This is a genomic window from Ruegeria sp. CK1, assembly GCF_056536545.1.
In genome coordinates, this window is record NZ_JBQFPX010000003.1 from 1 (window position 1) to 230,686 (window position 230,686).

179 protein-coding genes, 1 tRNA gene, 1 pseudogene and 1 riboswitch are annotated in these 230,686 nt (G+C 53.6%); of the genes and pseudogenes, 91 read left to right on the forward strand and 90 right to left on the reverse strand.

The genetic code is table 11. The annotated features are described in order from the left end of the window. Positions 1-359: 359 nt before the first annotated feature. From ACR0L3_RS09395 to ACR0L3_RS09410, 4 genes are all read right to left on the reverse strand, one after another. Positions 360-1,418, reverse strand: a complete 1,059-nt coding sequence (locus tag ACR0L3_RS09395; RefSeq protein ID WP_480745455.1) for an NAD-dependent epimerase/dehydratase family protein — start codon at positions 1,416-1,418, stop codon at positions 360-362. 378 nt (positions 1,419-1,796) lie between these two features. Beyond that, positions 1,797-2,321, reverse strand: a complete 525-nt coding sequence (locus tag ACR0L3_RS09400; protein WP_480745456.1) for a ferritin — start codon at positions 2,319-2,321, stop codon at positions 1,797-1,799. Positions 2,322-2,595: 274 nt separating this feature from the next. After that, positions 2,596-3,855: an aminotransferase class V-fold PLP-dependent enzyme gene (locus ACR0L3_RS09405; RefSeq protein WP_480745457.1), complete on the reverse strand. Its 1,260-nt coding sequence runs from the start codon at positions 3,853-3,855 to the stop codon at positions 2,596-2,598. Between the two features lie 19 nt (positions 3,856-3,874). Beyond that, complete coding sequence (locus ACR0L3_RS09410; protein ID WP_480745458.1) at positions 3,875-4,141, reverse strand: hypothetical protein; 267 nt, start codon at positions 4,139-4,141, stop codon at positions 3,875-3,877. Between the two features lie 448 nt (positions 4,142-4,589). Between ACR0L3_RS09410 and ACR0L3_RS09415 the strand changes: the two genes are divergently transcribed. Genes ACR0L3_RS09415 through ACR0L3_RS09430 form a run of 4 tightly spaced genes read left to right on the forward strand, consistent with a single transcriptional unit; the run spans position 4,590 to position 10,139 of the window. Further along, entirely contained in the window at positions 4,590-6,686 is a 2,097-nt protein-coding gene (locus ACR0L3_RS09415) for a hydantoinase/oxoprolinase family protein (protein WP_480745459.1), read from the forward strand. Beyond that, positions 6,683-8,338 carry a hydantoinase B/oxoprolinase family protein gene (locus ACR0L3_RS09420; RefSeq protein WP_480745460.1) on the forward strand — a complete coding sequence of 552 codons (1,656 nt, stop codon included), beginning with the start codon at positions 6,683-6,685 and terminating at the stop codon, positions 8,336-8,338. Before ACR0L3_RS09415 ends, ACR0L3_RS09420 begins: the two co-directional genes overlap by 4 nt. After that, the gene (locus ACR0L3_RS09425) at positions 8,335-9,402 is read left to right on the forward strand and encodes a pyridoxal phosphate-dependent aminotransferase (RefSeq protein ID WP_480745461.1); all 1,068 of its coding nucleotides are present in this window, start codon (positions 8,335-8,337) and stop codon (positions 9,400-9,402) included. Before ACR0L3_RS09420 ends, ACR0L3_RS09425 begins: the two co-directional genes overlap by 4 nt. Further along, positions 9,399-10,139 carry a maleate cis-trans isomerase family protein gene (locus ACR0L3_RS09430; RefSeq protein ID WP_480745462.1) on the forward strand — a complete coding sequence of 247 codons (741 nt, stop codon included), beginning with the start codon at positions 9,399-9,401 and terminating at the stop codon, positions 10,137-10,139. The genes ACR0L3_RS09425 and ACR0L3_RS09430 overlap by 4 nt, the downstream gene beginning before the upstream one ends. Before the next feature lie 25 nt (positions 10,140-10,164). Here the strand turns inward: ACR0L3_RS09430 and ACR0L3_RS09435 are convergent, their stop codons facing one another. Continuing rightward, positions 10,165-11,520 (reverse strand): MmgE/PrpD family protein, encoded by a 1,356-nt coding sequence (locus tag ACR0L3_RS09435; protein ID WP_480745463.1) that lies wholly within the window; start codon positions 11,518-11,520, stop codon positions 10,165-10,167. Between the two features lie 212 nt (positions 11,521-11,732). Between ACR0L3_RS09435 and ACR0L3_RS09440 the strand changes: the two genes are divergently transcribed. Then, positions 11,733-12,620: a LysR substrate-binding domain-containing protein gene (locus ACR0L3_RS09440; RefSeq protein ID WP_480745464.1), complete on the forward strand. Its 888-nt coding sequence runs from the start codon at positions 11,733-11,735 to the stop codon at positions 12,618-12,620. A gap of 25 nt (positions 12,621-12,645) precedes the next feature. Here ACR0L3_RS09440 and ACR0L3_RS09445 read toward each other — a convergent pair whose 3' ends face one another. Further along, positions 12,646-15,090 carry a GcvT family protein gene (locus tag ACR0L3_RS09445; RefSeq protein ID WP_480745465.1) on the reverse strand — a complete coding sequence of 815 codons (2,445 nt, stop codon included), beginning with the start codon at positions 15,088-15,090 and terminating at the stop codon, positions 12,646-12,648. Between the two features lie 434 nt (positions 15,091-15,524). On the opposite strand from ACR0L3_RS09445, the gene ACR0L3_RS09450 reads away from it, so the two are divergent. Then, entirely contained in the window at positions 15,525-17,435 is a 1,911-nt protein-coding gene (locus ACR0L3_RS09450; RefSeq protein ID WP_480745466.1) for a DEAD/DEAH box helicase, read from the forward strand. 73 nt (positions 17,436-17,508) lie between these two features. Here the strand turns inward: ACR0L3_RS09450 and ACR0L3_RS09455 are convergent, their stop codons facing one another. The 4 genes from ACR0L3_RS09455 to ACR0L3_RS09470 all read right to left on the reverse strand — a co-directional run bounded on the left by ACR0L3_RS09455 (position 17,509) and on the right by ACR0L3_RS09470 (position 23,083). Further along, a complete protein-coding gene (locus ACR0L3_RS09455; RefSeq protein ID WP_480745467.1) occupies positions 17,509-18,588 on the reverse strand; it encodes an FAD-binding oxidoreductase in 1,080 nt (359 codons plus the stop codon). A gap of 5 nt (positions 18,589-18,593) precedes the next feature. Then, a complete protein-coding gene (locus ACR0L3_RS09460) occupies positions 18,594-19,817 on the reverse strand; it encodes an aromatic ring-hydroxylating oxygenase subunit alpha (protein ID WP_480745468.1) in 1,224 nt (407 codons plus the stop codon). Positions 19,818-19,929: 112 nt separating this feature from the next. Beyond that, positions 19,930-20,133: riboswitch (cobalamin riboswitch) on the reverse strand. Positions 20,134-20,278: 145 nt separating this feature from the next. Continuing rightward, positions 20,279-21,157 (reverse strand): glycosyltransferase family 2 protein, encoded by an 879-nt coding sequence (locus ACR0L3_RS09465; RefSeq protein WP_480745469.1) that lies wholly within the window; start codon positions 21,155-21,157, stop codon positions 20,279-20,281. Positions 21,158-21,268: 111 nt separating this feature from the next. Continuing rightward, complete coding sequence (locus ACR0L3_RS09470; RefSeq protein WP_480745470.1) at positions 21,269-23,083, reverse strand: ABC transporter ATP-binding protein; 1,815 nt, start codon at positions 23,081-23,083, stop codon at positions 21,269-21,271. Positions 23,084-23,642: 559 nt separating this feature from the next. Here ACR0L3_RS09470 and ACR0L3_RS09475 point away from each other — a divergent pair. Both ACR0L3_RS09475 and ACR0L3_RS09480 read left to right on the forward strand, forming a co-directional pair. Further along, positions 23,643-24,626: a glycosyltransferase gene (locus tag ACR0L3_RS09475; RefSeq protein ID WP_480745471.1), complete on the forward strand. Its 984-nt coding sequence runs from the start codon at positions 23,643-23,645 to the stop codon at positions 24,624-24,626. A 490-nt stretch (positions 24,627-25,116) separates the two neighbouring features. Beyond that, entirely contained in the window at positions 25,117-27,459 is a 2,343-nt protein-coding gene (locus tag ACR0L3_RS09480; RefSeq protein ID WP_480745472.1) for an alginate lyase family protein, read from the forward strand. Between the two features lie 258 nt (positions 27,460-27,717). Here the strand turns inward: ACR0L3_RS09480 and ACR0L3_RS09485 are convergent, their stop codons facing one another. Next, on the reverse strand, positions 27,718-27,921 hold the full coding sequence (locus ACR0L3_RS09485) for a hypothetical protein (RefSeq protein WP_480745473.1): 204 nt from the start codon (positions 27,919-27,921) through the stop codon (positions 27,718-27,720). 634 nt (positions 27,922-28,555) lie between these two features. Here ACR0L3_RS09485 and ACR0L3_RS09490 point away from each other — a divergent pair. Together ACR0L3_RS09490 and ACR0L3_RS09495 are read left to right on the forward strand one after the other, a co-directional pair. After that, a complete protein-coding gene (locus tag ACR0L3_RS09490; protein WP_480745474.1) occupies positions 28,556-29,170 on the forward strand; it encodes a polysaccharide biosynthesis/export family protein in 615 nt (204 codons plus the stop codon). A 69-nt stretch (positions 29,171-29,239) separates the two neighbouring features. Next, complete coding sequence (locus ACR0L3_RS09495; protein WP_480745475.1) at positions 29,240-30,754, forward strand: hypothetical protein; 1,515 nt, start codon at positions 29,240-29,242, stop codon at positions 30,752-30,754. 137 nt (positions 30,755-30,891) lie between these two features. Here the strand turns inward: ACR0L3_RS09495 and ACR0L3_RS09500 are convergent, their stop codons facing one another. The 10 genes from ACR0L3_RS09500 to ACR0L3_RS09545 form a co-directional block, all read right to left on the reverse strand. Beyond that, the gene (locus ACR0L3_RS09500; RefSeq protein WP_480745476.1) at positions 30,892-32,037 is read right to left on the reverse strand and encodes a glycosyltransferase family 61 protein; all 1,146 of its coding nucleotides are present in this window, start codon (positions 32,035-32,037) and stop codon (positions 30,892-30,894) included. A gap of 67 nt (positions 32,038-32,104) precedes the next feature. Then, positions 32,105-33,169 carry a glycosyltransferase family 4 protein gene (locus tag ACR0L3_RS09505; RefSeq protein ID WP_480745477.1) on the reverse strand — a complete coding sequence of 355 codons (1,065 nt, stop codon included), beginning with the start codon at positions 33,167-33,169 and terminating at the stop codon, positions 32,105-32,107. A gap of 351 nt (positions 33,170-33,520) precedes the next feature. Beyond that, positions 33,521-36,082 carry a right-handed parallel beta-helix repeat-containing protein gene (locus ACR0L3_RS09510; protein WP_480745478.1) on the reverse strand — a complete coding sequence of 854 codons (2,562 nt, stop codon included), beginning with the start codon at positions 36,080-36,082 and terminating at the stop codon, positions 33,521-33,523. A 754-nt stretch (positions 36,083-36,836) separates the two neighbouring features. Continuing rightward, on the reverse strand, positions 36,837-37,967 hold the full coding sequence (locus ACR0L3_RS09515; RefSeq protein ID WP_480745479.1) for a glycosyltransferase family 4 protein: 1,131 nt from the start codon (positions 37,965-37,967) through the stop codon (positions 36,837-36,839). After that, a complete protein-coding gene (locus ACR0L3_RS09520; RefSeq protein WP_480745480.1) occupies positions 37,967-39,154 on the reverse strand; it encodes a glycosyltransferase in 1,188 nt (395 codons plus the stop codon). Before ACR0L3_RS09520 ends, ACR0L3_RS09515 begins: the two co-directional genes overlap by 1 nt. Next, positions 39,147-40,019, reverse strand: coding sequence for a glycosyltransferase family 2 protein (locus tag ACR0L3_RS09525; protein WP_480745481.1), 873 nt, complete (start codon positions 40,017-40,019; stop codon positions 39,147-39,149). Before ACR0L3_RS09525 ends, ACR0L3_RS09520 begins: the two co-directional genes overlap by 8 nt. 5 nt (positions 40,020-40,024) lie before the next feature. Next, entirely contained in the window at positions 40,025-40,963 is a 939-nt protein-coding gene (locus tag ACR0L3_RS09530) for a sulfotransferase family protein (RefSeq protein ID WP_480745482.1), read from the reverse strand. A 181-nt stretch (positions 40,964-41,144) separates the two neighbouring features. Next, positions 41,145-42,224 (reverse strand): glycosyltransferase family 4 protein, encoded by a 1,080-nt coding sequence (locus ACR0L3_RS09535; protein ID WP_480745483.1) that lies wholly within the window; start codon positions 42,222-42,224, stop codon positions 41,145-41,147. Continuing rightward, positions 42,224-43,159 carry a glycosyltransferase family 4 protein gene (locus ACR0L3_RS09540; RefSeq protein WP_480745768.1) on the reverse strand — a complete coding sequence of 312 codons (936 nt, stop codon included), beginning with the start codon at positions 43,157-43,159 and terminating at the stop codon, positions 42,224-42,226. Before ACR0L3_RS09540 ends, ACR0L3_RS09535 begins: the two co-directional genes overlap by 1 nt. Positions 43,160-43,562: 403 nt before the next feature. Beyond that, positions 43,563-44,264: a sugar transferase gene (locus ACR0L3_RS09545; protein WP_480745484.1), complete on the reverse strand. Its 702-nt coding sequence runs from the start codon at positions 44,262-44,264 to the stop codon at positions 43,563-43,565. 326 nt (positions 44,265-44,590) lie between these two features. Between ACR0L3_RS09545 and ACR0L3_RS09550 the strand changes: the two genes are divergently transcribed. The 3 genes from ACR0L3_RS09550 to ACR0L3_RS09560 all read left to right on the forward strand — a co-directional run bounded on the left by ACR0L3_RS09550 (position 44,591) and on the right by ACR0L3_RS09560 (position 46,325). Beyond that, complete coding sequence (locus tag ACR0L3_RS09550) at positions 44,591-45,568, forward strand: UDP-glucuronic acid decarboxylase family protein (RefSeq protein ID WP_480745485.1); 978 nt, start codon at positions 44,591-44,593, stop codon at positions 45,566-45,568. Next, the gene (locus tag ACR0L3_RS09555; protein WP_480745486.1) at positions 45,565-45,951 is read left to right on the forward strand and encodes a VanZ family protein; all 387 of its coding nucleotides are present in this window, start codon (positions 45,565-45,567) and stop codon (positions 45,949-45,951) included. The genes ACR0L3_RS09550 and ACR0L3_RS09555 overlap by 4 nt, the downstream gene beginning before the upstream one ends. A gap of 83 nt (positions 45,952-46,034) precedes the next feature. Continuing rightward, the gene (locus ACR0L3_RS09560) at positions 46,035-46,325 is read left to right on the forward strand and encodes a hypothetical protein (protein WP_480745487.1); all 291 of its coding nucleotides are present in this window, start codon (positions 46,035-46,037) and stop codon (positions 46,323-46,325) included. A gap of 68 nt (positions 46,326-46,393) precedes the next feature. Here ACR0L3_RS09560 and ACR0L3_RS09565 read toward each other — a convergent pair whose 3' ends face one another. Then, positions 46,394-47,053, reverse strand: a complete 660-nt coding sequence (locus ACR0L3_RS09565; RefSeq protein WP_480745488.1) for a tetratricopeptide repeat protein — start codon at positions 47,051-47,053, stop codon at positions 46,394-46,396. Positions 47,054-47,523: 470 nt separating this feature from the next. Between ACR0L3_RS09565 and ACR0L3_RS09570 the strand changes: the two genes are divergently transcribed. The 3 genes from ACR0L3_RS09570 (at position 47,524) to ACR0L3_RS09580 (ending at position 52,550) form a co-directional block, all read left to right on the forward strand. Beyond that, positions 47,524-48,687, forward strand: a complete 1,164-nt coding sequence (locus ACR0L3_RS09570; RefSeq protein WP_480745489.1) for an O-antigen ligase family protein — start codon at positions 47,524-47,526, stop codon at positions 48,685-48,687. Between the two features lie 610 nt (positions 48,688-49,297). After that, entirely contained in the window at positions 49,298-51,622 is a 2,325-nt protein-coding gene (locus ACR0L3_RS09575; protein WP_480745490.1) for a GumC family protein, read from the forward strand. Between the two features lie 55 nt (positions 51,623-51,677). Further along, the gene (locus ACR0L3_RS09580; protein WP_480745491.1) at positions 51,678-52,550 is read left to right on the forward strand and encodes a sulfotransferase domain-containing protein; all 873 of its coding nucleotides are present in this window, start codon (positions 51,678-51,680) and stop codon (positions 52,548-52,550) included. 56 nt (positions 52,551-52,606) lie between these two features. Here the strand turns inward: ACR0L3_RS09580 and ACR0L3_RS09585 are convergent, their stop codons facing one another. Together ACR0L3_RS09585 and ACR0L3_RS09590 are read right to left on the reverse strand one after the other, a co-directional pair. Then, on the reverse strand, positions 52,607-53,983 hold the full coding sequence (locus ACR0L3_RS09585; protein WP_480745492.1) for a hypothetical protein: 1,377 nt from the start codon (positions 53,981-53,983) through the stop codon (positions 52,607-52,609). A 434-nt stretch (positions 53,984-54,417) separates the two neighbouring features. Next, the gene (locus ACR0L3_RS09590; protein WP_480745493.1) at positions 54,418-54,888 is read right to left on the reverse strand and encodes a LysR substrate-binding domain-containing protein; all 471 of its coding nucleotides are present in this window, start codon (positions 54,886-54,888) and stop codon (positions 54,418-54,420) included. 223 nt (positions 54,889-55,111) lie between these two features. On the opposite strand from ACR0L3_RS09590, the gene ACR0L3_RS09595 reads away from it, so the two are divergent. Next, positions 55,112-55,321, forward strand: coding sequence for a hypothetical protein (locus ACR0L3_RS09595; RefSeq protein ID WP_480745494.1), 210 nt, complete (start codon positions 55,112-55,114; stop codon positions 55,319-55,321). Positions 55,322-55,331: 10 nt separating this feature from the next. Here the strand turns inward: ACR0L3_RS09595 and ACR0L3_RS09600 are convergent, their stop codons facing one another. Together ACR0L3_RS09600 and ACR0L3_RS09605 are read right to left on the reverse strand one after the other, a co-directional pair. Next, positions 55,332-56,273 carry a glutaminase gene (locus ACR0L3_RS09600; protein WP_480745495.1) on the reverse strand — a complete coding sequence of 314 codons (942 nt, stop codon included), beginning with the start codon at positions 56,271-56,273 and terminating at the stop codon, positions 55,332-55,334. Continuing rightward, positions 56,257-57,684 (reverse strand): alanine/glycine:cation symporter family protein, encoded by a 1,428-nt coding sequence (locus ACR0L3_RS09605; RefSeq protein ID WP_480745496.1) that lies wholly within the window; start codon positions 57,682-57,684, stop codon positions 56,257-56,259. The genes ACR0L3_RS09600 and ACR0L3_RS09605 overlap by 17 nt, the downstream gene beginning before the upstream one ends. A gap of 390 nt (positions 57,685-58,074) precedes the next feature. Here ACR0L3_RS09605 and ACR0L3_RS09610 point away from each other — a divergent pair, with 390 nt between their 5' ends. Then, complete coding sequence (locus tag ACR0L3_RS09610; protein ID WP_480745497.1) at positions 58,075-59,109, forward strand: hypothetical protein; 1,035 nt, start codon at positions 58,075-58,077, stop codon at positions 59,107-59,109. Positions 59,110-59,252: 143 nt separating this feature from the next. On the opposite strand, the gene rfbB is transcribed toward ACR0L3_RS09610, so the two are convergent. Then, complete coding sequence (gene rfbB, locus ACR0L3_RS09615; protein ID WP_480745498.1) at positions 59,253-60,293, reverse strand: dTDP-glucose 4,6-dehydratase; 1,041 nt, start codon at positions 60,291-60,293, stop codon at positions 59,253-59,255. A gap of 102 nt (positions 60,294-60,395) precedes the next feature. Continuing rightward, positions 60,396-67,529, reverse strand: a complete 7,134-nt coding sequence (locus ACR0L3_RS09620) for a malectin domain-containing carbohydrate-binding protein (protein ID WP_480745499.1) — start codon at positions 67,527-67,529, stop codon at positions 60,396-60,398. 922 nt (positions 67,530-68,451) lie between these two features. On the opposite strand from ACR0L3_RS09620, the gene ACR0L3_RS09625 reads away from it, so the two are divergent. Next, positions 68,452-69,396, forward strand: coding sequence for a sulfotransferase family protein (locus ACR0L3_RS09625; RefSeq protein WP_480745500.1), 945 nt, complete (start codon positions 68,452-68,454; stop codon positions 69,394-69,396). A gap of 147 nt (positions 69,397-69,543) precedes the next feature. Here ACR0L3_RS09625 and ACR0L3_RS09630 read toward each other — a convergent pair whose 3' ends face one another. From ACR0L3_RS09630 to ACR0L3_RS09660, 7 genes are all read right to left on the reverse strand, one after another. Further along, positions 69,544-71,352, reverse strand: coding sequence for an ABC transporter ATP-binding protein (locus ACR0L3_RS09630; RefSeq protein WP_480745501.1), 1,809 nt, complete (start codon positions 71,350-71,352; stop codon positions 69,544-69,546). A gap of 120 nt (positions 71,353-71,472) precedes the next feature. Beyond that, a complete protein-coding gene (locus ACR0L3_RS09635) occupies positions 71,473-72,543 on the reverse strand; it encodes a nucleotidyltransferase family protein (RefSeq protein ID WP_480745502.1) in 1,071 nt (356 codons plus the stop codon). Between the two features lie 47 nt (positions 72,544-72,590). Then, positions 72,591-73,652 carry a hypothetical protein gene (locus tag ACR0L3_RS09640; protein ID WP_480745503.1) on the reverse strand — a complete coding sequence of 354 codons (1,062 nt, stop codon included), beginning with the start codon at positions 73,650-73,652 and terminating at the stop codon, positions 72,591-72,593. A 1,071-nt stretch (positions 73,653-74,723) separates the two neighbouring features. Then, positions 74,724-75,503 carry an IclR family transcriptional regulator gene (locus ACR0L3_RS09645; RefSeq protein ID WP_480745504.1) on the reverse strand — a complete coding sequence of 260 codons (780 nt, stop codon included), beginning with the start codon at positions 75,501-75,503 and terminating at the stop codon, positions 74,724-74,726. Positions 75,504-75,514: 11 nt separating this feature from the next. Then, positions 75,515-76,873: a TRAP transporter large permease gene (locus ACR0L3_RS09650; protein WP_480745505.1), complete on the reverse strand. Its 1,359-nt coding sequence runs from the start codon at positions 76,871-76,873 to the stop codon at positions 75,515-75,517. Then, positions 76,873-77,538 (reverse strand): TRAP transporter small permease, encoded by a 666-nt coding sequence (locus tag ACR0L3_RS09655; RefSeq protein ID WP_480745506.1) that lies wholly within the window; start codon positions 77,536-77,538, stop codon positions 76,873-76,875. Before ACR0L3_RS09655 ends, ACR0L3_RS09650 begins: the two co-directional genes overlap by 1 nt. Positions 77,539-77,606: 68 nt before the next feature. Continuing rightward, positions 77,607-78,845 carry a TRAP transporter substrate-binding protein gene (locus ACR0L3_RS09660; protein WP_480745507.1) on the reverse strand — a complete coding sequence of 413 codons (1,239 nt, stop codon included), beginning with the start codon at positions 78,843-78,845 and terminating at the stop codon, positions 77,607-77,609. Between the two features lie 109 nt (positions 78,846-78,954). Between ACR0L3_RS09660 and ACR0L3_RS09665 the strand changes: the two genes are divergently transcribed. After that, on the forward strand, positions 78,955-80,550 hold the full coding sequence (locus ACR0L3_RS09665; protein ID WP_480745508.1) for a GMC family oxidoreductase: 1,596 nt from the start codon (positions 78,955-78,957) through the stop codon (positions 80,548-80,550). A gap of 303 nt (positions 80,551-80,853) precedes the next feature. Here the strand turns inward: ACR0L3_RS09665 and ACR0L3_RS09670 are convergent, their stop codons facing one another. The 6 genes from ACR0L3_RS09670 to ACR0L3_RS09695 form a co-directional block, all read right to left on the reverse strand. Further along, a complete protein-coding gene (locus ACR0L3_RS09670; RefSeq protein WP_480745509.1) occupies positions 80,854-82,371 on the reverse strand; it encodes an ABC transporter permease in 1,518 nt (505 codons plus the stop codon). 10 nt (positions 82,372-82,381) lie between these two features. Further along, a complete protein-coding gene (locus ACR0L3_RS09675) occupies positions 82,382-83,431 on the reverse strand; it encodes a quaternary amine ABC transporter ATP-binding protein (RefSeq protein ID WP_480745510.1) in 1,050 nt (349 codons plus the stop codon). 62 nt (positions 83,432-83,493) lie between these two features. After that, positions 83,494-84,462, reverse strand: coding sequence for an ABC transporter substrate-binding protein (locus ACR0L3_RS09680; protein WP_480745511.1), 969 nt, complete (start codon positions 84,460-84,462; stop codon positions 83,494-83,496). Between the two features lie 35 nt (positions 84,463-84,497). Next, a complete protein-coding gene (locus ACR0L3_RS09685) occupies positions 84,498-85,712 on the reverse strand; it encodes an aminomethyl transferase family protein (RefSeq protein ID WP_480745512.1) in 1,215 nt (404 codons plus the stop codon). Between the two features lie 126 nt (positions 85,713-85,838). Next, entirely contained in the window at positions 85,839-86,519 is a 681-nt protein-coding gene (locus ACR0L3_RS09690; protein WP_480745513.1) for an IS6 family transposase, read from the reverse strand. 513 nt (positions 86,520-87,032) lie between these two features. Then, positions 87,033-87,716 (reverse strand): DnaA N-terminal domain-containing protein, encoded by a 684-nt coding sequence (locus ACR0L3_RS09695; RefSeq protein WP_480745514.1) that lies wholly within the window; start codon positions 87,714-87,716, stop codon positions 87,033-87,035. Positions 87,717-88,182: 466 nt separating this feature from the next. Between ACR0L3_RS09695 and ACR0L3_RS09700 the strand changes: the two genes are divergently transcribed. From ACR0L3_RS09700 to ACR0L3_RS09740, 9 genes are all read left to right on the forward strand, one after another. Next, a complete protein-coding gene (locus ACR0L3_RS09700; protein WP_480745515.1) occupies positions 88,183-89,490 on the forward strand; it encodes an AAA family ATPase in 1,308 nt (435 codons plus the stop codon). Beyond that, positions 89,487-90,593, forward strand: a complete 1,107-nt coding sequence (locus ACR0L3_RS09705) for a ParB/RepB/Spo0J family partition protein (RefSeq protein WP_480745516.1) — start codon at positions 89,487-89,489, stop codon at positions 90,591-90,593. Before ACR0L3_RS09700 ends, ACR0L3_RS09705 begins: the two co-directional genes overlap by 4 nt. A gap of 1,024 nt (positions 90,594-91,617) precedes the next feature. Then, positions 91,618-92,028, forward strand: a complete 411-nt coding sequence (locus ACR0L3_RS09710) for an ABC transporter substrate-binding protein (protein ID WP_480745517.1) — start codon at positions 91,618-91,620, stop codon at positions 92,026-92,028. A 3-nt stretch (positions 92,029-92,031) separates the two neighbouring features. Further along, entirely contained in the window at positions 92,032-92,538 is a 507-nt protein-coding gene (locus ACR0L3_RS09715) for a hypothetical protein (protein WP_480745518.1), read from the forward strand. Positions 92,539-92,604: 66 nt separating this feature from the next. Further along, positions 92,605-93,648, forward strand: a complete 1,044-nt coding sequence (locus ACR0L3_RS09720; protein WP_480745519.1) for a carbon-nitrogen hydrolase family protein — start codon at positions 92,605-92,607, stop codon at positions 93,646-93,648. Positions 93,649-93,662: 14 nt separating this feature from the next. Beyond that, positions 93,663-94,583: a LysR family transcriptional regulator gene (locus tag ACR0L3_RS09725; protein ID WP_480745520.1), complete on the forward strand. Its 921-nt coding sequence runs from the start codon at positions 93,663-93,665 to the stop codon at positions 94,581-94,583. Between the two features lie 566 nt (positions 94,584-95,149). Further along, the gene (locus tag ACR0L3_RS09730) at positions 95,150-95,893 is read left to right on the forward strand and encodes a hypothetical protein (protein ID WP_480745521.1); all 744 of its coding nucleotides are present in this window, start codon (positions 95,150-95,152) and stop codon (positions 95,891-95,893) included. Between the two features lie 339 nt (positions 95,894-96,232). After that, positions 96,233-96,964, forward strand: coding sequence for a TVP38/TMEM64 family protein (locus tag ACR0L3_RS09735; RefSeq protein ID WP_480745522.1), 732 nt, complete (start codon positions 96,233-96,235; stop codon positions 96,962-96,964). Positions 96,965-96,967: 3 nt separating this feature from the next. Beyond that, positions 96,968-98,386 (forward strand): dihydrolipoyl dehydrogenase family protein, encoded by a 1,419-nt coding sequence (locus ACR0L3_RS09740; protein WP_480745523.1) that lies wholly within the window; start codon positions 96,968-96,970, stop codon positions 98,384-98,386. Between the two features lie 71 nt (positions 98,387-98,457). Here ACR0L3_RS09740 and ACR0L3_RS09745 read toward each other — a convergent pair whose 3' ends face one another. The 6 genes from ACR0L3_RS09745 to ACR0L3_RS09770 all read right to left on the reverse strand — a co-directional run bounded on the left by ACR0L3_RS09745 (position 98,458) and on the right by ACR0L3_RS09770 (position 104,052). After that, positions 98,458-99,075 carry an ATP-binding cassette domain-containing protein gene (locus ACR0L3_RS09745; protein WP_480745769.1) on the reverse strand — a complete coding sequence of 206 codons (618 nt, stop codon included), beginning with the start codon at positions 99,073-99,075 and terminating at the stop codon, positions 98,458-98,460. A gap of 22 nt (positions 99,076-99,097) precedes the next feature. Next, positions 99,098-100,810 carry an ABC transporter permease gene (locus ACR0L3_RS09750; RefSeq protein ID WP_480745524.1) on the reverse strand — a complete coding sequence of 571 codons (1,713 nt, stop codon included), beginning with the start codon at positions 100,808-100,810 and terminating at the stop codon, positions 99,098-99,100. Beyond that, positions 100,800-101,996 carry an ABC transporter substrate-binding protein gene (locus ACR0L3_RS09755; protein WP_480745525.1) on the reverse strand — a complete coding sequence of 399 codons (1,197 nt, stop codon included), beginning with the start codon at positions 101,994-101,996 and terminating at the stop codon, positions 100,800-100,802. The genes ACR0L3_RS09750 and ACR0L3_RS09755 overlap by 11 nt, the downstream gene beginning before the upstream one ends. Then, positions 101,993-102,622: a CDP-alcohol phosphatidyltransferase family protein gene (locus ACR0L3_RS09760; protein ID WP_480745526.1), complete on the reverse strand. Its 630-nt coding sequence runs from the start codon at positions 102,620-102,622 to the stop codon at positions 101,993-101,995. Before ACR0L3_RS09760 ends, ACR0L3_RS09755 begins: the two co-directional genes overlap by 4 nt. Before the next feature lie 227 nt (positions 102,623-102,849). After that, positions 102,850-103,410, reverse strand: coding sequence for a TetR/AcrR family transcriptional regulator (locus tag ACR0L3_RS09765; RefSeq protein ID WP_480745527.1), 561 nt, complete (start codon positions 103,408-103,410; stop codon positions 102,850-102,852). A 96-nt stretch (positions 103,411-103,506) separates the two neighbouring features. Further along, positions 103,507-104,052 (reverse strand): hypothetical protein, encoded by a 546-nt coding sequence (locus ACR0L3_RS09770; RefSeq protein ID WP_480745528.1) that lies wholly within the window; start codon positions 104,050-104,052, stop codon positions 103,507-103,509. Between the two features lie 199 nt (positions 104,053-104,251). Between ACR0L3_RS09770 and ACR0L3_RS09775 the strand changes: the two genes are divergently transcribed. From ACR0L3_RS09775 to ACR0L3_RS09790, 4 genes are all read left to right on the forward strand, one after another. Further along, entirely contained in the window at positions 104,252-104,716 is a 465-nt protein-coding gene (locus ACR0L3_RS09775) for a hypothetical protein (RefSeq protein WP_480745529.1), read from the forward strand. 157 nt (positions 104,717-104,873) lie between these two features. Further along, positions 104,874-105,773 carry a GlxA family transcriptional regulator gene (locus ACR0L3_RS09780; RefSeq protein ID WP_480745530.1) on the forward strand — a complete coding sequence of 300 codons (900 nt, stop codon included), beginning with the start codon at positions 104,874-104,876 and terminating at the stop codon, positions 105,771-105,773. Between the two features lie 301 nt (positions 105,774-106,074). After that, entirely contained in the window at positions 106,075-106,506 is a 432-nt protein-coding gene (locus tag ACR0L3_RS09785) for a carboxymuconolactone decarboxylase family protein (RefSeq protein WP_480745531.1), read from the forward strand. Between the two features lie 300 nt (positions 106,507-106,806). Further along, entirely contained in the window at positions 106,807-109,593 is a 2,787-nt protein-coding gene (locus ACR0L3_RS09790; protein ID WP_480745532.1) for a bifunctional aconitate hydratase 2/2-methylisocitrate dehydratase, read from the forward strand. A 69-nt stretch (positions 109,594-109,662) separates the two neighbouring features. On the opposite strand, the gene ACR0L3_RS09795 is transcribed toward ACR0L3_RS09790, so the two are convergent. The 3 genes from ACR0L3_RS09795 to ACR0L3_RS09805 form a co-directional block, all read right to left on the reverse strand. Continuing rightward, complete coding sequence (locus tag ACR0L3_RS09795) at positions 109,663-110,889, reverse strand: HlyD family secretion protein (protein ID WP_480745533.1); 1,227 nt, start codon at positions 110,887-110,889, stop codon at positions 109,663-109,665. Beyond that, the gene (locus tag ACR0L3_RS09800; RefSeq protein ID WP_480745534.1) at positions 110,882-111,211 is read right to left on the reverse strand and encodes a hypothetical protein; all 330 of its coding nucleotides are present in this window, start codon (positions 111,209-111,211) and stop codon (positions 110,882-110,884) included. The genes ACR0L3_RS09795 and ACR0L3_RS09800 overlap by 8 nt, the downstream gene beginning before the upstream one ends. A gap of 278 nt (positions 111,212-111,489) precedes the next feature. Further along, complete coding sequence (locus tag ACR0L3_RS09805) at positions 111,490-112,380, reverse strand: LysR family transcriptional regulator (RefSeq protein ID WP_480745535.1); 891 nt, start codon at positions 112,378-112,380, stop codon at positions 111,490-111,492. Between the two features lie 104 nt (positions 112,381-112,484). Between ACR0L3_RS09805 and ACR0L3_RS09810 the strand changes: the two genes are divergently transcribed. Next, positions 112,485-114,035, forward strand: coding sequence for a proton-conducting transporter transmembrane domain-containing protein (locus ACR0L3_RS09810; RefSeq protein ID WP_480745536.1), 1,551 nt, complete (start codon positions 112,485-112,487; stop codon positions 114,033-114,035). Between the two features lie 15 nt (positions 114,036-114,050). Next, a complete protein-coding gene (locus ACR0L3_RS09815) occupies positions 114,051-116,459 on the forward strand; it encodes a YbcC family protein (protein ID WP_480745537.1) in 2,409 nt (802 codons plus the stop codon). Positions 116,460-116,537: 78 nt separating this feature from the next. On the opposite strand, the gene ACR0L3_RS09820 is transcribed toward ACR0L3_RS09815, so the two are convergent. Then, positions 116,538-117,437 carry a LysR substrate-binding domain-containing protein gene (locus tag ACR0L3_RS09820; protein WP_480745538.1) on the reverse strand — a complete coding sequence of 300 codons (900 nt, stop codon included), beginning with the start codon at positions 117,435-117,437 and terminating at the stop codon, positions 116,538-116,540. A gap of 94 nt (positions 117,438-117,531) precedes the next feature. Here ACR0L3_RS09820 and ACR0L3_RS09825 point away from each other — a divergent pair, with 94 nt between their 5' ends. The 4 genes from ACR0L3_RS09825 to ACR0L3_RS09840 all read left to right on the forward strand — a co-directional run bounded on the left by ACR0L3_RS09825 (position 117,532) and on the right by ACR0L3_RS09840 (position 123,900). Continuing rightward, a complete protein-coding gene (locus ACR0L3_RS09825; protein WP_480745539.1) occupies positions 117,532-119,052 on the forward strand; it encodes a trimethylamine methyltransferase family protein in 1,521 nt (506 codons plus the stop codon). Positions 119,053-119,093: 41 nt separating this feature from the next. After that, positions 119,094-121,562, forward strand: coding sequence for a GcvT family protein (locus ACR0L3_RS09830; protein WP_480745540.1), 2,469 nt, complete (start codon positions 119,094-119,096; stop codon positions 121,560-121,562). A gap of 159 nt (positions 121,563-121,721) precedes the next feature. Further along, positions 121,722-122,993, forward strand: a complete 1,272-nt coding sequence (locus tag ACR0L3_RS09835) for a DUF3300 domain-containing protein (RefSeq protein ID WP_480745541.1) — start codon at positions 121,722-121,724, stop codon at positions 122,991-122,993. A 4-nt stretch (positions 122,994-122,997) separates the two neighbouring features. Beyond that, positions 122,998-123,900 (forward strand): DUF2950 family protein, encoded by a 903-nt coding sequence (locus ACR0L3_RS09840; protein ID WP_480745542.1) that lies wholly within the window; start codon positions 122,998-123,000, stop codon positions 123,898-123,900. 233 nt (positions 123,901-124,133) lie between these two features. Here the strand turns inward: ACR0L3_RS09840 and ACR0L3_RS09845 are convergent, their stop codons facing one another. The 5 genes from ACR0L3_RS09845 to ACR0L3_RS09865 all read right to left on the reverse strand — a co-directional run bounded on the left by ACR0L3_RS09845 (position 124,134) and on the right by ACR0L3_RS09865 (position 131,686). Next, complete coding sequence (locus ACR0L3_RS09845; RefSeq protein WP_480745543.1) at positions 124,134-125,525, reverse strand: ABC transporter ATP-binding protein; 1,392 nt, start codon at positions 125,523-125,525, stop codon at positions 124,134-124,136. Beyond that, entirely contained in the window at positions 125,522-126,361 is an 840-nt protein-coding gene (locus tag ACR0L3_RS09850) for an ABC transporter permease (protein ID WP_480745544.1), read from the reverse strand. The genes ACR0L3_RS09845 and ACR0L3_RS09850 overlap by 4 nt, the downstream gene beginning before the upstream one ends. Next, positions 126,358-127,314, reverse strand: a complete 957-nt coding sequence (locus ACR0L3_RS09855) for an ABC transporter permease (RefSeq protein WP_480745545.1) — start codon at positions 127,312-127,314, stop codon at positions 126,358-126,360. The genes ACR0L3_RS09850 and ACR0L3_RS09855 overlap by 4 nt, the downstream gene beginning before the upstream one ends. 4 nt (positions 127,315-127,318) lie before the next feature. Next, a complete protein-coding gene (locus ACR0L3_RS09860; protein WP_480745546.1) occupies positions 127,319-128,842 on the reverse strand; it encodes an ABC transporter substrate-binding protein in 1,524 nt (507 codons plus the stop codon). Positions 128,843-129,379: 537 nt separating this feature from the next. Continuing rightward, the gene (locus ACR0L3_RS09865) at positions 129,380-131,686 is read right to left on the reverse strand and encodes a Tex family protein (protein ID WP_480745547.1); all 2,307 of its coding nucleotides are present in this window, start codon (positions 131,684-131,686) and stop codon (positions 129,380-129,382) included. Positions 131,687-132,136: 450 nt separating this feature from the next. Between ACR0L3_RS09865 and ACR0L3_RS09870 the strand changes: the two genes are divergently transcribed. Genes ACR0L3_RS09870 through ACR0L3_RS09880 form a run of 3 tightly spaced genes read left to right on the forward strand, consistent with a single transcriptional unit; the run spans position 132,137 to position 134,620 of the window. Further along, positions 132,137-132,739: an RNA polymerase sigma factor gene (locus tag ACR0L3_RS09870; RefSeq protein WP_480745548.1), complete on the forward strand. Its 603-nt coding sequence runs from the start codon at positions 132,137-132,139 to the stop codon at positions 132,737-132,739. Next, positions 132,736-133,482 (forward strand): anti-sigma factor family protein, encoded by a 747-nt coding sequence (locus ACR0L3_RS09875; protein WP_480745549.1) that lies wholly within the window; start codon positions 132,736-132,738, stop codon positions 133,480-133,482. Before ACR0L3_RS09870 ends, ACR0L3_RS09875 begins: the two co-directional genes overlap by 4 nt. Positions 133,483-133,540: 58 nt before the next feature. Next, positions 133,541-134,620 (forward strand): helix-turn-helix domain-containing protein, encoded by a 1,080-nt coding sequence (locus ACR0L3_RS09880; RefSeq protein ID WP_480745550.1) that lies wholly within the window; start codon positions 133,541-133,543, stop codon positions 134,618-134,620. Here ACR0L3_RS09880 and ACR0L3_RS09885 read toward each other — a convergent pair. Next, complete coding sequence (locus ACR0L3_RS09885; RefSeq protein ID WP_480745551.1) at positions 134,593-135,483, reverse strand: LysR family transcriptional regulator; 891 nt, start codon at positions 135,481-135,483, stop codon at positions 134,593-134,595. The genes ACR0L3_RS09880 and ACR0L3_RS09885 overlap by 28 nt on opposite strands. 104 nt (positions 135,484-135,587) lie before the next feature. Here ACR0L3_RS09885 and ACR0L3_RS09890 point away from each other — a divergent pair, with 104 nt between their 5' ends. The 3 genes from ACR0L3_RS09890 to fcl all read left to right on the forward strand — a co-directional run bounded on the left by ACR0L3_RS09890 (position 135,588) and on the right by fcl (position 138,703). Beyond that, positions 135,588-136,460: a phytanoyl-CoA dioxygenase family protein gene (locus ACR0L3_RS09890; protein ID WP_480745552.1), complete on the forward strand. Its 873-nt coding sequence runs from the start codon at positions 135,588-135,590 to the stop codon at positions 136,458-136,460. Positions 136,461-136,589: 129 nt separating this feature from the next. After that, complete coding sequence (gmd, locus tag ACR0L3_RS09895) at positions 136,590-137,714, forward strand: GDP-mannose 4,6-dehydratase (RefSeq protein WP_480745553.1); 1,125 nt, start codon at positions 136,590-136,592, stop codon at positions 137,712-137,714. Positions 137,715-137,725: 11 nt separating this feature from the next. Then, entirely contained in the window at positions 137,726-138,703 is a 978-nt protein-coding gene (gene fcl / locus ACR0L3_RS09900) for a GDP-L-fucose synthase (protein ID WP_480745554.1), read from the forward strand. 33 nt (positions 138,704-138,736) lie between these two features. On the opposite strand, the gene ACR0L3_RS09905 is transcribed toward fcl, so the two are convergent. From ACR0L3_RS09905 to ACR0L3_RS09935, 7 genes are all read right to left on the reverse strand, one after another. Continuing rightward, positions 138,737-139,813, reverse strand: a complete 1,077-nt coding sequence (locus ACR0L3_RS09905; protein ID WP_480745555.1) for a DUF2793 domain-containing protein — start codon at positions 139,811-139,813, stop codon at positions 138,737-138,739. A 195-nt stretch (positions 139,814-140,008) separates the two neighbouring features. Then, entirely contained in the window at positions 140,009-140,902 is an 894-nt protein-coding gene (galU, locus tag ACR0L3_RS09910) for a UTP--glucose-1-phosphate uridylyltransferase GalU (RefSeq protein ID WP_480745556.1), read from the reverse strand. A gap of 295 nt (positions 140,903-141,197) precedes the next feature. Further along, the gene (locus ACR0L3_RS09915) at positions 141,198-143,003 is read right to left on the reverse strand and encodes an ABC transporter ATP-binding protein (protein ID WP_480745557.1); all 1,806 of its coding nucleotides are present in this window, start codon (positions 143,001-143,003) and stop codon (positions 141,198-141,200) included. A gap of 1 nt (position 143,004) precedes the next feature. Continuing rightward, positions 143,005-143,934, reverse strand: a complete 930-nt coding sequence (locus ACR0L3_RS09920) for an ABC transporter permease subunit (RefSeq protein ID WP_480745558.1) — start codon at positions 143,932-143,934, stop codon at positions 143,005-143,007. A 10-nt stretch (positions 143,935-143,944) separates the two neighbouring features. Continuing rightward, complete coding sequence (oppB, locus tag ACR0L3_RS09925) at positions 143,945-144,868, reverse strand: oligopeptide ABC transporter permease OppB (RefSeq protein WP_480429103.1); 924 nt, start codon at positions 144,866-144,868, stop codon at positions 143,945-143,947. Positions 144,869-144,934: 66 nt separating this feature from the next. Beyond that, positions 144,935-146,563 carry a peptide ABC transporter substrate-binding protein gene (locus ACR0L3_RS09930; protein ID WP_480745559.1) on the reverse strand — a complete coding sequence of 543 codons (1,629 nt, stop codon included), beginning with the start codon at positions 146,561-146,563 and terminating at the stop codon, positions 144,935-144,937. 411 nt (positions 146,564-146,974) lie between these two features. Continuing rightward, positions 146,975-148,210 carry a lytic murein transglycosylase gene (locus tag ACR0L3_RS09935; RefSeq protein ID WP_480745560.1) on the reverse strand — a complete coding sequence of 412 codons (1,236 nt, stop codon included), beginning with the start codon at positions 148,208-148,210 and terminating at the stop codon, positions 146,975-146,977. 187 nt (positions 148,211-148,397) lie between these two features. Here ACR0L3_RS09935 and ACR0L3_RS09940 point away from each other — a divergent pair, with 187 nt between their 5' ends. From ACR0L3_RS09940 to ACR0L3_RS09955, 4 genes are read left to right on the forward strand one after another with little or no spacing between them, the layout of a single operon-like run. Further along, positions 148,398-149,360 carry a cytochrome ubiquinol oxidase subunit II gene (locus ACR0L3_RS09940; protein ID WP_480745561.1) on the forward strand — a complete coding sequence of 321 codons (963 nt, stop codon included), beginning with the start codon at positions 148,398-148,400 and terminating at the stop codon, positions 149,358-149,360. Then, positions 149,357-151,441: a cbb3-type cytochrome c oxidase subunit I gene (locus ACR0L3_RS09945; RefSeq protein ID WP_480745562.1), complete on the forward strand. Its 2,085-nt coding sequence runs from the start codon at positions 149,357-149,359 to the stop codon at positions 151,439-151,441. The genes ACR0L3_RS09940 and ACR0L3_RS09945 overlap by 4 nt, the downstream gene beginning before the upstream one ends. Then, positions 151,438-152,070 (forward strand): cytochrome c oxidase subunit 3, encoded by a 633-nt coding sequence (locus ACR0L3_RS09950; RefSeq protein WP_480745563.1) that lies wholly within the window; start codon positions 151,438-151,440, stop codon positions 152,068-152,070. The genes ACR0L3_RS09945 and ACR0L3_RS09950 overlap by 4 nt, the downstream gene beginning before the upstream one ends. Next, positions 152,063-152,389: a cytochrome o ubiquinol oxidase subunit IV gene (locus ACR0L3_RS09955; RefSeq protein ID WP_480745564.1), complete on the forward strand. Its 327-nt coding sequence runs from the start codon at positions 152,063-152,065 to the stop codon at positions 152,387-152,389. Before ACR0L3_RS09950 ends, ACR0L3_RS09955 begins: the two co-directional genes overlap by 8 nt. A gap of 50 nt (positions 152,390-152,439) precedes the next feature. On the opposite strand, the gene crcB is transcribed toward ACR0L3_RS09955, so the two are convergent. Next, positions 152,440-152,802 (reverse strand): fluoride efflux transporter CrcB, encoded by a 363-nt coding sequence (crcB, locus tag ACR0L3_RS09960; RefSeq protein ID WP_480745565.1) that lies wholly within the window; start codon positions 152,800-152,802, stop codon positions 152,440-152,442. Then, complete coding sequence (locus ACR0L3_RS09965) at positions 152,799-153,194, reverse strand: fluoride efflux transporter FluC (protein WP_480745566.1); 396 nt, start codon at positions 153,192-153,194, stop codon at positions 152,799-152,801. Before ACR0L3_RS09965 ends, crcB begins: the two co-directional genes overlap by 4 nt. Positions 153,195-153,393: 199 nt before the next feature. Here ACR0L3_RS09965 and ACR0L3_RS09970 point away from each other — a divergent pair, with 199 nt between their 5' ends. The 3 genes from ACR0L3_RS09970 to ACR0L3_RS09980 all read left to right on the forward strand — a co-directional run bounded on the left by ACR0L3_RS09970 (position 153,394) and on the right by ACR0L3_RS09980 (position 157,563). Next, positions 153,394-154,974 (forward strand): FMN-binding glutamate synthase family protein, encoded by a 1,581-nt coding sequence (locus ACR0L3_RS09970; protein WP_480745567.1) that lies wholly within the window; start codon positions 153,394-153,396, stop codon positions 154,972-154,974. Between the two features lie 61 nt (positions 154,975-155,035). Further along, positions 155,036-155,575 (forward strand): RNA polymerase sigma factor, encoded by a 540-nt coding sequence (locus tag ACR0L3_RS09975; RefSeq protein WP_480745568.1) that lies wholly within the window; start codon positions 155,036-155,038, stop codon positions 155,573-155,575. Then, complete coding sequence (locus ACR0L3_RS09980) at positions 155,572-157,563, forward strand: vWA domain-containing protein (RefSeq protein ID WP_480745569.1); 1,992 nt, start codon at positions 155,572-155,574, stop codon at positions 157,561-157,563. The genes ACR0L3_RS09975 and ACR0L3_RS09980 overlap by 4 nt, the downstream gene beginning before the upstream one ends. A 40-nt stretch (positions 157,564-157,603) precedes the next feature. Here the strand turns inward: ACR0L3_RS09980 and ACR0L3_RS09985 are convergent, their stop codons facing one another. The 4 genes from ACR0L3_RS09985 to ACR0L3_RS10000 are packed head-to-tail and all read right to left on the reverse strand — an operon-like array spanning position 157,604 to position 161,502. Beyond that, entirely contained in the window at positions 157,604-158,254 is a 651-nt protein-coding gene (locus ACR0L3_RS09985; RefSeq protein ID WP_480745570.1) for an ABC-type transport auxiliary lipoprotein family protein, read from the reverse strand. Next, a complete protein-coding gene (locus ACR0L3_RS09990) occupies positions 158,251-159,567 on the reverse strand; it encodes an MlaD family protein (RefSeq protein WP_480745571.1) in 1,317 nt (438 codons plus the stop codon). The genes ACR0L3_RS09985 and ACR0L3_RS09990 overlap by 4 nt, the downstream gene beginning before the upstream one ends. Positions 159,568-159,581: 14 nt before the next feature. Further along, positions 159,582-160,388 carry an ABC transporter ATP-binding protein gene (locus ACR0L3_RS09995; protein ID WP_480745572.1) on the reverse strand — a complete coding sequence of 269 codons (807 nt, stop codon included), beginning with the start codon at positions 160,386-160,388 and terminating at the stop codon, positions 159,582-159,584. A gap of 1 nt (position 160,389) precedes the next feature. Beyond that, entirely contained in the window at positions 160,390-161,502 is a 1,113-nt protein-coding gene (locus ACR0L3_RS10000; RefSeq protein ID WP_480745573.1) for an ABC transporter permease, read from the reverse strand. Between the two features lie 273 nt (positions 161,503-161,775). On the opposite strand from ACR0L3_RS10000, the gene ACR0L3_RS10005 reads away from it, so the two are divergent. The 4 genes from ACR0L3_RS10005 to ACR0L3_RS10020 all read left to right on the forward strand — a co-directional run bounded on the left by ACR0L3_RS10005 (position 161,776) and on the right by ACR0L3_RS10020 (position 166,551). Then, positions 161,776-163,308: an alkaline phosphatase family protein gene (locus ACR0L3_RS10005; protein WP_480745574.1), complete on the forward strand. Its 1,533-nt coding sequence runs from the start codon at positions 161,776-161,778 to the stop codon at positions 163,306-163,308. A 106-nt stretch (positions 163,309-163,414) separates the two neighbouring features. After that, positions 163,415-165,280 (forward strand): hybrid sensor histidine kinase/response regulator, encoded by a 1,866-nt coding sequence (locus ACR0L3_RS10010; protein ID WP_480745770.1) that lies wholly within the window; start codon positions 163,415-163,417, stop codon positions 165,278-165,280. Continuing rightward, complete coding sequence (locus ACR0L3_RS10015) at positions 165,280-165,981, forward strand: response regulator transcription factor (protein WP_480745575.1); 702 nt, start codon at positions 165,280-165,282, stop codon at positions 165,979-165,981. The genes ACR0L3_RS10010 and ACR0L3_RS10015 overlap by 1 nt, the downstream gene beginning before the upstream one ends. Before the next feature lie 138 nt (positions 165,982-166,119). Continuing rightward, on the forward strand, positions 166,120-166,551 hold the full coding sequence (locus tag ACR0L3_RS10020) for a dockerin type I domain-containing protein (RefSeq protein ID WP_480745576.1): 432 nt from the start codon (positions 166,120-166,122) through the stop codon (positions 166,549-166,551). A 14-nt stretch (positions 166,552-166,565) separates the two neighbouring features. On the opposite strand, the gene ACR0L3_RS10025 is transcribed toward ACR0L3_RS10020, so the two are convergent. Next, a complete protein-coding gene (locus tag ACR0L3_RS10025; protein ID WP_480745577.1) occupies positions 166,566-167,882 on the reverse strand; it encodes an HlyD family type I secretion periplasmic adaptor subunit in 1,317 nt (438 codons plus the stop codon). After that, positions 167,872-169,596, reverse strand: coding sequence for a type I secretion system permease/ATPase (locus ACR0L3_RS10030; RefSeq protein ID WP_480745771.1), 1,725 nt, complete (start codon positions 169,594-169,596; stop codon positions 167,872-167,874). The genes ACR0L3_RS10025 and ACR0L3_RS10030 overlap by 11 nt, the downstream gene beginning before the upstream one ends. Before the next feature lie 437 nt (positions 169,597-170,033). Here ACR0L3_RS10030 and ACR0L3_RS10035 point away from each other — a divergent pair, with 437 nt between their 5' ends. Beyond that, complete coding sequence (locus ACR0L3_RS10035) at positions 170,034-171,368, forward strand: SWIM zinc finger family protein (RefSeq protein WP_480745578.1); 1,335 nt, start codon at positions 170,034-170,036, stop codon at positions 171,366-171,368. Continuing rightward, on the forward strand, positions 171,365-174,070 hold the full coding sequence (locus ACR0L3_RS10040; protein WP_480745579.1) for a DUF6493 family protein: 2,706 nt from the start codon (positions 171,365-171,367) through the stop codon (positions 174,068-174,070). The genes ACR0L3_RS10035 and ACR0L3_RS10040 overlap by 4 nt, the downstream gene beginning before the upstream one ends. 32 nt (positions 174,071-174,102) lie before the next feature. On the opposite strand, the gene ACR0L3_RS10045 is transcribed toward ACR0L3_RS10040, so the two are convergent. The 3 genes from ACR0L3_RS10045 to ACR0L3_RS10055 form a co-directional block, all read right to left on the reverse strand. After that, positions 174,103-175,518, reverse strand: coding sequence for an FAD-binding oxidoreductase (locus tag ACR0L3_RS10045; protein WP_480745580.1), 1,416 nt, complete (start codon positions 175,516-175,518; stop codon positions 174,103-174,105). A gap of 112 nt (positions 175,519-175,630) precedes the next feature. After that, positions 175,631-175,888, reverse strand: coding sequence for a DUF4242 domain-containing protein (locus tag ACR0L3_RS10050; RefSeq protein ID WP_480429135.1), 258 nt, complete (start codon positions 175,886-175,888; stop codon positions 175,631-175,633). Between the two features lie 30 nt (positions 175,889-175,918). Next, the gene (locus ACR0L3_RS10055; protein ID WP_480745581.1) at positions 175,919-179,461 is read right to left on the reverse strand and encodes an ATP-binding protein; all 3,543 of its coding nucleotides are present in this window, start codon (positions 179,459-179,461) and stop codon (positions 175,919-175,921) included. Between the two features lie 257 nt (positions 179,462-179,718). Here ACR0L3_RS10055 and ACR0L3_RS10060 point away from each other — a divergent pair, with 257 nt between their 5' ends. From ACR0L3_RS10060 to ACR0L3_RS10090, 7 genes are all read left to right on the forward strand, one after another. Next, positions 179,719-180,903, forward strand: coding sequence for an aminotransferase class I/II-fold pyridoxal phosphate-dependent enzyme (locus tag ACR0L3_RS10060; protein WP_480745582.1), 1,185 nt, complete (start codon positions 179,719-179,721; stop codon positions 180,901-180,903). A gap of 178 nt (positions 180,904-181,081) precedes the next feature. Next, positions 181,082-181,546 (forward strand): hypothetical protein, encoded by a 465-nt coding sequence (locus ACR0L3_RS10065; RefSeq protein ID WP_480745583.1) that lies wholly within the window; start codon positions 181,082-181,084, stop codon positions 181,544-181,546. Positions 181,547-181,798: 252 nt separating this feature from the next. Next, positions 181,799-183,013 (forward strand): glycosyltransferase family 4 protein, encoded by a 1,215-nt coding sequence (locus ACR0L3_RS10070; RefSeq protein ID WP_480745584.1) that lies wholly within the window; start codon positions 181,799-181,801, stop codon positions 183,011-183,013. 53 nt (positions 183,014-183,066) lie between these two features. After that, positions 183,067-183,882, forward strand: a complete 816-nt coding sequence (locus ACR0L3_RS10075; RefSeq protein WP_480745585.1) for a glycosyltransferase family 2 protein — start codon at positions 183,067-183,069, stop codon at positions 183,880-183,882. Between the two features lie 430 nt (positions 183,883-184,312). Then, the gene (locus ACR0L3_RS10080) at positions 184,313-184,705 is read left to right on the forward strand and encodes a thermonuclease family protein (protein ID WP_480745586.1); all 393 of its coding nucleotides are present in this window, start codon (positions 184,313-184,315) and stop codon (positions 184,703-184,705) included. Between the two features lie 250 nt (positions 184,706-184,955). Then, a complete protein-coding gene (locus tag ACR0L3_RS10085; protein WP_480745587.1) occupies positions 184,956-185,102 on the forward strand; it encodes a hypothetical protein in 147 nt (48 codons plus the stop codon). Between the two features lie 69 nt (positions 185,103-185,171). Continuing rightward, entirely contained in the window at positions 185,172-185,336 is a 165-nt protein-coding gene (locus tag ACR0L3_RS10090) for a hypothetical protein (RefSeq protein ID WP_480745588.1), read from the forward strand. 86 nt (positions 185,337-185,422) lie between these two features. Here the strand turns inward: ACR0L3_RS10090 and ACR0L3_RS10095 are convergent. Both ACR0L3_RS10095 and ACR0L3_RS10100 read right to left on the reverse strand, forming a co-directional pair. Next, positions 185,423-185,499: transfer RNA gene (locus tag ACR0L3_RS10095), tRNA-Pro, on the reverse strand. 103 nt (positions 185,500-185,602) lie between these two features. Then, positions 185,603-186,718, reverse strand: a complete 1,116-nt coding sequence (locus tag ACR0L3_RS10100; protein WP_480745589.1) for a THUMP domain-containing class I SAM-dependent RNA methyltransferase — start codon at positions 186,716-186,718, stop codon at positions 185,603-185,605. Positions 186,719-187,005: 287 nt separating this feature from the next. Here ACR0L3_RS10100 and ACR0L3_RS10105 point away from each other — a divergent pair, with 287 nt between their 5' ends. From ACR0L3_RS10105 to nqrF, 6 genes are read left to right on the forward strand one after another with little or no spacing between them, the layout of a single operon-like run. Beyond that, on the forward strand, positions 187,006-188,349 hold the full coding sequence (locus ACR0L3_RS10105) for a Na(+)-translocating NADH-quinone reductase subunit A (RefSeq protein WP_480745590.1): 1,344 nt from the start codon (positions 187,006-187,008) through the stop codon (positions 188,347-188,349). 5 nt (positions 188,350-188,354) lie between these two features. Next, entirely contained in the window at positions 188,355-189,563 is a 1,209-nt protein-coding gene (locus ACR0L3_RS10110) for an NADH:ubiquinone reductase (Na(+)-transporting) subunit B (RefSeq protein WP_480745591.1), read from the forward strand. Next, complete coding sequence (locus ACR0L3_RS10115) at positions 189,556-190,371, forward strand: Na(+)-translocating NADH-quinone reductase subunit C (RefSeq protein ID WP_480745592.1); 816 nt, start codon at positions 189,556-189,558, stop codon at positions 190,369-190,371. Before ACR0L3_RS10110 ends, ACR0L3_RS10115 begins: the two co-directional genes overlap by 8 nt. Then, complete coding sequence (locus ACR0L3_RS10120) at positions 190,371-191,024, forward strand: NADH:ubiquinone reductase (Na(+)-transporting) subunit D (protein WP_480745593.1); 654 nt, start codon at positions 190,371-190,373, stop codon at positions 191,022-191,024. The genes ACR0L3_RS10115 and ACR0L3_RS10120 overlap by 1 nt, the downstream gene beginning before the upstream one ends. Next, entirely contained in the window at positions 191,024-191,632 is a 609-nt protein-coding gene (gene nqrE, locus ACR0L3_RS10125; protein WP_039526851.1) for an NADH:ubiquinone reductase (Na(+)-transporting) subunit E, read from the forward strand. The genes ACR0L3_RS10120 and nqrE overlap by 1 nt, the downstream gene beginning before the upstream one ends. Before the next feature lie 10 nt (positions 191,633-191,642). Next, positions 191,643-192,866, forward strand: coding sequence for an NADH:ubiquinone reductase (Na(+)-transporting) subunit F (gene nqrF / locus ACR0L3_RS10130; protein ID WP_480745594.1), 1,224 nt, complete (start codon positions 191,643-191,645; stop codon positions 192,864-192,866). 37 nt (positions 192,867-192,903) lie between these two features. Here nqrF and tviB read toward each other — a convergent pair whose 3' ends face one another. Together tviB and ACR0L3_RS10140 are read right to left on the reverse strand one after the other, a co-directional pair. Next, complete coding sequence (gene tviB, locus ACR0L3_RS10135) at positions 192,904-194,187, reverse strand: Vi polysaccharide biosynthesis UDP-N-acetylglucosamine C-6 dehydrogenase TviB (protein ID WP_480745595.1); 1,284 nt, start codon at positions 194,185-194,187, stop codon at positions 192,904-192,906. A gap of 193 nt (positions 194,188-194,380) precedes the next feature. Further along, a complete protein-coding gene (locus ACR0L3_RS10140) occupies positions 194,381-194,905 on the reverse strand; it encodes a CBS domain-containing protein (protein WP_480745596.1) in 525 nt (174 codons plus the stop codon). 125 nt (positions 194,906-195,030) lie between these two features. On the opposite strand from ACR0L3_RS10140, the gene ACR0L3_RS10145 reads away from it, so the two are divergent. From ACR0L3_RS10145 to ACR0L3_RS10175, 7 genes and pseudogenes are all read left to right on the forward strand, one after another. After that, entirely contained in the window at positions 195,031-195,216 is a 186-nt protein-coding gene (locus ACR0L3_RS10145) for a hypothetical protein (protein WP_480745597.1), read from the forward strand. Between the two features lie 64 nt (positions 195,217-195,280). Then, a complete protein-coding gene (locus ACR0L3_RS10150; RefSeq protein WP_480745598.1) occupies positions 195,281-196,306 on the forward strand; it encodes an FAD:protein FMN transferase in 1,026 nt (341 codons plus the stop codon). A gap of 14 nt (positions 196,307-196,320) precedes the next feature. Continuing rightward, a complete protein-coding gene (nqrM, locus tag ACR0L3_RS10155) occupies positions 196,321-196,563 on the forward strand; it encodes a (Na+)-NQR maturation NqrM (RefSeq protein WP_480745599.1) in 243 nt (80 codons plus the stop codon). A gap of 64 nt (positions 196,564-196,627) precedes the next feature. Further along, positions 196,628-198,283: pseudogene (locus ACR0L3_RS10160) on the forward strand (sulfatase-like hydrolase/transferase); the annotation flags it as partial. Between the two features lie 122 nt (positions 198,284-198,405). After that, positions 198,406-199,923, forward strand: a complete 1,518-nt coding sequence (gene gpmI / locus ACR0L3_RS10165; RefSeq protein WP_480745600.1) for a 2,3-bisphosphoglycerate-independent phosphoglycerate mutase — start codon at positions 198,406-198,408, stop codon at positions 199,921-199,923. Continuing rightward, positions 199,920-201,050, forward strand: a complete 1,131-nt coding sequence (locus tag ACR0L3_RS10170) for a murein hydrolase activator EnvC family protein (RefSeq protein WP_480745601.1) — start codon at positions 199,920-199,922, stop codon at positions 201,048-201,050. Before gpmI ends, ACR0L3_RS10170 begins: the two co-directional genes overlap by 4 nt. 6 nt (positions 201,051-201,056) lie before the next feature. After that, a complete protein-coding gene (locus ACR0L3_RS10175) occupies positions 201,057-202,397 on the forward strand; it encodes a S41 family peptidase (protein WP_480745602.1) in 1,341 nt (446 codons plus the stop codon). Positions 202,398-202,443: 46 nt separating this feature from the next. Here ACR0L3_RS10175 and ACR0L3_RS10180 read toward each other — a convergent pair whose 3' ends face one another. The 3 genes from ACR0L3_RS10180 to ACR0L3_RS10190 all read right to left on the reverse strand — a co-directional run bounded on the left by ACR0L3_RS10180 (position 202,444) and on the right by ACR0L3_RS10190 (position 205,181). Beyond that, complete coding sequence (locus ACR0L3_RS10180; RefSeq protein ID WP_480745603.1) at positions 202,444-203,970, reverse strand: MFS transporter; 1,527 nt, start codon at positions 203,968-203,970, stop codon at positions 202,444-202,446. Between the two features lie 79 nt (positions 203,971-204,049). After that, the gene (locus ACR0L3_RS10185; protein ID WP_480745604.1) at positions 204,050-204,409 is read right to left on the reverse strand and encodes a hypothetical protein; all 360 of its coding nucleotides are present in this window, start codon (positions 204,407-204,409) and stop codon (positions 204,050-204,052) included. Between the two features lie 10 nt (positions 204,410-204,419). Beyond that, positions 204,420-205,181 carry a DUF6478 family protein gene (locus tag ACR0L3_RS10190; protein ID WP_480745605.1) on the reverse strand — a complete coding sequence of 254 codons (762 nt, stop codon included), beginning with the start codon at positions 205,179-205,181 and terminating at the stop codon, positions 204,420-204,422. A gap of 242 nt (positions 205,182-205,423) precedes the next feature. Here ACR0L3_RS10190 and ACR0L3_RS10195 point away from each other — a divergent pair, with 242 nt between their 5' ends. From ACR0L3_RS10195 to ACR0L3_RS10210, 4 genes are read left to right on the forward strand one after another with little or no spacing between them, the layout of a single operon-like run. After that, positions 205,424-208,531, forward strand: a complete 3,108-nt coding sequence (locus tag ACR0L3_RS10195) for an ABC transporter transmembrane domain-containing protein (protein WP_480745606.1) — start codon at positions 205,424-205,426, stop codon at positions 208,529-208,531. Further along, complete coding sequence (locus ACR0L3_RS10200) at positions 208,473-209,414, forward strand: CPBP family intramembrane glutamic endopeptidase (protein WP_480745607.1); 942 nt, start codon at positions 208,473-208,475, stop codon at positions 209,412-209,414. Before ACR0L3_RS10195 ends, ACR0L3_RS10200 begins: the two co-directional genes overlap by 59 nt. A gap of 58 nt (positions 209,415-209,472) precedes the next feature. After that, entirely contained in the window at positions 209,473-210,402 is a 930-nt protein-coding gene (gene accD / locus ACR0L3_RS10205) for an acetyl-CoA carboxylase, carboxyltransferase subunit beta (protein WP_480745608.1), read from the forward strand. Next, positions 210,402-211,676 (forward strand): bifunctional folylpolyglutamate synthase/dihydrofolate synthase, encoded by a 1,275-nt coding sequence (locus ACR0L3_RS10210; protein ID WP_480745609.1) that lies wholly within the window; start codon positions 210,402-210,404, stop codon positions 211,674-211,676. The genes accD and ACR0L3_RS10210 overlap by 1 nt, the downstream gene beginning before the upstream one ends. A gap of 73 nt (positions 211,677-211,749) precedes the next feature. On the opposite strand, the gene zapE is transcribed toward ACR0L3_RS10210, so the two are convergent. Beyond that, positions 211,750-212,808 carry a cell division protein ZapE gene (zapE, locus tag ACR0L3_RS10215; protein WP_480745610.1) on the reverse strand — a complete coding sequence of 353 codons (1,059 nt, stop codon included), beginning with the start codon at positions 212,806-212,808 and terminating at the stop codon, positions 211,750-211,752. A 148-nt stretch (positions 212,809-212,956) separates the two neighbouring features. Here zapE and ACR0L3_RS10220 point away from each other — a divergent pair, with 148 nt between their 5' ends. Continuing rightward, positions 212,957-214,198 (forward strand): MFS transporter, encoded by a 1,242-nt coding sequence (locus ACR0L3_RS10220; RefSeq protein WP_480745611.1) that lies wholly within the window; start codon positions 212,957-212,959, stop codon positions 214,196-214,198. Here ACR0L3_RS10220 and ACR0L3_RS10225 read toward each other — a convergent pair whose 3' ends face one another. The 5 genes from ACR0L3_RS10225 to ACR0L3_RS10245 all read right to left on the reverse strand — a co-directional run bounded on the left by ACR0L3_RS10225 (position 214,199) and on the right by ACR0L3_RS10245 (position 218,742). Next, positions 214,199-214,819: an HAD family hydrolase gene (locus ACR0L3_RS10225; RefSeq protein ID WP_480745612.1), complete on the reverse strand. Its 621-nt coding sequence runs from the start codon at positions 214,817-214,819 to the stop codon at positions 214,199-214,201. Positions 214,820-214,963: 144 nt separating this feature from the next. Further along, positions 214,964-215,419: a YaiI/YqxD family protein gene (locus tag ACR0L3_RS10230; RefSeq protein ID WP_480745613.1), complete on the reverse strand. Its 456-nt coding sequence runs from the start codon at positions 215,417-215,419 to the stop codon at positions 214,964-214,966. Next, positions 215,416-216,873 carry a Si-specific NAD(P)(+) transhydrogenase gene (gene sthA, locus ACR0L3_RS10235; protein ID WP_480745614.1) on the reverse strand — a complete coding sequence of 486 codons (1,458 nt, stop codon included), beginning with the start codon at positions 216,871-216,873 and terminating at the stop codon, positions 215,416-215,418. The genes ACR0L3_RS10230 and sthA overlap by 4 nt, the downstream gene beginning before the upstream one ends. Positions 216,874-216,876: 3 nt before the next feature. Continuing rightward, complete coding sequence (gene fghA, locus ACR0L3_RS10240) at positions 216,877-217,710, reverse strand: S-formylglutathione hydrolase (RefSeq protein ID WP_480745615.1); 834 nt, start codon at positions 217,708-217,710, stop codon at positions 216,877-216,879. Positions 217,711-217,812: 102 nt separating this feature from the next. Next, the gene (locus ACR0L3_RS10245; protein WP_480745616.1) at positions 217,813-218,742 is read right to left on the reverse strand and encodes an AEC family transporter; all 930 of its coding nucleotides are present in this window, start codon (positions 218,740-218,742) and stop codon (positions 217,813-217,815) included. 170 nt (positions 218,743-218,912) lie between these two features. Here ACR0L3_RS10245 and ACR0L3_RS10250 point away from each other — a divergent pair, with 170 nt between their 5' ends. Next, positions 218,913-219,530: a TetR/AcrR family transcriptional regulator gene (locus tag ACR0L3_RS10250; RefSeq protein ID WP_480745617.1), complete on the forward strand. Its 618-nt coding sequence runs from the start codon at positions 218,913-218,915 to the stop codon at positions 219,528-219,530. Between the two features lie 143 nt (positions 219,531-219,673). Beyond that, entirely contained in the window at positions 219,674-221,410 is a 1,737-nt protein-coding gene (locus ACR0L3_RS10255) for a sugar phosphorylase (protein WP_480745772.1), read from the forward strand. Here the strand turns inward: ACR0L3_RS10255 and ACR0L3_RS10260 are convergent. After that, positions 221,394-222,623: a glycosyltransferase family protein gene (locus ACR0L3_RS10260; protein WP_480745618.1), complete on the reverse strand. Its 1,230-nt coding sequence runs from the start codon at positions 222,621-222,623 to the stop codon at positions 221,394-221,396. The two genes, ACR0L3_RS10255 and ACR0L3_RS10260, sit on opposite strands and share 17 nt — an antisense overlap. A 19-nt stretch (positions 222,624-222,642) precedes the next feature. Then, positions 222,643-223,479: an HAD-IIB family hydrolase gene (locus ACR0L3_RS10265; protein WP_480745619.1), complete on the reverse strand. Its 837-nt coding sequence runs from the start codon at positions 223,477-223,479 to the stop codon at positions 222,643-222,645. Positions 223,480-224,093: 614 nt separating this feature from the next. On the opposite strand from ACR0L3_RS10265, the gene ACR0L3_RS10270 reads away from it, so the two are divergent. From ACR0L3_RS10270 to ACR0L3_RS10295, 6 genes are all read left to right on the forward strand, one after another. Then, the gene (locus ACR0L3_RS10270; protein WP_480745620.1) at positions 224,094-225,677 is read left to right on the forward strand and encodes an ABC transporter substrate-binding protein; all 1,584 of its coding nucleotides are present in this window, start codon (positions 224,094-224,096) and stop codon (positions 225,675-225,677) included. A gap of 66 nt (positions 225,678-225,743) precedes the next feature. After that, on the forward strand, positions 225,744-226,838 hold the full coding sequence (locus ACR0L3_RS10275; protein ID WP_480745621.1) for a M24 family metallopeptidase: 1,095 nt from the start codon (positions 225,744-225,746) through the stop codon (positions 226,836-226,838). Continuing rightward, the gene (locus ACR0L3_RS10280; protein ID WP_480745622.1) at positions 226,838-227,845 is read left to right on the forward strand and encodes an ABC transporter permease subunit; all 1,008 of its coding nucleotides are present in this window, start codon (positions 226,838-226,840) and stop codon (positions 227,843-227,845) included. Before ACR0L3_RS10275 ends, ACR0L3_RS10280 begins: the two co-directional genes overlap by 1 nt. After that, a complete protein-coding gene (locus ACR0L3_RS10285) occupies positions 227,845-228,747 on the forward strand; it encodes an ABC transporter permease subunit (protein WP_480745623.1) in 903 nt (300 codons plus the stop codon). The genes ACR0L3_RS10280 and ACR0L3_RS10285 overlap by 1 nt, the downstream gene beginning before the upstream one ends. A gap of 4 nt (positions 228,748-228,751) precedes the next feature. Next, positions 228,752-229,729 (forward strand): ABC transporter ATP-binding protein, encoded by a 978-nt coding sequence (locus tag ACR0L3_RS10290; RefSeq protein ID WP_480745624.1) that lies wholly within the window; start codon positions 228,752-228,754, stop codon positions 229,727-229,729. Next, positions 229,726-230,682 carry an ABC transporter ATP-binding protein gene (locus ACR0L3_RS10295; RefSeq protein WP_480745625.1) on the forward strand — a complete coding sequence of 319 codons (957 nt, stop codon included), beginning with the start codon at positions 229,726-229,728 and terminating at the stop codon, positions 230,680-230,682. The genes ACR0L3_RS10290 and ACR0L3_RS10295 overlap by 4 nt, the downstream gene beginning before the upstream one ends. Positions 230,683-230,686 lie beyond the last annotated feature (4 nt).

Here is a 230,686-nt window from a genome sequence, read left to right on the forward strand (position 1 = left end):
TTCGATCCCGTGCATCTGCAGAACTTTTACGAAGGCTTCTTCCGTCGTCATCTTCATGTGAATGATCTCCGCGCATATGAGAAACGGCCGGACACACCGCCCCGCCTTTGAATACGGTTTTGACCCATGCTGAACGCACGCGTTAGGGCCAGAACAAATCACGGGTTAGAACCAGTCTGGCAAGAATGATTGTTAGGCATTCGGCGGCCACTGACTGGCCAGCATCGCTGTGCCCAGACTGCTGTGCGCTTGGATGCTTCAGGGTTAGGACCAATCAGAGCGGGGTTTTTCACCGTGGCTACTAAGATACCCGCGAAGAGAACCGCGAGCTGTCTGTCGACCTGAGGCTTCCTCGCTCATCAATCGCTTTTGGACATCCCGACTTCGGCTCCAGCAACATTTGGACGATAAAATTCGCGGAACCATTTCACAAATTCGGCCACACCTTCTTCAACCGAAGTTTTTGGCTGGTATCCGGTTAGCTCGTTCAGCAACGAAGCATCCGCCCACGTAGCGGGTACGTCTCCTGGTTGCATCGGCATCATATTCATTTCTGCTTTGATACCAGTTGCCCTTTCGATGGCTTCAATAAATGCCGTCAAAGGTACCGAGTCGTTGTTTCCAATGTTCACCACCCGATGGGGCGCAACTGGTGAGAGACTATCGCCCTCAGGTACATGTCCGTCCATTGGACGAGCTGGAATTGCATCCATTAGCAGTCGGATAGCCTCGACGAGGTCCTCAACGTAAGTAAAGTCACGCTTCATTTGGCCGTAATTGTAAACGTCAATCGGCTGACCTTCGAGGATCGCCTTGGTGAATTTGAACAGAGCCATATCGGGCCGCCCCCACGGACCATAAACTGTGAAAAATCGGAACATGGTTACCGGCAAATCAAAAAGATGTGCGTAAGAATGCGCCATGTTTTCGGTTGCCTTTTTGGTTGCGGCATAAAAAGACATCTGGAAATCGGCGCGTTGTGTTTCCTTGTAAGGCATCTCAGTGTTGGCTCCGAAAGCCGAAGAGGTAGACGCCAACAGCAGGTGTTTGGGAGGGTGCGCGCGGGCGGCTTCCAAGATCTCGAAAGTGCCGTTCAAGTTACTTTCCAGGTATGCTCTTGGATTTTCAATTGAATACCTGACACCCGCTTGGGCCGCGAGATGCACAACATAATCAAATTTGTGTTCGGCAAAGAGATTCAGCAAAAGCTCAGGGGTCTCAACCTTGCCAATCACAGGCTCAAAGCTTTCTCCATTTGGGCCATGCGCCAACATTTCATGGCGAGTCTCTTTGAGTGATACATCGTAGTAGTCGTTCAGAGCGTCCAATCCGATAACACGATAGCCGTGTTCCAACAGCAGTTTGCTTAAGTGATAACCAATGAAGCCGGAAGAACCGGTTACGAGGACGCTCTGCATTTTACTAACCTTGATATAATCGAAATGACTTGCCCCTTGTTGAACGTGAATATGTCGATTTTTCAACCAAAAGATCACGCGCAAATATTTTCGACCCAAGAAATCACGCCCAATTTGGGGAAACATGCGGAGCCAATATCGCCGCTTACTCGAAGTTTACGACATACAAGCCGCTTATCAGGTTTAATGGTTCAACGAACATGGCATTCCGTCACGGGACGAGGAATAGCCAGTGATATTCATGAGAATTGTCAGCGCGGCCAAATCAACCGGTTACGGACTACGACGTTCACGTGAGAACACCCAGACAAACACTCAGCCGTTCCAGACATAAATTTTCATCGTGTTGTCCCGCTCGCATGGCTACGCACCAAGGTCTCAAACTGCTGGCTCGTTGTTGCCCGATGCCATTTTTGCCGAGATTTCATCCACTTCCTTATCGATGTAATAAAGCGAGTGTGGACCATCTCCGATCAATTTGATCCGATCTATAATGCCCTGAAACGTCTTTATTTCCTCACGCTGCTCCATCACAAACCATTGCAAGAACTCGAAGGTGCTGTGATCGTCCGAGGCCTGCGCCTCTTTGACTGCAGTGTTGATCCCATCAGTCACTTTCTTTTCGTGATCCAAGATCAATTGAAACAACTCTTGAACCGAATTCGCGTCAATTTTCGGCTCTGACAAGGCTTGGAAACGGATGGGCCACTCGCAATCAACAAGATAATTAAGCATCTTTTTCATATGCGTCAGTTCTTCATCAGCATGACTCAACAGCAGCGTCGAGCATCCGTTCAGGTTGCGTTCTACACACCATGCGCCAGCTTGCCAGTACAAATGCGCAGCTCTGAGTTCACCATTCATCAGGTCGTTCATGATGGTCGCAGTTGATGGATGGGTCATAGGATTACTCCTTTGATGAAATAGCCTTCAAGGGCGCTTCTTACGTACAGTTTTGGGCAGATCGTTTCTAATTCAGTTTGGGAAACAACTGGATGCCTCCCAAACCTCGTTAATTTTCAGAGTGTTGGCGAATACTATTGTTTAGCGAGGACTTTATGTCAACGCGGGTATTATTTTGCTTTCAGAACAGAAGTGCAAAGGCGAGCTTGCCCCGTTGCACGCTCTGCACAATGAAAAGGTGCGCAGCTGATTGCCTCACATCTAGGTCACTCAGTCAAACGTCCTTACCCAAAACCTGGATCGCTCCTAGAAGTCGAGCAATTTCCTGTTCTGTGTTGTAGTGGCAAAACGAGATCCGGATACAATCCGTTAGACCCAGCGGCGTCAGCACATTTCCTGAATAGTGGTCGGCCTTACGGGTATGAGTGCGTATGCCCTGTTGGTTCAGAATCTCGACAACATCTTCCGACGCATGACTTTTTACCACAATAGAAACCAAGCCTTCTCGCGCCGGGTTGTCAGCCCCTGCTAGGATAGTCACATGCTCCATATCGCGTAGGCCAGGCAAGTTGCCAGTGCCATTGATGGCGGTGTTCGTAAGATGCGTCTCATAGGCGTGGATGGCGCGACCTGCAGCCTCGATCCGCTTTCGTGGCTCAGTCTCTTCGGAGACTTCTCCACCTAGCCAGTCGAAGTATGAAACAACATCCGACACTGTAGCGTAAGACCCGGCGTCACGGGTGCCAAATTCCCAACCGGTGGCTGGCGCATCTATCAACATATCATGTGGCGTGGCACTTAAGCGGTCGGATATCCAAGCAATACCGTAACCATGCCGTGAAAATACTTTGTAGGGCGAGATTGCATATCCATCTACGTGGTACGCGTCCAAATCCAACTGCCCGTGAGCCGCGTGTTGGATGCCATCTACAATGATCATGCAGTCAGGTGCCACCGCCCGTATTGCTGCCGAGATCGCCGCAACATCCATGCCCATACCGGTCACAGGCGAAGCGTGCAGGATCGTAGCGACAGCCACGTCCGGGGTCATCAGCGCTGTATAGTCCTCGGGCGTGACCAATCCGGTGTCGTTGTCATGAGGCACATTCACATAGTCCAACCCGGCAATCTCGGCCCAGCGACGCGAGGCGCTGCGGGTCGCTGGATGTTCGATGGACGAACCGATCACCTTGGCCCCCTTCGGGGCGGCCAGACACGCGGTGCGGATCATACGAAACAGTAGCTCGGTGCCGCTTTCACCCGCAAAGAATTGCCCGCTAGAGGCGTTCATAAACACGGCCAGATCTTCTTTGGCCTTGTTGATCGTTATTTGAGTCCCCTGCCCGGCTGGGTTCATGCGACCCGGATTGTCCGGGATAGCTGCATAAAAGGCCGACGTCTCAGCCACCGATTTCAACGTTAGCGCTCCCCCAGCATTTTCGAAGAAAATACGCTCGCCTTGAAACGGGCAGCTGTCGACATGAGCAAACCGGTCGCGAATGGCGTCGATGAGAGCGGGGTTGTCTTGAATCATGGGTCAGTCCTGTAAATTGTTAGAGTGTTTGGCCCACGCTCGTGCACCAGAGCTCAGCCACAGCAATATGGCCTTGGAGGGGGAAGCCGTCGATACTGTTATCGACGACGCTGTGGGTGGAAGCGATCAGATCGTTGGAAGCCATGTTGTTCAACGCTAAGGCTTTGCAATCGGGCTTGTTCCGCGGTTTCTCACTGCTGATGCAGGCGGCCTTTAACGGATACTCCACGCAACGCGTGCCCTTGTTGACACTATCCAATCGTATGATCAGAGCGGTATCGGCCATTCACTGGTCTCCAAACAGCGTTGTTGTGACCCAAGACTTGTCGTTCGAACGTAGCGCCGTCTGGCGTATTGCCGACATTAGACAGTCAACCTCCGCCATTGCGCCTTCGGTCTGGGGTATCAATTTCGCTTTGAATCTCTTTTGATCACCATTCCTTATCGGCCACAATGTGCCAAAAGCCACCTCTGATCAGGTCGACCCGGACTGCGCCTTTGGTTCTGACTTCAGACATAGGTCTACTGTACAAATGATGTCGCTTGTTGGCCTGTTTGTCGCAAATCCGCTAGCAACGCCTTGTTTGCATCCACAGTATTCTCACATGAAGAAGACTTGTATTCCGAATCCAATGGAACGCCGCTCGACCGGTTGCGATCTGGTACCGTCTACCTGATGCCGGGGCACTTGCCCAATTGCTGACGCTGCAACCACGGTAAATTCGGAAAATTTCATGACAACACAAACGCTGCGCCTTGCCATCGATATTGGCGGCACTTTTACGGATACAGTATTAGTTTCCGGTGACGAGACGATCTTGGCCTCGACCAAAACCCTGACCACACATCAGAACCCTGCCGAAGGTGCGATGGAAGGTGCGCAGCGCGTCATGCACCAATCCAGCCAGAGTTTGGCTGATGTTACCGGCTTTATCCACGGAACCACGCTGGCGACAAATGCGCTGATTGAGCGGCGCGGTGCAGTCGTGGCCACCATTTGTACCGAAGGGTTCCGGGACATCCTCGATATCGGGTATGAGCGGCGGTATTCTCAATACGATATCAACCTTGAAAAACCCGACTTACTGGTTCCTCGCGAACGTTCACTAACAATACGTGAACGTATGTCTGCCGAAGGAAAGGTGCTGATCCCGCTGGATGAGACACGGATTGGTTCTTTGCTGAAGGAAATCGAGGCTAGCGGAGCTGATGCAATCGCCATTTGCCTGATGCACGCTTACGCCAACCCGTCTCATGAACGGCGGCTTCGCGTGATCCTGAACGAACACCGCCCTGATCTGACAGTTTCGATCTCGTCCGATGTCAGCCCCGAAGCGCGCGAGTTTGACCGGCTTTGCACCACCGTGGCCAACGCTTACATACAGCCGTTGATGGAGGGTTATCTGAACCGGTTTGTCGATCAGTTCACTGCACAAGGCATCACCTGCCCGATATTGATGATGACCGCAGGCGGGGGCATGTGCACGATTGAAACTGCGACACGTTTCCCAATTCGTCTGGTTGAATCCGGCCCCGCAGGTGGGGCCATTTTGGCCGCGCGTATCGCCGCGCGGGCCGGTTTGGGTGAGGTTCTTTCATTCGACATGGGTGGCACAACGGCCAAGCTTTGCCTTATCGACAGGGCTCGCCCACAAACCTCACGCGCCTTCGAAATCGCAAGGGCAGCGCGATTTATCAAGGGATCTGGAATGCCGGTGCGTATCCCTGTGATCGAAATGATTGAAATTGGCGCAGGCGGAGGCTCGATTGCGGGCGTAGACCGACTGGGCCGACTAACCGTCGGGCCCAAATCAGCAGGGTCTGATCCGGGACCGGTTGCGTTCATGCGCGGTGGAACCGAGCCTACGGTGACCGATAGTGACATCACCCTTGGCTACATCGTGCCGGATACGTTTGCCGAAGGACATATCAAGCTCGATCCTGAAGGCTCTAAGGTGGCCTTGATCCGGATGGTCGGAGAAAAGCTTGAGCTTGACGCGATTGGTTCCGCCGACGGTGTCAGCCGCATCGTCGATGAAAGCATGGCCAGCGCCGGGCGGATGCATGCGGTGGAAAGTGGAAAGACGCTTGGTACACGCACAATGATCGCTTTTGGCGGAAACGGTCCGCTTCATGCCAGTCGGGTAGCACGCTCTGCAGGAGTTTCACGCATCGTGATCCCACCCAATCCGGGTGTCGGGTCTGCAGTGGGGTTCCTGTTTGCGCCGGTTTCGTTCGAGATCGTCCGGTCCCGTTATTCCCTGTTGGACAGCATGGACATGGACGCGGTGAACAGGTTGTTCGACACCATGATCGCCGAAGCAAAAGAGGTTGTAGCGCAGGGCGCGGGAGACTTGCCAACGGAAACCCTGCGCACCGCCTTCATGCGCTATAACGGGCAAGGACATGAGATTGAGATCAACCTCCCGGATCGTGCCCTCACGCCAGAGGACATTGCCCCGCTGACAACTGAATTCGAAGAGGGATACCGCAAACAATTCTCGCGCCCTGTGCCCGGAATGAAGATCGAAATTCTCAACTGGTCCGTTCGGGTCGCCACGCCCGATAAAGCGGTGCCACCTGTCCCTGAAACACCGGAACGCACCGAGTTGAAAGTCGCCGCGACACGCCCAATCGTCTGCGATGTGGACGGCAGCGTGAAAAACGCAGCTTTTGTAGCCCGCACCGACCTGAAGCCTGGTGATCACGTACCAGGGCCAGCGCTGATCCATGAACCGCAGACGACTACGCTCGTGTCCGCCGATTTCTCGGCCCACATGGATGCCATCGGCAACCTTGTTCTGATCCAAGACCAGAAAGGAGACGCATGATGACCACCGAACTTTCCCCTGCCCGCCTGCAAGTGATGTGGAACCGTCTACTGGCCGTGGTCGAGGAGCAGGGTCAGACCCTGATCCGCGCTGCCTTCTCGCCCATCGTCAGGGAATGTGGTGATATCTCCGCGGGGATTTTTGACGTAAATGGTCGGATGCTGGCCCAAGCCGTAACCGGCACGCCCGGACACATCAACACTATGGCCGAGGCCGTGCTGCACCTGCGTGAACGCTTTCCGCTGGAGGATATGAAGCCCGGCGACATCTACATGACCAATGACCCTTGGCTCGCCTCAGGGCATCTGAACGACTTTCTGCTTATGATGCCTGCGTTCAAAGGTGGCAGGGTGGTTGGTTTTACGTCCTGCACCTCTCATCTGGTGGATCTGGGTGGTCTGGGAATGGGCCCTGAAGGATCCGACATCTATGACGAGGGTCTGCTGATCCCGCCTTGCAAACTAGTCGAAGAGGGTACGCCAAACGCGCTGCTGATGGACATCATCCGCGCCAACTCTCGCGAGCCGATTGCCAACGAAGGCGACATCTACGCGCTGATTGCTTGTTGCGAGGCCGGGGTGAACCGGTTGGTAGCGATGATGGATGAGTTCGGGATCGACAATCTGGATAAGCTAGGCAGCTATATCATCGACACATCGCGCAATGGCGCGCTGGAGGCCATCGCCGAGGTACCCGAAGGTGTCTACAAGAACGTGCTGCGCATGGATGGTTATGAGAATGAGCTGGAGTTGCACGCCACGCTAACCGTCACCAAAGATGGGATGCACGTGGATTTCACTGGCACATCAGGGTGTTCGAAAAAGGGCATCAACGTACCGCTGAACTATGCCACGGCCTACACGGTCTTTGCGCTGCGCTGCATCGTCGGGCCCGACATTCCCAACAATGCCGGTTCGCTGGAACCGTTCAAGGTCGATGGCCCCAAGGGTTGTATCCTGAACGCGCAACGCCCAGTTCCGGTGGCGATGCGACACACGTTGGGTCAAGTGACCCCTGACCTGGTGCTGGGTTGCCTGCATCAGGCCTTGCCGGATCAGGTTCCCGCCGAGGGTGCCTCTTGTATGTTCGACCTGCCCATGCGGCACGCGCCAGAGGTGGCAGCGAATGGAGGGCGCGAATTTGCGATCGAACCTGTGCACAACGGCGGCACCGGCGCGCGGCCTCACGCAGATGGGCTTTCTGCCACAGCCTACCCTTCGGGCGTATTCGGTTCTCAAGTCGAAATTACAGAAAGCGTGGCCCCGGTATTAATGTGGCGGCGTGAGTTGTTACCGGATTCGGGCGGAGCCGGCCAATATCGTGGAGGTCTAGGACAACGTATTGAAATGACCTCCTCCAACAACGCTCCGTTTATCGTGTTCCTGTCGGTCGAACGGTTAAAGTTTCCAGCTCTTGGCCGAATGGGCGGGAAATCTGGTGCAACGGGACGTATCCGGTTCCGTGATGGTGACAGTGACATTCCGGGCAAAGGAGAACTGCGCGTCGAGGGGGACGATTACCTTATCTTCGACACACCCGGCGGAGGCGGCTTCGGTGATCCTGCAAACCGTGACCCAGAGGCTTTGGCACTGGACCTCAAACGCGGCTTGGTGACCAAAGAGGGCGCGAAAGCGTATGGGGGTGCCTCATGATCCGAGCTGTGGACCATGTTCGACAGATGGCGGCTTATGCCCTGGCAGATCTGGGCGGCGCGGATACTGTTTCTCTTGCACAAAACGAAAGCGCTTTTCCAGCAAGCCCAGCGGCAATTGCAGCAGGGAAAGCTGCGTTGGCTCAGATGCCGCTATATCCAGACCCCGATTGGCCTGAGCTGCGCGCAGCAATTGCCGAAGTTAATGGTGTGACCACAGAGAATATTCTTTGTGGCGCAGGATCGATGGAGTTGATTGGTTGCCTGATCCGCGCCTTTGCAGGGCCGGGCGACAGGGTGCTGGGAACGGATTACGGTTATGCCTATGTGGCCTCGGCGACGGCACAGGTGCAGGCGGATTATGTAAAGGCGCGCGAGGTTGATCTGACCGTTTCAGTTGATGACATTCTAGCGGCTGTCACCCCACAGACTCGCATCGTATTTGTCTGCAATCCGGGCAACCCCACGGGCACACTGATCACAAACTCCGAGATTATTCGTTTACGCGCTTCCCTGCCCAGTGATGTGTTGTTAGTGGTCGACCAAGCCTATGCAGAATTCGCCGATCATGAACATAACCCGGCAGAGATTTTCGCACTGACGAACCGTGGCGATACGGTGGTCATGCGCACCTTTTCCAAGGCATACGGGTTGGCAGGTGCGCGCGTAGGCTGGGGCCTATTTCCACCTGAAGTAGCCGCCGAAGTACGCAAACTGCTGAACCCCAACAACGTTTCAATCACGTCTCAGGCAATGGCAACAGCGGCGGTTCAGGATCGGACATATATGCGCAAGACGGTGGCAAAAACTACCGCTCTGCGTGATCGTTTTGCTGAGGGGTGCCGTGCAGCAGGGCTGACTGTTGCGCCCAGCCACACCAATTTCGTGCTGATCCGGTTTGCCAACATTGAAACCGCGCAGAAGGCAGATAAAGCGCTCCGTGCGCAAGGTCTGCTGATGCGGGGCATGGGCGGATATGGTCTAGCAGATTGTCTCCGCGCCACAATCTGTAACGAGCCGGTGATGAACCGTTGTCTGGCCATTCTGAAAGAGGTGACTTCATGAGCCATGAAACCCGGACACGGGCCAAAATCGGTGTGTTAGTGCCCTTTACCAACACCAACCTCGAAGCAGACATGATGTTGATGCGCTGTCCGGATACGACAGTGCATTTCCAGCGCATGGGGGGCTATGATGTGGATGAGATCCCCGGCTCGGACCAGATGGCCGGGCTGGGGGCATCGGATATCAGTCATGATCTAAAGATGATCTCGGGCGTGCGCCCCGACGTTGTTCTCTATGGCTGCACCTCGGCCACGCTTACCCACGGCCCGTCATTTGACGATCAATTGGCGCAGGACATAAAGGCGAGGTCCGGCGCCCGAACCTTTACCGCAGCAGGTGCGCTGGTCGACGCTATCAAAACACTTGGCATTTCAAAGGTTGGTTTCTCGTCGCCCTATCTGGGTGAAATCAATGTGCAGGCGATGGATTTTTTGGCGCAAAACCAAATCACGACGGTCAAATGCGCCGATATTGGGCGCGAGCTAGGTAACTACGGGCAAGGCGAACTGACTCCGGACGAGGTATTTGACCTAGCGTGCCAAGCCGATCATCCAGAGGCAGAAGCCATTGTACTCAGTTGTACTGATATGCGGGCTGTCGAGGTCGTAGACCGCATTGAGGCGACATTGGACAAACCCGTTGTTACTTCGAACCAAGCCATGATGTTTTCTCTTATGCGTTCGCTGGAGTTACCTCGCATGGGAAATGTTCCAGGCCGGTTGTTCGATCTGCTCTGAACGCATTAGAAACCTTGTCCGCTTTCTAGCGTCCGTCCGGTGCATCGTAGATCAATGCCCCGAGGCTTGAGAATTTTGAATTCGGATCAGTCAGCCCGAGAACCGTATCGCGAATGGCCGCTGCCCGAGCCTGACCCAGTGAAGGCGTAGCGAATTCCATGAATTTCTCCACCACCTCGGATTGGTCCATCGGTGCCTCAGGGCCGCCACGTGCGTGAACATCGCCAGAAAGTAGCACTCGACCGTCATTCAACGCGATGCTGACATCCGCGAACCGGCTTTTGGGGAAACGGTCGGAATGGCGTGCTACTTCGGCAACCGAGATGCGGCCAACAATCGATGCAACCAACGGATCGGATAGCCCTGAACCGGTGATGTGCTCGACGCCGATACGCCCGTAGGCAACCATGGCAGCCACGGCAAAAGGCAGAGAATATTGCGCCTTTGATGTGTCGTCAGGCATGCCGCGAAACAAGCAAGCGCTCTCGCGGAAAGTGTTGACCTGAATCGACGCGATGTCCTCATGCGTCAAATCGTAATCGCGTATAAGCGCCCGCGTGGCGTCAATCGCGGCATGTGCCCAGCGACAGATCGGATAGGGTTTTACGTACTGATGCTCCATCTGCCAGAATGCGCCCAGGTCCTGCCAGTGAGGCACAACTTCCTCGGCCTCAATGGTAATTGCGGGCGCTCCGGTAAATCCCTTTTCGGCCAGCACCGCCGCCGAGATTCCCACCAATGCACCCCAGCCCGAGCCATCATGCAGCATCGTGGGATTGGCGATTTCACGCATCATTTGGCTGCGTGGACCGTGATATTCGGCGACCCCCATGGCCTGCCGCATCTGTTCTGCATTCAGCCCACGCAAACGCGCCGCCACTGCAACAACGCCCAAAGCGTTCCATGCACCTGAAGTGTGATAATCGCTAACCGTATTGTGCAAAGATATCCCGGCACGCCCAGCGATTTCATAGCCAATTGTCACGGCGGCTAGTGCCTCAGGGCCCGAGAAATCATCAACCGTTTCTGCAATAGCCGCCAAGGTCGGAACAACCACCACGCCTATATGGCCTTTGGTCGGGTTATATCCGTCATGCCCGTCCAGATTGTCGGTTTGTGTGGCCGCGGCATACGCCGCGCCCGCGACGCTGACTCGACGACCATCAAACAGCATTCTAGCGCTTAGGTTTAGTTCGCCGGCACCATAAAGCGCCAATGCACCCTCGCGCGCGATGCAACCCGCTGCCATAGGTCCGGCGCCGATGGTAATACCCAATGTGTCGAGCAGCATTAATGCAGCTGCTGCCCGCGTGGATTCAGGGAAATCTTGAGCGCTGCGATTAAGAGCAAACTCTGCAACGGTTTGGAAAGTGTCAGTCACGGCGCCCTGCAGTTTAGTTCATACATCTAAGAAAGCTTATGCAGGTTTGCGCTTAGAAACACGCAATCATTACTAAGGCTATGGCCCCAGTTTGTTTGTAGCTTTTATCTTGCAACGTTTAGCTTATGAAACAGTATCAGGGTCGCGTCTGGACAAGACACGGCTCATTTGGCCCATAACTTTGCTAAGTGCCCTGTCTGAAAAGTATCGTCATGTTGAACCTGCCGCACCTGACATTTCTCCGTTCTTTCGAAGCCGCCGCCCGCCATCTAAGCTTTACCAGCGCTGCGGAAGAACTGAACTGCACACAATCTGCTGTCAGCAACCACGTGCGTTCGCTTGAAGAATTTCTGCAAAGGCCGCTATTCGTCCGGCACGCGCGCTCCTTGTCTCTAACTGACGTGGGCGAGGCTTACTTGCCATCGGTTCGTCACGCACTGCAAGAAATAGATGTGGCAACTCAGTCTGTCATTCAACGCTCACACAGCCGCAAAGTCGTCGTATCATGCCCGGTCAGCCTGGCTGAAAACTGGTTGCCTGATGTCATTCGCGGCTTTAACGCCGTGCATCCTGATATCGACCTGACTGTCCATGGTACACTTTGGAGTGACGTCGGCGCGAATGTCTCCGACATCTCCATAACGATAGACCACATTGACGATGTCACTTCGGACGCCGAACGGATGTGGCCCGAAAAACTCTCTGTGGTTTGCGCGCCTGATTTCTTGATCAAAGGCGTACCGCCGACCGATCCGGCTCAACTACAGGACGCGCCGCTGATCCATATTCTGGGCCGCCCCGCCTACTGGGAGCGTGTAGCCCAGCATTTCGATCTTGCCGATCTCAACCAAAAGGGCGGCTTGCGCACCAACGCATCAAATCTTGCCATGGAGATGGCGGTAAATTTGCTGGGATGCGTTTCTCTGCCGCGATCACTTGCAAAGTCTTATGTGGACCGGGGATTGCTGATCGAACCGTTCACTTTCGATTTGGACAGTCCGTGGGCCTATTTCATGCGCTTTAAGGAGAAACCCGTGTCGCAGCCGGTCAGGCTGTTTCAGGACTGGCTGCGACAGGCTACTACCGAAATGGACATCTGACCGACTATCTTTGTGAAGGAGCCGTTCAAACGGCCCCTTCCATTGCAGGTTGCACATCCCGCAGACGATGTCCTTTGGGATCAAACGGAGCCTCTGCCAATATCTTAGCCTTGTGTGGCTTGCCCAAGATAAAGACGTCAACCGTATCGCCGGGCTTCGCCACGTTCGGATCGACATAACCCAAGGCCAAAGACTTCCCGACTGAGTACCCATAGGCACCTGAGGTCACGCGACCCGCAGATGTGCCATCGCTTGTAAAAATAGGCTCGCCTCCGGTGGCGTCGGCATCTTCCACGACCTCAACTTCAAAAATCGACAGCAATTCGCGCGGCGCGTTGTCCTTGACGGCCAGATAGGCGTCCTTGTGCAGGAACTCTTTGTCCAGCTTGATCAAACCTGCCAGCCCGACTTCTTGCGGCCAGTATTCTTGCGAATACTCGCGCCCCCATGAGCCATAGCCCTTTTCGATACGCAACGATCCCAGCGCGCGACCGCCAACCGGACCACCATTCAGGTTCCGCGCGGCATCCAGAAGCGCGGTGTACAGGCGGATCTGATCTTTTTCCGCGCAGTGCAATTCCCAACCCAAGTCGCCGGTAAAGCTGACTCGAATGGCAAGGCAGGAAACCCCGGCAACTTCGATGGTGGATGAACGCATGAAGCGGAACATCTCGTTCGACAAATCCGCATTGGTCAGCCGCTGCAATAGATCACGAGACTTTGGTCCAGCCACGTTGAAACCGGCGATGCGGTCGGTTGCAATTTCGACCGTGGTTCCTTCTGGCAACTCAACCATGTTGAAAAAGCGCTGATGATAGCGTTCTGCCATGCCCGAACCGATCATCATGAATTCATCCTCAGCGACCTTGGTAATGGTGAAGTCCCCGGCCACACCACCCCTGACCGAGATCAACGGCGTCAGGCAGGAGCGCCCTACTTCGGTCGGCACCCGGTTAGCGACCAACTTGTCCAGCCAGTCATGCGCACCTGTTCCCTTGATCACGTAGTTCGCAAAATTCGAGATATCGATTACACCTACGTTTTCGCGTAACATCTTGACCTCGCGACCAACCGGATCGAACCAATTCTGACGGTTGAAGCCGTTGGTCTCTTCGGTGCCGGGCGCATCAGCAAACCAAAGTGGGTGTTCCCAACCGCAGTTCAGGCCAAAGACGCAACCCATCTTCTTTTGCATCTCATAGGCAGGACGCACGCGTGCCGGGCGTCCTGCGCTGCGTTCCTCGTTTGGGAAGTGGATGGCGAAACGGTGGGTATAGGCGTCCTCGACCCTCGCCTTAGTGAATTTTTTGTCCGCCCAGTCACCGAAGCGTGCCAAATCCCAGGCGAACATGTCGTATTGTGGCTCACCCTCAATCATCCATTGCGCTGCCAACATGCCCAGCCCGCCCGATTGCGAGAAGCCCGGGATCAGGCCGCCGCAGATGAAATAGTTATTCAATTCGGGAACCGGACCCCACAGCATATTGGCATCCGGAGACCAGATCATCGGCCCGTTGATCACGCGCTTTACTCCGGCGTTGGCGGCGACGGGTACACGTTCAGTGGCACGGATCACGTTTTCCATAATCCGATCCAAATCGTCAGGGAACAGGTCATGGGCAAAGTCCAGCGGCGTGCCGTCTTCAGCCCAAAACTTCATGTCCTTTTCATAGGCACCAATCAGCAACCCGTTGCCTTCTTGACGGAAATAATACTCACCATCCCGGTCGGCGATCGACGGAAGACGGCGGCCCAGATTGGCCACTTCGTCAATTGCCTCGGTCACAAAATACTGGTGCTCTGTCGGCTGTAACGGCAGGGTCAGACCTGCCAGCGCCGCCACTTCGCGGCCCCAAAGGCCGGCGGCATTGACCACCCACTGCGTTTGGATGTCACCTTTGGGTGTGCGTACGATCCAGCTGCCGTCGGGCTGCTGCTCGGTCCCGGTCACCGGGCAAAAGCGTTCGATGGTAGCACCCATTGCACGGGCGCCGGCGGCATAGGCATAGGGCACGCCTGAGGGGTCCACATTGCCGCCATCAGGTTCATACATAATGCAGCGGATATCATCGAACTGTGCAAGCGGATGCAGTTCTTGAGCCTTCTCACGGCTGACTTCGTAGAAGTTTAACCCATAAAAACGGGCCTTTGCCTCTTGCAGGCGCAGCTGGTGTTCGCGTTCTTCCGTTTGTGCCAGATATAGCGAACCAGGCTGGAACACACCGCAGCTTTGGCCGGTTTCCTTCTCCAGCTCTTTATACAAGTTCATCGTGTAATGCTGGATACGGGTAATGTTGTTGTTGTCGTGCAAACCGTGAATGTTCGCCGCCGCGTGCCACGTTGACCCAGATGTCAATTCATCTCGTTCCAGCAGCACCACATCTTTCCAGCCCAGCTTGGCTAGATGGTACAGGATCGAACATCCGGCAAGGCCGCCACCGATTACGACTGCTTGTGCATGAGTTTTCATGGGTTTTCTTTCCTGTAAAGGTCTGGACCTTGGTGGTTTTCATGCTGCCGCGTAAACCGATTTGCGGTGCGCGGCAGCGCCGCGCGCCTGACGCACTTCTGCCTACACACACAAGTTTCGATTTCTAGCATCTGGAATCATCCATGCAGAGGCATCATTCCAGAAAGTTATATGAACCAGCCGCCGAAAACTCTCACAAAAAAAACGGGGGCATTGCCCATGCGAGCGTTGATTGAAGGAATCGCGTGACCGCTGACGATATCTATGCGGCTTAACCCTATAGGCCGTCGTTCGCCGAAGTCGCATGGTCATTGCACACCTTGCTCTTTTGGACCCTATACATCTGGTATTTCTCTCAGTATGGACAGCGCTTCGACGTTGATCCGTCTGTTGGACGCTCTGAGGGTGGCCGCAGCACCCAAAAGGGCCGAACCATGAAACAATCCATTGCAAATGCCCTTTCACGAAAAGGGTATACCACACTGACTCCAGTCCAAGAGGCTGTGTCGGCACCAGAGCTTGAAGGGCGGGATCTGCTTGTCTCGGCCCAGACCGGATCGGGTAAAACCATCGGCTTTGGATTGGCCATCGCATCTACCATTCTGGGTGGTTCAGATGTCTTTGATACCAGCGCTGCGCCCTTGGCGCTGGTCATCGCCCCTACAAGAGAGCTTGCGATGCAGGTCAAACGAGAGCTTGGCTGGCTTTACTCAGACGCTGGCGCTTTCATAACATCCTGCGTTGGCGGTATGGACATGCGTGATGAACGCAGGGCGCTCGCCCGCGGCGCGCATATCGTTGTGGCAACACCGGGGCGACTGCGCGATCATATCATGCGCGGCTCAATCGATCTGACAGAAGTACGAGCTGTAGTGCTGGACGAGGCCGACGAAATGCTCGACCTGGGATTCCGCGAAGATCTGGAATTTATCCTTGAAGAAACGCCAACAGACCGGCAAACCCTACTGTTTTCAGCCACTGTCCCCCGCGCGATCGCGAACCTCGCAACCCGATATCAAAGAGGTGCTGAGCGTGTGAGCACAGTCAGTGAACGAACCCAACATGCCGATATCGAGTATCGCGCTTTAAAGGTCGCCCCACGTGACGGGGAAAATGCGATCATCAACGTTTTGCGGTTCTACGAGGCCCCAAACGCCATTGTGTTTTGCAATACGCGCGCCATGGTGGGGCGCCTGACCGCCCGATTGTCGAACCGTGGGTTCTCGGTTGTTGCTCTTTCCGGAGAACTGACCCAGGGGGAGCGATCAAATGCCCTGCAGGCGATGCGTGATGGACGGGCCCGGGTCTGTGTTGCAACAGATGTCGCGGCACGCGGGATTGACCTGCCAAACTTGGATCTTGTGGTTCATGCCGAGTTGCCCAACAGCCATGAAACCCTTCTGCATCGTTCGGGTCGGACCGGGCGTGCCGGTCGTAAGGGCGTCAGCACTCTGATCGTCGCTCCTGCATCGTTGAAAAAAGCCGAACGGCTTCTGAAATTCGCCAAACTCACAGCTCAATGGGGCGCAGCACCGTCGGCTGAAGAGGTTAACACACAAGATTTAACGCGGATGTTCGGCTCGGAGGATTGGGAGGCAAACATTGCCGACAGCGAGCAGGCTTCGGTGGAAGAACTTGTGTCAAAATTTACACCAGAGCAACTCGCAGCTGCGTATGTCCGTCAATACAAACGCCAACATTCCGCACCTGAAGAACTCAGCGAAGTAACTGCCAATTCGCCAAAGGCACAGGCAGCTTTCGGACCGAGTGTGTGGTTCTCGCTATCGGAGGGACGTAAACACAACGCTTCCCCGCGTTATCTGCTGCCAATGGTTTGCAAAGCCGGAAATATCACCAAGGCCGATGTCGGAGCAATCCGCATCGCAGAGGATGTGACCTACATTGAAATTCGCGAAAGCAGTGTTCCCGGCTTTTTGGATGCTATCGGACCAGATATGAAGATCGAGGGCACAAAAGAGGTCGTACGGCTGAACACGGCACCGGATTCGTCTAAATCTATAAAGCCCACCCCCAAGCGCGGCACACAAACGAAAAGACGCCCTGCAAATTCGGAAGGCAACCCTCCTCGCCTCGCCGAACCTCAACCTGCCAAACCGCGCAAAAAGAAAGCGAACGCAAAACCTGAAAAGGTCGAAGCAAGCGCCAAGCCCAACCGTAACAAAACCAGAGACGCCGGTAGGACAAAGAAAGAAAATCGAGATTTCAAACCCAAGCGCCCGAAAGGCCCACCGCCGCCCAAGGGAAAACCAAACAGCAAGAAAAATCGTGCTCGGGCGGCTGCATCGAACACCGGGGGCAACAGCGTACCGATGCGCAAGAAGTAAGTTAATGTATGCGCGGCCTCTGTCCGCTAGAGAAAGAAGAAAGGGAAGCCCGCGTCTGTGGCTTCCCTTTTTGTCAGATGTCGACTTCAACCTTTCCAATCGGGTTCGAACAGCAGGCAAGGATATACCCCGCCTCTATGTCGTCTTCAGATATCCCGCCATTGTGAACCATGTGAACCTCGCCACGGTTTTTCTTCACTTTACAGGTTCCGCAGACGCCAAAAGTACAACCCGAAGGAATGTTCAGCCCGACCGAGCGCGCAGCAGCCAGAACCGTGTCGGTCTCAGCAACCTTAGCGGTCACGCCCGAGGTTGCGAATAATATCTCTGCGTTACTGTCATCATCTGGAATGACATCGTCCAGTTTCGGCTGATCCGCTTCCGTTTCCACAGGCGCGCCAAAACTTTCCTGATGATAATTGGCCATGTCAAAGCCCAGACCAGAAAGCGCATCACGCACCGCCTGCATGAAGGGTTCCGGCCCGCAGCAATAGACCTCACGGTCGAGATAGTCGGGCGCCATTAGGCCCAGCATCAATTGGTTGAACTGGCCCTGAAATCCGGTCCAGGGGCGGAATGAGTCGGCCTCTTCAACTACGAACTTTAAGTCCAAGCCATGCGTCCGGCTGGCCATCTGTTCCAATCGCTGACGGAATATGATTTCCGAGGGCCGCTTGGCACAGTTGATGAACACAATGTCCAGATCGCGCCCTTCGTCCCACATGCAGGTGGTCATCGACATCAACGGTGTGATGCCCGACCCGGCCGAGATGAAAAGGTATTTTCCTGCATTGCTTTCAGCATTTGTGAAAAGTCCAGCTGGGCCAATCGCTTTCACCCGCATGCCGGGTTGCAAATTGTCCAACATCCAGCGCGTGCCGATACTGTCGGATTGCGCCTTGGCGGTGATCGTGATCGACCGTGGCCGCGACGGAGACGACGAAATGGTGTACGTGCGATGCACCATTCCGCCCGGCTGGCCCGGAGCAGGGATTTCCAAGGTTAGAAATTGCCCAGGTTGATACGCAAATTGCGCCCCTGAAGGCGCGCGAAACGAAAAGCTTGCAGTATTTGGCATCTCGGGAACCACCGAGACACATTCCAGTGTTTCACTGTCTTGCCAGACAGTTGCTGGCACGCTGACATCTTTCATTGTGATCACTCCGCTGCCATCGCGTCGGGTGCCAAATGATTAGCCAGTTTGCTGCAGTACCAGTCGACAAACTGCAGCACACCCGATTCCTGCGTGGTCGAATAGGGACCAGGCTCATATGCCGGACTGTTAATGCCTTGCTGATTGTCTTCAACGACCTGACGATCTTCGTCATTGGTTGCCATCCAGACTTCGGTCAGTCGTTTAAGATCGTAGTCGACGCCCTCGACGGCATCCTTGTGAACCAACCATTTCGTCGTAACTTCGGTTTCTGTTGGGCTGATTGGGGTGACACGGAACATGATCGAATGATCTGCAAGAAAGTGGTTCCACGTGGTCGGATAGTGAAACTTCAACAACGACCCGGCATCAGCAAACGGCGATCGACCCAACCAACGACGCACGGCGGACTTGCCGTCCATCGTGTAGCTTTCAGCACCCTCGTTCAGAGGCATCCGGGCAAAACGGTATTGCCCATCACCATGCAAATAGAACTGCGAAGGTAATCCCGCGGCCTCGCACCGATCAAAATGGGCTTGCATGCGAGGTGGGGTTTCACCGCCCTCTATACCGGTTACAGCGGGATCGTCCGGGAACGTGCGGCACAGCGCCGGATGATTGCCGCCACAGTGATAACATTCGCGATTGTTTTCCCAGACCAGCTTCCAGTTGCCGTTCTCGATGATCGAGCTTTCAAAGGCCACTTTGGCATTCACCAGGTCGTGCGGTTCAAGATAGGGCCGGGCAGTGTCAGCGAAAGTATCAAAATCCGGGGCAGTGTCCGCCAGACAAATATAGACAAGTCCTGCCAGTTCCCGGCAGTGAACCGGCTTCAACCCATGTTGTTTTGGTTCAAAATCCGGACCCATGTCGCGTGCCCACAGCAGAGAACCGTCCAACTCATAGGTCCACTGATGATACGGGCACACAAGCTTAGGTGCATGGCCCTTGGCGGCCTTGCAGATAATCGAGCCGCGATGACGACAAGTATTGTGAAACGCACGGATTTGGTTGTCTGCACCACGTACAATAATCACGCGATAGGCACCTATAGTATGCGTCACATAATCACCGGACTTGACCAATTCACACGCCGGAATCGCAAACAGCCAATCGCGATAATGAATGGTTTCAAGATCGGCCTGAAAAACCTCTGAATCGGTATAAAAGGCTTGTTCCAGTGCGTAGCCCGGCGTTCTGCGGGCCAAAAGGGTTTGGATATTGCTCACTTCTAGCTCTCCTGCCGCGCCCCGCGGCGTTGCTTGGGCAGATGACAAGCAGGAGCCGTCCGCAGGCGCGCGAGGACCGCCTCCGAAACACATGCCCCCACCGCCACCCGCGGTTTGACGTATCCATGAGGCTGGTTTCCGGACTTCGAAGGGGCTTGCGCCTGAGTTCAGCACCTTCCCGGGATCCTCGTCCCAGTGGTTGATTGCCGAATCTGACCTTCGTTACCGTTGCGGGGGCAGTGCCGGAATTTCACCGGCTTCCCAATTCTCCACTGTCTGAGAATCAAACAGCAGCACCTCACGTGGTCAGGATATTTCCGAAACCCAAATGCGCTGAGAAGGTTGCGACAATTTCAAATCCAAAACAGACATAGTGAGTTTGGACCTAAGCCTGCGATAAATGACGCGCCAAACCCACGGGGCCAATAGCAAAGGCACCATGAATTTGCTGACGTCTTTTGCTATTTCCTGATATCTGACTGCCGAAACCAAAGTAGCCGAACTGTTTCCGAGATCATAACTAGCCGCAGCAAGTATTGTATGCGCCAAATACCTAGAGCTTGCTGGAAGTTGAGTTCGGGCTTTTTTCGCAAACTTGCGAAAGTTCGAAAGGAAGGGATCAACTTCTGAATTGGCGGTACATAGTTTAATATCCCGCGTCGGGCATTTCGGCGAATTCTTGCCCCCTCAATACGGCGCACTTTTGTCGCAAATTCCTTCAAGCTACTGCGGGCAGGGTGTTGAACTATCGCATCGGCGGCAAACACAATCGGTTCCCCAGCCGCAGTCGCCCGGTCGTTCCATTCCATATCACCGCCCGACAACACATCGCCATTAAATAGACCGATACGGTCAAACATGTATCGGCGCACTATAAGGTTGGCAGTGACCGCGCGGCCTCTCTCAACCCATTTTTGCTGCGCAAGTCCAAGGTGGTAATCGTACAGCTCCACAGAACTCCATTCGGAGCCATTTGGAATAAGTTGAACGTCGCCCCCAAAGCGGCCAATGTCTGGGTGTTGATGTGCGATACGCAGACCGCTTTCAATGTATCCCGGGACGGGCAGACAATCTGAGTCCGTGAAGAACAACAAATCGGCTTTCGCAGCAGCTATTCCCTTGTTACGCGCGGCATAAGAGCCTGGCTTGCCCTCTGTGATAACCCGCGCATTTGAAGGAAGCCGGAAATCTTTGGGAATACAGTCAGAAGAAGCATTGTTCACAACAATGATTTCAAATTTCTCTGGACCAAGAGTCTGACCCGCAAGGCAATCTAGACAGGACTGCAGTTTGTCCCAGCTATTATACGTCGGAATGATGATCGAAGCGTCAATATTCATTTCTGCAATCAAGAACCCACAGCGGATTGCCTATTGTTGTATTAAGGAAGATAGCGTTCTCGCCGCATATTGAGCTAGACCCAGCAGCGTATTTTCTTGACTGGAATGTGTTTAGCCAGACTCAACAGCATTGGAATACTGATGGTCGTACAACGCGCGGAAAGCACCGTCATTTTTCAGCAACTCTCTGGCGCTTCCTTTTTCTACAATTTGCCCAGCCTCAATCACCACGATTTGGTCAGCGTGAAGGATTGTGGATAGGCGGTGCGCTACAATAATGGTCGTCCGGTTTGCGGTCAGCCTTTGCAAGGCTTCTTGCACAAGTTTTTCAGATTTAGAGTCCAAGGCACTAGTCGGCTCGTCCAGTAACAAAATAGGGCTATCTCGCAACAAGGCTCGGGCAATGGCCAGGCGCTGCTTTTGCCCACCGGACAGGAACGCCCCATTTTCACCTACATATGTGTCAAAACCGTCTTCCAAATTCATTATGAAATCGTAAGCATTGGCAGCTTTTGCTGCTTCGATTACATCCTGGCGCGAGGCCCCTTCCCTTCCAAGCCGGATGTTGTCCGCAATAGATGCTGAAAACAAAAAGGTTTCTTGGCCGACAAACGACATGTTTGCGCGCAAACTTTTAAACGAGGCATGCTTGACGTCTTGGCCGTCAATCGTAACTTGACCGCTCTGCGGGTCGTATAGCCGAAGTGCAAGATTCAGAATGGTTGACTTGCCGCCCCCCGACAACCCAACCAACGCCGTTGTTTTTCCAGCATCAAAAGTAAGAGAGAGGTCTCTGATTATCGGCTCACTGCTGCGATAGCTGAAAGTTACATTTTCAAACTTCACTTCCTTTGGACCATCAGGCAACACTTGCGGGTCGTCTCCTTCGGCCAAAGTTTCGGGCTGATCAATAATATTGAACAACATACGTACGCGACGCAATCCAATCTCAAGTTTGACGCGAACGCGTGTCAGTCTTTTGGCTGGTTCATACGCCATCATCAACGCGGTCACAAACGACATCAATTCACCCGGCGTCGATCTCCCCGACCCAAAAATGTTGGCGGCACTCAAACCAATGACCGATGCAATGGCAAATCCCGCTAGAATATCCATCAGAGGGCTGGTGGCTGCTTGCAGGCGTGCAAGTTTATTTCGGCGTTTCTCGACACTTTTGACGGACTCGTTCATCCGTTTGGCCATTCGTTCTTCCAGCCCGAACGACTTGATGACCCGGATACCCCCAGATGTTTCCTGGATCACTTGCATGATCGCCCCAAGGGACTGCATTTCCATATCGGCAATCTCTCGAACTTTTCTCAACAGCGTCCTGACGCCCCATATCGCAAGAGGACCAATGACCAATGTAAAAAGCGATAACAGCGGTTGCTGGTAGAACATGACCGCCAGCAACCCAATCAAACTCAATGTGTCGCGAACGGCTGTCGTCACAACAACCTCAATAACCTGGCGTGCAGCCTGGGCAGATTGCGTGACCTTTAATAGCAGGTTGGAGCTTTCTGTGAGGTTAAAGAAAGATACACCCTGACGAAGCAGTTTGTCGTAGAGCTTGATCTGCTGGCGCGAAACAATTCGGTTGCCTGCGCGTGTTAAAGAGACAACCTGAACGTAGGTCGCGACCCCTTTGATCAGAAAGATCACGAACACCGCAATGGAAACACCCAGAACCTGAGACGCGTTATCCGCTTCGAACAAAGAATCTACGACATCTCGCATAATAAAGGCGACGGCGGCGGTCGTAGCTGCGACCAAGACCATTGCAATGATGGCAATGATGTATAGGGTCATCTGAGATCTCAGATTTTCCCTGAGAAGACGCCATAAGACCGAATTGTTCAGCGTTTCTGCGATTTTCAGTTTTGTGTTTTGCAAAGCAAAATTCCAACCCGTCCGAAGTGGCGTCATACCTGATAGAATTCAGGCTGCGATGCAACCCGGTTTAATTTCTTGTAGTCCTGTTCAGACTATACCCGAATTTCATTCGTATAGTCTGTTGCCAGAATTAAGTGCTGTGAAGTTCGCCTTCACAGTATTGAGCTTTTGCCGTTGATCCTCGGTTCTTTCACGCAATCTTGGGATGGTGATGTAATGTGTCAACGCCCGAGCGAGTTTTTCCAGCGAAACGATCAGTTGGCCGGAATGGGCAAAACGACAGGATGAACAGATTAAGATAGCGGCCGCCTTTGATGTAGTAACTCAGCGCACCGATAGCGTGACCCATCCGCCAGATTGAAATGACCTCCGTCCTCTCCGCGACCGCAAACTGATGCCTAAAGTTCAAAACACAAAGTCCTCTTTACTGGTTTCCCTAAACCGAGTTCAGAAGGGCGGGTTCAAGTCCTAGATGGCGTCGATTTCTGAAAGCGCCTATTAAGCCTAGAAACTCATGCAGAGACCGGTATCTTAGGAAAACAATCAGAAAACCGGTTCGTTCAATGCTATACGAAAGGTTTAGCCAGCCCTCATGGATCGTCGTTCGTCTCATTTGAAGATTACTGTTGCGGCCCTGACAAGGCAGCGACCAGAAATGTTGGCAAGCTTGCTGGTAAGTTGGGGAGAGATGGGTCTTCCAGAAAACTGTTCCGTTCAGTGTCTTATCGTTGAAAACGATACGGCACCACACAGTGAAGCCGTCGTTCGATCCTACGGGGATGTATTGCCAAATGGCGCACTCCTTTTGTATGCGCTTGAGAAGGAACCAGGAATACCATTCGGTCGCAATCGAGCTGCACACGTTGCGATCGAGTCCGGATCAGACCTGTTGTGCTTTATTGATGACGACGAAACAGTCGCTCAGGATTGGCTTGAACGGCTGGTGACCGGATACAGAAGCAGCTCAGCCGTTCTTCTGGGCGCACCTCTGCGTGCCGCGGAACCCTCGGGAAATGAAACAAAACTACAGCAATTAATGCTGAGCAACATCAGTAATCGATACCTGACGAAGGAAAGGGCGGCCGCCAAACGGGCTACACTAGAAAATACTGGCGGCGTCACGGTTGTAACCAACAATTGGTTAGGCGAAACTCGGCTGTTCACAGACCACAACATTTGGTTTGATGAACGCATGCGGATGACAGGTGGCACCGATGCCAAATTCTATTATGACACCGTCGCCGCAGGATTACCTTCTGGTTGGGTGCAAAACGCGTTTGTTTACGAGCGCATACCACCAGATCGGCTGTCCTTTTGGTATCAGGTAGCGCGCGGTAGGGACCAAGCCAACACCCATATGCGTAGAAAGTTGGAACAGCGGCCAGTCAAAGCAGCAGTACACATCGCCACTGCGCCGCTTCGAGTTATTTTATTGGCTGGGTTGTTCATTTTAATGCCGTTCCAGCCCGAAAAGAGGCTCATTGAAATCGCGCGCACAATGGGATGGCTCGTCGGTGTTCTAGGTATCCCACTCGGCTACAAATCCACGCTCTACAAAAAAATCAGCGGCCAATGAAACTTTCTGAACCGCGATAAAACTGTATCACGTGCACTAACGGAAATAGCCTGCGTACGTCAGAACTGCACTAGGATAACCCCACGGTATTCTACCTACCGTTCCCGAAATGTGCTTTTTCACGCCGGTACAGCAAACCATCACTTTGAAATTATTGTTTTCGAAATCATAGACTTGATCACGGCATTTTTAAGTCAGCCGCCAAATAGTCTTGCTTTCCGCCGTTCCGACGCGGAATCAGTTTGATTTAGGAGTCAAACCATTAAGGCAGCCCCGCACCTGAAAATCGTCTGCCTGACAAAAACGCATATATCGGCGCGCGGCATAAGCAATTTTGATCTCGCACGAGCGACGGCGAAAAACCGACAAATTTTTCTGCTACCAAAAGTTGCACTTGATGAGTATTCGTGAATATGAAACCCAGAATTTGAAGCGCAAGTTTATCGACAATATTGCGAAACGCTGTGAGATTCAGGAATAAGTTTGAACAATGATCATCAACAGGCACAGTGAGGCAGTGAAGCCAGTCCGGACCCCGGAAGAACGTGATCTACGCAAGCGGCGGCGCAATCGCATACTTGTTCTTCTGTCGCCTGTGTTGATCATTTTGTCGCCTGTTTTGCTGCCAGTCTATTACGTGTACCGAAAACGAAAGCGAAATCAGGCACTCTTGCAAAAGAAAAAAATGCGCATGGGTCAGATTGCTGGGTCAATTAAATCTGTCGAGCCTGCCGCGCAGGATGAACAGGAGGAGAAGCGGGCAACCTCTTTGCCCGATACGTTTGCCCTTTGCCGAATTATCGGAAATGATCTAGTCCCCCGCCACAACGCCGGACAATCTCTAGCGAATGTAAGGTTCATTCTAGAAAACGAACCTGATTTCGAGGATTGCACTAAACTTTGGATACTAAACCGAATTTTTGACCCGGAAAACGAAGCTCAGCTGATTGCACTTCTGGATAAGCACCAGCAGGTATACGAAAGAATCCCGTTCGACGCTGATGACTATCAAACGACGGGCTATGACTTTGACACTTTTGAAAATCCTCTGGTATTTTCTGATGGCTCTCTCGGCTCTGTCGAAAAGAATTTTCGAGACCGAATTATTGTTCAGGCTTACAGAGCGAAAAACAACTATGTCATGAACAATAACGGCGCGCGCAATGCCGCTCTTGATCTTTGTGTTCATCGCGCCAAATGGGCCCTGCCGTTTGATGGCAATTGCTATTTCACCCAAAGCGCCTGGGATCAATTGCGAAATGACGTGTTGGGCAACAAAGACAAGCGTTACTTTACTGTTCCGATGGCCCGCATGCAGGACAATTCCGACCTTCTGAGAAAGGGCGCCACGTTCAACGCGACAGAAGAACCACAGCTAGCCTTTCGTTGTGATGCCCCTATTCGCTTTTGTGAAAAACATCCCTACGGCCGCCGGCCTAAAGTCGAGCTTTTTGTGCACCTCGGCATAGAGGGTCCTTGGCAGGATTGGTTGGTGGAATTTTTCGATAGCCCACCTCGAAAAATCAGCCCGGAAGGTCACCGTGTAGCCCAGGCTGGTTGGGTCGCGCGGCTGTTTTCTGGTCAGTCCGCCTTGGAAAAGGATGATATACAAAGTTCTCAAAACCGTAGTTTGGCTAGAAATGACGCTATTCGAGCGACACTGGACATGCTGGAAGCCCAAAAAGTTACTGAAAAGCTGAACAGTGATGTTTCATTCTTCTACGATCAAGCTCGAATAGGGGCTCTCTCAACCAACACTGGAAACGCGGAACATCTCGCGCTGCGCGCCGCCGCCGATAAGGCAATGGCCCGCGGCCCCTACTCAGTGACGGACAAACCAGAGCCTGGACCCAGCGGCGATCTGCACGATTATTACCACCCCGCGCCCTATTGGTGGCCGAACCCCAATACGGAGAACGGGCTGCCCTATGTCCGTCGGGGCGGAAAGCGGGTACCAGGTACGGAACTCTTTGATGCGGAAAGTCATCGCTACGACAGAACCCGCTTGCAACAACTGTTCGACGACACAACCACACTCGCACTTGCTGCCCGAGTGACCGGGGAAGAAAAGTACTCGGAAAAAGCAAAAAACCTAGTTCAAACTTGGTTCATCGATGAAGACACGAGGATGAACCCAAATCTGAGCTTCGCTCAGGTGCGTCGCGGTCATAATGGTGATAGAGGTCAAGCGCGAGGTTTGATCGAGTCAAAGGACTTTTACTTCTTTCTGGATGCGGTCCAATTGCTAAAGGATGATTGGCTTGTTGATGGATTAAAGCCTTGGCTCTCCGACTTTCAAAGGTGGCTAACCACTAGTGAGCAAGGCATCGAAGAATGCCGCGCCTCGGACAACCATGGATCGTGTTATGACCTGCAAGCAGCCTCCATCGCGGTATTTTTGAAGGACTGTCAAACACTGCAAGAAATCAATTTGAGGGCCCAAGCACGGGTGCTAGGCACTATCTCACCCAATGGCGAGCAAACATTGGAAATTCAAACCGCACAGGCGCAACACAATTGTACGTTCAACATACAAACTTTGATTAACTTGTTTAATCTGCTTGAACGTGCAGGTCTTCGTCCTTGGAGCAGCACAGCAGGGGAAAGACTGCTCTCAGCAATGCGGCACCTCTTGTCAAAATCTGAACACCGGGGCAGCCATTCTCAGGTCGATCCATTCAATAAAGAGCGACTAATTCCGATTGGTTGCGCCTTCCGAGAGCAGACCAGAGACGGAACGTGGAGCGCCAAGGACGCGCCGTATTGCTTTGACCCCCGCGATGGTGTGGCACCTTACTGGCGCCTGGCAAGCGGATACAGTGTTGCGCCGTAATTCTGTATAAGAGCTACAATTCACCACCAACCAATGACCAAAGTCGATTTGCAGCCCCAGAGCCCATTGGTTGCGGGTATTACCAAGCGATTATGACCCCATGCGCCCTTGCGACGCTAATTTGTAACAATTAGCGCTTTCACACCATTAGTTCCCTGACGGCTTTAGCGCATGAAATAATTGATTAATTTTTCAAGAGCCGCCAGAAATTTACCAGACGCACGTCGTTTTGAATGTTAGAGGATCAATTACAGGTGATCAGCTTGAATAAGCGTGATTGTCTTTCCTGACACGGCTTTTTGCAACTTGGATCGCGAAAACGACGATTACGACCGCCAAAATGAACAACGAACCAAAAAGAACATACGCTCCGAACGCCAGAAGGATGGAGAAGCCAGCATGCAAAGCGATCCCACCAGCTAACAGCCCGACAAGGATAGCTACTCCTACAATCGCTAGCATGTTTCCGCTCCTCTGGTTTCGCCTTGGCGCAAGTGCAACCCGACTTAAAGGATGGTTTAAGCCACGGGCAACAACCCAAACCGATCTCGCAACGAAATCATGGCAAAATTGTGAACCACCTTGGTTTAAAGTTTGACTATTTTTACCTGACCGGGCAGCGCCCACTACTCTTACGACACCACGTATTTTGTTAACTGCGGATGTCTTTTACCTTTCCTGCAAGTTACAAATGACGGGAATAAATGGCAATGGCGCCTTGAAGGAACGGGCAAAGGTTCGCCGATATTCAGGGATTCATTGATGCCACGAACCGCTTCCGCGCCTTCCTCAATATGAACGACGACAAGACAGCTCTTGTTCTATATTCACCCGATTTAATCAAATGAGCCTGCTAGGCGAAAGTCGATCAACCACAGCAAATGTCGTCTTGTGGTTGTGACTAGTGTGTCTACGAGCGTCACATATTTGCCATACGACAGACGTTAAATGGACTCTACCACACTGATAATTCAGTGCAATAATGCTAAGAGGGGAGTCTGCTGCATTTCTGCCGCAACTCACACACACTGGAATATCTGTGGATTGTTTCGTGAGTTCGAAACAGGCATAAAGAGAGAAAGGTGAGAGATTGAATATGCGTAAAGTAATCGGATCATTTATCAGTTTTGTGGTTTTCTTGGTTGTCGCGACCGGTACTTGGGCTCAGTCATACCAGATTCAACCAGGCGATGCGCTTCAGGTCGATGTCCTGGAAGATCCCACTCTAAATCGTACCGTTCTGGTACTTCCGGATGGCTCTATAAACTTCCCTCTTGCAGGTTCTGTCCGCGCCGCAGGCCGGTCAACCAATGGGGTAAGTTCATCCTTGTCGTCGGCGTTGTCTTCTAATTTCAGCACACCGCCAACGGTCTTTGTTTCGGTCGCCTCACTTGCTCCGCCACCCATTGCACAGGGCGGGGAGACATCAACCGGACCTACGGTTGATATCTTTATCATGGGTGAGGTCAACGCACCCGGCAAGTACCTAGCGACCCCAGGCACAACAATCTTACAGGCTTTGGCTCAGGCTGGCGGCCTGACCAATTTTGCGGCACGCAAACGTATCGAGTTGCGCCGCGCGGATACTAAATCAGGCGTGATGAATAAATATACTTATAATTACAATGGCGCGGGCGGCGGCATCCAAGGCAATACAGTGCTAAGACCCGGAGACGTTGTTGTAGTTCCAGCACGCCGCTTGTTCGAATAGGGGCTGATACAGGTGGGGAAATCTAAATTTAGGCTGTCCAGCGCACTGGGGGGCGGGGTTGCCGTTGTGATGTCATTGACACCGGCAACCGGACAACAGGCTTCGGTGCAAGATACGCAGGCATCCAGCCAGCAAGACACTGTGCAGAACACTAATGCACCTTCGACGCTGGTTGATCAGACGCCCAGCCAGCAGCTTATTTCTCAACAAGCACGGCGAAATCCAGCTCGTCGGATCGGCCTGCCTAACACCGACGCGACCCCACAAACGGGCACCGGCTCTGGGTTAAGCATCACACTGGACTACCTGACCTCACTTAGACACGACGACAACCTTCGCCTGACAGACCCATCTTTTGGGTCGACGACTTGGTGGGAAAACACACTAGCCTTAGGGATCGTGAGAGAGACTGCCGACTCTGCTCTGACATTTGACCTTTCAGGCCTGTACCGAATTGCAAATGAACCGGTGATCGGAACAGATTCTGATTTTTCCGATCCATTTACGCAGCTAACCTACCAGCGAAACCGAACCAACAGTAGCCTTGGGCTACTAGCGGAATATCGCGAGAGGAATCTGGCCTTTAATAGATCACTGACAGACATCAACCTAGATGGCGTCATTGACGCATCAGATGTCATCGGAAGAGCCGGTGATCAGATCAATACTCGCGGTGTTTTCGATTGGGAGACCGGCCTGAACGACCCTCTGGGTTTCAGGTTTAACTATAGTCACCGCGAACGCAGGTATTCCGATACAATCGACCCCGGTCTTTTCGATAATGAGTTCGACGACTTTACAGCAACTGCATTGTTGCGAATTTCGCCTGTTTTGCTGGGCAACTTCCAAGTCGATTACCAAGAGTTCAAGGCGGAGGACAGCGTACGGACGGATCGGGACACGACAACCGTCTCGACTGGGATCGCCTACGACATCTCGTCAGTTACCACTATCAGTGCGGATATTGGCTATTCCAAAGTTGACGACACACAGCGCACGACCAACACAAACGACGTGACAGAAGACTTCGTCTGGAGTTTTGCTTGGGGCAAAACACTTCCGGATGGTTTTGCCGATATACTGCTTGATCAGACATTTGGTGTGAATGGCACACGTACTAATGCCACGTTCGGTAGAAGCTTTGAGCGTACAAATGGTGAGTTCAGCTTTGATATCGGCGTTACAAGAGGCCCATTTGACGAAACTACGCCAATCGGCCAAATCGACTACAGCTATCGGCTTTCCAACTCCCAAATTGGCGCAACCATCCAACGCCGGGTCGGCACCAGCACGCAGAGTGTGGAAACACGTCAAACTGTCGCCTTCCTGACTTACGACTATTTTATCAACCCGGTCTCTGCCCTGTCTTTCAGCGCGAACTATATTGATCAGAAAGACGAAGGAACGGGGCCATCCAACCCTCGTGAACGTGGCACTTTCAACGCATCCTATTCTCGAGCAATCACAAGAGATTGGGCCATGAATATCGGGTATCAATACGAGAAGGACGATCAAGACGGCTTTTCGGCGGACTCAAACACATTCTTTTTGACGCTGGGTCGTAGATTTACCCTCAAGCCCTAAGAGCTTTTCTTGGGCGTTGAGACGTCGAAGTGACTGCGCGCTTTTCGATTTGAAATCCGTGCAGTCAAAATAGCCAGCACATAATGGCGAGCCTAAATCCATCCCTAAGATAAATTACACACTAGGAAAGCAGTGCCCTAGAACAATTCCAATGCAGCGCGAAGCTGTTTGATATCAACATAGAAATCATCTACTTCATTTTCCGGGGCACAAATAATCGGAATATGCGTACCTCCGATTGAATTTGTAAGCGTCAGAAAGTAGCCGATATTCCAATTGTCCGCTGGAAAAAATTCTATTATTTTAGGCCTTTGTGAATAGATCATATTTGCGAGCCCAGCACCGTGCGGCGCAACTATCATCTTGGCTTGCGCAAAAATCTTGATCTGATCTTCCACCGTCAGGCTTTCAGACTTCAAAATTTCAAAGTCGTACTCCGCAAGGCAGCTTTCCACTTCGGACTCGTTCAAAATACGCCTGAATTTCGCGCCACGGCGCGAAATGAAGATTTTGCGCGTAGGCACCATATCTGCCAATCCCAACCGATCAAAAATGCGATGGCGAAAACTGGTGACTGCATCAATGGACACGACAAATCTTTGCCGCCTTGGAGAAGCGACCAGCAACTTTCCAACCTTAACCGGTTGTTGATCTGTTAACAGACTCTGGTGTTCGCCCAAACCCAAAAGGTCGAGATAGCTTTTTTGCCAAGTTTTGGGCTCGCTATGGAAAAGAAGCGTTGTATCGCTGGTAAATGCGCGTTGCTCTTGCAAATCGATAAACCGCAGACAGGAATCCACCAAAAAGTGATAATAATTCTGCCACCAAAGGCCAGAGAAGACATACGCCTCGTCCACATCAGTGGTCCCTTGTTGGGCGCGTTGCAGCGCTTTGCGCCGAATGGACAGTTCAGGTTGAAAATTCCGTCCTTCGTCCTGCATTGAGCCTTCTGGGAAACTTTCTAGAAATAGACGTTTCGGATTTTTAGGATCAACAATCTGTCGATTGTAAACACCGGCGTTTTGCAGGTGAAAATAGTACGGTCTGGTTACTGCCTGCGGCGTGTAAAGCAACTTTAACTGCCTGAGATCACTTGCTGGGTTATCAGGCTTGAGTTCGGGAACGTAAAATTCATGACTTCCAAACTCCTGAACCTCATACTCAAATCGAGACCTGAAAAGCGATTGAAGAGGAACCTGTTGATCAAGCATCCGGCCGTCAACAAACCTTCCAATTGCGTTTTTCTGAAAATCTTTCAGCGCTTTATAAGTCTTTCGGATCAATGCGTTTACCACCTAAATTGCAATATTTTGGTTAATACAGCCACTCCGGCACAACAGCTAATTTGCCTCATGATGCACTATCCTTTGACAATGCGTCGATTGCTTGACGATAGGCGTTAATGACAATTTTTTCATCAAATTCTGTTTGAATTTTTAGCCGACCGTTTGCACCCATCCGCGATCGGCCTGCATTCCCAAGTCTAATCATCTCACACATTTTGTCCGCAAGGTCTGCAGCGTCTTCTGCCTGACACAGAAATCCTGTCGTGCCATCATCGACAACGTCTCGACATCCCGGCATATCAGTCGTGATAATCGGACGCCCCATAGCAGCACCCTCAATCAAAGCGCGCGGTGTTCCTTCTTTGTAATATGAAGGCAGCACCACACAGTCTGCAGCGCGTACAAAGGGCCGCACGTCCCTAACCGACCCCAAGTACTCGACGACCCCCGCTTCTTTCCAAACGTCTAACTGCCCTTCGTGAATGGCCACTCGGCTGTCTGGATCTAAAGGTCCAAGGAGTTGCAATTTTGCACTGGGGAATTGTAAGCGAATAATTTCCCCAGCCTTAACAAACTCAAAAATTCCTTTGGTTTTTAGCATCCTAGCGACAAGCAAAAAAACGGGACATTCGTCGCCATTAGGAAGTGGGCTTGCACTGAATTCCTCAAGATCAACACCAGAACCCGGCAACAACTCTGTTCTGTCTTTTTCGACAATGCGTTTGCGAGTGAACAAGTCCTGGTCATGACTGTTTTGAAAAAACACCTTGGGGACTTTCTTAAATGCAGTTCTATAAAGGCGAACCACAGTGCGATTAAGAAGACTGGAGCTTTCAAAGACCGTCCCAAGACCGGTGACATTTGGGAAAAAAGGGATACCCAGCACACGCGCGGCCAACGCTCCGTAAATATTGTTTTTGATCGTGTAACCCAAAACAATATCTGGCTTCGTGGACCGAAACACTTGCCAAAAACGTATTAAAAGACGCAGTTCGCGAAACAACGAGGTTCCTCGTTGGTCCATCTCCAATTCGATGGTTCGAACGCCAGCGTGTTCAAGAGTTTCGAAATAGTCATCTCTAGGAACCAATGCAGAAAGCGTGTGACCATCGCGGATCAGTTGGCTCATTAGGCCTGCCCTGAAATTAGCAAGCTTAAACGCAGTGTTGCCTGTCAATAAAATATGCAAATTCTTGGCACCATGATAACGACAATAACCAGATACTAAATTGAAATCGCCTGTACTTCTATTTGTTCCATCTAAGCATCGGAACTTTGTTTAAGTAATCCCAATATTAGAGCGATCAGGACTTAACGGTCGCTTTCAGTGTCAAAAAGCAATCAGAAAACAAATTTAGGCTAGGGCACATCGACAACCAGGACGCTGCTTTTTTAAAAGTTTCGCGCCCTTCGTCGAAAACGAAGGGCGCGAAGTTGCGGTTCACATATCCGCGCCTAACGCGCTGGATCAGACCAGCATTCAGAAGAAGCTGATATCTTCGAATGTAGTCGTTGCACCCAGACCGGCATCATCATCGCTGACCAATACAACCTGGTCTACTCGACCTGTGAAATACTCTCCCACATTGATCGAGTATTGGGTGAACCCTGATCCTGTGTCGTAGTCACCATTGAAGTCCTGAATGCCCAGAACTTGCGTTCCATCGATTTGGAAGAACTTGGATGGCAGGTCGTCACCTTCAGCGATCAAAGCAATGCCCTGTATTTCCCCTTCAACGTCGCTCTTGAAGTCGAACTCAAGAACCGTTGACTCTGTAACATCCACGGAAACGTCCATTGTTTTCCATGCACTATCTTCCAACAAGATCGTTCTCTGATCATTGCTGACGGTCGCAGTGCCGGTATCTTGGATCGCCGAGTAGCTTGAGATGGTCGTCGGGCTACCGTCGATCAGGACGCTATCGTAATCCCCTACTTCGAAGTTAACGGTCACTTCCTCAAGAACCGAACCTTTCCCGTTCTTACCCGAGTAAACAGTCAGCTTAACGGTATGGATGCCATCCTCTAGCTGCGTACCGCCAAAGAAGTTGCCTTTACCGTTATCTCCGAACAGTGCGTACGGCTCTACGTTTTCCATACGGGAATACTGTCCGTCCAATTCAAGCCTTACACTGCCGATGTCCACGGAACTGGAGTCAATCGCCTCGGCTGAAAATGTGATTTTGTGCCCGGCCAGATCGTCGCTGGACAACTTCGCGCCTTGGTTCATATCGACAAGAACGCTGTCCGAAGCGGTGTCGATCAACTTGATGTCCAACAGCTGGCTGTACGGCACCTGAGAGATCACATCTGGGGCCAAATCCGTTTCTACTGTGGTCTCGTCAGCAGGCTCCGGCACGCTAACAACGTCATCCGTTGAATCATCAACAACTGGGTCCGATGGCGTTACAACCGGTGTCGTGCCAGAGCCATCAATTGTGAATTCAAAGGAAGTCGTTTCAAGCACAGAGCCTGAACCGTTTTTACCTTCGTATACGGTGATGTTTACCGTGTAGGTGCCTTCCGACAGCTCTTTCTCGCCGTAGAAATTGCCTTTGCCATTATCTCCGAACAAGGCAAAAGGTTCTACATTCTCCATACGGGAGCCAAATCCGTCGATCGACAATTTGACACTGCCAATTTTAGGAGCACCGCTTTGCGAGGTAGCGTACAGCGTCACGTTTTTCCCATCAGTGAGGCTGCTATCAATGCTGGAGCTATCAGCAAGCTGAGAGAGCGTCTCATCGCTGGATGCGTCTGCCAGATAGAAGTTCAGCAGGCTGCTTGCGCTTTCGACCGTTCCATCCCCAACTGAGGCATCATCAGATGGTGCCGAATCGTTTGAATCGTCCGGCTGAGTGGGGGTTGTTGGCTCTGGCTCTGACGAGCCACTATCTGAACCCGTGCCTGACGAAGGTAGATCCGACGGTGTAGACCAATCCGGGCCTGCCATGCTGGCATAGTCAACTTTCAGTGAACCATTTCTTACGTCGCCAGTGGTCACGTTCTTGGTGATCAGGTCAGCGTTTACATCCACATTCAGATCACTCAGGTAGTCGCTGACATGCTCTTTAAATGGGTTAGTTTTACCAAGAAGGGTGACATTCTCCGCGTAAACGCCGGTTGCCCCTTTTGCCAGCACCATAACGTTGCTGGTACTGTTTGTGTTTTCGAAGATAGAGTCAGTGATATAAATATCCTGAACCAACCACTTGTCGGCATTGCTGTCCGTCAACAAATCGGCGCGATCCAAAGTGGTCAACACGATGTTGTTGCCATTGTTGATGAACTCTGATCCGGTAATCGTCACATTTCTATTGGTCTGATTAAGGCTTAGATCGGATTCACTTTCGATTATGTTTTTCAGATCCATGCCGCTGACGCCGTTGCCAACAAAGTAGCTGTTGATCACAGAGCTGTCTTTGAAGCCACCAGTCGTATCAATCCCATCGCGTTCGTTGTTCAGAAAAACACTATCAATAATTGTTGCGTTCTGCGTGCCAAGCCCATCGCCACGCGCGGTTTTAATCCCATCACCCAGAGAATTTTCGAACAGAGAGTTCTTTACCACGTGGTTCGTATTTTCGCCCAACCAGCGCATTTGGTAAAAACCGCCATCAAAATGCGAATCTTCGACCAAAAGGTTGTCGCCAGTCACGTCCAGGAAAATACCGGTATTTCCTGAAAACGAACTATTCAAAATAGTTACATCATCAGCTTCAACGAGAATGGTTTTCTTTTGAGTTCTCTCGGTGCTTGAGTTTTCAAGGGTAACAGTCAAATCAATCAGAGAGTTGCCATCGCCAAGCTCAAGCAGATAGTTGAGATTTGATTGCGTATCTGTAACGTTAAACCCAGCTCCGGGCGTCCCACCTTTTAACGTTACGTTGTCTGCAAGTTCGATATTTGACCCGCTAATGTCATACATTGCGTCAAAGACGAATACATCACCGGGTTTGAGTGTCTTGGCGAGTGCAGCGAACTCTTTCGAGATATCTTGACCTGCTTTCCAACCAAGATCGGATGAGTGGATAGTTGCCATTCTGGTTGCCTAACTTCATTTTGGGGAATACCGGGCGTGAAACGTGAGTGCATTTCTAAAGAACCCAGTGGCCCATTGATGTTCATGTGAGTGGGGATGCTAAGGGCAATGCGAACTGTGCATTCCTAACTAGCAGTAAAAAAGAACTCGAAACTTGACGTTGCTATATCAGCCACGTCGACAGCCCTGATCTCTTCTCCTTTCAAAACCCACCTCGTGTTTCATTTTGATATTTACTGCTCATTTTTGTTCTTCACGGGCCAAAACTACGGCTATTCCGTGTTTAATTTGGCAATGTCATCACAATTGTTTCTACACAACTCCCCTTGGGCGTATCGCCTAAAATAGGAAGAAAGTTGCCTATTATGGGCAATTGAATAAGGGAAATTCGCCGAAAAAGGGTACGGCGCCAGAAGGAATGATTTACAAAACAAATCAAAAATTCGTACCCTAAAAAATGGCCCGCTAAAATAAAACCAATTAAAAGCAAAGCCTAAGACGGTCGAAAATGCAATTTAATGGCCAATATGGCGACCCACGTCTGCAAGTTTCCCTAAGGTGAACAACTGATCAATTAGGAAACATTCACAAAGAGATTAGGGTAGGCATCCTTGAAGGTCACAAAACACCTCGACACAATCTCACTACAAAAAAACCGAATTAGGTTGATTTCTGCCCGAATCCCTGAAGCGGACTAATCGCAATATTCGCCGTCAGTTTGTTGACCGGTAAGCTCTCTTAGGGAACTCGCAAACTAGCGACTGACTTCTGCAAAAACCTCTGACAATTCCTCAGCACATTTGTCCCATGAGAATAGTTTTGCACGCGCCAACCCCTCAGCGATTTTCTTTTCCTGAAGAGACGTATCCGTGCAGATGGCAAGGATGGCTTCCGCAATGTCGGCGTCATTGGCAGGGTCGACCAACAAACTAGCCGCGCCAGCCACTTCTGGAAGAGACGACGTATTGGACGTGATCACTGGTACGCCCGAGGCCATTGCCTCGAGTACAGTCAAACCGAAGCCCTCATAAAGCGATGGATGAATATAAAGCGACGCCCGACGATAAAGCGCACGAAGCTGTTCGTCAGTTACATAATCCAATAGGTGGACCCGGCTGACTAATGAATCGTCACCCAACCCCTTTAGGACAACCTCAGTTTCCCAGCCCGCGCCCCCAACCAGGACTAAATGGTGGTCAATCTGATCTTGCACAAGTTTCAAGGCACTTAAGACGCCCTGTACATTTTTTCGCGGGCTGATCTTCCCCGCCGTCAAAATGATCGGAATATCATCGGCGGGCAGGTCAAGCCCAGCAAGACAGTTTAAATCGTTTTGGGCAAAGAACTCTGGTGAGACCCCCTCTTTAATCACGCGTATTCTGTCGGTCACATGAGCGCCGAGGTAACCCTCAACCTCATCGGCGGTGGATTGCGAAACACAAATTATCGCGTCGGCACGTGCCTCGGCTTGCCGCAGGCTTCTCTCCATGATCCAGGGCTTGGTGTTGGTGAAAAACTCTGGATGTGTGAGCGGCCCTAAGTCATGGACGGTAACGACATAGGGCTTGCGGGTGGCAATCGCATACCCCAACGAAACGGCATGGACCACATCCACCGAACCCCCAATCAACCGCTCCAATTTCGGCATATCGAGATAATGCCAAGCCAGCGGCGTCAACCTGCGCCCTAGCTTGACGAGTTCCAGACCGGTTTCCTCTTGCAACGCAGACAAGCGATCAGGGGATAACGAAGACCAGGCAGCCACGGGCCGAACAGCAAGATCATCGATCTTACGCAAGCCTTTGTACATTTCATGAGAATACCGGGTGATACCGTGGCCCTGGGCAGTTGCAAACTGGTTTGAAAAATACGCAACATTCAACACTACGCGGGCTTCCCTTGTTGCCGGTCCAAAAGATTGGGAAAAAATCTCTCTATGATGGTATCGACCTTGGCCCTCCAACTGTGACGTACGGCAAACGCAGACACTTTGTCCCGTTGGTGCCCCATATCTGCCAGGATCGTATCCAGTGCAATGGGAACGTCCTCTTCCCTTGCAATCTGGGCTACAGGCGGTTGCAGCATCTCAAATTCATCATGAGCAGTTGAAAGCACCGGAAGACCAGCTGCAGTGTATTCATAAAGTTTAAGTGGATTTTGACCGCGATAGACCTCTTGGCGTTCACGATCATAAAGCATAATGCCAAGATCTGCAGCTTTGAGATAAGCAGGCAAATCCGAGGGTGCTTTTGAACCCAGCAAAGCAACTGTATCCGGCATCTGGCGAGCCAAGTCTTTCGCCCAACTCGCTTCAGGGCCGATAAGGATCAATGAACCACCTCGGGCTTCTATCTGGTGTGCTACCGCCGAAAAAAGACCTGGATCGCCTTTGGCCAATACACCGCACCAGATCGCGCGAGGATGAGGCAGATGAGCAATCTCGGCAGGGGTAGACGTCTCTGTCTGATAGATTTCCAATTCGGCCCCTTGGCCCAGCACGGCCACTTTAGCAGCCGGAACGCCGAGTTCTTCAATCAGATAGTTTCTGAGACTGCCGCCAATTACATATACCGCATCCGCCAGCTTATAATCTTGGCGTTCTAGTGGCACCACTGCCGGTCCACGAAAGGCCGGGTAATAGTCAACAACATGGAAGACAATCCTTGCCTCGGGAAAGCTCTTTTTCAACGCCACCACACTGCCCGGAACTGTGGTCCAAACGAGATCAGGAGCAGAATAATCTTCTGACACGACGCTCGACCGCAAAGAGGGATACATGAGACGGTATTTCAGGTAAGACGCAGTCAGTGTGTTCAAAGGCCAAACATCGCGAACCGGCACGGGTGAGAACAGATTTAGGATTCTTACACCCTTGTCTGTGCGCAAACCTTTTTTCCACTCTTGCGCATATCCTTTGCCTCGCAAAAGGTGTACCGGATCAAGCGGATTTTCCAGATAGCTTACGTAACATCCACGCTCTGCGAACAACCGCGCCAATACCTTCGTTGAGCATTGGACATCTGAGTCCCACAATGTGGGTCGATGAAACAGGATATGTGGTGCTCTAGTCATTCAGAGGCAGTACTATGCAGGCCTGCACTCTGTCGGTGAACAAATTTCTCCGCCCACATTTGCTTGAGGTCTTTATCAAGCTGGTCTTTTCGGATCGCGTTCTGCTTGCCTCAATCAGGGCATTCGCCCTGAAAATCGCCGTGGCGGAATGGACTGCCGAGATAAACCCCGGCGTCCCGTCCAAAAAGCCGCGTTTGATAAAATTCTTACGGGCCAACTCGGCAATCGGTCGCCCTACCACGTCGATCCAGTTATCAGGGCGTTTACGAGACTCGACGCGATTGGCAACTTCTTCAAGGTAAGTTGCGCTTTTACGGAGTCTTTTCTCAAAACTGTCTTCATTAAAATGGATCATCAACCCGTTAAGCTGACCGACGCGCTCTGCTGGGGCATCGATCAGGCAATCCTCGTGAAACATACCGCCAAAGCGAAATTTGTCGCGCCGCGCTAGATGAACCAAATTCCAGTCCTGCCACCCCCCACCTTTCATCGGACGGTGCATGAAGTAGTTCAGACGCCGGTAGCGATAACCGTCTTTGCCAGAGTCGCCGATGCCTTCAAGAATTTCGGTCGCAAGTTCCGGGCTTACACGTTCGTCAATGTCCATATGCAACAGCCAATCGCTGGTAGCGGCATCAATGCCTTTGTTCCGTTGGTGACTGAAATACTCACCATCGGCGCGCGGCTGCTTGATGAACTTCACCTTATCCCTATAAGTCTGCACGATCTCTTCTGTGCGGTCCGTCGATCCGTCATCAACAATCACGATCTCATCGACCCAGGGGGCAAGGTTTTCCAAAAACCCGCCGATATCCCGTTCTTCATTGTAGGAAATAGAAACAACACCAAGGCTTGGACGCGTCATATCAATCATTTCCTTGTGGCACGTAGAGCTTTGAGTTTCAGGGACGCAGGTCGAATTACCCGATCACGCAACCGCACGATGCGCATTCTCGTTCGCGTCTTGAAGTCTGGGCGCATGGCAGCAATAGACGCCGCCGTTGGTTTGTGAGGGTTTACAAGTTCTTGATCCTGATAACCCAGGATTTTAGCAACCTGCTTGACTGCGCGATCAAGCTGCAATGTATAGTTTTCATTCGCCATCCATTTCTCTTTCGATGACGTGTGAACGGCGGCACCCATTTTGTCTTCGTACTCCAAGCCAATGAATTCACAGAGTTCCGTCAGACATTTTTTGGGATCGGCAATAATTTCTTCATAGCGCACCAACCTAAACATCGCTGGCGGCAGTATGGACTGGATGTTCAAAAGATTACGCTGAGTGTTTAGCCAATCGAATTGGCGCTTTTCGGCATCCGTGGAAAACAATTCATGGGCAGAGTATTGTACCGCCAAGGGATTGCGCACGAGGCCGATGATTTTTACCTTCAGATCTGTGCGGCGGGTCCATTCCAAAAGCAAGTCCAGCGCACACCACTCGGCAAGTATCTGTGGCGATTTTTCAAAAAAGACCGGTTGTGCAAAGGTTTTGCACAACGCGTCCCAGCCGTCGAAAATCAAGTCTTCATCATTTTCCGGCAATTCATATTCGGGCATATTCCCCTTGAGCGTATCGATGAGATAAGCACGAGCGTTAGCTCTCGAGCCATAACCGCTGTATTGCTTGAAACCTGAGTAAAGAGCATTGGGCCGGCTCAATACCACGGAGGCTTTCAGCCAATGATGGGTCTCAAAATAAGTATGGGGCGAATAATCGACGTTACGGACCCCAGAATGCTTGCAAAGCTCTTCTTGCAACATTGTCGAACCAGATCGCTTGTCAGACAGCAATATAACGGCCGTAGGCATGTCCTGTACCTTTGTGTGTTATCCGGGTGACCCGGGATTTACCCACTCGCCGTTCAGCGTAACCATTTTCTCGAAAATAGGTATGGGCGAATAATAAAATATTTGAAGCATTGGGTTTAATGACAGCAAACGAAGCAGTCTGCGTAGAAAAATGCCTACCTTTGCTTCGCCGTGACGTTTATCAAGCATTGGCCACCTTTTTGGAAACAGAGCGATAGGCGGCAACATATTTTTCAGACATTAACCGCTTGTCAAAACCTGATGCGCGCCGGAAAGCAGCCTCTCCCATTTTTAGTCTCTTAGCAGAATCTGAGATTAACATTCCAAGTGCATCTGCAATCGCTTGCGGGTCTTCCGGCGGTACTAGCAAGGCACATTCACCGTCGGCTCCGACGACCTCTCTCAAGCCCGCGATGTCGGACGCCACCACCGGCAATCCAGCATTCATGGCCTCAACAGCGGCCAGTCCAAACCCTTCCCAAAGCGAAGGCATGAGGAAAACATCAGCCCCCTGCAATATCGGGCCAATATCATTGACATGCCCCTCAAAACGCACGGGCGTTTTCATGGTCGCGGCTTTTGCTTCCAACGCTGCGCGCAATTCACCATCGCCAACGATCTGGTACTCACAGTTGCAGTCACTTAACAATTCAAACGCTGCGAGTGCCGTGGGATAGTTTTTTGCCTCACGCAATCGACCTACGGAAACGATTTTTATTCGATCACTTGTGCTGCGCTTGGTGTAATGGTCAAACCTCAACCGTGCGCCATTCAGAATAACTTCTGACTTGTTTGAAATGGCAGGATATGCGGTGTTCAGACTGTCTCGCGCTCCATCACTGATACAATAAATGTGGTCAAAGGACCCATAGATCAACGGATCTATTAGACTTCCGATCACCGAGCCTCGACGGTTGTTTGACGTGCTGTGCTCAGTGAAGACCAGCGGACAGCCAACTGCACCAACTTTTTTAAAGCCCGCGATATAAGCGCTGGTCGGGAAAAGATGAGCGTGCACCACATCCGGCTTCGGGCTCATGGCCTTTAGATATTTGCGCAATGCAAAAATAGCGCCCATCTTGTAGGGACTCGAAAAGCCCAAGGAAACAGCGTTTTCAAGACCATCTGTCTCGCATCGCTCCAAAGCCACTAGATGTGCGTCCACACCTTTTGCGATCAGATCCATATGCAGATCCTGCACAAGCCGCTCAGCTCCACCTGTTTGATAACCGAAACTGTTTATGACCTGTACAACCCGCATTATCTGAACTTCCGCACAAAAGCCCTGAGACTCGGCGGTATACGATTCCGCCAATAACCCGGAAAGTTGGGGTCGGGCTCAAACATATTCCATGGACGAGGTGTCCAGCCTACCGGTGGCTCTGACATTACATCTTGGATCAAGGCAGCATAAGCATCAGCTGCAACTTCGTTTGAATATTGCGCCCGCGCTTCGATCCCGACGGCTTGGCTTAATGCTGCAAGCTTGGCACGATCATCATTCAGGGCCGCAATGGCTTTTGCGAAGCCTTCTGAGTCGCCTAAATCCACAACAAATCCAGTTCGACCATCTTCAACCAAGAAATCGGTTATACCAGGGATCAAGCCACAGGTTGGCACGCACCCGGCCATCATCGCTTCAAGGAGCGCGTTTGGACACCCTTCGAAATGGGAGGTGAAAATAAATACATCCGAGCCACCCAAGAACTTAGGAACCTCATGAGGAGGGAGTGCCCCCACAAATTCCACTCTACCGCCGGAAACATACGGGGCCAGCGCCTCTACTAGCCGGGCGCGGTCCACTCCTTTCCCCGCAATTCGCAATCGGAAAGGAACGCCAAAAGCAGAGAGATCTTCGACAATTGAGGGCAAATGTGGGGTGGAAAACAAAACCCCTTCTGAGTTTATTGCCAATGCGCAATCAATGTCATTTTCTACGCACCAACTTGTAAAAGCCTGTGCCTGGCGTTTCATACTCAACGAATTTTCCGCCAACAGGACACAACCGTCGTCGACGTACGCCTCTTCCCAAAGACCGGCCTGCGGTTTTCCAACGGTTACGCAGTACAAGTTTATCCCGCGCGCCGCGAGCGCAGGGCGCATATTACGATAAAAGGTAAAAGTCCCACTGTCTTTGGGAACCGAGCCGAACGCTACTCGAATGGGTTTTGTCGATTGTTTTGATACTTCGGCCATCACTGCAGTCTCGAAAATGGAGTCGCACGCGCATTGGTGCCACACAGTCCATCCAGCACCGTCCCGTTTTCCGCGCCACGGGATTTTCGCAACCTAACCTCCTGACCAATCTCGCAGTGATTTTCGCGCGAATTGGTTTTTGTGCAATCCCCAAAAAGGCGAATGGCGTTCTTAGGGTCGCTTAACGCTGTCATGAAACTTATAATCATAGGGAACCGGGACCCACACGGTCTCCGCTATCCTTCGTACAAAAACGGAAACTCAGTTTCAGCAAGTCGGGCACCCCTATTACTTGGGCCCAATCTTCCATAAGCACATTCCCGATTATCGAACAAATTGTGGAGAATTGAAGATTGCCCGGAACGCTATCCACAACGCCCCGGGCAATTCTGATTGTAGTACGTTATTTGCCCAAACCGCTCAAAACAACGCCGAAGGTTCGGTAGATGATGTAGAGATCCATCCGACCGCAGCTGCGCGCAACGTAGATATTATCGTACTTTGCCTTCAGAGCAGTCTCGATCTCTCCTTCCGCGTAGCCCATCTCAACCTGAGCCAGGCCAGTGATCCCGGGCAGAACACGATGACGCTCTTGGTACCCGAGCACGTTTCTGGAAAAACTGTCTGCGTGATTGAAGGCATCAGGCCGAGGGCCGACCAGGCTCATCTGACCCAGAAGCACGTTAATAAAATTCGGCAGCTCGTCTAAACGCGATGCCCGCAAGGCCTGACCAAACGGCTTGATTCGACAAGTTTCAACCGGCGCGTTCGGATCACGAGACTGGTTGTCTGACGGAATCATCGTGCGGAATTTCCACATCGTAAACGGCTTGCCATCCTTACCCATACGCTTTTGCCTGAAAAATACCGGTCCAGGGTTAACGATTGGATTAATAGCAAAGAAAACAACGGCCAAGACCGCGATGTAAGGCAAAGCCAAAAGCGCCGAGGTTTTGTCCACGACAAATTTGAAGGCTCTGAATTTAAAAGATTTTTCTTCCTTTTCTTTATTGAGCAGTAGATCCCAGTCATAAAAATCTGGGCAAACTGAGTCGCTACCAACAGAAAATTCTCGGTAACGATCTACAGAAAATAGATCGAGCATAACAATGCCCCCCACACACTTGACTACAAAAATGGCTTTTCACACATAAGCGATTTATTGATACATTATTAACAAATCCAAAGGAAGAAAAAAACTTCATTGCAGCCCCCATCGGCCTTGGAAATTGAGGCAACGACAACAAAGCGAAACAATCGCCGTTATTACTGCACATTGTCGACAATAACCTCATGCTTTACTCTGCCGAGATAGCAATTTGTCTTTTCGAAGCCTTCCCAAACCTTCCGAATTCAATTCAAGCGAATTTAAGCGTGACCGATAAGGAAACTATGCTAAGGCTGAAATAGTAGATTTCAGGATCAAAATTGATGAGTGATACCAATACCGTTAACCCCACCTCAAAACGTATTATGGTGACCGGAGGCGCGGGCTTTCTCGGCAGTCACCTATGTGATCGTCTAGTCGAAGCTGGCCATGAAGTTCTGTGTATAGACAACTACTTCACTGGACGGCGCAGCAATGTAAGCCACCTCTTGAACGCACCCAATTTCGAGCTGATGCGCCACGATGTGACGTTCCCGCTGTATGTTGAAGTAGACGAGATCTATAATCTGGCTTGCCCAGCTTCGCCAATCCATTACCAGCACGACCCTGTACAAACGACCAAAACCTCGGTGCATGGTGCGATCAACATGCTGGGTCTGGCAAAACGCTTGAATGCCAAAATAATGCAGGCTTCAACATCCGAAGTTTATGGCGATCCTGATATCCACCCCCAACCCGAAACTTACTGGGGTAACGTGAATCCGATCGGCGTTCGTTCTTGTTACGATGAGGGTAAACGCTGCGCGGAAACACTGTTTTTCGATTACCATCGCCAACACAATTTGCGCATCAAAGTCGCACGGATTTTCAACACCTACGGGCCACGCATGCACCCCCATGACGGCCGTGTGGTTTCGAACTTCATTATGCAGGCCCTCAAGAACGAGGACATTACAATTTTCGGGGATGGCCTTCAGACCCGTTCGTTTTGCTATTGCGATGACCTAATAGACGCCTTCGTGCGCTTGATGAACACCCCTGATGATGTGACAGGACCAATCAATACGGGCAACCCTGGCGAATTTTCCATGCTTGAACTGGCGCAGGCAGTGATTGAGCATACCGGCACCAAATCCAAGATCGTGCACAAGCCACTGCCGCAAGACGACCCCAAACAGCGCAAACCGGATATTACCTTGGCTAAGAAACATCTTGATTGGGAACCCAAAGTGCCTTTGCGCGAAGGCCTTGTACCGACAATTGCCTATTTCGAAGGCCTCGTAAAAGCGGGTATTGCTTGAAGACAAACGCGCGATATCTGCTTGTACGCTTGGGGCTGCTAGCGGCCTTACTAGCAATCATGGCCTGGGCTTTTCTCGCCCCCTACCCCGCACCTTTCGGAATCACTGTACAACGAGAAATGGGTTTCGTTGCGCATGTGGGCATCTTTGCGATCGCTGCACTTGGCTTCTTGGCCGCCTTTCCACATGCACAACGTTGGGTCACGGCGACGCTTTTGGTTGCAGCTGTGGGCTTAGAAACTGCTCAGCTGGTTTTGCCAACACGAGGGGCAGATGTTGCCGATTTTGCGATGAATTGCGTCGGCATCCTTTTGGGGGTGTTGGTTTTTCGGGCTGGCGCTGTTCTGTGTGCTCGAGTGCATCACAAATCAAACCAAACGTGAAACCGTCTCGTTTGTAGACTTTTGCAAGCACATCAGATAACTTGAGAAACGTTAATGCGTTTTTTGTATTGTGAGGGTTATTCATGACATACCTAAAGAAATTTTCTTTGGTAGCCACCTTTACCGCCTCCGCTTTGTTAAGTTCTGCCGCGTATGCCGACACAGTCGGATGCCATAAGTACAAGTCGTACTATTCCCATGATGACAAGCATTGGAACAAAGTCGTTGAAGGCTTGGAGCAGTGGGTGTCAAAGCATGACGAACACCACCCTTACTATTATTCAATGAAAAAGCAGTTGGTGCAGGCGGAATACAAGAAAAAGTACCGCCACAAATACCAACATGACTGCAAACATGACGTTAGCCCAAGCTAAATTCATCTTCACTTAACCAGAGTGGCGACCTAGGGTTACCAACTTCAGGGCGTTTCGTGCGTGCACAGTTAACTACTGGAACGTTCATTTTCATTCTCATCCAGCAAAACTCGAACAGGGTCAGCCTCGGGCAAAAGACTGTCGAGATAACGCGACGATTGCTCGTTCAATACCAGAACATCCCGGCGGGCCGATGCAACCTCAGCTTCCGACAAACCTGCGACCCGCGCAGGATCATGTAAATTCGTCTGATAGATTTGCTGAACAAGTTGCAATCGCAGGGGTGCTAATTGAACATTGTTAGGTGCCAGCTCCCACGATCGACCGAGGCTGTCGCGCATGGATTCCATGTCATTGGTACGTCCTTGCGCCTGTGCCAAGTATACCCAACCCGAGGCATTGGCCGGATCAAGACGCAGTGATTGCTCAATAAGTGCCTGTGCCTTCCGAGACCGTGCATCTAGTTCTTCGATCTTGATAATCTCGGGTTCACCTGTGACCGGATCGTACATCAGACCTAGTTCAGCAAGATAAGCGGACCCGAGTTCTAGGAGGTATTCGGATTGATCGTAGTGTGCAGCTGCATTAGGCGCCCGCCAACCGCCAACGACGTTTTCGACACGAACCTCGCTGTTAAATGCTGGGCTGGTCCGAAACACGATCGCGAAGTTTACAATCGCACCGATCAAAACGACCGCACACAAACTCCGGCACACTACCTTACCCATGAATACTACCTGGCAACTAAAACGCTTGATCTATAGTTTAAGTCCCGCCCACGTCTCTGTCTATCTGTCCGGATTTAAGCACCACGAACCTTGCAAACGCATTAGGGTGTGTCCTCTCTACAACTGCCGGTCGCGCAACGCTTTGCCACCACTATTCCCAACAATTTATTGGCGGCAATTTTGCAAACCTGTGGGAATGTGAAGCTATGCAATCAAAAGAACGATTTTCTTTTCTGCAATGGGCTCTGTTATGGGCTTTGATGATTTGCGTCATGCTTTCTGCTGTGCCGCTTGGCGCAAATCGTCCCGTATCATGGACGCTACTTTCCCTCGCCGTCCTAGCTATTTTTACCGTTCAGTTGCTGGTTGACTCTACGCAACCCACGCCCAAACAGACAAAGGGACTTTGGCTGCCTTCACTACTCTATTTGGGAGCCGTAGCTTGGGGAGGACTCCAGCTTTTACCTGGGATGCCTTCAGCATACGCCCACCCAGTATGGGCTGCCTTCGACGACGTTCCCGGCCACATTTCCGCGGATCCAGGTCAGGGGCATCTGATCGTCATGCGCTATTTTTGCTATGCCATGATCTTTTGGGTCGCGTTCCGTGCTGCTATCGTCGCTGCTCGCGCCGAAGCGATGCTCAAATTCATAGCTCTGACCTCTTCAGCCTTCGCCGTTTATGGGCTTTACGCTATGGCGACGGGGCACAACCCGGTGCTCGGAGAAGGTGAGCACAGGCGCGTTCTGACATCAACATTTGTAAACCGAAACAGCTATGCCACTTTTGCCGCGTTCGGGATGTTGGCAAATATTGCCGCCTATCTTCATGTCATTAGCGCCACCCAAACCAACGACACCCGCTGGCAAAACATCCTTCGGGACCTTTTGGAGCGTTTCTTTGGCGGCGCGTGGGTTTACGCCCTTGGCGTCTTATTATGCATGGGTGCCCTGTCCTTGACCCAATCCCGCGCTGGAGGGATCGCTGCGCTAATCGGGCTGCTAGTGTTCATGGCGACTTGGAAAGGTAAGGGACAGCGCTGGAATCCGTGGCTTTTTCTGATTTTGAGTGCTGTTGTCGGGTTCATTGTTCTGACAAGCGCAACCGACATGACCAACAGGATATTGGCAACAGAGTCAGAAAACGGTCGCTTTCTGATCTACCCCGAAGTTGTTAGAGCGATCATGGATCGCCCACTATTGGGCCACGGCCTGGGGTCTTTTCATGATGTGTTTCGGCAATATGTGCCCGCTGAGGCGGCAGTTGGCGAGTGGGTCAGAGCACACAACTCCTATCTGGAAAACACGTTCGAATTCGGCATTCCTGCTGCGATTGCTTTTTACCTTGCTCTTCTGCTTATTGTCCTACGGATTTTTTTAGCCACCGTGAAACGCAACCGAAATCGCGCTTTCCCCTGTTTTGCCTTTGCAGCCATTGCAACGGCAGCCACCCATTCCTTGCTTGATTTCAGCTTGCAGATGCCTGCCATAGCAGCGTTGTTCGCAGTCATTCTTGCAATGGGTTGGGCGCAAAGCTTTTCTACGCGGAGCTTGCGAACAAGAAGAACCCCAGACAAGGATTCAAATCCATTGCCGCCATCCGCAAATAGTCTTGCCAAATCTACACCAGAATAGCTCGCTTCGGTTTCCGCAGCACAGTTTACAAAACTACGCCGAACCAGCACACACCAGCTTTGCGACGAATCCAAAGTACGAAAGCCTCAGCCATGCCGAAGTATTCGCCGCTCGGTAAACAATGCGGTCACCAAGGTCATAATAGTGACGGTATGAGAGACAATGGATTTTGAACCCAATCAGCACCAAAACCACACTCCATCCGGAGCTTAATAGCACACGAAGTCGGCCCTGGGACGCTACGCAGAGATCGTAAGCTCAGAAAGCACTTATCCGTGGAATAAGGGAGCAAAATCTGTTCCTTAGAAGCGCCACGTCAACGCTTCAATCTCTAAAACCAACACCTTAGCAAGCAGCACCTGTTAACCGTTAACTTGCACATTTTTATAACACAGCCCCGCGCATCACTATTGGACACATTTGATTTCTTGCCCCGACAAGCAAAACGCTACTATCCTTGAATAAGTTTATGGAGAATACATATAGTGTTCGAGCATGTTGCACCTGACAAACTTTTTTTTGCCAGAGCGTTGTTATTCTTGGCAGTATTAGGTGTAGTCACGAGTACTAACTTTCGTAAGAAATCATTTTCAAGTTAGGTGTGTAAAGAGTGACAAATCCAGTTGAGCCCTTAATCTTGCCTCGCCCGGTCAACAAGCCTAGTTCACAGCATGACCCCGCTGACAACGTCGATGATACAATCGATATTCGCGGGCTGATTTCTAAGCTATGGGCTGGGAAATGGATTATCGCGATCTGCCTCTTGATCGCCTATGTAATCGGCTATCTTTCGACATCCAAAATCGTTCCCGCGTATCAGGCAAATGCGACGGTGATGTTTGACATCCAACAGAACAACATTGTCGATCTACAGGGGATTTTGAGCGAACAGCATTTTGACCAGGGCAGGCTTGAAGATCAAATGCTCATCTTGTCCTCGACCAATTTGATTGAGCGGGTGATCGACCAATTAGGTTTGGACCAAGACCCCGAGTTCAACCCGGCTTTACGCGAATACGAACCCACCCTTATGGACCGGATCAACGAGTCCATCACGCTTCCGGCGGGCGTTGTGGATATTTTGATGGACATTGGCTTGATGGAACCGCCGCTGGAACCATACGAAGAAACCGAAGCCGAACGGATAGCTGCTGAAGAGCGTCTAAGAGTGGTGATCGTCAGCAATGTCAAAGATGGCCTTTGGCTAAACCCTGTTGGCGAGTCCCGTGTGCTGGATATTGCTTATATCTCGAGGAATCCACGCAAAGCCGCCGATATCGCCAATGCTATTGCCAATCAGTACATCGTAGACCAACTCCAAGCCAAACTCGAAGCGACACAAGCAGCGACGAATTGGCTGACCGTCCGCGTTGAGGAGTTGCGAACGCGCGTCGAAGAGGCCGAGAACAAGGTTGAAAGCACTCGTTCCGCTTTGGCTCTGGAACAAGGGCAAAGCCTCGAAATAACCGAGCAGCAACTGGCAGCTCTCAACGCGTCATTGGTCCGGGCGCGCAGCGAAACCACAGCCCTGACAGCAGATTACACCCGACTGCGGAGCGCTTTGGAAAACCCAGAGGCGCTGGACACTGTGTCAGAATTCCGGACGTCCGCAGTGATCTCTGAAATCAAGCGGCAAGAAACGGATCTTGCCGCGCAGGTGGTTGCGCTCAGCGCTTCGGTGTCCCAAGACAACCCAACATTGCTGCTCGCCAAGCGCCAGCTCGAAGAAATTCGCAAGCATATCAGCGAACAGGTTCTGGTTGAGGCTGAAAAAATAGTTGCCACTGCCCAGTACGACTTGAACGCTGCGCAACAAAGGGAAGCCGCGCTCGTCGCGCAAGTGCGTGAGCTGGAACAGAACGCCCTCAACCATGCGAGCAAAGAAGTGAAGTTGCGCCAGTATGAGCGCGAAGCTGAAGCCAGCCGGGTTCTATACGAGAATCTGCTTGGCCGGTTGCAAGAAACCAACGCACAGAGAGATTTGCAATCTGCCGATGCAAGGATTCTATCTCCTGCAGAAGTTCCTCTCGTGGCGCTCTCACAGCAAAAACGTCGCACCATGATGCTGACGGTATTTTTAGGGGGGGTTGCAGGATTAGGGATCATCTTCCTACTGAATTCGCTCAACAACACCTTCCGCTCACCTGACCAGTTGGAAGAGCTTTCCGGCGAAACAGTACTGGGAACCCTGCCCTCAATCGGTAAGCGGATGAAACGCCAACCGGTCCTGGACAATCTACGGAACAAACCAAATTCCTTGCTTGCGGAATCCGTGCGCAGTCTCAGAACAAGCATACTCTTCTCGAATGTGGATAACCCACCGAAAGTTGTGATGTTCACTTCGAGCGTACCGCACGAAGGAAAAACAACGAGCGCTATGCTAGTGGCCATGACCAGCCGTCAGATGGGGAAATCAGCGATTATCGTAGATTGCGACCTTCGTCTGCCAGCGTTGGGTCACATGATCGACGACGACAAGGATCGCCCCGGGCTATTGTCTGTCATTGACGGAACCACCCCTATCCTGGACGCGATCTATGAAGAGCCAACGTCAGGCTTACATGTACTTACCACCCACTCAAAGGAACGCGCGGGCTCGGTCAATGCCGCCGACATCTTATCCTCAAAACGCTTTGAACAACTCATAAGAGGTCTGAGCAAAGCCTACGACTTGGTGATCTTGGATACACCCCCGACGCTGCTCGTCACAGATGCACGGATCGTATCAAAACTAGTGGATGCTGTTGTCTACGCAGTGCGTTGGGATAAAACCCCACGTGGAGCGGTCCTGTCCGGCCTTAAGGAAATGCGGACCGTAGAAGCGCCAATTGCCGGTCTTGTCATGACGATGATCAACGAAGCGCGAGCCGCAAAATACTCTTATGATGGGTATAATTACTACAAAGGTAGATATCGCGACTACTACGGCAGTTGAGAATTTGAATGTTCCGCCGAATTTCGAATAGTGGCCAACCCCTTTCAACGGCACCATGGAAAATACACTGAACAATCAGGAACACGGGACACGTAAGGTCCCTAACTTTTTAGGTGTCGGACCTCCAAAATGTGCGACGACATGGCTTGATTCCGTCCTGAGAAAACACCCGGATGTTTTTCTGCCGAAAGACCAGAAAGAAGTCTTCTTCTTTGACAAGTTCTATGACCGTGGCATCCAATGGTATGAAAACCTATTCGCCGGCGCAGAACAATTTGGTGCGGCAGGGGAAATAAGCACATCATACATTCTGGAAAGCGAAACATTAAAACGAATTCAAAGTTTTAACCCTGAAGTAAAGATCATCATCATTTTAAGAAACCCGGTTGACCGAATGGTTTCAAATTACCGCATGTTCGTCGAAAATGGACGCACAACTCTACCATTTGAAGAGGCGATTTTCGACCAGGACGTCATTATTGAATACAGCCGCTACGGGCAGCTTTTGTCACATGTTCTTGAGTGTTTTCCACCGAACCAAGTGCTGGTGGGAATATACGAAGAGATTTTTGCGTCCCCCGAAAGTATGAAAGAATTTTTGCAAACCCTGCTCAGATTTATTGAAGTCGATACAACCAATTGTGAGATGTATCTTGAAACAGAACGGGTTCGCAAAACGCAAGGCGCACCGCGATCACTTTGGCTCGTGAAAAAGGCAAAATACATACGAAGCCGCCTAAATCATATGGATTTGGAATGGATAGTACGCGGCCTGAAACGAGTAGGAATCAGACGCGAATTGTTTCTCAAAAACGCCCCTCCTCCAGAGATTTCAGACAGCCTTCGCGCAAAGCTGATGATCGACTTCGAGGATGACATTCGTGCGGTAGAAAAATTCTTAGCCCGACCAGTTCAAAGCTGGAGATAATTTCAAAGCGACATCGGTGAGGACTCAGCGCTGCGGATCCAAAGTCTGGCTGCTGCCTATGCAGGTTTCACCCTTGTGTGTGGCACTAAAACCCTCTGGGGCACCTCAGACTGAAGTGGGAATTTTCTCAGCGTACTTAGCAGTCCAAAGATAAAGAAGAACATCATTGCGCCACGAGACGTGGAAACCATGGCGTGCCCAAATAGCACCCATGGAAGCAAGCCCACCATGCAAAGAAAGAACGCCTGACTGTAGCCGTCGGTAGAAGTGCCCTTTCTTCGCCTCATGTGCCAATAGGCAAAGTAGAATCCGTTAAGCATTAAGAACATGTACATTAACGCTGCAATCATACCGCTGGAATAATAGGAAGATGCAAACAATGCGTGTTTGGCACCACCCCAAACCTGTGCATCAACATCGCTTGACCGTTTTATGGCATTCCCTTCGCCAGCAAAGAAGAACATGGGGTTTTCCGCGACGTGAATAAACGGGTCGACATAGGCCAAAAGTCGATCACTTTCCCGCTTGTCATGGAGAGGATCTTCAAAAATCGCTGTGGTTCTTTTGGTCAATCTCTCTACAAAGAAGATTTCCGAATTGATCCCAATTGATCCAACAAAAACGCAACCCATCAAAACGGGCACCAGTATCCCTTTTCGAACGGCAGGTGCACGCATGAAAATCGCAAGGGCAATTATTAGGATCGATCCAAGAATAGGTCCACGCGAGTAACTCATAAACACGCCAAGCGGGGCAAGAATACAGGCCGCAAACGCCAAGTTCTTCCACAACCTGCTAACGCGTATTTTCCCCCACACAAGCAATGCTGCCAGTGGCCAAGTTAAGTTGATAAACGTCGCGCCCAAGATGGACACACCAACCAGCGTTCGTCCCCTAGCGCCGGAATCCTTTTTTGAAAGATATCGTTCGGTGACCCGTTCACTTGCAGGATCAAGAAAGTTGTTGTCCAACACAACGTTCGCAACAAAGCTGCGGGTCATCGGTAGAGAGGTTAAGATCATTATAGAGCTGGTTAGCAACAAACCTATAACTACCGCTTTCAAAATCGGCTCAAAGTCTTCCGGCCCTCTGATAAGCCGCCCCACCGCGAAGAAAACTAAAAATGCAATTACGGTTCGTATGGTAATATAGAGGTGTTCAAATAAGTTCCCTGTTTTAACAAAGCCGATCGCCTCACCAATAATTGCGAAACACAGCAACAACCCTATACAAATAGCGAAAGGTTGCCCCTTAGAACCAAACCCAGGCCTCTTCAAAGCGAAAAAGGTCATCGCAAGCACAATCAAATCGATCACGTAAACAGGCACTGGTCCAACCCTGATGTTCAGTTTTGGAACACCGGAAATCAAAAAAGCAAAGATCACTAAGGTAATCAGCCCAAGAGGCATCTTATCTAGCTTTGCTTTCACCATGTTTACTCTTTTCGAACCGAGTTGCCCTTAAAATTTAGTGCTCAAAAAACTGCCATAAGAAGTGAGTAACACACTATCTCATACAACGACAGTTTGTGATTAAAGTGTTGATGACTTGATCACTGGAGCCGTAAGTGTTGCACACCCGTCATGCAGGCTAAGGGCCAGTTAATTGTCGCCGACTTGAAGGTTCCAGGTCTTTGAAACCCGCAGCTCACGACGACTCGATACGAGAGCTAAATAGAGTTTTTCTGCCGCTATCTCGCTCACTGCTATCGTCATCTGTAAAATCTGCAGTTTAAACTTCTAACCCCAGTCACACGATTGGCTCTTCGTGACAGTGTACCCGCCACCCAAAACTCATTCTTTCGTGCGGTTATGCGCTCGGGCAAAAAGTCCACGAATAGTCGCACGCGGGCAGTGTTGCGGAGATCTCAGTGCAGCAACAGCCAAAGATTGCGGTAAGGTAAAGGTCTCTGAAATGGGGCGCGGATCAGGTTCGGGTGGCGGTCGCCTATGTTGCAGGCAAGATGGGCCATACCTAACCCAGCAGCGGCCAGGGTGATCATTGGAACCAATTCCGAGACACGATGTTTCAACTCAGCCTTAGGATAGCAGCTATCGCGCACCCATTTGGCGGTCTTGTCTCCCTCTGGCTCGTGCCAACCGATGAAGTGCAGTCCTTCACCGTCATTGTCATTGGTCCGTTTCGCGTAACCTTTTGTGCAATAGGCCGCTTGCGACATCTGAACTAGCTTGCGACCAACCACATCGTCCGTTACTTCGTGGGCAACTCTCAGTGACACATCCGCTTCGCGACGAGTCAAATCAGCCACGTCATTTGTAAACGTTAGATTCAGCGAGATATCTGGATACAGCGCAGCAAAGGCCGATAGGTCATCCATCACAGAGGTCATCGAACCCGTGCGGCAGAGTGACAAAGACCGTACCAGAAGGTTCCGTGTCGCGGTTTTAGTGTCCGCCTACACCCAACTTTCGCAGTGATGTTTTTCAACTAAAGGAAATTTTGAGGCGGCAATCCCAACACAGGCTTTGCCGCCCGATTATTAAGGAATGTGATTGGTAATTTAAATCGCGACGGAAGATAATGTCGGTGGGAGGACTGACATGCAAAACCCTGAGAGCTTCGAGAAATTCTATTTCACCAAGGTTGGAATGGGCGAAGCCTGCGGCTGCGCAGAACGAATTATTGATGTTTTCGAATTCAACAGAAAAAGCGGCCAGCAACCGAAGCACTCTTCCAAGAAAGAGAGACGCAAACCTAGGTCCTTCCGGGGGTGGGCGCTCAAGTACGGTCTCCTCAGTCGCAAGCGTTGAGCCGCGAGGCTCAAAAGACGGACCAACCCAAACCATGCGCCAATTCTTCGATGGCTCTAAGCGCCAGAACAGAGTTGCCTTTCTCGTCCAGCCCGGGGCTCCACGCCACGATAGAGCCTACGCCAGGTGCGATAGCGACGACACCTCCTCCAACGCCACTTTTGCAGGGTAAGCCGATCCGAAAAGCAACCTCACCCGATGCGTCATAACACCCGCAGGTCATCATCAACGCATTGATACGTCGGACGCGTTCTGGTGTAACGGCTGCAAGTTCCGCCTCCTGCCCCTCGCCTCCCGCTGCGAGAAACCGGGTGGCCTTCGCAAGCTGACGACAGCTCATGGCAATACTACACTGCCGAAAATAGCTTTCGGCCACGGCAAGCACGTCGCCTTTGATATTTCCTTCAGCCAACATGAAATAAGCAAGGGCCCTGTTTCGGTCGCCCGTAGCGACTTCGGACGCGAACACTGCTTCATCCACTGAAATCTCTGGTGTATCAGCCAGTCGGCGGCAAAGATCCAGAACGGGGTGAGCATCAAGGTCGTCTGGCATATGTTCAAGTATCACGTCGGCAACAACAATCGCCCCCGGATTGATGAAAGGATTACGCGGTTTACCGCGTTCGAATTCCAGCTGAACAATTGAATTGAACGGATCGCCCGACGGCTCACGCCCGACACGGCGCCAGAGCGTCGCCCCAACATATTCCAAGGCGACGACCAGACTGAAGACCTTCGATATGCTTTGTATTGAAAATGGAACGTCGCCATCCCCCGCAATCAAAGGCGGCCCCTCAATTGGCGCGACTGCTATACCGAACTGGTTCAGAGAGACGTCAGCCAACTCGGGAATATAATCAGCCACTTCACCGCGATCGACCTCACCGGCCATTCGGTCCGCAATCTCGTTGAGAGTTGCCTGGACTTGGTCAGAATCAAGAAGTTTGTGCATCTTCGTTCCAGATCTTTGGTGAAACACCTTCCGTCGCACCTTCGTAGTCCTCAAGTACAAAGGTCGGTTCCTGACCGGCCTTTCTCTGACCGAAGTAGTCCTTTGTAAGGCGATAGACCGTACCGGACAAAAGCAATATCGCTGTGAGGTTTATAACCGCCATCAGCCCCATTGCAGCGTCTGCAAAATTGAAGACCGTAGCCACAGTTTGCAGGGCGCCCCAAACAACCATCGCCAGACATGCTGACCTTAGTGCAGTAATCGCGCCCTTGCCCTCCAAACCAAGGAAAACCATCGCGTTCTCAGCGTATGAGTAATTGCCAAGGATCGATGTGAAGGCGAAGAAAATAATCGCAATTGCTATGAAATAGGTGCCAACTGGACCCAAATGGACGTCCAGCGCGTTCTGTGTCAGCTGCATTCCGGTGATACCCTCGCCCTGCAAAACGCCGGACAGCAAGATCAAAAGTGCCGTCGCTGTGCACACAAGGATCGTATCGACAAAACAGCCAAACGCCTGCACAAGCCCCTGACTGGAAGGATGATGTGGTGACGGTGTGGCAACAGCAGCAATGTTCGGAGCCGATCCCATTCCAGCTTCGTTGGAAAATAGTCCCCGTTTGATACCGTTCAGCATGGCCGCCATGACGCCGCCCGCGACACCGCCAGCGGCCTCTTGCAGGCCCAACGCACTCGACACGATCAGCCACAACAGACCAGGAATTTCGGTGATGTTCAGAACCACTACAATCAGCGCGATTAGTAGGTACCCACCTGCCATAAAGGGGACAAGAATTTCAGCCACACGGGCAATGGCCTTGATGCCCCCGAAAATGACAACCGCCGCCGCAATTGCGACGGCAAATCCAACCCAAATCTTTTCAAACCCGAAGGCTCCGTTTAGGGCTTCGGCTATCGAGTTAGACTGAACAGCAACGAAGATTAAACCAAAGCTGATAATCAAGCAGACCGAGAATAACACACCTGCCCAAGGAGCGTTTAGGCCTTTAGAAATATAGAAAGCAGGCCCACCGCGGTAGTCCCCTGACTTGGTGGTTATCTTGTACAACTGTGCCAGTGTACTTTCCGAATAAGCCGTCGCCATACCGACCAAAGCAACCATCCACATCCAGAATATCGCGCCGGGGCCACCCAGGGTCAACGCAACAGCAACACCGGCCAGGTTCCCTGTACCGACGCGAGACGCCAGACTGACAGTCAGTGCTTGAAACGGAGTTATACCGCGTTTGTCGGTGCTTGGTGCCGAAGTGATAACACGCAGCATTTCACCAAAGTGTAGAAACTGCGGCGCGCCAAGCCGGATCGTAAAGTAAAGGCCAGCCCCCAACAGGCCATAGAGAAGAATATAGTTCCAGAGAATGCCATTCAGTCCATCTACAAAAAAATCCATAAAACCCCCGGCCGACTAATTATCTAATTTAAAGAACGCAAAGAAACTCAATTATCAAAGTACCTTAGCACTTCAGATTGCCATGCGGGTCTTTTTTAAACCAACCGTAAGATCAGGGTTCATATCCGATAGATGGAAGTAGCCGCGAGCGAGGCGGCTGGCTTGCGTTTCATTAAACTGGAATATTGACGCAACGCGTCGGTCGAACTGGATGGCTCACTGCGTCAGAAAAATTTGTGAACAAGACTTTTTTGGTGAGCACGCTAAAGTCTGAGAACTGGGAGGGCGACGCAAATGGTTGGTTCCAAGATAGCTTTCAGGTTTCATGCCGTACTCAGGTACTCTTTCACTTTGAACCTAAGAGCTTTCCTTTTGTTCGCTGGCGTATTGATGGCAAGTGCATTCGAGCCTCGCCCCGCCAACGCGTGCACGGTGTGTATCACTCTGCCTGAAGCATCGCTTGCAGATCATCTAATTTCAGCCGAAGTCATTGTTCTGGCCGGACCTGCTGAGGGAAATCCGTTCAGGTTCGCTGTCAAAGAACTGATCAAAGGCACAGTGCAGGATCTCGAAAGATTGCCCGAAATTCCATTTCTCATCGATAGCGCGACCCGGGCGACCTACCGCAGCAATCCAGAAGGCAACGTGCTTTTCACGTTTGGCAGCGTTTACAAGGACGCTGCGGGCCGCACCACTTCGCGCAGTTGGAAAAGGATATTCACCCTGACACCGGACAGGGCAAAATTTTTGGCTGACTTCAGCAATGCCGCTGAACTCTGGCCTCCCGGCAGCTGGGATTCACCGGAGCGTATTGAATTTTTCAGCAAGTATTTAAGCTCTAACGACCTGATTTTGCGCGACACTGCTTTGATCGAACTTGATCGCGCTCCGTATCATTTAGTTCAATCTCTGCGCCCAAAGGTCTCGACAGATCAGCTGCTGCAGGAATTTCGTAATATCACCCGTATCAGCTTTGTGCCCGTTTCCATCCGCCTCTTGGGTCTTCAAACTCATGACGCCAAAGCCGCCTCAATCGTGCGTTCACGTTACTCGCGTGCTTTGAACACCGGTCGGGGATATATGTACGAATGGGGGTTGGCTGGGATAGAAGTGGATGGTCCTTCAGCTGTCAAAGCTATTGACCACGCACTGCAAATAAAGGGCATGAAACTGGAAGACCGACGGGCACTTGTCCGTGCTTTGGCTGATGGGGGCACAAGTTCACCGATGCTCCGAGATCAGATTATCGAAATTTTTTCCAGATTATTGGATGACGACAGCTCTCTGGCCTTGAATATAGCAAAAGCCGCGCACGAATGGTCCGAAACGCGGTTGGACCACCAGCTCAAAACCATCCTGGAAAGTGAAGCAACAGATCCCGTGACTCGGTTTGCCATTCAAGTCAGGTTAACCCCAAGCGATTGAGAAACGTTTTGTATGCAACTCAAACACTGGCCAGCTTCTGCTTCGCAAGCACTGCGCAGTGTACAATCACAATAGGCTAAGCGCACGTTACAAACTATGCTGGTTACCCGGCTAATTGATTTGGTTTTCCAAGACATAACCGGTTATGCCTTCACCCCCAGTCGTTTACCGACGCCATCGCGGTCACGCAGCGCGTTCAACCAGCCTTCGTTGTCCAAATACCACTTTACGGTTCTTTCCAAACCCTCTTCGAAGCTGACAGAGGGCTTCCAGCCAAGTTCCGTTCGTATGCGGGTGGAATCTATGGCGTAACGCGCATCGTGGCCGGGACGGTCAGCAACAAAGGTCATCAACTCGGCATAGGGTACGGCCCTAGGTCGCAGGCGATCCAGGATACCACAAATCTTCCGCACCAACCGCAGATTTGAACATTCGTTTCCCCCACCGATATTGTAGCTACGGCCGACCTGCCCTTTTTGGACGACCAGCAACAAAGCTTCGGTATGGTCCTCAACATATAACCAGTCCCTACTATTGGACCCATCGCCGTAAATCGGTATCGGCTTTCCTGCCAAAGCGTTCAGAATTACGACCGGTATCAACTTTTCCGGAAAGAGATATGGTCCATAGTTATTTGAGCAATTTGTTAATACGACCGGAAGTCCATAAGTTTCACCCCAGGCCCGCACCAAATGATCGCTGGATGCCTTGCTGGCCGAATAGGGCGAGTTTGGATTATACGGGCTATCCTCAGTGAACCGCCCGGTTGGGCCGAGTGAACCGTAAACTTCGTCTGTTGAAATGTGATGAAATCGAAAGCTGCTCGGGTTCCCCTGTTTCGCCCAAAATGCCTTTGCAGCTTCAACAAGGTTAAAGGTTCCGGTCACGTTTGTTTCGAAGAATAATCTGGGACCGTCGATTGATCGGTCCACGTGACTTTCCGCCGCCAGATGCATGACAGCATCAGGCGTATGTTCGGCGAACGCCAAATCAAGGGCGGGTCTGTCCCGAATATCTGCTTTCAAAAACCTGTAGTTGGGGTCATTTGCAACTTCGGCTACGTTCTCAAGGTTCGCCGCATAGGTCAGCGCATCCAGGTTGACAACCTGATGCCCATCTCGGATGGCTCTTCGCACCACTGCCGAACCAACAAAGCCTGCGCCGCCTGTCACCAAAAGTTTCACGACGTTCTCTCCCAGACAGACCGATAGTCAAGCTCCGCTAATTCTGGTGCCGACTTCCCCAACAAGGTTTTTTGAGGTACATTCCACAGTTTCGAAAGTCGATTATACCAAGGCAAACGGGTCGCTGAGATCAAGAATAATAAGCTGTCGTGAATTCACACCGTCGTCGAACGTGATGAGTGTATCACCATTATCATCAACTACCGTCACTCCATTCAGCTCGAGGCTGTACAAATCTTCTTCAGACGTTACCACCTGATGGCTGTTGCCGTTGAACTCCCGTATGACCAACGTGTCGAAAGCAAAGTCGAGATCGGTAATCGTATCAACATCACCGTCAGAAGCCGCGCCATAGTCCGCAAATACAAACTTGTCCGCGCCTAGACCCCCTGTCAGAAAATCGCTTCCCTCACCCCCATCAAGCCTGTCGTTGCCGTCTCCTCCGTCGAGGATATCATTTCCTGAACCACCATATAGCTGATCGGTGCCATCTTCGCCGCTGAGCTGGTCGTTGTCTTCTTGACCTAGTAACCTGTCGTTACCTGACCCGCCGGTCAGAATATCGTCACCTGTGCCACCAAGTAAATGGTCGTCGTTGGCGCCACCTAACAGAGTGTCATTACCGCTCGTTCCGTTGAGCCTGTCGTTTCCGATGCCGCCGTTAAGATTATCATCTCCACTACCGCCATTGAGATCGTCGTTACCCTCACTGCCAACAAGGATGTCGTTGCCAGCTTTGCCCTCAATCGTATCGTTGCCAGCTAGTCCATCAATATGGTCGAACTCGGATGAACCAACCAGATTGTCATCACCGTCTGTACCGGTTTGGGGCATTGAGTTGCTGTAAGATAGATAAATTGGTGCAGAAACTGGACCCGTTGGCAAACCATCATTCGAAGGGTCAATCGTTCCGGCCACCAATCCTATCGGAAGCTGATCTTCCCCCGGGAAATCGAAGTTTGCGACATTCGAGAAGTCAAACAAATTGCTGATGTCCTGATCGGTACCATCGAGAAGAACATCAACCGTTTGGAACTCAACCGCGTTGTTTGCAGGGAAGCCTGATGCCGCCAATGCAGCGAGCTGCGCATCAAGCTGAGATTTATACGGTTCACTGAAATTGTTGGTGACCGGTTGGATAAAGCCTTTGGTCAGCACAATACGAGCCGTTTCACCAGCAGTGCCGCTTACAACGACAGTGGGACCGTTCGAGTCATAGGTCCCAATCTGTCCGGAATTCAAACCATTCACCGTCAACTGAACAGTAGAATTGGGCCCTGACTGCTCTGCGTAGGCGCGCGCGCCGCCTTGGCGGTCAACGCTTTGCATTTGGCCGGTGGCGGTTGAACCATCAACGAATGTCACTGTGAACTCAGAGCCGATCAACTCGGCCCCCGAAACACCACCGACGTCCCAAGCGGGAGAAGAGCCACTGTCCAAAGTGGTTTTGGACGATCCAGCAACCGAGTTGGGGTCCATGTCGACCGAAAAGCCAACGACTTCACCGGATTCGAAACCACCGTCGGTAAGTGGATCAAAGGTCAACTGGATGCCTGCGTAACCTGAAACACCACCAGTTCCGATATAAGACGCTGCGGACGGCGCCACCACTCCGGTTCCGCCATCACTGTCAATCGTCAAAGGCTTTGAAGCGCTATCGCCAGCAAGACCAAACGGATCAAAAACGCTGTCACCGTAAATCGCGCCTGTCACATCAAATACAATCGATGCAATGGCCTTTTCACCAATATTCGTAATCTTCCAGGAGTTGTTTCCAAAGTTCGATATGCCGACCTGATCGCTGTTACCATTGATCGTAAGTTGCGCAATTCCAGATTGGCTTTCTTCAACAATATCGGTGACAGTAACCGCTATATTCTGCGTGGGTGCATTCTCGCCATCCGACGCGCTGACTGTCACGTTGTAAACATTGTCTCCATTCGCATCAGCGGGTGCTTCGAAATCTGGAGCACTTACAAAGGATAGGGCCCCTGTATTGGGGTCTATCGAAAACAGAGAGCCGTCAGTACCCCCGATGATCGTGTACGCGATCGATCCCATTTCCGGGTCAGTTGCCGAAACGGTTCCAACAGATGTTGAATTCTCTGTAAGATCAAAAACATCAGGTGAGTTAAAGACAGGTGTCGAATTCGCACCAAGCGCCAAAATTTCTACGGCATTGATAACCGGGTTTTCAACTTCATGCCCAAAATCGATATTGATCGTGCCATCTGTAACCTGACCGACCCATTCGAACATCCCACCAGTTTTGTGCCCGAACGAAGCCGACAGGTCCACATTGTCCAGGAACGTCTGACCTTCAACCGAGATGTCAAAGACTCGTTCGCCCGGATCGTTCGTACCGGCATATCCGTTACCCGCAAAAATACGCACGGCATAGGTTCCATCGGCAAGACCAGAGCCGAAAGATAGAGACATTTCGCTACCGGAGGCAGGGTCATAAATCTCGTGTTCAAAAATACCGATGGGCGTCGTTGCCGCTGGGGCAGAGGCGTCCAAAGTCTGGATATTCCCGCGGTAAATATTCGTAGGCCCACCCGAAATTACCGACGGATCGGCCACCCAGTCCATGCCGCCATCAATTGCGGTGACAGTTGATGGGCCTGCATTCCATCGGAACATAACAGTTCCGTCTGCGGGACCTCCGGTATCATTGACTGTTATGTCAAAGTTGATGTTGGTTGGCGCGTTCACACCATCAGATGCCTGAACGGTCGCGGTAAAGACCTCAGTCGCTGGAAGGTTCGGCGTATTCCACGAGAAATCTCCGGTTCCATCCCCATTGTCTGAAAATGAGTAACCGCCAACTGTTGTACCGTTGCTATCGACCAAAGAGAATGACAGCGAAATAGAATCCGAAACGCCATCATCATCCGTAGCGACAATTTGGGTGGAGGCATTCTGCAATTCGTTAACATTTATATCGGCCACTGCTTCGATGGACGGCGGCAAATTCGTCGGCCCGCTGGATGTGACCAAAGTGGCATTGAGTGTTGATGTGGTCGGTGACCCACCTTGACTGAACCACAATGTGTAGCTGCCACTCTCAAGAGGTGTTGAGAAGCCCTGAGTGTTTACCGAGGCGCCGTCAATGACACCGTCCGCCATATCTGCAAGTAAGTCCGAGCCAATATCGAATTCACCGTAAAGCACACCTCCCAAAAGGTTTGCTGGATTGGCAGTCGTTGGTTCCTCAGTAAACGTTGACCCTGCCTGCAGACCAAGGAAGCTCAGGTTTACTGCCGATCCATCGTAGTCATTGAAGCCATCAAGGGTAAGCGACGTCAGCGCGAGGCCTTGTGGCACGACAAAGGTAATATAGTCGTAATCACGCGTGGGATCGCCATCCTGCGTCGCGACTACAGTGTTCGACCCTTCGGCAAGATTGATCTGCGTAGGATTCAAACGATCATCAGAAAATTCTACGGTCGGCAATCCCGGTGCACTATCAGGAATGTCAGTAATTGATACAGTGCCGACACCATTTCCAATAACCGCGCTTGTACCACTCAACCCAGTGATACGAATCTCAAAGGTTTCAGTTCCTTCAAGAACCGCATCAGGCAATATTTCAAGCGCAATCGAAAGATCAGATGCGCCATCCGATATAATGCCGGACCCCGAATAAACTCCAGTTGCTGCATCAAATGCAAGGTCCGCTGACCGGTAATCCAATTCAGGCAAAGCGCTTCCTGATACTGGAACGATTTCATAGTTCACGGTTAAGACTTCGCCGCCTGGGATAGGGATATCCGACGAAATCTCTATAGAAACAAAGCCGTCAGCTTCGTTCACTGTAAGGTCCGAAGCGGAAATGACTGGAACACTTGACGCGTCCAGGGAAATAATCTCAACCCCGCTGATAACCGGGTTTTCAACTTCATGGCCGAAGTCGATATTGATCGTTCCGTCGGTGACTTGGCCGACCCACTCGAACATCCCACCAACTTTGTGTCCGAACGAAGCCGACAGGTCCACATTGTCCAGGAACGTCTGACCTTCAACCGAAATGTCAAAGACACGTTCGCCCGGGTCGTTTGTTCCGTTGTAGCCGTTGCCAGCAAAAATACGCACGGCGTAAGTTCCATCGGCAAGGCCAGAGCCGAAAGACAGTGACATTTCGCTGCCACTTGCAGGATCATAAATCTCATGCTCGAAAATACCGATGGGCGTTGTTGCCGCCGGAGCGGACGAGTCCAAAGTCTGGATATTTCCGCGGTATATCTTCGTAGGTCCACCCGATATTACGGATGGGTCGGCAACCCAATCTATTCCGCCATCAATTGCGGCAACATCCGATGGACCAGCATTCCATCGATAGAGAACTTGCCCACCTGAAGCATCAGCATCAAGACCAGTGACCTCAACCCAGTCCCAGGATGCCGCAAAACTGTCATCACCTGCCTCAGTCGAAGCAACAAGACCAACAACAGCACCTGTTGCTGTGCCGCCGTTATTGTACTGTCCTTTAATCGCTTCGACGACACTGCCGGGGATCGGCACCGCAGCTGTGGATACCCAATCCGTAAATGCACCGTTATCCAAATACCTTACACGCGCGGCGATGGTTTCAGCCCCAGGTGTGAGATCGACATCCATCGCGACTTGTAGACTAGGATCTTCCAGCCCTCTGGCGGGGTTCTCGATGCCGGGAATCTCAACAAATGTTGTAACCGGAACATCGTTGGTTTCAACAATGAGTTGAACACCAAAACGTGGCGATCCAAGTGATGTATCGACGGCTACGGTTGCTTCAGCAAAATTGGACTGATCACCTGAACCAATCATCAACCCAAACTTCTCTCCGCCGTCCCAGGACTTGGAGGCTTCTGTGTTTGGCGTGTAGCTGAATACGTTCAGCATTTCGCTGATGATGGTAACGCCTTCAAGGTTCGATTGTGCTGCAAAACCGATCCCAAGAACATCTTTCTGAGTATTGGCAGTTCCAATCGCGGTTCCATCGTCCGCCACATCAAGGCTTACGAAAGTCGACGCGCCGCCAAGGTTCCAGATCGCCGGATTATACAGGGCTGGATCCGTTTCCTGCGCGAATTGGTCATCAACACCGTTTCGCCAAACCGCATTTATGCCGATGTCACCGGCAATGCTGTCTCCGGATGGGATGGCTCCTGGCGGTGTTGTTGGGGTGCTAAGCTCAAATTGCCAGGTCAATGTCTGATTTGCAGCTACAAATACGCCTTTCCCGTTTGTTGGATCCCCAACGTGGGAATCGTCAATGTCGTCTTTCCCGTCCAGGTCCAAATCATTGCCCGGCCCCACAGATTGGCTGCCCGGAACAAAGAAATTGATGCTGTCTGCACCATAAGTTGCAGCGACAATCAAACCGGCAAAATCGTCAAAACCATCGCCGTCATTGTCTACGAACAGTCCAGGGATACCCTCATCCCCCAGTGTTGTTACCGACAACGGTTGAGACCCAAAGCCCCCAATTGTACCAAGGCTAACAACTGAATCTGTACGACCATCGCCATTCGTATCGACAGGTTTCTCAAAATAGAGATTTCCATTGAAAGAAGCCGCTACAATTGCGCCTTGCAAGGCACCGTCAAAGTTAGACCCGGTATATTCAGCAAGACCGTTCGTCGACGCATTCACCAAAGCCAAAGTCCCATCTTCCGTCGGACCGAAAAACTGGCTTTCAGGGGAATAGAACGTACCGCCGCTCAGGCTCGCACCGTCATAGTAGGTCAGCGGGTCGCCAATTGTACTACCGGGTTGTTCCCACATATAACCCGACACAACATCAAAGAAATCGGCAGGAAGCCCGGTGTTTCCGGTCACATCAACCCAGTTTCCATCCCCCTGCTCTTCATAGAGAATAAATAGGGAAGACAAAAAAGCCTGTGCCTCGGCTTCGTTTGCAAAGATGACTGTTGTTCCATCTTGATCAAGAACAGGATTGTCCGAAGCGCCCGGTTTATAGCTTCCGTCTGAATTGAAGGCTGCACGTAAGACGTCGGCGGCCGCGCGAATAGGATTAGGATTGCCCCCGTAGGGTCCAAAGGCATCGGTTACGCTGCCAGCATAGTGCAACTGGTCGTTGAACGGCCCGCTTCCAACCTCGTTAAATTGGTTGGACGCAAACTCAGTCGTCCAGTCCTGAACATAGTTTACGGACCCTCCGGGTGTGTTATCCACAAAGGGGATCGGCTGGCCGCCCCATCCCAAGTTTGAGCCGTTGTCCCAAGAGAAAACCTCACCCGCTTCGGTGACCAAAACATCGTAGGGGTTGCGATAACCGGGCGCATGCAACGCCAATGGATTATCTACAAACTGAAGTTGACCATCCGCACTCACGAGAACTTTGTCGACAATTTTCGCCGCGTTTAACCCGTTGTTACCTCCGGCCCAATCCGGCAAAAGCTCGCCGTTTGTGCCAGTACCATTGTCATCCAAGGTAAAATTGGGTGCATCTTCAGGATTAAGGATATTCAACGTCGAAAGATCCACATTGGGTCGGCTTGGATCATCCAAAGTTGGCAGATCAAGTATGTATGGATCACCCTGACCGTCTATCCGCACATCGTAAGAGTTGATGACATCCAAATCGATTTTGATGATCGAACCGGAATAAGGAAAATCGACTGTCCCTGCAAAGTTGTTTCCCGGCGCCCCGTTGTTCGTATTTCCACCAACAGCTGCCCAAAGAATTTCATGCCCAGTTACGGGATCAGTCGAGATTTCCAGCCCGTTTATAGAGTGGTTCTCTTCGGACCTGGGTAAACCCCGCACGATAGCAACATTTGAAAGAACTTCACCGGTATCGGGATCCAGAACCAGCCGGTGAATTTGGCTTGAATTTGTATCCAGATTCACATCATTGCCAACTGCGATACGCCAATCCGAAGAGTTTACATAAAGAACATCGTTACCATCGGCATCTTTGGTCGTAACCAGCCCAGTCATTTGGCGGTTGGTAACACCATAAAGCGAACCATCGTCGTAATAGTTCTGAGTGTCGAATTTCACGCCGTCGATAGTCTTCGTACCGGTAACAACAAAGTCGGACACAGTGTCAGCATCGGATCCATCAACCTGACGTTCAATTTCCAATCGCAGGATTACGCCGTTTTGTTGCGCCACAAAAAGCACGGGCGAGCCTGTTTTGCTGAAATCAAGCGCCGTCGGGCGATCAAGCGTCTCACCCTGCAATCCTGTTGCGCCAAAGGTTATGGAAGGATCGTTGAATGCCACTTTGGATACCTCTGTTACTAACTATCACGAGTCACTGGTTACACATGCGATTCCGAAGGCAAGAAAATGTAGAAATCGCATTAAAATTGAGTTGTTTATCTAATTGCAAAAGCCAATATGACTCGTTCTAAAAGAGGCCTTTATTTAAACACGGTCTTGCCACTTTGTTAAATGAATTTGGCACATTGGCTAACTCTGCCCAGATTCCAACTACTTGCTCGTTAAAGTCCTCGATTTTTGGAAATAATATCCTGCATTGGCGGACACTGTTTCCAAATCAGATCACCCAAATAGAAGGCGTTACGTGCTGCGACCATGGCGAGCTTGCACGGTTGAATGCCCAATTTCTTGGGCTCCATAGTGAGTGCCAAAACAACCAGTCAAGGTTTATTGCACCCGCGTGCCTCTCTGAAAAAGACGCCGCAATGCCAACCGCACTCCGCACAGTAGTTCGGACAAGGCACACGCAGAGCTTGTATTTAAAGGCGATACATTTCGAGAAATAATCACGACATCTGGCATGGTTAAGACGCTTAAAAGCCAGACCTTCTGATTATAATTTAGCTTCGGTGAAACCTGTCACTAGTTCTGCGAACTGGTTAAGAAATTTCTCGCGATCTGATGACCGTAGCCTGGAACAATTTGCAGTCGATTGCCCGCTAAAGTTGGGACTTCCGGTGCCTATCCAACCGCCGTTCAGCGCGCCACATAACCTGCAGAACAGCGAATCCTTTTCATTACGGGATTTCAGTAACCTTGAATCCTTGGGAAAAGACTGAAACGATCTATCCAATTCAACATGGTCAAAGAACAGACAGAGTTTCACCAAAAACTGTTAGACTACCCGCGAAAGCTAAATTGGCCCATTTATTCAATCAACACGCTGTTAATAAGCGGCACCTTTAACAAGTGAGAAAACTGCATGAGTAGGCAACCCAATTTTTTCTTCATTGGAGGTATGCGATGCGGTTCAACCACGCTGAACTTAATGCTCGAACAACATCCCAACATTTTCATGTCTCCGATTAAGGAACCCTACTTTTATGTGCCCGAGACTTTAAGGCGATCATCTGACCCGACGGTCGAGGAACGCATGGAGATTGCCGCCCTCGAACAAAGCGGGAAATACCGTACCCCCGACGCGTATTACGAGCTATTCAAGGCGGCAGCCGATGCTGACTACGTCGGTGAATCTTCGCATTATTTATATCATTCAGACGTTGCCAAGACGATTTACGAAGATTGCCCAAAATCGAAAATTCTTGTCTGCTTTCGAAATCCAGCCGAACGACTGTTTTCCGAATACTTGTTCTACCTGAGGCAAGGCGAACTGCATTGTGATTTCCATTCATTTGTCGATGAGATGGCCAGCGAATTCGCCAAAGGTTCGACGCAAGACAAGATGCTAGTCCCTCGCTTGAACAAAGGGCTCCAATATCAGTTGATTTTGCCTTGGATTGAGACGTTTGGAAGAGAAAACGTAAAAGCGATTTTGTTTGAAAATCTTGAACAAAACCCATTGAGTACCGCCTCAGAGATTTTCGATTGGCTATCAATCGACCCGGATTTTGCGCCAGTCGTCGTTCATACGCAAAAGGGCGGAAAACCCAAACTCAAAGGCCTGCCTAAAATTCTGAATACCCGTAGCCGAACCGCTACTGCGGTAAAGAACCTCATACCAAACATTACAAGGCAGCGCATACGGTCCTGGGTTTATGATAAGGCGCTTGAGCGGCCAAAAATGGACTCAAAGTCATGCGAATTTTTGATAGATTTCTATAGAGAAGACGTTCTGCAACTACAAAGCTTGATTGGCACAAATCTGGAACATTGGCTTAAGGATTGGCCTCGGAAGGAAGCCGTTTAAGCATCCATAGGGATGTCGCTTTTAACCAGCTCCCATTTTCAGGACTAAATTACAAAAATGTAAAATAATCATAACCTTATGCCAAATTTCACTCAGAGAAACTTCTGATCCGTCCGTTTACATTTTCTGCTCAACGGGTGCTGAAATTTAGGCAGCTCCACCTTCGATATTCTTAAAATAAGAGTTTTGATTGGACAGTTCGGTAAATGTGCCGTCCCCAACAACACGGCCCTGATCCAGAACTATGATTTTATCGCTGTTCTCAATAGTGGTCAGGCGGTGCGCAATCATTATTATGGTTTTTCTTCCGGCAAGCGCGCTTATTTCGTTCATCACGTCTCGCTCGGTTGCGTTATCCAATGCGCTTGTCGCCTCGTCAAAAACGATTACTTCCGGATTGTTGTAAAGCGCTCTGGCGATGCCAATTCGCTGGCGCTGCCCGCCCGACAGGCGAACGCCTCTTTCTCCTACGGCCGTTTCGAAACCATTGGGCAGTTCATTCATAACAAAATCATAGATTTGCGCCATTCGGCAGGCTTGCTCGACCTGCGCCATCGAAATCTGTTCTGCGGGGACACCCATAGCAATATTCTGTGCAATTGTTGAATCTGTTAGAAAGATTTCCTGCGGGACATACCCAACATTTGCTTGCCAGGATCTGATATTCTCAGATGTTAACGCCACCCCATCAATAAGTATGTCACCTTGCGAAGGGGACAGCAGACCAAGCAGAACATCGACTAGTGTTGTTTTCCCTGCTCCGGTGCCTCCGGCAATTCCAACGGTCATGCCCCTTTTGATAAACACATTCACGTCAGACAGCCCTTCGGCTTTCGCACTTGGGTATTTGTAGGAAACCGAACGCAGCTCCAAGCTCTCACGTAATGGTAAAGGTTCTGCTGGCTCGTAGGGGAGGCGTGCGAGGGAATGTCCTTTCTGAAGGTCATTGTAAACGTCATCAACCGCCGCCGCGCCATAGCGCATCGTTGTTGCAGATGCATACATTGTTTGCATCGTTGGAAGCAGTCGGTAACCAGCAAACGCATAAAGCCCCAACAGTGGCAGGCTTTTTGCAATGGCCTCCCCTGCGACCCCACCGTTTCGGATCACTAGGATCAACGTCAACACAACGATCCCGCCGAATGCCATGACCTCTAGTGCAAACCTTGGAACTTGCCTGAGTGTTGCATTCGCGGCTCTAACGCGGGCCTGAGTGCGCGCTGGATCAGAATAGGCCAAAATGTAATTCCGCTCTCGGCCAAGTAGCCTGATCTGTTTCACCCCGCCCAGTGCTTCACCGGCTATCCGAAAGCGTGCCTTATTTGACCTAAGAACAGCTTCACCCATGCGCTTTATCAAAGGCTTGAGGAAGGTAAAGAGCACTAGATAACAACCGCCTAAAACCAATACAGAGACGATCGTCATTACGGGTTCCGTCCACAGCAACAAGGACACAATAAATACAAAAGTCACGAGGCTGTTGATTATGTCCGCACCAGGTTTGTAGGCGTCGCCTACTACCCTATGCGTTTCACTTAAAATGTAGGTCGACAGGTCGCCCGTATGACGATCAAGAAAGAACGCATAAGGCTGTCTCATATATACTTCGAGCAGCCTGCGAGACAGGCTGTACTCTCTCATCATAACCCAGCGATTGATGGCATATACAGCGATGCTTCGCAGTAGGGCGCTTATAAGGATCATCGCGAAGACCCCAAACCCAAGCGTTATCAGAAAACCATCAATCGAGGTGAACCCCATCGTGTTGTAAACCCAAGAGGCATACTCGTTGGTTTCGACAAGTTCAGGATTCCCCAAGATCGAAAAGAAAGGCATTATTGATGCGACACCAAGAGTGTCACCAATACCCTTGAGAAGAATAAGAACTAAAACGCCTAGTCCAGTACGCTTTTCCCGCGGCGAGAGCATCGCCAATGCTTTTCTAAGAGTTTCCACTACAATGATAACTCAACTTATGAATTCGAACTCAGGTTCGTCCGTTCTTACTTTCCAAAAGTATGTGCTCAGTGTCCAGAACCTTTCGCCGGCCGGCCCTTTTCCGTTGAAGATTGAAACTCATCTGAGGTTTTTTTGAATCCTACGGTGATTTTGCCAAACCCGCTTCCACCACGCGGGCTTAAACAAGCTTTGAAACACGTAGCGACGATATTCAGGTGACCGTGCCAACGCCTTCGCTCTCGTTTTCAGCAGCAGTGGCAAATACATTGCCTTTCGAGACCGCGTTCCACCATATCTGCGTAAAATTGGTTTCAAGGCTGCGGCAGACATCGATTGATTGAACGTCTCCCCCGTCCTGCCTTCCAGAACGTCCGCCATGGCCTCAAACTCGGTGAATACATCTCCGAGGCCGCCAGCCTCCAACCGTTTTCTGACAGCATCTCGGGAGCATTGGTGGCGCAAAGCCGTCCAATCGACCCAAGCGCGCAAATCCACCTCACCGCCGTGGTGATGCGCGTGAGACAACAGGTGGCACGCGCGATCATCGGCCGCCATAACGGACAGCCCCTCTGTCCCGACTGGAACGCTCCGGGATAATATGGTCGAAGCGGGAAGAATTTTCCCAATAGGGTCTCGACCCACTTTCGTGTGCAATTCTAAAGGCAATTGCCACTTAGGATGTAGAATCTTGGGCAAATGGTGCTCAGGTAACTTTAAGCCACGCTCGCCGATTTGTTGGCTTTGGCCGAGTTCTGTATCCAAGATAGACTGAGCACCGTTAGCAACCAACAATTCCTGAGCGCGCAACGCCTCTGACTCCGGCACAAGGATGTCAAGATCGCCAGTAAATCTTATGGCCGGATCAGCATGCAACGGGTCCAGCACGTCGCCCCCACCTTTCATAACCACTGCGGGGATCTTGGCTTGCGCAAAGACTTTGCCAATCACAGCCAACTGTTTTTGGGTTTCTGCCAAGCGTTTTTCGTTGGCGTGATACATCGTGATGAAATAGACGTATAAATCGCGCGGCACGGCGGATTGCAGCACTTCATGCCGAGCCAATACCAGCCCGATCAATGCGTGTACATGATTTGTCTGGCCAACCCGAACCAGTTCCTCTGGCACAGCTTCAGACAGGGTTCTGGCAGCTTCCTCAGGCGGGGTGCCGGCAACGTAGGTCTGCAGCATCTGCAATACTGCGCGGTGAGCGACGGATAATTTCCTATATGTCGTTGTCATTTGGCGAAAAGGTCCAAGCAAGCTTGGTTCGACTGCTCAGACGAAGAGTATTCAAGGCTGTACGTGGGGATAGCATTACACAAGCGAGCCAAGGTGCCAATCTGTGGGTTATCACGGTTCGGTCGGGCACCAGACGAAATACAGGCAACGAACGCCTCTTGAGCGGACAACTTATTTAGCTTGAATTCTGAGTTCACTCCATAGCGCGGCATCACAATCGCCGCAATCTCATGGCTTGTTCCAACCTCTGACGCGGCAGGAAGTGAAAGATAACTAACTCCTTCGCGCGAGCTTTGATACATATCGTACCGGCCCCGCAACTCTTCGACCTCTGGAAGGTTTTTAGCTTTGGGCTTCACCGCGGCGGCTGTCGGAAATGCCAAAATCGACGTGCCATCCAAGCTCAAAGGCACATGGTCGTCGGCCAAAAACTTACAACCGCGTGACACTAGACCCTGCGTCAGCGTCGATTTCCCGAACCCGCTATCACCGATGAAGACAATAGCGCGACCTTGCTCATTACAAACTGCAGCACCATGAAGAACAGCCCCGACACGCTCAGACCCGCAAAGTCGGGCGGCGGCTTCCTTCAAAAGCAAAAACCGTGCTTCGTCTCTGTCTGTCCGACTCCAAAGCGCGGTACCGTTATAAGTCAGAGCCAAGTCGCCCTCAGGCTCGCAAACACAGCGGAAGACGTCGGCGCTAGATTCTGCTACTGAAGATCCGACATTAGGTTCGAGAATCTCGTTCAGCTCTGTAGCCAGAACTTCGTCATCTGTTTCCACTGAAAAAGACCCGTGTCGAGACCGATAAGTAAGTGTCTTTTTTTGGATAGGCGCGGCCAAACCGGAAATGGGCTTCGGGAATGGAGCAGGGGATTCATTGAACAGCCCCGCTGATCTCCAATCTGCGATTATCGCTCGACCGACTTCGACGGCCTCCGCGGACGTGGGAACAACCTCATCATTTAAGTGTTGGACGATGACCCGGCCGACTTCCGATAACGAATTAGCCTCTCGCAAGCTGTCCATCACAGCAGCGCCAAGAGAATTGGTCACAACAATCGCCCCGCTGCGACGTGAAAAAAGCGCAACGTGATCCCCAAGTGCCTCTCGAGCCAATTCAGAGGCGCGCAACTTTACTGTCTCGCAAATCGTCAATTTTACAACTTCAATTAAAAAAGATGCCCCGCAAACGCTAGGGCATCCTTTTATTACAAGCTAAATTGCGTTTTCGCTAGCATATAAAGAGCGAAACACAAATTATGTTATCGTGAATTTCCAAACGAACGCCGCGCCGACCCCCGACGCATTCTCATTTGACGTCTTCTTCTTCTCATCGCAGCTCTTCTTCTTCTCCTGCGATTACGTCTTCTCTTGCGGCGCGGGGTGTGCCCATAATCATTGTCATGATCGTCATGGGTGTGCCCACTAGCAGATGACTTTGCTACGGCTTCCGAAGCTGAAAGAACTACAGTCGAGGCGCCGCCTACAACTGCCGTATATTTCAGAAGGGATGCCAAAACTTCGCGGCGTTCAGGACTCGCGATGTCTTGTTCAATGTTATTTCTTTCAATATCACTCATCGATTTGGATTCCCCAAAAATAATCGTAACCAAGTTAAATATACTAAAATTGCGCAAAATTGCCAATATTTTTTCACATTTCTGAGTCGAGGATAAATTCAGCTTTTAAAATGCTTCGCTCGTGAAAGCAAAAAGAGCTGCTTTAAGATGGTCTCGCCAGGTGTCACGTGGAAAACGGTCCATCAATATTTATTGGCCCCTTAGCTTCACCATTTATAAATACGGTATTATTTATAGACACTTAGTGTGATCTGCGGGCTGGTTAAGCTCGACTGGCAAAAAGGCACAAGAGTGCCCATTCCAACATGCAACACCCAACGTGACAACATTTGCCAGTAACTGCCCTTTAGGAACGCCTATTGAGCGCGCGTTACTGCAATCGGCTCATTTTTTTGCGGCACCTGTGTCGAAGCTACAATTTTACTAGCAAGCGATTCTATTTGGCGAAAAAGTTGAGATCGTATTAGTTAACGCCCGATAAAAAGCTAGAAATAGACACCCGGGCTCTTCGTTCAGTTTAAGCAGAGTGATAAAGTAAAACCGTTTAATCAGCCAAAAGCCCAGACAGCTTGTCAGCCCCCTGTCGGAGAGCTGTCAGAAAGCACATCAGGCTTTGGACGCCATGACGCTGGGTCGGAGCGTGCACCGACAATGTGCCTACCAACCGGCCCTGCCCGTCTCGAATAGGTACAGCAAGGGCAGTCATGCCGGTCATGAATTCTTCATCGTCGGTGGAAAACTGGTTCTCGGAAATACGCAGTACTTCCATCCTTAGGGCTGCGGGGTCTGTCAGGGATCGTGCCGTTTGCGGCTGCAGATTTCCCGCTGACAGAAACCCTTCCAACGTTTTTTGCCGTAATGTGGACAAGTACATCTTGCCACTAGCAGTGCAATGGAACGGCACTTGAGTGCCAACCGGCAGCTGAATGCGCAAAGGCCATTTGGTCTCCACGCGGTCCAGATAGATCATACCTTCACGGTCCGGGATGGCCAAGTTGCAGGTCTCGCCCACCTCTTCGGCCACGCTGCGTAATATTGCTAAACGCGCTGTGCGCAGGTGTTCAGAAGACATGGTATTGACCGACAACAAGCGCAAACGGCGACCAGGGCCATAAGATCGGCCATCAAGATCGCGCTGCAAAAACCCTTCAGCCTCGGCGGTTTGCAACAGTCGGTGAACGGTGGGTTTTGCCAGACCCAATGTTTCGATCAGGTCTGACGGTTTGACAGCAACCCCGCGCCTTGCAACCTCTTCAAGGATAAGCAGCAGACGCAGGTTCGTCGGGATTTGAGTTTCTTTCTCTTGTGTATCCGTCTCGGCCATCCCGCAACATTCTAGTTATTTGGAAGCAGGATCAAGGCCAGATCAGGCACCAGTGATACCAAAATCCAGACCGACAACAGAGCCACCAGATAAGGCACCGTATAGCGCAGTAGCCGGAAGTAAGGCACGCCCGTCACACCAGAGGCCACATAGAGGTTCAACCCATACGGAGGTGTGATGAACCCAATAGACGCTCCCACAAGGAAGATTACCGAGAAATGGATCGGATCAATTCCAACCGACGCCGCAATCGGCGCCAAAATCGGGGCCAGAATGATCGTGACCGGAAGGCTTTCCAGTACCATACCCGAGAAGAAGACGATCACCATCGAGGTGAACAGCACCGCGTGATAGCCGCCCATCGAGGTTACGAAGTTTCCAATGGTCTCTTGCGCGCCGAGCAGTGACAAGATCTGCTGCATCACAACCGAAATCGCGATCAGCGGCGCAAGGATACCGGTGATCTGAGCCGACCGGATCACGATCGAGGGGATCTCGGGGATCGTGAAACCTTCGACCACAAACATCTCGGCAAAGGTCTTCTCGGTTGGTGGAATGTCGTTGCGAGCGCCCATAATCCGGTTGATCGGATAGCTGACCAGCCCTGCGATGACGCAGAATCCCACGGTTACACCTGCCGCCTCGGTTGGTGAGAATTTGCCTGTGTAGATACCCCACAGCACCAGCCCGATGGCGAAGAAACCCAGCCACGCGCCAAACGCGGTCTTTAGCACCCGATTCAGTTGCAGTGGGATCAGATGGCCCCAGCCGTTCATGCGGCAGATGATCCAGCAGGCAAATTGCATACCAAACACCATCAGCGCACCGGGCAGGATACCGGCTACGAACAGCTCGGAAATTGGCAGGTTCATCAAGAACCCATACACAATGAAGATAATGGACGGGGGAATGATGATCCCAACCGTGCCGCCCGCCGCAGCGGTTGCCGCGCTGAACCGTTCGTCATAGCCGCCCTTGACCATTTCAGGGTGCAGCATCGATCCAATCGTGGCTGTTGTGGCCGAGTTTGACCCCGAGATCGCCGCGAATAGTCCGCATGCGCCAAGCGACGCCATTGCCAGCCCGCCACGTATCCAACCTAAACAGGCGTATGCGAAATCGCTGAGCCGTCTTGCAATGCCCGACTTGTTGATCAGGTCTCCGGTTAGAATAAACAGCGGCATTGCCAGAAGGGCAAAGCCCTTGTTGAACACGTTCAGAAGCTCAGCGCCCATGTTGTCCAGTGTCAGGCCAAGGACAAAGGAACAGCCGATGACCCAATAGCCGATAACCAGCAGAACCGGTACGCCCAGCATGAACAGAAAGGTGACCCCAACCGAGATCAGTGTAACTATGGTTCCGTCTGTCATTAGTCTGCCCCTATGACCGCTTGTTTGATCAGCGGTTCGCCTGTTTTCCAGTTGTGCAAATCATCGGCGAGGTTCTGAAACACCCGCCCGACCATCAGAAAGAAGGACAGCGGCGCGGCCAAAAGGAACCACCACTGCATGATGTTGTCAGTACCCAGAACGATCTGAAAGTTTGATGCCGACAGCGCCACCAGCCGAGTGGTGGTCACGATGACAATTACCGCGAAGATGTACCAAAGCACTGCGTCCAGGAACAGGCACGCCAGCTGCCCGCCGCGCGGCATCGAAGTGCGGAATTCGCTAAAGCTCAGATGTGTACGCAGCCGCACGTTATATGAGGCCCCGAACCAAGCCATGACCATGAACAGCAACGGAGGGATGGTAGTGGACCAGGGTTCTTGATCGTTGAACACAAACCGGTCGATCACCCCCCAGAAGATGATGAAAGCAATCGCAAGGTACGAATAGACCATTACCGCACGCTCAAAGTGGCGTTCGACAAACGGCACTTTCCGGTAAATCCACATGATGAGGAGCCCACCCAGGGCCGAGACGACTGCGCCCACTACCCATGTTGCGTCGGATTCCAGCGCGGATTGAATCTCGAATGAATCGAAGGTGAATAAAGCACTGAATATTGCGCCGACATCTGCCCAAAATGACATGAACCCCGTCCTCCCAGTCGGTATTTAGTGGAACCGGCCCACACGGGCCGGTTCGTATTAAGCTTAGGTTAGGCTTCGCCTTTCCACCAGCGGCGCGGCTCGACGTTTTCCGCGATTGTGTCAGCGGGGATCTCACGCGCGATGTCGTAGATCTCTTGATAAGTATCGATGCCACCTGCCCATTTGTTGATCCGCTCGCGCCACTGCGCCCACGGCTCGGGGTTGTAGTTGGGCGCGCACATTTCCTCGGCCAGTTTGATCTGGTCGTCCGCCAGGAAGGCCGGACGCACACCGTTTTCGGCGAAGATTGTGTGGGGCAGTTGCGGTTCCGAGAAGCCAACAGTGTTCAGAAGCGCCGCTTCGTTGGCACCCTGAATCAGGGCCTGCGTGAAGTAGGACGATTCCATAACCGCATCCTGCAGCTCGCCACCCAGGCTATCGAAGACTTTCGAAGACATAGACGTATGTTCGGTTCCGCAGAAGAACTTGAGGTTCACCGACTGGGAAACCACCGGCGCCATGTTGGCGTAAGCCACAGCCGAGGCCCATGTTTCCGCACCATCAATCAGACCGGTTTTCAGCGCGTCGAGCGTTTCTTCCCACGCGACCGGCACCGGATTCAGGTTCAGCAGCTGCATGGCGATTCGACCCAGCTGAGTACCCGTCACGCGGTTCTTGGTGCCAAACAGCTCTTCCAGCTTGGTGACGGTTGGCTTGTCGGCAAAGTTCGCGCCCATTTGCAGGCCACGCAGTTCACAATGCGTAAACAGGAACTTCAGACCGTGCCGTTTTTCCAGCGGATCACGCAGGATGCGCTGGCTCGCCGGGCTGTAGAAGAAGTGATACTGCGCCGCGCGGCTGGGGAACATGTAGGCATAGTCCAGCACGTTCAGATAAGGCGCGCCACCTGCCGAGTTCTGAGTCGACGCCGCGTAGATGTCGACGATTCCCTGCTGGGTCTTCTCAACGCAGCTCAGCTGTCCGCAGATCTGGTTGTCACCGATGAACTCGATACGAATCTCACCGTCGGTCCGTTCCTCTAGATCGCGGGCAAATTCAATCGCACCTGCGCGTTCGATCAGCAGGTTGCGGGTGTTAAAGCCCGACGCGCCGAATTTCAGCGTGTGCTTCGGCTCTTTTGAGAACCGCTTTTCGTAGGTTGATTCGGCTGCCTGCGCCAGGTTCGCCAGGCTCATCGCACCGCCAAATCCACCTGCCGCCAGCAAGGTGGAACTCATGCCGTAACGGCCCGCAACACGGAAGAAATCCCGCCTTGAAATACCACTTAGTTTCCGACCAATTTCCATTGCTTACCTCCCTGTTCGCAATTATTGAGACGTTTTGTATCAAAAAAGGCTAGTATAGTTCGATCAATTTGCATAGAGTTTTTTTCAACGACTTTTGGAGGAGACAGTCATGGAGGTGGATTATGCAGTTGTTGGCGCGGGATCTTCGGGCTGTGTCATCGCCAATCGGCTAAGTGCCGACCCGGGTACAACTGTAGCGTTACTTGAGGCTGGTGGTCGGGATACAAACCCTTGGATTCACATCCCTGTCGGCTATTTCAAAACCATGCACAATCCTTCGGTCGACTGGTGTTATCGGACCGAACCTGACCCTGGCCTGAATGGGCGTTCAATCGACTGGCCTCGCGGCAAGGTTCTGGGTGGCTCTTCTTCGCTGAACGGTTTGCTTTATGTACGCGGTCAGAAAGAGGACTATGATCGCTGGCGCCAAATGGGCAACGAAGGCTGGGGCTGGGACGATGTGCTGCCTCTGTTCAAACGCAGCGAAGATCAAGAACGAGGCGAGGATGAATTTCACGGGGTCGGCGGCCTCCTTTCCGTGTCGAATATGCGCATTCAACGCCCGATTTGCGATGCATGGGTCGCTGCAGCTCAGGCTGCGGGCTATCCGTTTAATCCAGACTATAACGGCGCCGAGCAAGAGGGTGTTGGTTATTTCCAGCTAACCACTCGCAATGGACGCCGGTGCAGCTCCGCTGTGGCTTACCTAAAACCGATCCGAGATCGGCAGAACCTCAACATCATCACCAATGCATTGGTCAGCCGGATCGTTCTGGACGGGAAAAAAGCGACTGGACTCGTTTATCGAGATCGTTCGGGCGCAGAGAAAACGTTGAAAGTAAGACGTGAAATCATCCTGTCTGGCGGAGCAATCAACTCGCCCCAAATCCTGATGTTGTCAGGGATCGGAGACCCGGATCATCTGAAAGAAAACGGTATCGAGCCGTTGCATGCTTTGCCCGGCGTAGGCAAAGGGTTGCAGGATCATTTACAAGCGCGCCTTGTTTTCAAATGCAACGAACCAACGCTGAATGACGAAGTTCGCAGCCTGTTCAACCAAGCCCGCATCGCATTGAAATACGCCCTGTTCCGAGCGGGGCCAATGACGATGGCCGCCAGCCTTGCGACGGGCTTTATGAAGACACGTCCCGACGTTGAAACACCTGACATTCAGTTTCACGTCCAGCCGTGGTCCGCAGACAGCCCAGGCGAAGGGGTGCATCCCTTCTCGGCCTTTACCATGTCGGTCTGTCAGTTACGTCCCGAAAGCCGCGGAGAGCTGCGGCTAGACGGGCCGGACCCGTCAAAGTATGTCAAAATTATCCCGAATTACCTGTCCACTGAAACGGATTGCCGAACCATTGTCGACGGTGTGAATATCGCGCGCAATATTGCTAAGCAAAATCCTCTGGCCTCTAAGATTTCTGAAGAATTCCGTCCCTCAGCAGACCTGAGCATCGACGACTATGAGGGCACGCTGGATTGGGCCCGATCGAACTCGACCTCAATCTATCACCCAACAGGAACATGCGCGATGGGCTCATCGGACGCTTCGGTCGTTGATGCGAAGCTTAGAGTCCACGGGATCGCGAACCTTCGAGTGGCCGATTGTTCCATCATGCCGGAAATTGTCAGCGGCAACACAAACGCCCCTGCAATCATGATCGGGGAAAAGGCCAGCGACCTGCTCGCATCGAATGCTTGATCGGTTATCGTGAACGCTTTGCACACGTTGCGAAACCGAGCAAGCGATTCAGACACTGCACCCACGTGAGGCGCGTTACACGCCCTCACGCTTGCAGCCAAATAAAACCCGATGTCATTGATCGAACGGACTGAAATTATTGCAATTCAGTGCGTGTTTCAGGGTTTGCGGGTGTGTGATTCAACTGGGCGACCGTCTTTTGGCAATAGGGTGTTGCGCTATACGATCGCCATATTGGTCTAACAAGAAGCCAGTGCCAGTTTGTCACCCGCCCCAAGGCGGGTGACAATATCGCGCCGGACGTTATCTCTTTCCGGCCACTATTCGATCCAGAATAAGTGCGCAAAACAGAATTGCCAGACCGGCCAATATGCCCTGCCCAGCCGCGGCATATTGCAGGGCTTCCAGCACGTCTTCGCCCAGTCCCTTCGCCCCAATCAGCGAAGCGACGACAACCATGGCCAGTGACATTAAGATAGTCTGGTTTACGCCAGCCATAATGGTCTTGTGAGCCAACGGAAGATCAACTCGCCACAACAGGTAGCGCGGTGTCGCACCAAAGGCCAAAGCGGCTTCTCTGACGGTTTCGGGCACCTGTTGCAGGCCAAGGACAGTGAACCGGATGACCGGCGGGCTGCCAAAGATCATTGTCGCGACCACACCCGCAGGTTTACCCGAGCCGATGAAGGCCACCACTGGGATCAGGTACACGAAGGATGGCATTGACTGCATGAAATCCAGAATGGGCCGTACAATGGCAAAAGCTCGCGGACGGCGGGCGCAGTAGATGCCCAGCGGTATGCCCAGCGTGATAGAGATCAGTGCGGCGGCCCCCAACAAAGCGATTGTGGTCATCGCTTTTTCCCAGAAGTCCAGCAGGCCAAGATACGCCAAGGCTGCACCGGTGAAAATCGCAACGCGCGGACCTGCGGACAGGTAGGCCAGCATGACTATGACCAGCGCCACCACCGGCCAGGGTGTATCGACCAGCACCACCTCAATCCAATCCAGAAGGGTGCGCATCCCATAGGTCAACCCGTCAAAGAAGCCGCGCCCAGCAGTCTTGGTCCACTCGAAGACGGCTTGCACACCATCACCCACATTCAAACGCCAGTCGCGGTTGGTAGGGAAGGTTTTAAGCACCGCGACCGCATCCGGTTGGGCGAACTTGATCATGGAAAGAATAACGACCACGCTGGTCAGCGCCGTCGCCACAATCAGACGAGGGACCGACCATCCATGTGCGACACTGGAGTCCGAACGCCAACGTGCGAATTGTCCCTCGAGCGTCCAGTTGGCCAGCGAAGCAGCCAAAAACTTGACCGCCAGCAACAGCACAATACCGACCGCCAGATAGGTTAGGCCGGTTGAATCTGCACTGCGGGCGGCGTCCTGCGCCCCTGCCAATGCTCCTTCCAGCGACTCAGCGGCGCGTTTAAGGGAATCGAGTGTCGCTGACCCGGACTGTTCCGCGGCTGCAATCTGCTGTCGACGCAGCTCAAGCGTTTGCTCAATCTGCTCGGCGCGTTCACGGAATTCACGCCCAAGGTCACCGAACAACCCAAGCCCAATCTGTATATAGGCCAGCGTTTCCAGTACCAAAAATCCCAGAAACCAAGACCACAACCCGCGGGCACCGAACCAGATCGGACCCAGGATTGCTGCAGCCTTATTCAGCGTGAACCGGTAACCAGGCGCCTGCATCATGTAGGAAAAGGTCTTTTGGTAATAGTCCTGTCCTTGACCCACAAAATCGCTAATCAAGCCGTTCAGGCGGTCAGCGGTTTCCGGTTGGATTTGTTGCACATCAACATGTTTCATATCGGTCCCCTTATGCCTGGCTGTCTTGAATGGCTCGAATCAGGCCCGCGCGGTTAATGACCCCAACGGTGTTTCCGTCCTGAGTCACCGCCACCACACCATGCCCGTCAACGCAGAGGTTCATCAGATCGGCCAGATCCATTTCGGGATGCGCCTCTTTTGCGTCATTGGGAATCTCTCCATGGCGCGCCTCAAATTCATCGACCGGTTTCATAACCGAATGGGCGAAGATCATGTTCAGTTTGGAAATCCCAGCAACGAAGTCAGCAACGTAGTCGTCAGCCGGGTTCAGGATGATTTCTTCCGGCGTTCCAATCTGAACGATGCGCCCGTCCTTCATGATCGCGATGCGATGGCCGATCCGAATGGCTTCGTCCAAATCATGCGTGATGAACATCGTGGTTTTTTTTAACTTGTGACTCAGCTCCATAAACTGATCCTGCAACTGCTTTCGGATCAGCGGATCAAGGGCCGAGAACGGCTCGTCCATCAACAGGATTTCAGGGTCGGCAGCGATGGCGCGGGCAAGACCAACACGTTGCTGCATCCCGCCTGAAAGTTCGTGCGCGTATTTGTCTTCCCAGCCGTTCAACTCGACAAGTTCCAGCACCCGATCCGCCTCTTCCCAGCGGCGGGCCTTACCAGTGCCACGGATTTCCAGCGGCATCGCAACGTTGTCGCGCACCGTACGGTGGGGCATCAGACCGAAATTCTGGAACACCATGGCAACGCGTCGGTTGCGGAGGTCGCGGAGACCTTCGTCGTTCAAGCCCATCACATCATCGCCATCCAGATAGATATGACCATCTGTTGGCTCCAACAAACGGTTCACGTGACGCACCAAAGTCGATTTACCCGACCCCGAAAGACCCATGACGCAGAACAACTCGCCGCGCTCAATCTCAAAGCTTGCGTCCGCCACACCCACAACGCAGTTGAACTGATCCAGAACCTCAGCCTTGCTCAACCCTTCGCTATGAATGGCTTTCAAAGCCTCTTGTGAGCGCGCGCCGAACACTTTCCACACGCCCTTTGCGTCGATTGCGATATCCACTGACATATTGGCCCCACCGCTTTTGATTGTATTGTGTGGCGCCCCCGGGAACCGGGGGCACTTTGGTTTTAGTTGGTGCTTAGACCAAGCCAGCCATCGATGGTGTCGCCATTTGCGGCGACCCATTCAGCCACGACCTCGTCCGTGTCGCGCCCTTTGACGACAACCTCATAGGTCAGCCCGCTCAGCTCATCCGCGTCCATGTCGATATTTGCCAGAAAAGAGGCAGCGGCCGGGTTGCGCTGTTCCAAAGATTTCGAGTGCGCAACAGTCACGGTTTTGACCGGTTCGCCAGTGCTGACATGGGAATTGTTATACCAATCAGCATCCTGATCAGGCTGCACCATCTTGTAGGTGGCGGCGTCATGCTCGGGCTCTTCCAGAATGGTCACGTCATAAAGCGCGTGCACGTAGTGCGGCGCATAGCAGTAGAAGGCTGCGCCTTTCTGTTGGTCGATCTGATCTTTCAGCCGCGAATAGAACACGGTTTCATCTTCTGTAGTCGGTGTCAGGAAGGTTTCGATTCCATAATCCCGTACACGTACTTTGAAAGTATTGGTCGAGGCCCAACCGGAGGCGCCAACCCAGACCTCACCCATACCGTCGCCATCGGAATCAAACAGCTCTTGCGCCATTGGCGTAGCCAGATCGTAGATGGATTTGATGTTGTGATCGTCGACCATGTAATTCGGCACGCAAATCCCTGCGCGACCTTCATAGCTGCCCGAAGAAAGCGCCACGGTGTTCTTCTGATCTACATACTCATCGGTGAACGAGGACTGGTTCGGCAACCAGACGTCCGGGTGCACGTCGATATCGCCACGCCCACCATCCATGGCAGCGAAAATCACCGCGTTGGCACCAGGAGCATAGCCGACTTCACCGCCCAGTCGGGTTTCAATGACCTGCCCAATCACCCGGCTCATGATTTTAGCACCAGGCCAGCTGGGTTCACCGACCATCACCTTTTCCTGCGCGAAGGCAGCAGTTGCACCCAGACTTAAGGCCAGAGTTGCAGTCAATGTGAGTTTCTTCATGTGTCTTCTCCCGTTGCGTTAAGTTGCATGCGCCCTCAGGCGCGCGCCCGCTTGCGTTGCGGGTCTATGAATGGAATGTCCGAGACCGTTGCGCCGAGCCGTTTCATGTGCCCGTCGAGTTGGCCGATCTCCAATTGGGTGCCATTGTCTGCGTGCTCTACCGATAGCCGAGCAATGGCAATCGCATGTTCCAGCATTGGCGAGCGAGTCGCCGACGTAACCACGCCAACCTGCCGTTCGCCGGCAAATACAGGGGCACCATGGGCCGGCACGTCATCGCATCCGATCAGCAGGCCTTTGAGCACTCGGCGCGGTTCGCGCGCGTTGCGCTCTAGCGCCGCTTTACCGCTGAACTCGGGCTTCGTCAGGTCAACGGCAAAGCCCAATCCTGCCTCAAACGCATCTATGCCAGGAGCGAATTCGGCATTTGCAGCGGCCAGGCCCGCCTCGATCCTGATCACATCCAGCGCGGCTGAGCCCATGGGCTTGATCCCAAACTCTTGACCGGCGTCCATAACAGCGTCCCAGATCTCGACCGCATCAGCCTTGGAGCAGAATATCTCATACCCCAGTTCTCCAGTGTACCCCGAGCGAGACAACATGAACGGCGCACCCTCGCGGTCGTTCAAACGGGCGACGGTGACACCAAACCATTTCAGATGATCCAGCGCCGGAACATGCGGCTGGGTAAAAGCAATCTTGCGCAATAGGTCGCGTGAATTTGGACCCTGTATAGCAAGGTTTGGCATGGCGCTGCGCAAGGCGTGTACCCTTACTTGTAGACCACGTTCATCTGCCAGTGCCTGCAGCACCCGCCCGCTTTCTTCGGATCCGCAGCACCAGCGGAAAATCTCGGGGGCAAGACGGAACAGAGTTCCGTCGTCAATGACAGACCCGCTGTCGTCACACATCAAAGTGTATGATCCACGCCAGACCGGCAGTTTGGCCACGTTGCGTGTTGTTGCCAGTTGCAGCAGCGCCTCGGCATCCGGGCCGACGATGTCAAATTTGCGCAATCCGCTCATATCTTGAACCGTCACCGCTTGGCGACAGGCCCAATATTCACCCAGCGTGCCGTAGGCGGGATAACTTACCGGTGCCCACAAATCGCGCGCGGGCGCAAAATTCTGGGTCAGAGGGGCCAAACGGTCATGGAAGGCGGACTCCTCACTAATCGACATTAGGGCGTCTTCCTTTTCACGATAGGCAACCGCGCGGCGGATCGGCGTTTCAGGGCGGTAAATGCGCACATGCACATCCGTTGGGTTCCAGCCATTGATAGGATCAATGTCGTCCGGACAGGCGGTCGAAACACAAACAAGAGGATCTGTTGCAAAATTTCTTATTGAACGAAGAGTTGGCACCAAACACACGACCTACGCCGCCAGTTCTGCAAATTGACGAAATGGACAGATTCCGGGTGCGAGTTGACCTTTACGGATCATGTGTGCAACCTCGATGCCCGCCAGAGTCGCTGATGCCGAAGCAAAAGACTTGAAGCCGAGCATCGGGCGGATTCGTCTTTTGATGAAACGATGGTCCTGTTCCACGATGTTGTTCAAGTATTTCCGCCTGACCATCTCGATTGGGATCGGACAGCCAAAGCCTTTCAGCATCTTATTTATGGCTGTGATGCCAGCCGTGTTAGCTCCGCTTTTGTCGATGACAATCTTTCTCGGAAGGCCGTTGACCTCCAGCATTCGCGCGAAGAATTTGGTGGCCGCAGGCTTGTTTCGACGCTGCGAAAGCATGAAATCAAGCGTCTTGCCGTGCTTGTCGACAGCTCGATAGAGATAAACCCAGTTGCCTTTTACCTTGATGTAAGTCTCGTCCATTCTCCAGGAGCGGTCGCACGGTCCCTTTCGCCTGCGCGCGACTTCGGCGATTGCACTGGCGTATTTTGTCACCCAGCGGTTCAGCGTCGTATGATCTACCGCAACGCCACGCTCGGACATGATTTCTTCAAGATCACGGTAAGACACACTGTATCGAACGTAAAAGAACACAGCAAAGAGGATCACATCCTTGGGATATTGTGCGCCTTTGAAAGAGATCATGGACTGACTTTCGACTAATTTTACCGAAAGTCATTCACCCGCAGCATCTGACCTCGTCAACAGCCAAAAGTTTGCAACAGATCCTGCGACAGATCCCCAATAAGCCACTAGATGCAAGATATTTTTCTCTTTAATATTCTTTATTAGCCTATTTTGCTTACTACCCACTGACCCTTTCAAGGATATTCTTACCCAATTGGGATTCCACTTGATCCAATCTCGTTTACGCAGCCACTATTTCAAACGGATCAGATCATCGTCTTGTTACATCAAGGTTCCCCTGACTAAAGATTTTAGCCGACAGCCGCAGGACAGTGCTGTGTAGATCTTCTCGCTTCGGTCAGCGCTAAGAGGTCACATTTAAAAATAGAACGGCGGGTAAAACCGTCGGGTTTTAACCGTGGCCACTTCAAAAGTACCGGAGATTAATCTTAGCGATCGTGACAGTTGAATTCCTCCATATTTTTACGTCGTGCCTAATTGCCAAATATATAGGCCTTGATTGATGACCATCTATTCCACTGCCTCAATGCGCACACTGCGCACTGCAGGATCCACCCGGCTGTAGGCAGCCAGCAGACGACCACTCCACTTTTGAGCAATGTAATCGGCCATAAACCTGGACGGGGCCATCAATATGACCGCTCCCCCTGCCCTTTCAGCTTCGGACAAGTGCCGAAACCAACTGGCCCACAACTCGGGATCGCGACGATGAAGAATGGACTGCACTTGGGTCCAGACATCGTCGCCCGTATTCTCAGGTGGTGCCAAATTAACCTTGAAGGGCACAATATTAGTCTCGACCGCGGGTTCCTCCGACATCCGCGCTTGGAAATCTGAGCCAATGACTGGCCAAATTTCCGATGTATCGATCATAATTTGTTTGAGATCGAGTTCATAAACGGCCACCCTCCCGCGCGCCGCTGGCCGTTTAACTGCAATCCAACCCATTACGCGTAGCTTTGCCATTTCGCGTTTGACGGTGCGTTCATTCACTGACCACAGTCGAGCAATCTCTTCTCGCCCAATGGAAAGTTCGTTGTTGCGCCAATTGTATCGGGTGGTGATCAACGAGATTATGCGTAGAACGATGCGCTGCCTGTGCTTATCCCCAGATAGGGCATGCACAGTTAACGCAGAAAGAATGTCATACTTGATAGCGGGCGCATTTCGCCCGACCGGTTTCGCAACCTGCATTCCTGTTCTCGCCGCTCTGTCTGCCTCGGACGGGTGTGACCGCCCATCTCGCGCTGTTTTCCAACGCTTTTCATGTCGATGACCTGATTAGCGTCCAAAGCGGCGATTCTGTCAAGAAGAGAGTGACTCCGTGCCGATTCAAAACCAGTTTCAAATCAAATTCAAAAAGAAAATAGGTGAAGTATTGGTGATGGGGGACAGACAGGATGTCCCCTTATGGGTCAATGTTGCCCCCCCAAATGAGGTATTCTAGATTTTTGTGACCCCCTAAACTTGGGGTACGAACCGGTTCCCTCGTGGCTTTCGAATCGAAGAGCACCCGAATCGGTCACCCTCCTTATTTTCTTTGCTTTCTTACCCATGGGTAAAATGATGTTCATATCATATTTCCTTTTGCGTAAAGCGCAAATCAAGCGTAAATAGTAAAACAATATAAATTAGCGTCCGAAACAAAGAGACTTGAGGCATGTACACGCACGAAGACCTAAATGCATTGCGCAACCAGTCCCTCAAACTGCAGGGGTGGATTCGCCAGCAGACTTTCAGCCCCGAGATGGAGAAAACCCTCCGCCGCTTCTCAAGCTGGGAAGTTTCCGAACTGATCTTTCGCGTCAATCAATCCACGTTCCGCGGGAAGCTTGCCGCGGACCCGTCCCTCCCTGGAGGTGAGGTCGAACCCGACGGCAGGCAGCGTTGGTTCAGTTTGGAGGAAGTGAATGAGCTGCGACGACGGCTCAAAGTGAATCGCAAAACACTGATGCCGCCTCGCCCCGCAGGTAAGCGGGCCATTCGCGCGGCGGTAGCCAATTTCAAAGGCGGTGCCGGTAAGTCTACAGTCGCCCTGCATCTTGCTCACGCTGCTGCGTTGGACGGCTACCGTGTTCTGGTAGTGGATTTTGACCCACAGGCGACGCTCAGCCATTCTATGGGCCTGACTGACGTGGCCGAGGATTTCACCGTCTGGGGCATAATGGCCCGCGATCTGATCCGCGAGACGGAGCGAATGAACAATCGCCCCGCTGCGGCCGAGTCGGGTACCGCCCTGCCCCGCCGTGAGCTGCCTCCTTCGATTACCGGCATGGGGCTTGGCGATCTGCGCGTTGCTGACTTCATCAAGCAAAGCTCGTGGTCGACTATCGATGTCATACCGTCCTGCGCCAACGCCGCTTTCGTTGAATTCGCTTCGGCGCAGTACAGGCATCTGAATCCGGAATGGTCGTTTTTTGCCGCAGTGTCGCGTTACTTGGATCAGATCCCTGATGACGCTTACGACCTGATCTTGTTCGACTGCCCGCCTGCGATTGGGTACCAGTCTATGAACGCTGTCTTTGCCGCTGATATGCTCTATGTGCCTTCTGGCCCAGGCTATTGGGAGTATGACTCGACGACCTCATTCATTGGTCAGCTAGCCGAGGCGCTTGAGGATCTCGCCTATGGATTCGACGCAACCTTACCCACGGGTAAGATTGGATTGCCCAAGTCTTTTTGTGATCTGCGGTTCCTTTTGACGCGCTACGAGCCCGGCAACGCCTTGCACACCGCCATGTTTGACGCTTTCAAAAAAGTGTTTGGCGATCATGTGGCCGAGCATCCGGTTGAGATGACGCGGGCTGTCGAGCAATCGGGCCGCTTCTTAAGTTCGGTGTATGAGATGGATTATCGCGAGATGACGCGAGAAACGTGGCGCCGAGCGCGCTCGACCTTTGACAATGTATATGAGGAATTCCGGGGTGTGATGCTGTCCGCCTGGGACAAGCTGGAGGATGACGCATGAGCCGCAAACGTAGAATGTTCGACATCGACATGCCGGCGATGGATGAAATCCCAGTCGGCAAAGTTCCAGATAAGGTGTTGGAAAAGCGCCGGGGGCCTATGGCTGCAGCCATTTCGGAAAACGCAAATGCCTTGCGTGATCAACAGTCGACAGAGGATACTATCCGGGCTGAAAACGATCGCTTGGCGCATGAACTGGTTCGTCTACGGTCCGAAGGTTTGGTGGCTGAGCATGTGGGGCTTTCGGATGTCGTTACCGAAAAACTGACCCGCGACCGCAAGCCAGGTCCTGATCCTGAATTGGATGAGCTGAAGGATTCAATCCGGGACATCGGTTTGTCCAACCCGATCCGGTTAGAACGCAGACCTGACGGTCGGTTCGAACTGATCCAGGGTATGCGCCGCCTCTCGGCTTATCTTGCGCTGTACGAAGAAACTGGCGACGAGCAATATGCCAAAATTCCAGCTGGGATTTCCGAAGACGCTGATTTGAATGACAGCTATCGGCGTATGGTGGACGAAAACCTGATCCGCAAAGATATTTCCTTTGCCGAGATGGGCGCGCTTGCCCGAGCCTATGCCGAAGACCCAGCGAATGACTGCCCAGATGTGGATAAGGCCGTGGCAATTTTGTTCAAATCGGCCAGCTACACGAAACGCAGCTATATCCGAGCTTTTGCCAGTTTGCTGTTGATGCTGGACAAGGTGTTAATGCATCCAAATGACATTCCACGAAATCTTGGGGTGGAACTAAAAAGAAAGATGGACGCTGACCCGGGATTGGTTCGTATGGTTAGTGCAGCTGTAATGGACGAACCGAACCGCGATGGACCGCGTGAAGTGGCCATTCTGCGTGCTTTCGTTGAGCCGGACGGAAGTGTTTCAAAACAACCGGCCGCACCGGGCAGAGTAAAAACCAGACGGGCAAAGACGACGTTTCAAGTGTCGGGCAGGGCAGGGGTGGCCAAGTGCTCGGCGTCAAGCGGGCGCCTCGATCTTCGCTATAATTTGGATTTCACCAGGGTGGACCGAGCCAAATTGGAGCAAGCAATTTCAAACTTGATCGACGTTCTGCAGGAAGAAGATGATCTTACCCACGGGTAAGATTTGAGAATCAAACGGTATAAGATGGTAGCGCCGAGCCACCAGCTCGGCGCTTTTTTTGAAGTGTTTTATCTAAGCAAGCCATGAAAAATGCAACGATTATCACGGGCCTATCAGAAACTTGCCTGTTGGTCCAAGAACGGAGCTATGAGAAGGGTAGTAACACAGACTATATTATCTGAGCGCTGTCTGTCGAGTTGAGCAAGAACCAATTCAGCCAAAATTAGCAAATACTCGACGATGTGTCTTTTCGATGAATGAGGGGCTATCACTCTTGGATCAGCGCTATTTTCGGCACTGGGCAAAAGGTGGTTAGGTTGTGAATTTGCGAATCTAAGACTAAACGGGTGGTGCCTTTTCCGTATTAAATCAAAATACCTAGTGCGGAGACTAGTGTCAGTTGTTGCTGTATTTCAAGTATCAGGAATCTCACAAAAGTGACTTTGACGACTTCTTGGGGCAGGTGAAACACGCAGGTCTTTTCGATGAAGTTTTAGCGTCGTTTTACGCATGTCGTTCAGTCCTGAACTGGGATGCAGGGTTTTGGTGTTTAATATTGCCCGCGGCTGTTTGAGAACGCCATGGACGATCACTTAGCCAGATTGGGAACTGCGAGATAGGTGGGGACGCTACCTTGCATCGTAACCGTTTCTACATTTGTAGGAGTAGATTTTTCGCAATTGGTGTTATCTATCGCGTTGTCTGCAAGAAAAGCGTATCAGTTGCTTTGAGGCAGTTTGAATAGGCAATCGGGAGTTTTGGCGAAAAGGGGGCCAAATGATACATCACGTCAGCTCCGAAAAACTGTATAAACAGTGGAGCAAGAATTATCGGGGATAATAGTAAGGGAATAGCTCAACACATATAATGAGCAAAAGTGGTATTTTTTGCGTACTAAGTGAATAACATTAAGCGATTCATGCTTTTCTGATCGAGCCACGTGAAACCCCTCGGTTCTGTCGCAACCGGTTCCGTGAACTGGCGAAACGGACTGAGCCCGGGCGTAAGCTGACCTTTACGGATCATGCTCGCGTCGATACCCATCGCGACCGAGTTGAAGACTGTCTATTTTTCAGCTGGTGAAGCGACCGAGGTGACCGGCGTCAAGGGAACCCGTTACTCATTCCGCACGGGCCACGACACCTATGCACTTGCCGCCGCTGGCGCTCCGTGGGCGGTGAACAACCTTGGTAAGAACTGGACGATGATCTTCCCTGACTATGCCTGGGGACACAGTCATCATGAGGAACACAGAAAAATCATCGAAGCCATGGGTGGAACTGTGAACGAACCAATCGCGGTGCCATTGGACGCGAAAGACCTGGTTCCTTATCTGGCGAAAATTCCAGAACAAACCGACGTGCTGTTCTCAGTGTTCTTTGGCGCTCTGGCCGTTGCGTTCTACACACAAATGAAATCCATGGGCTTGGATTAACGTATGAAGCAATACTCGGTTTCGGGCACAATCGAAGCTGTCAGCCCTGCTCAAATCGATGGCGCTGCCGAAGGTGTCTACTTCTTGGAGAACTTCCCGCGCGCTGTTTCGAACAAGGACGATGAATTCCATCGTGAATTCAACAAAATCATGGAGATCGACGATGTCCATGCTCAGGAAATCGGCACAGATAGGGTAATGGCGAAAAGCCACGCCTGGCAAAGCTGGGAAAATCTCTTTGTCCTCAAACAGGCCATCGAGGAATCCGGTTGGAAACAGAAAAGCGATGACCAAGGCGTAATCGAAGCGCTGGAAGGTCTTGAAATGTCAAACTCTCTTGCGCATCCGCAAGGCTCCAAAATTCTTCGGGCCGAGGACCATAGCGGGATGATCGATTGCTACATCACCCAGGTTCAGAATGATGAGTTCCAACTCATCCAGCATGTCCCAAAAGAAGAACTCATGAATAACCTCCCACCCCGCTACGATTTCACCAAGTACGACTTGTGATCGAAACGTAGATAACTTGCGGGCTCGTTTTACGAGCCCGCCCTTTTCTCTTTGAGGACCAAGACATTGTCCAAGAATCACACTGTCCGCGTTTGCGCAGCCCATGTCGCTCCCGTTTTTCTCGATGCCAAAGCCACGACGAGTAAGATCTGCAGCCTGATTGCCGAGGCAGCCCGTGGTGGTGCAGATTTGATTGCTTTTCCAGAATCTATGCTGCCCGGTTTTCCGGTTTGGGTTGCCCTGCAGGCCCCCATTAACAGCCACGATTTCTTCAAGGCTATGGTTGCAAATTCCGTCACTCCGGGCGGGCCCGAAATCGCGCAAATCCGCGAAGCAGCAAAGAAGAATGAGATATTCGTTTCACTTGGAATAAGCGAAACGTCACCGGCAAGTGTTGGCTGTATCTGGAATTCCAACCTTCTGATCAATGACCATGGTGAGATCATTTCTCATCACAGAAAGCTCGTTCCGACATTCTACGAAAAACTGGTTTGGGCGAACGGCGACGGGGCTGGATTAAAGGTTGCCCAAACGCGCATCGGCAAGGTGGGAATGCTGATATGCGGCGAAAACACAAACCCACTCGCCAAGTACTCGCTTATCGCGCAGGGCGAACAGCTCCATATCTCCAGCTACCCGCCAATCTGGCCGACCCGCCGCACGGGTGAGGCCGGTGCCTATAACCTGGAAAACGCCATCCGCATCCGCGCGGGCGCACATTCGTTCGAAGGCAAAGTGTTTAACGTTGTCGCCTCGGCTTGGGTGGACAAATCGCTTGAAACATTTGTCGAAGGTATGGGCAAAGATGCCATGAGCATCCTGGAGGATACGCCGCGCGCAGTTTCTATGATCCTTGGACCCACGGGCGACGTCATCAGTGACACGCTTTGCGAGGATGAGGGTCTTTTGCACAAAGAGATCGATCTAAACGATTGTATTGAACCCAAGCAGTTCCATGATGTGTCGGGGTACTATAATCGGTATGACGTGTTTGATTTCTACCTGAACACCCGTCGGCAAGAGCCTGTCACGATGAGCGGCCATCGAACTGAACCGGATGCTCTGGAACAATGGGAAGAACGCGGTAATAATACGGTTGCACAAGTGTAAGGACGCGCGATGAAATGACCTCTCCGATAAAAAAACGAGTATCATTCAATTGGAATGACCTTGTTTTCTTCATTGAGGTCTGTCGCCAGAAGAGCCTTGCAGGTGCTTCGCGTCGTCTGGGGGTTGACCATTCCACTGTTGGCCGCCGCATTCGCGAACTTGAAGACTCGCTAAGCACCAAGCTGTTCGATCGGTCCGGAACAGGATACCATCTAACCGAAAACGGTGTTCGCCTTCTGGAAAAGGTTGAGCAGATGGAAGGCATCGCTCAGCAGATCGGACAGGGAAGCGAAGAAGGTGTTCATGGCGTTGTGAGCACCGTAAGGATCGCGACAATGGAAGCGATTGGAAGCCTCTATCTGGCGCCGCTTTTATCGCAGTTTGCGCTGCAGAATCCGGATATCCGCTTAGAGCTCGTAACGGCAGCGAGTTGGGTCAGCCTGTCGCGGCGAGAAGCAGACATCTTGATCAGCTTTCCGCCCCCAAAAGGCCGGCGTCTGAAGATCGAAAAGATCGGTCAATTCTCGCTTTTTCTTTACGCGTCAAAACGTTACCTGAAAGAATATGGTCATCCATCCAAGATCGAGGATCTTAAGGATCACATCCTGATTGATTACGTGGACGATCTTGTTCAAATCGACGCCGTGAGGTGGCTGGGAGAGGTGTGTCGCGTTCCCGAAGGGCCGTTTAAATCCAGCAGTCTAATCGCGCAGTTTACATCGACCCAGGCGGATGCGGGCATTTGCATGCTTCCAAGTTTCGTGGCGCATCACGCCCCGGATCTGATACCGGTGCTACAGGAAGATACCTGTGTTACCCGTGACATTTGGCTAACCGCGCACGAGGACCATTTGCACCACACAGGCATTCGCAAAGTGATGCAGTTTCTGCGCGATCTTGTTGGTCGGGACCAAACCCGTTTGAACCAACCTTAGCTTTTGAGTTGAGATTTCGACGCAACCCGACATGAAATGTTACGAATGCCGTAATTTGTTTCATGTAACTGTTTCGGCTGATTTTGCGTTTTGGTTTCGAACACGCCTGTGCGGTAGCGGTTTTTGAGTAAGCTCTGTCTCTGGCGATGCTGGTTTAGAAAACTATATTTTGCAAATAGATAGCGCGTTCTGTGACTGTGATATATGCGTAAGAACGAGCAGTCACCCATGGGCATTTTGCCCGCATTCATCTGATTAAGTCGAGTTTGTCAGATCGGTTTTTCAGCATATTCAGTTGAATTGCTTTGTTCACAGGTTCGAGAGGATGGATGTCAGTTCGCTTGACTCGTAAGGCGATATACATTTCATAACGATCAATATGAAAAGGTGAATGGCTAGGATCACCTTGAACTGGGACGACGACAAATGACCGGATCGTTAAAGTTTGAATCTGACAAAGTTGTGCTTATGGCCGATGCCAAAACACGCGGAATCGGGTTTGGCGATACCGCCGGTTTCCAAACGTTGCCAAGCCATTCGAACAAGTGCAAATCAAGGAGACCAACGTGCAGTTGTCAATGACACCGTTTCTTGTAGCCGTAGAGATCGGCTTTCCACTATTACTAGCGTACCGCTTTATGGGTATGACCAACCGAAGCGCGGAGTTTTCCGCTGTGAAGTGGTTCATCGTCTGGATTGCAGCCTATGCCGTGCTGACCAGTGTGTTGGGTGCCAAGGGCGTCTACACCAGCGAGGCCGTGCTTGCGCTCTACCCGGGGTTTTGGCTGCAGTTGATCACGGTAACCGCGTGCGTACTGCCGGTTCTCCTGTTCAGCAGCGTCCGGCAAGGGCTCCGCGAAATCGTCGATTGCACCCCGCTTCAGTGGTTTGCATGGTTTCACGCGCTTCGCATCGCAGCACTTGGAACGGCATATAAGACGCATATCGGTGAATTCCCAGTGTACTTCGAGGTGCTGGTCGGTGTGCCGGATCTGTTGTTCGGACTATCGGCAATTTGGGTCGCCATGAAGGTGGGTCGCGGCCAGATGTCTGAAAAAGGTTTCATGATTTGGAATCTGATCGGTGCCCTGGTGATCGTTCCGTCCGCACCAATCCTGCTGCAACTTGGCCTGCCTGGTCCGTTGCAGGTCTTTGACGCCCTGCCGGACGCGCGGGCCGTTTACACCTACCCGATGTCAATCGCGCCAATGATCGGTGTTCCCTTGTTTGTGCTGATCAACCTTTGGGTTGCGTGGCGCCTGTGGGAACGTGGCAGAGCAAACGCTACGGGCGCGGCTCGGACGCTGTAATCCAACTCAAGCACGTTTGCTTGACCGAGTGAACAGGTCCGAAAGGCGCCAAACGTGCTCAGGACAGGGACGCTCGTACTAACCCAAGGCCCGCTGACGGTAAGAGTATGTGGGCCTTGGAAAGAGGCGGGCGCAATAGCTCTGGCTTCAAACCCTGCGCTTACAGGCGCAGGGACAACCTCACAGCAGGGATGACAGGCATCGTCTCATCCCAACTCCGATCTCGAAGCAGCGTCGTTTCCCGATCAACAACCTGACCTTTCACAACGCTCTGTCATCTGCCGATAGCGCAGCTGCGCATCAATTGAACGAAAGCCGAAGGAACAAGGACCAGAAACCATGACCGAGACCTCAAAACCCGAGCGCAATTCCCGATTGCGTCACCTCCCTCTCATCGCAATCGTCACGGTGGCGATTTTGGGCGCGTTCACGCTGTCAGAAATCCTTTCTTTTGAAGCTCTGCGCGACAACCGCGAGGCGCTGATCGCGTTCCGTGACCAAAACTATCTTGGATTGGTCGCAGCCTTTATCTGCATCTACATCGCAATCGTGACCTTCTCCCTTCCGGGTGCGGCGGTGGCATCTGTCACAGGCGGATTCCTGTTCGGGCTTGGTGCCGGAACGGTCTTTAACGTGACCGCGGCCACCATTGGGGCGTTCTGCATCTTCTTGGCGGCGCGATGGGGGCTGGGGGCCACTTTGGCAGCAAAAATGGATGCGGCAGAAGGACGGATTCAACGCCTTCGCAAGTCGCTGCGAAACAACGAGATTGAGGTGCTGCTGCTTCTACGTCTGGTTCCGGCTGTGCCCTTCTTTGTGGCCAATCTGTTGCCTGCATTGGTTGGCGTGAAACCTGTGAATTTCCTTTGGACCACGGCCGTGGGCATCATTCCCGGCGCGATAGTCTTTACCTGGATCGGCGTAGGGCTGGGGGAAGTCTTTGACCGCGGCGAAAGCCCGGACCTGAGCCTGTTGTGGGAGCCGCATGTCATCGGACCCATTCTGGGGCTGTGTGTTCTCGCCGTTCTTCCAATTGTCGTTAAGGCGGTTCGTGGCCGCGCGGAGGTTTAGTCAATGCAACGTTTGAAATGTGATCTCCTTGTCATCGGGGCAGGGTCAGGGGGCTTGTCGGTTGCCGCAGGTGCCAGCCAGATGGGCGCGGATGTGATCTTGCTGGAGGGCCACAAGATGGGTGGCGACTGTTTGAACTATGGGTGTGTTCCGTCCAAGGCGCTGTTGGCCAGTGGTCATATGGCGCATGCCCAGGCCCATGCAGCCCCTTATGGCGTGGGCGCAAACATGCCCGACGTGGATTACGCGGGCGCGAAGGATCACGTGAAAAGCGTGATCGACGCCATTGCTCCCATGGACAGTCAAGAGCGCTTTGAAGGGTTTGGCGTACGCGTCGTGCGCGAGATGGGGCGGTTCGTCTCGGATCGTGAAGTCGAAGCGGGCGAATACCGCATCACGGCGCGCCGCATTGTGATAGCCACAGGCTCTCACCCCTTTGTGCCACCCATCAAAGGATTGGCAGATGTCGACTACCTGACCAATGAGACACTGTGGGAGTTGCGCGAGCAACCCAGCCACTTGGTCGTTATCGGTGGTGGCCCAATTGGTACTGAAATGGCGCAGGCGCACCGGCGTTTAGGCTCCGAGGTTACAGTGATCGAGGCCGGCAAGGCACTGGGTCGGGACGATCCAGAGGCAGCCAACGTCGTCATTGAGGCGCTGAAGGGTGAAGGCATCGAATTTCTGGAGAACACTTTTGCCGATGAAGTGCGGCAGGACGGCGGCGAAATCGTCGTCAGAACCCGCGATGGTGAAGAGATCCGCGGCTCGCATCTTTTGGTTGCCGTGGGGCGCACCCCAAACATCGCGAATCTTGCGTTGTCGAAGGCCGGGATTGAAACCACCCCTCAGGGTATCCGCGTGGATGCCTCGTTGCGGACCTCGAATTCCCGTGTCTACGCGATCGGTGATGTGGCGGGGCAAGGGCAGTTCACGCATCTGGCGGGATACCATGCAGGCGTCATCATCCGTTCTGCTTTGTTTGGATTGCCGTCGAAGGCACGGAACGATCACATCCCGCGGGCGACTTACTCAGATCCGGAATTGTCGCAGGTCGGGCTCACCGAGGCCGAGGCGCGCGAGCAATACGGTGCCAAGCTAGAGATTGCGCGGTTTGACTATGGTCACAACGACCGCGCAATCGCCACCCGTCAGACCCGTGGTTTCATCAAGGTAATGGTTGTAAAGGGGCGTCCGGTTGGGGCGACAATTGTTGGGCATCAGGCCGGTGAGTTGATTGCCACTTGGTCGCTTGCATTGGCAAACAAACTGAAAATGGGTCAGATAGCAGCGATGGTCGCGCCATATCCGACGATTGCAGAACTGAACAAACGGGTCGCTGGCGCGTACTTTTCACCCCGGCTATTCGAAAGCGTTGTTGTCAAAAGGGTTGTTGGGCTTGTTCAGAAATGGCTCCCTTGAACCGGAGGCCAAGGCTGGGAAAGGTCGAGTAGCAAAAGGTCTCGGCCCAACCCACGTTCCGTTGTTTAGCGTCAGAAGTTCTGCGGGGCTGACAATTCAATCACCTCGCCCTGTGCTGCTTCGGCATCTGCGGCATCGTGCGTAACCAACAGAACAGGCAACTGGGCGGCGCGGGCGCGTTCGAATACAAGCGCGCGCATTCTGGTGCGCAAACTGACATCCAGCCGTGAAAAGGGTTCATCCAACAGCAACGCGTCTGGTTCTGCCAAAAGCATCCGCATCAGGGCGACGCGCGCCCGTTGCCCCCCGGACAGAGTGGCCGGGTCGCGTTCGGCAGATGTCTCCAAACCGATTTCCGATAGGGCCGCTTCGATTTTGTCTTGCCGGTTGGCGGTGCCGCGCGGCAATCCAAACCCGACGTTTTGCCCGACGGACAAATGCGGGAACAACAGGTGGTCCTGAAAAAGTATGCCCACCCTGCGTTGTTGTGGCGGCACGTCGTTCAACACGCGCCCGTTTAGGTAGATTGTGCCGTCCAGCCGAAAAGCAGGTGGAAGCGTTCCGGTGATCGCCGCCAGAATTGTTGACTTTCCAACACCCGAAGGGCCCATCAGGCTCAGTACCTTGCCGGGAGCGATTGACGCAGACAAGCGCGTCAGGGGGCGACCATCCGCATGGCTGATCGTCATGTGTTCCAGAACCAACCCCGTGTCAGCCACGCCGCAATCCACCTCTGTTACGAAATGCGAGTCTTGGGATGAACAGCGCAAGTGCAAAAGGCAACCACGCCGTCATGGCCAGCATAAGGGTCCAAACCCCGATGGCTCGGCGATCGCCGCCGGAAAACAATGCCAATGCCTCTGTCGTCAGCGTGTTTATCCGCCCGCCTGATGAAAGAAGCGTTGCCAGGTATTGACCGACCGATACGGACATCCCAACGGCCAACGCAGTCAATATCGGTGCCAGCAGCATCGGCAAACGAATACGCCAAAGAATACCTGTCGCGCCGAAGCCCATTGCTGCCGCGACTGTAGCATAGCGATTGTCCAGGGCTCGAAACGGACCGGCAAGGGCAAGAAATACATAGGGCAATACAAACACCAGGTGGGTCAGCACAACTGGTGCGGCCCCTTGGGCTGCACCGATCTGGATCATCAAAATCTGCAACCCCGGCAAGAACGCTATTTGCGGCAGGATCAACGGCAGATACAGGATTAACAGCCCGGTTGAATTCATCCCGCGACCGCGCCTGTTTTCGGCTTCAAGGCACCCGATCACCAGAATTAGAGCGATGAACGCTGTAGCAAACGCGAGCCCAAGCGTCAGCAGCGTGACGTCTGCCGCTTTTGGACCATGCCGCATCCACGTTGTCAGGTTAAAATCCTGCGGCATCGCTTCGGGAAATCGCCAGCGCCCTGCAAAGGACCAGATCAACTGGTTAAACAAGCCAGCAAAGACCGCAAGGCTGGCCAAGCCAGAGACAGCGAGCCCGAGTGCCCGCAGCACATGTTCGCGCAGTCCCGCGCCACGCTCACCACTATCAACGGCCCGATTGATCAGGGCTGCAACGACCTTCTCGCCGCCGCGCCAGATCATGATTGCACCTGCCACCAAGCCCAGTTGAACCAGTGCCGCAGCCGCCGCTGGAGCCCGCAGTGTCAAATCGGGGTCCGTCATCCAACGCAGAATAAGCATCGACAAAGGTGGGGGACGGGACGGGCCAACGACCATGGCCACATCAACGTTCGACATTGCGTAGGCAAGGACAGCATAAATCGGCAGGCGTATTTGGGTGTAAAGCGATGGCATCACGGCCAAGAACCATCCCCTGACCCTGCCGTAGCCAAGCGCCTGCGTCACCTTCATCCGCTCGGCAGATTTGATCTGCGGCAAAGCGGCAAGCGACATTAGCAATAAAAAGGGCAACTCCTTGATTGTCAGCCCGGCAATCAAGGACCAGCCACCGGGGTCTTGGATAATCAGAATGTCGGGCGGACGGGTCCATCCGGTGAACCAAGGCGACGCCAAACGCGCAATCCAACCCGACGGGGAAATCAGGAATGCCAGGCCAAGCGCAGCAGCCGCATGTGGCACCGACAGCAGCGGGGAAAGCAGGTGTTCCGCCCTGGTGAAGACCCGCGTTCCGTTCCAGCCCGCAATCAACAAAAAGCAGACGACCAAGGCGATGAAGGTCGACAGGATACCGGTTTTGAATGAAAGCCAGATGGCCTTCAATAATCCCGGTTCTGCCCACATCCGCAGCCATGGATCGAAAGAGAGAGAACTCTGACCATCAAGACGCATTCCGCCAAAAGCCGGAACAATTGTGCCCAGTAGTCCAGCACCGATTGGCCCCAGCAGCACTGCGATTGTCAGCGTTGGTGCCAGAGCCCAGCCGACGCCGGGTTTGATCTTAGTTGCCAACACCGTATCGCTCGACCCAGTCTGCTTCGATCTGGGTCATCCAGCTTGGGTGCGGTTCAGGCAGAACCTGGCCCAGTTCGGCTGGCGACAGCGTTGCAACGCCCAGTTCGAGAGCATCGAAAGCAGCGCGATCTTGTTCGGGTAACGCATCCATGTCCAGCACTGTGCCGTAGCCCAAAATCTCAGGGCGCTGCGCGTGCAGCTGTGCCTCGGGGCTGATCAGAAAGTTGGCAACAACCATGGCTCCGGCTTTGGCTGTTGCGTTGTACGGAATTGCAACAAAGCTGGCGTTCCCAAGGGTTCCCCCGTCCAGAACAAAGGTGCGTGCGCTTTCCGGCAATTGCTGGTTTGCGATGGCCGCGGTTGCTTCGCCCGGTGAAAAGCTGATTGCCATGTCAACCTCACCATCGTTGATCAACTGTAACTGGCTGGGTCCGGTTTGCGGATAGGCCCGACCAGACCGCCATAGATTTGGCGTTATCTCTTGCAGCCAGTTCCACAATGGATCGGTCACGTCGGCATAGTTTTCGTCGACCGGCATTTCCAGAACTGAAGGATCCTCGACCAGTTCGATCAGCATCTGTTTGAGGAACGTTGTGCCCAGAAAATCCGGCGGCTGCGGAAAGGTAAACCGACCCGGATTTTCAGCCACCCAATCGCGAATGGCTTCGGCGGATTTAGGCGGTGACGGCAATACCTCGCTGTCATAGATGAACACGACCTGCGCCATTGCCCAAGGGCTTTCGAAACCATCGGTTGGAACAGTGAAATCCGTCGTCACCGTTTTCCCGTCAACATCAACAAAGCGCCAATTCGGCAGATCCTCGGCAAACGCTCCAAACAGCAGGTTAGCCTCTTTCATCGCACTGAAATTGGCGCCGTTGATCCAAATCAGGTCAACCGCACCTTCGGAATCCTTGCCCGCCGATTTCTCAGCGATCACGCGGCTCACGGCATCGGCGGTATCGGTTAGCTTAACGTGTTCAAGCGCTACGCCGTAGTCCTCCTTTACCCGAGAGCCGACCCAAGCGATGAAGTCATTTGTGGTCGTCGATCCGCCCCAAGCATTCCAATACACTGTTTGGCCTTTGGCTTCTTCCGTGACAGCGATCCAGTTGGCCGGGTCTGGGCCGGCCCAGGCTGTACCTGCCAGCGCAGCGAGTGCGGCTGCAATGATGTGTTTCATGGTGCTTCCTTACTTTCGGTGTGACTGAAAACCTGTCTGGCCAGCATGATGCGCGAAGCAGCGGTGATGAAACACACTCCTCCGAATACCCAAGCCATCGGTGCGAACCACGCGGGCCACAGGCAAATCGCGACAAAAAAGGCGATGGTTTCGGAGCCCTCCAAAAGGCCACCCGTGAAGTACAGCGACTTTGAGCCGTGTTTTTGAGATTGCAGGCCGCGCTTTTCTGCCAGAATTGCGAACCCCAGAAAAGTTGCGCCGTTGAAATAAAAGCTTGCAAGCAGCCACGCCCCGGCCGCGGCGTTTGACTCGGAATCGGCCCAAACAAAAGCCAATGGGATCATTCCATAAAACAGGAAATCGCAGGTGATATCGAGGTATCCGCCGAAATCCGTTTTCTGATTGGCGCGGGCGATTGCACCGTCCAAACCATCCGCAACTCGGGACAGAATGATCAGCACAGTGGCAAGCCAAAGCCAATCGATCACAACGGCAATCGCGGCCAACAGCCCGAGGCCCAATCCCAAGAGCGTTACCATATCGGCCGACGCGCCACGAGCGGCGAGGCTGCGCCCGACCGCGTTGAGCGTCGGGTCGATCAGGGGACGGATTCTCGAGTCTAGCATGGGGTTTTGTTGGGTCTGCGGTTGTCAGTTTCGTGGATACATTGGTTGTCTGCTCATGCGTCGTCGTTTGAGGGCCGAGCGTAAAGCACCGAAACTCCTGACGGTTGCAGAACAATGAAGCAACGCGCGGCCAATGACGAAGCAAAAGAGCCGCCGGTCGCGAAAATATGATTGCACCGTCATTACACAGCCAAGAACCGATCCTTGATTGATCGCCCCAAACCTTCTCATGAGTGTATCGCCCGAAGACCAACTTGAACGTATCCATCAATCATCTCTTGCTCTGCGTCCGCGTGCGCGAGGACGAAAAGACCTTGCAACAAACCCGTCAGATAATCCGAAACGGAAGACGCAGATTTTCGGTCAAAACCGGAACGTGTCAAAACAACCAGAAAACGCTCTCTGGTCCGGCGAAAGTGCAGGTTGATTTGTTCCCGGACATCCGGGTCGTTGGCCGTTTCATCGTTGGCCGTGTTTGCCATCAAGCAACCCATTCGGCCTTGTGGTGTCTTGGCGGACGCTGCGATCTGAGTGAACAAACCCGAGATCGCATCAGCGTTTGCGTTTGGCTGGTCCAATTGATCCATGCACGAAACCGCCTGTGTCTGGCGGTAGCGTTGAAGGCATTTCAAAAAGAGCGACCGCTTGTCTCCAAACGTTGTGTACAAACCCTTTCGGCTGACCCCGGTCACCGAAGTCAACTCGTCGTAGGACGCTTCGGAAAACCCTCGTTTCCAGAACAATCGCATCGCCGCATCAAGCGCTTCGTCGGGGTCATATGTTCGCATTCGAGGCATTGCTTTATGATAGAGAACGATCGTTTTCGTTACAAGTAGTGGCTCTGTAAATTGTTCTTGTGCAGGATGTGTCGCGAACTATTTCGCCTAGTTGACGAATATCAAGGGTTCTTCGTAGTGATGTGCGTAGATGATGGCATCCATTACGGTTGATAAGGTATCCAGATCCCACTCAACGGATATCTTCAATTCGACCATCGGGTAGGTTTCAGTCGCGCCCGCCTCAAACCCTTCCACGTGCGTTGTTGTTGTCGAACCGGGCTCGGGCTGTGCAGTTTCTTTCCCAATTGCCGATATGCTCGCATTGCGTTGATACCGACCAAAGCTCAATGGATGAACTTTTGTGTTCTCATCCAGAACATGATCCGTATCTTCCGGCAATGTCTGAACCTCAATGGTCCACACGGGAACAAGTCCACCCGGCTTCGCCTTGTATTCCGCCAATTTATTCAGCCAAAAATCTCCATGTTGTTTCGTGTGAAGTTTGCTCTCTCGCCTCACTTGCACATGACAAGGTCCGGGTTTCTGATCATTTGCGGCAAGCAGCCCCGCGATGAGAACCAGCGCACCACCTGCGATGGTGCGAATAAGTAGAACTTCAGAGAGAACCAAAAACGCCAAAAGCGGTGCCATAGGAACTTTAAGCGCGCAAGAGCGTAGTCTGGCCTGATGATACGCGCTACGCTCCGTCAGCCAAAGTGACTGAGGCGATAGCGAAGGCCAAGCCAAACGTACTCAGTATCAAAATTTCAGATATCGGAATTCCGAATGGATTGCCCAAAACAAACGCAATCGGCACGAGCAGTAGAGACGATAGGGTATCCGCAACGCCGTGGTTGTCACCGGATTTAAGTCCGACGCCTTGCAAGCACGGATCAAGGCATTGCACACCGACGTCGCGATAGAGCTCGCCGTGAATCCGAATTGCAGGCTGTTTGGCAACAGCCATTCCTTGCTTTTGGGACTGCAAGCCGCCAAGACCGACGTTATGGTATTTGACGGGGATTTGCTTCTTGACCCATCCATTCTGATTGAATTCGCAATTGCAACGACAAATGCATTTGCTGTCGAGCCGAGTTCGGTGGACGACTTTGAATGCGCCAAAGCCCCGTGCGAAGCAGATAACCCATTGAAACGGCTGATCGACAAACGTGCGCTGATCCGGGCAGATCTTGAAACCTACCGTTTCGCCAGTGAAGCGATGAGGATCATACACCTCGACAATACGTTGCGCCAGCGGCTCATCGCGACCGCGCGAAGCTTTCTCGATACCCCTGAAAATCGCATCAAAGACTAAGAGTTTCTGTTCACGCTGTTTTTTGAAACTAAACAGATGATAGTTCACCAAAACGGAAAGCGACCGCACCATGATCAACAACAAAAAACGTGCGTTCAGAATTGCATGTCTTGCCGCGCCCGGCGTTCATGCTGGCCCCTTATATGGGGCGATTGAAATGTTTCAGACCGCTAACAGCTGCCGCGTTCAGGACAGACCGCGTATTGAGGCAATGATCGTCAGCGAAGACGGCGCAGCAGTTAAAGCCGTATCCGGGCATCGTGTTGATGTCGATTGTGATCTGGCATCAGTGGGCGCCGTCGATGCGGTTTTCATTCCCGCAATTGCTGCACCATCCGACCGGCCGCCTGTTTCCGATACCTGTGTGTCGTGGCTGCAAGATCAGTTTTCCGACCATGCCATTATCGCCGCCGCCTGTACCGGAGTGCGCTATCTGGCACGAAGCGGATTGTTGGATGGGCAGAAATACACCACCAATCGTGATGCTTTCGACGAAATGCGGCACAGTTTCCCGCAGTCGCAGCTGGAAACCAGCAGGTCACTGGTTGTTGCTGGGCCGGGCCAGCGCTTGATCACGTCGGGGGGAGGCGCGCTTTGGATCGATTTGTCGCTGTACCTGGTATTCCGATTGCTAGGGATGCAAACCGCGACACATTTGGCTCGGCTGCACATGGTCGATTGGTCGTTGGGTTCTGCTTTTCCAGATATGGCATTCGAAGCGCTAAACCATCATTCCGACTACAAGATTCGCCAAGCACAGAAAGTGGTGATCAAAAACTACTACATGTCGGACATTCTGACGCTGGCACGGCAAAGGACCGGTTTGCCCAACCGAACTTTCGAAAGACGCTTTAAATCTGCGCTTGGCATGTCATGCGTGAAATATGTGCAATCCGTGCGCATTGAACGCGCGAAACAGTTTCTCACCACCACCACCGAAGTTGTCGACTCTGTTGCCGAGATGGTCGGATACGCTGATCCAGCTTCCTTTCGTCGGCTCTTTTCCAAAACGGTTGGGATGTCCCCGGGCGAGTACAGAACCAAAAATCGAGCGTGACAATGGGTGGGCCACATGCCCGCCGGGCAGCTAAAGTAAAGCCTCAACGCCACACCAAATGACTGTGACGTTTCCAGCAATGAATTGACAGTTCTGCCACTTCGCGCAGTGCCACAACCCCAGCATGAGTTGAGGGCGAGATCGAGGCGAGCGGTAGCGCGTCAGCAGTGTTACGCAACACGACGCCGGAGCGGGGTATTGTCTCCGATCGGGCCCGGTGCGCCGACAGCTGCAGTTTCGCGATGATCTTTCGCTGAGATCAATACCTGGCCGCTCGGCGGTTCTTCAAAGGAGATACGATATGAAATTGCACACTCTGACCGCACTGATTGCGTTGGCGGTTTTTCCTGTCGCGGCACCAGCGCAAGACAATGCTGCTGAAGCGACCTATGCGGAGATCGAGCAAACCTTTGGGTTCGTTCCAACCTTCATGAAGGAATACCCTGAACACGGCATCCAAGGGGCTTGGATGCTGACTCGTGATTTAGAGCTGAGCGATCAGACGGCTTTGTCTCCGAAGGTGAAGTCATTGATCAACATTGCTGTTGGCGCACAAATACCCTGTCACTACTGTGTGTTTGCCGACACGCAAGCAGCCCTTGCAGCCGGCGCAACAGAGGACGAGATCAAGGAAGCAGTCGCTCAGGCTGCCCTTACGCGTCATTGGTCGACTATGTTGAACGGATTGCAGATCGACTTCGAAGAGTTCAAGACTGAATTCGGCTCAGACTGACCGGCGCCTATTGGGGGCGCATGAAAAGCTAAGAAGAACTCGCGTGCGCCTCTGATCTCCGAGCAGAAGAGGCGCATAGTTTCATGTCGACTCTGCGAGGCAGTCGGCAAACAGGGTAGCTGTGATCTACCCAGCATACTCCATATCGGGAATTGAGAAACGCTGAGCGGGTGCGCGCAGATGGTCTATTGAAACTTTCCCGGAATTAGTATACCGCCGCATACAAATGAGCGTCGGGGCTGGTCAGACTGCCGCCGAACCGGCGTGAAACGTCATCAAAAGCGGATAGCCGGAACAGCCATGAGCCTCTATACAGATTACCTCAGCGAGATCGAAACCCGTAAAGAACAAGGGTTGCACCCCAAGCCTATCGACGATGGTGCTCTTGTGAAAGAGATCGTCGCCCAGATCAAGGATTCAGGGAACGAACATCGTGACGAGTCGCTGAATTTCTTCATCTATAACACGCTGCCAGGTACAACCAGCGCCGCAGGTGAAAAGGCAAAGTTCCTGAAAGAAATCGTTCTCGGCGATGCCGTGGTCCAGGAGATCTCGATCCCCTTTGCATTCGAGTTGCTGTCTCACATGAAGGGTGGTCCTTCGGTCGAAGTTCTGCTGGACTTAGCGTTGGGTGATGACGCAGCGATCGCTGAACAGGCGGCTGAGGTTCTGAAATCCCAGGTCTTCCTCTATGATGCTGACACCGATCGCCTGAAGGCAGCTTATGAAGCTGGCAGCGCAGTCGCGAAGGACATTCTGGAAAGCTACGCCAAGGCAGAGTTCTTTACCAAGCTGCCGGAGATCGACGAAGAGATTGAGATCGTAACCTACGTTGCTGCCGAGGGTGACATCTCAACCGACTTGCTGTCGCCGGGCAATCAGGCGCATTCTCGTGCCGACCGGGAACTGCACGGCAAGTGTCTGATTTCAGAGAAGGCGCAACAGGAAATCCAGGATCTGAAGATCCAACACCCAAACAAGCGCGTGATGCTGATCGCCGAAAAAGGCACCATGGGTGTCGGCTCGTCCCGTATGTCCGGCGTGAACAACGTCGCGCTGTGGACTGGTAAGCAGGCCAGCCCGTATGTTCCGTTTGTCAATTTCGCTCCGATCGTAGCAGGTACCAATGGTATATCGCCGATCTTTCTGACTACCGTGGGTGTGACTGGCGGTATCGGCCTCGACCTGAAGAACTGGGTCAAGAAGGTGGACGAAGACGGCAATGCCATCCTGAACAATGACGGCAACCCCGTCCTTGAAGAGAAGTATTCGGTCGCTACCGGCACGGTTCTGAAGATCAACACCAAAAAGCACAAGCTGCTGAGCGAAGACGGCGACGAACTGGTCGATGTATCCTCGTCGTTCACGCCGCAGAAGGTCGAATTCATGAAGGCTGGCGGTTCCTACGCCATTGTCTTCGGAAAGAAACTACAAACACTTGCTGCCGAGGTTTTGGGCGTCGAAGCACCTTTGGTTTTCGCACCTTCGAAAGAAGTGAGCCACGAAGGCCAAGGTTTGACTGCAGTTGAGAAGATCTTCAACAAAAACGCTGTGGGTACAACTCCGGGCAAGACACTGCACGCCGGTTCGGACGTGCGTGTGAAAGTGAACATCGTCGGGTCGCAGGACACCACCGGCCTGATGACCATGCAAGAGCTTGAGGCGATGGCGGCAACGGTTGTGTCACCAATCGTTGATGGCGCCTATCAATCGGGCTGCCACACCGCATCGGTCTGGGATGCTAAGGCACAAGCCAACACGCCGCGTCTGATGAAGTTCATGAACGACTTCGGCCTTGTCACCGGTCGTGACCCGAAAGGTGTCTATCATTCGATGACCGACGTGATCCATAAGGTGCTGAACGACATCACCGTGGATGACTGGTCGGTCATCATCGGCGGCGACAGCCACACCCGGATGTCCAAAGGCGTGGCCTTTGGGGCCGACTCGGGCACCGTTGCGCTGGCGCTGGCCACCGGAGAAGCCTCGATGCCGATCCCGGAATCGGTCAAGGTGACCTTTAAGGGGCAGATGGCCGAGCACATGGATTTCCGCGACGTGGTGCACGCCACGCAGGCGCAGATGCTGGAGCAACACGGCGACAACGTGTTCCAGGGCCGCGTGATCGAAGTGCATATCGGTACGCTGCTGGCGGACCAGGCATTCACCTTCACCGACTGGACCGCCGAGATGAAGGCCAAGGCTTCAGTCTGTATCTCGAATGACGAGACCTTGATCGGTTCGCTGGAACTGGCCAAGTCGCGCATCCAGATCATGATCGACAAAGGCATGGAGCATGAGAACGGCATGCTGCAAAAGCTGATCAACATCGCCGATGCGCGTATTGCCGAGATCAAGTCGGGTGAAAAGCCCGCGCTGACCCCGGATGACAACGCGAAGTACTTTGCTGAGGTTGTCGTTGATCTGGACCAGATCGTTGAACCGATGATCGCCGACCCGGATGTCAACAACGCTGATATCTCCAAGCGTTACACCCACGACACGATCCGCCCGATCTCGTACTACAATGCCGAAAAGCATGTGGATCTGGGCTTTGTCGGCTCGTGCATGGTGCACAAGGGCGACATCAAGATCGTCGCCCAGATGTTGAAAAACCTGGAAAAGGAAACCGGTAAGGTCGAGTTCAAGGCGCCGTTGGTGGTTGCGGCTCCGACCTACAACATCATCGATGAATTGAAAGAAGAGGGCGATTGGGAAGTTCTCGAGAAATACTCGGGCTTCGAATTCGACGATCTTTTCCCGAAGCAAAAGGCGCGCACCGAGTACGAAAACATTCTGTATCTGGAACGTCCGGGCTGTAACCTCTGCATGGGTAACCAGGAAAAAGCCGCAAAAGGCGACACGGTTCTGGCCACTTCGACCCGTCTGTTCCAAGGCCGTGTTGTGGCGGACGCGCCTGATAAGAAAGGTGAATCCCTGCTAGCATCGACCCCGGTTGTTGTGCTTTCGGCGATCCTGGGCCGTACGCCGAAGATCGAAGAATATAAGGCGGCGGTTGACGGCATCGACCTGACCAAGTTTGCTCCGCCCGTAACGCCGGAAAACACAAAGTCGGCACACTTCTAAACCTTTTTAGGCCGGTTCGACAGTTTCGAACCGGCCTGTATTCTATCTGATTTGGTGTCGGACCACTCGTTAGTTAAACACCAACGTCTTGACTGGTAGCAGGATGGCCTGCGCCCTTAGAACAATGGCGTTTGCGATTCCCATTCCATCGACGATCCGCGCGACAAAGGCAGAGAACCCTGTAATTTCTCCGTTCTCGATTTCTTGCGCGCGGTTTGTATAGGCGACCCCGACGCAGGCGCTGCCTGGTGGGATGTATTCCAAGTGCGCCGGAAAGACCGGCATAAGGAAAGCTGTCACGGTGCCGGGGCGCGCGCGATCCTGTTGATCAACCACCGCATCGCCGGGTCGGAATTGTCCGGCCGCAATGGCCTCTTGTACTTCATCAACTACCATTGGGATAATAACCAGGGGTTTGGCGGGGCAGGTGATTTCCACCAGCATTCCGGGTTTCAGAACACTTACCGAGATTTGTCCGAACGCTGCTACGAAGCGTCCTTGGCCCGTAACATCGGGTACCAGAATACCAGCAGGGCGTAATATCGGGTTCACGATGTCACCCGGTTTCAGAAGAAACTGTATCACGGTGCCATCGACTTCGGCAAAGACAGTGGACTTGTCGATTTCGGCTTCTGCTTCCAGCAGGATGGCACGCGCGCTTTCGCGTTGGGCTGGCAGCAAGGTGCTTTGACGTAGTTTGACCCCATCGAGAGCCGCGATTGCGGCGGCGCGCCGACCATCGGTGAGAGAGACCGCCGTTTGTAAACGCTCAAGTTCTTGTTCGCTGACGGTTGCATCATTGCGCTGAGCCAGCGATTGGCGGCGTTCCAAATCATCTGTGGCTTGACGCAAATCCGCTTCGGCCGCGTCGACCTGGGCCTGAGCAGCAGCAACATCCGTGGCTATAACTCCGAGAGAGGCTTCGATCTCTTCGATGCGTCTTCGGGCGGTTTCGGCTGCGGCCTCTTGACGTGTAGTGTCCAGCCTGAAGATGGCTTGTCCCGCCGTGACGGGTTCATTGTTGCTTACATAGACCTCGGCCACCCGACCACCTCGGTCGGACAAAATCGTAACAGTACGAAAGGCGGCGGACACGTTGCGTGTAGATGGGTGAAAATAGAATATGACCGTAATCAACGCCACGGCCAAAATTGCGCAGGCGGTCAAACCCCAGCGCAACTCGTACCAGATGTTGAAAAGCGTGATTTCGTGGCCCCAACGCTTGCCCTGTTTGTAGCGGCGATACAGGTAGTCCGGTACGATTGTGATCAGGGCTGAGAAGATAAGCTCAAGCATCTGACTTCTCGGCCTCACCATGCAGAGGGAAGACTTCGTGCAAGGGAACCGCGGCAATCAGAATTGCGGCGACCCAGAACGCATTGTTCAGGGTGAACAGCGAGATCAACCCCAATACACCTACCAACTGCATTTGTACCTTGTGCGCTCCGGCGGCCATCCGGTCGGGAATTGCCTGAACCGTGAAATACAGCGCCCCGAAGCCCAGCAGCACAAGTACCAAAAGTATGCCGACTGTGATTAGAAAACCATCGGTTTCACCCGGCGGAGTGACCCAGAACGGAAGCCGGGCCAACGCCTCATCAGAAATAGAGCTGTCCATCCACGCCCCCATTTTCTTAATGACTTTTGGCAATGATACGGGGACATATTCAGTAAAATCAATGTTTTTGCTGAATTGTGGTCATGCTTAAACGCCTGGGTGGCGGTCGCTTCGACCGAACTCAATGCGGTTTTTGGTTGAACAAGCGCTATGGGACGACTAGCGCCGGTGCGTCTATGCCGACCGAAGGACTGGACACCCCGCAGATTTCAGGGCAGCGCCCTGCGGAACCTTGCGATGCATACTCGCGTCTGCGTTTTGAGGCTCAACTAGTTCGATCAGGTCATAAATGCGGAATCTGTGTCCTGTGATAACAGTTCCTGCACCAACGGATTGGGAAAGCGACGACGTAAGGTGACTGCGTAAAAGCTTTCCTTGATGCGTGGGTGCTCTTTCGCTTCAACCAATCGGCCCGAGGTCAGCTCGTCCGTCACGACGATAGGGGCCACAAGTGCAAGCCCAATATCTTCGCGCGCTAAAAGGCGCATCATTGCCATGTCATCGACTTCCGCAGCGACCTGTGGGTGCTCGGACATGCGGCTGGCCATGGCGTCAAATGCAGTGCGCACGCTGTTGTCTGTGGTTGGCAGGATGAAGGGCTGAGTTTGCAGCAGTTCTTTGATTGGTCGTTCAGGATCAAGTCGGGCAGGGGTGCCGACTATGCTTACTGGTTGTTCCGCGATCTGATGGGTTTCAAATGGCGTCAAGCTGTCATTTGGTGGGGGGCGGTTCATCAGGACCAAGTCCAGGTTCAGTGTTTCAAGCCCCTCCATCAATTCAGTCGGACTGCCAGAGCGCAAAATCACTTCGACATCCATGCGCGATAGAATGGGGCGTAAAAATCCAATCTGAAAGTTGCGCGACAATGTCGCCAGAGCTCCGACCCGCAGGGCTTTGCGGGATTGAACCGTCTCGGTCAACGTGGCGACAAGCTCTTGCCCTGTCGAGAAAATTGCATCGGCATGGTCCAATGCAATGCGTCCTGCTTCGGTTAGAAAAAGCTGTCGCCCACGGCGTTCAAATAGATCATGCCCCAGCCGTTCTTCCAGTTGCTTGATCTGAACCGATAAAGCCGATTGCGACAGATTCAGTCGCTGCGCTGTTCGGGTCAGGTTGCCGTCATGGGCAACAGCCCAGAAATACCGCAGGTGATGATAGTTCAGTGGCATATCGTTCTATTTAATAGAACTAAAACCTCATAACAATGAATTTTTAATGGAATAATTTCTGTCCTATTTGACTGTCCCAAACCCATGACTAAGGGATTGTCACGATGCTTTATCTCTACCTACCGCTGCTAAGCCCGCTTATTCTGATTGCCACCGCGATCCATGCAGGGCGTCATCCGGGATTGCGTCCTGGTCGCGTGCCGAAACTGGCCGAACTGGCGGGTCTAGCCACATTTTTGATCTCGGTCTGGGCAGCGGTGATGCTAATGATTAACGGGCCGGGGACCTCGGCCCTGATCGGTCTTTTTGGCGCAGGACTGTCTGTCAGGCTGGATGCGGTCAGCGCCGTTATGATGGCGTTGGTCAGTTTCATTGGTTGGATCGTTTTACGCTATTCGGCCACCTTTATGGACGGCGAAGCACGGCAGGGCATGTTCACAAAATGGATGCTGCTAGCGTTGGCCTCGGTCCTTCTGTTGGTGATGTCGGGCAACCTGATCCAGCTGTTGTTTGCTTGGACGACCACCAGTCTTGCCCTGCACAAACTTTTGTTGTTCTACCCGGAACGTGCCACAGCACAACGCGCTGCCCGCAAGAAAGCGCTTGTGGCCCGGTTGAGCGAAGGCATGTTGGCCGCTGCTGTAGTTCTTCTGGTCACTGCATCTGGAACCACAGATATCCACACGATCCTGACAACGGTACAGGCAAACTGGATGACCGTTTTGGCAGCCTTACTGATCGCTGCCGCAGCTGTACTGGCATCAGCGCAATTCCCAGTGCATGGCTGGCTGACTGAAGTGATGGAGGCACCAACCCCGGTTTCGGCCCTATTGCATGCAGGCGTTATCAACGCCGGTGGCTTTCTTCTGATCCGCTTTGCCGATGTGATGTTGGCCGCGCCCGGAGTGATGGCCCTTTTGGTTATACTTGGGGGATTTACAGCGCTGTTCGGCGGTTTGGTAATGCTGACGCAACCTGCGGTGAAGACCTCTCTTGCTTGGTCCACGATTGCGCAGATGGCCTTTATGGTGATGCAGTGCGGCCTTGCGCTGTTTCCGTTGGCGTTGCTGCATATTGTGGCGCATTCGCTCTATAAGGCGCACGCGTTCCTCAGCGCGGGTGAAGCGGTTCGGAACGTTGCAGCCATTAACCGGCCGGGCCCGATTGCAGTGCCCAGTGCTAGCAATGTTCTGCGAGCCTTTGGTACGGCGATCGTGATTTACGCTCTGGTTGGCACCGTTCTGGGCTTTGATGGCAAGTCGGTTCAGGCCATTGCATTGGGTGTCATCCTGATCTTCGGCGTTGCCTACCTGCTGGCGCAGGGTTTTGCGGATGCCGCGCCGCGTCAGTTGACACAACGTACTGTGGTTTACGCGTTGGTGACTTCGGTCAGCTACTTTGCGCTGCAGGTCATCGCCCTGTACCTGACTGCTGGCACATTGCCCGCCACCCCTGCGCCGGGGCCGCTTGAATGGGCGCTTATCGTGCTGGCCTTGCTTAGCTTTGGTCTTGTGGCCGTGGCGCAGGCTACCTTCCCTCTTTGGGCACCACACCCTGCGGCTGCGGGCCTGCGGGTGCACCTGTCAAACGGCCTCTATGCCAACGCGATTTTCGACAAGCTGCTGGACGGTTGGTCCAAGCGGTCCGCAGCCTGAGAAGGAGCATATCCCATGTTTGCCAAACTCGAATCTTATCCCGCCCCTTTGCTGGAACTGGTTACTGAGGCCAAAACAGCAGCTAAGGCGATCCCGCCGCTGTTTCCGCTTTCAGCCAATGTTGCGGTCAACCCGTTTCTTGGTCAGGTGGATGAGTCGCTGGCCGTCACCTCGGCCCGCCTGGCACGGGTCGCCGGCACGCGGATCACACCCGAGCGGTCGCATTGGGCCGGGAAGTTGGATGCTGGTGAGGTCACCGAAACCGATATTCTGGAAGCGCTGTCCACGATCAAAGGCCAGTTCATCGTACCAAGCCTGGAAGATATCATGACTGCGGTGCGCCAGCCTTCAGAAACCCCCAACGCACTGCCCACTGTGGCCGAACTGGCGGCCGATATCTCGGGCACCGACTGGCCGGGTTTGATCGAAGACCGCATAGGCGTTTGGGCGGCCAGCCATTTTGATCAGGGTCAGGCGCTTTGGCAGCAAGCCCGCACCGGCGGCGCGTTCAGTGCATGGCGTGACTTTGCCACCCGCGATCTGACACCGGAAATTCACGGGCTGAAAGGTTTTGGCGCGTTTGTGGCGGCGACCAACCGTTCGCATTGGCGTGCAATTGGTCGGTCCTCGGAGCGGCTGGGTCTGAGCACCGATGCGGCGGCTACTGCCTATCACCGCTGGCTGAGCACCATGGGCGGGTGGGCGCAATACGCGCGTTATTTGTTGTGGGATGCTGAGCTGAACGGCAAACAGGACAACACCGTGACTGAGTTGTTAGCTCTGCGAATGGTGTTCGATGAGGCCCTGTTTGACCTTTACGAAGACCAGATCGCTGAAAAATGGGCTGAGGTTGTCGCCGCGCATGAAACGCCGGTTACACCCACGACTGATTTCGTCATCGACGCGGTGTTGCAAGAGGCCGCCGAGCGGGCGCAACAGCGCAAGCTGGCCGAACGGTTGCTGCCGGGTGTCGCGCGGACCACCGAAGGTCGCCCGCGGGTGCAGGCGGCGTTCTGTATCGACGTGCGCTCAGAAGTGTTTCGTCGCGCATTCGAAGCGCAGGATAGTGGAATCGAAACGTTGGGTTTTGCCGGATTCTTTGGTCTCGCCAGTGCCCATAAATCTGCTGGATCGGACGTGGTTGAACAGCGTGGACCGGTGCTGCTGCAGCCAGGTGTATGTTCGCATGCCGCAGAGCCTGAGAAAGCTGATCTAATGCGTCGTTACACCGCGCGGGCCAAGCGGGCTTGGGGTCGGTTCAAGCTGGCCGCCGTGTCTTCCTTTGCCTTTGTCGAAGCGACCGGGCCCCTGTATGCCGGGAAACTGATGCGTGATGCGTTGGGACTTGGTGGAAAAGGTAAAACCGAGCCTGCACCACAATTGGACCCAAGCCTCGATCTGGAAACACGCGTTGGTATGGCCAAAACCGTTCTGTCAGCAATGTCGCTGACAGATAACTTTGCCCGGATTGTGCTGCTGGTCGGGCACGGCGCGGATGTAACCAACAACCCGCATGAAAGCGCGTTGCATTGCGGTGCTTGCGGCGGTCACGCAGGCGACGTCAATGCGCGACTACTGGCCGGGCTGTTGAACGATTCCGAAGTCCGTTTGGGGCTGCGAGAACAGGGAATCAACATCCCCGAAGACACTTTGTTTCTGCCTGCGATGCACTACACCACAACCGACAGGGTCAGTCTGTTCGAGCAAAACTTGCCGCTGGATGGTTGGGCGCGTGACGTGAAGCAGTTGAATACTTGGCTGGATGCTGCTGGGCAGCTTGCCCGAGCCGAACGTTCTGCGCGTCTGCCACGCGCAAACAAGGCGACCGATATTCAGCGGCGTGCGTACGATTGGGCCGAAACCCGCCCGGAATGGGGACTTGCCGGGTGCCGAGCGTTTATCGCGGCTCCGCGACAACGCACCGATGGAGCGGATTTGGCAGGGCAGGCCTTCTTGCACAATTACGACTGGCGCAAGGATGGTGATTTCGGAGTGCTGGAACTGATCATGACCGCGCCCGTCGTAGTCGTAAGTTGGATCAGCTTGCAATATTATGGTTCGACCGTCGCGCGACAACTGTTCGGAGGCGGCAACAAACTGCTGCACAACGTGGTCGGCGGATTTGGAGTGCTGGAAGGAAATAACGGCGCGCCGCGTCCGGGACTTCCTTGGCAGTCCGTGCATGACGGTGAGCGTTTGCAGCACGATCCTTTGCGTTTGTCGGTGATCATCGAAGCCCCACGCGAGGCGATGTCAGATATCCTTTCACGCCATCCTGAAGTGCGCGCACTGTTTGACAACGGATGGCTGCATCTGATTGCAATGGACGATCAGGGCAAGTTGGCTTGGCGCTATGACGGAGACCTGAGTTGGTCGCCCATACAAACCTTTGCCGACAGCGAACGCGCCATTGCGGCAGAATAAGTTCAAAAAGGCGATCGAAACCCGGTCGCCTTTTTTTGGTTCGTGGGGAAGGAATTTATTGCTGTTCTGTCAATCAAGTTACCGGCAAGACAAAATCCAATCACGGACGATCTGGGCTTCGGGCGTCAACGGGCGCGATTTGGACCAGACAAGATAAAACCCCTTTCCTGTCTTCCAAGCCCAGTCCTGCCGCGCAGCCAGCATGCCCTGCTGCACCAAGGGTGTTACGATGTGGTTCCAGCCGAATGCAAATCCTTCGCCGGCCATCGCGGCCTGCAGAACCAGTGCGTAATCGTTCAGTCGCAGGCCAGTGCGTGGCGTAACCTCTGTAATCCCGAACGAACGGAACCATTGCTCCCATGTGGGGCGTTCTCGGATCGGTTCTTCAAGATGAATCAGGCGTTGGTTCAATAGGCTGGGAACGCTTCTGAGGGTCACCGCGGCCGCCATGACGCGCGGGGCTGCGACAGGGTAAATCACTTCATCCGCGATCAACTGTCCCTCGCAATCGGGCCAATCTCCATCGCCCAACCGTACGGCAAGGCTGATGGTTTCGACATTCAAGTCAGGCTCACGGTCACTAGATTGCAGGCGCAGGTCGATATCTGGATGATTTTGCTGGAAAGATGCAATCCGAGGAACCAGCCAGTAATTGTTAAAAGCCGATGACGCGCTGAGTGTAACGTGATCGTTGCTCGCAAATTGCCGGATTGAGTCAGCGGAATGAGATAGCTGTTCAAATGCCCGAGTGACATCGGAAAAAAGGCGCGTGCCAGCATTGGTCAAAGTGATCTTGCGATGGCTGCGTTGGAATAAAACGACACCCAAAGACGTTTCGAGCTGTTTGATCGAGGCACTAACGGCGGGTTGCTGAACGTTCAATTCGTCTGCGGCTTTGGTGAAAGATTCCGTACGAGCCGCAGCTTCGAAAACTACCAAATGGCGGGGTGATGAGAGTAGGGACCAGAGTCGTTGCATAATTTCAGATTATGCAAAACATCACTATTTTCAACCGTCACAGGACAACGTTTCCACGGTATTAATCGCGCGACGCAACACGGTGAGGTTTTCAATGGCACGACGCGCACGGGCATCAAGAACACGGCAGAGCACGACCGCTGCGGCGCCGGCCTCACCCTTTATTCAACGCCAGGTTCCTTTTTTCGACTTGCTTGATGAAGAACAGGTCGTCCGTCTTGAAAATCAGGTGGATTGGATTCTGCAGGACGTTGGCATTGCATTCCGAGACGATCCCGAGGCGTTAGAGCTTTGGAAACGCGAAGGGGCAACGATTGACGGTGATATTGTCCGTGCCCCGGCTGATTGGATCCGAAACCTTTGCGCCAAAGCTCCGCGTGAATTCACGCAACTTGCGCGCAACCGGGATCGATCAGTCAGGATCGGTGGGCGTAATCAAGTATTTGCCCCCATCTACGGTGCGCCTTTTGTGCGCGATTTGGAAGGCGGGCGACGCTATGGCGACATCCAGGCGTTTCAAGACCTTGTGCGCCTGACTTATCTGCACCCGAACCTGCATCACGGCGGTTTTGTTACCTGCGAACCCTGTGACGTTCCGGTCAGCAAACGCCATTTGGACATGTTGTTGGCCCATATGACCCTCAGCGACAAACCCCACCTAGGGGCGATCACTGAAATGAGCCGCGCACAAGACAGCGTAGACATGGCCGAGATCGTATTTGGCGCAGATGTGATGGCGGAAAACTGCGTCATAATGGGTAACGTGAACACGAACTCTCCGCTTTTGGTGGACAAGGTCGTGACTGAAGCTGCACGGGTCTACAGCAGCCGAGGGCAAGGCATGATCGTTGTGCCGTTTATTTTGTCCGGCGCGATGGGGCCGGTGTCGACAGCGGCCTCGGTTGCGCAGGCCATGGCCGAAGCAATGATGGTCTGTGCATACGTTCAGCTTATCCGTCCGGGCGCGCCATTTGTGCTGGGGAACTTTCTGTCCTCTATGTCGCTGAAGTCCGGGGCGCCGACCTTTGGTATGCCTGAACCTGTCGTCTCGAATTACGCTATCGGTCAATTGGCGCGCCGCGCAGGCCTACCGCTGCGTTGCGGAGGCTCATTGACGGCTTCCAAAATTGAAGACGCACAGGCCGCCTATGAAAGCGCTGATTCAATGCATTCGACGATGTTGGCTGGGGCGAATTTCGTGTTGCATTCAGCAGGCTGGCTAGAGGGTGGGCTTTGTACGGGATTTGAAAAGCTGATCATGGATGCAGACCGTCTCGGCTCGTACCAAAAGGTGCTGGGACAGGGGCTGGATACTTCGAACGAAGCGTTGGCACGAGACGCTTACCAAGAGGTCGGACCAGGCGGCCATTTCTTAGGGTGCGGTCACACAATGCGCCACTATCAGGATGCTTTTTATGAGCCGGCATTGAGCCACAGCGAGAATGTCGAAAGCTGGGAGGATGAGGGCGCTAAGGACATGCGCAGACGCGCTTATGAGCGTTGGATCCAAATGCTGAAAGACTACGAAGCACCACCTATCGAAGAGGCCAAACGCGAAGAACTGGAGGCATTTGTGGCAAGGCGCAAAGAAACCTTGCCCGATGCCTGGTACTGACAGCGCCCTCTCGCCCCCTTGTTATTTAAGGAAAACCTCGAATGCCAGAGATTCAAAAAGACGAGACCACCACCGGTAAACCGCTGCCGTCCCACGCCAAGGTCGTTGTCATTGGTGGCGGCGTTGTTGGGTGTTCGATCTTGTTTCACCTCGCCAAATTTGGCTGGAAAGATGTGGTGTTGTTGGAACGGGATGAGCTGACCTCGGGCTCCAGTTGGCATGCAGCAGGGCAGATTCACACGATCAGTTCCGACCCAAACATCAGCCGTCTGCAAAGTTATACCATCGACCTATATAAAGAGATCGAAGAGACCTCGGGTCATTCGGTTGGTCTGCATATCACGGGCGGTTTCTACGCGGCCTCGACCAAGGAATGGTATGATTACCTCAAGCGCGAGCGTTCCAAGGCACGGTATATGTGTCTGCATCAGGAGTTTATTTCCCCGTCCGAGCTGGCCGAACGGCACCCGCTGATCGACCCGAAACACTATTACGCGGCGCTGTGGGACGATCAGGATGGCGACCTTGATCCGTCGGGCGCGACCTATGCCTTTGCCAAATCGGCGCGCGTCCATGGCGCGCAGTATTTCACACATTGCGGCGTAACCGCGATGTCCCAGCGTCCGGATGGGTCGTGGGATCTGACGACGCCAAAGGGGCAGATCAATGCCGAGCATGTGGTCAACTGCGGCGGTCTTTGGGCCCGCGAGGTGGGGCATATGACCGGCATCCACCTTCCTGTGCAGCCGATGGAGCACCACTATCTGATCACCGAGAAAATCCCAGAAATCGCTGAGCGGATGGACAGCATGGGCGAAGCCGGACGTTTGCCCGCTGGGATCGACTATGAGGCCAATATCTACTTCCGGCAGGAACGGCAGGGGATGCTGCTGGGTACCTATGAGCCCAAATCAACGCCGTGGAAAGTAGACGGCACGCCGTGGGATTTCGGGCACGAGTTGTTGCAACCCGATCTTGACCGTATTGCCGACCGGTTGGAGATGTCGTTCGAGCGTATCCCCACCATCGGTGAAGCCGGGATCAAGGACATGATCAACGGGCCGTTCACCTTTGGGCCCGATGGCAATCCGATGATTGGCCCGGTGCCGGGGATGAAGAACTATTGGGTCGCGGTCGGCGTCATGGCGGGCTTCTGTCAGGGCGGTGGCGTCGGCCTGACCATGGCTGAGTGGATGATTGACGGAGAGCCTTCAATCGACGTTTGGGCCATGGATGTGGCACGCTTCGGCGAGTTTGCCACGCCCGATTGGGGCACGGTCAAGTCGTCTGAGAATTACGAACGCCGCTTTGTCATGACGTTCCCCAATGAAACCCTGCCCAAGGGTCGGATGCAGAAGACGACCGCGCTGTATGATCGTCTGGTCGCGAAAGGCGCGATGATGGGGCAGGGCTTTGGGCTGGAAAACGCGCTTTGGTTCGCCGATGGCCCAGAAGACGCTCATGAAGACCCGACATTCGAGCGCAACCGCAGCCACGACTACGTGGCGCGCGAGGTCAAAGCGGTGCAAGAGGCTGTTGGCGGGATCGAAATCGCCAACTTTGCCAAGCACGAGTTCAAAGGGGCTGGCGCGCGGGCGTATCTGGATCGCGTTCTGGCCGGGTATGTTCCGAAACCGGGTCGTTTGACCCTGACCCCGATGCTGACGCCAAAAGGTAAGCTGTACGGAGACCTGACAGTGGCCTGTCTGGCCGAAGACCACTTCATGCTGTTAGGCTCTGGTGCCATGCAAGAGGCGCATCGCCGCTGGTTTGAAAAAGACCTGCCAGACGATGTCACCTATGCCAATGTCTCGGACGACTGGCACGGCATTGCCTTGTCGGGTCCAAAGTCGCGCGCGCTGTTGGCGCGGCTGACGCGCGAGGATGTCTCGGCCGAAAGCTTCAAGTTCCGCGATCTGCGTCAGACCTTTGTGGCTGGTGTGCCGGTGATCCTGAACAGGATCTCGTTCAGCGGCGAGTTGGGTTATGAAATCTACTGCAAGCCGCAATATTTGCTGCGACTGGCCGAAGCGATCGAAGTAGCCGGGGCTGATCTGGGCTATCGCTGGTACGGCGCGCGCGCGCTCATGTCGATGCGGTTGGAGAAAGGATGGGGTGTCTGGACGCTGGAATTCCGCCCCGATTTCAACGCGGTCGAAAGTGGCATGGATGCTTTCATCAACTGGAAAAAGGACTTTGTCGGGAAGGAAGCCACCGAGGCGTTCCGCTCCGAAGGGGTCGACCGCAAGTTGGTGACCATGACAATCGATGTGGACGGCATTGATGTTTCGAACGACGAGGCAATCCTGAAAGACGGTGCAGCGGTTGGCTATGTCTCATCCGGTGGATATGCGCATCGGGTTGGTCGGTCGATGGCGATGGGTTACGTGACCGCCGAACACGCGGTTCCGGGCACAGAGCTTCAAGTGGAAATTCTGGGTGAATTCTATGATGCCGAAATTCTGGGCGGTCCGATCTACGACGCAAACGGAGCCAACATGCGTGCGTGACGAATGAGCGCCAACGTTCTTAGCCCGTCAAAATCCTTTACAAATAGGTGGGTAAGGCAACATCATGAGCGGAGTTTGAATATTCGAATGTCATAATGCCAGCGGCCAAGTTCAGGCGTGCCTGAACTCGTATTGTTGTGAGCCATAAGGGGTATGATCATGAATACTATAATTCGCGGATTGTTCTTGCTTTACTTTGCCTTTGCGCCAGCGACCCTGATGGCGCAATCCACGCCTGAAGACAGTGGGGAAAGCAGTGAAGGCGAAGCGTTGCTGACCCAGGCTGAGCTAGAGAACCTTGTCGCACCCGTAGCTCTATATCCAGACACATTGTTGATCCAAATCCTCGTTGCCTCGACCAGCCCTATGGAGGTCATCAAAAGTGATCGGCTTTTAGCCAGTTCTGAAGGTGACGACCCAGAGGTTGTTCAAGCCGCGATTGAAGCCGAGGAATGGGACGAAAGCGTTGAGGTTCTTGCGGTCGCCTTTCCGGAAGTCATCGAGGATATGGCTACCCATATCGAATGGACGGAAACCATGGGTGACGCCATGTTGGCGCAAAGCGACGACGTTATGGCCGCGGTCCAAACGATGCGTACGCAGGCTATTAATAACGGAGCTTTGGTGTCGGGCGAGGAACAGGTCGTCGAGGTCACTCAGGACGAGGATGTCATAATACAGCCGGCAGACCCCGAAGTTGTTTATGTTCCTCAATATGACCCCGAAGTTGTCTATGCAGAGGACAACAGCAATGTGGTTGGGGATGCGTTGCTGACCGGAGCTTTGGCGTTCGGGACATTTGCAGTCATTGACGCCATTTTCGACGATGATGACGATTGGAATGACTATTGGGGGTGTCGAAACTGCGGCGGCTGGGGTGGTGGCCCGATATACCGTAATCCCAATATTGATTTGGACGTCGACGGAAATGTGAACATCGGCAACGATATCAACATCGGCAATGGCGATCGAGACCGCCCGAATGGAGGTTGGAAACCGGATGATCGCCGAAAGGATGAAGCGCGAGACAAAATTGCATCAAAGAAAGGTGAGGGCGGCAAAACCAAACTGCCTGTAAACAAAGGCGACAGCCGTTCTGACGCGCTGCGGAACAAGCTTTCGAAAGAGTCGGGCGCACCTGATATTTCCCGGCCTGGATCGTCGGTTAAACCAGACGCGGTCAGAAAAACGATGAAAGGCACGGACCGACCTCCGGTAAATCGTGCGACACCCAGCAAATCAGCAAAAAAACCGACCAAGAAACCGGCTGTCAAAAAGCCATCCAAAGCCAAGGCACCGGTCAAAAAGGCGTCGCGACCTAAAGCAGCGCCAAAGCCAAAAGCCACGCGCAAAAAGGCCAGCGGGCAAAAAGCACGCAAGGCATCAAGTCGCGGCAAGGCCAGCGGTAAAAAAGCAAAGCGCAGAGGATAAAGACATGAAAAAGTATCTGCTGACGCTTACTGCTGTTCTTGGGGTCTCAATCGGCCCAGCCTGGGCGGAACCTCAGTCCTTTTCCTCGCCTCAGGATGCATTGGAGGCACTATTCTCTGCCTTGGCAAGTCCAAACAAAGAAGCTGTTCTTGAAGTTTTTGGCGCCGAGGCGGCGGATTACCTTTCGGATGGCGATCCTGTTGAGGATAAGGTCAACAAGCTGACCTTGCTTAACCTTTATAAGGAGGGGTACCGGCTTGTGCCACAAGATGACGGCTCTGTTCAGATAGCGTTGGGCGCAGAAGGGTGGCTTTTCCCGGTTCCAATCGCAAAAACGTCTGACATGGCTTGGGCTTTCGACAATGATGCCGGGCGGGAAGAAGTGCGTTTGCGAGAGATCGGCTTCAACGAGCTTGAGGTGATCGAACTGATGGAGGCTTACGTCGACATCCAGTCCGCGTTTCGATCACAGGATCAGGACGGTGATGGGGTCAAAGAGTTTGCCAGCCAGATCATTTCAACTTCGGCCGAGCAACGTGATGGATTGTTCTGGGCTGAAGAAGACACGCTGCTGGGTGAACTTTTCGCGCGTGCGTCGGCGTTTGGATACAATGACGGTGAGGATGATCATGCGCCCGAGCCTTATCTGGGGTATTACTTTCGTATACTGACCGAACAAACCGACGCGGCACCGGGTGGCGCGATGGATTACTTCGTTAATGGTCATATGGTGGCGGGCCACGCTCTGTTGGCTGTACCAGCGGAGTTTGGTGAAACTGGTATTCACAGCTTTATGGTGTCTGAAAACGGAATAGTTCTTGAGGCGGTTTTGGGGGAAGACACTTTGGACACAGCCGCAGCCATGACAGGTTTTGACCCGACAGAAGTCTGGCAACCGGTTCAGTAAAACTGTTTGCCTTGAATTTCGTCGCTGCCTTGCACCGGCAGGTAACGGTGGTTGGCTTTCAGAGTGTACACTGAGAGTAGGAAGCAAAACATGCGCATGTTTGAGCGCGCAGCCCAATAAAGACTGCGCTTGAATGTTACCGCATCGACCAGCTTTTAAGCTGCTGTCAATTGTAATGCCATGCAGGCGCTCATTTAAAGGAGTTGGGAAAATTCTTTCCCTACCATACACCGCTAGGTCAGTCTGATCACCCGATCGGCCCATTTTTCGGCGATGTGCTGATCATGCGTAACCAGAACGACGGCAATTTTATCCTCGGCCGTGACCGTTTCGAGTAATTTCAACGTGTCTCTTTGTGTGATCGGATCGAGGCGTGACGTGGGTTCATCCGCCAGAAGTACTTTAGGACGTACTGTCAGGGCGCGGGCCATGGAGATTCTCTGTAACTCTCCCCCAGACACTTCATCCGGACGCCGGGGCAACAGTGTGGGGCTAACTCCCAAGTGCTCTAACGTCTGAAGGACTGCACCCCAATCCGTCTTGTGAAGACGCGCCACGTCCCGCATTGAGCTTTCAAGCGGGATGCGGGCAGGAAAGGCCGCCGGTGGATCCTGATAGAGTTTTTGTACTAAGTGTTGTGACAGACCATTGGCACGTGTCACACGTCCAGCAGCTGGTGGTAAAAGCCCTGCCAATGCATCCAACAGTGTCGTTTTACCGATGCCACTGGGACCAGTCAGAGCGACACGCTCCCCTTGCCTGAGGGTGAGGTTGAAACCGTTGATCAACTGCTTTTCACCCCTCACTATGGCGACGCCTTCTGCCGTCAGGACAATGTCACCTGACTGATGTGGATCAGATTGCGGCCAGTTTTGCGGGTCGGCCTCAAGCAAAGAGCGCGTGTAGTCGTGGGCAGGTGTCGTCAGCACGGTTTCCGCTGGTCCCTGCTCGACCAGTTGCCCTTCACGCAGCACAAGCACATGACCGCCAAGACGCCGCGTAACAGAAACCTCGTGCGTAATGGCAAGTAAAGTACCGCCGGAGGCAGGTACCTTGGCCAATAACTCAACTACTTTGGCGTGGCGTTCGGCATCCAACCCTTTGGTCGGCTCGTCTGCCATAAGGATTGGCGCCTTCCCGGCGGTCGCAGCAGCAAAGGCTACCCGTTGCGCCATACCGCCAGAAAGGGCACTGGGCAGTCGATCTTCTGCCCCGGTCAACCCAAGTGTTGAAAAGTCATCTGCCGTCGCCTTTATGGCCTGCGCGGGTGGTTGACCTGCAACAAATCGGTGAGATTCAGCCACTTGACGAAAGGCTCGCATCAGTGGGTCCAGGGCACGCCAAGGCTCCTGCGGTAGTGTCGCCAGTTCGTGGCCCCACATAGCTGCGCGTTCGGCGGTCGATAAGATATCTACCCGGCGTCCGTTAATTGTGATCTGGCCTTCGGTGCGCAATGCCCCCGGCAAAGTACCCAGGATCGCCTGCGCGATCAGGCTTTTTCCGGCACCGGTCTCACCCATAACGACCAGTGTTCCACCTGAAGCCACCGAAAAACTGACCGGCCCCATAAGGCGCGTGGAACCGGCAAACACCGAGAGGTCTTCAACTTTGATCGAATGTGTCATGGGCGTCGAAGCCCTCCAACGGAAAGATGCAGGGCCAACACTGTCACGACGAGACAGGCCACAGGTTGCAGGATCAGGAACGGGGCCTCGCGCCAATAAGGCAAAAGTTCGGTCATCATGACGCCCCATTCGGCAGTGGGCGGGCGAATGCCAACGCTGACAAAGCCAAGCGCAGCAACAGAGGTCACTGCCGTTGCAGCCCCAAACGCGGCAATGGTCAGCAGTCCCGGTCCGATCTCGGGGATCAGGTGGCGGCGGATCAGCAGCCAAGAATTAAGGCCCAGAAGTTTTGAAGCTTCAACCGAGGGCTCGGCCAGCACGATCCGCGCGCGCTGACGCGTGTAGCGGAAGTATTCAACCCATAGCGTCAGTGAGATACCGGCATAGAGGGCCCACCATGATCCTGGAGAAATTGCGGCCAACATTAGAACCAGCAACAACCCTGGCAGCGCCAAAACAGCATCGGCGAAAGCGCCCAACAGCCGATCGGTCCAACCACCGAACCACGCGGCGGTCACGCCCAACAACGTTCCGGGCAAGCCGGCAGTGATCACAGACAGAAAGGCCAGAGACAGCGACAATTGTGCGCCAGACAACAGCCGAGAAGCCATGCCGCGGCCAAGATTATCGGTACCCAACGGGTGAGCAGCACTTGGGCCTTCGAGCGTGTGTAGAAGCGATTGCTTTGCCGGGTCGCCCCCGATCAATCCCGGCCCGCCAATCGCGGCTATGATCAGTAGGGCCATTAGCCCCAGCCCGATCATCCGTGAAATCGGAAGATTGGGTTTAATGGTTGGTGTTTTGGCGGCAATCATGAGATCGGACTGACTGCTCATGCTAACCGTCCTCTTGGGTCAATGCCACGACAGGCGAGGTCTACGCATAGGTTCAAAGCCACATAAGTCAGTCCCAGCACCAGTGCAGTGCCTTGCACCATTGCAATGTCTCGACCAAAGATAGCGTGTACCAGTGCATGACCGATGCCGGGCCACGCGAAAACGGATTCAACGATCACAACCCCTTCGATCAGATAGGCCAATTGCACGCCAATATAGGTTACAACCGGCAGCGCGGCATTCCGCACAACGTGGCGTGTCAATGTCAGTCGGGCTGACAAACCCTTGGTGCGAGCAAACAGCCGCCAATCTGCACTCATTGCATCTGCCACGGCATCTCGGATGACCCGGTTGGACACCGCTGCCAGCCCCAGGCCCAGCGTAAGCGAGGGCAGAACAAGATTGGAAAACCCTTTGAATCCGGCCACCGGAAACAGCTTCAACTGCACAGCAAAAATCAGCACCAGAACGATGCCAAGCGCAAAGGCCGGGATCGCACGCAGAAAAATCGATACCGCTAGCGTCACGCTGTCCAGCAGACCTCCGGGACGTAGACCCGACGCGATGCCAATCGGCAGGGCGATTAACAACGAAGCGGTTACGGCACCTGCCGCCAACAGCAGAGAGTATCCCAGCTGAGTGGCGATCTCATCAGCGACCGAGGTGCCGTAGACAGCCGAAGTACCCAAATCGAACTGCGCCAACGCGCTGAGCCAAGCCCAAAGCTGCACCAATGTGGGTTGGTCCAGTCCAAGCTCTGCTCTCACCGCATCGGCTGAGGCGGCATCCATCATGTCATAGCCATAGCGCCCGGCAGCGATGCGGTAGGCGGCATCCCCCGGCAGGGCTTGCATCATGGCGAAACTGACGATGCCAACAATCACGGCAACGATAAGCGCTTGCACCCCCCTTGTTGCGAGGGTTGCAAACGCCGCTTTGGCAAAATCGTTCATCGGATCATTCGGTCCAGTACATCTCACTCAGACCATAGCTGCGTTGCAGCGGGTCGATGATCACACCACCCAGACCTTTGTCGATGGAAACGGTGTGCTGATACCAAAGCACAGGAATGACAGGCAGTTCCTGATGCAAAATACCTGAAACCTTGGCGATGCTTTCGGCGCGCATGTCTGGATCCGCGGTTGAAGCGATAACTTCAATGGCTTCGGTCACTTCGGGGTTATCCCACCGCATGGCACCCCAGTCGCCGCCACCGTTGCCGAAATCCTGCATGACAGTCCCAATCGGGTCCGGCGTCAGACCGTAGTTGCGGGCAAACAGGGCCACATGCAGCGAACCGTCCTGATGCCCTTTCGGGATTTCGGAATAGCTGGCAACGCTGACCTCAAGCTCGATCCCGATCTCGCGCCATGTATCCTGCAAGGCGGTAGCAATCAGCGGCAACTCCGGGCGATCTGGGAAGGTGCGCAACGTGATCGAGAACCGTTCCCCATCGCGGGTGAGAATGCCATCCTCGCCCGGGACCCAACCAAGTTCGGACAAAAGTGCGCTGGCTGCATCAAGATCAGTCTCGAGCGGCGCCAGATCGGCTGAATGCCAATCGCTCAGCGCTGGTGGAAACAATTGGCTTGCAGCAGACTCGGGAAAGCGGGTGATTGCCTTCGCAATACCGGCCCGTGGAGTTGCAAGGCTAAGCGCCTGACGGGCACGGGCGTCAGCAAAAAACGGGTGTTCGGCGTTAACTTTCAGCAAGACTGCGCGGGGAATTGGTACGGCCTTGGTTTCGATCGCGTCGACATGCTGCAGGTGACTGTATCCTGATGCGTCCAGTGTAAATACCAGGTCAGCATCGCCGCTCTCTGCTAGTAGAGCCCTGGTTTCTGCTCGGCTCGATGCCAGATAGGTCGCGCTTTCCAGTTTAGGCGCGTCGCCCCAGTAACCATCGTAACGCACCATTGAAACACTTTGTGGCGGCGTGAATTCGGTCACCGCAAACGGGCCTGTTCCGACAAGTGCGATTGGATTGCGATCAGCATCAAACGCGGCAGGCGCAGGAATGATTGTGGTCGAATGGGTAAGGATTGATGGCAGCGCAGTAAATGGAGTCTCGACAGTAACGACTACCTTACCTTCTTCTTCTGAAATGCTGGTGATCGGTGCCTTCTGTAAAATTCCGGGCTGCTCCCAGGCGCGCGTCAGAGCAAAGACAGCGGCCTTTGCGTCAAACACAGAACCATCGTGGAATTTTACACCGTCGCGCAAAGTAAAAGTCCAGGTCAGGCCGTCTTCGGAAACCGACCAATCCGTTGCAAGTGCCGGACGCAGCACCCCGTGCTCATCCGCATCCACAAGTGTCTCCATAATCTGCAGGCTTTGGACAATGGACCCCGATACCGTCGGGTCATAGCTGGCGATTTCCCAGGGAGAAGCGATGGTTACATCGGTTCTGGTGTCTGCGATGGCAGGACCAACGGCAAAGGCAGCAGCTACAAAAACTGCCGTGCTCATAGATTTCAGCATGAGGGGACTCCGCTTTGAAATGACAAGAATCGCGGCACTCGTATCACTGAAAGAAATGTTATACCATAATAATAATTTGGGAATTGCCGGTCTTCAGTTGCCCCATAACTTTTTTATTATTCAGGTCGAGATAATGTGTGCACTGCCATCAGTTCTTACACACTAGACCACATCATTCCTGCGCCCACCGGGTTTGATGCTGATCTAAATCCAATCGTTCTTTTCGGAACCGGTCCGTTTGCGGTGACTCAATGAACGCCGCCGCAAAGTGTTTCAGTGGCACGTTTCGATGATTACTTGAGCGACCACTTTGATTGGATCTGACTGCCGAAGCTCCTCAACCAGCGATGTTTGAGATTGGTTACAGTGACGTAGTGAGAAAACTGAAAGTGTTAAAGAAGCTGTGCAACCTAGCCGTCTCGGATCGGTTGCAATGGCGGATAAAACGCAAATGCCATCTTCAAATTCTGGCAAGAACTGGAGAATGACGCGTTTGCCTAAAAGGTTGGGTAGGGGCTTTCTTCAGCCCCTAAAACTTCAGCGGTTTTTCATCGCAGATTTAAGCGCGTCCGCAAAAGCGTTGTTATGTTCATTGTTGTTGGATTTAGAGGACTTTTTGCCGTTGGATTTCAAGGAACCAGAGTTCTTGTGAGAGCCGCGACTGGCCCTGTCTTCACGTGCCGATGCTCCACCATCCTTGCGCATCGTAAGCCCAATGCGTTTGCGGGGTACATCAACCTCGACCACGGTGACGTTGACAACCTGACCGGCCTTGACCACTTCGTGTGGATCTTTGACAAATCGGTCGGCCAACTGGCTGACATGAACAAGCCCGTCCTGATGCACGCCGATGTCCACGAAAGCGCCGAAGGCCGCGACGTTTGTTACCGTGCCTTCAAGAACCATCCCTGGTTTCAAGTCGGTGATGTCTTCAACACCGTCCTTGAACGACGCAGTCGTAAAGCTGGGTCGCGGGTCACGGCCGGGTTTTTCCAATTCTACAAAAATATCTTGCACGGTCGGCAGGCCGAAGGTGTCGTCTACAAATTGCTCTGCTCGCAATCCTTTGAGTGCGCCGTCATTTCCCATGATCTGACGGATATCGCGTCCACAGGCCGACACGATCCGGCGCGCAACGCCATATGCCTCGGGGTGGACCGAGGATGCGTCCAAAGGCTCAGCTCCGTCCCTTATGCGCAAGAACCCTGCGCATTGTTCATATGCGCGTGGCCCGAGCCGAGCGACACTCAGCAGTTCCTTGCGAGATTGAAACGCACCGTTCAAATCGCGGTGCATAACGATTGCTTCGGCTAAGCCCGGTCCCAATCCCGAAACATGAGAGAGCAGGGGCGCAGACGCTGTGTTCAGGTCAACGCCCACCGCGTTCACCACGTCCTCAATCACTGACGCCAGCGATTGGGAAAGTCTGTGTTGGTCCACGTCATGCTGATACTGGCCAACGCCAATGGCTTTGGGTTCGATCTTTACCAGCTCGGCCAGAGGGTCCTGGAGACGGCGTGCAATCGAGACCGCACCGCGCAGGGATACGTCGAGGTCAGGAAATTCGCGCGCGGCCAGTTCCGAGGCGGAATAAACCGACGCGCCTGCTTCGGACACAACCACCTTGGTCGGGGCGGTGACGGTTTTGGGCAGCAACTTTAAAGTGTCACTCACCAACTTCTCAGTTTCGCGGCTGGCAGTGCCGTTGCCGATCGCTATCAGCTCGATTTTGTGAGTGGCGATCAAGTTCAGAACGGTAGCCTGCGCGCCGCGCAGATCGTTTTTGGGTTGGAACGGATAGAGCGTGTCTGTCGCAATCACTTTTCCGGTCGAATCTACAACGGCTGCTTTAACACCAGTTCGAATGCCAGGATCCAGACCTAACGTAGCCCGCGCTCCAGCTGGGGCGGCGAACAATAGATCTTTGAGGTTGCGAGAAAAGACCTGAATGGCTTCTTCCTGCGCGCGGCCCCGCAGGTCAGCCATGAGCTCAACCATCATCGACAGAGACAGTTTCACCCGCCAAGTCCACCCGGCCACTTTGCGCAGCCATTTATCGGCTGGACCATCGCCACGCGTGTGCAAATGAGCAGCGACAATAGCTTCGGCTCGTACTGCGCCAGATTCTAGTTCAGGCGCGATGTCTAACGTCACGATCCCCTCTTTCGAGGCGCGCAGCATTGCCAGCGCGCGGTGCGATGGCGTTTTGGCCCATAGCTCGGAATGGTCGAAGTAGTCGCTGAATTTCGCGCCGTCCCGCTCTTTGCCTTCGATTAACTTCGAAGTCAGCAATGCTTCGCGTTGCATGAAAGCACGCAATTCGCCCAGCAAGCTGGCGTTCTCGGTCAAACGCTCGGTGACGATATCCCTTGCACCGTTCAAGGCGTCTTTTGTGGTGGGTACTGCTTGGGTAACGTAAGCCCCGGCCAGTGTCTCGGGGTCAGCCGAGCGATCAGCCAGAATGGCATCGGCCAGCGGCTCCAACCCGTTTTCTCGGGCGATCATCGCTTTGGTCCGGCGCTTGGGTTTATAGGGTAGATAAATATCTTCCAACTGCGCTTTTGTGTCGGCCTTCGCGATGAATTTAGCCAAATCGTCGGTCAGCTTGCCCTGATCTTTGATGGAACCAAGGATCGTCTCCCGTCTTGCTTCAAGCTCGCGCAGGTAAGTCAGGCGATCAGACAGGGTGCGAAGTTGCGTATCATCCAGACCGCCGGTCGCCTCTTTGCGGTAACGTGCGACGAAGGGCACGGTCGCCCCTTCGTCCAACAGTTTCACCGCAGCACCGACCTGTTCGGGACGGGCGTTGATTTCGGTGGCGATGGTGCGGGCGATGCGGTCCAAGGAGGCCTCCTGAGTATATCTGGAAGCACTTCTTAGCTAGCCGTACGCCCAAGTGGAAGAGACTTTGCGACACTCAACCCATTTCGCCATTTTTTGCTGAAGGGCACACGTTAATTTCGCGATTTCAGCGTTTCACAATTCGTTATCGCACGCGTTTCACTCGTCCAAATGAGACAAAAGAAATGCTGTTAGGCGTCCAAGATCGACACTTTTTTATCGGATTGTAGTTCGACGCTGCGGTTCCGATCGCAAGTAGGCGATCAGGTTTGTAAAATCTACGTCTCTGTAGAGGCTAATGAATTGCACCCTAATCCTACGGATGGTGCTGTACGACATGTCTGACCTTTAGGCGTCTAATGTTCAGTGGTTGGTTATAGCCAAACTTGCGGCGGTTGCCGATGTCGTCATTACAGCTTTCAAAAGGAGTTTCATTTTAATCCTCCTCGGGTTATGCCCATCCTGACCCTGCGGGCCCGGTCCGTGGATGGCAAACACACACAGGTCGCGATTTATTCGATGAGTGGCGAGATTAGCTCAGAACAGGCAGTACGGCGGGCCATCCAGACGCACTCAAAACGCGTTTGGAGATTCGGGTTGGCGTTGTCCGGAGCATCAGACATAGCCGATGACTTACTACAGTCTACTTGTCTGCGTGCACTGGAACGCCACCATCAGGTTACATCCTATGACCGGCTGGATAGTTGGTTGATGACGATCTGCCGCTCGATCTGGTTGAATGAAGTGCGATCGCGATCAGTTCGCAAGGCGCAAGCGCTGTCCGTGACACCCGAGGCGGAATTAGTTGCAACAGGTTTGGATTCAGAAACGAATATTTTCGCCGCTGAAGTGTTTACACAAGTAATGCGGCTGCCAGAGGCGCAGCGGGAGACGGTCATGCTTGTGTTTGTTGAGGGGTACAGCTACCGCGAAGCCGCTGCTTTGCTGGATGTGCCGATTGGAACGATTATGAGCCGGCTGTCTAATGCCCGGCAGAAGTTGAAAACCGTAATGCAGTTTGATGCAGCAGACGCCGTTCGACGGAGTGGCAAATGAAGTTTTCCGATGAGACGCTACTGGCGTATCTGGACGGAAATCTGGATGACGCCGAGACAAGCGCAATCGAAAGCGCGGTCGAGACCGATCCCGCGCTTGAGCAACGCTTGATGGCGCTGGATCCGTTTGCACCCGCAGTGCAGGCGGTATTTGATCAGTTGCCCGCTGAAACACCACATTTCGAGATACCTGCACCCACTGCACAAGCTCCGAACCGGCCCACGGGTGGAGGGCTGCGTTTACTGGCTGTGGCGGCTTCGGTTGCGATTGTCGCTGTATCCGCGACCTTCTGGGCTACACGTCCAGAACCAATGGGCTGGGCGGAACAGGCTGCGCTTTACCAGTCTCTTTACGTGCCAGATACAATTGCGACGCTGGACAACTCACCTCAATCACTCGACGTGCAGATTGCGCAGGCCGAGGAACAGCTTGGACGCCCGCTCAACCGCGAAGCGCTTGAGATGTTACCGGGGATGGAATTGATGCGAGCACAGGTCCTGTCTTTCAAGGGCAAGCCGCTGGTTCAGTTTGTGTTCGCCGACGCTGAGGGGAACCCTTTTGCCTTTTGCGTTATTCGGCAGGGCGCTGGAGCGCCGAACAAGGAAGTTCGGCAGGCGGAGCTTAGTGGATTGACCACAGCCGTTTGGTCAAAGGACGGTTATGGTTACATGTTAATTGGCAGCCGTGGTCAGAGCGACCTGAGCGGACAGCTGAATTTTATCACTGAGAATTTCACAGGTTAGGCGTGTAATGCGCAAAAATGCCTTGTGAACTTGGGCAATACCTCGAAATATAACGCGCATGAAAAAAAAGCCTGTCATGCCCGATCCGGATGAGGCCGATGATACAGTTGGTCCTCGCAGTATCTATGACGTGGATCCGCCCGAGGATGACGACCTGTGGTTTATGCCTCCGGAGGATGAAGAGCAGGTTGATGACTTTCTGATCCCGGGGCCTAAGGCCGACCAGCGTTTGCTGTTTGATCCGCGGGATTGGCGCGCCGCGCAGGATGAACTTTCGTACGAATTGGCGGATCTGGCGGCGATCTTTGGAGCGTTGGACGAACGGCTTCGGGCAGGACCTAAAGGCTGGTCTCATCGTCTGGCCTTGATGGATGTGTCCGATCTAGGGTGGTGGACCGGAGACCGGATTAGCGTTGATCGGCTTGCTTTATGGACCGGTCTTCGTATTGGCGCGACTGGGGATGATGTGCAGGCTCTGTTCCGGGCAGGTTGGGCGGTTCGGCGACTTACTTCTGGTCCAGGCCCATCCGAAAGCGGGTGGGAGACCGGCTTGACCGCGTTTCTTGATCGTATGGGTCAAGGGATTGAGGAAATACCCGAGGCGGTGGCCGACTTAGCCGAAGTTATGCGAAATTCCGAAGGTTTGCATCCGGTCACGCAGGCAGCGATTGGTTTTCATGCTTGGCGTGCGCTGTCGCCAGGTATTGGCCAAGATACCGAAGCTGCGATTATTGCGGCGCGTCACGCGGCCACAATGGGACGTGGTGGCGCAATGTTTATGCCATTGGCTTTGTCCGGCCCCGGCGCGTTGCGAGGGGTAGGGGAGGTGGACGAAAAGCTTTCAGCCTGGATGCGTGGGGCGGGACAGGCTGCCTTGGCTGCACTGATGCATCTGGATCGTGTCAGCGCATGGGAACTGCGCGCCCGAGAAGCCACCAGCGGGTTGAGCGGACGAACCCCACCATTATTGATCGACGTACTGGCTGCTTGGCCGATGGTCTCAGCCCCCTTGGCCGAAGAACTGACAAAGGCGTCACGCGCGGCAGTGCAACGGAATATCGATCGGTTTACCCGGCGCGGATTAATCCGCGAGGTGACAGGGCAGTGGCGTTACCGGGTCTGGACCGCTGCGTTGTGATCCAGCAGCCAATCGCGAAAAGTACGCGCCGGTGGACGCAGAGCTTTGCGGGATGGGTAGACCAGATGATAGGCGTCGTGTCCTTCAATCTGAAACTCTGGCGGGCATGGTACTAGGCCGGATAGTTTTACAATCCGATCTGACGCAGGCGCGCGTGCCAGCGCGATACCACCTCCGTTTGCCGATAGTTCGACCGCCATGAGCGAGTTGTCGGCGAAGAAGTACCGCGCCTGGCCTGTGGACAGGCGCAAGGCGTCAAAAAGATGTGGCCAGCTTGCGCGGTGGGTCGATACCTCGATCAAGGGGAAATTAAACAGATCCTGAGGATGGCTGATCTGCTCGGCGATTTCTGGTGGGGCAACAGGATAGAGTCGTTCGCGCATCAACAGATCGCTTTCAGCTTCAAAAAGTGCAGGGTTACCGAATACGATCTGAAGGTCAGTGAACTGATTGGCAAAGTCCGATACCAGATTGCCGGTCGTCAAAGACAAGCTGATCTGAGGGTGCGCGGCCTGAAAATCAGGCAGCCCGCAGGCCAGAACCCCATGAGCGTACAGTAGAACAGATTGGACAAAAAGGCGCTGTTCGCGGGTTTCTCCGAACAGACCGGTTGTTGCTGTCTCCAACATAAGAAGGGATTGCTGAACCGATGGTAGGTAGGCGCGACCGGCTTCCGTCAAGGTTACCGCATGAGCGTGGCGATGAAACAAAGGCGTTCCCAACCGGGTTTCCAGCGCCTTTACCTGCTGGCTGACGGCCGCTGCAGACATGTTCAGTTGTACGGCTGCGCGGGCGAAGCTCTCAGTTCGGGCGGCTGCTTCAAAGACACGTAGCCAGTTGAGTGAGGGAACACGGGACGACATGTGAGAAGGCTAAGCTGAACTTAGCCTCACGGGCAATAGGTTGCACGCTGTCCTGCCGAAAATCTGGCCTATCCTGAAGTGGCAAGCAGCCAGTGAGGTACGCCATGCCAAACTCCAACGCCACTTTGACCGACGCGCAAACGAAACAATATTGGGAAGACGGATTTCTTTACCCGCTGACAGTTTTTTCCCAAGAAGAAGCTGCAGGTATCCGCGACGAACTGGAACAGCTTGAACAGGACTGGCTAACGGCAGACTTACCGCTGCCGTTGAACACCTACAAACGCGTCAACGCACATTTGGTTATTCCCCTTGCAGCTAAGATTGCACTGGACCCTCGGGTTCTGGATGTAGTCGAGGGTGTCTTAGGTCCGGATATCATGGTTTGGTCGGCCGAGTTCTTTATCAAAGAGGCGCAAACGGAACACACGGTCGGCATGCATCAGGACCTCACTTATTGGGGTATGGGTGAGACGCCTGATCAGGTCACAGCCTGGATAGCGCTGTCGCCGGCAACAACCGAAAGCGGTTGTATGGATTTCGTGCGAGCCAGTCACAAAAATCCGATCCTGCCTCACAACGATACTTTTTCCGACACCAATCTGCTGTCGCGCGGACAAGAGATTGCCGTCGAGGTTGCGGAGGAAGACAAAACCCATATTGAGCTGACACCGGGGCAAATGTCGTTGCATCACGGGCTAACAATTCATGGGTCTGGTCCGAACAGGTCAGATGATCGCAGGATCGGTCTGGCAATTCGCTATCTCAATCCTAATGCCAAGCAACTGATCGCGGATCGGGATTACGCTTTGATGGCTCGCGGACAGGACGGGCATTCGAATTTCGTGCGTGTCGAGCCGCCGAGCGAGTTGTTTTCGGATCAGGCACTTGCCCTTTACGAGCAAGTACGACGAGATCAAAGTAAAGCTTTGGCAGATGGGGCTCAGGGTGCAGTAACCCTTTACGCGTCGAACTGACTAAGATGCCTAGCCAATAAACAAGCTTGCGTCCGACTTCACGGTCGTCTTTTGCCTTGGGTTGCATTCCGCGTCGCCTTAATGTTTGAGGCGACGACGATGCGCACAGTATTCCCCAAGGAAGAAAAAATGACAAAAAAAGCGTTGATTACCGGGATCACGGGGCAGGACGGATCCTATCTGGCGGAATTCTTGCTGGAAAAAGGTTATGAGGTTCACGGTATTAAACGCAGAGCGTCTTCCTTCAACACACAGCGAATTGACCACATCTATCAAGATCCGCATGACCCAAATCCCAATTTATATCTGCACTATGGTGATTTGAGCGATACGTCGAATTTGACGCGTGTCATCCAAGAAGTGCAGCCAGACGAAGTTTACAATCTCGGCGCGCAATCGCACGTGGCGGTCAGTTTTGAGGCGCCCGAGTATACTGCGGATGTAGATGCCATTGGTACTCTGCGATTATTGGAAGCCATCCGTTTTTTGGGTTTGGAAAAGAAAACGCGTTTTTATCAGGCGTCTACGTCCGAGTTGTACGGTTTGGTTCAGGAAACCCCACAGCGAGAGACCACCCCGTTCCACCCACGTTCGCCGTATGCAGTGGCTAAGCTGTATTCCTATTGGATAACGATAAACTATCGCGAAGCTTATGGAATCTATGCCTGCAACGGTATCATGTTCAATCACGAAAGCCCGCGCCGAGGGGAGACTTTTGTAACTCGCAAGATCACGCGTGGGTTGGCGAATATCGCGCAAGGTTTGGAAGAGTGCCTATATCTGGGCAATATTGCCAGCCTGCGAGACTGGGGGCATGCCAAGGACTATGTCCGGATGCAGTGGTTAATGCTGCAGCAGGACACCCCCGAAGATTTTGTGATTGCCACAGGCACGCAGTATTCTGTCCGACAGTTCATAGAATGGTCCGCAGCTGAGCTCGGCATTGAGTTGGAGTTTACTGGCGAAGGCGCTGATGAAATCGCGACTGTTGCGTCGATCGAAGGTGATTACGCACCCGCGCTTAAGCCTGGCGACGTGATCGTACGCATTGACCCTAAATACTATCGTCCCGCAGAGGTCGAAACGTTGCTGGGTGATCCATCGAAGGCAAAGTCCAAGCTTGGGTGGGAGCCTGAGCTGACCGTGCAGGACATGTGCGCCGAAATGATTGCCGAAGACCTGAAAACTGCCAAACGCTATGCATTGTTGAAAGAGCATGGCTATGAATTGCCTGTGAGCATGGAAAACGGCTGAGGAGCAGCGGCATGCAAAAAATATACGTGGCAGGCCATCGTGGAATGGTAGGCGGTGCCATAATGCGTCGTCTGCAAAATCGACAGGCGTCGGGCGAGGCGCTTGAGCTCGTCACCAGGACTCATTCCGAACTGGACCTCATCGATCAGGGGGCCATTCGAGAGTTTATGCAGACCGAGCGTCCGGATGTAGTCATACTGGCCGCAGCCAAAGTGGGTGGTATCCACGCCAACAACACTTACCCGGCGGATTTTATCTACGATAACTTGATGATCGAATGTAACGTGATCCATCAAGCCTTTGCAGCTGGGGTCAAGCATCTGCTTCAACTGGGCAGTTCCTGCATCTATCCAAACGCGGTCCCGCAACCCATGCGAGAAGATGCTCTTTTGACTGGGGTGCTGGAACCGACCAACGAACCCTACGCTGTTGCCAAAATCGCAGGGATCAAGTTGTGCGAAAGTTATAATCGGCAGCACGGGGTTGATTACCGTTCTGTCATGCCGACCAATCTATACGGGCCCGGCGACAACTTTCACCCAGAAAACAGTCATGTCTTACCTGCTTTGATCCGCCGCTTCCACGAAGCGAAGCGTGACGGCTTGGACGAAGTGGTGATCTGGGGCACCGGCAAACCTCGTCGGGAATTCCTTCATGTGGATGATATGGCCGAAGCGTCACTGTTCGTGTTGGATCTGCCGCGCGATATTTACGAGGCAAATACCAATCCGATGCTGAGTCATATCAATGTGGGTTGCGGCGAGGACGTGTCGATTGCGGATTTGGCGGCGTTAGTTGCGAAAATCACAGGTTTTAATGGGCGGATCACGCAGGATGACAGCAGACCGGATGGCGCTATGCGAAAACTGATGGATGTGTCCCGTCTGAGTAATATGGGATGGCACGCACGCATCACGCTGGAAAACGGTATACGCGAAACCTATGAATGGTTCCTGAAACAGGCGGATGAAGACCTTCGCGTCAGGTGAAAACCCGGGCTAACGCCCGGGCAGTCCGAAAACTCAGAACCAACGGCCAATTGCGGTGACGGTGGGGATCAACGCCGTTGCATCGTTTGTCGTTGCCATTACCTTTAAATTTACTTGAGTCTCTACGGGTGTGTCGAAACCGATGAACCGGCTGTTTGCTCCGCCGCTGCCGCTGACGGCAACTGGTGCCATGGCGGCAAAGGGAACTGGGAAGTTCCAGATCGCTGTACCGCTTGCGAACAGAGTTCCGTCAGGGTTTGTACAGTTCGTTGCGGGCAGGGACGCGAAGCAGATTTGTGTGCCATCCGCATAGCGCACATATTCCCCGTTTGAAGTTGATCCACATTCGATCACGGCTCCGGTCGGCGCGCCGCCATTTTCAGAGACAGTACCTAGCACATTACCCGGGCTATAGCCGTAATCAGTTCGCATCAGTCGACCGGGGGTCGTGTCGTCGGCACTTGCCTGAACCGCAGCACCGCCCGGAATACCGTTCGCGGGGTTAAAACTCAGTGCTTCAGTCCAGGTTCCGCCGTCTGCAGATACTTTTATCGAAAAGCCGTTACTGCCCGACAGGCCCATTTCGGCGTGTCCCGTCCAATTGGACTGAAACAGCAAAGATGCTGTTTCGCTGTCTTCGGCCTTGTTGATTTTTAGCTGATGCCCACCGCCATCATGGCTGAACAATGTTGCCGGGGAGCGAACCGACAGGCGGTTTGTACTGTCGTAACCGGTGGCAATCCCCAGGCCTTCCATGTCTCGAGCTTCAATTGGTGGTTTAATCCACGCGTTGCCATCCCAAACCAAGAGTTGCTCTGCGCTTTCGTCCCATGCACGCCAACCCTTACGGGGTGGCACAAAATGCCAAGCACTGTCCAACCAAACAGCCAGAGATCCGGCCTGACCCGACCAATCTCCTGTCGGAACGTCACCCAAGGCGTGAACCTCGCCTTGTTCCGGCACTGCGGGTGGTATCGTTGCGTTGATCGAAGCGACGCTGAGCTGAGTGACAATATCTAACCGACGCAGTGCCTCGTTGTGAGTGATGTGTTTCTGGGCCTGAGATGCTTGCAAAAATGGCAGCTCCAAGCGGGGTGAGTTCTGTGACACGGGCGTCCTCCTCTGACTGTCGATCAGACAATTGATTTGCGCGCCACATTGCCGCTTTGAAGATGAATCCCTGTTGACCGGGTCGAACGCCCGGAAAACTCTTTCGTAACTCTTCGTCCACACAAAATTAAAGCGCCGAGGCACAGAATGCCTCGGCCCCAAAAAATGTTGAAACCCAAGAGTTTGAACTGTTCGCTATTGCGCAGCCTGACCTGTTGCCACGATGTCGTGCAGGTATTGGTTCAAGTCCTCACGCAGGTCATCGCGGGCTAGTGCGAAGGCAACCGTTGCCTGCAGGAAGCCAGCTTTTGATCCACAATCAAAGCGCTGACCGTCGAACTTGTAGCCAAACACTGGAACGCCGTTACCGATATCTTCGGCAATTGCGTCGGTTAGCTGAATCTCGCCGCCGCTGCCTTTTTTCATCTGGTTCAGGTTATACAGTACCGATGGGCCCAAAATGTAGCGACCGATCACAGCCAGGTTCGATGGCGCCTCTTCGGGCTTGGGTTTTTCAACCATCCCGCGCGTTCGCACAACTGGGCCAATGTTGTCGCCTACATCCAGCACACCGTATGCGCTGGTCTTTTCAGTGGGAACTTCCATGGCTGCTACCATGTTTCCGCCGGTTTCTTCGTAAGCTTCGACCATCTGCTGCAGACAGGGTTTGTCTCCGGCAATTACGTCGTCCGGCAACATAACCGCAAAAGGTTCATCCCCAATCAAACGACGGGCGCACCAAACCGCGTGGCCTAGGCCGAGCGCTTTGTGCTGCCGGATATACGCAATCGCGCCACTTTCCATGTTGGTGGCGTTCAACGTTTCCAAAAGCTTATCTTTGCCTTTGGCTTTCAGCTCTTGTTCAAGCACCAAATTGTGGTCGAAATAGTCTTCAAGGGCTGATTTGCCGCGCGATGTGACAAAAATAAATTCTTTAATGCCAGCGGCGCGTGCCTCATCGATGGCGTATTGCACCAAAGGGCGGTCGACCAGAGTCATGATTTCTTTGGGTACTGACTTGGTCGCTGGCAAGAACCGAGTACCGAGCCCTGCAACGGGGAAGATCGCCTTTGTGACCTTGCGTGCCATATAACCTCTCAAGCAATTTAACCAAGGCAAGTCAGCCTTGAACTAAGCGGACCTATTAGGCCCTGTTAACCTTGCAATCAACGCCGACATACCGTCTGCGTTTATTTTTCAAGGATGGTGCCATTTGGGGGTGAATAAGTCAAAACGATCAGCTTAAATTTGCTTAACCGCCGCAGTACCTTTTCACAACCTGCAGTAAAATTGGGCTTAGGTATTTCCATCCCGTTGGCAACAGAAGCGAACCGACGGTCACCACGTGGCCCCGAAGCCGTTTCCCGGCTTCGGGGCATGCAGGTTATGCCCCATTCATAATGGCATCCAGCGGATCATGTTCGGCCACAAAATGGTTTGGCTTAACTTCGCTCAGCTGCGGTACATAGTCTGTCTGACCTGCTGCTAAACGGCTGGGCAGAAAACGCAATGCCGCTTTCGGATCCATCGGCGAGGGGAGCTCACCGGGCAGTTTCAAACGCTGACGACTGCGCTCGACATCCGGGTCAGGGATTGGAACGGCCGAAATCAGAGACTTGGTGTAGGGATGGATCGGAGCGGAGCAAATAACTTCACCATCTCCAAGTTCTACGATCCGGCCCAAATACAACACCATGATCCGGTTTGAGACCGCTCGCACAACCGACAAGTCATGGCTGATGAATATCATCGAGAGGCCGAACTCCTGTTGCAGCTCTCGCAACAATTCAACGATTTGGGCCTGAATGGACACGTCCAAGGCGGAAACGGCCTCGTCGCAGATGATCAGCTTTGGCTTGTTAATCATCGCCCTTGCAATACCAACACGCTGGTTTTGACCGCCGGAAAGCTCATGCGGATAGCGGTTGATCATGTTTGCCTTCAGGCCCACACGCTCCATCATCTGCGCAACCAAATCTTTGCGTTCGCGTTCGGTCAGATCAGGACGATAGGTTTTCAACGGCTCAGCAATTGAGGCCGAAATCGTCATTCGAGGATCAAGGCTGGCTAGCGGGTCTTGGAAGACAATCTGCAGGTCTTTACGGTACTTGTTCAGTTCGGCCCGTCTAAGCCCGACAATCGGATGACCCAGCCAACTTACACTGCCGTCACTGGGTTCGATCAGTTGCAGAACCGCGCGGGCTAGTGTGGACTTGCCACAACCTGATTCACCGACGACACCCAGCGTTTCACCCTTACGGATATCAAAGCTGACGCCGTCGACGGCCTTAAGTGGTACTTTGCGCCCAAACAGACGGCCCTTGACGTGGATCGGGAAATGCACCTTCACGTCATCTACCTTGAGCAACGGCTCGTCGATCTTGTCCAGCGCTTTGGGGGCGTCCCCGGCATCAATACGCGGCATGGCTTCCAGCAAAGAGCGGGTGTAGTCATGCTGTGGTGCACGGAAGATTTCACGCGTGTCACCGGCTTCGACGAATTGACCCAGCCGCATGACCTGGATGCGGTCGCACATGCGGGCGACAACACCCATATCGTGGGTGATCAGGGCAATTGCGGTACCCTCATCCTTTTGCAGGCGTACCATCAGATCTAGAATGTCGGCCTGTACCGTCACATCCAAAGCCGTGGTCGGCTCGTCTGCGATCAATAGTTTGGGGCTGCACAGCATCGACATGGCGATCATCACGCGCTGACGCATGCCACCCGACAGCTCATGTGGGTATTGATCCAGACGCCGTTTCGCCTCGGGGATACGCACGCGGTCCAGCCATTCCAGGCAACGGGCCCGCGCAGCCGAACCTTGTAGCCCTTCGTGAACCTGAAGAACCTCGCGCATTTGTTGACCGATCCGCAGATGCGGAGTGAGCGCGGTCAACGGGTCCTGAAAGATCATGCCGACATCATCGCCACGGATCTTGTTCAGTTTGTTGATAGGCAGGTTCAGGATTTCCTTGCCATTCAGCATGGCCGACCCTGACGCCCGCCCAGCAGGGGGCAACAGCCCCATCGCGGCCATGAAAGTCTGACTTTTGCCTGATCCGCTTTCGCCAACAATGCCAAGGCACTCGCCGGGGTTGATATCGAAACTGATCCCTTTCACAGCCTCGACTACGCCGTCAGGAGTGTCGAATTGGACGCTTAGGTCTTTTATTGAAAACAGGCTCATATCAGCGATCCTTCGGGTCCAGAGCGTCACGCAAACCATCGCCGATGAAGAACATTGAGATGATGATGGCGACGTAGATTGTCAGGGGGTACATCAGCTGCCACAGCGTGCCGTAAGCCATGGTTCCCGCACCTTCGGCGATTAGACGGCCCAGAGACGTGTAAGGCTCCGAAATGCCAAGCCCTAGGAACGAGATGAAGCTTTCCATCAGGATCATCTCGGGCACCAACAGCGAGGCATAGACGATTACCACACCCAATAAGTTGGGTAGAATATGGCGGTACATAATGGTGAATTCGCTGACGCCGGCGGCGCGGGCGGCTTCGATGAATTCGCGGTTCTTCAGAGTCAGGGTCTGGCCCCGAACAATCCGCGCCATGGTCAGCCAGCCTACGGCACCAAGCGCGATGAACAGCATGAAGAACGACCGCCCCGCCACGACCAGCAACAAGATGACGATCAACGTGGCTGGGATCGCCAGCAGGATGTCGACAAATCGCATCATCACGCTGTCGGTGCGCCCGCCGATATATCCAGCAGCGATACCATAGCAGGTGCCGACGATCAGAGCGGTTGCAGCCCCGATCAGACCCACCAGCAGCGATGTTGTCGTCGCCTGAATGACGCGGCTATAGAGGTCGCGCCCCAGATCATCGACACCAAAATAGTGCCCGGTTTCGATCGACGGCATTCCCATGCCGGCTACGTCGCCCATGACGTTCCAGTCGATTTCCTCGTTGGTCCAAACGGCGAAGTACGGGCCGATGATTGTGAACAGTACGATTAGCCCCAGTATGAAAACGCTGGCCATAGCGGCTTTGTTGCGGACAAAACGCATGCGTGCGTCTTGCCAAAGCGAGCGCCCCTGAATGACCGTGTAGTCGGTGACGTCTTCGGCCAATTGGGCGGCTTTTTGAGATTTACCAAGCATTGCCAGCCCCTCAGTAACGGATTTTCGGATCGAACCAGGCATAAGCCAGGTCGGTCAGCAGGTTCACGACAACAGTCAGCGCGCCATACAGGATCGTAACCCCCAGCAGCACGGCATAGTCTCGCGAAAGGGCCGAGCCGACATAGGCCTGTCCCAGACCGCCGGTCGAGAAATAGATGTCGACAAACACAGACCCGGTCAGCACATAGACAAAGACAGGTCCCAGATAGGAGACGACGGGCAAAAGCGTTGGTTTCAGCGCATGACGCCAGATCACGGTTCTGGTTGGCAAGCCTTTGGCGCGGGCCGTGCGGATGAAGTTCGAATTCAGAACTTCCAGCATCGACGACCGCGTGATCCGCGCGATTGACCCCATATACGATGTTGCAAGCGCAATCACCGGCATGATCAGATAGGGCCATTGCCCACCGTTCCAACCACCACCGGGTAACCATCCAAGCCAAAGAGTGAAGGTCAGGATTAGGATCGGCCCCATGATGAAGTTCGGCAGTGCCTGAGCAGCGATCCCCAAGCCGACTGCGAAGTAGTCGATCCAGCTATTGTGTTTAATTGCGGCGGCTATTCCCAGACCGACACCAATCGTCGTCGCGACCAAAAAGGACAAGGAGCCATATGTCAGCGAGATCGGGAAGCCCTGCGCAATAATGTCATTCACGTCGCGGTCCTTGAACTTGAAGGACGGGCCGAAATCAAAATGCACGACGATGTTGTAAAGATAATCCCAGAGCTGCTTCCACAGCGGTTGGTCCAACCCGTACCGCGCCTCGATATTGGCCAGAACTGCCGGTGGCAAAGGTCGCTCGGAGGTGAAAGGCCCGCCGGGCGCGAAGTGCATCAGAAAGAAACAGGCGACGATCAGCAACAGGATCGTCGGAATGGCAACCAACAGTCGCCGAAGACTATAGGCAAGCATTTCATGCCCCCATGATTATTGGCCCAGCCCCGGGCGGTCCCGGGGCTGGGCGTGGTTCAAAGACGATTATTCGGCGCGCTTGTAGAGGTTTTTCGAGTACCAGTTTTGCTCGACGTTATTGATCGGCCAGTTCCCGACATCGGTGTCCATCATGTAGACGCCAGCATAGTGATAGATCGGGATCACAGGGGTTTCCTGTGCGATGATACGCTCAACTTCGGTGTACAGAGGCGCTGGGTCATCGGAAGTTTTGGCCTGGGCCAGCAGCTCGTCAACGCGGGCATTGGCATATTTGCCGTCGTTGTAACCGGAATTCGACTGCAGCAGGTCCAAGAAGGTCGAGGCTTCGTTGTAGTCACCGCACCATGCGCCGCGGGCCAGATCGAAGTTCTGGTTGCCACGCTCTTCCAGGAACACTTTCCATTCCATGTTGGCCAGCTCGACATTCACGCCCAGCTTCTGCTTCCACATCTGGCTCAGCGCCACGGCGACTTTCTTGTGGTCTTCGTTGGTGTTGTAGACCATCTCAAAGCTCAGCGGGTTGTCCGGGCCGTACCCAGCACCGGCCAGCAGTTCCTTGGCCAGTTCATCGCGCTCGGGCTGGGTCATCGAGGCCATTTCAACTTCGGGCACGGTGAAGCCTGCGGTGGCTTCGGGTGCGAAGGTGTAGGCTTGCGGCTGCCCGCCTGCCATCACTTTTTCGGTAATGATTGCACGGTCTACTGCCAGTGACAGTGCTTGGCGTACATTGGGGTCTTTGAAGGCTTCGGGGCCGTCTTCCGTCAGGTTGAACGTGTAATAATAGTTACACAGACGCGGGAAGCTGATCGCTTCGTCCGGATGTTCCTGGCTCATGCGGGGGAATTGGCCTGCGGGGACTTCGGTACGGTCCAGCTCGCCGGCCAGATATCGGGTCAGGGCAACGTTTTCGTCGTTGATCACCAGCGTTACGACTTTGTCGAGGATGGTGTTTTCGTTGTCCCAATACATTTCGTTGCGTTCACGAACCGAACGTTCCTGCGGCAAGTGTTCGGTCCAGACATAGGCACCGTTTGAAACGATGTTTTCGGGGCGTGTCCAGGCGTCGCCATGTTCCTCAATTACCTTTTGCGGGGCAGGGAAGGTGGTCGAGTGTGTGGTCATCTGCGGGAAATACGGCAGCGGTGCGCTTAGGGTGACTTCCAGCGTGTGATCGTCGATGGCTTTGACGCCCAGTTCGTCAATCGGCTTTTCGCCGGCAATAATCTCGGCGGCGTTCTGGATCGACATTAGCTCCATGAACCAAGCGTAGGGCGAGGACAGAGCAGGATCGACAGCGCGTTTCCAAGCGTACACAAAATCACCTGCGGTTACCGGGTCGCCGTTCGACCATTTGGCGTTGTCGCGCAGTGTAAAAGTGTAAACGTCTTTGGTGTCGTTGGTTGTGTAGCCGGTGGCGACACCCGGAACCAAGTTACCGTCTTCGTCTTGGTTCATCAGGCCTTCAAACAGGTCGCGGACGATCTCGGCACCGTAGGTGTCTTCGACAACCTGCGGGTCAACCGAGCTGTGTTCATCTCCAAGGCGATAGATAAAGGTCTGGTCTTCGGCCAGCGCTTCTCCGGTGTCGGGGTGCGTGCCGGCGGCAAAGGCGGCACCAGTGATCATGGTCGAGGTCAACAGCCCCGCCAGAGACGTACGAATATACTTGTTCATTTTGTTCTACTCCCGTTTTTAGGGGCATGGCACGCGCATTCCTTCAGGATGGCTGCCAACCACCATGTTTGTCCGACCCTGAGAGACCGGGACTGGTTCAGATTTTGCTTTATCAGATCGCAATGAACACCGCGTCGCAGTCTTTCGGTTTGCAGTCGGGAACGTGTCTGCGAAAGTCGCCTTTCACTGGCGCCGAAGGTGGCATTATTTGCAGGAAGGATAAAGGTGGTGACTGCGAATTTAGCAACCACAGGTGGATTGTGAGCGATTGTAAGCCATGCTCGGGGGTGGCCGGAAATATAATAATGAAACCAGAGCCAATCTTGACATTTTTGTGAACACCGCCCCCCCAAGCGTGGCCCGTGGGTCGCGTTGAAATGCGCTAGTTGACCCAACGGCACGCGCGAATCGCTACTGTGCCAGAAGGGCTTTCATGCTGGCTTCTGGGAAGCAGGTGGGCGTGCTGCCAGTCGCTTGTTGCCAACGACCGATAGAGCGGCGTGTTTTGAAACCGGGTAGTCCGTCTACTCCGCCGACATCATGTCCTTGTTGTTCCAATGCCCTTTGCATAGCCGCGATATCCGAACGGTAAAGCTTGCCTACGTAGCCCCAGCGTCCTTTAAAATCGCCTACGCCATACTTAATGCGGTCACCCACATGTCCTACGAAAAGGGCATAGAGGTCACTTTTGTTGTAGTCCTTCAGCACGTAGAAATTTGGTGTGACGATGAAAGCAGGGCCATTGCGACCTGCTGGCATCATAAGGAAGCCTTGGCCTTGCAATTCATGCTCTGGAAACGGTCTGCCAGACACTCGGGTAGCACCCAAAGCCGCCCATTGCTGAATGGATTTACCTTGGTCTGGACCCCCCAAAGCACAAGAAACCGAAGAAGGCACGGTTACTTCAAAGCCCCAATCACGCTCGGTTGCCCAGCCGTGTTGGGACAGAAAATTCCCAATCGATGCGATTGTGTCTTCAGCGGAACCCCAAATATCAAATCGACCGTCGCCATTGCCGTCTGCCGCATAGGTTAGAAAGTTTGAAGGCATGAATTGTGGTTGACCCAACGCGCCCGCCCAGCTGCTTTTCAAGGAACCCGGCGGCGCGTCACTGGCTTCTGCAATCTGCAAGGCGGCAATCAGCTCATTGGTGAAGTAGTCAGAGCGAGTGCTCATGAACCCTTTCGTGCCCAGCACTTGAAATGCGTTGTGACGGATTGGCACTTGGCCATATCCACTTTCCCGCCCCCAGATGGCCAAGATGATGTGTCCGGGTACACCTGTTTCTGCCTCAACGCGCGCAAGGGTAGCCGAATGGCGACGAGCCATTTGTCGCCCCGTGGCTGTAGCCCCCTGCACAGAGCCTTTGTTGAAATAACGCTCTGGAGATCCAAACTCCGCTTGCTTTTGCTGCTTGGGCACTTGCGCTGAACTGCCCGGTGGCACCAAATCCGGCAGCTTCCAGTTGAGTGTGACCCCTTCGAATGCCTCACGCATCGTGCGTCGCGAGACACCCTTGGCTTCAGCCTGCGGCCAGACCGTATCATTTAGCCACGCCTGAAACTGACGTTCGACCGCAGCGCGATCCTGTGCGTAGGCGTTAGTTGCAAGGCACCAAAGAAAGAGGGCGAGAATAAATCGACGCATCACAAAAATTTCTCGCTCTTGGCTCCTGTTAAGTCAACAGCAGCATCGGTTGTGAATAGCACAGTTGTAATGTTCTGGTTGTTCAAGCGACTTGCAGGACAAACAGTGGTTTTGCGAAAATCCTTGAGAAATTTTCTGACTCTGTCGATAGTTGGCCGAAAGCGTAGTCGAAAAAGGACGATCAAACGTGGCCTTACTCAGACCTTCAGCCATATCGCTGACCGTACTGATAACGGCTGCAATTTTTGCTGTTGCGGCGCAGGGCGCATTGGCAAGCGACAGTTTTATGGACCCTCAAGGCCCGATAGCGGCGGTGCAAAAAACCCATCTGCTGCGAGCAACTGTCCTGATCTTGATTGCAGTAGTGCCGGTTCTGGTGCTGGTACCGTTAATCGCTTTGCGATACCGGCGACGCAGTGGCGGGGCAGCAAAGTATAGCCCAAAATGGGATTTTTCGGCAAAGCTGGAATTTGTCATGTGGGGTGTGCCGGTTGTAATCGTGGCGTTGTTGTCCTTTTATCTTTGGAAAGCCACGCATCGCTTGGACCCATACGCCGCTACTTTCGGAGAAACGCCTGCGCTGAACGTGCAGGTCGTGGGTCTGGATTGGAAATGGTTGTTCATCTACCCCGATCTGGGCATCGCAACCGTCGGTGAGTTTGGTATTCCGGTTAAACAGCAGATAGCTATGACGCTGACCACAGATACGGTGATGCAGTCGTTCATGATTCCAGCTCTTGCCGGTCAGATTTATGCCATGCCGGGGATGACGACACGGTTGCATCTGGTCGCGGACACGCCAAAGACGATGCAGGGTGAAAACACACAATACAATGGCCGCGGTTTCACAAAGCAAAAGTTTCTGACCCAGGCAATGCAACTTCAGGACTTTGATGCATGGGTGGACAGTGTTCGGGCGAATGGCATCCCATTGACTGATGACACCTACCGAACGCTTGCCATGCGCACGGATCGGGATGAGGTGCAGGCGGCGTTGGGAACCGTACAAATGCCCGTCAATGCACTGTATTTTACATTGCAGGACGGAGACTTGTTTCAGTCCATTCTACACCGCTATCACGGCGGGCAACCGCTCTCTCTGGATCAACAACCGGGTACCGTCGAATACGGGCAAGGTGGTGCGCAATGACTGAATCCGGATTCTTTGGCCGTCTGAACTGGGATTCCTTCCCGATTGCGGGTCTGATCCAAGACCCCAACGCGAATGAAATCGTGGCCAACGCTGCCGCGGCGATTGTGATCATAGGCGTCGTGGCAGTGGTTGGTTTGCTCACGTGGTTCCGGCTCTGGGGGCCATTGTGGCGCGATTGGTTGACCAGTGCCGACCACAAGAAAATAGGTATCATGTATATCGTTTTCGCAATCGTCATGCTGGCGCGTGGCGTTCTGGAAGGCGTGGTCATGCGCGCCCAACAGGCTGCAGGACCAGGCGATGGGTTCCTTGAAGCTGAACATTTTGCCGAGCTGTTCAGCACGCATGGTACGATCATGGTGTTTTTTGTCGCCGTACCCTTTGTTTTCGGCGTCGCAAATTTCCTGATCCCGCTGATGATTGGTGCGCGCGACGTGGCCTTTCCGGTGATGAACCAGATCAGCCTTGGGCTGACGGTGTCCGCAGGCATGATGCTGATGGTATCGTTGGTCGTGGGTGAGTTCTCGACCGGCGGCTGGACAGCGTACCCGCCCTATACCGGCGCGGCCTTCAATCCCGGAGTTGGCCCAGACTACTGGATCTGGGCCATCGTCGTATCGGGCATCGGCACCACGCTGACAGGGATCAACTTTGCGGTCACAATCTACAAGCTGCGCGCGCCGGGCATGAAGTTTATGCGGCTTCCGATGTATTGCTGGACGATCATCAGCAGCTCGATCCTGATTATCTTTGCCATGCCGCCGCTTGGCGTGGCCGCGCTGATGCTGGCGGCGGATCGCTACCTGGATTTCCACTTTTTCACCAATGACCTCGGCGGCAATATGATGAACTACGCCAACCTGTTCTGGCTGTTCGGTCACCCTGAGGTCTATCTGCTGGTCCTGCCCGCATACGGTATCTATTCCGAGGTTTTCGCCACTTTTTCAGCCAAACGCCTTTATGGCTACAACTCTCTGGTTATTGCCACGATGTGCATTGCCGTGTTGTCGTTCACGGTCTGGCTGCACCATTTCTTCACAATGGGCCAAAGCGCCCTGATCAATGCGGTGTTCGGTATTGCCACCATGCTGATCGCCATCCCAACCGGTGTAAAAGTCTATGACTGGATGGCAACACTCTACCGAGGCCGCATCAGGTTTTCAGTGCCGATGCTATACGGCTTGGCGTTTCTGATGCTGTTTGTGATCGGTGGACTGTCGGGCGTGATCCTGGCCAACCCAACTGTGGACTATCAAGTGCACAACACCCTGTTTTTGGTCGCGCATTTTCACAACGTCTTGTTGCCGGGTGTGCTGTTCGGCTTGCTAGCCGGATACAATTATTGGTTCCCCAAGGCTTTCGGCTTCCGCTTGAGCGAATATTGGGGTCGTATCACAGTGTTGTTGTGGACGGTCGGCTTCATGCTGACCTTCCTGCCGCTATATTTTGTTGGCCTGATGGGTATGCCGCGCAGGTCGTTCAGTTGGGAAGACCCGAGCTTCCACCCGTACATGATCGTTGCCGTCATCGGCGCACTTGTGATCCTGATGGCCCTATTGTCGGTGATCGTCCAATTGTGGGTCAGCATCCGTGACCGTGACAAGACCCGTGTTCCAGTCGGTGATCCTTGGGACGCGCGCACGTTGGAATGGTCGATCCCCGCACCGCCGCCTCCGTACAACTTTGCTATCATTCCACAGGTTACGGACCGGGATAACTTCGCAGCTGCCAAGGAGCGGGGTAAAGCTTATCCGACGCCGGAAGACTATGAAGACATCAAGATGCCGAAAAACACCGCCATTGGTTTTATCCTGTGTGTGCTCAGCGGTGTCTGGATGTTCGCGTTGGTTTGGTGGATTTGGTGGCTGGCCGCACTGGTGACAGTTTTGATGTTGCTGTCCTTCATCCTTTGGACTTTCAGGCTAAGTATCGAAGAGGTCATCCCCGCCGAAGAGGTTCGCAAACAGCACGAAGCTTGGTTGGACTTGGTTCACAGCTCTGCGGCCGTCGACCGTGACCATGAAACAGCTCCTGAAAACCAAGGCCTTGCCCGTCCAGATCTGGAGGCGGCCACATGAAGCGCGCGCCGACACACAGTTATCCGGGTCTGAATCTCGGACGACGACATGCCAGTGCCGACAAGGCCAGCGAGGTCGTAACCTTCGGTTTTTGGGTCTTTCTGATGAGCGACTTGGTCTATTTCGGCCTGATGTTCGCCATCTATATCACAATGATCGACGCGCAGGCGGGCGGACCCGGCCCGCATGAGTTATTCGATCTGAAAAGCATTTTTGCCCAAACGATGATCCTGCTCACCAGTAGCCTGACCGTCGGGTTGGCGATGTTAGCGTTGAAGTACAATCTGCCCCGGCGGCGGATTGTATTCTGGTTTTGCGTGACACTGGTGTTAGGTCTCTGCTTTCTGGTGTTGGAAATCCGCGATTTCATCGCAATGGCCGATAAGGGAGGTATCCCGCAACGCAGTGGGTTCCTATCTGCGTTCTACGGGTTGGTTCCACTGCACGGGCTGCATGTGGCGGCGGGGTGTCTGTGGTTGGTTGTTTTGGGCATTCAGCTTCGGATGTTTGGCCTGACCGATCTGCTGATGTCGCGTGTGGTGCGATTGGCCTTGTTCTGGCACTTCCTCGACCTGATCTGGATCGGAATTATCACAATCGTGTACTTCGGAGGGCTGGCCTATGGATAAGCGCAGCGAGATGCACCGCCGCGAACGCCGTAGGTATATGGTCGGTTACGGCGGTTCGTTGCTTCTGACAATCGCCGTATTCACGATCGCCTACTTCTATGGAATAGAAACCAAAGGCGTTTACCTCTCAATCGCGTTGCTTGGATTGGCGCAATTGATTGTTCAATTGGTCTACTTCCTCCATATCGACCGCCGTCGCAGTAGCCGCGAAGACTTGGATTTGGTCCTGTTTTCGACGCTCGTTTTGCTGATCATTATTCTCGGAACGGTTTGGATTATGGGGAACCTCGCGGTTCGGATGCACACCTATCCTATGTAGTTCTTGGAAACAGGCGGAAATTATGAACGGCAGGCGGCAAGTCCCGCTCATTAACCCATCAGAATCAAACCCAGCCAAAGTGCGAACCAGCACAAGACTAAGCTCAGCAGAATGTTCCCTGCGGCCAATGCAATCGTGCGCTCGCGGTGCAGTTCCAGTGACTGATAGGCAAAGCTGGAAAACGTTGTAAAACCACCGCAAAATCCGAACACCAGCCGTCGCTCTTCTTCCCCCATTTCGACCGGCCCGCCGAGATAACCTATCCAGAGGCCCAGCAAAAGACTGCCGAGAACGTTTACAATCAAGGTTGCAAAGGGCAGGTCATGCCGGACCCTCAACGCGATCCAATGGCGTAACATTGCCCCTAAACCACCACCAAGGCCGAACATCGCGTGTAGGTAGATCTCGCTCATTCCGGCGATCTCCGACCGTGAAACCGCCGCCCGATAGCCTCACCTAAGACTGCGGCTGCGATGCCCACGACGATTTCCAGCGTTGCCGCTGAAATGGCGCCCCAAATATTCGTCGCTGCCATGCGCTCAAGCTCGGCGACAAAAGAAGAGAACGTCGACAGCCCGCCGCAGAACCCCACTGCGCCAAGATGCAGAACATGCGCGTGCACGCGATGCCTCACTGAGTAAAGCCAGCCGAGGACAAAACAGGCAAAAATGTTGATGCCAAAGGTTGCCGTCAACACCGGAGCACCAGGGATTTGGGCGGCGAACGCCTCGCGCAGGAGCGAACCGGCAGCACCACCCACAAATACGGCGGTAAACATAAGGGCAGCGGTTCGGGTCTGTGTCACATCCAATCCTTCTGCCCAATTTCATCTTTGTTTTGGCATACATATTGCCAGTCAAAGGATCAACTAAGACCCAATCTTCGAACTATTTCACAGACTATGATTGTATCGTGATCCAAAGGGATAAAGGCTTGCAACCAAACGCCGAACTGATCCACGGTTGCGACAAGCCTGTTTCGGCACCACTTTGGGAGAGCACGAAATGATTGTTCGCAACCTGTATTACTTTCTCAGCTATGTGTGCCTGCCATTGACCTTGCTTTGGGGTTATTACTGGCCTCCAGCGTATTGGCTATTAGTAATTCTAATCCCTTATGCCTTGGTTGGGCTGTATGACATGCTGACAACCAAGCACAACGTGCTGAATAATTATCCGGTTCTAGGTCATTTTCGGTACATGCTGGAATTCGTCAGCCCGGAAATTCGGCAATACTTTGTAGAAACCAACGAAAGTGGCCGTCCCTATAATCGAATTGTTCGCAGCCTTGTCTATTCTCGTGCCAAGGGGCAGGTGGATACGCAAGCCTTTGGCACGCAGTTCGACATCCAGACCGTAGGTTATCACAGAGCCAATCACTCACTTGCGCCCAAGCACGTTGAGGAAAGCGAGGAACGCCTGATTTTGGGCGGACCACAATGCACCAAGCCGTATAATGCATCGCGCCTCAATGTATCAGCCATGAGTTTTGGTGCACTCAGCGCCAACGCGATAATGGCTTTGAATGGTGGCGCCAAGGATGGCGGGTTTGCACATAACACCGGCGAGGGCGGCCTTTCTCCGCACCATTTGGCCGAAGGCGGAGATATTATTTGGCAGATCGGCACTGGCTATTTTGGCTGTCGTACTCCTGAAGGTGGGTTCGATAAGGATTTATTCGCGGAAAAGGCCAAAAAAGACGTGGTCAAAGCGATCGAAATAAAGCTTTCACAGGGCGCAAAGCCATCGCACGGAGGGGTATTGCCAGCAGCCAAGGTGGATAAGGAAATTGCTGAAATCCGCGGCGTTTCTGTGCACCAGGACGTCATCTCTCCGCCAATACACTCTGCGTTCGATGGCCCGACGGGATTGATGCACTTTGTACAACACCTAAGGGAAATGTCGGGCGGTAAGCCCATCGGGTTCAAGCTTTGCATTGGTAAGCGATCCGAATTCATGGCGATCTGCAAAGCGATGCTGGAAACTGGAATTCTGCCCGATTTCATCACTGTGGATGGGGCTGAAGGCGGCACTGGCGCGGCTCCGGTTGAGTTTACCAACAGGTTGGGCGTGCCGTTGAATGAGGCGCTGATATTCGTCAACAATTGCCTGCGCGGAGTGGGGCTGCGTGACAAGATCCGGATCATTTGCTCGGGCAAAGTGGCCACGGGTTACGACATGATCGAGAAATTCGCGCTTGGTGCGGATATGTGCAACGCGGCGCGGGCGATGATGTTCGCTGTTGGGTGCATTCAGGCGCTGCATTGCAATACGAACCGATGTCCCTCGGGCGTGGCAACGCAGAACCCTATTCGTGGACGCGCCGTTAACGTGCCGCAAAAGCGTAAACGGGTACATCGCTTTCACGACGCCACACTGGAAAGCTTCCGCGAGCTCTTGGGGGCAATGGGCAAGGAAAAAGTTTCTGAGCTGCACCCAAGCGATATTCGCAGACGCCTGGCGGATGAACAGGAACGGTCCTACGCGGACCTTTACACTTTTCTCGATGAGGGTGTTTTGCTGACGGACAAGATACCCGAGGAATTCGCGGCAGACTGGAAATTGGCCAAGGCTGATCATTTCTGATTTTTTTTGACGAGCTGCCAAGGATTGACGTTTCCGGTACGTCATACCCATCGTGATGCGCATGAAAACATCGGATGAGGATCTGGCCGGAGCTGCCGCGAAAGGGGACGCAGACGCGTTCGCATCCCTTTTGGCGCGACACTATGATCGGATCTTTCGCTTGGCATTCCGACTTACTGGGCGCGCGGATCAGGCCGAGGATCTGACGCAGGATATCTGTGCGACGCTGCCTGCCAAAATCGCCGGATTCCGCGCTGAGGCCAAGTTCACGACATGGTTGTACCGAGTAGTCGTCAACGCGGCAGAAGATGCGCGCCGCCGTCACGCAAGTCATCGTCGGGCCGCTGACGCATGGGGAGATGTTGAGCAGATGCGCAGGGCGGAGGCAACAGAGGCTGCTGAAGCCGTGGACTGGCTACAAAGGGCCATGCGGTCGTTACCGCAGGATCTTCAAGATACATTGGCCCTGACGCTAGAGGATGAGATGACCCATGCCGAAGCCGCCGAGGTACTTGGCGTTTCTGAAGGTACCGTGTCCTGGCGCATGTCGGACATCCGCAAGCGCTTGCGAGCCCTGCGGCAAGAGGAGCTGGCAGAATGACAGACGATCTTGAAGACTTCAAAACATTGATGGATGCGGCGACGCCCGCTGCGAATACGCGGCGTCGGGCGAAGAATTTGGAGCAAGCGCAGAAAAATTTCCTGCGCATCCAAGGATCGAAGGCTGCCATACGTCCGACTGTTAAGCGAGGCCTAATGGCCCGCCTGACAGAAGGAGCGAAATCGATGTTGAACGTCCTATCCCATCGCGGTGCACTGACCGCAACAACCGCAGTCGCTGCCATAGCTTTGGTTATGATCCTGCCGCAAACTTGGGATTTTAAGGAAGGCCCAACTAACTTGCTGGGGCCAAAGCGTGTTGAGCCACAGCTCCAATCAGCCGATGTGGATCAGGAAGGCGACCTTTTACGAACCGCTCCCCAAGGCGCTTTGTCCGAACCCGTTGTCGAAGCGCCGGAACTTGTTGAAGAATTCGCCACTGAGCCGTCATTGTTGCCTCAGCCTAAAATGCGCTCTTTCAGTTCGGAGGCTGAAGAAGGTGCTAGATTCGGTATTTCTTCTGGAGCGTTGCTCGATACGTCACCTTCTACGGTGCCGGTCCCAGGTGAACTAGACCTGAACCTGGCGTCAGAAGCTGATGCCGAGGCGTTTGCAAACGCTGATACAAGCCCTTTGAAAATTACAGCCCAAGACCCGGTATCGACCTTCTCGATCGACGTCGATACGGCGTCTTATTCGATTATCCGGTCCTCATTAATGCGTGGTCACTTGCCGCCGAAAGACGCGGTGAGGGTCGAAGAGATGGTGAACTACTTCCCCTACAATTACCCAGCTCCAAAGGGAGAGACACCTTTCCATCCAACCATCACAGTGTCTCCAACGCCGTGGAACGATGGAACGCAGCTGGTTCATATCGGCATTCAGGGCGCCTTACCCCAGTTCGAAGACCGCCCGCCGCTAAATCTGGTTTTTCTAATAGACACATCTGGTTCAATGCAAAACGCGGACAAGCTGCCGCTGCTCAAACAGTCTTTTCGTCTGTTGCTGTCGGAACTTCGACCTGAAGATCAGGTCTCAATCGTCACATACGCAGGCAGCGCCGGGCAGGTGCTGGAACCAACTCTGGCGTCAGAACGGACCAAGATTCTGACTGCGTTGGAGCAGTTGGAAGCTGGTGGCGCGACCGCTGGGCAAGCCGGTCTGCAACAGGCTTATCAGGTCGCAGAAGGCATGGCTTCGGAAGGTGACGTCACCCGCGTGATCCTTGCCACGGATGGTGACTTCAATGTTGGTCTTTCCGATCCGGAAGCCCTGAAGGATTTTATCGCTCACAAACGCGATAGCGGTGTTTTCCTCAGTGTTTTGGGTTTTGGCCGTGGAAACTTGGATGATGCCACAATGCAGGCGTTGGCGCAGAACGGAAATGGGCAGGCGGCCTATATCGATACGCTGGGCGAAGCGCGCAAGGTTCTTGTCGATCAACTGACCGGTGCGCTGTTCCCGATTGCCAATGACGTTAAAATTCAAGTCGAGTTCAACCCGGCCCAGATCGCTGAATACCGCTTGATCGGCTACGAAACCCGCGCCCTTCGGCGCGAGGATTTCTCGAACGACAAAGTGGATGCAGGGGATATTGGTTTAGGCCATACGATGACTGCGATTTACGAAGTCACCCCGGTCGGTTCTGATGCTATCCGCAACGGCCCACTGCGCTATGTCGATCAGGTTGAGGCGGAAAGCGCGGAAGAGATCGGATATTTCAAACTGCGATACAAGCTGCCCGGCGCCGCAGAGAGCCAGCTGATTGAGGAGCCGATCCTGCCGCATCAAGGAGACGCGTCCGAGGATGTGCAGTTTTCATATGCAATTGCGGGGTTTGGGCAACTGCTGCGTGGTGGTGACTATTTGGGCTCATGGTCTTATGAAGACGCGATCACGTTGGCGAATGCGTCCAAGGGCCAGGACACGTTTGGGTATCGGGTTGAAGCGGTGACCCTGATGCGTCTGGCCGAAACACTTTCACATTAGTGTGCACTGCGGGCGCCGAAGGCTGACGGCGCCCCTGCGGTTAGAATTCTCTTGGGTTATTGGCAGCGTGGGTATGGATTCTACGCACGCTCCATTCTACAGCATCCCGCATGGTCCGACCCAGAGCGTCATCAAAGGCCTTCACCAGATCCGGAGTCTGGTCACTGGCAGAGACAGTAAATTCGCGAAATGAGTTTGATGCGATGATCTTGTCTTCGTATTCGTCGATGATCTTGATATTTATTCGAACTTCGACACGAACGGTTTTTGAGTTGTCGGATTCACTGACCACCAGTCCCTGAAATTCCCGTAGGTCTGGGACAATCACATAGTCTGGTCGCAAGCCGACAGTCGAACGGCCAACGGCGGCTACTTTACCGCTGTTTTCATAGCTTTCCACCAACAGCGCTTGAACGATCAGCGGTGCACGATCCACCCAGCGCGCGCGCGGAAGATACTGAACCTGTAGCGGAGTGGGTTGCACAGCGATCTGATCGGTGTTCACCGCCGCCGTTGCGGTCGGTTCCTGAACCACAATCTGCTTCTGAACTCGTGGGAGGGACGAAGAGAATGTGCTCTTCGGTGTCAGCAAGTACAGATCATTCGGCTTAGACGCCTGCCGCAGCGTGCCCAGACCCGCGCACCCCCCCAGTGAGACTAAGGCGAGAACCACAAGAAAATGCCTGATCATTGGCTAAACTCCGATGCTTGGGTTCCAAGTAGGAAACGCGCAGGGTCACGTTCGACCTTGTCCACTAGCCGGTCGAGGCTGATGACCAGCCGTTGTGATTCTTCAACAAAGCGGGTGAACTGGGGCAGGCCGACCCGTAGAAAGTCTGAAACCTGACGCCGGTTGTTTTGTACGATTCCATCGATGGTGCCCAACAGCTCTGAGGCGGACTGCGACGCACTGAGGATGTCGGCAGAGATGTCGTCCAGCCGTTCGGTAACGTTCTTCACGGTGGTTGAAACTTCGTTTGCAGCCGTGCGGATATCATCCATGACGACGCCAACATCTTCGTTTATGACTTTGTTTGCCGAGTCAAAGGCGCGTTCGGCCGAGGTTAGCGTACCTTTGGCACCGTCCATCGCGGCAGTGATCGAACCAAGCGTTTTGTTTGCGTTCAAGAAGGTTTCTGAAACGACTGCCAGTGCAACGCTGGCTTCCTCAGACAGTCCGTTCAGATTGTCAGCCAGACTTGTCACTCGGCCGATAAGAGGACGGATATCTTCCTGAATCACACGATCGGTTGTTTCGATGGTAACTTTGGCGCTGTCTAAGGCGGATGTTGCAGATTCTGATGCTGTCTTTACGCTTTTTAAAGTGTCGGTGCCGGTTGTCAGGGCGGTTTCAGCAGTATCGGCCAGTTGGTCCAGCCGGTCTGTGAAGTCGCCAAGTTTTTTGGCAGCTCCGCCTAAATCCGTCGACAGGCTTTCGAAATCCGTAAGCGTTTTCTCTAGTTTGCCGGAAGCGGATGCAAGGTTGTCGAGTATATTGCTGACATATTCGCGGTTTTTATCGTCGACAACGGCATTGAGATTTTCCAGCAGCGTTACTGCCTCGTCCAACACTTTCGGCGCACCTTCAAACAGGGATTGAATGGCGCTTCGCTTGCTTTTGATCACGCTGTTCTGCGGCAGCCTTTGACCGCTGGCTGAGCCGCCGGTTAGCTCGACGTAACTGACACCGGTCACTCCAAGAGATTGCAGTTGCGCAATCGTGTCCTCGGTTACTGGGATATCCGCGTCGACCTCAAGCTTTACTCTAACCTTAGAGGGATCATCATCATCGAGGTTCAATGAGATAACCTGCCCGACGGGTAAACCGTTGAAGCTGACGCCGCCAGCCGCTGACAAGCCCGAGACATTATCGAATAACACGTCATAGTACGCATATTGCCGCGTCACTTCGAATTTCGCGAGCCATAGGAAAAAGCCAAATGCTCCAAGGATACCCGCAAGGGTAAATGCACCGATCAGGATGTAATTCGCTCGGGTTTCCATCGCCTCTACCTATCCTAACCCTTCTCTTGCGCCGCACGCGCTCGGGGGCCGGTGAAGTATTCCTGCACCCAAGGATGGTCGACTTTGGTCATTTCTTCAATCGGTCCTTCAACCAGAACGCGTTTTTCCGCGAGTACTGCGACCCGATCGCAAATGGCATAAAGGCTGTCCAAGTCATGCGTGACCATAAAAACGGTCAAGCCAAGGGCATGCTGTAACTCGCCGATTAGCTCGTCGTAGGCAGCGGCCCCAATGGGATCGAGTCCGGCAGTAGGTTCGTCCAGAAAAACAATTTCAGGGTCCAGTGCCAAGGCGCGAGCCAGAGCAGCGCGTTTGCGCATGCCGCCCGAAAGCTCAGCCGGGAATTTACCACAGCTCAACTGTGGTAGACCAACAAGACTGATTTTCAGGCTGCCAAGAGCCTGCATCAATTTCTCGCTGATCCCCGTATGTTCGCGCAGCGGGGCCATGACGTTCTGCAAAACGGTTAGTGAGGAGAAAAGGGCGCCGTCCTGAAACGCCACGCCCCAGCGTTTTTCGATCCGGCGACGTTCCTCTTCAGGACCGTTCAAAACATCAACGCCCAGAACCTCGATACTGCCGGCGGCGGGCTTGTTAAGCCCTACAATCGTTCGAAGTAGAACCGACTTGCCTGTGCCCGATCCGCCCACAATGCCCAGCACCTCGCCTCGCCAAACGTCCAAGTTGAGGTTCTGATGAACGACCTGAGGCCCGAACTGATTGGTCAGGTTACGCACACGGATCACTGCCTCGCGTTGCGCGTCGGTGTTGGCAGTCTGTTCCAGCACGGTGCCGTCCATGTCAGACCTCCAACACCGAGAAGAAGATCGAGAACAGCGCGTCCAGCGCAATCACCATAAATATCGACTGCACCACAGATGCGGTGGTTCTTTGGCCGACACTTTGGGCCGAGCCTTTGACCTGCATCGCTTGCCAGCAGGCAATGACGCCGATCACCAAGGCAAAGAACGGAGCTTTGATCATTCCGATGGCAAAATGCCAAATGCCTGTGCTCTCTTTCAGCCGAGTCACGAACATGCCAGGGCTGATGTTGAGGTCGATCCAGCTCATCAATCCACCACCAACCAGAGCTGCCATATCGGCAATGAATCCAAGGATCGGCAGCATGATCAGAAGCGCGACAACCCTTGGGATCACCAGCACTTCCACCGGGTCCAGACCCAGAGTGCGCATGGCATCGATTTCTTCCTGAACTTTCATCGAACCGATAGAAGCAGTGAAAGCAGATCCGGACCGGCCCGCAACAATGATTGCGGTCAGCAGGATCCCCAATTCACGCAGCACTGAAATCGAGATCAACTCGACCACAAAAATCTCGGCTCCGAACTGTTTCAGCTGGGTCGCGCCCTGAAAGGCCAGAACCACACCAATCAAGAACCCCATCAGAGCAACAATGGGGATGGCTTTGAAGCCAACTTCCTCCATCTGGGACACCAATGCAGCCTTGCGCAGCCGCCACGGCATCACGATCGTTCGGGCAAGCCGATGCAACGTCAATCCCAGAAACCCCAGCATTGAAAGGGTGTCTTTCCAAGCTCCGACAGTACGAGCGCCCAGGCCGGCAACCCAATCGACAAAGCTTTGGCGTTCGGATGCAACCCCCGGTTCGTCCGGTATGTTTTTCGCGACTGTCTTGAGCAGCGCGGAATGCGCCGGGCTCAACCCCTCATACGTGATCTGAGCCCCAACGGCATTGGCTCTCCTTGCGAGATCTGCAATCAGCCAAGCTCCGCTGGTATCCAAAGCTTCGACCCCGGATAGGTCAAACGTGATATTTCCACCTTGCGGTTTGACCGCTGCAAAGGCCTGTTCAACGGCATCCAAAGACTGGGTCAGCATTTCCCCTGTAATCCGCAAGCAAACGCCGTCGGCGTCATGGTCCGAATATATCATGGGCTGCGTCATGGCCGTATGTGATGTGAAACCGCATTGAGCTGCAACGGATTTTTGCGCGGGTACGATAATTGAAGCCGTACCATAGCAAGGGTGTGACAATTTGAAGGAGATGAACGCCCGGAATGCCCAAACATTTTAAAAAAGGCCATTCTTTGCTCGGACTTCACGAACATGCCTGAACAAGTATCAGGACTAACAACCGCTTGCCGAGATTGCGGAACCGCTACAGAGTTCGCTTCTGACACACCTCGGTGGAATCAGGATAAAAGAATGAAGCGCGTCGGAAATGTTCTGTTCATCATTATTGACCAATTGCGAGCGGATTGCCTGAACGGTGCACTTGCCGCCCATGTCGACCTGCCGAACTTACGAGCCTTCAGGGATGAGGCCGTCAGTTTTGATCGACATTTCTCAGTCACTAACCCGTGTGGACCTTCTCGGGCTTCGATCCTGACAGGGCAATACGCGATGAACCATAGATCGGTGCGGAATGGCACGCCCCTGCGACATGACATTCCGAATATAGCGACCGAGATGCGTAAGGCCTGCTATCACCCTATGTTGTTTGGGTACACCGACACTTCGGCTGATCCTCGTGTTTACGACCCTGGCGATCCGATCTTGAAAACCTACGAAAGCCCAATGACCGGCTTTCACGAAGTCATCGAGATGCGACTTGAGGAATCTTACCCTTGGCGCGCGCATTTGATGGAACAAGGCTATGCCTTTAATGACTATTGGGATTTGTACAAACCGGTTTCAAAAACCAGTGCTCGACCTAAATTGAACGATCCAGCTTTGTACAGCGCTGAACACAGCGACACAGCGTTCCTGACTGATGCGTTTCTGTCGAACATTGCGCCATACAAAGGCCAAAACTGGTTTGCTCATCTGACCTATATCCGACCGCACCCTCCCTTGGTGGCTCCAGCTCCGTACAACGACATGTACGACCCAAGCGAATTGCCGTTGCCAACTGGTTTTCAAGACGTATCTGCAGAGCGGGCGGTGCATCCGTTCTTTGGCCCGACGATGGACAATCAGACGGCTGCGGACTTCGTCGAAGGGTTTGACGCCATTGAGGTAAAACCCGAGAATATACAAACCCTGCGTTCTGTTTATCTTGGGCTGGCAACGGAAGTCGATCACCACATTGGCCGTGTTATCCAATTCCTAAAGGACAGCAACCAATATGATGATACCTTGCTGGTGATCACAGCGGATCACGGAGAGATGCTTGGTGATCATCATAGCTGGGGCAAGATGACGGTCTATGACGCCGCCTACCACACACCTCTAATGATCCGGTTGCCCGGGAACCAAGAACGTGCCGGTTCAGTCGTGTCTGCGCCAACCGAGTCCATTGATATCACTCCGACGATTTTGGAATGGGCGGGGCAAGAAGTTCCAAATGCGATGGACGGACGGTCCCTTGTGCCTTTGCTGATGGGACAGGTGCCAGCAGATTGGCGGAGCTATTCTTTCAGCGAGTTGGACTTCTCTGCGCCCGAAGACCCAACGCCTTGGCAACGGCAACTGGGCACAGGCAACAGTGACTCGAACCTAAGCATTCTTCGGGATGAGCGTTTTACGCTGGTTGAGTTTGCCGCCGATTTACCGCCGATCCTCTTCGACCATCAGGGTAAAGGAGAGTTTGAGAACGTCGCTACGAACCCCGACTATGCAGGCGATCTGGCACGCTTGGGGCGACAGATGTTGCGGCACCGGATGCGCAACATGGATCATACCTTGTCTCTTTGTTCGCTTACGTCTGAGGGTGCTAAGTCCAAACCGCGCTACTAGGCCCAATCTGTCGCGTTCATGCCCACTACACCTGCGAGGTATCCAATGTTAGGCATGGATCACGCGGAGAGTGAATTTGGACATTACTGAACAGCAGATAAAGGCGATGACAACTGCCGGGCTGAACCTGATTGGGCAGGCTTTGTCGATTTATGACAGTCAGTTGCGACTGGTCGTCAGCAATCGTCGGTTTCAGGACATGTTTGATTTGCCGGATGAATTGGTGCAACCCGGTGCCTTGTTCAGTGACACGATCCGTTATCTGGCCAGCCAAGGCGAATACGGCGCGAACATAGACGTCGAGGATGCCGTCACACAGCGCGTCCAACAGGCGCTGACATTCGAACCCCATTACATAGAGCGCGTTCGCTCCGACGGGAGTGTGATTTCGGTCGAAGGTGCTCCTCTGCCAAAAGGTGGATGGGTTTCGGTCTATACCGACATTACAAACACCAAACAGGCTGAGGCGCTGTTGCGGGCCCGGTCCGAGGAACTGTCCGGTCAATTGCTGGATCGGGCCGAGGAGTTGTCTGGAACCAATCGTAAACTTGCCGCCACCAATACCGCCTTGGAAGAGGCAAAACGCCAGTTGACTGAAATTGAAGCTCGCACGCGCATGACGACCGAGATGATGCCGGCACATATCGCCCATCTGGATCGGGACAGATGTTACGACTATTCAAACCGCAAACTTAGTTCTGTAATGCCAGGTCGCCCTTCCGAAATCCTGGGAATGCATATTTCTGAAGCTTTGGGTAAAGCGGCTTTTACGCGCGTCGAACCACATCTCCAGAAAGCGTTTGAGGGCAAAACATCGGTATTCGAATTTACCGAAAATCAGGATGCCCGACGTATTCGTGTCTCATTTTCTCCGGACGGAGAGGGCGGGGTTTACGTGATGTCGATGGACATTACCGAGGAAACGCAGGCACGCGTTGCGCTGCAACAAACCCGCCGTCGTCAGATGGCCGCGCAGATGACCAGCGGGTTGGCGCATGATTTCTCGAACTTGTTAACGATTATTCTGGGTATGCAGTCCCGCCTGAATAAAATGGACCTGTCCGAGGAAGCTCGTGAGCTTGTGGCGGCCACACAGCAGACCGCGCGTCGAGGCGGTCAGTTGTTGAACAGGATCGCCGATATGACGGGCAACCGGACGTTTCAGCCAAAGGCAACCGACATGCGAGGTCTGCTAGAGGACTTGCGTGTACTCGCTTCGCCGTCCCTTCCGCGTGGTGTTGGTCTTTCCGTGGTGAACACTCTGCCGAATGATGAGCTTATGCTGGATCCGGGAATGATTCAGGATGCTTTGTTAAACCTCGTTCTGAATGCACGCGATGCCTGTGGCGGGTTTGGGCAAATTACGATCAGCGCACACAAAATCGGCGACATTTGGATTGAGATAGCCGTTTCAGACACCGGTCCGGGCTTTTCCAAAGAAGGTCTGCAAAAGGCATTAAACCCCTTCTTTACTACCAAGGGCAGCAAAGGGTCTGGGTTGGGCCTGCCGATGGTCTACGACACCGTAAAGCTTGCTGGCGGCGATCTGAACCTGCGCAACACTCCTTCGGGTGCCACAGTTGCCATGCGGTTGCCCTATCGCCCGGCGCCTTCTTTGCAGGAAGGGTTGGTGTTGTTGGTCGAAGATAATGACGAACTGCGCGGACAGTTTCGTGATATGCTCGTTGAGCTCGGATTTTCTGTGGTCGAGGCGACGTCAGTTGATGAAGCTTTGGCACTTACGGAGGATATCGATGAGATCGTGTTTGTGCTGTCAGATATTCGCCTTGAAGGGCGGGGCACGGGTCTTGATCTACTGGCAAAGCTCAAACCGGGATTGCCCTGTTTACTTATGACTTCTTTGCCGTATTCGGATCCGTTGCACCGGCAGGCGTTGTCAGTTGCGCCAGTTCTGAGCAAACCGTTTACGCGGGCGCAATTATCCTCACTTATCCGAAAAGAAGCCGCCTGATGACGCAACCTCTGGTTACAATTGTCGACGATGAGCCTGAAATTCGGCGTGTACTGACCGATGCCTTGGAAGAAGCAGGCTTTCGTACCCAGAGTTTTGCTCGGGCACGAGAATTCGAAGCCGCCCTGAAAAGGGTAACACCGGATGTGTGTCTGGTTGACCTTTCTCTTCCAGATACAGATGGGTTGGCCCTTGTGCATCGGCTGGCATTGGAACAAGGCGCGGCGGTGATTATTGTTTCCGGTCGTGCGCAGGTGCAAGATCGCGTAACTGGACTTGAGCTTGGGGCGGACGATTATATCACAAAGCCATTTGATCCGGCTGAGGTTGTAGCTCGCGTTCGTGCCAGACTACGGTCGCCACGGACGCAGATTACACAATTCGAAGTGGCCCGTTTTAATGGATGGACGGCTTATTTTGATCGCTATGTTCTTACGGATGCCAACGGCGAGGAATTTCCATTTAGTCACGCGGAAGGTGAGGTTTTGCGCCTGTTTCTGGAAAGTCCGAAGCGCCTAGTAAGCCGCGCGCAGATGCAAGAAACTTTAGGCGGTGCAGCTGGTGACAGTTTTGATCGCGCAATGGATGTGCGTATCTCGCGTTTGCGGACGAAACTGGGGGAAGATCCTAAAAACCCACGCCTGATCAAGACTATCTATGGTGCCGGATACATTTTTCTTGGTGATGTTGAATGGCTGTAAAATAAAGATCGAAATAGGACGGACCCACCCAACTCAGAAGGTGTTCAGGGCGACATCTCCATCAGTTCAGAGACCGCTAATTCCGGATTGTCCGACGCTGAGATTCATTTCACTCCTAATGGAGGTGGGACTATCAGTGTGCGTGCTGACGAAGACGGTCGGTTTGACTTGGGATTGCCGGTTGGGTCGTTCACGGGCGAATTAGATATTCTTAAAGCATATTCGACGGCCAGTTCGGAAATCACAGCGCTGGACGCGTTACAAGTGCTTCGTATCTCGGTCGGTTTGGACCCAACCTGGGGGCCAGCGGCACCCGAAAACTTGATTGCGGCGGATATCACGCAGGATGGAGCGGTTACTGCGTTTGACGCGTTGGTGGTTCTTCAGGTCGCTGTCGGGTTGCCCTCGGCACACAGTGCGGAATGGGTGTTTCTTGACGATGATGCTGACCTTTCAGGGATCACCAGCTCGGATGTCAATTATGAGACGGGCGTTGAAGTCACCATCACGGACAATGTCATTGCCACTGACATGACTTCGATCCTTTTGGGAAATTTGGAACAAGTGTGAGAACCGCGTTCCAACTACTCGCGGAAGGCCCGGTTGAAATAATCACTCAATGGTTTGACCAGATAGGACAGCGGGGTTCTCTCGTCAGTCTTGATCATGGTTTCCACCGGCATACCCGGCAGCAACGGCTGTCCGTTCAGACGTTCGATCTGGTTGTCTTCGGGTATGACCTCGGCGCGATAGTATGTGTGGCCCGTGGATTCGTCGGTGAAAGTGTCCGCTGAAACAGTGATGACTCGACCGTCAATCTCGGGCGTTTCACGCTGGTTGAAGGCGGGGAAGCGCAATGAAACGGGCTGACCAATGTGCAGCTGATCCACATGGATTGCATCCACACGAGCGGCAACCAAAAGAGGGGTGTCCTGAGGAACGATATACATCATTGGTTCCGCTGGCTGAATCACCGATTGCAGCGCGAAGACCTGACTGCCGTAGATCGTTCCAGCAACGGGCGTACGAACATCCAGTCGGGAAAGCCGCACATCCAGCGACAGACGGCGTTCAGCCAATTCTGCGATCTGCGTCTGAACGTCTCGCAATTCGGTAATTGCCTGCTCGCGCCGCGTCGCGGTTAGCTCGACAATTTCGATTTCGGTGGCAGCTATCTGACCGGTAAGGCGCGCGACGGTGGATTCCAATTGGCCAATTTGACCAGTCAAATCTGCGTCTTCTCTCTGGAGAGCAGAAACGCGGCTAGCCGAAGTGAGGCCGCGAGAAAAAAGGCTTTGCTGATCCTTCAGCTCATCCTGAATGAGTTCGACTTGGCGGCGCAACGATACCAACTGCGCTTCGGTACCCTTGATTTCGTCCTCGATCTGGTTGCGCTGTTTGCCCAGTTGCTCGATTTGTTGGTTCAAGGTGTTCAGCCGTGCCTCGAACAGGCGCTCTTGACCAGCGATAAGGTCTGGGTCGATGCTTTCCTGCTCCTGAAGCGCGGCTAACTGAGGCGCTAGGCTTTCGACATCGCCGCCGTCGCGTTCGGCCTCCAGGCGGATTCTACGGGCCATCAATTCAAAAAGCTGAGATTCAACGATGGCCTTCTCTGATGACAAGAACGTATCATCCAAACGCACCAACATGTCGCCTTCCGCTACGAGATCACCATCTCTAACGAAAATCTCACCAACAACGCCGCCATCAGGGTGTTCGATCACTTGACGATTGCTTTGAACTTCGATGTTGCCTTGCGAAATGATGGCCCCTGCCAAACGCGTCTGGACCGCCCATACGCCCAGCCCGCCGACCAGAATTGCCAGCGCTGCAAAGCCAACTATGGCTGGTATAGTGATGTGCCATACCGGGCGTGTCGTTTTATCTGCTTTATCCAGCATCTTTTTTCACCTGACTGAGGCCACGTTTGATTGCACTGGCGTTTTGAACCATTGCGCCCAACACCTCATCTCGGCTTCCGGTTTTTACGACTTGGCCTTTTTCTACCACTGCCAGGTCGTCACATTCCGAAATTGCCTGCGGGCGGTGTGTCATGATGATGGCTGATTTACCAGCCTCCTTCAACCCGCGCACAGCAGCATTCAAGGCATCGGTTCCCTCGGCATCCAGTGCCGAGTTCGGCTCGTCCAGGATCAACAGAACAGGGTCGCCGTAAAGTGCGCGCGCCAAAGCGATTCTTTGTTTCTGTCCGCCCGAAAGCTGACTGTCATTGCCTTCCAGAAATGTATCGTAGCCTTTGCTTAATGACAGGATCAGTTCATGCGCTTTGGCTTTTTTGGCCGCTGCAACAACGGCTTCGGGATCGGGGTTTTCTGACATACGAGCAATGTTTTCTGCCACAGTCCCGTTGAACAGAGTGACGGCTTGCGGCAGATAGCCGATATGTTGACCTAGATCGGTAGGATCATATTGATCCAGCGTGGCGCCGCCCAGTCTGATTTCTCCGGCCGCGGGTTGCCATAATCCCAATAGCGCCTTTGCCAGCGTCGACTTTCCGGACCCACTCTTTCCAATCACACCCAATGCCTTGCCCGGCTCAAGGCGCAATGTGACGTTGCGCAGCGTCGGTTTGTCCGCACCCGGCGGAATGACCGTAAGCTCTTTGGCAGTCAGCTGTCCTTTGGGTACTGGCAGTTTGGTGCGTGGGTTTTCTGGTGGCGTTGCATCCAGAAAACGGTTGAGTGAGGTCCAGGCCGTTCGGGCTCTTTGAACCATTCCCCATTGGCCTACTGCCTGTTCAACAGGCGCTAGCGCTCGGCCCAACAGGATAGACCCGGCAATCATTGCCCCCGGGGTCAGTTCATTTCTGAGAACAAGCCAAGCGCCGAGTGCTAGCATCGCTGATTGCAAGAACAACCGCAGCGACTTGGTCAAGGATGTAAAGCTGCCGGTCCAATCACTGGCGGCGATTGTCTGGCTCAGTGCATCAGTTCTTTGCTTTTGCCAACGCTGTGTGATGTCTTCCTGCATGCCTTGGGAACGTACGACTTCGGCAGCTTGCCGGGCATGTTCAGAAAAGGCATTTGCTTGCGCCGATGCCTGTTGCGCCGACGCGACCTTGCGGTGCGTCAAGCTCTGGTTCAGCAGTGCGATAACGATTAGCAGAGTTCCACCTGCCACGGCGAGCCAGCCGAGGAGCGGATGAAACAGAAAAATTGCTGCCAAAAACACCGGAGTCCACGGAATATCCATAACAGCTAACAAAACGGGTGAAGAACACAGGTTTTGAATGGACTCTAGATCGCGCAGTCCGGTTGCCGGTGCCGACCGTGCCTGTGGAAACAGGGACCGTCGCATAGTTGCGTCAAACACGCGTTCGTCCAGCTGCGACTGAAAACGTGCCCCGAACCGTGCTACGATGCGGCCACGGGCATAGTCCAACATCGCCATCAGGCCGTAAAGTAGCGTGACCAGCAAGAACAGCGCGGTCAGTGTTTCAACTGCCCTCGAACTCAGCACCCTGTCATAGACCTGCAACATGAACAAAGGGCCTGTGAGCATCAGAAGGTTGACGAAGACACTGAACAGGAATGCCAGAGCCAGAAAGGTTATTCCTTGATTGCGCACTTTACGCAGTTCATTGCGGGGTGGCATCATGCGGTTTAGAGTGTTCACAAACAGGGCCTTTGGTGATTGTTAATAGCGATGCTATTGTACTCTTTCTGTGCGATTTTTTTCAGTTTATGCCGCATTATCAGAAAAAGCGAGAACTGGTGGATCAAAGAAATACATTGGGTCGTCAATCAACGATCTTGTGGTTAAAGAATATGCGCAGAATTACGCCGAACTAAAACTGCTTTCAGCCAAAAAGTTCCGAAGTACCTGTGACGCTTCGGAATGTAGCGGGTCTTTTGAACGCGCGAACCAACGCTTCGGCTAAATTTTCAAATCTGACGTCTGATACGGCATTCCTTCTGACTGGTAAAGGGGCCACATTAATGACAACTTCTCATCGTTTGTTCTGCGCTCAGAATATTTGAGTAATTTGGGATTTTGAACCGCTGCACGCGAATGGGCGGGAGAACTCGGAAATGACCGGAGCCGACCACGTATACAGCTATGCTAGGCAATCGTCGCTGACCGGACAAAGTGACAGTCGTGCGCTGTTTCTGGCAACCGATCAAGCCAATGCGAATACAGAGCAAGTCTTCCTGACGGCTTTCGCCAAAGAGCCTGAAATAACGGCAAAATCTTTGCGGGCAGTGTCTGAGATTGTCGGTTCAAGGTTTTATGTGCCACCGTCAATGTTGGCTCGGATTTTGCGCGAAGCGGACCCCGTTGCCACTGTTGGCCGGGGCACGGTGCGGTTCGAAGGGTTTTCGGCCTGTTGCAGCGCCTACATTCGGTTAGACATGGATGATGATGCGCTTGAGATAATCCAACGTAGCAAAGGCACAACCAACGTAGATTTCGGGTCCGAACTGCGTGCTTTATTATCGCAAACGAAACCGGACAGCCGGTTATCGATCACCATCGGGTCAGATAACGTTGGGATGTCTCATGAGAGGGGCATCGTCAACGAACGCAAAGTGCCGCTACTTTTACGTTGGATCAAAGGTTTTGCTGAGGTGCAGGATCATCTTGCGGGCATGGAAGAAGTGTTTTCGTTGTCATCAGTGCCGGCGCAAAGGTTCATACGAAGTTTGCCGCGCTCAAAATCGGATCATCAGATTTGGGTTCAGAGCATGGGGAATAGTGTTCGTACGACGACGCGTCCTTTGCGTGATGGTGTACCGCTTCTCGGCGGGCATAGGCTGCGCGTGTTGGATCCTTTGATCAGCAAGGCCAAATCCATGCGTGTCTACGGCAATGCGGCGCTGAAAAGCTCTGCTTGGGTGCTGGATTTTGGCGTGCAAAGGTTAACTTTGGTTTTGAACGCCGAACCTTGGCGTGGCTTTTCGGGAGACGGGCGGCTGCTGTCCGATTTGGCACAATCAGAAGTATGGACGACTGCATTGCGTGCGCAGTTGAATTGGCAGGACGAATTGGATTTGCGGTCTCTTGCTTGGGACGACACCCTGTCTAGTGATCAGTTCGACACGGCCATGTCGCATCTGGCTGCGTCTGGACTCGTCGGGTTCGACTTGGCGCGGTCTGCTTGGTTTCACCGTGTCTTGCCCTTTGACATGAAAAGAGTGCAAGCGCTGAACCCACGCCTCAAGGCAGCCCGAAAACTGGTGGAAAGAGGCGCAGTCACACTCCTACAAGATGGCGCTGAAGTGACGAGCGATGATGTTGTGCATCGTGTTCGTTTTGATGACGACAACGCCAGTTGTACCTGTCCCTGGTATTCCAAGCACAAGAACGCAAGAGGACCTTGCAAACACATTCTTGCTGCAGAAATAGCGTTGGAGCATTCCAAGTGACGGAAGCAGAATTTTTGGAGCTCATTACAACCGAACGGGCACGCAAGGTTCTAAAAGTTTTGGCCACGATTCCTGAAGCGGAACGTCGAGTCTTTGCACCCGTCGCTTTAAAAACGCAAAAAGCCTATGAAAAGGCCTATTGGGAAGCCCAGTTCAACGGTCGAAAACGGTCCACGAATATTGCGAAAGATGGCGAGGCTTTGGGTGTCGCAGTTCTGGCGACAGCGCGCCCCTCAGAATACAAATGCGGAGATTGGCAAATACTGCCGAGTTCTATCCATTTGCCAGATGTATTCCGTGCGCTCGATCTCAGTTGGATAGATACTTGGGCTGAGGCTGCGATAGATGATAATCCTCGCCTGATCGAAGTCATCCATACGCTGAAACACGAAGGTCTTTGCGGAATTCCGCAAACGGACTCGTACATTCTGGGCTATTACGCCAATGGGGCCGCTGTACCGACCGACGCGCGATCGCAATTTCTGACACAGGACGTTTGGCGTTTTTTTGAAGTCGAAGGCGGCGGAGAACTCAGTCTTGCTGCCCATGATAAATACTGCGGTCCGGGGGCGTCTTGGGCGGATGTGCTCATCGGGCTTTGCCGAGATGGCACACTGGATAGAAGCCGGATATTGGACGCTTCTTTAGACGCCCTGGAACGGGATTTCGGTCAGTTTCGGGCGGGTTGGTATTCACGGTTTCACTCTGGGCTAGAACCGTCAGAAGCAGAAATGCATGATCGCGTTTCGCGCTACCTTGACTTACTTCGCAGCGCGATGCCACCAACCGTGGCATTTGCACTCAAGGCGTTAAAACAAATCGATAAATCACATGGCATTGATTGTGATACCTTGATGTCGTCGATCGAACCAGCGTTGCAAAGCAGACAGAAAACAAGTGCCAACACCGCTTTGCAATTGTTGAAAAACTGCGCCAAACGCAATCCTGATAAGGCAGCTGGCGTTGCTCTCATGGCGGCGTCGGCGCTGATTTCCGAAGCTCCAGATGTTCAGGCGCGCGCGTTAGATTTGATTGAAGCACTTGATCAGAAACACGTGCCAGAGGTTCAAACAAAGCTGCGTGAATACGTGGATGTGACCGCGCCTACGGTAAAGGCAAGGTTGCGGAAAATTTTGGATGTTGTGCAATCTGAGTTGCCCATGCAGCCGGAATTACCTGTCGTGACATTGGTGGAAATCGAACCGGTAACTTCGGCAGACGAGTCGGTCGCGGTTTTTCTAGAGCTTTTGGAAAACCTCGACGATCCGTTTCTGATTGAACGCGCTTTTGACGGAATGGCATGGTTCGGTGCGACGTCGCAATCTTCGCTTTCACCGCTTGCAAAACGCGCTGCCCAGTTGCGTAAACGCGCGTTGGAAGATGTATTCAATACGGCCAGGACGTTTGAAAGATCCATTTTGGCTACGGCTTTAGCTTGGGCGAACGAAACAGATTTTGATACCGAAATCGAAGCTTTTTACGCTCCACGCTATCACGGGCATGAACCGCTTAGGGTCGAGCGTGATAGTTACGAGGGGATGTTTGCGGCGCGGGCCAAAGAGTTATTGGGGTTCGTACGTCGCGGCCAAGTGTTACCTATGCTGTCAGCCCCAACGGACAACCGAGGGTATCTTGCGGCAGGTGATCTGCTAGGTCGACTAGAGCGCTATAAAAATCTGGGAATTGAACCCGGCGAAGCCGACTTTAAAATCGCACTTATGCGCCTTGCTCCCGAAGGGCGTGATGAGGTTCTTGATAAATTCCAACCACGAAACGAGGCCGAACGTGCTTTGGCTTACGCTTTAGGGTCCAAATTTGCGCCTGAGACGGACAAGCAGTTGTGGGCAATTGCTTGGTCTTCAACTTTGCCGCTATGCGAAGATCCTGCCATTCGGAACTTGGTTGGTGCTCCTGCACCCGGACTGGGTGTTCCAGCCGACTATAGCTTTTTCGCGGACATCCGGTGTATCGACCCCTATACTTGGCCTCGACCCAAGATGCAGGTCGCACCTCCCGTTCCAGACAACTTAGACGCTGCGTTGGGTTTCGCTCTGCCGTGTAAATTTGAGCACACGTATGGGGCCGATCCAGGCATCAGTTGGATGACGCATCCAAATCCTTGGGTTGGATTGGCCCGGCCTGCACATTCCGAGTTGTTCTTTTCAACTGGGATTTTCGAGCTGGAGCTGGATCAAAAACTTACGAACCATCACTGTTTAATGTTCATAGAACCGCTGTTCCGTCCAGATCCCAAGCCTGGCCCAATGGCTCATGCTATGCTTGCCTGGTATCTGGCAAGCGCTGATGAAGGCATCGGAACGACCACGGTCGACGCAATCGTCACCTTGATTGCTCAGCAGCAATTTGACTCAAAAGCTTTTGGTTCTGCTGCCCATTCTCTTGTTTTTGGCGCTGGTCTTCCATTGCGACGTTGGACGAAACGATTAACCGAAGCTGCGGGTGCGTCTCAAGTACATGCCCGAGAGATTAAGATGGCGCTTGAGGCGATGATGGTTGACCTTCCGGCCCAGCTTCCGCGCGATTTGGGTGGTATCTTAGAGTTGTTGTTCGAGCTCTGCGTCGATTCCGGAACGGGGATTGCTTCAACGAAGTCTCTCGCAGCGTTGCAGAGCGTCAAATCCGGTGGCAAATCAGGGAAATTTGCGCGTCAGATCGTTGCCTTTCGACAAAGCGCGACCTGACACACTTTTCCGTTCTAGCATTGGAGAAGGCGTTAGGCTGGCTGGATGTTATGGTTGATCCGGAACAGGTTGTTCGGGTCGTATTTTCGCTTTATCTCGGCAAGCCTTCTGCCATTGCTGCCATAGGCACCATCCAATGGATCACTTTGGTCAGCTGGCATGAAATTGACATAGGCGCTGCCAGTGGCGTGCGGGGTCATTCGATCATAGAGCGCGCGGGCCCAGTTGATGCAGGACTCATCCTTGTTTGGATCTTCCCAACGGCTGTGAACATTCATGATGAAATGCGCAGAGCGCTCTGGATAAGCAGTGGCATCGGCTGGAACTCGGGCCATGGCACCACCGACATGGGCTATAAATACTTCCGAGGCAGGGTCCGGCAAGGTAGAGATACCCTCCAGCAAGCCAGAAATCGCGCCGGATGTCAGGGTGCTGAAATCATGACTTTTCCAGTAGTTGCGCGCGCCGGGCGCCAGCAACGGGTCGAACGCGGTCTGCCAGTCAACAAAAGAATGGGGTGAGATGACATCCGCGATGGGATTACCCATCCCACGCAGTTCGGCCATTGCTGTCGCACCGTCGTCCATTGATCCGGCGTAACAAGCTGCGAAAATCAGTACTTCGCGCCCATGCCATTCTTCGGGCAAAAAGGGCAGGGGAGGTGCCATTCGCATTACCGCCCAAACCGTAAGCTCGTCTGGTGCAGTGTCGGCAATTTGAACAAACTTTGTCAGTAGGTCTGGGGCGGCCTCGATGGGATGAACCACCAGACCTGACAGGACCTCGGGGCCAAGTGGGTGCAGTTGAAATTCAAAGGACGTAACAACGCCAAAGTTGCCACCTCCACCGCGAATAGCCCAGAACAGATCAGGGTGGCGATCGGCCGATGCATGGACAATTGAGCCGTCGGCCGTGACTACTTCGGCTGAAAGTAGATTGTCGATGGTCATGCCGAATTTACGGGTTGTCCAACCAAACCCGCCACCCAATGTCAGCCCCGCGATTCCGGTTGTGCCATTGATGCCGACCGGAACCGTCAACCCGTGTGCCTGAGTTTCGCGATCAACGTCACCCAGAACTGCTCCGGGGGCGACTCGAGCGGTTTTGGCCACGGGATCAACATGTACCGAATTCATCTGTGACAGGTCCAGCATAACCGCATCGTCTGCAACAGCGTGTCCGGCAATCTGGTGGCCACCAGAGCGCACCGACATGATCAACCCGTTCTCGCGGATAAAATTTACCGCCTTTTGCACGTCGCTAGCACCCAAGGCGCGGATGACAAAGCCGGGGCGACGATCCACGACGCTGTTCCAAGTTGTTCGGGCGTCATCATATTCAGCGCTGCCGGGCAGGTGGACGGCCCCCCTCAGCGACGCGTTTAACGTGTCCAGCGCAGACTGATCTACCGTGGCCGCGCTTCCATCCAGCGTTTTTAAGTCAAACATGCCTTTAAACCTTCCTTTCGTAGGGAGGGTTTCTTGTCAGACTGCCTCAATGGAGTTGCACACGGCGCGCTTACAAAGACCGTTGGGTCCTACGGCGCGCCATTGACCTTATTTATGCGAATATGCCGGGGTCAATCTGATCCACAGGTGTAATGACATCAGCTGGAACATTCAGCCGTTCTGCTGCTTTTCTCAGGCTTTCCTCGTCAGGTGCTTCGTAAAGGCAATAGGTTTTGCGTTTGTCAGCACTGAGGAACGAGAAAATCCACTCTATACCGGTTTCGTCATTTATTTCTTTGATATGGGCTTTGTCAGCCTCGCTGAGGTTCAGCTGTTCAGCGAAATTACGTTCAATAATGTACCTTGGCATATGCACCCCCCAGAGCATTTTGTCAGGGCTTTAACTTACAGGTCCTTCGAGTTTTGACCTAAGGGAAACCATACTCAATTTCTGTGCAATTGCCAACGCGTCTGCTTCCAAGTGCAGTGCCAGATCAAAATCCTGCTTGCCGCCGCGCCTGCGTAAAGCTCGGGCGTAGGCTGCTTTACTGTGGGCAATCCAGGGTGGAGAGGCCATTTCGGTATCGATTTTAATGGCTTTATTAAACATACCTTCGGCAGTGGGCCAATCACCAAGCAATGCGGCCAAGTTTCCCAATCGCCGCGCTGCTGACCCGGTGCAAACCGTTGTGGCTCCTGCGGTGATGGTCAGATCCTCAAAGGGGGTCAACAAGTCATACAGGGTACGGGCGTGATGCCTGCTTTGTACTTCCACGCAGATATCTGCCAAATACGACAGGGTGGTCGAATACATCGCATCCGGGGGCAGAGTGAACTTGCTTTCCGCCAATTCATTCAAAATACGCTCTGCAGCTTCGGTATAGCCAAGCTCTGCCGCGATAAGCCCGAAACCGGGTTTCCAGGTTTGGTCCTCGGGGCTTTCGGACATGAGTTGCTTGATCACTGGCGCGACCTCATGCAAGCGGCTTTGTTCCCGGCGAATGGTGAACATCTGGACGCCAAAAACGCCCTCCACGTGTTTTCCGTGCGTTTGCCTCCCAATCTGGACAGCTTCATTAGCATATTGTTCGGCCTGATCAAATTGACCGTCCAAAATCGCAATCATTGCGCGGGCGTGTGTTTGAACCCAATAAAGCTGGAGGTGATTGTCCTTCTGCGACACTTCCGTCAGCAAGCTCAGCGAATGGTCCATCAATTGCCGGTCCGCCATCTCGGCACCAACAAACAGGCTCAGTGTCCGATCCCGACCTTGGTCGATTGTTCCCAGATTTTCCGCCACTGAATGCATGGCCTCAAGGTTTTCGCGCCAATCGCGTGTTTCATATTCGCGCCGTGCGATAAACGGGGCTGCATATCGCATCATCATGACTGAGAACTGGGATTTATAATCTCCCAATCTAGCAGCCAGTTCCATAGCGTTCTGTCCGTAGCGTGCGCCTTCGTTGTGCTGACCAATGAACATGTATGCCCGAGCCAGCTGACTTTGGAGCCCGCATTGGCGCACTTCGTCGCTTTCCGGCAAATTGGATAACGCATCCAAACATACATCGATGGCTTCATCGTGCCGTTCGCTGGACATCATGCAGGAATCGGCGAAATAAGCAGCAATATCAGCAGCCAATTCCGCGTTCCCTATCGCGCGCGCGGCGTCTGAGGCTTCTTTAAGAACGCAAACGCCTTCTGACAATTGCCCTACGCTGTCTAGACTTCGACCCATCAAAACTTGGCCTTGGATAGTTTCAACCCTGTTGTCTGTGGACAGGTTTTGCGCAGCTTTTACCGCCTCTTTGGCGCTGGCGAGTGCCTCCTGACTTGCCGACCGAGCCAGTGCCATTTCAGTTGCTGATTTCCAACGTTGAAAGGCCGCCGCCCAATCTTCGGCTTGCGTTAGGTGGCGCGCAACGAGTTCGGGACGGCGGGCAACCTCTGCTGACCGTAACTCGACTAAGGCGTTTGCGACATTCGCGTGCTGTGTTCTACCCGTCGCGCTGAGCATGGATTGGTAGGCGGTATCGCGGATAAGGGCGTGACGAAAAATAAAGTGATCCTTGTTGTGACCACTTTCAAAGATCAACCCGGATTTGCACAATTCGTCCAACCCGGTTTGCACCGTCGAGGCGTCGGTGCCCATTGCCTGACGCAACAAGGTGGGTTCGAACTCTCTGCCAATAACCGAGCCGGTCAGGGCCACCTGTTTGGCAGCGGGTGACAACGCATCAAGTCGCGCCATCAATGCGCCTTTCAACGATGACGGAACAGTGATCCGTCCTGGGTCATCGGATTCCATGATGGTACGGGTCATCTCTTCGACAAACAACGGTATCCCGTCGGTTCTTTCGACGATTTGGTCAACAAGCTGGTCATCCGGTTCAGTGCCGGAAACGTTGCGGATCATGTTGGTTACATGATCTGTGTCGAACCGGCGCAAGTGAAGTGTGTGGACATGGACATCCCCTTCGTCCCGATCCAAGTCCCAGCCCGGTCGATGCGTAATCACGATCATCAAAGGCAGATCAGTGCAAATGGCTTTAAACCGGTGCAATAGCGCGCGGGTCGACGGGTCGATCCAATGTGCATCCTCGACACACAGAATGACCGGGCGAACAGCCGAACGTGCTTTCACAGTGTTGATCAATGTTTGAATTGTCAGGTCCCGCTGTTCCTGCGGAGACAGGTCCAGCACTTGTTTCGCAAGATCGCTTCCAGGTGCGACCAGCGCAGCAAATACCGGCAACACCTGATCTAGTTCGATTCCGGGTCGTGTTTCCAACATAGCCCGTACGTGTTCGACCACCCTGTCATCTTCAAAGTCCGGACCGACCCCTGCATCTTGTGCAATCCGTTCCGTGGCGGGGTAAAACGGGCTGCTGTTCAGATAGGGTGAACAATTCAACCGCAGGATATCGGCATTTTTTGCGACATCCTTGTCGTTCAGAAATTCTTCGGTGAGGCGAGATTTCCCTATACCGGCCTCCCCAGTAATTAGAACGACTTCGCCTTGGCCACGCTTGGCCCGCTGCCAGGTTTGGCGCAAAGTATCCTTTTCGAATTCTCGACCGATCAGAACGCTGCTGGCTTCCTCCCGATGAACGGCGCGAAAGCGGCTTTCGGCACTGCGTTCGGCGACCACTTGCAGCAAGGTTCGCGGGTCCTTAAACCCTTTGAGTGAGATTGTTCCCATCGAGGTGAATTCAAAAATTCGATGCAAAGGAGCTTCGGTCTCTTTCTTGGACAGAACAACAGTATTCGGGGGAGCTTTTTCCTGAATCCGAGCCGCAAGATTGAGGATCGGCCCAGTCATTGCCCCCACTTCATAGGTATTTTCACCAATTGTGTCGCCGACGACGACATCTCCGCTGGCTATGCCAACGCGCGCAGACAGAGGTTCTCCATCGGGCGTTTTCAATGTTTTGACACGTTCGACGGCTTCCAATGCAGCTTTAACCGCGCGAACCGCGTGATCCTCAAAAGACAGTGGCCAGCCAAAGAAAACCAAGAGCCCGTCGCCCAGATATTTGGCGACATGCCCGTCGTACCGAGTAACGGCGCCTGCTACTGCATCTTGGTAGTTTTGCAGCAACAGACGCATGTCCTCGGCGTCCAAGCGGTTGGTCAGCTCAGTCGAACCGACGAGATCGGCAAAAAGAACCGTCAGATGACGTCGCTCCGCCGCCGAGTGTGTCTGCTCTTGAGTGCGGGTTTGCGTATCGGCAGGGGTCGAGGGGCTGTCTTGGTCTGTTTCTCGCAATTCCTGCAGGGCGGCGAGAAGGATTTTTCTGTGACCCAGCGATACTCCGATCTCACGCAGGTCATCGCCAGTTAACAAAGGCAGTACACGCGCGTCGATGTCGTTGTGGGCAAATGCATCAGCATATTGCTCCAGCCCAAGTTCCCTCAGCCATCCAGCGACCTCTAAATCCATCTTGGGATCATGCTGAGGATTTAGAACTGGATCAAGGCAGCTCTTGTTTTCCTGTTTTAATCGCGGTCGTGGAAATTTCGAAACGCCCTTCGACCATTATGCAATTTGTGGTCAGATCAATTGCGCAAATGAAATGCAGTGCCGGTCAAATATAAAAATGGCTGCAAATCGACCGTCGGTCGGTTATCCATATCATGTTCAGCACAACAAAATTTCCAGTGTGATCGCATAGTCAGAATCTGAATATGGAGAGTTTGATGTCCATAACTGCCCGTCGAGCAGGAGCCGCTGCCCGTTCCATTCAGAAAGTTGAAGTCTTCTTTACAACCTACAATGCTGCGGTGAAGAAAACGCCTGCAGTCGCTGATTTCACGTTCGGTAATCCGCACGAAATGCCCCTGCCCAACGTCGTCGATGCTCTGAAGACGCATGCCGAGCCTCAGAGAGTCGATTGGTTCGCGTACAAGACCAACGAAATAGAACCATGTGAGTTTTTGGCGCAAGCGTTGTCGGAAGAATTGGGGCTGTCTTTCGAGGCAGAGGACATCGCGTTAACCAAAGGCGCCTTTGGCGCGATCAAGATGTGTTTCACTATGCTTCTTGAACCCGGAGACGAATGCATCGTGCCGCTGCCGGGTTGGTTCTGTTATGGCCCAATGCTGGCCGCTGCCGACGCTAGGGAAGTACCGGTGCCTTTGGACCCGGATAACTTTGATCTCGACCTCGAGGCCATTGCAGAGGCGATCACCGAACGCACCAAAATCGTGGTTGTTAATACTCCGCACAATCCGACAGGTCGCATATATTCGCGTTCAGACTTGCAACAGCTCGCCGACCTGCTCGAGGTTAAGTCTGCTGAGATTGGGCATCGTATTTGGATACTGTCTGACGAACCCTATCGCCGCATTCGGTTCGATGGCATTGGTTTTACAACACCTGCTGTCGTTTATCCGCACACTTTGATTGACTACTCTTACGGAAAAATTCTACTCGCACCCGGATTACGTCTTGGCTATTTAGCGATTTCACCAACCTTGCCGGCATCGGAACGAGAAGAGCTTCGCCGTCTTCGGTTTGCTGTGCAGATGGCAGATGGTTGGAATGTTCCGGATGCTCCGTTGATTTATGCTCTGCCGGATCTTGAAGACGTTTCAATCGACATTGCCGCATTGGCCCGCCGTCGGGAGCGTATGCTTGGTGCGTTGGGTCAGTGGGGGTACAAGATGACAAGACCGGAAGGCACCTTCTACCTTTGGGGTCGGGCCCCTGGCGGTGACAGTAACGCCTTCGCCGATCACCTGCAAAAGCAGGGCATATATGTAATGCCCGGAACAGTCTTTGACCGCCCGACGGATTTTCGTATTTGTCTGACAGCCACTGACGACATGATAGAAAATGCGTTGCCTGCTTTTCAGTCGGCTGCGAGCCAAATGCGTGAATGAGAAACTGGTACCAGACCGAAAATTAGGGTTTCGGTTGTGTCGCAGTGTTATTCTCTCATGCAATGACGCATGAGCAACATATGGCTGTCGCTGTGCGACCGGCGGCTGAAATGAACGTTTCGGTATGGAGGACTTACCCGATTAACTTACACGCCATAAAACGTTGAGCTGTACAAACATGATTACTGAGCGACTACGCCGCTTGATTCAGCTTGGCAGGATCATCATCACCAAAGGCCCAAACCGATCCCGACGGCGCGATGAGACGAAGCTCAGGGATGTGCGCCGACGGAACCAGCTCGTGCACTTTATGAGCCCAACCAAAACAATTTACACCCAGAATAACGACATTGCGGATCCGGTCGCTTTTCGGTTGTTCCCATCCAAAGAGGTCAAACACCCCCTGCCCATGTCTCCAATTGCCGGGCGGTCAACATGGAGCAGGCTGATACGTCCGGCCCAACCCATCTCGACCGAGCTTTGCCTTCAATCCCGCGACCATGTCGACGACGTGCACTCCACAGGTCAAGCAGCGCCGGACCGCGCTCAATCACCTGTGCGTTCTCGAAAGCCCGCATGCCGCCATTTAAAAGCGGGCAGTGTCTGGGCCATCAAACAGCGCAGCCGTATCGTCATGAACTGAAACCGGTCAGCACTTGCCGTAGGCCGCGATCTGATTGGACAGGGCCGGAACGACCAGTACCCCGAGTCCGGCGCGCCGATATCGCGGGCTGCCTCAAGCGCTTAGCTTGACGCGTGAAAGCACGGCGGCTACAGCCTTTGTGAATGGCAAGAATTCTCTGTAGGCGAAATTTTTAATGGCCGTCAAAAGCGCACCAACTGAAGCAAAGGCTTGAGTTTGCCCGACCAAGGACCAAGTTCAAAGGTTACGATTTTGTCAAAAAGGCCCATACGAGTCGCATTTGGCTCCGTTCCAAAAGACGGTGGCACATTTACCTTCTATCGCAATTTGCGTCCCGCCTTGCGACCTTATGGTATCGAATTGTACTGCGCTAGTGTTGGACGCGCCGAAGCCCGGCTTTGGGAGTCTGCCTATGCAGATGAAGGTTGCGTTCTGCTGGCGCCACGTAGTCTGGATCTCAAGCGTCAGGCCCAAGCCGTTGTCGAATGGTGCGAAGACCAGCAGATCGACATCATCATGGGGATCAATTCGGGCGGCATACTATCTTCCTTCCCACATCTACCGCAACGGGTGCGTGTGATGGCACGATGTGCCAATGCCTTCGACGAAGGATATCGCGTGACCATGGCTGGGCGCGCGCGTTTGACGCGGATCGTCGCGTTGAGCCCGCGCCTGCAAGTTGACCTTGTGCGCGACTATGGGGCCGACCCGAACATCATGAGACTCATACCAAACGGCATCGCACCAGATCGCTTTGATGTGGCCGCAGGCAACACCAGAGGATCTGGCAACAAACTTGAGTTGGGATTTTTGGGGCGGCTGGAGCATGGTCAAAAAGGCGTCATGCATCTGCCCGGTATCGTTCAGGCTTTGCAGGCCCGCAACGTGCCATTCCGGCTCCGAATCGCAGGCAAAGGGCGTGACCGGGATAAACTGGAGGCGGCGATGCAAGAAGCTGTTGCCGCCGGACATGTCACCTTTGTTGGCGCGTTGGACCCGGAGCGGATTCCAGAATTTCTTGGCAGAACTGATATTTTTGTTTTTACGTCACGTTTCGAGGGCATGCCAAATGCCTTACTTGAAGCCATGATGGCCGGGGCAGTTCCGGTCTGTTTCAACATCGACGGCATCACGGATTTCATGATCGATCATGAGCGCACTGGAATACTCGTGGCGCAGCAAGACGTTGAAGGGTTTGCCGAGGCTGTGAGCGGGCTGAACACTGACCGCGCGAAATTGCAAAATATGCATAGTTCTGTGGCGAGCGAAGCGCGCGCGCGGTTTACCAACGCGACTGCGGCGCAACATTATGCCGATCTTTTTCGCGGCATTATGTCAGAGCCCGCACCGCGATGGACCCCGCGACCATGGTCCGATTTTGTACCCGACGAAAACTTCCCACAAACTTGGCGACGTTTTATCCCACCTAGTGTGAAAGAGTGGCTGAAGCAGCACATGCGCCGGTAACTGGTGACGGGTTTCTTGAAAACCAAAAGGGCCATAGCGAAGATGATCTTGTCATGAAACAGCTTTCCATCAGCGCTGTCATCATCACCCGGAATGAGGAGCGCAATCTGCCCAGTTTCCTGGCCAATGTTCTGCCATTGGCGGACGAGGTCGTGATTGTTGACGATGGCTCGACCGATGCGACCCTGCGTTTGGCCCACGAGGCCGGACCGAAAGTACGGGTTGTATCTCGTCGAATGGATAACGGCGGTTTCGCCGCACAGCGAAATGCCGGTCTGGCCGAAGCGCAAGGCGACTGGATCCTCAACATGGATTGCGACGAACGCCTGTCGCCCCAATTGATCGATGAGCTTCGGGCCGTTTTGCCAGCCAGCACGCTGAACGCCTATAAATACACGCGGCTGAATTACTTCATGAATCGGCCGATGCGACATGGCGGCTGGAATACATGGAACCGGCCGCAGATTGCCCGCGCCGGCGCGCATCGGTTTGAAGGTCGTTTGCATGAACGCTGCGAGATTGACGGTGGCGACGCAATGACCGGGCAATTGACTGGGTTGATGCATCATCTGAACGATTTCAACCTCGCACAACGTTTTGACAAAAGCGCCAGATACACATCAATGGAAGCTGATCGCGTCTCAGCAGCCGGCCCCGTTCGCGCGCGCGACCTGTGGTGGCGGCCACTACGCGAGTTCGGCAAAAAATACGTAGCTCAACAGGGCTTTCGCGATGGCACGCCAGGCTTCATCTCCGCCATCCACTCCGCAACCGCTATGTTCAGGGCCTATGCTCTGGCCTGGGACCAGCAAAATGCGGTGCCACGGGACCGGATCGAGGTACAATGCAATTCCCGGTCCCAGCCCTGACGGCGGCCCGCCCACGATTCAAACAGTTGGCCATCCAAGAGAACGACCAAACTGGTGCGGAACCGGTGATCTGGGGCAAAAAAATTGTATGACCATTATTCGGATCGGAAGCCGATCTACTTTGAAACGGAGCACCGCAATTAACCAACAGCGCTGGCCGAAACCCGCATGAGGCAAAAGGGCAAACGGATGAGCTTTTGGACGACTATTATAGGAGTCTAGCGGGGCCAAATTGGTCAACGCCCTCACCATCGCCAGACCCAACACCACCTGTTTCTGAGTATGACGGCACCACGATGATAACCAGCTCAGGAGGGCAGGTTCTCGTTTGGAGGCGACGACGTAGAGCATAAGCCCGGCCCAAGTGGTCGGGCGTTCTTTTTTGCGTTTTAGGGGTGAAGTCTTAAACCGGATTCCTTATATCTTAGGCATGTTTAGATTGATTTTTGCATTGGCCCTCTGTGCCACATCTGCCGCCGCTGGTTCCCTTCACGTTCGAGACGCTGACACCATCGTTGTTGATGGGACTCCGGTAAGACTAAACGGCGTTGATGCGCCTGAACTCGGAACACAATCCGGGCAACAAGCTAAGCGCTGGATGGTCAACTATCTGCGCGGGAAGTCCATTTCATGCGACCTGAACGGTGAACGCACTTATGATCGTTGGGTTGGCGTTTGCTACGCCGATGGTCAGGACATAGGAGCCGCTGTTATCGCCGCAGGACACGCTTTAGATTGCGCTCGGTATTCCGGTGGTCGATACAGGCACCTAGAAACCCCCGCAGCCAAATCACGGCTTAGACGGGCTGGGTATTGTAGGTGAGAGTTTGGACTCTGGGTTCACAGTGAGGGTGCGCGTTTATGCGAAAATAGCACCCACCAACATCGCCATGAGGACCACACTCGAAGAAGTCGAGAGTGTCAGCAAATAGTACAACATATGACTTTTAAATCCCACTCATTAAACACGTTCCGCATCTTGGTTGTCGAGGCGGCGTGTTTCAGAATACAGCAACGCAACTGAACCGGTGAGTAACGCAGTGTTTAGGCCACATTAATAATAAAGGGTAACCATGAAATCGGCAGTGCGCGCGTCCTATGAGCGCTACATAGCGAAAATTGAGGCAGAGCTTGAAGCGTGTACGGACGATGAGCGCCGTGCAGTCTTAGTGCGTGATCTAGAAATAGAACGCGCACTGCTGGCAAGACTGGAACAGTAACCAGTTTTGCCGCATATCTGAGGTATGCACGTTCTCTATCTCACATGCCCCCAATGCGGTCACACGGGAATGACCCGCAGCGCCAAGGCTATTGAGCCTCACAAAGCCGCGCGCCGATTCCGGCTGAAGTCTACCAAGTGCAACCACGCGGGAACCTCTGACCAGTTCAAAGCAACCCTGTCCTATTGCGTGGATGTGAACCCTTACCGGCAGAGTGAGAAGGTCGAGGAATAGGGGTAAATGTTACCGCAATCACTCACATGTGAGTAAAACTCGGGGATTTTGAGAGGGGAAGGATCAGCGTAGGTATCTGATTTTATTGGTCGGAGTGAGAGGATTCGAACCTCCGACCCCTGCCTCCCGAAGACAGTGCTCTACCAGGCTGAGCTACACTCCGACCGTGGCGCGTGATCTATACCTCGGGATTTGGGTGTGCAAGGGGTTTTTGGGACCAATCAGGGGAATTCTTTGAGGGTGATATCTTGCTCTGATCAGCGCTTTTAGGGCAGGGGGTCAGTGCGATATAGCCTGATTTTCGTACCGCCATGGTCCACGACGGGTCCCGCAGGAAGCATAGGCAAGCGTGTGGCGCGGGCTAGCGAATGATTGCTTGTTACAATCCCAACTCGCCAGCCATTGAACCGAGACATCAGGACCTTTCCAAAGCTTCCGTAAAGCGAGCGCAGGCGCTTTTCGTCGCCAATTCTGGCTCCGTATGGTGGGTTGACGATCACCAGTCCAGTGGGACCTTCAGGCGGTTTGATGTCGCTGACCGTTCGGTTCTGGAATCTTGTGTTCATGGAAACTCCGGCGCGATCCGCATTGGTGGTTGCGGTCTCAATTGCCCCCGCGTTGCGGTCCGAACCGTAGAACACTGTCTCAGTTTCAGTGTGTGTGCCATCTGCGCGCAGTTTGGCCCAGGTTTTCGCGTTGAAATCTTTCAAATCTTCGAATGCAAAGTTGCGAGAACGGCCGGGGTTTAGTCGCAGTGCAATCTCGGCTGCCTCAATCACAAAAGTGCCTGAGCCACACATTGGGTCCAAAACGGGTTCGGACCCATCAAAACCGCATTCGCGCAGGAACATCGCCGCCATCGTTTCGCGCATCGGTGCCTTGGCTACTGCCGGTTTATGGCCACGTTTGTGCAAGGGCTCACCCGAGGTGTCGATTGAAAACGTACAGATGTCCTTATCAATACGGAGCAGAACACGCAGGTTCGCATCCGGCGATATCGGTGCCCCAAGCGTTTCCGCAATAGCACGCTCGACTCTTTGCCGAGCGGCACCCGCGTGGTAGATTCGGGACTTGCGACTTGTAGCCTCGACTTTGACCGGAATGTCTGGGCGCAGAAAGTCGGACCAAGGGAACTTACGCGACCTCTTGTCAAGCTGCGCCAAGTGAACCGCCGGGAAGCTGCCCAATCGAACCAACACTTTGTTGGCCCCCCGCAAACATAAATTGGCGCGCCAAACGTCCGACCAGCCGCCGTGGCAACTTATCCCGCCAGGAACGATTTTCGCGCCAGCGAATCCCTTCTCGACGGCCTCGGCGTGTAGAGGCGCCTCAAGCCCCGGAGTGGCGATCAGAAATATCTCAAGGTCGTTGTTTTGTTCCATTTGCCGTGATTACACTGGAAGCTTTCCGTGTGCGACCGACAATTTTTGATGCGGCAAAAGCAAAATTTCAAAGGAAAGTGACAATTGGTGGGGAAATTGGGCCGCAACGGGTTTGCCTTTGTCAGCATCCCCGCGTAAACGGTGCCAAATTAGAATTTCGCCCGCGGATTTTTAACGCATTCCGACGCTTTTGCGAGGACTGTGCGGAAAACACGCGTTATTGTCTTGCCCAGAAATGGGTATGACGAAACAGGCGCAGATAAAGAGGCTTGGAAGACCGTAGCGACATGCAAACTTTCAAACTGAAAAAAGGGTTGGAGCTTCCGGTGCAAGGTGCGCCAGATCAAACCATCCAACCGGGACCTGAGTTTAGGACAGTTGGGGTATTGGGCGGGGATTACCTGGGCCTGAAGCCGCAAATGTTGGTTCAGGAAGGGGACGACGTTCAGCGCGGCACGCCGCTGTTCAGACATAAGGATGCTCCGGACGCGATGATGGTCGCGCCGATGACCGGTAAGATCGTTGCGATCAACCGTGGCGCGCGTCGTGTTTTGCAGAGCGTTGTTATCGAAGTTTCGAACCCGAACGATGCGGGGCTGGATTTTTCGGCCGTAGGTGATGCGAGCAGCGCCGAGGGTGTGACCGAGAAATTGTGCGCCGCGGGTCTTTGGACCGCATTCCGCACACGGCCATACTCGAAAATGCCGGAACCCGGCACCAAGCCTGCGGCCATCTTTGTGACTGCGATGGATAGTGAGCCTTTGGCTGCGGATGCGGCTGTGGTTATCGCCGATGCTGGAGAGGCGTTTGCGTCTGGCCTGGCCGCGATTACCAATTTGACCGAAGGAAAGACCTACCTGTGTCATAAGGACGGTGACTCTGTTCCAGGTGCGGAAGTGCAGGGTGTCGAAGTCGCTGCATTCTCGGGGCCTCATCCCTCTGGTCTGGCAGGTACGCATATTCACTTCCTTGAGCCGCTGGTAGGTGACAAGCAAGTATGGACCATCGGGTATCAGGATGTGATCGCGATTGGTCGTCTAGTGCAGACCGGTCATCTGGACCCGAATGTTGTGGTCGCGTTAAGTGGTCCGGGTGCGCGTCAGCCACGGCTGATCCGCACTGCCATGGGGGCTTCGACTGACGACTTGACCAAAGATGAAGTTAACGTGGATGGGACGCCGCGGATCATCTCGGGGTCGATCCTGTCCGGAACGCAGGCCGATGGACCGACCGCCTACTTGGGTCGGTTCGCGCGCCAAATCACCATTATCCGAGAAGATCACGATCAAATTCCGATGGGCTGGATTCGCCCGATGCCATCGAAATTCTCGGTACAGCCGGTTTTGGGATCAGCGTTTTCGCAAAAGCTGTTCAATCTGACAAGCAACCTGAACGGTGGTCGTCGTGCCATGGTGCCGACGGGCGTTTTTGAGAGCCTGATGCCGCAAGATTACCTGCCGACGCAGCTGCTGCGTGCGCTGCTGGTGATGGATACCGATAGTGCGCAGGCATTGGGCGCGCTTGAGTTGGACGAAGAGGATCTGGGCCTTGTGGGCTTTGCCTGTCCAGCAAAATATGAATACGGGTTAGCGCTGCGCGACTGCCTGACTAAGATTGAAAAGGAGGGCTGATCCAAATGGGTTTGCGCAACTTCTTCGATCGGATTGAGCCGAACTTTACCAAGGGCGGCAAGTACGAAAAGCTCTTCCCCATTTACGAGATGGTGGAAAGCTTTATCTACACTCCGAAAACTGTCACCACCGTTGCGCCGCATGCGCGGTCCTTCATCGATATGAAGCGGATCATGACCTATGTCGTGATTGCGACGATACCCTGCATTTTATGGGGGATGTGGAATACTGGCTATCAAGCCAACACTGCGATCGCCGCGCTGGGTCCGGATTCGGCCATCGGCTGGCGCATTGCTATTCTGCAAGCGTTTGGCATTTCACTGGACCCGTCCAGCATATTTGCCAACGTGATGCACGGGTTCATGTATTTCCTGCCTATCTATCTGACAACACTGATTGTCGGCGGTATCTGGGAGGTCATTTTTGCCACTGTCCGTGGCCATGAGGTGAACGAAGGCTTCCTTGTAACCTCGATGCTATACACTCTGATCCTACCTGCCTCGGCCCCGTTGTGGCAGGTGGCCTTGGGAATTTCGTTCGGTGTGGTTGTCGGCAAAGAGGTATTTGGCGGTACCGGTAAGAACTTCCTTAACCCTGCGTTAGTGGGGCGGGCTTTTTTGTACTTTGCCTATCCGGCGAATATGTCCGGAGACACAGTGTGGACTCCGGTTGACGGTTTCTCGGGCGCAACGGCGTTGTCGGTTTCGGCATCAGAAGGCTATCAGGCGCTGGCTTCCGAAGGTTTGACCTGGTGGAACGCCTTCATGGGCTTTATGCAGGGCAGCTTTGGTGAAACGTCGACACTGGCCTGTTTGATCGGCCTCGGGTTCCTGCTGATGACACGGATCGCGAACTATCGTCTTATAGTTGGCTGTCTGGCAGGTACGATCGGTTTTACCCTTTTGCTGAATCTGATTGGGTCGGACACCAATCCAATGTTCGCAATGCCGTGGTATTGGCACATTGTAATAGGCGGTTACGCCTTCGGATTGGCCTTTATGGTGACCGAGCCGGTATCGGCCAGTCACACGAATATGGGGCGCTACATTTATGGCGCGCTAATCGGTGTCATGGTTGTGATGATCCGTGTCCTCAACCCGGCATTCCCCGAAGGCATGATGCTTGCAATCCTGTTCGGTAACGTCTTTGCACCGCTGATCGACTACTTCGTCGTTCAAGCAAACATTAAACGGAGGGCGCGTCGCCATGTCTGATACGCAATCCCAAGAACCAAAAGGCGCGATTGCCAAGTTTCTGGCGGCCTCGCCGGATTCCGTTGGTAAAACGATCATTGTTGCCGTTGCTGTCTGCCTCGTGGCCTCGATGGTCGTGTCTTCGGCCGCTGTCAGTCTGCGCCCTGTCCAACAGGCAAACGCGCTGAAGGACAGGCAGGTCAACGTTTTGCAGGTGGCGGGTGTATATGAACCGGGCGTCAATGTCTCAGAGGCTTTCGCCGCGTTCGAACCGCACGTACTTGAGCTGTCCTCGGGCGAATTCGTTGATGAACAGTTCGATCCCGCCACGTTCGACGACATCGCTGCTGCTAGCGACCCTGAGCTGAGCGTTGCGCTTGACGATGACCCGGCGGGAATTGGTCGTAAGTCCATGTACCGCGTAATTTATCTGCTGCGTGACGATGCGGGTGATCTGGACAAGGTGATTTTGCCGCTGCACGGCTACGGTTTGTGGTCCACGCTTTATGGCTTTATCGCGTTGGAAAACAACGGCAACGATATCTACGGCCTGCAGTTCTATCAGCACGGTGAGACACCTGGCCTTGGGGCTGAAGTTGACAATCCGCGTTGGAGGGCATTGTGGAACGGCAAGAAGCTGCGCGATGAAGCCGGCGATCTGCAGATCACCGTCTCCAAATCGCAACCAGCTGCAGGCCCTGATTTTTATGTTGATGCACTGGCCGGCGCCACGCTGACGTCAGTCGGTGTCGATAACCTGGTGAAATTCTGGATGGGCGATGCGGGCTACGGCCCCTTCCTGGCCAAACTGCAAGCAGGAGAGTTCTGATGTCCCAGACCAAGAAAGAAATGCTGGTCGATCCGCTTGTCGACAACAACCCGATCACCTTGCAGGTGTTGGGTATTTGTTCGGCGCTTGCTGTGACATCGTCGCTACAGGTGTCTTTGGTAATGGCGCTGGCGGTGATCTTCGTGACATCGTTCTCGTCCTTCTTCATCTCGTGCCTGCGCAACCAAATCCCCGGTTCGATCCGGATCATCGTGCAGATGGTGATTATCGCCTCGCTGGTGATCTTGGTGGACCAGATCCTGAAAGCCTACGCGTTTGAGATTTCCAAGACGCTGTCAGTTTTCGTTGGCCTGATCATCACGAACTGTATCGTGATGGGCCGCGCCGAAGCGTTTGCGATGAAGAACCCTCCGGTCGCGTCCTTCATCGATGGCATGGGCAACGGCATGGGCTACGGCCTGATCCTGCTGCTGGTCGGCTTTATTCGTGAGCTGTTCGGTGCCGGATCACTGTTCGGTGTTACCATTCTACAGACGGTGAACAATGGTGGCTGGTACGTGCCAAATGGTATGTTGCTTCTGCCACCGTCGGCGTTCTTCATCATCGGTCTGATCATCTGGGCCTTCCGCACATGGAAGCCGAACCAGGTGGAAGAACGTGAATACAAAATTCAGCAGGTAGAGGCCCACTAATGGAAGGTCTTATTTCACTGGCCGTAAAGGCCATCTTCGTCGAAAACCTTGCGCTCAGCTTCTTTCTGGGGATGTGTACCTTCATCGCCGTATCCAAGAAGATTTCGACCGCGTTGGGTCTGGGGATTTCGGTCATGGTGGTGCAGGCGATTACCGTGCCTGCAAACAACCTGTTGTTAAACTACTTGCTTAAACCAGGCGCGCTGGCTTGGGCCGGTTTCCCGGACGTGGACCTGACCTTCCTTGGCCTGATCTCTTACATCGGAGTGATCGCAGCCATGGTGCAGATCCTTGAGATGGTGCTCGATAAGTATTTCCCACCGCTCTACAACGCGCTGGGGATCTTCTTGCCGCTGATCACGGTGAACTGCGCCATTCTGGGTGGCTCGTTGTTTATGGTCGAGCGCGACTATAATTTCGCCGAGGCTACTACTTACGGCTTGTCTTCCGGCTTTGGCTGGGCGCTGGCAATCACAGCGATGGCAGGTGTGCGCGAAAAGTTGAAATACTCGGACATTCCTGACGGCCTGCAGGGGTTGGGGATCACCTTCATCACCGCAGGATTGATGGCGATGGCCTTCATGTCCTTCTCAGGCGTGAAACTGTAAGGAGGCGTCGATGGAAACTTTTGGCCTAGGCGTCGTCCTCTTTACATTGATCGTTATCGCGTTGGTGACGATCATTCTGGCGGCGCGCTCTAAACTGGTCTCGACCGGTGATGTGAACATCACCATCAATGGCGAAAAAACTATTTCAGTACCTGCCGGCGGCAAACTGTTGCAAACGCTGGCGGCTGAAAAGCTGTTCGTGCCGTCCGCGTGCGGTGGCGGTGGTACCTGCGCACAGTGTCGGGTGAAGGTGCATTCCGGCGGTGGTTCGATTCTGCCGACAGAAGAAAGCCACATCACCAAGCGTGAGGCTGCCTGTGGCGACCGCCTGTCCTGTCAGGTTGCGGTCAAGCAGGACATGGATATCGAAGTTCCCGAAGAGGTCTTTGGCGTCAAGAAATGGGAATGCACCGTTCGTTCGAACGAGAACGTGGCAACTTTCATCAAGGCGCTCACATTGGATCTGCCTGAAGGCGAAGACGTGAATTTCCGCGCCGGTGGCTACATTCAGATCGAAGCTCCTGCGCACCAGTTGAAATACACTGACTTCGACGTGGAAGAAGAATATCGCGAAGATTGGGACAAGTTCAATTTGTGGCAGTACGAATCCGTAGTGAACGAGCCGATCGAACGTGCCTATTCGATGGCGAACTATCCGGACGAAAAGGGCATGATCATGCTGAACGTCCGCGTGGCATCGCCGCCACCCGGATCAGAAGGTATCCCGGCCGGTCAAATGTCGTCCTATATCTTCAACTTGAAGCCGGGCGATAAGGTCACGATCTCAGGTCCGTTTGGCGAATTCTTTGCCCGCGAAACCGAAAAAGAGATGGTCTTTATCGGCGGTGGTGCCGGTATGGCGCCGATGCGCAGCCACATCTTCGACCAACTCAAGCGTCTTGAGAACCGCAACCGCAAGATCAGCTTCTGGTACGGTGCGCGCTCGAAGAAAGAGATGTTCTTTGTCGAGGATTTCGACAATCTGGCCAAAGAGTTCGACAATTTCGAATGGCACGTCGCCCTGTCGGATGCACAGCCCGAGGACGATTGGAAGGGCTATACCGGCTTCATCCACAACGTTCTGTTCGAGGAATACCTCAAGAACCACCCCGCGCCCGAGGATTGCGAGTTCTACATGTGTGGACCGCCAATTATGAACCAGTCGGTGATCAACATGCTGCTGGATCTAGGCGTGGACCGCGAAGACATCATGCTCGACGATTTCGGCGGGTGAGAAATGAAAAACCGGCGCTTCAAGCGCCGGTTTTTTCTTAAAGTCTCAAATCGCTGGCCTCTTTAGGCAGGCAAGACTTCACATCATAGAGTATCGACTGTTCCTTTCCGTAGGAACGGATTTGCGCCGGGTCCAGAGCTTTAAATTCTTGATGCGCCACGGCGAGAACAATGCCGTCATAGGCACCGGCCTGCGGCGCAGAAATCAAAGAAATCCCGTATTCTGCTTGCGCCGCTTTGCTGTCGGCATGGGGGTCGTGGACATCGACGGAAATTCCATAGTCCTTTAGTTCGTCGATGATATCGACGACGCGAGTATTGCGCAGGTCAGGGCAGTTTTCCTTGAACGTCAACCCCATGACCAAAACGCGCGCAGCGGCCACGTTGACACCATCGCGCATCATCCGCTTGACCAGCTGTGAAACGACATAGCTGCCCATGCTGTCGTTTAACCGTCGCCCCGCTAAGATAATCTGAGGGTGGTGACCAACCGCTTCGGCCTTGTGGGTCAAATAATAGGGATCGACGCCGATACAATGACCGCCCACCAGGCCGGGCTTGAAAGGCAGGAAGTTCCACTTTGTACCAGCCGCTCGCAGAACGGCCGCGGTGTCTATATCCATCCGGCCAAAGATCATCGCCAATTCGTTGACCAGAGCAATGTTTAGGTCGCGCTGCGTGTTTTCGATAACTTTGGCTGCCTCGGCGACCCGAATGCTCTCGGCTTTATGCGTTCCAGCGGCGATGATCCGCGCGTACAGCGCATCCACCAAATCGGCCACTTCGGGTGTGGAGCCTGAGGTCACTTTGCAGATATCAGATATCCGGTGCGTCTTGTCACCGGGGTTAATCCGCTCGGGGCTATAGCCGACGAAAAAGTCTGTGTTGAATTCCAGTTTTGACGCACGCTCAAGAACGGGCACGCAATCTTCCTCGGTAGCGCCGGGATAAACAGTGGATTCATAGATGACCAGATCACCCGGTTTCAACAACTCGCCAACCATATTCGAGGCGTTGAGCAACGGTGAAAGATCAGGCTGCTTACCAGCTGTGATTGGCGTAGGCACAGTTATGATATAGGTGTCGCAGGCCGCCAAATCAGCCAGATCAGTTGTAAACACCAACCCAGATGCGGCAGCCAGATCATCAGGCTCGACCTCTTGCGTCGCATCCTGTCCTGAGCGTAGATCGGCTATCCGGCTCGAGTTGATGTCGAAGCCAACGACCGGGCCAATCTTACCGAAGGCCACCGCCAGGGGCAGGCCAACATAGCCCAGGCCGATCACCGCGATCCGACGAGAGTTCGGGTTGGTTTCAAACATCCAAAAACCTCAGGCAAACACGAAAGCCACGTTCCCACTTTGAAAGTAGGTGTTTTTTCCGATGGAAACCAATTGGTCTTGCGGTGCCCGTTGCCAGAACCCGTATCATTCATCCCTCGACCTTGAAGTAATCTGTGATGCATCAGGGATACTGTCATCAAGTCAAGGTCAAGGGGATTCTCGACGAAATCGATCAGCCGACGATCATCTGTTTCATGCGCAGCGCTTCGTACTCCAGCTCTTTCAGACGGAAATGCACTACATCGCCGATGGTGATCACCCCGCACAAATTACCGTCGCGCAGGACGGGCATATGGCGGAACCGACCTTCGGTCATGGTCTTCAGAACATCGTTCAGCAGATCATCTGGCGAGCAAGTCTTGACCTCTCGCGTCATCAGGTCCTCGACCGCTTGCGGCAAGGTTTGGCCGGGTGTATCGGCCATACGACGTACAATGTCACGCTCGGATAGAATACCCTGCAAGCTGCCATTCTGGTCGGTCACGAGGACTGCACCGATCCGCTTTTCCTTGAGCGCATTGACCACCGCATGAATCGTTTCATTCGGGCGCACTGAAAACACCGCATCCCCTTTTCCCTCGAGCAGTTTGGCGACGGTAGTCTGCGAATGCGACAGATTTGACTCTGCCGACTGGCTGTAGGTTGACTTGTCAGCCTTATCACCGCGCGTCGGGGACTGGTAAGAGGTTGGGGCCATGGGCAATCTCCTTCATGGTTATTGCAAAGTCTTTCCCTTTTACCTTAGCGCAGCTAAATGACCTGTATAGGGTGCAATTGCGCTGATCGGCAAAATTCACCGGCCACTAACGGAACCTTAAGCCTTTGACCGATCTGTATCTTACACCGCCTGTCGCTGCCTTGATTTTCTTTGTGGTGGTTGTTTGCGGACATAATTTTCGTATGGCGTGGAAGCAGCAACCGGATGGTTGGCAGAAACGCGCGTGGCTTTTTGGAGTGCCCGCCGCCATCGGTCTATTGGTGCTAGGCTTTACGCCGCTCAAGCTGTGATGTCGGTTTGACTCTGGCCGAGGTGGCTGGCATATGCCGGGCACTGAATTTCCAGGAGACACCAATGCGTCTTGCGCCTGTACTGGCTTTCTCTGTGCTTCTATCTGGCTGTTTGTTCGACAAGGAGCCAGAAGTGGTTCGCCTGTCCGGCGAGACGATGGGAACAACGTTCAACATTACTGCCATTGGTGAGGATCTGGACGAAAACGCCTTGGCCGCTTCGGTTGAATCGACTTTGTCCGAAGTTAACGCCAAAATGTCGAACTGGGACCCAAATTCTGAGGTTTCAAACTTTTCAGCGGCACCCAGCACCGACCCGATCGCTGTGTCCTCAGAATTTGCGTCGGTTATGGCCGCCGCAAATGAGGTTCACGAAAAGACCGGTGGTATGTTTGACGTGACCCTTGGGCCGTTGATCGAGTTGTGGGGCTTTGGTCCGCGCACGCCGGAAGATCCGGTACCTTCGGATGCTGAGATTCGGGCCGCCCTGGACGGTGTAGGACAGAACAGGTTGTTGGCATTGGACGCCGAGGCCGGAACCCTGACCAAATCTGACCCTAGCGTCGGGATCAACCTGTCCGCGATTGCAAAGGGATACGGAATTGATGCGGTGGCCCAAACCTTGCGCGATGCCGGCGTTGAGGACTATTTGGTTGAAATCGGCGGAGACCTTGTCACCAAGGGCAAAAACGACATGGGCGACGCATGGCGCATCGGTATTGAAAAGCCGCAAGCGGGCGCGCAAACACCACAATTGATCATTTCGGTGAGCGATTTGGGTATGGCCAGTTCGGGTGATTACAAAAATTTCTTCGAACTGGACGGGGTGCGCTATTCGCATATCATTGACCCCACAACTGGTCGCCCGATTACCCATCGTACAACCTCTGTGACTGTTTTGGCCGAAAATGCGATGATGGCGGATGCTTGGGCCACGGCAATGCTGGCTCTGGGTCAAGAAAAAGGCCTGGAATTGGCCGAAAAATATAACCTCGCCGTTTATTTCATCTCGCGGGATGTGACAGGTGGCGAAGATGCCTATATCACGGTACATAGCGCGGCATTCAACAACGCCTTGAGCTCCAACTAACGGGTAAACTTGAGATGAGCACTTTTATTCTGGCCTTTATGATGCTGTTGATCATCGTGGTTGGCATGTCCCTTGGCGTCATGCTGATGGGCAAGAAAATCAAAGGCAGTTGTGGTGGTCTCAACGCAATCTCGGGAGCCGACAAATGCGTTGTCTGCCACAAGGATGTTGATCCCAACAGCCCCTTGCGTGACCAGTTGCAATGCAAACGCGCCAAGAAGATGCTGGATCAGATGGAGCGACAGGCACAGGCGTGATTTATACTTCGTTGTGAGCCGTGAATTGGCTAGTTAGGTGTCTGACCAGAGAGAGGGCACCGCGTTGGCCAAAGCCAAAAACATCCTGTTCATCATGTTTGACCAGCTTCGCTGGGATTTTCTGAGTTGTTACGGGCACCCGCATCTGCACACTCCGAACATTGATCGACTTGCCGCCCGTGGCGTGCGCTTCAACCGCGCCTACATTCAATCGCCGATTTGTGGCAGCTCGCGCATGTCCACCTACACCGGGCGTTATGTGCATTCTCATGGCGCGTCGTGGAACGGCATCCCGTTGAAGGTGGGCGAGATGACGATGGGCGACCATCTGCGCAAGGCGGGGATGGATTGTTGGCTGGTTGGCAAGACCCATATGCGCGCAGATGCCGAAGGTATGGCGCGACTCGGACTAGAGCCTGACAGCGTTATCGGTGCTCGCGTGGCCGAGTGCGGGTTCGATGTTTTCGAGCGCGACGACGGAATGCTGCCAGAGGGTCCTGATGGGTTTTATGACCCTGACGGCGCGAAGTCGTACAACAAATACCTTGCTGACAAAGGGTATGACAGCGACAACCCCTGGCACGACTTTGCCAATTCTGGCTTGGATGCAGATGGCAATGTTCTGTCGGGGTGGTTCCTAAAAAATTCGACCGAGGCGGCAAATATAGCTGAAGAAGATAGCGAAACCCCGTACCTAACCGGCCGCGGTATTGAATTCATGGAGAAAAACGAAGGTCCGTGGTGCTGCCATTTAAGCTTCATTAAGCCGCATTGGCCCTACATTGTGCCAGAACCCTACGCCTCGATGTATGGGCCCGAGCATGTACTGCCTGTGGTTCGATCTGATTCAGAACGTCAGAATGCGCACCCGGTTTTGCGGGCATTTATGAACACTAAAATCGGTCGAACATTCTCGCGCCAAGATGCGCGAGAGGCAGTGATCCCGGCCTATATGGGGCTGATAAAGCAGGCTGATGACCAGATGGGTCGCCTATTCGACTGGATGGAAAACACCGGTCGAATGGAAGACACGCTGATTGTCTTGACCTCGGACCATGGCGATTTTTTGGGTGATCACTGGATGGGTGAAAAGACGTTCTTTCACGACGCCTCTACCAAAGTGCCCCTCATAATCTACGACCCCTCGCCTGAGGCTGATGCCACCCGTGGTACGGTCAGCGACGCACTGGTCGAGTCCATCGACCTGGCACCAACCTTTGTCGAAGTGGCCGGGGGTGAAATCGCCTCGCACATCCTTGAGGGACATTCCCTGCTTCCGCACCTGCATGGGCAGCAGGACGAAACGCCCCGCGACGTGGTGATCTGCGAATACGATTATTCTGCTTCGCCAATTGCCGACATTCTGAACGCCTCGGTTCGGGACGCGGTGATGTTCATGGTTGCAAACAAGAAATGGAAGTTGATCCATTGCGAAGGCGGCTACCGACCTATTCTGTTTGATCTTGAAAATGACCCGAACGAACTGACCGACTTGGGTGACAGTGCTGAACATGCGGACGTCATTGCTGAGATGTATGAGCACCTTTTCGCTTGGACCCGGCGGCAGTCGCAACGCACAACCCGGTCTGAGCAGCAACTGATCGAAATGCGAACAAAAAGTCGGGGCAGGGGGGTTGTTGTAGGTGTTTATGATGAAAACGATGCACCACTGGATTTGACCGTTAAATATAGGGGGCGCAGGGCCCGCCCTTTTGCTGAATATCTCGACAAGAACAAAACGCCCCGGCATTAATTCTAACCCGCTCAGGTGAAAAGGCGGTTCACCCGCCGACGGTCAGACGATAAAAGACAGGCCAAGAGCAGAAACCCGGAGAGCCTCAAATGACCGCGCCCAAACCCGTTGTCCTGTGCATTCTTGATGGTTGGGGCCTGTCCGAGGACACCAATGCCAACGCGCCTTATTTGGCCAACACGCCAACATTTGATGCAATCATGGCAAATTGCCCGCATGCGACCCTGATCACGCATGGTCCAGATGTAGGTCTTCCTAGTGGTCAGATGGGTAACTCGGAAGTCGGCCATACCAATATCGGTGCGGGCCGTGTGGTGGCGATGGATCTAGGGCAGATTGATCTGGCAATCGAAGATGGATCGTTCTTCAGCAACGAAGCCCTGCAAGACTTCATTGCCAAGGTCAAAAGCTCGTGTGGCACCGCCCATCTGATGGGTCTGGTTTCAGATGGTGGAGTACACGGACACCTGAACCACATTGTCGCCGCCGCCAAAGCTGTTACAGATGCGGGTGTTCCTGTTGCGCTGCATGCCGTTACAGACGGGCGCGACGTGGCGCCTAAATCAGCATTTAGCTACATAGCCGAACTCGAAGACCGACTGCCCGACAACGCGCATGTCGTTACGGTCAGCGGACGTTATTTTGCGATGGACCGCGACAATCGCTGGGAACGTGTCAGCGAGGCCTACGAAGCCATGATCAAGGGAGAGGGCAGGGCCGCACCCACAGCCCACGGCGCGGTTGACCATGCCTACAACCAGTCGGAAACCGATGAATTCATAGAACCAACAGTTCTGAGCGACTATGACGGCGTTAAGGATGGCGATGGGTTCTTTTGTCTGAATTTCCGCGCTGACCGCGCTCGTGAAATCTTGCGCGCGATTGGCGAGCCTGATTTCGATGACTTTGACACCGGTCAGCGCCCGAAACTGGCGGCCCTGCTGGGTATGGTCGAATATTCGGACGGTCATAATGCCTACATGACGACCGTGTTTCCCAAGCGGGACATCGTGAACACACTGGGCGAATGGGTTGCGAAACAGGGCCTGCGTCAGTTTCGTCTGGCCGAGACCGAGAAATACCCACATGTGACGTTTTTCCTAAACGGTGGCAAAGAAGCCCCTGAAAAGGGCGAGGATCGTTTCATGCCAAAATCGCCTAAAGTGGCGACATATGACCTGCAGCCCGAGATGTCCTCGGTCGAATTGACTGAAAAATTCGTCGAGGCGATCGAAGCCGGGTACGATTTGATAGTCACCAACTATGCCAACCCGGATATGGTTGGTCATACGGGCGATCTAAAGGCGGCAATCAAGGCGTGTGAAGCTGTGGATCACGGGTTAGCTCAGGTCATCGCCGCGCTTGAAAAAGCAGGTGGCGCGATGATCGTGACAGCGGACCACGGCAATTGCGAGATGATGATCGATCCCGAAACCGGTGGGCCGCATACCGCGCATACTGTCAACCCAGTACCCGTAGCGCTGGTGGGAGGTCCGGAAGGCGCCAAGCTGCGCAACGGGCGTTTGTCCGATTTGGCACCAACGCTACTGCAACTGATGGGCTTGCAGCAGCCGCCCGAAATGACCGGTCAGAGCCTGTTGTCATGACCCTGCGTGCGCTTCTGTTGGCGGTTTTGTTTGTGACGCCTGTCCACGCTCAGACTGATCCGTCAACAGCAGCCCTAAATGCAGTGCGCATGCTCGAAGACGCGTCAATCGCCCTGACTGAAGCCGAAAGTGCCCGCGACCGGGTTCGAGCGTTGACGGAAACCATACTAGCCTATGAGGCAGGTCTGACAGCAATGCGTGACGGACTGCGCCGCGCCGCGACACGCGAGGCGCAGCTGACTGCGGAACTGCGCTCGCGTGAAAAAGAAATCGCGCAGTTGCTTGGCGTTTTGCAAACCATCGAAACGACTGCTCCTCCGGTATTGATTCTCCACCCTTCGGGTGCTTTGGGCTCGGCCCGCGCAGGGATGATGCTGTCCGAGGTCACGCCTGGTCTGAACGCTCGCGCGCAGGCGCTGGCACATGATCTACACGAAGTTCGGACTTTGCGACAGCTGCAGCAAAGTGCCTCTGAAACGCTGACCGAAGGTTTGACTGGCGTCCAAACTGCCAGGACCGAGTTAAGTACTGCCATCGCCGACCGCACAGACCTGCCCCTGCGCTTTGTCGAAGACCCAATTCGCACTGCAATCCTGATCTCGTCAACAGAAACGCTGGAAGGATTTGCCAGCGGCCTATCAGAGATATCGGAAGGGGAAATTGCCCAGACCACTGCCGATATTTCCGACCGGAAAGGCGAAATCGCTTTGCCAGCGCAGGGCCTCTTGCTGCACCGTGCCGGGGAGACGGACGCGGCAGGTGTAAAACGCCCCGGAGTGATATTGGGCACCCGGCCCCGTGCAATTGTAACATCTCCGACGGCAGCCACGATACGCTATCGTGGACCGCTATTGGATTTAGGGAATCTGGTGATCCTAGAGCCCCAGCCAGGACTTTTGTTCGTGTTTTCGGGTCTTCAGGAGGTTTATGGCGAGACCGGGCAGGTCATCCCCGAAGGCACTCCGGTAGGTTTGATGCCGGGTGAAACGCCAGAAATCGGCGCTATTTTGTCAACAAGCGGTGATGGCACTGGAACTGACCGGTCAGAAACGCTCTATATAGAGGTAAGACAGGATAACAGCCCCGTGGACCCGGAATCGTGGTTTCGGACCAGCAAGGATGGATGAAAACGTATGAAGAAATTTGTGATGGCCGGTTTGGCCGGAACCGTGGCAGGTGTACTCGTAACCACTCAGATTGCTGGCCCACTGCTGGCGCAGGAGGCCGAGAGCAAAGCCAGCGTGTATGAACAGCTGGATCTGTTCGGTGACATATTTGAACGCATCCGTGCGCAATATGTAGAAGAGGTCGAGTCCGAAGAATTGATCGAAGCAGCAATCGACGGCATGCTGACCTCGCTGGACCCGCATTCCAGTTACCTGTCGCCGGACGACGCGGAACAGATGCGCGTACAGACCCGAGGTGAATTTGGTGGATTGGGCATTGAAGTCACTCAGGAAGACGGTTTTGTGAAAGTCGTGTCTCCGATCGACGAAACCCCTGCGGACGAAGCAGGGATTGAGGCCGGTGACTTTATCACGCATGTCGATGGTGAAAGCATACTTGGTCTGACACTGGACAAGGCGGTTGATCTGATGCGCGGCCCGGTTGGGTCGGAAATTGTTATCACCATTGTGCGCGAGGGTGAAACAGACCCATTCGACGTCACGATCATCCGCGATACCATCAAACTGACAGCTGTTCGTGCGCGCACCGAAGGCACCAGTGTTGTACTGCGTGTGACCACTTTCAACGATCAAACTTTTCCAAACTTGCAGGAAGGGCTGAATGAACAGATCGAAGAAGCTGGCGGTATTGAAAAGGTCAACGGATTTGTTCTGGATTTGCGTAACAACCCCGGCGGTCTGCTGACGCAAGCGATCAAAGTCTCGGACGCGTTTTTGAACGAAGGTGAAATCGTTTCTACCCGCGGCCGCGACCCGAGCGAAGGTGAACGCTTCAACGCCACACCTGGCGATCTGGCCGAAGGGAAACCGATTGTGGTTTTGATCAACGGCGGATCGGCCTCGGCCTCCGAGATCGTTGCCGGTGCCCTGCAGGACCACCGCCGCGCCATCGTGGTTGGAACCAAGAGCTTTGGTAAAGGTTCTGTGCAGACTGTAATGCCGCTGCGGGGCGACGGCGCTATGCGTCTGACCACGTCGCGTTATTACACGCCATCGGGCCGTTCGATCCAGGCGCTTGGCGTCAGCCCAGACATTATCGTTGAACAACCGCGCCCGACGCCTGAAACGGAAGAAGAGGATTCGAACCGTCCTGCTCGGTCCGAAGCCGACCTGCGTGGCAGTTTGAACAATGACAGCCTCAGCGAAGACGAAATCCGTCAGATCGAGGAAGACCGTGATCGTGCTGAAGCCACCGCCGAATTGCGGGAAGAGGATTACCAGCTGGCCTATGCCATAGACATCCTCAAAGGTCTGTCGGCCTTTAACCCCAACGGGCCATCACAGTAACAGAAAAGGGCCGCCGACTAAGGCGGCCCTGTTTCTTTGAGATGACTCAGCTTTCAACTTTGTGCAGTTTTTCCTCATTCAGCATTATCGCCAATATGATCCCGACTGAAACCGACAAGGTTGCGAAAATGAAAGCCATGTTCATTCCTGTATCAAAAGCTGTGGCGATGGCGGTTTTGACCTTTTCGGCCTCGGGTGAACTTAATTTCTCCATTACGGCCTTGGCAGAAGGTGTAGATAGCGTACCGCCGTTGATAGCCCGCTGATCCGCTTTTGACATATCGATACCTGCGGCTGACAAGTGCTCACCCAGGCTTTGAAGGCTGGTAAGGTACATGATCGCAGTGGCGCAGGCCACCGAGATGGCGCCATACACCAAGTGGACCATAAAACTGAGCCCTCCAACCAGCCCAGCCCTCTCGGGCTTTACGGCGCATACGGCAGCAGTGCCTGCGGGGCCGACCGTCAGTGTTGCACCCAGCCCAAGCATGGCCATACCAGGCAGGATCTGCAGATATCCCAAGTTATCGGGCATCAGGATGACACTGGCTGCCCCGGCAGTTCCGAGAAAATAGCCCGTCAGCAAAAGCCGTTTTGGCCCAAAGTCATTGTACAACGTTCCGGACACGATGGAGCCAACGGCGAGCAGTATCGTAAGTGGAGCAAGCCCAAGTGCCGAAGCAAAAGTCGACCAACCTAAAACCTTTTGCATGTATTGCGGGAAATATAATAACCCGACAAAGACCCCCGAAACGGTGAACATATTCAGGCCCAGTGTGATCAGAAACTCGCGGTTCTGCATCATCTGTGGCAATAACAACGGCTCTTTCACCCGCTTTTCCACTTTGGGAAAGAAAAAGAACAAAACTGCGCTGACGAAAAACAGCATCAGCAATGGGACCGATGTCCAACCCCAATCCGCGCCGACATCCAGCCCGTAAAGCAGCAGAAGCACGGCAAAGGACAGGATGCCCATTCCTGCAAAGTCGATATGTTCGCCCTGTTTGTGCTGAGTTTCACGTTTCATGAGTACGATGGCAGTGATCATAGAAACGATCGAGAACACGACATTCGCCAGGAAAAACAGACGCCAATCGCCGAAATTGACTGCGGCACCACTGATCATTGGACCAAAAACATTGCCAGTCGTCACGCCAGCCAGAATTAGCCCCATGACGAGCGCCCGGTGCTCGGGCTTTGATACTTTCGTCGCTCCGAAGGCCAACGTGCAGGGCCAGACGCAACCGGCACCGATACCTTGCAGGGCGCGAGCTACGATCAAAAAGTCGAGGCTGGGCGAGACAAAGCACATGATGGATGAAAACAGAAAGATAGACAGCCCAATGATCATCATCTTGCGATGCCCGAACATATCTCCCATCCGACCGCCGGCGACCATCGTCATTGCGAAGAAGAGAGCATAAATGTTCAGAACCCATTGGCTTCCGGTTATGTCAGCGTCAAAGCTGTTTTCAATTGCCGGAACCAAGATCAATGCGCCGGTGAAATCGATACCGATCCCAAACGCCGTCACCATCAAGGCGATCACTTTTACAATACTACTGCGGTCCATAGGCAGGCCCAGGTTGATATGGGTTGCTCAAGGATGCACGGAATTCTGATGAAAAGATAGAGACTTGCCCTGTGGCGGCTCACTCACCCGCGTTTTGCGCTCGCCTAAAGGCTCGTTTCAGCATGTCCAGCTCTGCTCGAAGCAATTCCACCTCGGCGCGTAAGTCATCTGCCGCAGCGGCGCCTGCGATAACAGTGAAATCCCCAATCCGCTCTGCTGTGACAGCGTCAGCAATCACAAAGCTATGTACTCCGTCAGACAAGGCAGCAATTGGAACAGGGACACTAAGCGTCCACCCTTCTTCAGCCTGCGCGATACTTGCGTCTTCTAGAACCTCGCCCAGATAGCGCACTTCTACAGTTGGTTCGGTTTTGGCCTGCAGATGCCCCTGCCAAAGACCGTTTTCAAACCGAATTGGCGTCAATGTCGGATGCGTCATTCCAGAACTCTCACAAATCAGCGCGGTGGTGGCGGCAGAGGGTCAGATCGCGCAGTGTGACGCGATTCATTCGGGGGTCTTCAAAGATCAGGTCCAGCCAAATTTTTTCAATGCGGACCTCGTTCAAATCCAAATGCGCAAGATCGAAATCAATCGAACAGGATTGGGCCGAAAGATCCAGCTTGCGTAGAACCTGCTCGGTATTCGGCCCGTGTTGGATGTTTATCCGCCCGATGACCTCAAGTGGCTGTTCAGATTCAATCTGTGTGTCCACACGCATCAAATGCTGTTTCGTAAGACCCTGCGCTGCCTCGGGTGGCAATTCCACGGACAAAGACAAAAATGATCCCGCAAATCCGAACACCTCAATTTTCAGACCGTAAGGAGCTAGATCCCTGTCGCGGGTGTTCCGTGTTTGCCGCATCCCAATCTCGGCGAGATAGCAGTCGTGGAAAAGTGTTAACTGCCGGTCGATCTGGGCCTTTCGCGGTGCCGAAGCCAACCCCGGTCGCAGTAAAGGCCCACGCCAAAGGTCAGGGCGCCAGCTCCAGTCGGTGCTCAGGGGTTTGGGGAATTGGGTCGAACCGACCCTAGGATGGGTCAGACGGCTATCGGCTTCGTGGATCAGCATTTCCAGATGGGATCGTAGTTTGCGTGCCTCATCGCGTTGCTGACGCAACCGAGGCTCGGGCGTATGAGCCGCGCTGCGCAACGCTTTTCGCCAGCGTTCAACAACCCGGCGGTGAATAAAACGATCCAGTAGTCTGCCCATGGCCCTATCGTTCAAGAGTAAGCCCTTCTTTAGTCAAAGACGGGGTCAAGGTTAAAGGTGAATTAGTAGATTGTGAGGTTAAAACTTTCGAGGTTGAGAAGACGAAAAGATATGGGAATGGTCGCTGCAACCTGTTAGACCCTGCCATTCTTGCAATCGTCCGGGTCAGTGCTTACCGTCTGATACCTGACCGCAAGGGATTACCCAAAAGCTATCCAAACGTTTTGAGGCAAGACCGGGGCATGGAACCCACTCTATTCGCATTCATCTGGAAACACTCTAAAAAACAACAGCTTGTTCTGCTGTTGCTGACGGTTCTTTCCTTTCCCTTTCTGTATGCATCGCTCGAGCTGCCCAAACAAATCATCAACGGTGCGATTGGTGCGCCCAGTGCCTCGGTGACAATACTAGGGTTCACCGTGACGCAGGTGCAGTATCTTTTGATCCTGTGCTTTGCCTTTTTGGCTACCGTGATTGCCAGCGGGCTGATGAAGATGCGCATCAATACGATGAAGGGTGTTCTGGCCGAACGTATGCTGCGCCGACTGCGCTTTACTTTGATCCACCGCACTATGCGGTTCCCGAAATCCTATTTCGCCACCACCAGCCAAGGCGAATTGGTATCAATGATCACCTCCGAAGCAGAGCCGATGGGCGGGCTGATGGGCGATGCGATTGCTCAGCCTGTGTTCCAGTTCGGACAGATGATGACCATTGTCACTTTCTTGTTTATGCAAAGCGTCTGGTTTGGCCTTGCAAGTATCGCGCTGATCCCCTTGCAGGCCTGGCTCATCCCGAAATTGCAGCGCCAAATTAACCTACTGAACAAAGAGCGTATTCAGGAGGTCCGAAATCTGAGTTCCGAAATCGGGGAGAGTGCGGCAGGCATCAGTGATCTGCGTACCAATGGCGGGTGGCGATACCGACAGGCGCAATTCAGCCATCGGTTGGGGCGCTTGTTCGAGATCCGGTTCAAGATTTACAACAAGAAATTCTTCATGAAGTTTCTTAACAATCTGATCACACAGATGACCCCATTCCTGTTTTACTCGGTCGGGGGCTATCTTGCGATTAAGGGTGAGGTAACCGTGGGTGCGCTGGTTGCCGCGCTTGGGGCTTATAAGGACCTCAGCGGCCCTTGGAAGGATTTGCTGACTTATTACAATCAGGTTCAAGACATGTCGCTGCGTTGGGATGTGGTCACGGAACGTTTTGCACCTTCTGACATGATTCCAGAGGAGCTTTTCGTTGGCGAACCAGACGAGATTCCGCATCTGAGCGGGGATATCGAGTTGCACAATGTGACCGTGCGCGACGATGACGGTAAGACCATTCTGGAAGATATCGATCTGAAAATCCCCAAGGGTGCGCGGGTGGCGATCCAATCTGATCAAGCGTCCGAACGCAACGCTTTAGCGCAGGTACTGACCCGCGAGGTTCTGCCTGTTCAGGGCGATGTCATCATGGCGGGTCACAATCTGAAAGACCTGCATCAATCCGTGATCGCCGCACGTATCGGGTTTGCCTATTCGCGGCCCTACATTTTCAACGGAACGTTGGGTGACAACCTGTTGATGCCACTGAAGCCACACCCTCAGCACGAAAAAGACGCCGAGGCGAGCCCAAGTCGCTGGCAGGTTGAGGCAGCACGGTCTGGAAACCCGACGGATTCGCTGGACGACGAATGGGTTGATCCCGGTTTGGCCGGATTGGATGATATCGAAGACATTCGCGATTGGTGGTTTAGGCTGGTCGAGGCGATGGGCATTGACGAGTTTATGTTGCGGCGAAACTTGCGAAATCGTTTTGACCCGAACTTGCATCCTGCTTTGGCGGAAGATGTCGTTAAACTGCGTGACACAGTTGCTGAACGGCTAAAAGAGCGGGATTTGGACAGGCATGTCCACCGTTTTGACCCTGAACGTTTTAACCCGACCGTGCCGCTTGGGGGTAACTTGTTGTTTGCGACTCCGTCGCGTGAGATCACACCGGAATCGTTGGCGGGTGATACGCGTTTTAAGAAAATGTTTGGCATGCATGATCTGGCCAATGACGCCATGACCATGGCCAGCGCCGTGCTTGAGACGCTGGACCAGGCCTTTGGGCGCGATGGGACAGATCACCCACTGTTCCTGCGTCTGGGTATGTCGAAGGACATGTTTCACCGTCTTCTCGATATCAAGGACCGTCGCAAATCCAAGGGTGCGGGCGGTATCAGCGACTCTGAACGGTCGTTGTTATTGACACTTCCGTTTCTGCTAACGGCTGAACAGATCGGCCCGGATTTCCCCGAAGAGTACAAGGACAAGATACTCAGCATTCGCAAGGATCAGGCCGAACAGCTGCGCGAAGCTTTGGAAGATATGTTTGTTCCACTGTCCCCGGACAGCTATTTTCCGCGACTAACGGTAATGGAAAACGCTTTGTATGGTCGGGTTTCATTGACCGCCGGGGCCCAAGCGGAAGAGATCGAAGACGTAGTTGCCCAAGCTATGAATGAGGCCGGTCTACGTCGTCGGGCCGCATCCACTTTGTTTGACTTGCCTACCGGGCTGGGTGGAAACAACCTGCCGACAGTGTTTCAGGAACGTGCTGCGTTTTCCCGTGCTGGTATTAAACGCCCCGACATTCTTATTCTCGACAAGGCTCTGGCCAGCCACGACTCCGAAAGCCGTCTGCGAACACGCCTGCGGTTGCGTGAACTTTTACCCGAGTCGATCATGATCTTCATGGAAGATCACTTTGACCATCCCGAAGCCTATGATCTATTTATCGAAATCAAGGATGGCCGTATCGATGGCGTTTCGCGAACTGAGGCCCGTCAGCAAGGAGGAGCTTCGGACGATCTCAGCAACAAACTGGAAATCATCTCTTCTACTGAACTTTTCTCGGGTATTGACGCTCGCAACCAACGGCTACTCGCGTTTTCGGCGCAATGGTACGAAGTGGCCGAAGGCCAGACGATCTTTTCCAAAGGTCAGACACCCGATGCGGCTTATCTATGCATCACGGGGCAAGCCAAACTGGATTGGCCAGACGATGACGGAACAAAACGCACCCTTACGATCATTGAGCCTGGCAGGCTGATAGGAGACCTTTCGATCATCACCGGAGAGCTGAGGCAAATGGACCTGACTGCAATAACGGACTGTAAATTCCTACGTATCGGCGCAGAAGAGCTCCGCGCCGTGATCGAAAGCGATTCTTCGGTAGCAGTTCAGCTGTTGCAGACTGTCGCGGGGTATCTGACCACTTTGTCCACTAGGGTCAACACTATGCGGAAAATATCCGATGTCTTTCCGGATCTGCCTCAAGCCGTCAAAGGTGAAAGCTCTGGCAACAATGCATGACCCCGCCGCCTATGCCGCCCACGAACAACTGGTCAGAGATGCCCGTGCGCGCCCCGAATTGTGGCGCCTTGTCATCGGGCTTATCATTATTCTCGCGCTGTACATCGCACTGAATTCTGTACTTTTCGGGGTAGTCGGCGGATTGGTTCCACCCGATCAGATCCAGAGTCTTTTGTTGGGCACGACGCCGTTTACCACATTGGTTCTTTTAATGAGTTTCGGGTTTCTAACCCTGGGCGTCGCCCTAGCGGCCTGGCAATTGCAACGTCGATCGCTCGCCTCGATTCTCGGCCCCTGGAACCTGTGCCTGCGCCAGTTCTGGCAAGTATTACGCGCCCTTGTGATCCTTGGCTTGGTGATGACGGTCCTGCCACCATACGGGATGGGTGAGCCTCTGACCGAAAACCTTGCCTTATCCACGTGGTTGTTGTTGCTTCCGTTGTCCGCGTTCGCGGTTCTGATTCAGACCAGCGCCGAAGAAGTGTTGTTTCGCGGTTATATCCAGCAATCACTGGCGGCCAGATTCCGGTCCCCTGTAATCTGGATGGGTCTACCTTCAATTCTATTTGCTGCGGGACATTATGCGCCGGGAATCACCGGTGAAAACGCTCTGCTGGTTGCGGCATGGTCTTGTGTATTTGGGCTTTTGGTTGCGGATTTAACTGCGCGTTCGGGGACGTTGGGGCCAGCTATCGCACTGCATTTCCTCAACAATACTATCGCGCTGCTGTTCATTTCGTTACCAGAAACCCTAAGCGGCCTTGCTTTGTATCTGCCGCCCTATGACATGACCGAGACGGGGTTGCTGCGGCAATGGCTGTTTGTGGATTTTGCCGTGATGCTTGTCAGTTGGTTAACTGCGCGTCTTGCGCTCAGGCGCTGATTGCAATTCCTTCCGTAGCGTCTTATTTGACGTCAACGCCGCATAACAAGGTTCCGACATGAACTGGATCACAAACTACGTCCGCCCCCGGATCAACTCGATCTTCTCTCGCCGGGAAGTGCCCGAAAACCTATGGCACAAATGCGACGAGTGCGGCACCATGCTGTTCCACCGTGAGCTGGCTGAAAATCAGAACGTTTGTACCCAGTGCGGCCATCACATGGCCATTACACCTCGAGACCGTTTCCAGCACCTGTTTGATGGCGGCATCTTCACCGAAGTTGATGTTCCTGCCCCGACTGCTGACCCATTGCAATTCCGGGACCAAAAAAAATACCCGGACCGTATGAAGGCGGCTCAGAAAAAGACCGGCGAAAAAGAGGCAATGCTAGTCGCCACGGGCGAGATCGGGCGTACTCCGATTGTGGCTGCTGCGCAGGACTTTTCGTTCATGGGCGGGTCAATGGGCATGTATGTAGGCAACGCCATCATCGCTGCTGCGCAAGAGGCGGTGAAGCTGAAGCGTCCGCTTATCTTGTTTTCGGCTGCCGGCGGCGCACGCATGCAAGAGGGTATCCTTAGCCTGATGCAAATGCCGCGCACGACAGTTGCCGTCGAAATGCTAAAAGAGGCAAATCTGCCCTATATCGTTGTGCTCACTCACCCCACCACTGGCGGTGTAACCGCTTCATACGCGATGCTGGGCGATGTACATATTTCGGAACCCAACGCGTTGATTTGTTTTGCTGGGCCGCGCGTAATCGAACAGACCATTCGGGAAAAACTTCCCGAGGGGTTCCAGCGCGCCGAATACCTGCTGGATCACGGCATGCTGGACCGCGTGACAAAACGCACCGAGATGCGGGATGAGCTGATCACCATCACGCGTATGCTGATGAACCAGCCTCCTGCGGTCAAAGGCGACTTGCCAGCGCCAGAGCCTGAAGAAACCAAGACCGATGCTCCGGTCGAGGATGCGGCCGAATAATGACCGGTCAAACGTCCGACCTCATCCTTGACCGGATGATGGCCTTGCATCCCAAGATCATTGACCTGACCTTGGACAGGGTTTGGCGTCTTTTGGCGGAGCTTGATAACCCGCAAGACAAATTGCCGCCAGTGATCCACATTGCCGGAACCAACGGCAAAGGCTCGACCCAGGCGATGATCCGCGCCGGGATTGAAGGGGTGGGGCTATCAGCTCACGCTTACACGTCACCCCACCTCGCGCGGTTTCACGAACGCATTCGCTTATCTGGAGAGTTGATATCAGAGCCTGCCCTCACAGAGGTTCTGGATGAATGTTATGCGGCAAACGGCGGCGAGAACATCACTTATTTCGAGATCACGACCTGCGCTGCGCTGCTGGCCTTTGCTCGGATGCAGGCGGACTATACGCTGCTTGAGGTCGGGCTGGGTGGCCGTCTGGATGCCACCAATGTTATCGCCCAACCTGCTGTTACAGTGATTACGCCGGTTTCCATCGACCACGAACAATTCCTTGGCAATACACTGGGCAAAATCGCCGCCGAAAAGGCGGGGATCATTAAACCCGGCGTGCCATGCATCGTCGGCCCACAACAAGACGAAGCTTTAGAAGTCATCGAGTATACTGCCGCGCGGCTGGGGGCTCCGCTGTTGGTGCACGGTCAGCACTGGCATGTGCACGAGGAAAACGGTCGTCTGATTTATCAGGACGAGACCGGGTTACGTGACCTGCCGTTGCCGAACTTATTGGGTGCCCATCAGATTCAAAACGCGGGCGCTGCGCTGGTAGTTCTGCGGCACCTGAATCTGGGTGATGACGCTTATGAAGCTGCCGTAACTAAGGCAGAATGGCCGGCGCGCATGCAAAGGCTGAAAACTGGCCCGCTGGTCGAGGCCGCGCCGCAAGCCGAGTTGTGGCTGGATGGCGGCCACAATGCCGCCGCAGGCGTAGCTTTGGCAGACGTATTGGCGAAACTGCCAGCACGCCCGACACATATGATCTGTGGAATGCTCAACACAAAGGATGTGACGGGTTATTTAGCGCCGCTGGCAAAGCAAGCCCAAAGCTTGACCGCGGTTTCCATCCCCGGAGAAGCTGCCACGCTTAGCGCCGAAGACACTGCGGCTGCGGCAACCAAGGTCGACCTGCCCGCTTCTATAGCAGATAGCGTCCTAGAGGCGCTAAAATCTATTGTGGCGAAAGATCCCCAGGCACGCGTCCTGATCTGTGGCTCGCTCTATCTTGCGGGCAACGTCCTGCGTGAAAACGGCTGACCTGCCCGCAGGGCTTCATCTGGCTACAAATATCCCGTGGGAGGCGCGCAAAGCGCGGTGGGGGCAGCGCCCCCTATTTCCCCCAATCCTGAGCTTGCATCTCGCGCAGGCGCGAAGCGGTTCTTTCGAATTCAAAAATACCTTCGCCCTCAACATACAACATCTCGGGTTCAGCGGCGGCTGAACAGATCAACCGGACCTTTGCCTCGTATAATGCGTCAATCAGAGTGACAAAGCGCTTGGCTTCGTTGAAGTTATTTCGCGAAAGTCGCGGGATGTCTTCCAGCACCAGAACCTTCAGCACTTCAGCAATCGCCAGATAGTCCGCAGGGCCCAGCATCCGACCGCACAGATCATAAAACGAGGCGCGTGCGACACCGTTCCGAAACTCAGGAAGTTCGACGGCACGCCCTTTGACCTGCAGCACTAAAGGTTCAGCTGTGCCACCTGACAGGTCCTGCCAAACACTACGGATATTCTGACGCGCTTCCGGGCCGATCGGAGTGAAATAAACCGGAGCGCCTTCAAGGCGGTTTTGGCGGTAGTCGGTGGGTGAGACCAGCTCCCAAACCTGAAGCTGTTCTTTGATATGTGCGATGAACGGAAGGAACAGCTGACGGTTCAGCCCGTCTTTATATAGATCGTCGGGATGCCGGTTGGATGTAGTGACAACCACCACACCACCGTCGTGCAACAGATCGAAAAGACGACCGACGATCATGGCATCGGTGATGTCTGTGATCTGCATTTCGTCAAACGCCAGCAGCTTAACTGTTTTTACAACGTCTTGCGCGACCGGAGCCAATGCGTCTTCAACACCATCTTGGCGGGCTTTGTGCATCCCGGCATGAATTTCCTGCATGAAAGCGTGAAAATGTACGCGTCGAGAAGGGATATCCTCCAGTGCATCAACGAACATATCCATCAGCATGGATTTGCCGCGTCCTACGCCCCCCCACAGATATAAACCCTTGGGCGGAGGTGGCGGCTTGCGAAAAAGTCCACGCTTAATTGGGGTGGCCAACGCTTCTCGGATGCGTTCGAAGTGCGGCAGAACAGCCTCTTGCGCGTCGTCCCGTGTCAGAGTGCCTTCAGAAATGCGAGTGTCGTACAGCGAAATCAAATCCGTCATGGGCCGAGCCATAGCGCCCGCGTTGCGCCTTGAAAAGCAGCCATTTTCGACGACACATCAAATTTCCTTATCCGTGACCGCAAAACTGCTGAATTGACGCATTTTCCAAATACGCTAACGTCCGCCGAGTAAAATACCCGAGGTCCCCATGCCGCAATCCGCTCGCCTTCTGAACCCAATCCTGATCGTTGGCTGTATCATCATCACAGTCAGCTTCGCCGTGCGCGCATCGTTTGGGGTGTTTCAGATTCCGATTGCGGATGAGTTCGGGTGGCTGCGTAGCGATTTTTCCATGGCAATCGCGATTCAGAACCTAGCATGGGGTATTGGGCAACCGATCTTTAGCGCGATTGCTGAAAAAATCGGCGACCGTCGGGCCATCATTTTGGGTGCTCTGACTTATGCCGCCGGTATGGTTCTGACAGCATGGTCCGTGACACCTTTCGAGCATCAAACGTACGCGTGGCTCGTTGGCTTTGGAATCGCGGGAACCGGGTTTGGTGTCGTTCTAGCCGTGGTGGGGCGGGCGTCTTCAGATGCAAACCGGTCCATGTCGCTGGCCCTTGTTACGGCCGCAGGCAGCTTCGGTCAGGTTTTGGGGGCGCCAACTGCAGAGTGGATGCTGACATTTATGCCATGGCAACAAGTGTTCATCGTCTTTGCGATAGCTATTTTGGCACTAGTACTCACCCTGCCTTTCATGCGCGCTCCAAAACCTGCGAGCAAAGCTGAACTAGAAGAAAGCATGGGCCAAATTTTAGGCCGTGCTTTTCGGGATCCGTCTTATACGCTGATTTTTCTTGGGTTTTTCAGTTGCGGCTATCAGTTGGGTTTCGTCACGGCACACTTCCCCGCCTTTGTGACCGAAATGTGCGGACCCATCCAGCCAGGCGGTCTACTGCATTCGATGGGCATTCAAACTACATCAGCCCTTGGCGCTGTTTCCATTTCTTTGATTGGTCTAGCTAATATCGGTGGCACGCTACTGGCGGGCTGGGCTGGCAATCACTTTCCCAAGAAATACCTGTTGGCCGCCGTTTACACGGGTCGCACGCTTGCTGCGGCGATTTTTATCATTTTCCCGATCACTCCAATCTCAGTCATTTTGTTCTCGTTGGTTATGGGCTCACTTTGGCTTGCGACAATACCGCTGACATCTGGACTGGTAGCCCACCTTTATGGGTTGCGATACATGGGTACGCTTTACGGAATTATCTTTCTTAGCCATCAAATCGGCAGCTTCTTGGGCATCTGGTTGGGTGGCCGTCTGTACGACCAGTACGGCGACTACACTTTTGTCTGGTGGATCGGAGTAGCCATCGGTGCGTTCAGCGCCATTGTCCATCTGCCCATTCGGGAAAACCGTCCAATCGCCGCGGCGGCGGCGTGACTAGGCGGCCTCTTCCGGGGTCAGCAAACCCTCTGCGACCAGACGATCTGCCCAACCTTCTGGTCCCGTGAAGTGATGCGTTTGCCATCCCCGACCGCGGGCTGTTTCGATGTTGTCGATGCGATCATCTGCGAACAACAAACGACTGGGGAGCAGACCACAATCTTTCTCAACCATCTCGTAGATTGGTACATGCGGTTTCACGGTTTTCATCCGGCCTGACACATAGTGCCGGTCGAACTCGTTCAGAAACGGATAGATTGTGGTGGCGTAGTCAAAATTCTGCACCCCAAAGTTGGTCAGGGCAAAAACAGGCACGCCTTTGGCCCGCAAAGCGCGTTGCAGACGGACAGAATGCGGGATTTCCGGAGAGGCCAGTTCGATCCATTTATCATGCCACATACGGATCTCGTCGCGCCAGTCCGGGTATTTTTCAGCCCAATCATAAATCGTATCGGTAAAGTGATGCCCCTGATCCACTAGGTCGTTCATTCCGTGCAAATCAACCTCGGTGAACATAGCGCGACGGCGATCTTCCCCGATGACCTTGTCATAATAGCGCTCTGGCTGCCATTCGATCAGAACATTTCCGATATCGAAAATCACTGCTTCAATCGGCATTAGGAACCCCTAGGAAATCAATCTTGGTTTCGTCCGACTGAACCAATCCCGAACCACATTTACAAGCCGCAAACGCAGCAAAACGCGCTTTTCGGCCCAACTAAGGAAAGCCTATCTTAGACGTGTCGTCGACTGGAAGGCGTACTATCCGCGCAAAGCGGCGCGTAATTCGCGTTCCAGCGCATCCAGAAATCGGGAACGGTCCGTCTTTCCAAAAGGCTTCCCGCCACCGCCAGCGCCCAGAGGGTTGGCCGCGCGCAAGTCAGCCATCAGGTCGCGCATCGCCAGTTGCTGGCCGATATTGGCCGCAGTGAATATCTCGCCATTGGGGCGCATAACGCGCGCCCCGGCCTCAACGCATTTTGCTGCCAGCGGTATGTCGGAAGTGATGACAACATCCCCAGAACCGCAGCGTTCGGCGATCCACTTGTCCGCCTCATCTGCACCTTCCGCTACGATGACGACCTGCACCAAGGGATTTGCCGAAGGCCGTAATCCACCATTCGACACCAGTGCCATCGGCACTTTATGCCGAGTGGCCACCCGTTCCGCTTCGGCTTTCACTGGGCAGGCATCACCGTCAACGTAAAGAGTGGTCAAGCTTTCTTGGCCTCTTTCTTCTCGGGTTCGGAGGGTTTTTTGCGCACCTTGAACTCTTCGGGGATCGGCATGCGGTTGAAAGCGTCCAGACCGGCGATCTTATACGCTTCGGCCAGTGTCGGATAGTTGAACGTGTTCTGAACGAAGTAATCAACCGTGCCTTTCAAGTTCAGCACAGCCTGCGCGATGTGGATCAGTTCGGTCGCGCCTTCACCGACGATTTGCACACCCAAAACCCGGCGTGTTTTCAACGAGAACAGCATTTTGAGCATTCCATGCTCTAGACCCATGATATGCCCGCGAGAGGTTTCACGGAACCGCGCCACGCCGACTTCATAGGGGATGCCACGTTCCTGCAATTCTTCCTCGGACATGCCGCAGGTTGAAATTTCAGGAACAGAATATATGCCGTAAGGATACCACGGGCTTTCCGGTAGGGTAGGGGTGTCCAACGCATGACATGCCGCCACACGACCTTGTTGCAACGAGGTAGAGGCCAGAGACGGGTGCCCGATCACGTCTCCGGTCGCATAGATATGCGGAACCGAAGTTTGATACGTTTTTCGATCCACTTTGATCCGGTTGCGATGGTCGGTCTCCAACCCGACCGCGCCCAAATTGAGCGCCGAAGTCGCGCCCATGCGCCCGGCGGCGAACAGCAACATCTCGGCGCGTACATGGCGACCATTTTCCAACGTGACTTCGACATGATCCCCGGCATCTTCGATCTTCTCAACCGCAGACCCTAGCCTCAGATCAACACCGTTTTCACGAATTTGGTGGGTGAAATCGTGAATCAACCGTTTGTCGATGAAATCAAGGAAGGTTTCACGCGGTTCAATCAGAGTTACGCGCACATCCAAGGCTGAGAACATAGTTGCGTATTCTACGCCGATCACTCCAGCACCGATCACGATCAAGGCACGAGGAATCTCGGCCATCTCAAGAAAATCGTCGCCATCAACCACTGTCTTGCCGTTGAAGGGCACATAGTCGGGGCGATAGGTCTTGGTGCCGGTAGCAATAAGGAACTTGGCCGCTGTCAGGCGCGTTGTTTCGCCGGCGTCCGTCGCAACCTCAACCTCATGCGGGCCGACGAATTTGGCGAGACCGTTCAAGGTTTCCACGTGGTTGCGATTGAACTGGTGTTCCAGAACGTCAACCTCATGGTCCAGCGTCATGTGCAAGCGCGCTTTGAGGTCTTCGGCGCGAATTTGATCCTTTACCCGGTAAGAGCGGCCATAAAAGCTGCGCTCGCGCCAGCCGGACAAGTTCAGCACCGTTTCGCGCAGGGTTTTGGAGGGAATCGTTCCTGTATGGACGGACACGCCGCCGAGCCGGTCCTTGCGGTCGACCACAAGAACGCGTCTTTTGAGCTTGCCGGCCTGAATCGCTGCGGAACGCCCGGATGGGCCTGACCCAATTATAATCAAGTCATAGTCGTAACTGCTCATCCTTTAGTCCCCATACAATGCTTCGGCATGGAAAGTGATGTGATCTTCCATGAACGTCGACACAAAGAAATAGGAATGATCGTAACCCGGCTGCAGACGATAGGTTGCTTGTTGACGGCGCTCGGCGATGGCGGTGGCCAACGCTTCGGGGCGAAGAAGATCGATGAACTGGTCATCGGTCCCAGTGTCGATCAGGATTGGGCCGTTGAAACCTGTTTCTTTCATCATCAACGACGCATCATGCTTGGCCCATTTGGCCTCGTCATCACCCAGATAGGCGCTCAGCTGTTTGCGCCCCCAATCTGCGCCCATCGGATTCGAAATCGGTGCAAAGGCCGAAACCGATCGGTACCGACCAGGCAGGTTCATAGCCAGCGTCAGCGCGCCATGGCCGCCCATCGAATGGCCTGTGATCGCCTGACGTTCTCCATCAATGGGGAAGTTTTCAGAAAGAAACGTTGGCAACTCTTCAGCCACGTAATCCCACATGTTGAAATGAGGTGCCCAAGGCGATTGCGTTGCGTTTACGTAAAACCCTGCACCTTGTCCCAGATCATAGTCTTCGTGATCGGCAATACCTTCACCGCGCGGTGAAGTATCGGGGAAAACTATGGCAATCCCTTGCTCGGCAGCCCAAGCTTGAGCGCCCGCCTTGATCATGGCGTTTTCGTGCGTGCAGGTCAGGCCTGACAGATACCAAAGTACGGGAACCGGGCCGTCCTTGGCTTCGGCAGGCAGGAACAGGCCAAAAGTCATGTCGCATTGGCAGGCGGAGGAAGTGTGGCGGTACACGCCTTGCACGCCACCGAAACAGGCATTTTCCGAGAGGGTTTCCATCTATCAGAGTCCTTCACTTGAGGTCGCGACATGGCTAACGGCCCATCGACGTGGCGTAAAGGCCGCGGGTCTCTGGCAGGCTAAATTTTTGTAAGATGTTCGTCAGATTGTTGCCAGCCAGGCAATAACGACCGGTACGGTCAGGATGCTAGCCGCCGTGGACAACAAAATGGCGGCAGAGGCCCGATGAGGAGCCACACCGTAATGTGCCGCCAGCATATAGACATTCCCCGCCACTGGCAGCGCCGCAGCAGCAATGGCAACCGTGGCTGGAAATGTTTCAATCGGGATCAGCCACAGCAGCGTAACAGCAACGCAGGCCGGGTGCACAATCAGTTTGCAGAAGCTCAACCAAGCTGCAATCTGCACACGTTCGGCGGACTTTGAAGCAAGCGAAGCGCCGATCGCGAACAAGGCGCCGGGCGTGGCCGCACCACCCAATATGGTCAGAAAATCGTTTAGAGCTGATGGTACTGGAATCTGCAGCGACGACCACAGCAATCCCGCCGATATGGAGACAATCATTGGGTTTTTCACCAAACCGAGCCCTATCACGCGAAGGGTCGCGGGCGTCAAACGACCATCGCGTCCGGCATTGATCAGGATCACGATCAGCGAAGAAAAAACGACTAGGTCCACAGCCAAAACCAACATCACCGGACCTATTGCAGCCTCGGATAGCAGCAAGGCCAACATCGGCAACCCCAGAAAGCCAACGTTTCCAATAGCCGCGCACTGCGCCTCAACCGCTGCGGTCGGTATGTCGAGACCACGAATCCAAGCCACAAAGGTCGCCAAAGCGTATACTGCCAGGGTCCCCAACAGGTAGCCAATGACCAGTCGGCCATTGAAGATTTCTGCAAAAGGTAGGGTCGCGGCAAATCGGAACAGCATGGCCGAAAGCGCAAAATAAAACACAAATTTGGTCAGATATGCCGTCGCGTCCTCGGTGAAAAACCGGCTGCGTCCGGCCCAGTACCCCAGGCCGATGATTGCAAAAAACGGAAGGGTTCGCAGAAAAATCTCGACCATGGTCAGAGTGTTAGCATTGTTTGACCAAAGGGCAAATCATCAACGGGTACCTGAGTTTGAAGGAGTAATGACCATAGTTCGTAAGTCAAAACGCAAGCTGTTTATGAGAATCGTTGTATCTGAACTGATCGGTTTATAGTTTGGTGGGATCAACATTCCAAGGAGAGCTCATGACCCAGACCGCTGCCATCCTCCGCTCTGGCCGCAAATTCGACCAGGTTTTGCAGGGTGCCCGAGAGGTTTTTATGGCGGATGGGTTTGAAGGTGCCAGCGTAGACGATATCGCACGGGCCGCAGGAGTATCCAAAGCGACGCTTTACAGTTACTTCCCTGACAAGCGTCTTTTGTTCATGGAAGTCGCGCAAACGGAATGCAAGCGGCTTGCTGAACATGTTATTTCGATGATCGATGACTCCAAGCCCGCACGCGAGGTTTTGACGATCGCCGCGACGCAATTGACGACGTTTTTGGTATCTGATTTTTCGCAACAGGTGTTTCGAATTTGCGTCGCCGAACGCGACCGATTCCCCGAGCTTGGCATGGCCTTTTATGAGGCGGGGCCGCAAAACGGTCAGCGCCACTTGGTTGAGTATCTTGAAAAGGCCGTGAAAAAAGACGAACTGGCCATCGAAGACCTGCAAATTGCCGCCGAGCAGTTCTCGGAACTGTGTAAAGTTCGCATCTGGTCCAAAGCCGCATTGGGTATTCAGACGCGTTTCAGCCAAACTGAGATCGATGAAATCGCGCTTCAAGCGGTGGACATGTTCATGGCGCGCTACGGGGTCTAATTGAGCCTGCTTGGTCAAGATTTGTGCAGCCGGGCAGGTGTTTTCCTAAAGGCAAGCGGATCGCTATGTTGCCGTTTGACAGACGGACCTTTCTGTCAAACCATCAGACGGATGCAGTAAAGGCTTCGTGACCCTTGACCAGTATAAACACCAGTTTTTCCCGCCGCCTGAACGACTTGCTTGTTCAGATTTATCCCGACCATGACAAAGCAGTATTGGCTCGTGAAATCTCGGACGCTTTTTGGCCCCCAAACACGCACCGGCGAAAACAAGGTCGTAAGCCGGGAAACAAACTATGGTCGGAAAAAGACAGCGTCCTCATTACATATGGCAACTCGATCGAGGATCAGGCCCACAAACCTTTGGACTTGCTGCATGATTTTTTGATCCGGCACCTGAATGGCGTGGTGAACGGTGTGCACATCCTGCCGTTCTTTCCCTTTACATCTGACGATGGCTTTGCAGTGTCGGATTATTACTCGGTCAGTACGCAATTAGGCGACTGGCCGGATATTACGCGTATTGCTGATGATTTTCACCTTATGTCTGATTTGGTATTAAACCACGTCTCAAGTCAGGGCGCGTGGTTCACCAATTATCTTCAAGGAAAGTCACCGCACGACCGGTTCTTTTTCGAAGCCTCGCCAGAGGATGACTTATCCGACGTCGTACGCCCGCGGACCACGCCTTTGCTACGGCAGGTGGACACAAATGAGGGCGAAAAATACGTGTGGTGCACCTTCAGCCACGATCAGGTTGATCTGGATTTCTCAAACCCCGAAGTGCTGATCGAAATGCTGCGGATTATTCGCCTGCATATCGACAAGGGTGTACGCATTCTGCGGCTGGATGCAGTCGCTTTTGTATGGAAAGAGATCGGCACCAATTGCATTCACTTGCCGCAGACCCATGCGATTGTGCAATTGCTGCGTTTGCTGTGTGACTATGCCACCGAAACACTGGTGCTGTTGACGGAAACCAACGTGCCGCGGACCGAGAACCTGAGTTACTTCGGTAACCGAAACGAGGCGCACGCAGTCTACAATTTTCCTCTGCCGCCACTGATCTTGCATGCGATGCAGTCAGGCACGGCACGGTATCTGCGGGAATGGCAAGCCGCCATGCCGCCTGCGCAGTTGGGGTGCGCCTATTTGAATTTCACCGCCAGCCACGATGGTATTGGTATGCGTCCCGCCGAAGGCGTTCTGCCGCCAGAAGAAAAAGAACACATGATCGATACCGTACGACGGATAGGCGGGTTGGTGTCGATGCGGGCGCTGCCGGACGGACATGAAGAACCCTACGAGTTAAACTGCGGGTACTTCGAAGCGATGCGCGCGACCTTCGCGGGTGAGGATCAGTACCATCTGGCGCGTTTTATCTGCTCGCAAACCATCGTGATGTCGCTGGAAGGTATACCGGCGTTTTATATCCATTCCCTGTTGGCGACGCCCAACGACCATGACGCTGTCGAGAGGCGGGGGATGAACCGGGCGATAAACCGGCACCGTTGGCATTACCCCGATCTGCTCGCCCGTCTGGCTGACCCGGGATCAAATCAGGCGCTTGTTCTGTCAGAGCTTTCCCGTCGCCTGCGTCTGCGCGCGCAGCAGCACGCGTTTCATCCCAATGCAACGCAATTCACCCTACGACTGGACGACCGCGTTTTTGGCATATGGCGGCAGAGCCTGGACCGTAGCCAGTCAATCTTTGCGCTGCACAACGTTTCAGCCGAGCAGGTCTATGTTAGCCCTGCCGAGATCAACATGATCGCCGAAGAAGTCTGGACAGACGTCCTGACCGGAGAGATCTTGGCCACCAACGGCCCCGATATCGTGCTGGCTCCTTATCAGTGCCGATGGATTACGAACGTGGCGTGAACTCGTCCAGATCGTCTGATACGGCAGCTTTTAGGCGAAGCAGAAACTCGGGGTCAGCCGAATGGACGCGGTTCCATGTCGGGATGAACGGTGTCTCATGCGGGTTGTCGAGGAATACTTGACCGGCACGGATGATGTTTTCGGCGAACAGCTCGATTGATTTCTCTTCCTTGTGGCGGTCCAATTCCAGCCCGTTCATCTTTGCGTCGGTGTAGTAGCCTTCTAGCAGGTCCAACGCGGATCGGTAGTAGGTGGCCTTGAGTGTGCGGAACGTGTTGGGCGTGAACACCGTGCCATCTGCGGCCAGTTTGCGGAAGATTGCCTTACAGATATCAGTCGACATGCGGGAAAGGCCGCGATTGGCATCCTCAGGTGACAAGTCTTGGTGTTTGTGGTCGTAGTTGTCGGCGATCTCGACCTGACAAACGGATTTCGGCGCCAAGTTTCGCCAAGCCTCGGACAAAACGCCAATCTCTAATCCCCAATCTGAAGGGATGCGAAGATCGGGCAGGGTAGGAGTGCGGATGGCGAACTCACCTGACAGCGGATAGCGGAAGCTGCGCAGGTAATCGAGGTAATCGCGATCGCCAATCACTTTTTTCAATGCAATCAGCAGCGGGCTGACCAATAGGCGGGTGACACGACCATTCAGTTTGCCTTCACCTATTCGGGGATAGAACCCTTTGGCCATTTGAAATGGAAAGGTTGGATTGACGACCGGATAGACAAGTCGGTCCAGCATTTGCCGTTCATACGTGACGATATCGCAGTCATGAATGGCCATGACTGAGCTGTCGGCGCAGGCCAGCAAATAACCAATGCATGACCAGACGTTCTTGCCTTTGCCCGGTTCTTGCGGTGCTAGTCCTAACTTTTGCAGATGTTCTTGCAACTCGGTCAGACGCGGGCTGTCGTTCCAGATCACAGCATGGTTTTGCGGCAAATCGGCAAAGAAAGATCGGGCGTGGCGATATTGCTGTTCGTTCGCTTGATCCAGACCGATGATGATACGATGCAAATAGGGAACTTGGGACAGTTCCGTCAAAATGCCTGCCAATGCTGGCCCTTCCAATTCGGAATACAGGCACGGAAGGATCAGAGTGATCTTGCGCGTTTCCGCATAGACCGAAATTTCGTGTGCCAGATGACCAGCGGGCCTGCTGCGCAGATTATGCAGGGTGGTGATGTTCCCGTTCTGATGAAAATCAGCCATGTTTAACGCCCTTTTGTTGTCATAGCTCGGCCGTCAGTGTCAGGATCGCCTCTGACCAGCCGCGCGGTCCGCTCTGAGTTGTTCTGAGAATACGCGCCTCCGTCGCAGGCGAGAAGAGAGGGACGGAGGGGCCGTCTGGGTTGGCAACGACAACTCCCTGATCCGCGGCCTCAATCATTTCTTGATCGTTAGGTGCGTCGCCCAAAGCTATGGTGCGCGCGGGCCGCAAATGATCGATGACCTCAACCATTGCATCGGCTTTGGTTTTCCCAAAAGAAAGGGTCAGAAAACGCCCGCCTTGCCGAGCTTTAACGCCAAGTTGAGCAGCTTGTTCTAGAAAAGCCTGTAACTCCGGCTCTGAATTAACCCAAAGGCCCGGCTCGCTGAATTTTCGCTGACGTGCACGCGCCGCCTGTGTCGCATTGAGGCCTGTTTTCCTTGCAACTTCCAGATCGGTCATATCGCCGAACCCGACAAAGCCTGCGGGCAGCGTTGCCAAAGCTGTTCGGAGGCGCGCATAGCTATCGTTTTCCACATCGGGTGTGCCGGGCCACAAAACGCCGGCGCCATTTTCTACAATGGCGGGCATGTCTGTTAGCCCCAATTCTTGTTGCAATGGGCGGATTTCAGCAGCTGTCTTGCTGCTGGCCAGAACCAGACCTGCGTCCAGCTCTGTCAACCGGGCAAGTCCAGGTTTGGCAGCATCCCAGCTGTAATCATGGTGATTCAGTAGCGTCCCATCCAAATCGGAAAACACCAATAGGGGTAGGGCGGTGGTCGTAGCATTGGTCATTACATCGAGAGTAAAGGTGCCCTGATGCGGGTTGTAAATCCGCAGTGATAAATTTTCGGTCAAACTGACAGACTGCGCCCAAAAAATGGGCGCTGGCTGCCAATGTCTCTCGGTAAAGGCTGTCGCCGCCCGATCACTGGTCGGTCGCAACAGATAGTCGTTGAACTTGCGATCACATATATGACGATCGGGTCAGCAGACATAGCGGGCACCAATGTTAACGCGCAGTCTTTCATGGTTGGTCAGCTTTCCGTTTGACCCGCTGAAAGTTGATCTGAGTTATGCGCATCGCCCCGGGTATTCGAGGTGCCCACTGCTGGACCGAATGCTCGTAGATAGTCAAAAAATTCCGGCGGTTGGCGTGGTGCCCACGTTTCGCCGATTAGTTCCTGCAGCCAAAGATGGGAAGGCCATTGCCGCTTATCTGAGGGTGCCGGGTTGTCTTTAGAAGCAAACAATACTACCCCCTTGCTCAAACGCCAAAAAACTCCCAATCTGAGATTATATCCAAAGCATCGTCAGAAAGGCCCGACATAGCTTGGGTGATCTAGTTGACAATGGATTTTGTATTTTGGATACATTGGGCAGAGATATCGCAACGACACGAGTCGTCAAAGAATGCTCTGCCAAAAAAGAGCACTGCGAATGTCAGACAAAAACATTTCTGGGAGACCCACATGAAACTGAAATTGATGGCCGCAACCGCTGCGATCGCCTTGTCGGCCGCTGCGGCACAGGCAAGCACGTTGGTGTATTGCTCTGAAGGATCACCCGAGGGCTTCGATCCTGCGCTGTTCACCGCTGGTACAACTTTTGACGCGTCCTCGCACCCAGTCTACAACCGCCTGCTGGAATTCGAAACTGGAACGACCAACGTTGTTCCGGGTTTGGCCGAAAGTGTTGAGGCCAGTGATGACGGTCTGGAATACACATTCAAACTGCGCCAGGGCGTTAAGTTTCATTCCAACGATGAATTCACGCCGACTCGTGACTTTAATGCCGATGACGTGATCTTCTCGTTCATGCGTCAAAAGGATGAAGGCCACCCCTACAACCAAGTGTCGGGTGGCACTTGGGAGTACTTTAAAGGCATGGGCATGCCGGAACTGGTCGAGTCGATTGAAAAGGTCGACGACTACACGGTTAAATTCACTCTGACCAAGCCAGAGGCCCCTTTTGTTGCCAATATGGCGATGGATTTTGCCTCGATCCTGTCTGCAGAATATGCGGATGCGATGATGGAAGCGGGCACGCCTGAAAAGCTGAACACTGCGCCGATCGGCACCGGGCCGTTCTCATTTGTGGCTTACCAGAAGGATGCAGTGATCCGCTACGCGCAGAATGCTGACTACTGGAAAGATCCGGCAGCTGTTGAAAACCTGATCTTTGCAATCACTCCGGACGCATCGGTTCGCTATCAAAAGCTGAAGGCTGGCGAATGCCACATCATGCCGTATCCGAACCCCGCCGACATTCAGGCGATGAAGGATGACGCCGACATCAACATGATGGAGCAAGAGGGCTTGAACGTCGGTTACTTGGCCTACAACACCACTGTGGAGCCGTTCGATAATCCGAACGTTCGCAAAGCGCTGAACATGGCGATCGACAAAAATGCCATAATCGACGTGGTGTTCCAAGGCTCGGGCCAGGTTGCCAAAAACCCGATCCCGCCGACCATGTGGGGTTACAACGATGCCATCACCGACGACGCCTATGATCCTGAAGCGGCGAAAGCGATGCTGGAAGCCGAAGGCATTTCAGACCTGTCGATGAAGATCTGGGCAATGCCCGTGCAGCGCCCATATAACCCCAACGCTCGCCGCATGGCGGAACTGATCCAAGCGGATTTCGACAAGATTGGCGTGGGCGTCGAGATTGTTTCGTACGAGTGGGGCGAGTACCTGTCGCGTTCGAAGGAACTGAACCGTGACGGTGCAGTTCTGTTGGGCTGGACCGGTGACAACGGCGATCCAGACAACTTCCTGGCCGTACTGCTGGGTTGTGACGGACGCGAAGCTTCGAACCGTGCGCAATGGTGCCACCAGCCGTTCGAAGATCTGATCCTGAAGGCAAAGCAAACCACAGACCAAGCCGAGCGTACCAAGCTGTACGAAGATGCTCAGGTGATCTTCAAAGAGCAAGCGCCATGGGCGACCATCGCACACTCGGTTGTTTTCATGCCGATGCGCAACGAAGTGCAGGGCTATAAGGTCCACCCGCTGGGCGGCCACATCTTCTACGGTGTAAGCGTCGAGTAAGCGACAACACATTGGCCGGAGCCGCCTATCGGCGGCTCCGGTTTTCTTTTTTGGAGGTCGGCCTGAATGCCGGATTTGTCCGAGTACCGTCAACTGGCAAAGGACATGTCAGTAGATGCCGTGGCGCTTGTGCCTGGCCCGAATTTTACCCGCGCTTTAGGAAAACCCTTCATGAGCCACGAGCGACCCTTTGTGGTCGTGATCCCGGCAGAGGGCGCTCCGGCTGCTGTTGTTCCAAATCTGGAACTGGGGTCGTGGGACCTGGTCGGGTTCGAAGGTGCTGTCTTCGATTGGCGCGACCAGACCGGTTATGATCAAGCTTTCGCAGCGCTGGCTGAACACTTGCCCTTGCGTTCTTTGGCCGTCGAAGGACAGGTGATGAGGGTCTTTGTATCCGTCGCGTTCTCTAACGCGCTACCTGGCCTGCGCATTGTGGATGCCGAGCGTGAGATTTCCGGCCTGCGCATCATCAAGACCGAGGATGATATCGCCGCACTGCGAACCGCAATCGATATATCGGAACGCGCGCTGGAACGTGTCATTGAAGATGTGCGCGTCGGCCAGACCGAGCAGCAAATTGAACAGGCTTTGGTTCAGGCGCTTTTTGCGGAAGGCGCGGCGTCGCTCGCCTTTTCGCCTATTGTCGCTGCTGGGGACAACTCGGCGCGTCCTCACGGCAAGGCGCGGGCAGACTACAGGATCAAAGCCGGCGACGCATTGCTGTTTGATTTCGGTGCCCGCAAACATGGGTTTGCTGCCGATATAACCCGTACTTTCTTTGTCGAAGACGTCTCGGACGAGGGCAGGGCTGTCTATGACACCGTCTTGAAAGCCAATTTGGCAGGGTTCGATGCTTGCCGCCCCGGCGTCACTGCTCACGACATTGACGATGCCGTTATCGGAGTGCTTGAGGCGTCACCTTACGCCGATCGTATCCGCACCAAGACCGGCCACGGGTTGGGTCGTGACGTGCACGAAGCCCCGTACATCATGCGTGGGAATGATCAGACGATCCTTCCGGGCATGGTATGGACCAACGAACCTGGGCTTTATGAACTGGACAATTTCGGTGTTCGCATCGAAGATGATGTTGTCGTGACTGAAACCGGCTGCCGGTCGCTGACCAGCTTTCCCAAGGATCTTACAATCATAGGTCGCTGATGTTTGGCTATTTTCTCTCCCGTCTGGGCATGTTCATCCCGACCTTTCTGGGTGTAACGCTTATTTCGTTTATGTTCATCCGGGTCCTGCCGGGCGATCCCATCATCGTCATGGCTGGCGAACGCGGCATGACCGAAGAACGCTATCAGGAAATGGTCGAAAAGCTGGGCTTCGACAAACCGGTTCTGCAGCAATATTGGGACTATCTAGTCGGCGTCCTGCATGGCGATCTGGGCGAAAGCTTTGTGACCAAAAAGCCGGTTTGGGACGAGTTTTTTGCCTTGTTTCCGGCCACGCTAGAACTTTCGCTTTGTGCGATGATCTTTGCTGTCGCTCTGGGCCTGCCCGCGGGCGTCATCGCAGCGGTCAACCGGGGTAAGTTCTTTGACCGCGCTCTGATGTCCTCGGCGCTTGTCGGCTATTCGATGCCGATCTTTTGGTGGGCGCTGCTGTTGATAATCGTGTTTTCGGGCAATCTGGGCTGGACTCCGGTCTCTGGTCGGATCGACCTGCTGTACTACTTCCCAAGCGTCACCGGCTTCATGCTGATCGACAGCTTATTGTCGGGGCAGGCGGGAGCGTTTGGATCGGCCGTGCGCCACCTGATCCTGCCGACAATTGTTCTGGGAACCATCCCTCTGGCGGTGATTGCCCGTCAGACGCGTTCTGCAATGTTGGAAGTGTTGGGCGAAGACTATATCCGCACCGCCCGCGCCAAGGGCCTTGCACCTGCGCGGATCAACGGGCTGCACGCTCTGCGCAACGCTCTGATCCCGGTGATCACTGTGATTGGCCTATCGGTCGGTACCCTGTTGGCAGGCGCAATTCTGACCGAGACGATTTTTAGCTGGCCGGGTATCGGCAAGTGGATGGTCGACAGCATCTTCCGCCGCGATTACCCGGTGGTACAGGGCGGTCTGCTGATGATCGCTGTGATCGTAATGCTGGTGAACCTGCTGGTCGATGTTCTTTACGGCATCATCAATCCCAAAATCCGGAGGCGGTGATGGCTGAACTTTCCGCAAACACACCCAAAACCGAAGACCGCCCCAGCGCCCTGCGCGAGTTTTGGTACTATTTCAGCGAAAACCGCGGCGCGGTGTTTGGCTTGTGGGTTTTCGCCGCCTTCGTCTTGTGCGCGGCCTTCGCGCCGTTGTTAGCCCCCTATGATCCAACTGAGCAGTTCCGGGATCACATCCTGCAACCTCCTGCGTGGCAAGAGGGTGGAAGCTGGACCTTCCCCTTGGGTACCGATCCCTTGGGTCGGGACATGCTGTCACGGCTGATTATGGGTTCTCGATATTCCTTCTTTGTGGGCATCGTAGTTGTTTGTGTGGCCGTGACTGGGGGTGTGATCATCGGGCTACTGTCGGGCTTTGCGCCCAAATGGGTCGACACGCTGATCATGCGGGTGATGGATATTATTCTGTCTTTCCCGTCGTTGCTGCTGGCGCTTGTGCTGGTTGCAATTCTGGGTCCGTCGCTGACCAACGCGATGATCGCTATTGCCATCGTTTTCCAGCCACACTACGTGCGCCTGACGCGTGCTTCGGTGCTGTCGGAACGGCAAAAAGACTACGTTACTTCCGCTCGTGTGGCTGGCGCAGGCAAAGCACGCCTGATGTTCAAAACCGTGCTGCCCAACTGCCTGGCACCGATCATTGTTCAAGCTGCGTTGTCGTTTTCTACAGCAATTCTGGACGCCGCGGCCCTTGGATTCTTGGGTATGGGTGCGCAACCGCCCACACCCGAATGGGGCACCATGCTGGCCGAGGCGCGCGAGTTTATTCTCCGCGCCTGGTGGGTTGTGACATTCCCCGGCCTCGCCATCCTGGTCACCGTGCTCGCCATCAACCTGATGGGTGACGGTTTGCGCGACGCGCTTGATCCGAAACTAAAGCGGAGCTGACGACATGAGCCTGTTGGACATCCGAAATCTAACCGTCGAATTCGCCACAGCTTCGGGACAGTTCCGCGCCGTAGACGGTGTCGACCTGTCTGTCGACAAAGGCGAGTTGATGGCCATCGTGGGTGAAAGCGGCTCGGGTAAGTCGGTGTCGATGCTGGCACTGATGGGCCTGCTACCGTGGACCGCGACAATCACCGCCGACCAACTCAGCTTCGAAGGCATAGACCTCACCAAAATTTCGGCCCGTGACCGCCGCAAGATCATCGGCAAGGATATTGCAATGATCTTTCAAGAGCCGATGTCATCGCTGAACCCTTGTTTCACCGTTGGCTTCCAGATCAAAGAGGCTCTGCGCATCCACCTTGGGCTGAACCGCAAAGATCGTCACCAACGCGCGATTGAACTGTTTGATCAAGTCGGCATCCCAGCGCCCGAAAGCCGTCTGAACACCTTTCCACACCAGATGTCCGGTGGAATGAACCAACGGGTCATGATTGCCATGGCTATCGCTTGTAATCCTAAGCTTCTGATCGCGGATGAACCGACAACGGCACTGGACGTCACCATTCAGGCGCAAATTCTGGATTTGCTCGTCCGTCTGCGTGACGAACAAGGAATGGGTCTGGTGCTGATCACCCACGATATGGGGGTCGTTGCCGAAACCGCAGAGCGCGTGCAGGTGCAATACGCTGGTCAGAAGGTCGAAGAACAGCCGGTGAAAGACTTGTTCCGCACACCACGTCACCCCTACACGTCGGCCTTGTTAAGTGCATTGCCGGAACGGGCAACATCCAAAATGTTACCAACAATTCCCGGCGTCGTTCCCGGCCAGTTTGACCGGCCCAAGGGTTGCCTGTTCAGCCCCAGATGCAAATACGCGGATGATATTTGCCGGTCGTTGCCGCCGACCCCGCACAGCGCCGAGTTCGGCAAGGCCCGCTGCCACCATGTTGAAAGAATAACCGCCGGAGAACTGGCATGACCGCCCCTATCGTTCAGGCCAGTGCGTTGGCCAGGTTCTACACCGTAAAAGGTGGGTTGCTGTCGAAACCAGCAACCGTCAAAGCCCTGTCCGGTGTAGATTTCGACCTGCAACCCGGCAAGACGCTTGCCATCGTCGGCGAGTCTGGCTGCGGGAAGTCGACGTTGGCTCGGGTGGTTACGATGATCGAGGAACCGACCGCCGGAAGCCTGACAATTGACGGGGTCGAGATCACTCCGTCAAAATGGGCACAGATGCGCGAAACCGTGCAGATCGTTTTTCAGGACCCCTACGGATCGCTCAATCCGCGCCAACGGATCGGACAGATCCTGCAGGAGCCGCTGATTATCAACCGCCCCGACATGTCCGCTGCCGATCGTGAGGCGCGGGCGCGTGAGATGATCGACCTCGTGGGTCTGCGCCCCGAACACTATGACCGTTACCCGCATATGTTCTCGGGCGGTCAGCGCCAGCGGATCGCGATTGCTCGGGCGCTGATGCTGAACCCCAAAGTTCTGGTGCTGGACGAACCCGTTTCGGCGCTGGACGTGTCGATCCAGTCGCAAATCCTGAATCTACTGGTCGAGCTGCAGGAACGTCTAAACCTCGCCTATCTGTTCATCTCTCATGACCTGTCCGTGGTGAAGCATTTCGCGGATGACGTGATCGTTATGTATCTTGGTCGCGCCGTTGAAAAAGCACCAAAGGAGCAGTTATTCGCAGCGCCCCGTCATCCATATTCCAAGGCCTTGCTCTCGACCACGCCGCGCGCTGATCCTGAGGCGCGAAAAGAGCGGATCAAGTTGGAAGGCGAGCTACCGTCACCGATGAACATTCCCAAAGGCTGCGCATTTGCGCAACGGTGCTGGCTGGCAACTGATGAGTGCCGGGCTGCACCTCCGGAATTAAGCGGGACAACGCATCAGGTGGCCTGTCTGCACCCATTGGACTGACATA

Bases quoted from the DNA above. Each gene is read 5' to 3' on its own strand.
- ACR0L3_RS10290 (WP_480745624.1), top strand. From the start codon at position 228,752: ATGAGCCTGTTGGACATCCGAAATCTAACCGTCGAATTCGCCACAGCT.
- ACR0L3_RS10025 (WP_480745577.1), bottom strand. From the start codon at position 167,882: ATGCTGGATAAAGCAGATAAAACGACACGCCCGGTATGGCACATCACT.
- ACR0L3_RS09860 (WP_480745546.1), bottom strand. From the start codon at position 128,842: ATGCTGAAATCTATGAGCACGGCAGTTTTTGTAGCTGCTGCCTTTGCC.
- ACR0L3_RS10085 (WP_480745587.1), top strand. From the start codon at position 184,956: ATGAAATCGGCAGTGCGCGCGTCCTATGAGCGCTACATAGCGAAAATT.
- accD (WP_480745608.1), top strand. From the start codon at position 209,473: ATGAACTGGATCACAAACTACGTCCGCCCCCGGATCAACTCGATCTTC.
- ACR0L3_RS09600 (WP_480745495.1), bottom strand. From the start codon at position 56,273: ATGCACAAACTTCTTGATTCTGACCAAGTCCAGGCAACTCTCAACGAG.
- gmd (WP_480745553.1), top strand. From the start codon at position 136,590: ATGACAAAAAAAGCGTTGATTACCGGGATCACGGGGCAGGACGGATCC.
- ACR0L3_RS10100 (WP_480745589.1), bottom strand. From the start codon at position 186,718: ATGGAACAAAACAACGACCTTGAGATATTTCTGATCGCCACTCCGGGG.
- sthA (WP_480745614.1), bottom strand. From the start codon at position 216,873: ATGAGCAGTTACGACTATGACTTGATTATAATTGGGTCAGGCCCATCC.
- ACR0L3_RS10245 (WP_480745616.1), bottom strand. From the start codon at position 218,742: ATGGTCGAGATTTTTCTGCGAACCCTTCCGTTTTTTGCAATCATCGGC.
- ACR0L3_RS09805 (WP_480745535.1), bottom strand. From the start codon at position 112,380: ATGCCACTGAACTATCATCACCTGCGGTATTTCTGGGCTGTTGCCCAT.
- gpmI (WP_480745600.1), top strand. From the start codon at position 198,406: ATGACCGCGCCCAAACCCGTTGTCCTGTGCATTCTTGATGGTTGGGGC.
- ACR0L3_RS09540 (WP_480745768.1), bottom strand. From the start codon at position 43,159: ATGGCCGAAGTATCAAAACAATCGACAAAACCCATTCGAGTAGCGTTC.
- ACR0L3_RS10065 (WP_480745583.1), top strand. From the start codon at position 181,082: ATGATTACTGAGCGACTACGCCGCTTGATTCAGCTTGGCAGGATCATC.
- ACR0L3_RS09975 (WP_480745568.1), top strand. From the start codon at position 155,036: ATGAAAACATCGGATGAGGATCTGGCCGGAGCTGCCGCGAAAGGGGAC.
- ACR0L3_RS10200 (WP_480745607.1), top strand. From the start codon at position 208,473: ATGTCTTTCCGGATCTGCCTCAAGCCGTCAAAGGTGAAAGCTCTGGCA.
- galU (WP_480745556.1), bottom strand. From the start codon at position 140,902: ATGGCACGCAAGGTCACAAAGGCGATCTTCCCCGTTGCAGGGCTCGGT.
- ACR0L3_RS09570 (WP_480745489.1), top strand. From the start codon at position 47,524: ATGCCTTCAGCATACGCCCACCCAGTATGGGCTGCCTTCGACGACGTT.
- ACR0L3_RS09995 (WP_480745572.1), bottom strand. From the start codon at position 160,388: ATGGACGGCACCGTGCTGGAACAGACTGCCAACACCGACGCGCAACGC.
- ACR0L3_RS10185 (WP_480745604.1), bottom strand. From the start codon at position 204,409: ATGACGCATCCGACATTGACGCCAATTCGGTTTGAAAACGGTCTTTGG.
- ACR0L3_RS09955 (WP_480745564.1), top strand. From the start codon at position 152,063: ATGGATAAGCGCAGCGAGATGCACCGCCGCGAACGCCGTAGGTATATG.
- ACR0L3_RS10010 (WP_480745770.1), top strand. From the start codon at position 163,415: ATGACAACTGCCGGGCTGAACCTGATTGGGCAGGCTTTGTCGATTTAT.
- ACR0L3_RS10175 (WP_480745602.1), top strand. From the start codon at position 201,057: ATGAAGAAATTTGTGATGGCCGGTTTGGCCGGAACCGTGGCAGGTGTA.
- ACR0L3_RS09875 (WP_480745549.1), top strand. From the start codon at position 132,736: ATGAAGTTTTCCGATGAGACGCTACTGGCGTATCTGGACGGAAATCTG.
- ACR0L3_RS09755 (WP_480745525.1), bottom strand. From the start codon at position 101,996: ATGAAACACATCATTGCAGCCGCACTCGCTGCGCTGGCAGGTACAGCC.
- ACR0L3_RS09765 (WP_480745527.1), bottom strand. From the start codon at position 103,410: ATGCGAACATATGACCCCGACGAAGCGCTTGATGCGGCGATGCGATTG.
- ACR0L3_RS09710 (WP_480745517.1), top strand. From the start codon at position 91,618: ATGCTCGCGTCGATACCCATCGCGACCGAGTTGAAGACTGTCTATTTT.
- ACR0L3_RS09610 (WP_480745497.1), top strand. From the start codon at position 58,075: ATGGCAAGTGCATTCGAGCCTCGCCCCGCCAACGCGTGCACGGTGTGT.
- ACR0L3_RS09835 (WP_480745541.1), top strand. From the start codon at position 121,722: ATGAATACTATAATTCGCGGATTGTTCTTGCTTTACTTTGCCTTTGCG.
- ACR0L3_RS09715 (WP_480745518.1), top strand. From the start codon at position 92,032: ATGAAGCAATACTCGGTTTCGGGCACAATCGAAGCTGTCAGCCCTGCT.
- ACR0L3_RS10180 (WP_480745603.1), bottom strand. From the start codon at position 203,970: ATGGACCGCAGTAGTATTGTAAAAGTGATCGCCTTGATGGTGACGGCG.
- ACR0L3_RS09565 (WP_480745488.1), bottom strand. From the start codon at position 47,053: ATGGGTAAGGTAGTGTGCCGGAGTTTGTGTGCGGTCGTTTTGATCGGT.
- ACR0L3_RS09525 (WP_480745481.1), bottom strand. From the start codon at position 40,019: ATGACGCGTCCAAGCCTTGGTGTTGTTTCTATTTCCTACAATGAAGAA.
- ACR0L3_RS09810 (WP_480745536.1), top strand. From the start codon at position 112,485: ATGCTTTATCTCTACCTACCGCTGCTAAGCCCGCTTATTCTGATTGCC.
- ACR0L3_RS09725 (WP_480745520.1), top strand. From the start codon at position 93,663: ATGACCTCTCCGATAAAAAAACGAGTATCATTCAATTGGAATGACCTT.
- ACR0L3_RS09890 (WP_480745552.1), top strand. From the start codon at position 135,588: ATGCCAAACTCCAACGCCACTTTGACCGACGCGCAAACGAAACAATAT.
- fcl (WP_480745554.1), top strand. From the start codon at position 137,726: ATGCAAAAAATATACGTGGCAGGCCATCGTGGAATGGTAGGCGGTGCC.
- nqrE (WP_039526851.1), top strand. From the start codon at position 191,024: ATGGAAGGTCTTATTTCACTGGCCGTAAAGGCCATCTTCGTCGAAAAC.
- ACR0L3_RS10015 (WP_480745575.1), top strand. From the start codon at position 165,280: ATGACGCAACCTCTGGTTACAATTGTCGACGATGAGCCTGAAATTCGG.
- ACR0L3_RS10140 (WP_480745596.1), bottom strand. From the start codon at position 194,905: ATGGCCCCAACCTCTTACCAGTCCCCGACGCGCGGTGATAAGGCTGAC.
- ACR0L3_RS09595 (WP_480745494.1), top strand. From the start codon at position 55,112: ATGCAAAACCCTGAGAGCTTCGAGAAATTCTATTTCACCAAGGTTGGA.
- ACR0L3_RS09935 (WP_480745560.1), bottom strand. From the start codon at position 148,210: ATGCGTCGATTTATTCTCGCCCTCTTTCTTTGGTGCCTTGCAACTAAC.
- ACR0L3_RS10035 (WP_480745578.1), top strand. From the start codon at position 170,034: ATGACCGGAGCCGACCACGTATACAGCTATGCTAGGCAATCGTCGCTG.
- crcB (WP_480745565.1), bottom strand. From the start codon at position 152,802: ATGAGCGAGATCTACCTACACGCGATGTTCGGCCTTGGTGGTGGTTTA.
- ACR0L3_RS10080 (WP_480745586.1), top strand. From the start codon at position 184,313: ATGTTTAGATTGATTTTTGCATTGGCCCTCTGTGCCACATCTGCCGCC.
- ACR0L3_RS09800 (WP_480745534.1), bottom strand. From the start codon at position 111,211: ATGGACAGCTCTATTTCTGATGAGGCGTTGGCCCGGCTTCCGTTCTGG.
- ACR0L3_RS09850 (WP_480745544.1), bottom strand. From the start codon at position 126,361: ATGAGCAGTCAGTCCGATCTCATGATTGCCGCCAAAACACCAACCATT.
- ACR0L3_RS10120 (WP_480745593.1), top strand. From the start codon at position 190,371: ATGTCCCAGACCAAGAAAGAAATGCTGGTCGATCCGCTTGTCGACAAC.
- ACR0L3_RS10195 (WP_480745606.1), top strand. From the start codon at position 205,424: ATGGAACCCACTCTATTCGCATTCATCTGGAAACACTCTAAAAAACAA.
- ACR0L3_RS09580 (WP_480745491.1), top strand. From the start codon at position 51,678: ATGGAAAATACACTGAACAATCAGGAACACGGGACACGTAAGGTCCCT.
- ACR0L3_RS10050 (WP_480429135.1), bottom strand. From the start codon at position 175,888: ATGCCAAGGTACATTATTGAACGTAATTTCGCTGAACAGCTGAACCTC.
- ACR0L3_RS09745 (WP_480745769.1), bottom strand. From the start codon at position 99,075: ATGACGATCAGCCATGCGGATGGTCGCCCCCTGACGCGCTTGTCTGCG.
- oppB (WP_480429103.1), bottom strand. From the start codon at position 144,868: ATGCTTGCCTATAGTCTTCGGCGACTGTTGGTTGCCATTCCGACGATC.
- ACR0L3_RS09870 (WP_480745548.1), top strand. From the start codon at position 132,137: ATGCCCATCCTGACCCTGCGGGCCCGGTCCGTGGATGGCAAACACACA.
- ACR0L3_RS09420 (WP_480745460.1), top strand. From the start codon at position 6,683: ATGATGACCACCGAACTTTCCCCTGCCCGCCTGCAAGTGATGTGGAAC.
- ACR0L3_RS10225 (WP_480745612.1), bottom strand. From the start codon at position 214,819: ATGCCGATTGAAGCAGTGATTTTCGATATCGGAAATGTTCTGATCGAA.
- ACR0L3_RS10280 (WP_480745622.1), top strand. From the start codon at position 226,838: ATGTTTGGCTATTTTCTCTCCCGTCTGGGCATGTTCATCCCGACCTTT.
- ACR0L3_RS09480 (WP_480745472.1), top strand. From the start codon at position 25,117: ATGATCATCAACAGGCACAGTGAGGCAGTGAAGCCAGTCCGGACCCCG.
- ACR0L3_RS09670 (WP_480745509.1), bottom strand. From the start codon at position 82,371: ATGAAACATGTTGATGTGCAACAAATCCAACCGGAAACCGCTGACCGC.
- ACR0L3_RS09920 (WP_480745558.1), bottom strand. From the start codon at position 143,934: ATGCTTGGTAAATCTCAAAAAGCCGCCCAATTGGCCGAAGACGTCACC.
- ACR0L3_RS09785 (WP_480745531.1), top strand. From the start codon at position 106,075: ATGAAATTGCACACTCTGACCGCACTGATTGCGTTGGCGGTTTTTCCT.
- ACR0L3_RS09655 (WP_480745506.1), bottom strand. From the start codon at position 77,538: ATGTCATTTTGGGCAGATGTCGGCGCAATATTCAGTGCTTTATTCACC.
- ACR0L3_RS09445 (WP_480745465.1), bottom strand. From the start codon at position 15,090: ATGAAAACTCATGCACAAGCAGTCGTAATCGGTGGCGGCCTTGCCGGA.
- ACR0L3_RS09845 (WP_480745543.1), bottom strand. From the start codon at position 125,525: ATGACACATTCGATCAAAGTTGAAGACCTCTCGGTGTTTGCCGGTTCC.
- ACR0L3_RS09590 (WP_480745493.1), bottom strand. From the start codon at position 54,888: ATGGATGACCTATCGGCCTTTGCTGCGCTGTATCCAGATATCTCGCTG.
- ACR0L3_RS09795 (WP_480745533.1), bottom strand. From the start codon at position 110,889: ATGCTTGAGCTTATCTTCTCAGCCCTGATCACAATCGTACCGGACTAC.
- ACR0L3_RS09510 (WP_480745478.1), bottom strand. From the start codon at position 36,082: ATGGCAACTATCCACTCATCCGATCTTGGTTGGAAAGCAGGTCAAGAT.
- ACR0L3_RS09635 (WP_480745502.1), bottom strand. From the start codon at position 72,543: ATGCTGCAGACCTACGTTGCCGGCACCCCGCCTGAGGAAGCTGCCAGA.
- ACR0L3_RS10275 (WP_480745621.1), top strand. From the start codon at position 225,744: ATGCCGGATTTGTCCGAGTACCGTCAACTGGCAAAGGACATGTCAGTA.
- ACR0L3_RS10270 (WP_480745620.1), top strand. From the start codon at position 224,094: ATGAAACTGAAATTGATGGCCGCAACCGCTGCGATCGCCTTGTCGGCC.
- ACR0L3_RS09970 (WP_480745567.1), top strand. From the start codon at position 153,394: ATGATTGTTCGCAACCTGTATTACTTTCTCAGCTATGTGTGCCTGCCA.
- nqrF (WP_480745594.1), top strand. From the start codon at position 191,643: ATGGAAACTTTTGGCCTAGGCGTCGTCCTCTTTACATTGATCGTTATC.
- ACR0L3_RS09885 (WP_480745551.1), bottom strand. From the start codon at position 135,483: ATGTCGTCCCGTGTTCCCTCACTCAACTGGCTACGTGTCTTTGAAGCA.
- nqrM (WP_480745599.1), top strand. From the start codon at position 196,321: ATGAGCACTTTTATTCTGGCCTTTATGATGCTGTTGATCATCGTGGTT.
- ACR0L3_RS09700 (WP_480745515.1), top strand. From the start codon at position 88,183: ATGTACACGCACGAAGACCTAAATGCATTGCGCAACCAGTCCCTCAAA.
- ACR0L3_RS10055 (WP_480745581.1), bottom strand. From the start codon at position 179,461: ATGGATTTAGAGGTCGCTGGATGGCTGAGGGAACTTGGGCTGGAGCAA.
- ACR0L3_RS09980 (WP_480745569.1), top strand. From the start codon at position 155,572: ATGACAGACGATCTTGAAGACTTCAAAACATTGATGGATGCGGCGACG.
- ACR0L3_RS09425 (WP_480745461.1), top strand. From the start codon at position 8,335: ATGATCCGAGCTGTGGACCATGTTCGACAGATGGCGGCTTATGCCCTG.
- ACR0L3_RS10030 (WP_480745771.1), bottom strand. From the start codon at position 169,596: ATGCCACCCCGCAATGAACTGCGTAAAGTGCGCAATCAAGGAATAACC.
- ACR0L3_RS10075 (WP_480745585.1), top strand. From the start codon at position 183,067: ATGAAACAGCTTTCCATCAGCGCTGTCATCATCACCCGGAATGAGGAG.
- ACR0L3_RS09605 (WP_480745496.1), bottom strand. From the start codon at position 57,684: ATGGATTTTTTTGTAGATGGACTGAATGGCATTCTCTGGAACTATATT.
- ACR0L3_RS09530 (WP_480745482.1), bottom strand. From the start codon at position 40,963: ATGCCTACGGCCGTTATATTGCTGTCTGACAAGCGATCTGGTTCGACA.
- ACR0L3_RS09520 (WP_480745480.1), bottom strand. From the start codon at position 39,154: ATGACTAGAGCACCACATATCCTGTTTCATCGACCCACATTGTGGGAC.
- ACR0L3_RS09585 (WP_480745492.1), bottom strand. From the start codon at position 53,983: ATGGTGAAAGCAAAGCTAGATAAGATGCCTCTTGGGCTGATTACCTTA.
- ACR0L3_RS09990 (WP_480745571.1), bottom strand. From the start codon at position 159,567: ATGGAAACCCGAGCGAATTACATCCTGATCGGTGCATTTACCCTTGCG.
- ACR0L3_RS09915 (WP_480745557.1), bottom strand. From the start codon at position 143,003: ATGAGCCTGTTTTCAATAAAAGACCTAAGCGTCCAATTCGACACTCCT.
- ACR0L3_RS09400 (WP_480745456.1), bottom strand. From the start codon at position 2,321: ATGACCCATCCATCAACTGCGACCATCATGAACGACCTGATGAATGGT.
- ACR0L3_RS10110 (WP_480745591.1), top strand. From the start codon at position 188,355: ATGGGTTTGCGCAACTTCTTCGATCGGATTGAGCCGAACTTTACCAAG.
- ACR0L3_RS10295 (WP_480745625.1), top strand. From the start codon at position 229,726: ATGACCGCCCCTATCGTTCAGGCCAGTGCGTTGGCCAGGTTCTACACC.
- ACR0L3_RS09455 (WP_480745467.1), bottom strand. From the start codon at position 18,588: ATGAAAGATGTCAGCGTGCCAGCAACTGTCTGGCAAGACAGTGAAACA.
- ACR0L3_RS10045 (WP_480745580.1), bottom strand. From the start codon at position 175,518: ATGTTTGACTTAAAAACGCTGGATGGAAGCGCGGCCACGGTAGATCAG.
- ACR0L3_RS09855 (WP_480745545.1), bottom strand. From the start codon at position 127,314: ATGAACGATTTTGCCAAAGCGGCGTTTGCAACCCTCGCAACAAGGGGG.
- ACR0L3_RS09830 (WP_480745540.1), top strand. From the start codon at position 119,094: ATGCCAGAGATTCAAAAAGACGAGACCACCACCGGTAAACCGCTGCCG.
- ACR0L3_RS10170 (WP_480745601.1), top strand. From the start codon at position 199,920: ATGACCCTGCGTGCGCTTCTGTTGGCGGTTTTGTTTGTGACGCCTGTC.
- ACR0L3_RS10150 (WP_480745598.1), top strand. From the start codon at position 195,281: ATGCGTCTTGCGCCTGTACTGGCTTTCTCTGTGCTTCTATCTGGCTGT.
- ACR0L3_RS09415 (WP_480745459.1), top strand. From the start codon at position 4,590: ATGACAACACAAACGCTGCGCCTTGCCATCGATATTGGCGGCACTTTT.
- ACR0L3_RS10090 (WP_480745588.1), top strand. From the start codon at position 185,172: ATGACCCGCAGCGCCAAGGCTATTGAGCCTCACAAAGCCGCGCGCCGA.
- ACR0L3_RS10210 (WP_480745609.1), top strand. From the start codon at position 210,402: ATGACCGGTCAAACGTCCGACCTCATCCTTGACCGGATGATGGCCTTG.
- tviB (WP_480745595.1), bottom strand. From the start codon at position 194,187: ATGTTTGAAACCAACCCGAACTCTCGTCGGATCGCGGTGATCGGCCTG.
- ACR0L3_RS09740 (WP_480745523.1), top strand. From the start codon at position 96,968: ATGCAACGTTTGAAATGTGATCTCCTTGTCATCGGGGCAGGGTCAGGG.
- ACR0L3_RS09550 (WP_480745485.1), top strand. From the start codon at position 44,591: ATGAGTGATACCAATACCGTTAACCCCACCTCAAAACGTATTATGGTG.
- ACR0L3_RS09430 (WP_480745462.1), top strand. From the start codon at position 9,399: ATGAGCCATGAAACCCGGACACGGGCCAAAATCGGTGTGTTAGTGCCC.
- ACR0L3_RS09770 (WP_480745528.1), bottom strand. From the start codon at position 104,052: ATGGCACCGCTTTTGGCGTTTTTGGTTCTCTCTGAAGTTCTACTTATT.
- ACR0L3_RS09440 (WP_480745464.1), top strand. From the start codon at position 11,733: ATGTTGAACCTGCCGCACCTGACATTTCTCCGTTCTTTCGAAGCCGCC.
- ACR0L3_RS09650 (WP_480745505.1), bottom strand. From the start codon at position 76,873: ATGACAGACGGAACCATAGTTACACTGATCTCGGTTGGGGTCACCTTT.
- ACR0L3_RS09930 (WP_480745559.1), bottom strand. From the start codon at position 146,563: ATGAACAAGTATATTCGTACGTCTCTGGCGGGGCTGTTGACCTCGACC.
- ACR0L3_RS09680 (WP_480745511.1), bottom strand. From the start codon at position 84,462: ATGAAGAAACTCACATTGACTGCAACTCTGGCCTTAAGTCTGGGTGCA.
- ACR0L3_RS09840 (WP_480745542.1), top strand. From the start codon at position 122,998: ATGAAAAAGTATCTGCTGACGCTTACTGCTGTTCTTGGGGTCTCAATC.
- ACR0L3_RS10005 (WP_480745574.1), top strand. From the start codon at position 161,776: ATGAAGCGCGTCGGAAATGTTCTGTTCATCATTATTGACCAATTGCGA.
- ACR0L3_RS09660 (WP_480745507.1), bottom strand. From the start codon at position 78,845: ATGGAAATTGGTCGGAAACTAAGTGGTATTTCAAGGCGGGATTTCTTC.
- ACR0L3_RS09945 (WP_480745562.1), top strand. From the start codon at position 149,357: ATGACTGAATCCGGATTCTTTGGCCGTCTGAACTGGGATTCCTTCCCG.
- ACR0L3_RS09735 (WP_480745522.1), top strand. From the start codon at position 96,233: ATGACCGAGACCTCAAAACCCGAGCGCAATTCCCGATTGCGTCACCTC.
- fghA (WP_480745615.1), bottom strand. From the start codon at position 217,710: ATGGAAACCCTCTCGGAAAATGCCTGTTTCGGTGGCGTGCAAGGCGTG.
- ACR0L3_RS09560 (WP_480745487.1), top strand. From the start codon at position 46,035: ATGACATACCTAAAGAAATTTTCTTTGGTAGCCACCTTTACCGCCTCC.
- ACR0L3_RS09545 (WP_480745484.1), bottom strand. From the start codon at position 44,264: ATGCTCGATCTATTTTCTGTAGATCGTTACCGAGAATTTTCTGTTGGT.
- ACR0L3_RS09780 (WP_480745530.1), top strand. From the start codon at position 104,874: ATGTTTCAGACCGCTAACAGCTGCCGCGTTCAGGACAGACCGCGTATT.
- ACR0L3_RS09395 (WP_480745455.1), bottom strand. From the start codon at position 1,418: ATGCAGAGCGTCCTCGTAACCGGTTCTTCCGGCTTCATTGGTTATCAC.
- ACR0L3_RS09760 (WP_480745526.1), bottom strand. From the start codon at position 102,622: ATGCTAGACTCGAGAATCCGTCCCCTGATCGACCCGACGCTCAACGCG.
- ACR0L3_RS10105 (WP_480745590.1), top strand. From the start codon at position 187,006: ATGCAAACTTTCAAACTGAAAAAAGGGTTGGAGCTTCCGGTGCAAGGT.
- ACR0L3_RS10115 (WP_480745592.1), top strand. From the start codon at position 189,556: ATGTCTGATACGCAATCCCAAGAACCAAAAGGCGCGATTGCCAAGTTT.
- ACR0L3_RS09825 (WP_480745539.1), top strand. From the start codon at position 117,532: ATGGCACGACGCGCACGGGCATCAAGAACACGGCAGAGCACGACCGCT.
- ACR0L3_RS09495 (WP_480745475.1), top strand. From the start codon at position 29,240: ATGTCATTGACACCGGCAACCGGACAACAGGCTTCGGTGCAAGATACG.
- ACR0L3_RS09705 (WP_480745516.1), top strand. From the start codon at position 89,487: ATGAGCCGCAAACGTAGAATGTTCGACATCGACATGCCGGCGATGGAT.
- ACR0L3_RS10220 (WP_480745611.1), top strand. From the start codon at position 212,957: ATGCCGCAATCCGCTCGCCTTCTGAACCCAATCCTGATCGTTGGCTGT.
- ACR0L3_RS09625 (WP_480745500.1), top strand. From the start codon at position 68,452: ATGAGTAGGCAACCCAATTTTTTCTTCATTGGAGGTATGCGATGCGGT.
- ACR0L3_RS09505 (WP_480745477.1), bottom strand. From the start codon at position 33,169: ATGAGCCAACTGATCCGCGATGGTCACACGCTTTCTGCATTGGTTCCT.
- ACR0L3_RS09475 (WP_480745471.1), top strand. From the start codon at position 23,643: ATGGATCGTCGTTCGTCTCATTTGAAGATTACTGTTGCGGCCCTGACA.
- ACR0L3_RS09410 (WP_480745458.1), bottom strand. From the start codon at position 4,141: ATGGCCGATACCGCTCTGATCATACGATTGGATAGTGTCAACAAGGGC.
- ACR0L3_RS09490 (WP_480745474.1), top strand. From the start codon at position 28,556: ATGCGTAAAGTAATCGGATCATTTATCAGTTTTGTGGTTTTCTTGGTT.
- ACR0L3_RS09880 (WP_480745550.1), top strand. From the start codon at position 133,541: ATGAAAAAAAAGCCTGTCATGCCCGATCCGGATGAGGCCGATGATACA.
- ACR0L3_RS09820 (WP_480745538.1), bottom strand. From the start codon at position 117,437: ATGCAACGACTCTGGTCCCTACTCTCATCACCCCGCCATTTGGTAGTT.
- ACR0L3_RS10060 (WP_480745582.1), top strand. From the start codon at position 179,719: ATGTCCATAACTGCCCGTCGAGCAGGAGCCGCTGCCCGTTCCATTCAG.
- ACR0L3_RS09675 (WP_480745510.1), bottom strand. From the start codon at position 83,431: ATGTCAGTGGATATCGCAATCGACGCAAAGGGCGTGTGGAAAGTGTTC.
- ACR0L3_RS10260 (WP_480745618.1), bottom strand. From the start codon at position 222,623: ATGGCTGATTTTCATCAGAACGGGAACATCACCACCCTGCATAATCTG.
- ACR0L3_RS09465 (WP_480745469.1), bottom strand. From the start codon at position 21,157: ATGAATATTGACGCTTCGATCATCATTCCGACGTATAATAGCTGGGAC.
- ACR0L3_RS09950 (WP_480745563.1), top strand. From the start codon at position 151,438: ATGAAGCGCGCGCCGACACACAGTTATCCGGGTCTGAATCTCGGACGA.
- ACR0L3_RS09665 (WP_480745508.1), top strand. From the start codon at position 78,955: ATGGAGGTGGATTATGCAGTTGTTGGCGCGGGATCTTCGGGCTGTGTC.
- ACR0L3_RS09695 (WP_480745514.1), bottom strand. From the start codon at position 87,716: ATGCAGGTTGCGAAACCGGTCGGGCGAAATGCGCCCGCTATCAAGTAT.
- ACR0L3_RS10285 (WP_480745623.1), top strand. From the start codon at position 227,845: ATGGCTGAACTTTCCGCAAACACACCCAAAACCGAAGACCGCCCCAGC.
- ACR0L3_RS09790 (WP_480745532.1), top strand. From the start codon at position 106,807: ATGAGCCTCTATACAGATTACCTCAGCGAGATCGAAACCCGTAAAGAA.
- ACR0L3_RS09405 (WP_480745457.1), bottom strand. From the start codon at position 3,855: ATGATTCAAGACAACCCCGCTCTCATCGACGCCATTCGCGACCGGTTT.
- ACR0L3_RS10250 (WP_480745617.1), top strand. From the start codon at position 218,913: ATGACCCAGACCGCTGCCATCCTCCGCTCTGGCCGCAAATTCGACCAG.
- zapE (WP_480745610.1), bottom strand. From the start codon at position 212,808: ATGACGGATTTGATTTCGCTGTACGACACTCGCATTTCTGAAGGCACT.
- ACR0L3_RS09485 (WP_480745473.1), bottom strand. From the start codon at position 27,921: ATGCTAGCGATTGTAGGAGTAGCTATCCTTGTCGGGCTGTTAGCTGGT.
- ACR0L3_RS09450 (WP_480745466.1), top strand. From the start codon at position 15,525: ATGAAACAATCCATTGCAAATGCCCTTTCACGAAAAGGGTATACCACA.
- ACR0L3_RS09645 (WP_480745504.1), bottom strand. From the start codon at position 75,503: ATGGCCGAGACGGATACACAAGAGAAAGAAACTCAAATCCCGACGAAC.
- ACR0L3_RS09985 (WP_480745570.1), bottom strand. From the start codon at position 158,254: ATGATCAGGCATTTTCTTGTGGTTCTCGCCTTAGTCTCACTGGGGGGG.
- ACR0L3_RS09470 (WP_480745470.1), bottom strand. From the start codon at position 23,083: ATGACGCCACTTCGGACGGGTTGGAATTTTGCTTTGCAAAACACAAAA.
- ACR0L3_RS10000 (WP_480745573.1), bottom strand. From the start codon at position 161,502: ATGATATATTCGGACCATGACGCCGACGGCGTTTGCTTGCGGATTACA.
- ACR0L3_RS09690 (WP_480745513.1), bottom strand. From the start codon at position 86,519: ATGATCTCTTTCAAAGGCGCACAATATCCCAAGGATGTGATCCTCTTT.
- ACR0L3_RS09815 (WP_480745537.1), top strand. From the start codon at position 114,051: ATGTTTGCCAAACTCGAATCTTATCCCGCCCCTTTGCTGGAACTGGTT.
- ACR0L3_RS10190 (WP_480745605.1), bottom strand. From the start codon at position 205,181: ATGGGCAGACTACTGGATCGTTTTATTCACCGCCGGGTTGTTGAACGC.
- ACR0L3_RS09535 (WP_480745483.1), bottom strand. From the start codon at position 42,224: ATGCGGGTTGTACAGGTCATAAACAGTTTCGGTTATCAAACAGGTGGA.